This window comes from Adhaeribacter aerolatus (assembly GCF_007991635.1).
Lineage (GTDB): Bacteria > Bacteroidota > Bacteroidia > Cytophagales > Hymenobacteraceae > Adhaeribacter > Adhaeribacter aerolatus.
In genome coordinates, this window is record NZ_BJYS01000001.1 from 173,014 (window position 1) to 403,699 (window position 230,686).

General features: G+C 45.3%; 182 protein-coding genes, 1 tRNA gene, 2 pseudogenes and 2 riboswitches (1 of these 187 cut by a window edge). Of the genes and pseudogenes, 103 read left to right on the forward strand and 82 right to left on the reverse strand.

Annotated features, from left to right (window positions below; translation table 11 throughout):
• The first annotated feature begins 147 nt into the window (after positions 1 to 147).
• Positions 148 to 2,607 carry a glycoside hydrolase family 31 protein gene (locus AAE02nite_RS00805; RefSeq protein WP_146894531.1) on the forward strand — a complete coding sequence of 820 codons (2,460 nt, stop codon included), beginning with the start codon at positions 148 to 150 and terminating at the stop codon, positions 2,605 to 2,607.
• A gap of 53 nt (positions 2,608 to 2,660) precedes the next feature.
• Here the strand turns inward: AAE02nite_RS00805 and fbaA are convergent, their stop codons facing one another.
• Complete coding sequence (fbaA, locus tag AAE02nite_RS00810; protein ID WP_146894532.1) at positions 2,661 to 3,740, reverse strand: class II fructose-bisphosphate aldolase; 1,080 nt, start codon at positions 3,738 to 3,740, stop codon at positions 2,661 to 2,663.
• 149 nt (positions 3,741 to 3,889) lie between these two features.
• Positions 3,890 to 5,278, reverse strand: coding sequence for a lysophospholipid acyltransferase family protein (locus AAE02nite_RS00815; protein ID WP_146894533.1), 1,389 nt, complete (start codon positions 5,276 to 5,278; stop codon positions 3,890 to 3,892).
• A 482-nt stretch (positions 5,279 to 5,760) separates the two neighbouring features.
• Between AAE02nite_RS00815 and AAE02nite_RS00820 the strand changes: the two genes are divergently transcribed.
• Positions 5,761 to 7,134 (forward strand): ammonium transporter, encoded by a 1,374-nt coding sequence (locus AAE02nite_RS00820; protein WP_146894534.1) that lies wholly within the window; start codon positions 5,761 to 5,763, stop codon positions 7,132 to 7,134.
• A gap of 519 nt (positions 7,135 to 7,653) precedes the next feature.
• Positions 7,654 to 9,036 (forward strand): ammonium transporter, encoded by a 1,383-nt coding sequence (locus AAE02nite_RS00825; protein ID WP_146894535.1) that lies wholly within the window; start codon positions 7,654 to 7,656, stop codon positions 9,034 to 9,036.
• A gap of 104 nt (positions 9,037 to 9,140) precedes the next feature.
• On the opposite strand, the gene AAE02nite_RS00830 is transcribed toward AAE02nite_RS00825, so the two are convergent.
• The 10 genes from AAE02nite_RS00830 to AAE02nite_RS00875 all read right to left on the reverse strand — a co-directional run bounded on the left by AAE02nite_RS00830 (position 9,141) and on the right by AAE02nite_RS00875 (position 17,463).
• Positions 9,141 to 9,443, reverse strand: coding sequence for a Dabb family protein (locus AAE02nite_RS00830; protein ID WP_146894536.1), 303 nt, complete (start codon positions 9,441 to 9,443; stop codon positions 9,141 to 9,143).
• 97 nt (positions 9,444 to 9,540) lie between these two features.
• Positions 9,541 to 10,164 (reverse strand): DUF4136 domain-containing protein, encoded by a 624-nt coding sequence (locus AAE02nite_RS00835; protein ID WP_146894537.1) that lies wholly within the window; start codon positions 10,162 to 10,164, stop codon positions 9,541 to 9,543.
• Positions 10,165 to 10,309: 145 nt separating this feature from the next.
• Entirely contained in the window at positions 10,310 to 10,852 is a 543-nt protein-coding gene (locus tag AAE02nite_RS00840; protein WP_146894538.1) for a YfiT family bacillithiol transferase, read from the reverse strand.
• Between the two features lie 228 nt (positions 10,853 to 11,080).
• Positions 11,081 to 12,922, reverse strand: a complete 1,842-nt coding sequence (locus tag AAE02nite_RS00845; protein ID WP_146894539.1) for a glycosyltransferase — start codon at positions 12,920 to 12,922, stop codon at positions 11,081 to 11,083.
• Between the two features lie 165 nt (positions 12,923 to 13,087).
• Positions 13,088 to 13,702, reverse strand: a complete 615-nt coding sequence (locus AAE02nite_RS00850; RefSeq protein WP_146894540.1) for a deoxynucleoside kinase — start codon at positions 13,700 to 13,702, stop codon at positions 13,088 to 13,090.
• A gap of 221 nt (positions 13,703 to 13,923) precedes the next feature.
• The gene (nadD, locus tag AAE02nite_RS00855) at positions 13,924 to 14,496 is read right to left on the reverse strand and encodes a nicotinate (nicotinamide) nucleotide adenylyltransferase (RefSeq protein WP_146894541.1); all 573 of its coding nucleotides are present in this window, start codon (positions 14,494 to 14,496) and stop codon (positions 13,924 to 13,926) included.
• A 3-nt stretch (positions 14,497 to 14,499) separates the two neighbouring features.
• The gene (gene gmk, locus AAE02nite_RS00860; protein ID WP_146894542.1) at positions 14,500 to 15,084 is read right to left on the reverse strand and encodes a guanylate kinase; all 585 of its coding nucleotides are present in this window, start codon (positions 15,082 to 15,084) and stop codon (positions 14,500 to 14,502) included.
• 6 nt (positions 15,085 to 15,090) lie between these two features.
• A complete protein-coding gene (locus tag AAE02nite_RS00865) occupies positions 15,091 to 15,372 on the reverse strand; it encodes a zf-HC2 domain-containing protein (RefSeq protein WP_146894543.1) in 282 nt (93 codons plus the stop codon).
• A gap of 13 nt (positions 15,373 to 15,385) precedes the next feature.
• The gene (locus tag AAE02nite_RS00870) at positions 15,386 to 15,997 is read right to left on the reverse strand and encodes a sigma-70 family RNA polymerase sigma factor (protein WP_146894544.1); all 612 of its coding nucleotides are present in this window, start codon (positions 15,995 to 15,997) and stop codon (positions 15,386 to 15,388) included.
• Positions 15,998 to 16,236: 239 nt separating this feature from the next.
• Positions 16,237 to 17,463, reverse strand: a complete 1,227-nt coding sequence (locus tag AAE02nite_RS00875; protein ID WP_146894545.1) for an IPT/TIG domain-containing protein — start codon at positions 17,461 to 17,463, stop codon at positions 16,237 to 16,239.
• A gap of 371 nt (positions 17,464 to 17,834) precedes the next feature.
• Between AAE02nite_RS00875 and AAE02nite_RS00880 the strand changes: the two genes are divergently transcribed.
• Positions 17,835 to 18,590, forward strand: coding sequence for a glycosyltransferase family 2 protein (locus AAE02nite_RS00880; RefSeq protein WP_146894546.1), 756 nt, complete (start codon positions 17,835 to 17,837; stop codon positions 18,588 to 18,590).
• A gap of 9 nt (positions 18,591 to 18,599) precedes the next feature.
• The gene (locus tag AAE02nite_RS00885) at positions 18,600 to 19,694 is read left to right on the forward strand and encodes a glycosyltransferase family 4 protein (protein ID WP_146894547.1); all 1,095 of its coding nucleotides are present in this window, start codon (positions 18,600 to 18,602) and stop codon (positions 19,692 to 19,694) included.
• A 311-nt stretch (positions 19,695 to 20,005) separates the two neighbouring features.
• Here the strand turns inward: AAE02nite_RS00885 and ahcY are convergent, their stop codons facing one another.
• Positions 20,006 to 21,313 (reverse strand): adenosylhomocysteinase, encoded by a 1,308-nt coding sequence (gene ahcY / locus AAE02nite_RS00890; protein ID WP_146894548.1) that lies wholly within the window; start codon positions 21,311 to 21,313, stop codon positions 20,006 to 20,008.
• 264 nt (positions 21,314 to 21,577) lie between these two features.
• Complete coding sequence (locus AAE02nite_RS00895; RefSeq protein WP_146894549.1) at positions 21,578 to 22,267, reverse strand: DUF4397 domain-containing protein; 690 nt, start codon at positions 22,265 to 22,267, stop codon at positions 21,578 to 21,580.
• Positions 22,268 to 22,468: 201 nt separating this feature from the next.
• Here AAE02nite_RS00895 and AAE02nite_RS00900 point away from each other — a divergent pair, with 201 nt between their 5' ends.
• Positions 22,469 to 23,659: a THUMP-like domain-containing protein gene (locus AAE02nite_RS00900; RefSeq protein ID WP_146894550.1), complete on the forward strand. Its 1,191-nt coding sequence runs from the start codon at positions 22,469 to 22,471 to the stop codon at positions 23,657 to 23,659.
• Between the two features lie 250 nt (positions 23,660 to 23,909).
• On the opposite strand, the gene AAE02nite_RS00905 is transcribed toward AAE02nite_RS00900, so the two are convergent.
• The 8 genes from AAE02nite_RS00905 to AAE02nite_RS00940 all read right to left on the reverse strand — a co-directional run bounded on the left by AAE02nite_RS00905 (position 23,910) and on the right by AAE02nite_RS00940 (position 39,872).
• Positions 23,910 to 24,512 carry a DNA-3-methyladenine glycosylase gene (locus tag AAE02nite_RS00905; RefSeq protein ID WP_146894551.1) on the reverse strand — a complete coding sequence of 201 codons (603 nt, stop codon included), beginning with the start codon at positions 24,510 to 24,512 and terminating at the stop codon, positions 23,910 to 23,912.
• Positions 24,513 to 24,819: 307 nt separating this feature from the next.
• The gene (locus AAE02nite_RS00910) at positions 24,820 to 27,813 is read right to left on the reverse strand and encodes a PQQ-dependent sugar dehydrogenase (RefSeq protein WP_170252495.1); all 2,994 of its coding nucleotides are present in this window, start codon (positions 27,811 to 27,813) and stop codon (positions 24,820 to 24,822) included.
• A gap of 153 nt (positions 27,814 to 27,966) precedes the next feature.
• Complete coding sequence (locus AAE02nite_RS00915) at positions 27,967 to 30,138, reverse strand: hypothetical protein (RefSeq protein ID WP_174761892.1); 2,172 nt, start codon at positions 30,136 to 30,138, stop codon at positions 27,967 to 27,969.
• A 253-nt stretch (positions 30,139 to 30,391) separates the two neighbouring features.
• On the reverse strand, positions 30,392 to 32,116 hold the full coding sequence (locus AAE02nite_RS00920) for an FAD-dependent oxidoreductase (RefSeq protein WP_146894553.1): 1,725 nt from the start codon (positions 32,114 to 32,116) through the stop codon (positions 30,392 to 30,394).
• A gap of 230 nt (positions 32,117 to 32,346) precedes the next feature.
• A complete protein-coding gene (locus tag AAE02nite_RS00925; protein ID WP_146894554.1) occupies positions 32,347 to 34,044 on the reverse strand; it encodes a RagB/SusD family nutrient uptake outer membrane protein in 1,698 nt (565 codons plus the stop codon).
• A 4-nt stretch (positions 34,045 to 34,048) separates the two neighbouring features.
• Positions 34,049 to 37,156: a SusC/RagA family TonB-linked outer membrane protein gene (locus AAE02nite_RS00930; RefSeq protein ID WP_146894555.1), complete on the reverse strand. Its 3,108-nt coding sequence runs from the start codon at positions 37,154 to 37,156 to the stop codon at positions 34,049 to 34,051.
• A 252-nt stretch (positions 37,157 to 37,408) separates the two neighbouring features.
• Entirely contained in the window at positions 37,409 to 38,674 is a 1,266-nt protein-coding gene (locus tag AAE02nite_RS00935; protein WP_146894556.1) for a sugar MFS transporter, read from the reverse strand.
• A 1-nt stretch (position 38,675) separates the two neighbouring features.
• Positions 38,676 to 39,872, reverse strand: coding sequence for a n-acyl-d-glucosamine 2-epimerase (locus tag AAE02nite_RS00940; protein WP_146894557.1), 1,197 nt, complete (start codon positions 39,870 to 39,872; stop codon positions 38,676 to 38,678).
• Between the two features lie 557 nt (positions 39,873 to 40,429).
• Here AAE02nite_RS00940 and AAE02nite_RS00945 point away from each other — a divergent pair.
• From AAE02nite_RS00945 to AAE02nite_RS00955, 3 genes are all read left to right on the forward strand, one after another.
• The gene (locus AAE02nite_RS00945; RefSeq protein WP_146894558.1) at positions 40,430 to 42,055 is read left to right on the forward strand and encodes a DUF4127 family protein; all 1,626 of its coding nucleotides are present in this window, start codon (positions 40,430 to 40,432) and stop codon (positions 42,053 to 42,055) included.
• A 263-nt stretch (positions 42,056 to 42,318) separates the two neighbouring features.
• A complete protein-coding gene (locus AAE02nite_RS00950) occupies positions 42,319 to 43,545 on the forward strand; it encodes an ROK family transcriptional regulator (RefSeq protein ID WP_146894559.1) in 1,227 nt (408 codons plus the stop codon).
• 89 nt (positions 43,546 to 43,634) lie between these two features.
• Entirely contained in the window at positions 43,635 to 44,171 is a 537-nt protein-coding gene (locus tag AAE02nite_RS00955; RefSeq protein ID WP_146894560.1) for a DUF4136 domain-containing protein, read from the forward strand.
• Here the strand turns inward: AAE02nite_RS00955 and AAE02nite_RS26160 are convergent.
• Positions 44,163 to 44,315 (reverse strand): hypothetical protein, encoded by a 153-nt coding sequence (locus tag AAE02nite_RS26160; protein WP_170252496.1) that lies wholly within the window; start codon positions 44,313 to 44,315, stop codon positions 44,163 to 44,165. The two genes, AAE02nite_RS00955 and AAE02nite_RS26160, sit on opposite strands and share 9 nt — an antisense overlap.
• 827 nt (positions 44,316 to 45,142) lie before the next feature.
• Here AAE02nite_RS26160 and AAE02nite_RS00960 point away from each other — a divergent pair.
• From AAE02nite_RS00960 to AAE02nite_RS00975, 4 genes are all read left to right on the forward strand, one after another.
• Positions 45,143 to 45,544, forward strand: a complete 402-nt coding sequence (locus tag AAE02nite_RS00960; RefSeq protein WP_146894561.1) for a hypothetical protein — start codon at positions 45,143 to 45,145, stop codon at positions 45,542 to 45,544.
• A 160-nt stretch (positions 45,545 to 45,704) separates the two neighbouring features.
• Positions 45,705 to 46,004 (forward strand): DUF2695 domain-containing protein, encoded by a 300-nt coding sequence (locus AAE02nite_RS00965; protein WP_146894562.1) that lies wholly within the window; start codon positions 45,705 to 45,707, stop codon positions 46,002 to 46,004.
• A gap of 530 nt (positions 46,005 to 46,534) precedes the next feature.
• The gene (locus tag AAE02nite_RS00970; RefSeq protein WP_146894563.1) at positions 46,535 to 46,984 is read left to right on the forward strand and encodes a hypothetical protein; all 450 of its coding nucleotides are present in this window, start codon (positions 46,535 to 46,537) and stop codon (positions 46,982 to 46,984) included.
• 131 nt (positions 46,985 to 47,115) lie between these two features.
• Entirely contained in the window at positions 47,116 to 47,454 is a 339-nt protein-coding gene (locus AAE02nite_RS00975) for a DNA binding protein (protein ID WP_146894564.1), read from the forward strand.
• 215 nt (positions 47,455 to 47,669) lie between these two features.
• On the opposite strand, the gene AAE02nite_RS00980 is transcribed toward AAE02nite_RS00975, so the two are convergent.
• Positions 47,670 to 48,815 carry a hypothetical protein gene (locus AAE02nite_RS00980; RefSeq protein ID WP_146894565.1) on the reverse strand — a complete coding sequence of 382 codons (1,146 nt, stop codon included), beginning with the start codon at positions 48,813 to 48,815 and terminating at the stop codon, positions 47,670 to 47,672.
• 241 nt (positions 48,816 to 49,056) lie between these two features.
• Here AAE02nite_RS00980 and AAE02nite_RS00985 point away from each other — a divergent pair, with 241 nt between their 5' ends.
• Positions 49,057 to 49,464 (forward strand): STAS/SEC14 domain-containing protein, encoded by a 408-nt coding sequence (locus AAE02nite_RS00985; protein ID WP_146894566.1) that lies wholly within the window; start codon positions 49,057 to 49,059, stop codon positions 49,462 to 49,464.
• Positions 49,465 to 49,560: 96 nt separating this feature from the next.
• Here the strand turns inward: AAE02nite_RS00985 and AAE02nite_RS00990 are convergent, their stop codons facing one another.
• The gene (locus tag AAE02nite_RS00990) at positions 49,561 to 50,643 is read right to left on the reverse strand and encodes a YncE family protein (RefSeq protein WP_146894567.1); all 1,083 of its coding nucleotides are present in this window, start codon (positions 50,641 to 50,643) and stop codon (positions 49,561 to 49,563) included.
• Between the two features lie 33 nt (positions 50,644 to 50,676).
• The gene (locus AAE02nite_RS00995; RefSeq protein ID WP_146894568.1) at positions 50,677 to 52,584 is read right to left on the reverse strand and encodes a TonB-dependent receptor plug domain-containing protein; all 1,908 of its coding nucleotides are present in this window, start codon (positions 52,582 to 52,584) and stop codon (positions 50,677 to 50,679) included.
• Positions 52,585 to 52,696: 112 nt separating this feature from the next.
• Positions 52,697 to 52,901, reverse strand: a riboswitch (cobalamin riboswitch).
• Positions 52,902 to 53,159: 258 nt separating this feature from the next.
• Here AAE02nite_RS00995 and AAE02nite_RS01000 point away from each other — a divergent pair.
• The 3 genes from AAE02nite_RS01000 (at position 53,160) to AAE02nite_RS01010 (ending at position 58,182) form a co-directional block, all read left to right on the forward strand.
• Positions 53,160 to 54,308 (forward strand): SGNH/GDSL hydrolase family protein, encoded by a 1,149-nt coding sequence (locus AAE02nite_RS01000; RefSeq protein WP_146894569.1) that lies wholly within the window; start codon positions 53,160 to 53,162, stop codon positions 54,306 to 54,308.
• Positions 54,309 to 54,423: 115 nt separating this feature from the next.
• Positions 54,424 to 56,568, forward strand: a complete 2,145-nt coding sequence (gene scpA / locus AAE02nite_RS01005; protein ID WP_174761894.1) for a methylmalonyl-CoA mutase — start codon at positions 54,424 to 54,426, stop codon at positions 56,566 to 56,568.
• Between the two features lie 273 nt (positions 56,569 to 56,841).
• Positions 56,842 to 58,182 carry a DUF3472 domain-containing protein gene (locus tag AAE02nite_RS01010; protein WP_246150707.1) on the forward strand — a complete coding sequence of 447 codons (1,341 nt, stop codon included), beginning with the start codon at positions 56,842 to 56,844 and terminating at the stop codon, positions 58,180 to 58,182.
• A 207-nt stretch (positions 58,183 to 58,389) separates the two neighbouring features.
• Here the strand turns inward: AAE02nite_RS01010 and AAE02nite_RS01015 are convergent, their stop codons facing one another.
• The gene (locus AAE02nite_RS01015) at positions 58,390 to 58,980 is read right to left on the reverse strand and encodes a hypothetical protein (RefSeq protein ID WP_146894571.1); all 591 of its coding nucleotides are present in this window, start codon (positions 58,978 to 58,980) and stop codon (positions 58,390 to 58,392) included.
• 479 nt (positions 58,981 to 59,459) lie between these two features.
• Between AAE02nite_RS01015 and AAE02nite_RS01020 the strand changes: the two genes are divergently transcribed.
• The 4 genes from AAE02nite_RS01020 to AAE02nite_RS01035 all read left to right on the forward strand — a co-directional run bounded on the left by AAE02nite_RS01020 (position 59,460) and on the right by AAE02nite_RS01035 (position 63,715).
• The gene (locus AAE02nite_RS01020; protein ID WP_146894572.1) at positions 59,460 to 60,164 is read left to right on the forward strand and encodes a helix-turn-helix transcriptional regulator; all 705 of its coding nucleotides are present in this window, start codon (positions 59,460 to 59,462) and stop codon (positions 60,162 to 60,164) included.
• Positions 60,165 to 60,249: 85 nt separating this feature from the next.
• On the forward strand, positions 60,250 to 60,963 hold the full coding sequence (locus tag AAE02nite_RS01025; RefSeq protein ID WP_146894573.1) for a hypothetical protein: 714 nt from the start codon (positions 60,250 to 60,252) through the stop codon (positions 60,961 to 60,963).
• A gap of 422 nt (positions 60,964 to 61,385) precedes the next feature.
• On the forward strand, positions 61,386 to 62,819 hold the full coding sequence (locus AAE02nite_RS01030; RefSeq protein ID WP_146894574.1) for a TlpA family protein disulfide reductase: 1,434 nt from the start codon (positions 61,386 to 61,388) through the stop codon (positions 62,817 to 62,819).
• A 185-nt stretch (positions 62,820 to 63,004) separates the two neighbouring features.
• Positions 63,005 to 63,715, forward strand: a complete 711-nt coding sequence (locus AAE02nite_RS01035) for a pirin family protein (RefSeq protein WP_146894575.1) — start codon at positions 63,005 to 63,007, stop codon at positions 63,713 to 63,715.
• Between the two features lie 57 nt (positions 63,716 to 63,772).
• Here the strand turns inward: AAE02nite_RS01035 and AAE02nite_RS01040 are convergent, their stop codons facing one another.
• Positions 63,773 to 64,054 carry a hypothetical protein gene (locus AAE02nite_RS01040; protein ID WP_146894576.1) on the reverse strand — a complete coding sequence of 94 codons (282 nt, stop codon included), beginning with the start codon at positions 64,052 to 64,054 and terminating at the stop codon, positions 63,773 to 63,775.
• Between the two features lie 225 nt (positions 64,055 to 64,279).
• Between AAE02nite_RS01040 and AAE02nite_RS01045 the strand changes: the two genes are divergently transcribed.
• The 4 genes from AAE02nite_RS01045 to AAE02nite_RS01060 all read left to right on the forward strand — a co-directional run bounded on the left by AAE02nite_RS01045 (position 64,280) and on the right by AAE02nite_RS01060 (position 67,215).
• Complete coding sequence (locus AAE02nite_RS01045; protein WP_146894577.1) at positions 64,280 to 64,555, forward strand: DUF2798 domain-containing protein; 276 nt, start codon at positions 64,280 to 64,282, stop codon at positions 64,553 to 64,555.
• 36 nt (positions 64,556 to 64,591) lie between these two features.
• On the forward strand, positions 64,592 to 65,167 hold the full coding sequence (locus AAE02nite_RS01050) for an AraC family transcriptional regulator (RefSeq protein WP_246150708.1): 576 nt from the start codon (positions 64,592 to 64,594) through the stop codon (positions 65,165 to 65,167).
• 386 nt (positions 65,168 to 65,553) lie between these two features.
• A complete protein-coding gene (locus AAE02nite_RS01055) occupies positions 65,554 to 66,087 on the forward strand; it encodes a hypothetical protein (RefSeq protein WP_146894578.1) in 534 nt (177 codons plus the stop codon).
• A gap of 354 nt (positions 66,088 to 66,441) precedes the next feature.
• Positions 66,442 to 67,215: a hypothetical protein gene (locus tag AAE02nite_RS01060; protein WP_146894579.1), complete on the forward strand. Its 774-nt coding sequence runs from the start codon at positions 66,442 to 66,444 to the stop codon at positions 67,213 to 67,215.
• Positions 67,216 to 67,335: 120 nt separating this feature from the next.
• Here AAE02nite_RS01060 and AAE02nite_RS01065 read toward each other — a convergent pair whose 3' ends face one another.
• The 3 genes from AAE02nite_RS01065 to AAE02nite_RS01075 form a co-directional block, all read right to left on the reverse strand.
• Positions 67,336 to 67,737, reverse strand: coding sequence for a hypothetical protein (locus AAE02nite_RS01065; RefSeq protein WP_146894580.1), 402 nt, complete (start codon positions 67,735 to 67,737; stop codon positions 67,336 to 67,338).
• 214 nt (positions 67,738 to 67,951) lie between these two features.
• Positions 67,952 to 69,196 (reverse strand): sulfite oxidase, encoded by a 1,245-nt coding sequence (locus tag AAE02nite_RS01070; RefSeq protein WP_146894581.1) that lies wholly within the window; start codon positions 69,194 to 69,196, stop codon positions 67,952 to 67,954.
• Positions 69,197 to 69,479: 283 nt separating this feature from the next.
• Entirely contained in the window at positions 69,480 to 69,947 is a 468-nt protein-coding gene (locus AAE02nite_RS01075; RefSeq protein ID WP_146894582.1) for a hypothetical protein, read from the reverse strand.
• A 220-nt stretch (positions 69,948 to 70,167) separates the two neighbouring features.
• Between AAE02nite_RS01075 and AAE02nite_RS01080 the strand changes: the two genes are divergently transcribed.
• Positions 70,168 to 71,490 carry a M16 family metallopeptidase gene (locus AAE02nite_RS01080; RefSeq protein WP_146894583.1) on the forward strand — a complete coding sequence of 441 codons (1,323 nt, stop codon included), beginning with the start codon at positions 70,168 to 70,170 and terminating at the stop codon, positions 71,488 to 71,490.
• Between the two features lie 17 nt (positions 71,491 to 71,507).
• A complete protein-coding gene (locus AAE02nite_RS01085; RefSeq protein ID WP_146894584.1) occupies positions 71,508 to 73,574 on the forward strand; it encodes an insulinase family protein in 2,067 nt (688 codons plus the stop codon).
• A 110-nt stretch (positions 73,575 to 73,684) separates the two neighbouring features.
• On the opposite strand, the gene AAE02nite_RS01090 is transcribed toward AAE02nite_RS01085, so the two are convergent.
• Positions 73,685 to 74,599, reverse strand: a complete 915-nt coding sequence (locus AAE02nite_RS01090; RefSeq protein ID WP_146894585.1) for a DUF72 domain-containing protein — start codon at positions 74,597 to 74,599, stop codon at positions 73,685 to 73,687.
• A 372-nt stretch (positions 74,600 to 74,971) separates the two neighbouring features.
• On the opposite strand from AAE02nite_RS01090, the gene AAE02nite_RS01095 reads away from it, so the two are divergent.
• From AAE02nite_RS01095 to AAE02nite_RS01105, 3 genes are all read left to right on the forward strand, one after another.
• Entirely contained in the window at positions 74,972 to 75,652 is a 681-nt protein-coding gene (locus AAE02nite_RS01095) for a septal ring lytic transglycosylase RlpA family protein (protein ID WP_146894586.1), read from the forward strand.
• Positions 75,653 to 75,953: 301 nt separating this feature from the next.
• A complete protein-coding gene (locus tag AAE02nite_RS01100; protein ID WP_146894587.1) occupies positions 75,954 to 76,568 on the forward strand; it encodes a YdeI/OmpD-associated family protein in 615 nt (204 codons plus the stop codon).
• Positions 76,569 to 76,671: 103 nt separating this feature from the next.
• Positions 76,672 to 77,424 (forward strand): MBL fold metallo-hydrolase, encoded by a 753-nt coding sequence (locus AAE02nite_RS01105; RefSeq protein WP_146894588.1) that lies wholly within the window; start codon positions 76,672 to 76,674, stop codon positions 77,422 to 77,424.
• 83 nt (positions 77,425 to 77,507) lie between these two features.
• Here AAE02nite_RS01105 and AAE02nite_RS01110 read toward each other — a convergent pair whose 3' ends face one another.
• Together AAE02nite_RS01110 and uxuA are read right to left on the reverse strand one after the other, a co-directional pair.
• Positions 77,508 to 80,801, reverse strand: a complete 3,294-nt coding sequence (locus AAE02nite_RS01110; RefSeq protein ID WP_146894589.1) for a CHASE domain-containing protein — start codon at positions 80,799 to 80,801, stop codon at positions 77,508 to 77,510.
• Positions 80,802 to 80,973: 172 nt separating this feature from the next.
• Entirely contained in the window at positions 80,974 to 82,191 is a 1,218-nt protein-coding gene (gene uxuA, locus AAE02nite_RS01115) for a mannonate dehydratase (RefSeq protein ID WP_218033419.1), read from the reverse strand.
• 386 nt (positions 82,192 to 82,577) lie between these two features.
• On the opposite strand from uxuA, the gene AAE02nite_RS01120 reads away from it, so the two are divergent.
• The 8 genes from AAE02nite_RS01120 (at position 82,578) to AAE02nite_RS01155 (ending at position 94,109) form a co-directional block, all read left to right on the forward strand.
• The gene (locus AAE02nite_RS01120) at positions 82,578 to 84,221 is read left to right on the forward strand and encodes a TldD/PmbA family protein (protein ID WP_146894590.1); all 1,644 of its coding nucleotides are present in this window, start codon (positions 82,578 to 82,580) and stop codon (positions 84,219 to 84,221) included.
• Between the two features lie 136 nt (positions 84,222 to 84,357).
• Complete coding sequence (locus AAE02nite_RS01125) at positions 84,358 to 85,689, forward strand: TldD/PmbA family protein (RefSeq protein ID WP_146894591.1); 1,332 nt, start codon at positions 84,358 to 84,360, stop codon at positions 85,687 to 85,689.
• A 213-nt stretch (positions 85,690 to 85,902) separates the two neighbouring features.
• A complete protein-coding gene (locus tag AAE02nite_RS01130; RefSeq protein ID WP_146894592.1) occupies positions 85,903 to 86,529 on the forward strand; it encodes a DUF4159 domain-containing protein in 627 nt (208 codons plus the stop codon).
• Between the two features lie 89 nt (positions 86,530 to 86,618).
• Complete coding sequence (locus AAE02nite_RS01135; protein WP_146894593.1) at positions 86,619 to 87,617, forward strand: AAA family ATPase; 999 nt, start codon at positions 86,619 to 86,621, stop codon at positions 87,615 to 87,617.
• 1 nt (position 87,618) lies between these two features.
• The gene (locus tag AAE02nite_RS01140) at positions 87,619 to 88,497 is read left to right on the forward strand and encodes a DUF58 domain-containing protein (protein WP_146894594.1); all 879 of its coding nucleotides are present in this window, start codon (positions 87,619 to 87,621) and stop codon (positions 88,495 to 88,497) included.
• A gap of 123 nt (positions 88,498 to 88,620) precedes the next feature.
• The gene (locus AAE02nite_RS01145; protein ID WP_146894595.1) at positions 88,621 to 90,153 is read left to right on the forward strand and encodes a BatA domain-containing protein; all 1,533 of its coding nucleotides are present in this window, start codon (positions 88,621 to 88,623) and stop codon (positions 90,151 to 90,153) included.
• The gene (locus tag AAE02nite_RS01150; RefSeq protein ID WP_146894596.1) at positions 90,150 to 92,306 is read left to right on the forward strand and encodes a DUF4175 family protein; all 2,157 of its coding nucleotides are present in this window, start codon (positions 90,150 to 90,152) and stop codon (positions 92,304 to 92,306) included. The genes AAE02nite_RS01145 and AAE02nite_RS01150 overlap by 4 nt, the downstream gene beginning before the upstream one ends.
• Before the next feature lie 108 nt (positions 92,307 to 92,414).
• On the forward strand, positions 92,415 to 94,109 hold the full coding sequence (locus AAE02nite_RS01155; protein ID WP_146894597.1) for a hypothetical protein: 1,695 nt from the start codon (positions 92,415 to 92,417) through the stop codon (positions 94,107 to 94,109).
• Positions 94,110 to 94,346: 237 nt separating this feature from the next.
• Here the strand turns inward: AAE02nite_RS01155 and AAE02nite_RS01160 are convergent, their stop codons facing one another.
• Complete coding sequence (locus AAE02nite_RS01160) at positions 94,347 to 95,855, reverse strand: hypothetical protein (RefSeq protein ID WP_146894598.1); 1,509 nt, start codon at positions 95,853 to 95,855, stop codon at positions 94,347 to 94,349.
• A 257-nt stretch (positions 95,856 to 96,112) separates the two neighbouring features.
• Between AAE02nite_RS01160 and AAE02nite_RS01165 the strand changes: the two genes are divergently transcribed.
• The 10 genes from AAE02nite_RS01165 (at position 96,113) to AAE02nite_RS01210 (ending at position 110,500) form a co-directional block, all read left to right on the forward strand.
• Positions 96,113 to 96,697, forward strand: coding sequence for a hypothetical protein (locus AAE02nite_RS01165; RefSeq protein WP_146894599.1), 585 nt, complete (start codon positions 96,113 to 96,115; stop codon positions 96,695 to 96,697).
• 164 nt (positions 96,698 to 96,861) lie between these two features.
• A riboswitch (SAM riboswitch) is annotated at positions 96,862 to 96,972 on the forward strand.
• Positions 96,973 to 97,068: 96 nt separating this feature from the next.
• On the forward strand, positions 97,069 to 100,773 hold the full coding sequence (gene metH / locus AAE02nite_RS01170; protein WP_146894600.1) for a methionine synthase: 3,705 nt from the start codon (positions 97,069 to 97,071) through the stop codon (positions 100,771 to 100,773).
• Positions 100,774 to 100,870: 97 nt separating this feature from the next.
• Positions 100,871 to 101,824 carry a methylenetetrahydrofolate reductase [NAD(P)H] gene (gene metF / locus AAE02nite_RS01175; protein ID WP_146894601.1) on the forward strand — a complete coding sequence of 318 codons (954 nt, stop codon included), beginning with the start codon at positions 100,871 to 100,873 and terminating at the stop codon, positions 101,822 to 101,824.
• A 541-nt stretch (positions 101,825 to 102,365) separates the two neighbouring features.
• Positions 102,366 to 103,370 (forward strand): NAD(P)/FAD-dependent oxidoreductase, encoded by a 1,005-nt coding sequence (locus AAE02nite_RS01180; protein ID WP_146894765.1) that lies wholly within the window; start codon positions 102,366 to 102,368, stop codon positions 103,368 to 103,370.
• A 172-nt stretch (positions 103,371 to 103,542) separates the two neighbouring features.
• Positions 103,543 to 103,863 carry a 2Fe-2S iron-sulfur cluster-binding protein gene (locus AAE02nite_RS01185; protein WP_146894602.1) on the forward strand — a complete coding sequence of 107 codons (321 nt, stop codon included), beginning with the start codon at positions 103,543 to 103,545 and terminating at the stop codon, positions 103,861 to 103,863.
• Positions 103,864 to 104,100: 237 nt separating this feature from the next.
• Complete coding sequence (locus AAE02nite_RS01190) at positions 104,101 to 105,345, forward strand: protoporphyrinogen/coproporphyrinogen oxidase (protein ID WP_146894603.1); 1,245 nt, start codon at positions 104,101 to 104,103, stop codon at positions 105,343 to 105,345.
• A gap of 53 nt (positions 105,346 to 105,398) precedes the next feature.
• Positions 105,399 to 105,647: a hypothetical protein gene (locus AAE02nite_RS01195; protein ID WP_146894604.1), complete on the forward strand. Its 249-nt coding sequence runs from the start codon at positions 105,399 to 105,401 to the stop codon at positions 105,645 to 105,647.
• Positions 105,648 to 105,688: 41 nt separating this feature from the next.
• Positions 105,689 to 108,754, forward strand: coding sequence for a PAS domain-containing sensor histidine kinase (locus AAE02nite_RS01200; RefSeq protein ID WP_146894605.1), 3,066 nt, complete (start codon positions 105,689 to 105,691; stop codon positions 108,752 to 108,754).
• A 19-nt stretch (positions 108,755 to 108,773) separates the two neighbouring features.
• Positions 108,774 to 109,205 (forward strand): response regulator, encoded by a 432-nt coding sequence (locus tag AAE02nite_RS01205; RefSeq protein ID WP_146894606.1) that lies wholly within the window; start codon positions 108,774 to 108,776, stop codon positions 109,203 to 109,205.
• 146 nt (positions 109,206 to 109,351) lie between these two features.
• Entirely contained in the window at positions 109,352 to 110,500 is a 1,149-nt protein-coding gene (locus tag AAE02nite_RS01210) for a methionine aminotransferase (RefSeq protein WP_146894607.1), read from the forward strand.
• 22 nt (positions 110,501 to 110,522) lie between these two features.
• Here AAE02nite_RS01210 and AAE02nite_RS01215 read toward each other — a convergent pair whose 3' ends face one another.
• Entirely contained in the window at positions 110,523 to 111,215 is a 693-nt protein-coding gene (locus AAE02nite_RS01215; protein ID WP_146894608.1) for a hypothetical protein, read from the reverse strand.
• A 534-nt stretch (positions 111,216 to 111,749) separates the two neighbouring features.
• Between AAE02nite_RS01215 and AAE02nite_RS01220 the strand changes: the two genes are divergently transcribed.
• Positions 111,750 to 112,529 (forward strand): amidohydrolase, encoded by a 780-nt coding sequence (locus AAE02nite_RS01220; RefSeq protein ID WP_146894609.1) that lies wholly within the window; start codon positions 111,750 to 111,752, stop codon positions 112,527 to 112,529.
• Here AAE02nite_RS01220 and AAE02nite_RS01225 read toward each other — a convergent pair.
• Together AAE02nite_RS01225 and AAE02nite_RS01230 are read right to left on the reverse strand one after the other, a co-directional pair.
• Entirely contained in the window at positions 112,526 to 112,927 is a 402-nt protein-coding gene (locus AAE02nite_RS01225; RefSeq protein ID WP_146894610.1) for a hypothetical protein, read from the reverse strand. The two genes, AAE02nite_RS01220 and AAE02nite_RS01225, sit on opposite strands and share 4 nt — an antisense overlap.
• A 3-nt stretch (positions 112,928 to 112,930) precedes the next feature.
• Positions 112,931 to 115,153: a T9SS type A sorting domain-containing protein gene (locus AAE02nite_RS01230; protein WP_146894611.1), complete on the reverse strand. Its 2,223-nt coding sequence runs from the start codon at positions 115,151 to 115,153 to the stop codon at positions 112,931 to 112,933.
• Between the two features lie 40 nt (positions 115,154 to 115,193).
• Between AAE02nite_RS01230 and AAE02nite_RS01235 the strand changes: the two genes are divergently transcribed.
• A complete protein-coding gene (locus tag AAE02nite_RS01235) occupies positions 115,194 to 116,480 on the forward strand; it encodes a UDP-N-acetylmuramoyl-tripeptide--D-alanyl-D-alanine ligase (RefSeq protein ID WP_146894612.1) in 1,287 nt (428 codons plus the stop codon).
• Positions 116,481 to 116,554: 74 nt separating this feature from the next.
• On the opposite strand, the gene AAE02nite_RS01240 is transcribed toward AAE02nite_RS01235, so the two are convergent.
• The 3 genes from AAE02nite_RS01240 to AAE02nite_RS01250 form a co-directional block, all read right to left on the reverse strand.
• Complete coding sequence (locus tag AAE02nite_RS01240; RefSeq protein ID WP_146894613.1) at positions 116,555 to 116,836, reverse strand: Sec-independent protein translocase subunit TatA/TatB; 282 nt, start codon at positions 116,834 to 116,836, stop codon at positions 116,555 to 116,557.
• Positions 116,837 to 116,989: 153 nt separating this feature from the next.
• Entirely contained in the window at positions 116,990 to 117,532 is a 543-nt protein-coding gene (gene rfbC, locus AAE02nite_RS01245) for a dTDP-4-dehydrorhamnose 3,5-epimerase (protein WP_146894614.1), read from the reverse strand.
• A gap of 47 nt (positions 117,533 to 117,579) precedes the next feature.
• On the reverse strand, positions 117,580 to 118,707 hold the full coding sequence (locus tag AAE02nite_RS01250; RefSeq protein WP_146894615.1) for a glycosyltransferase family 4 protein: 1,128 nt from the start codon (positions 118,705 to 118,707) through the stop codon (positions 117,580 to 117,582).
• 231 nt (positions 118,708 to 118,938) lie between these two features.
• On the opposite strand from AAE02nite_RS01250, the gene hflX reads away from it, so the two are divergent.
• The 5 genes from hflX to AAE02nite_RS01275 all read left to right on the forward strand — a co-directional run bounded on the left by hflX (position 118,939) and on the right by AAE02nite_RS01275 (position 125,542).
• On the forward strand, positions 118,939 to 120,174 hold the full coding sequence (hflX, locus tag AAE02nite_RS01255; RefSeq protein ID WP_146894616.1) for a GTPase HflX: 1,236 nt from the start codon (positions 118,939 to 118,941) through the stop codon (positions 120,172 to 120,174).
• A gap of 147 nt (positions 120,175 to 120,321) precedes the next feature.
• A complete protein-coding gene (locus AAE02nite_RS01260) occupies positions 120,322 to 120,813 on the forward strand; it encodes a SixA phosphatase family protein (RefSeq protein WP_146894617.1) in 492 nt (163 codons plus the stop codon).
• Positions 120,814 to 120,955: 142 nt separating this feature from the next.
• Entirely contained in the window at positions 120,956 to 123,034 is a 2,079-nt protein-coding gene (gene ppk1, locus AAE02nite_RS01265) for a polyphosphate kinase 1 (protein ID WP_146894618.1), read from the forward strand.
• 230 nt (positions 123,035 to 123,264) lie between these two features.
• Positions 123,265 to 124,005, forward strand: coding sequence for a methyltransferase family protein (locus AAE02nite_RS01270; protein WP_146894619.1), 741 nt, complete (start codon positions 123,265 to 123,267; stop codon positions 124,003 to 124,005).
• Positions 124,006 to 124,249: 244 nt separating this feature from the next.
• Positions 124,250 to 125,542 (forward strand): hemolysin family protein, encoded by a 1,293-nt coding sequence (locus AAE02nite_RS01275; protein WP_146894620.1) that lies wholly within the window; start codon positions 124,250 to 124,252, stop codon positions 125,540 to 125,542.
• A 32-nt stretch (positions 125,543 to 125,574) separates the two neighbouring features.
• Here AAE02nite_RS01275 and AAE02nite_RS01280 read toward each other — a convergent pair.
• The 4 genes and pseudogenes from AAE02nite_RS01280 to AAE02nite_RS01295 form a co-directional block, all read right to left on the reverse strand.
• Positions 125,575 to 126,096, reverse strand: a pseudogene (locus AAE02nite_RS01280) (IS630 family transposase); the annotation flags it as partial.
• Positions 126,097 to 126,179: 83 nt separating this feature from the next.
• Positions 126,180 to 126,671 (reverse strand): helix-turn-helix domain-containing protein, encoded by a 492-nt coding sequence (locus AAE02nite_RS01285; RefSeq protein WP_146894622.1) that lies wholly within the window; start codon positions 126,669 to 126,671, stop codon positions 126,180 to 126,182.
• A 245-nt stretch (positions 126,672 to 126,916) separates the two neighbouring features.
• Positions 126,917 to 128,002 carry a DUF6268 family outer membrane beta-barrel protein gene (locus AAE02nite_RS01290; protein ID WP_146894623.1) on the reverse strand — a complete coding sequence of 362 codons (1,086 nt, stop codon included), beginning with the start codon at positions 128,000 to 128,002 and terminating at the stop codon, positions 126,917 to 126,919.
• Positions 128,003 to 128,077: 75 nt separating this feature from the next.
• Positions 128,078 to 131,866, reverse strand: coding sequence for a metallophosphoesterase (locus tag AAE02nite_RS01295; protein ID WP_246150709.1), 3,789 nt, complete (start codon positions 131,864 to 131,866; stop codon positions 128,078 to 128,080).
• A 379-nt stretch (positions 131,867 to 132,245) separates the two neighbouring features.
• On the opposite strand from AAE02nite_RS01295, the gene AAE02nite_RS01300 reads away from it, so the two are divergent.
• Positions 132,246 to 133,499 (forward strand): Pycsar system effector family protein, encoded by a 1,254-nt coding sequence (locus AAE02nite_RS01300; protein ID WP_246150710.1) that lies wholly within the window; start codon positions 132,246 to 132,248, stop codon positions 133,497 to 133,499.
• Between the two features lie 112 nt (positions 133,500 to 133,611).
• On the opposite strand, the gene AAE02nite_RS01305 is transcribed toward AAE02nite_RS01300, so the two are convergent.
• On the reverse strand, positions 133,612 to 134,775 hold the full coding sequence (locus AAE02nite_RS01305; protein ID WP_146894624.1) for a DUF2652 domain-containing protein: 1,164 nt from the start codon (positions 134,773 to 134,775) through the stop codon (positions 133,612 to 133,614).
• 222 nt (positions 134,776 to 134,997) lie between these two features.
• Between AAE02nite_RS01305 and AAE02nite_RS01310 the strand changes: the two genes are divergently transcribed.
• Positions 134,998 to 135,069, forward strand: a tRNA-Arg gene (locus AAE02nite_RS01310).
• 232 nt (positions 135,070 to 135,301) lie between these two features.
• On the opposite strand, the gene AAE02nite_RS01315 is transcribed toward AAE02nite_RS01310, so the two are convergent.
• From AAE02nite_RS01315 to AAE02nite_RS26165, 3 genes are all read right to left on the reverse strand, one after another.
• A complete protein-coding gene (locus tag AAE02nite_RS01315; protein WP_146894625.1) occupies positions 135,302 to 135,994 on the reverse strand; it encodes a PIN domain-containing protein in 693 nt (230 codons plus the stop codon).
• Positions 135,987 to 136,877, reverse strand: coding sequence for a hypothetical protein (locus AAE02nite_RS01320; protein WP_146894626.1), 891 nt, complete (start codon positions 136,875 to 136,877; stop codon positions 135,987 to 135,989). Before AAE02nite_RS01320 ends, AAE02nite_RS01315 begins: the two co-directional genes overlap by 8 nt.
• A gap of 303 nt (positions 136,878 to 137,180) precedes the next feature.
• Positions 137,181 to 137,426 carry a hypothetical protein gene (locus AAE02nite_RS26165; RefSeq protein ID WP_170252497.1) on the reverse strand — a complete coding sequence of 82 codons (246 nt, stop codon included), beginning with the start codon at positions 137,424 to 137,426 and terminating at the stop codon, positions 137,181 to 137,183.
• A gap of 149 nt (positions 137,427 to 137,575) precedes the next feature.
• On the opposite strand from AAE02nite_RS26165, the gene AAE02nite_RS26615 reads away from it, so the two are divergent.
• Entirely contained in the window at positions 137,576 to 137,803 is a 228-nt protein-coding gene (locus tag AAE02nite_RS26615; RefSeq protein WP_246150712.1) for a hypothetical protein, read from the forward strand.
• A 3-nt stretch (positions 137,804 to 137,806) separates the two neighbouring features.
• Here AAE02nite_RS26615 and AAE02nite_RS26620 read toward each other — a convergent pair whose 3' ends face one another.
• Positions 137,807 to 137,962, reverse strand: a complete 156-nt coding sequence (locus tag AAE02nite_RS26620) for a hypothetical protein (protein WP_246150715.1) — start codon at positions 137,960 to 137,962, stop codon at positions 137,807 to 137,809.
• 39 nt (positions 137,963 to 138,001) lie between these two features.
• Here AAE02nite_RS26620 and AAE02nite_RS26625 point away from each other — a divergent pair.
• Positions 138,002 to 138,375: pseudogene (locus AAE02nite_RS26625) on the forward strand (type I restriction enzyme endonuclease domain-containing protein).
• 360 nt (positions 138,376 to 138,735) lie between these two features.
• Positions 138,736 to 139,140, forward strand: coding sequence for a hypothetical protein (locus AAE02nite_RS01335; protein ID WP_146894627.1), 405 nt, complete (start codon positions 138,736 to 138,738; stop codon positions 139,138 to 139,140).
• Positions 139,141 to 139,897: 757 nt separating this feature from the next.
• On the opposite strand, the gene AAE02nite_RS26170 is transcribed toward AAE02nite_RS01335, so the two are convergent.
• Both AAE02nite_RS26170 and recD2 read right to left on the reverse strand, forming a co-directional pair.
• Positions 139,898 to 140,044 carry a hypothetical protein gene (locus AAE02nite_RS26170; RefSeq protein WP_170252498.1) on the reverse strand — a complete coding sequence of 49 codons (147 nt, stop codon included), beginning with the start codon at positions 140,042 to 140,044 and terminating at the stop codon, positions 139,898 to 139,900.
• A 305-nt stretch (positions 140,045 to 140,349) separates the two neighbouring features.
• Complete coding sequence (gene recD2 / locus AAE02nite_RS01340; protein ID WP_146894628.1) at positions 140,350 to 142,857, reverse strand: SF1B family DNA helicase RecD2; 2,508 nt, start codon at positions 142,855 to 142,857, stop codon at positions 140,350 to 140,352.
• A 620-nt stretch (positions 142,858 to 143,477) separates the two neighbouring features.
• Here recD2 and AAE02nite_RS01345 point away from each other — a divergent pair.
• The 9 genes from AAE02nite_RS01345 to AAE02nite_RS01385 all read left to right on the forward strand — a co-directional run bounded on the left by AAE02nite_RS01345 (position 143,478) and on the right by AAE02nite_RS01385 (position 162,175).
• Positions 143,478 to 143,867: a BlaI/MecI/CopY family transcriptional regulator gene (locus tag AAE02nite_RS01345; protein WP_146894629.1), complete on the forward strand. Its 390-nt coding sequence runs from the start codon at positions 143,478 to 143,480 to the stop codon at positions 143,865 to 143,867.
• Positions 143,864 to 145,792 carry a M56 family metallopeptidase gene (locus tag AAE02nite_RS01350; protein WP_146894630.1) on the forward strand — a complete coding sequence of 643 codons (1,929 nt, stop codon included), beginning with the start codon at positions 143,864 to 143,866 and terminating at the stop codon, positions 145,790 to 145,792. The genes AAE02nite_RS01345 and AAE02nite_RS01350 overlap by 4 nt, the downstream gene beginning before the upstream one ends.
• Positions 145,793 to 146,161: 369 nt before the next feature.
• A complete protein-coding gene (locus tag AAE02nite_RS01355) occupies positions 146,162 to 148,252 on the forward strand; it encodes a T9SS type A sorting domain-containing protein (RefSeq protein ID WP_170252499.1) in 2,091 nt (696 codons plus the stop codon).
• A 122-nt stretch (positions 148,253 to 148,374) separates the two neighbouring features.
• Entirely contained in the window at positions 148,375 to 149,745 is a 1,371-nt protein-coding gene (locus tag AAE02nite_RS01360) for a deoxyguanosinetriphosphate triphosphohydrolase (protein WP_146894632.1), read from the forward strand.
• An 812-nt stretch (positions 149,746 to 150,557) separates the two neighbouring features.
• Positions 150,558 to 150,890, forward strand: coding sequence for a hypothetical protein (locus AAE02nite_RS01365; RefSeq protein WP_146894633.1), 333 nt, complete (start codon positions 150,558 to 150,560; stop codon positions 150,888 to 150,890).
• Between the two features lie 750 nt (positions 150,891 to 151,640).
• Entirely contained in the window at positions 151,641 to 154,802 is a 3,162-nt protein-coding gene (locus AAE02nite_RS01370) for a SusC/RagA family TonB-linked outer membrane protein (protein WP_146894634.1), read from the forward strand.
• A gap of 12 nt (positions 154,803 to 154,814) precedes the next feature.
• Entirely contained in the window at positions 154,815 to 156,512 is a 1,698-nt protein-coding gene (locus tag AAE02nite_RS01375) for a RagB/SusD family nutrient uptake outer membrane protein (protein ID WP_146894635.1), read from the forward strand.
• A gap of 120 nt (positions 156,513 to 156,632) precedes the next feature.
• Complete coding sequence (locus AAE02nite_RS01380; RefSeq protein WP_146894636.1) at positions 156,633 to 158,564, forward strand: heparinase II/III domain-containing protein; 1,932 nt, start codon at positions 156,633 to 156,635, stop codon at positions 158,562 to 158,564.
• A 1,172-nt stretch (positions 158,565 to 159,736) separates the two neighbouring features.
• Positions 159,737 to 162,175: a TonB-dependent receptor gene (locus tag AAE02nite_RS01385; protein WP_146894637.1), complete on the forward strand. Its 2,439-nt coding sequence runs from the start codon at positions 159,737 to 159,739 to the stop codon at positions 162,173 to 162,175.
• Positions 162,176 to 162,257: 82 nt separating this feature from the next.
• Here AAE02nite_RS01385 and AAE02nite_RS01390 read toward each other — a convergent pair whose 3' ends face one another.
• From AAE02nite_RS01390 to AAE02nite_RS01440, 11 genes are all read right to left on the reverse strand, one after another.
• Positions 162,258 to 163,775 carry a sulfatase family protein gene (locus tag AAE02nite_RS01390; RefSeq protein WP_146894638.1) on the reverse strand — a complete coding sequence of 506 codons (1,518 nt, stop codon included), beginning with the start codon at positions 163,773 to 163,775 and terminating at the stop codon, positions 162,258 to 162,260.
• Between the two features lie 104 nt (positions 163,776 to 163,879).
• The gene (locus tag AAE02nite_RS01395; RefSeq protein WP_246150717.1) at positions 163,880 to 164,581 is read right to left on the reverse strand and encodes a 3-keto-disaccharide hydrolase; all 702 of its coding nucleotides are present in this window, start codon (positions 164,579 to 164,581) and stop codon (positions 163,880 to 163,882) included.
• Between the two features lie 140 nt (positions 164,582 to 164,721).
• Complete coding sequence (locus tag AAE02nite_RS01400; protein ID WP_146894639.1) at positions 164,722 to 165,390, reverse strand: LPXTG cell wall anchor domain-containing protein; 669 nt, start codon at positions 165,388 to 165,390, stop codon at positions 164,722 to 164,724.
• A gap of 51 nt (positions 165,391 to 165,441) precedes the next feature.
• Positions 165,442 to 166,260 (reverse strand): formylglycine-generating enzyme family protein, encoded by an 819-nt coding sequence (locus AAE02nite_RS01405; protein WP_246150719.1) that lies wholly within the window; start codon positions 166,258 to 166,260, stop codon positions 165,442 to 165,444.
• A gap of 137 nt (positions 166,261 to 166,397) precedes the next feature.
• Positions 166,398 to 168,716, reverse strand: a complete 2,319-nt coding sequence (locus AAE02nite_RS01410) for a DUF7133 domain-containing protein (RefSeq protein ID WP_246150721.1) — start codon at positions 168,714 to 168,716, stop codon at positions 166,398 to 166,400.
• Positions 168,717 to 168,767: 51 nt separating this feature from the next.
• Positions 168,768 to 170,126 (reverse strand): glucoamylase family protein, encoded by a 1,359-nt coding sequence (locus AAE02nite_RS01415; RefSeq protein WP_146894640.1) that lies wholly within the window; start codon positions 170,124 to 170,126, stop codon positions 168,768 to 168,770.
• A gap of 44 nt (positions 170,127 to 170,170) precedes the next feature.
• A complete protein-coding gene (locus AAE02nite_RS01420) occupies positions 170,171 to 171,922 on the reverse strand; it encodes a glucoamylase family protein (RefSeq protein ID WP_246150723.1) in 1,752 nt (583 codons plus the stop codon).
• 31 nt (positions 171,923 to 171,953) lie between these two features.
• Positions 171,954 to 172,844, reverse strand: coding sequence for a LamG-like jellyroll fold domain-containing protein (locus tag AAE02nite_RS01425; protein WP_146894641.1), 891 nt, complete (start codon positions 172,842 to 172,844; stop codon positions 171,954 to 171,956).
• Positions 172,845 to 172,877: 33 nt separating this feature from the next.
• Positions 172,878 to 174,425, reverse strand: a complete 1,548-nt coding sequence (locus AAE02nite_RS01430) for a RagB/SusD family nutrient uptake outer membrane protein (RefSeq protein ID WP_146894642.1) — start codon at positions 174,423 to 174,425, stop codon at positions 172,878 to 172,880.
• A gap of 20 nt (positions 174,426 to 174,445) precedes the next feature.
• Complete coding sequence (locus AAE02nite_RS01435) at positions 174,446 to 177,463, reverse strand: SusC/RagA family TonB-linked outer membrane protein (protein WP_218033421.1); 3,018 nt, start codon at positions 177,461 to 177,463, stop codon at positions 174,446 to 174,448.
• Positions 177,464 to 177,716: 253 nt separating this feature from the next.
• A complete protein-coding gene (locus tag AAE02nite_RS01440) occupies positions 177,717 to 180,626 on the reverse strand; it encodes a ligand-binding sensor domain-containing protein (protein ID WP_146894643.1) in 2,910 nt (969 codons plus the stop codon).
• 220 nt (positions 180,627 to 180,846) lie between these two features.
• Here AAE02nite_RS01440 and AAE02nite_RS01445 point away from each other — a divergent pair, with 220 nt between their 5' ends.
• The 17 genes from AAE02nite_RS01445 (at position 180,847) to AAE02nite_RS01525 (ending at position 196,412) form a co-directional block, all read left to right on the forward strand.
• Positions 180,847 to 181,749, forward strand: coding sequence for a cation diffusion facilitator family transporter (locus AAE02nite_RS01445; RefSeq protein WP_146894644.1), 903 nt, complete (start codon positions 180,847 to 180,849; stop codon positions 181,747 to 181,749).
• A gap of 205 nt (positions 181,750 to 181,954) precedes the next feature.
• A complete protein-coding gene (locus AAE02nite_RS01450; RefSeq protein WP_146894645.1) occupies positions 181,955 to 182,335 on the forward strand; it encodes an NADH-quinone oxidoreductase subunit A in 381 nt (126 codons plus the stop codon).
• Between the two features lie 94 nt (positions 182,336 to 182,429).
• Complete coding sequence (locus AAE02nite_RS01455; RefSeq protein WP_146894646.1) at positions 182,430 to 182,972, forward strand: NADH-quinone oxidoreductase subunit B; 543 nt, start codon at positions 182,430 to 182,432, stop codon at positions 182,970 to 182,972.
• A 3-nt stretch (positions 182,973 to 182,975) separates the two neighbouring features.
• Positions 182,976 to 183,488 (forward strand): NADH-quinone oxidoreductase subunit C, encoded by a 513-nt coding sequence (locus tag AAE02nite_RS01460; protein ID WP_146894647.1) that lies wholly within the window; start codon positions 182,976 to 182,978, stop codon positions 183,486 to 183,488.
• Between the two features lie 163 nt (positions 183,489 to 183,651).
• Positions 183,652 to 184,908: an NADH-quinone oxidoreductase subunit D gene (locus tag AAE02nite_RS01465; protein ID WP_146894648.1), complete on the forward strand. Its 1,257-nt coding sequence runs from the start codon at positions 183,652 to 183,654 to the stop codon at positions 184,906 to 184,908.
• A gap of 63 nt (positions 184,909 to 184,971) precedes the next feature.
• Entirely contained in the window at positions 184,972 to 185,481 is a 510-nt protein-coding gene (locus AAE02nite_RS01470) for an NADH-quinone oxidoreductase subunit NuoE family protein (protein WP_146894649.1), read from the forward strand.
• 111 nt (positions 185,482 to 185,592) lie between these two features.
• Positions 185,593 to 186,939 (forward strand): NADH-quinone oxidoreductase subunit NuoF, encoded by a 1,347-nt coding sequence (nuoF, locus tag AAE02nite_RS01475; RefSeq protein ID WP_146894650.1) that lies wholly within the window; start codon positions 185,593 to 185,595, stop codon positions 186,937 to 186,939.
• Positions 186,940 to 187,101: 162 nt separating this feature from the next.
• Positions 187,102 to 188,094, forward strand: a complete 993-nt coding sequence (locus AAE02nite_RS01480) for an NADH-quinone oxidoreductase subunit G (RefSeq protein WP_146894651.1) — start codon at positions 187,102 to 187,104, stop codon at positions 188,092 to 188,094.
• Positions 188,095 to 188,100: 6 nt separating this feature from the next.
• A complete protein-coding gene (gene nuoH, locus AAE02nite_RS01485; RefSeq protein WP_146894652.1) occupies positions 188,101 to 189,186 on the forward strand; it encodes an NADH-quinone oxidoreductase subunit NuoH in 1,086 nt (361 codons plus the stop codon).
• Between the two features lie 49 nt (positions 189,187 to 189,235).
• A complete protein-coding gene (locus AAE02nite_RS01490) occupies positions 189,236 to 189,469 on the forward strand; it encodes a DUF4160 domain-containing protein (RefSeq protein ID WP_146894653.1) in 234 nt (77 codons plus the stop codon).
• Positions 189,453 to 189,698, forward strand: a complete 246-nt coding sequence (locus AAE02nite_RS01495) for a DUF2442 domain-containing protein (protein ID WP_146894654.1) — start codon at positions 189,453 to 189,455, stop codon at positions 189,696 to 189,698. The genes AAE02nite_RS01490 and AAE02nite_RS01495 overlap by 17 nt, the downstream gene beginning before the upstream one ends.
• A 124-nt stretch (positions 189,699 to 189,822) precedes the next feature.
• Entirely contained in the window at positions 189,823 to 190,350 is a 528-nt protein-coding gene (locus tag AAE02nite_RS01500) for a NuoI/complex I 23 kDa subunit family protein (protein WP_146894655.1), read from the forward strand.
• An 88-nt stretch (positions 190,351 to 190,438) separates the two neighbouring features.
• Positions 190,439 to 190,957, forward strand: a complete 519-nt coding sequence (locus tag AAE02nite_RS01505) for an NADH-quinone oxidoreductase subunit J family protein (protein ID WP_146894656.1) — start codon at positions 190,439 to 190,441, stop codon at positions 190,955 to 190,957.
• A gap of 146 nt (positions 190,958 to 191,103) precedes the next feature.
• On the forward strand, positions 191,104 to 191,433 hold the full coding sequence (gene nuoK, locus AAE02nite_RS01510; RefSeq protein WP_146894657.1) for an NADH-quinone oxidoreductase subunit NuoK: 330 nt from the start codon (positions 191,104 to 191,106) through the stop codon (positions 191,431 to 191,433).
• 103 nt (positions 191,434 to 191,536) lie between these two features.
• Entirely contained in the window at positions 191,537 to 193,486 is a 1,950-nt protein-coding gene (nuoL, locus tag AAE02nite_RS01515) for an NADH-quinone oxidoreductase subunit L (RefSeq protein ID WP_146894658.1), read from the forward strand.
• Positions 193,487 to 193,498: 12 nt separating this feature from the next.
• On the forward strand, positions 193,499 to 194,947 hold the full coding sequence (locus AAE02nite_RS01520) for a complex I subunit 4 family protein (protein WP_146894659.1): 1,449 nt from the start codon (positions 193,499 to 193,501) through the stop codon (positions 194,945 to 194,947).
• Positions 194,948 to 195,029: 82 nt separating this feature from the next.
• On the forward strand, positions 195,030 to 196,412 hold the full coding sequence (locus tag AAE02nite_RS01525) for an NADH-quinone oxidoreductase subunit N (protein ID WP_146894660.1): 1,383 nt from the start codon (positions 195,030 to 195,032) through the stop codon (positions 196,410 to 196,412).
• A gap of 80 nt (positions 196,413 to 196,492) precedes the next feature.
• Here AAE02nite_RS01525 and AAE02nite_RS01530 read toward each other — a convergent pair whose 3' ends face one another.
• Positions 196,493 to 197,716 (reverse strand): NAD(P)/FAD-dependent oxidoreductase, encoded by a 1,224-nt coding sequence (locus tag AAE02nite_RS01530; RefSeq protein WP_146894661.1) that lies wholly within the window; start codon positions 197,714 to 197,716, stop codon positions 196,493 to 196,495.
• A gap of 293 nt (positions 197,717 to 198,009) precedes the next feature.
• Here AAE02nite_RS01530 and AAE02nite_RS01535 point away from each other — a divergent pair, with 293 nt between their 5' ends.
• Entirely contained in the window at positions 198,010 to 198,624 is a 615-nt protein-coding gene (locus tag AAE02nite_RS01535; protein WP_146894662.1) for a short chain dehydrogenase, read from the forward strand.
• A 183-nt stretch (positions 198,625 to 198,807) separates the two neighbouring features.
• Here the strand turns inward: AAE02nite_RS01535 and moaA are convergent, their stop codons facing one another.
• A complete protein-coding gene (moaA, locus tag AAE02nite_RS01540) occupies positions 198,808 to 199,797 on the reverse strand; it encodes a GTP 3',8-cyclase MoaA (RefSeq protein WP_146894663.1) in 990 nt (329 codons plus the stop codon).
• 126 nt (positions 199,798 to 199,923) lie between these two features.
• Here moaA and AAE02nite_RS01545 point away from each other — a divergent pair, with 126 nt between their 5' ends.
• Positions 199,924 to 200,166: a MoaD/ThiS family protein gene (locus AAE02nite_RS01545; protein WP_146894664.1), complete on the forward strand. Its 243-nt coding sequence runs from the start codon at positions 199,924 to 199,926 to the stop codon at positions 200,164 to 200,166.
• A gap of 94 nt (positions 200,167 to 200,260) precedes the next feature.
• Positions 200,261 to 200,671, forward strand: a complete 411-nt coding sequence (locus tag AAE02nite_RS01550; RefSeq protein ID WP_146894665.1) for a molybdenum cofactor biosynthesis protein MoaE — start codon at positions 200,261 to 200,263, stop codon at positions 200,669 to 200,671.
• A 17-nt stretch (positions 200,672 to 200,688) separates the two neighbouring features.
• Here AAE02nite_RS01550 and AAE02nite_RS01555 read toward each other — a convergent pair whose 3' ends face one another.
• The 5 genes from AAE02nite_RS01555 to AAE02nite_RS01575 all read right to left on the reverse strand — a co-directional run bounded on the left by AAE02nite_RS01555 (position 200,689) and on the right by AAE02nite_RS01575 (position 203,938).
• Positions 200,689 to 201,012, reverse strand: a complete 324-nt coding sequence (locus AAE02nite_RS01555; RefSeq protein WP_146894666.1) for a type II toxin-antitoxin system PemK/MazF family toxin — start codon at positions 201,010 to 201,012, stop codon at positions 200,689 to 200,691.
• Positions 201,009 to 201,236, reverse strand: coding sequence for a hypothetical protein (locus tag AAE02nite_RS01560; protein ID WP_146894667.1), 228 nt, complete (start codon positions 201,234 to 201,236; stop codon positions 201,009 to 201,011). The genes AAE02nite_RS01555 and AAE02nite_RS01560 overlap by 4 nt, the downstream gene beginning before the upstream one ends.
• A 60-nt stretch (positions 201,237 to 201,296) precedes the next feature.
• Positions 201,297 to 202,484 (reverse strand): NTP transferase domain-containing protein, encoded by a 1,188-nt coding sequence (locus AAE02nite_RS01565; protein WP_246150724.1) that lies wholly within the window; start codon positions 202,482 to 202,484, stop codon positions 201,297 to 201,299.
• Complete coding sequence (moaC, locus tag AAE02nite_RS01570) at positions 202,465 to 202,899, reverse strand: cyclic pyranopterin monophosphate synthase MoaC (protein ID WP_246150729.1); 435 nt, start codon at positions 202,897 to 202,899, stop codon at positions 202,465 to 202,467. Before moaC ends, AAE02nite_RS01565 begins: the two co-directional genes overlap by 20 nt.
• 100 nt (positions 202,900 to 202,999) lie before the next feature.
• Positions 203,000 to 203,938, reverse strand: coding sequence for a Nif3-like dinuclear metal center hexameric protein (locus AAE02nite_RS01575; protein WP_146894669.1), 939 nt, complete (start codon positions 203,936 to 203,938; stop codon positions 203,000 to 203,002).
• Between the two features lie 543 nt (positions 203,939 to 204,481).
• On the opposite strand from AAE02nite_RS01575, the gene AAE02nite_RS01580 reads away from it, so the two are divergent.
• The 4 genes from AAE02nite_RS01580 to mscL all read left to right on the forward strand — a co-directional run bounded on the left by AAE02nite_RS01580 (position 204,482) and on the right by mscL (position 209,275).
• Positions 204,482 to 204,685 (forward strand): hypothetical protein, encoded by a 204-nt coding sequence (locus tag AAE02nite_RS01580; RefSeq protein ID WP_146894670.1) that lies wholly within the window; start codon positions 204,482 to 204,484, stop codon positions 204,683 to 204,685.
• A 31-nt stretch (positions 204,686 to 204,716) separates the two neighbouring features.
• The gene (locus tag AAE02nite_RS01585) at positions 204,717 to 206,693 is read left to right on the forward strand and encodes a DUF3858 domain-containing protein (protein WP_146894671.1); all 1,977 of its coding nucleotides are present in this window, start codon (positions 204,717 to 204,719) and stop codon (positions 206,691 to 206,693) included.
• Positions 206,693 to 208,618 (forward strand): DUF3857 domain-containing protein, encoded by a 1,926-nt coding sequence (locus AAE02nite_RS01590; RefSeq protein WP_146894672.1) that lies wholly within the window; start codon positions 206,693 to 206,695, stop codon positions 208,616 to 208,618. Before AAE02nite_RS01585 ends, AAE02nite_RS01590 begins: the two co-directional genes overlap by 1 nt.
• Positions 208,619 to 208,852: 234 nt before the next feature.
• A complete protein-coding gene (mscL, locus tag AAE02nite_RS01595; protein WP_146894673.1) occupies positions 208,853 to 209,275 on the forward strand; it encodes a large-conductance mechanosensitive channel protein MscL in 423 nt (140 codons plus the stop codon).
• 169 nt (positions 209,276 to 209,444) lie between these two features.
• On the opposite strand, the gene AAE02nite_RS01600 is transcribed toward mscL, so the two are convergent.
• Positions 209,445 to 210,206 (reverse strand): LytR/AlgR family response regulator transcription factor, encoded by a 762-nt coding sequence (locus AAE02nite_RS01600; protein ID WP_146894674.1) that lies wholly within the window; start codon positions 210,204 to 210,206, stop codon positions 209,445 to 209,447.
• A 97-nt stretch (positions 210,207 to 210,303) separates the two neighbouring features.
• A complete protein-coding gene (locus AAE02nite_RS01605; protein ID WP_146894675.1) occupies positions 210,304 to 211,380 on the reverse strand; it encodes a sensor histidine kinase in 1,077 nt (358 codons plus the stop codon).
• Between the two features lie 859 nt (positions 211,381 to 212,239).
• On the opposite strand from AAE02nite_RS01605, the gene AAE02nite_RS01610 reads away from it, so the two are divergent.
• The 3 genes from AAE02nite_RS01610 (at position 212,240) to AAE02nite_RS01620 (ending at position 217,505) form a co-directional block, all read left to right on the forward strand.
• Positions 212,240 to 213,121, forward strand: a complete 882-nt coding sequence (locus AAE02nite_RS01610; protein ID WP_146894676.1) for an alpha/beta fold hydrolase — start codon at positions 212,240 to 212,242, stop codon at positions 213,119 to 213,121.
• Positions 213,122 to 213,786: 665 nt separating this feature from the next.
• Complete coding sequence (locus AAE02nite_RS01615; RefSeq protein ID WP_146894677.1) at positions 213,787 to 216,261, forward strand: DUF2339 domain-containing protein; 2,475 nt, start codon at positions 213,787 to 213,789, stop codon at positions 216,259 to 216,261.
• 2 nt (positions 216,262 to 216,263) lie between these two features.
• A complete protein-coding gene (locus AAE02nite_RS01620; protein ID WP_146894678.1) occupies positions 216,264 to 217,505 on the forward strand; it encodes a DUF3999 family protein in 1,242 nt (413 codons plus the stop codon).
• Positions 217,506 to 217,633: 128 nt separating this feature from the next.
• Here the strand turns inward: AAE02nite_RS01620 and AAE02nite_RS01625 are convergent, their stop codons facing one another.
• Positions 217,634 to 218,107: a phospholipase D-like domain-containing protein gene (locus AAE02nite_RS01625; protein ID WP_146894679.1), complete on the reverse strand. Its 474-nt coding sequence runs from the start codon at positions 218,105 to 218,107 to the stop codon at positions 217,634 to 217,636.
• A 44-nt stretch (positions 218,108 to 218,151) separates the two neighbouring features.
• Here AAE02nite_RS01625 and AAE02nite_RS01630 point away from each other — a divergent pair, with 44 nt between their 5' ends.
• The 4 genes from AAE02nite_RS01630 (at position 218,152) to AAE02nite_RS01645 (ending at position 220,664) form a co-directional block, all read left to right on the forward strand.
• Positions 218,152 to 218,424, forward strand: coding sequence for a hypothetical protein (locus AAE02nite_RS01630; RefSeq protein ID WP_146894680.1), 273 nt, complete (start codon positions 218,152 to 218,154; stop codon positions 218,422 to 218,424).
• 225 nt (positions 218,425 to 218,649) lie between these two features.
• Entirely contained in the window at positions 218,650 to 218,949 is a 300-nt protein-coding gene (locus tag AAE02nite_RS01635; RefSeq protein ID WP_146894681.1) for a hypothetical protein, read from the forward strand.
• A 221-nt stretch (positions 218,950 to 219,170) separates the two neighbouring features.
• Complete coding sequence (locus AAE02nite_RS01640) at positions 219,171 to 219,668, forward strand: hypothetical protein (protein WP_146894682.1); 498 nt, start codon at positions 219,171 to 219,173, stop codon at positions 219,666 to 219,668.
• 114 nt (positions 219,669 to 219,782) lie between these two features.
• Positions 219,783 to 220,664, forward strand: coding sequence for a hypothetical protein (locus AAE02nite_RS01645; protein WP_146894683.1), 882 nt, complete (start codon positions 219,783 to 219,785; stop codon positions 220,662 to 220,664).
• A gap of 215 nt (positions 220,665 to 220,879) precedes the next feature.
• On the opposite strand, the gene AAE02nite_RS01650 is transcribed toward AAE02nite_RS01645, so the two are convergent.
• Entirely contained in the window at positions 220,880 to 221,911 is a 1,032-nt protein-coding gene (locus AAE02nite_RS01650; protein WP_146894684.1) for a Gfo/Idh/MocA family protein, read from the reverse strand.
• Between the two features lie 228 nt (positions 221,912 to 222,139).
• Between AAE02nite_RS01650 and AAE02nite_RS01655 the strand changes: the two genes are divergently transcribed.
• Positions 222,140 to 222,619 (forward strand): DUF4126 family protein, encoded by a 480-nt coding sequence (locus tag AAE02nite_RS01655; RefSeq protein WP_146894685.1) that lies wholly within the window; start codon positions 222,140 to 222,142, stop codon positions 222,617 to 222,619.
• A gap of 116 nt (positions 222,620 to 222,735) precedes the next feature.
• Here the strand turns inward: AAE02nite_RS01655 and AAE02nite_RS01660 are convergent, their stop codons facing one another.
• From AAE02nite_RS01660 to AAE02nite_RS01695, 8 genes are all read right to left on the reverse strand, one after another.
• Positions 222,736 to 223,662, reverse strand: a complete 927-nt coding sequence (locus AAE02nite_RS01660; protein ID WP_146894686.1) for a DMT family transporter — start codon at positions 223,660 to 223,662, stop codon at positions 222,736 to 222,738.
• Positions 223,663 to 223,752: 90 nt separating this feature from the next.
• Positions 223,753 to 224,319, reverse strand: coding sequence for a Crp/Fnr family transcriptional regulator (locus AAE02nite_RS01665; protein WP_146894687.1), 567 nt, complete (start codon positions 224,317 to 224,319; stop codon positions 223,753 to 223,755).
• Between the two features lie 188 nt (positions 224,320 to 224,507).
• Positions 224,508 to 225,218, reverse strand: coding sequence for a DUF4197 domain-containing protein (locus AAE02nite_RS01670; protein ID WP_146894688.1), 711 nt, complete (start codon positions 225,216 to 225,218; stop codon positions 224,508 to 224,510).
• Between the two features lie 443 nt (positions 225,219 to 225,661).
• Positions 225,662 to 226,015, reverse strand: a complete 354-nt coding sequence (locus tag AAE02nite_RS01675) for a DUF5615 family PIN-like protein (RefSeq protein WP_146894689.1) — start codon at positions 226,013 to 226,015, stop codon at positions 225,662 to 225,664.
• A complete protein-coding gene (locus AAE02nite_RS01680) occupies positions 226,015 to 226,251 on the reverse strand; it encodes a DUF433 domain-containing protein (RefSeq protein WP_146894690.1) in 237 nt (78 codons plus the stop codon). The genes AAE02nite_RS01675 and AAE02nite_RS01680 overlap by 1 nt, the downstream gene beginning before the upstream one ends.
• Positions 226,252 to 226,490: 239 nt before the next feature.
• On the reverse strand, positions 226,491 to 227,159 hold the full coding sequence (locus tag AAE02nite_RS01685; RefSeq protein WP_146894691.1) for a hypothetical protein: 669 nt from the start codon (positions 227,157 to 227,159) through the stop codon (positions 226,491 to 226,493).
• Positions 227,156 to 227,488: a T9SS type A sorting domain-containing protein gene (locus AAE02nite_RS01690; RefSeq protein WP_146894692.1), complete on the reverse strand. Its 333-nt coding sequence runs from the start codon at positions 227,486 to 227,488 to the stop codon at positions 227,156 to 227,158. The genes AAE02nite_RS01685 and AAE02nite_RS01690 overlap by 4 nt, the downstream gene beginning before the upstream one ends.
• Positions 227,489 to 227,648: 160 nt before the next feature.
• Entirely contained in the window at positions 227,649 to 229,304 is a 1,656-nt protein-coding gene (locus tag AAE02nite_RS01695; protein ID WP_146894693.1) for a S41 family peptidase, read from the reverse strand.
• A 685-nt stretch (positions 229,305 to 229,989) separates the two neighbouring features.
• On the opposite strand from AAE02nite_RS01695, the gene ruvX reads away from it, so the two are divergent.
• Together ruvX and def are read left to right on the forward strand one after the other, a co-directional pair.
• Positions 229,990 to 230,406 carry a Holliday junction resolvase RuvX gene (gene ruvX / locus AAE02nite_RS01700; protein ID WP_146894774.1) on the forward strand — a complete coding sequence of 139 codons (417 nt, stop codon included), beginning with the start codon at positions 229,990 to 229,992 and terminating at the stop codon, positions 230,404 to 230,406.
• On the forward strand, positions 230,403 to 230,686 hold the 5' portion of the coding sequence (def, locus tag AAE02nite_RS01705; protein WP_146894694.1) for a peptide deformylase. 283 nt of this gene lie beyond the right edge of the window; only the first 284 of its 567 coding nucleotides appear in the window; the start codon lies at positions 230,403 to 230,405; its stop codon lies beyond the right edge, outside the window. The genes ruvX and def overlap by 4 nt, the downstream gene beginning before the upstream one ends.

Here is a 230,686-nt window from a genome sequence, read left to right on the forward strand (position 1 = left end):
AATTTTTCTAAAAATTTTCCAGATTAATTAAAATATTTATTCCGCTATAGCCGAAAAAATTTATTTAGTCAATCTGCTTGCGTTTTTCTATTATTTTTTCAAACGCTTCCGTAAAGTATGCAGGATCCGATACCAGAATCGAATTACATGATTAATAGCCTAACCAATAGAAGGGAGGAGCTATTCCCGGGCAAAATTATAGAACATAAACAGGAAGAGAATAAATTTTACTTTTCTTCGGCCAACGAAGTAACGTTGCTGGTACAGGTGCTAACCAGCCGGATAATCCGCTTCCGGTACTCGCCGGACGGCTATTTCCCACCGGATTTTTCCTATGCCATCGATCCGGACTTTAAGCCCGAGCCTCCCAAGGTAGAGTTTACCCAAAAACCTGATTCTTTTCAACTGACAACCGAACTGGTGGTGTGCATCATTCAGAAAGAAGGCCTGCAGATTAAAATTTTAGACAAATCGGGGAATGTAATTAACGAAGACGAAAAAGGTTACCACTGGGAGTACGACTTACAGACCGGCAACAACACGGTAAAAATGAGTAAATGGGTGCAAAGCGGCGAGCATTACTACGGCCTCGGCGACAAATCCTGTAATATGAATTTACGGGGGCGGCGCCTGCAGAACTGGGGCAGCGACACCTACGGTTACAGCCGCAACTCCGACCCCTTGTACAAAAGCATTCCTTTCTATTTTGGCCTGCACCAGAAAACCGCTTATGGTATTTTTTTCGATAACACCTTCCGCACGTATTTCGATTTTGCCCACGAACGTTCCAATTTAACCAGTTTCTGGGCCCATGGCGAAGAAATGAATTATTATTTTTTTTATGGGCCCGGCCTGACGGAAGTAGCCGAACAATACGCCCTTTTAACCGGCCGCTCCGCAATGCCACCGCTCTGGGCCCTGGGCTACCAGCAATGCAAATGGAGTTATTACCCCGAAAGTACCTTTAAAGGCATTGCCCGCGAGTTCCGGGAGCGGCAAATTCCCTGCGATGCGCTTTACCTGGACATTGACTACATGGATGGTTTCCGGTGCTTTACCTGGAATAAAGAATATTTTCCGGACCCCAAACGCATGATTAGCGAACTGGCCGCCGATGGTTTTAAAACAGTGGTTATTATAGACCCAGGTATTAAGATTGATAAAAATTACCGGGTGTACCAGGAGGGCTTCCAGAACGGGTATTTTTGCCGGCGCGGCGATGGTCCTTACATGAAAGGGTCGGTTTGGCCCGGCCTTTGCCATTTCCCGGATTATACGCACCCCGTGGTGCGGGAGTGGTGGGCAGACTTATTCGAAGAGCTAATTACCGTAGATGGTGTGCGGGGCGTTTGGAACGACATGAACGAACCCGCCGTATTTGAGCAGGGCACTTTCCCCGACGATGTCCGGTTCGACTACGACGGTAATCCTTGCAGCCACCGGAAAGCGCATAACATATATGGTATGCAAATGGCCCGGGCTACTTACATGGGCGTAAAAAAATTCTGCTATCCCAACCGCCCCCTGGTTATTACCCGATCTGCTTTCTCTGGTACGCAACGCTTCTCCTCTACCTGGACCGGCGACAACGTGGCTTCCTGGGATCATCTCTGGATGGCCAATATTCAGTGCCAGCGCCTCAGCATTTCGGGTATGTCGTTTGTGGGGTCCGATATTGGCGGCTTCATCGAAACACCAACCGGCGAGTTGTATATCCGTTGGTTGCAGCTAGGTATTTTTCACCCGTTCTGCCGCACCCACTCTTCCGGCGACCACGGCGACCAGGAACCCTGGTCTTTCGGGCCGGAATATACTTTGCTGGCTAAAAAATTCATCGAACTCCGTTACCGGTTATTACCCTATATTTATACCACGTTCTGGCAATACGTAACTTTTGGTACGCCCATGCTGCGCCCATTAACGTTTATGGCCCAGGACGATACGGAAACCTACCACCGCATGGCCGAATTTGGGTTAGGCGATAATTTCTTAATCTGCCCGATTACCCAAGCCGAAGTAGACGGACGCTGGCTGTACTTACCCCATGGCACCTGGTATTATTTCTGGGATAACACCATATATATAGGCGGCAAAGAAGTATGGGCCCAGGCCCCCCTCGACCGGATTCCATTTTTTATCCGGGCCGGTTCGGTTGTTCCATTTTACCCCCTCATGCAGTATGTAGGCGAAAAGGAAATTACTGAGCTTACGTTAAACCTGTATTATACAGAAGGCAGCTTTACCAGTACTTTGTATGATGATGGGGGTGATGGTTACGCCTATGAAAAAGGCATTTTTACCGAAAGGAAATTTATAGTAACTGGTACCCAAGTCAGCTTAACCGTCTCCCAGGAAATTAAAGGTGCTTTTGAACCAACCTATACTACTTACAAAATTATACTGCACGGCTTACCCTTTGGCCCGGAAACTATCCGGATAGACGGTGAACCCTTGCTCTTAGACACGGTTGTTGATCCGGAATTAGATTTCGAACCGGAATCACAGAACGAGAAATTTCCGGTAATCTATGTTCGGCGGGACTTCAAAACTTTAAACATACAGGGTATTGCTTCGGATCCGATGCTGCCGGAGCCTGAAATGGCCTAAATAAAAAAGGTGGAGTTTACGCTCCACCTTTTTTACTAAAATCAACTTAATAACTAAGCATTGCGATTGTTGGCATTTAAATCGGTAAAGGCTTCTTTCAAACGCGCAATAAATACTTTTTCGCCTTCGCGCAGCCACACCCGTGGGTCATAATATTTTTTGTTCGGCGAATCTTCGCCTTGGGGGTTCCCAATCTGGCCTTGGAGGTAGTCTTTTTTGTCTTCGTAATAATTTTTAACTCCTTCCCAGAAAGCCCACTGCATGTCGGTATCAATATTCATTTTTACCGCACCGTATTCAATAGCCTCGGTAATTTTGTGTTTTTCAGAACCAGAACCACCGTGGAATACAAAGTTTACCGAATTAGGTTTGGTATCGAATTTCTGCTGAATATATTCCTGTGAGTTTTTCAGGATTTCGGGACGTAATTCTACGTTGCCGGGCTTGTAAACGCCGTGCACATTACCAAAAGCCGCCGCAATGGTAAACCGGTTGCTTACTTTGCTTAATGCCTCGTAAGCGTATGCTACCTCTTCGGGCTGGGTATACAAATGCGCGCTGTCTACATCGGAGTTATCTACACCATCTTCTTCGCCGCCGGTTACACCTAATTCAATTTCTACGGTCATACCCAGTTTATCCATCCGCTCCAGGTAGCGCACGCAGGTTTCTACGTTTTCTTCTAAGGTTTCTTCCGATAAATCCAGCATGTGCGAGCTGAACAAAGGCTTACCGTACTGGGCAAAAAATTTCTCGCCGGCATCCAGCAAACCATCAATCCAGGGCAGTAATTTCTTAGCAGCGTGGTCGGTGTGCAGAATTACGGGTACGCCGTAAGCCTCGGCCATCAGGTGTACGTGCTGCGCACCCGAAACAGCGCCGGCAATGGCTGCCTTTTGCTGGTCGTTGGATAAACCTTTGCCTGCATAAAATTGGGCACCGCCGTGCGAAAATTGAATAATTACCGGCGAATTTACCGCTCTGGCCGTTTCCAGAACGGCATTTACCGAGTTAGTACCTATCACGTTTACCGCCGGCAGGGCAAAATTATTCTCGTTTGCGTAGTTAAATAGTTCTGTTACTTCGTCCCCGAATAATACCCCGGGCCTGAATTTGGTGGTTACTTCACTCATTATTTTATTTATTATTAATAATTATTAAAATTAAAACAAGTAAAACAGGCGTTCTGTTTCCTTTTAAAGTTTCAATACTAGCCGATTTTTACTTAAATTAAAAGAAAAAGGGTAAAATTCATGCGCTTAAATACAAAGAAATGTGATTTTTATTGGAAATGTTCTAAGGAAGAAGTCTCGGAACGCTGGTCGAGGTGTTGCAGGTAAATACCTTTGGCGTCTTCCAGGCTCCGGATGATTTCCTGCCGCTGCTGCCAGATGGTTTCTACTAAAATACTTTGGCGGAAAAAAAATGCCAGAAATTTAAGGTAGCTGCGGGTAAGCCGCAGCCGAAAGCTATACGAAAAAGAGAATAAGCCACTAATGGGCAAAGATATTCCTAGAAATAAAGTAACCCAACTGCTGTTGCTCCAAACGTAAAAAGCCCATATCAATAGCGCATAGAAAATACTAAAAGTAAAAATACCAGCTGTCATCATAATGGGAGCCCGAAATTCTTCCTCCTCGCTAATGAGGTCGGCAATTTTACCCGGAATAAAATAAGGAATGTAATTGGTAAGCAAACCCCACACAAAAACCGGGAAACCGAGCAGCAGGAATAATGCCGTTAAGAGAGTGCCGGGCGGGAAAACTGCTCTATCCGGAGGTATATGCAGGAACTTATCCTGCAAGCCTAGTTTTTTCAGGTTAAGGTAATACAAATGAATTTTTTCGCTAATCTTCCTGACCCGTTCGGGCTCCTGCTGACTAAAATACCGGATGCTGTCGGTAATACCTTTGGTTAGCACAAACCGATCTTGCTGGCGGCGGCTCAAACCCAATTCTTCGGTTAAGTTAGCAGCATAAATGTTTCTGATCCGCTGGGTTAATTCATCTTCGGCCGGCGAATCAAAGGTAACGAGTAAAGCTTCGAGACGGCTGCGCACTTCAGCAGTTAATTGTTGTACCGCTTTAAACGGATCCTGGTTATAAATTTCGGCGTAATCAGCTACCCGTATGGGCTCTCCTACATTAATAAATAAAGTACTTCCAAATCGGGTTGGGTCGGAATAATTAAGGCCAATAGGCAGTAACTGGACGCCTGCCTTAAAGTTTACCTGCGCTTCAGCGCCCAAAGCAATGCGGGCGGTTCCGGTTTTTAGCGGGCGCAGGCGCCGCTCGCTATAACTATTACCTTCCGGAAAAATAAGCAAAGTACCTTGCTGCTGTAAAAATTCGAAACATTGCCGGAAAGTAGTATCGTTGGCAGCAGCAATTGGGGCAGCATTATCTTCGCGGCGGTAAATGGGTATCAGGTTCATTTTCCGGAGCAGCCATTTATTCAAACCATTATTAAAGAGGGTGCTTTTCGCTAAAAAAAATACTTCTGGTTTTACAATAGCTGCAATGGCAATCGGGTCCATGAAAGTGTTAGGGTGATTAGCGACCAGTAGCAAGGGACCTTTTGCCGGTATTAACTTTTTATTACGGACTTCTACCCGCCGGAAGAAAATGCGCAAGGCAACATTAAAAATAACTTTGAGAAACGCGTAAAACATGCCGGAAGAAAGCTTATGCCCGATAAGACCATTTTCTTAAATATAAAACTAATTCGGAACATCAAGGCTTTTTAAGGAGGCAATTACTATTTACAACTTACTTTCCAGGTTAACAGAGAATAATATCCCCCTCAAATACTAAGTTATTTATTTAATCACTTTTACAAAATACAGCATTATATTTATTAGATATACCTCAATTCACAGGATACCTCCTTCACTTTACCCATTTTTTATCATAGTCCATTAAATTTCAAACCATTCTCTACAAACATCTGATTATAATTAGCCAATACCCATTAAAAATTTTAAACTACTTTGCTCAATTTAAAACAATTCTTATAGCACACCTTATTTATAAAGGCTATTTTATTTAATTTTACTAAATTTTATAAAAACAGGTTAATTTTTTAAGCACTTTTCAAGACATCTGCATATATTTGATAAAAATCACATCAATAAATCACATTAAAACAAAAAGTATGAAAGAAAAATTGTCCATCGTTCCTTTTATGGCGTTGCTTCTGGTAAGCATCCTTGGAGTGGTTTTTTCAGGTGTACCCGGCACCATATCCACAGAAGGCATCGACTCAGGCGATGTAGCCTGGATGCTGGCAGCCTCCGCCCTGGTCCTGCTCATGACCCCTGGTTTAGCCTTGTTCTACGGCGGCATGGTCAATGCCAAGAACGTTATCTCTACCATGCTGCAAAGCTTTATCTGCATGGGTATCATCAGCGTACTCTGGATTACCGTGGGCTTTAGCCTGGCTTTCGGTGATTCCATTGGTGGCTTAATCGGCGACCCCCGCACTTACTTTATGTTTAACGGGGTGCTGGAAAGCAAGCCCTGGCCGTTAGCTTCTACGATTCCGTTGGTGCTGTTTGCCTTTTTCCAGCTGAAATTCGCCGTGATAGCTCCGGCCCTGATTACCGGTTCTTTCTCCGAGCGCATCCGGTTTACTTCTTATATTCTGTTTGCCTGTTTGTTCAGCATGTTTATTTACGCCCCTATTGCCCATTGGACCTGGCATCCCGATGGCTTCTTGTTCCAGATGGGCGCCCTGGATTTTGCCGGTGGCACCGTGGTACACATCTCCGCCGGTTGTGCGGCTCTGGCGGCGGCTCTTTACCTGGGCAAAAGAAAGGCTGATGCGGTACACGCCCCGGCCAATATCCCGTACGTTTTGTTAGGTACCGGTTTATTATGGTTTGGCTGGTTTGGTTTTAACGCTGGTTCAGCTGTTGGTGCCGGCACATTAGCCGCTTCTGCTTTTGCTACTACCAACACGGCGGCGGCAGCGGCCGGTCTGGCCTGGATTTTATTTGACGCCTTCAAAGGCAAAAAACCTTCGGCTATGGGCTTTTGTATTGGCGTGGTAGTAGGTCTAGTAGCCATTACCCCTGCGGCTGGTTTCGTCGGTATTTCGGTAAGTATTTTTATTGGCGTGGTAGCAGCATTAATCAGCAACCTGGTAGTAGGCTGGCGTGCCAAATCTACCATCGACGATACGTTGGATGTATTTCCCTGCCACGGCGTAGGTGGGATGGTTGGTATGTTAATGACGGGCATTTTCGCGCATACGGCTATCAACGCTGGCAACACTACCGGCAATGGATTGTTCTACGGCGAAACCAAGTTGTTTTTTATTCACTTAACGGCTTTGGCTATTGTAGTGGCATTCTCTTTGGTTGGCAGCTTTGTCTTATTAAAAATTACGGACTTGGTATCGCCGCTGAGCGTTTCCCGCGAAGAAGAAGAACTTGGCCTGGATATCAGTCAGCACGAAGAACAATTAATATTTGGTACCACCCCCGCTGAAACTCATTCTCTTCCTGAAATTAAAGTTTTAGCTTAGTTTGGGTTGACTGAACTCCCCGGTTTAAAACTTTAACCACTTTACTAAAATCTTCTGAACACTAAATAAAATAAGAGACTCAAAAAATATTAACCAGATATTCTGAACCTAATTTAGGATATAAGCCAAATTTAAGATCGACAGAACGTTTACGCCAGATATTACAATAGCTTGGATTGGCAATTTCACAGAAAGGTGGTTAATAATTAACCACCTTTTCTTTTATTAGCTCAATATTTCACTAGTATGTAATTCATTTTCCAGGTCAATTTAAAAAACCATTAAGCTTATTCAAGGCTATGTAAGTTAAAGTTTGCAAGATTGTTTTTGAAGCTTTAAAAAATATGCAAAATTTAATCTGATATTTTAAAATAAAATTACAGACGATAAATTTTAAGCTATAATTCTGAAAAATGTATATTTTTTCATAAAACACCTGCTTATTTTGAGGCTGATTTAATTTTTTATATATTTTTGCACTATCAGATCCAGATTCTTCAGCGGAACTTCTAAAAGCTTATGAAAAATAAATTATCAGGTATTCCTTTCTTAGCCTTACTGGCAGTAAGTATTCTGGGTGTTTTATTCTCTAAGTTACCCGGCACCATATCCACAGAAGGCATCGACTCGGGCGATGTAGCCTGGATGCTGGCAGCCTCCGCCCTGGTCCTGCTCATGACCCCTGGTTTAGCCTTGTTCTACGGCGGCATGGTCAATGCCAAGAACGTTATCTCTACCATGCTGCAAAGCTTTATCTGCATGGGTATCATCAGCGTACTCTGGATTACCGTGGGCTTTAGCCTGGCTTTCGGTGATTCCATTGGTGGCTTAATCGGCGACCCCCGCACTTACTTTATGTTTAACGGGGTGCTGGAAAGCAAGCCCTGGCCGTTAGCTTCTACGATTCCGTTGGTGCTGTTTGCCTTTTTCCAGCTGAAATTCGCCGTGATAGCTCCGGCCCTGATTACCGGTTCTTTCTCCGAGCGCATCCGGTTTACTTCTTATATTCTGTTTGCCTGTTTGTTCAGCATGTTTATTTACGCCCCTATTGCCCATTGGACCTGGCATCCCGATGGCTTCTTGTTCCAGATGGGCGCCCTGGATTTTGCCGGTGGCACCGTGGTACACATCTCCGCCGGTTGTGCGGCTCTGGCGGCGGCCATGTATTTAGGTAAGCGTAAAGCCCATACCATTCCGGCTCCGGCTAATATTTCTTTTGTGCTTTTGGGCACCGGTTTATTATGGTTTGGCTGGTTTGGTTTTAATGCGGGTTCTGCCGTAGGTGCTAACGGGTTAGCGGCCATTGCCTTTGCTACAACCAACACGGCGGCAGCGGCGGCCGGTTTAGCCTGGATTTTGTTCGATGCTTATAAAGGCAAAAAACCTTCGGCTATGGGCTTTTGTATTGGCGTGGTAGTAGGTTTAGTAGCCATTACCCCTGCGGCTGGTTTCGTCGGTATTTCGGTAAGCATTTTTATCGGGGTTTTTGCCAGTTTGGTCAGCAATATTGCCGTTAGTTTATGGGCCAAGACCAATATCGATGATACCCTGGATGTGTTTCCCTGCCACGGCGTAGGCGGCATGGTGGGCATGCTGCTGACGGGCGTTTTCGCGCATACCGCTATTAACGCAGCTAACACCACCGGCAACGGTTTATTCTACGGCGAAACCAAATTATTCTTTATTCATTTAACTGCACTGGGTATCGTCGTAGCTTTCTCATTAATCGGCAGCTTTATTCTATTAAAAATTACGGACCTGGTATCGCCGTTAAACGTAACCGAAGAAGAGGAAATATTAGGTCTGGATATTTCCCAGCACGAAGAACAATTATTCCCGGGACAACTACCTGTAGCCGTAGAAATTCCATTGGAGACTGCGTTAGACAAAGCAATTGCTTAAGCAATTTACCGTAGTATCAAATTAAATGCCTTTATCTTAAAATAGAAAAGCGGTCTCGAAGTATTTTGGGACCGCTTTTTATCTAATATATTCCAAAGTAATAATTACAACGATTCTGAATCGTAAATCAGGACCCGCTCCCAGAGTTTTGAGCAATCAGCCACAAATTGCAAGTGAACCGGATCTACCTGGTAGGCATCGTGGTCGGCCAAAGAATTAAACACCAGCAATAATGAATAAGAATAGGTAGTATCAATTACCGGCCGGTCGGTAGAAGCAGGCTTGCCCACCTCTGCCATATGAACCGTTTTAATACTTTTCAGCGAGGAAACACTTGCCTCAAATTTCTTTATTTCATCCGGCGTATTGTCAGATTTCAGCCAGAAAAACACGTGATGTACAAACATAAGTTTTCAGATGGTTTAAGCTGCAAGGTAAATGCTTTCGGGCTTAAAACCAACTGTAACTGGTTTGTACCATGTCCGGATAAAATAAAAAATAATCTTATTCTGTTCTGGCCGGCTGCTGACCGTTTGTCATGAGATAGCCTTCGGTAAACACCTTGTATTTATCGAAAATAGACCTTACCGACCGCTTTAAGTAACCTTCGTTGTTAAAGTCTTTGTTTCCTAATAAGCCTGAAGCATACCCTTGCCAGATGGCCCGGTTGTGTTTCCGGTCGATTAATACCACCAGCAACGTACCTTTGGTAAGATTATACCGCACCGGATCGTATTCTTTTTTCTGCTCGCCGGTTTCTTCGTCTATTTCTTCTTCTACTACTTTACCGGAAGCCAGCCAAACATCAATTTCGGTTTGGTTATAGCCTTTAAACAATAAATCGTCATAGAATATTTTGTGCGATACGAGTAAATCTGGTTTATTTTCGCTGAACCGGTACCCCTGTAACTGCATCCGGGCCCGGATGGCATTTTCTACAATTTCCATGTGATTGCTCGAATCGGAATCGGTCTTCTTATAACCCATGAAATTAAATGTTTTGTACCTTTTAAAATTGCCGTTATAGCTGTAATCCGATTCTACCCGGTTCTCATAAAAGTTCATGCAGCCTACTAAAGTGGATAGGCATAAAATAATGGCGCATCCGTAAATTTTCCTGATTTTCATTGTGAGTATAATTAAAACATATAAAGACGGTAAAAGAATGGTAAGCTAACTCCTAAGAACCTGTTATACAGGTTAAAACTATACGTAATTCTAAATAAACGCAGATGTAATTTATAGGGGAATTTTACTAAAATTTATTATTTATTTAATTGGATGTATTGGTAATGTGCGCCAAATGATGTTGGCCGTGCCAGGCGTATAAACCAACTGCTTTAGCCAATGGCGTAATACCAGAAACCGGGTGGTTAAAGGCCTTTTGCCATTGGGCAGGCGTAAGCGATTTTAATAAAACCACCCACCGGTGGTGCAAAGCTTCGAGTAACACCAGCGACACTTCCACGGGTTCTGTTTTGCCATCGGCCAACTCCGCCCACCGATCTTCTTCGTAGGGCTTTATAGTAGGCAACTCTTCGGTTAAAGCCAGTTTAAACCTAATGTAACTATTCATGTGGCTATCGGCCAGGTGATGTACCACTTGCCGGATAGTCCAGCCACCGGGCCGGTACGGAGTATTTAATTGTGCCTCGCTTAAGCTGGTCACAGCCCTTCGCAACTGAGCCGGCAAAGCCGCTATATCGTTTATGTAGCTTTGCACCGCCGTGTTGGTTATTTCCGCGGCAGCATTAAATTTACCTATTGGGTAGCGCAGCAGGTCATCCTGGTACGTATTACTCAGGTTATTGGGCATAGCTCTACAACGTAAAATTAAACGGTACTCAATTACCTTCCGGCTCGGCTTTAAGAAACTGAATTCCTGGTTTTTAAATATATAAAATTTTTAAATAAAAAAAGCAGAAAACTAATTGAATATCAATTAATCTCCTGCTAATATTTATTTAAAAATGCTTAATACTTATCTCCATATCGCTCCCCAGGAGCGAAACGCCGGTTATATTTTTATAACTGCTTTCAGCAATTAATAAACCGGTTTTTCCATGGCCAATTGGTAAGCTTTGTTGTAGTACCGGGTCAGGTTTTTCCAGTCGAATTCTTCCGAAGAGCTTTCTACCTGGTTGCGTAGGGCTATGCGGTCGCGCTGGCTGTATTGCACGTACTCAAACAGGTAGTCGGCTAACTGATTGGCCGCATCATCGAAACTACGGTTACGGCGTTTTACTACAAATATTCCCTTTCCGGCTTTCCCTTCCATTTTACCCATAACATAATCGCCAAAACCCGAAAGATCGCTGGTAACGGCTGGTACGCCGCGCGCAATACATTCCAATGGCGTATATCCCCAAGGCTCGTAATAACTAGGGAACACCCCCATGTGGCAGCCCCGTACAAATTGGCCATAATCCATAGCAAATAACGGGTTGGTAACCGAAACAAAATCCGGATGATACACAATTTTGACCCGGTCGTGGGCATTATTTACCAGGTTAGATGACCGCAGAAAGTGCAGAATCTCGTCGGTACTGTCATTAATCAGGTTGTGCGTTACCACACTAGGCAAATTATGCGTTTTCCACGACTGCAAAGTACGGCGGTAACGCAACTGCCAGTAATCGTCTACAAATTCGCGCAGCGAAGGCAGTTTAAAATCGGTGCTGGAAGCAGCCGCGTAAAACAGTTTTTTACCAATTTCTTTCTGAATAGCCACGCAGGTTTCTCGAATCTCCTCCATCATTACCCGCGATTGCAGCACGCCCGGGTGCACCGAATGATAAGGCTGCTTGGTAATAAAAAACATGACTACCGTTTTTTTAATGCCGGCCTGCTGCATGCGGTAATTTAAGCGGGCCAGTGCCTCCAGGGTAACATCAAAGCCTTTGTTGCGGTATTCGTAGCGGCCCGAAGTAAAGAAATACAGCGTTTGATCCAGGTCGAAAGGATAACTCTGGAAAAAATGAGCCATGACAAACTGGTGGATCTTATCTTTATATTTCTGGTGCAGGTTCTGGTGCTCGTGCAGGGCAATAAACCGCTGAATATTTAACCCGTTGGGCAATATTACATCCGGTATGCGTTCGAGCAAGAACATACACTCGCGGGCTGTCACATCACTCACCGTCGAGAATATATGGGCACCGTGGGCTGCCGCCCGTTCCAGCTTAACGGCTGTTTCAATATTAAAATGAATAGCCTCCTGCAACCAGTTAACCGAAGTTAAATTGTCGTAGAAAGATGGATCGTTCATGGCCAGGTAGCGGCCCAGCAACGTGGCGTGCGTGGTAAATATAATGCGCAGATTTGTTCGCTCCCGCCGCAGTTCCGGTATAGCCGGCCCAACCATCCACTCATGGAAATGCGCAATTACATTTTTATCGGTTACATCGGGCTGCACCAATTGCTGCAGGAATGTTTTGGCCAGAAAACCAAAAGCTTCTACCTGGTTTAGCAAATCGTCGTGCCCGGGAGTGGGAATATGGTGGTGATGCCAAAGGTTATATTTTATCTCGCCGAGGCGGTCGTACACGCTGTAAGGATTTAGCAGTACCACGAGTGGGTTGCCGGTTACCAGCCAATGCCCGTAATGGACCTCGAAACCCATGTTGCGCATTTTTAGCACCGCCTGGCCAAAAGGACCGCTATAATCGTCGGTGGGTTCAAATTCGGCCTGGGCATTGTGGTGAAAGTACGGCCCAATCAGGCAGTAACAGTCGCCCCAGGTCTGAATCATCGAAGGCACCTTCGATCGGATTACGGTGTAAATCCCTCCTACCTGGTTACACACTTCCCAGGCTAGTTCGGTTAATAAACTATTGCTAGTATTAACTTTTACTGCATTCGCATTATTATTGCTAGTCTCTGCCACGACAATAACGTTTAGGTTTGTAGTTTCTGTTCTAAATATATAGAAATGATTTAATTCTATACGGGAATTTAACAGAAGTTTATACCTGCCATTGTCCGGAAAAAGTAAGCTGGTTGGTTAAAAAGGCAATAAATTTTTAAATTCTATATTAATTAACGATATCCTTTAGAAAAGTCCGAATAACTCCACCTGAATTTTATTAATTATAAATCCTAAATCTTCGGGGCTAGAAACAAAATCAAGCTTGTTTACATCAATCACCAGCAGTTTTCCTAAATCATAAGATTTCATCCAGCTATCGTAGTGCTCGTTCAGGTGGCGCAAATAATCCAGCCGCATGGTACTTTCGTATTCCCGGCCTCTCTTTTCTATCTGTTCAATTAATTTTGGTAAGTCGGCTTTGAGGTAAATCATTAAATCGGGTGGCTTTACCATACTAATAATCGACTGAAAAATGCCGTAATAATTATCGTAATCGCGCTGGCTCATCAGCCCGGACTGGTGCAGGTTACGGGCAAAAATATAAGCGTCTTCGTAAATAGTGCGGTCCTGAATAATGGGGCGCGTGCTCTGGTTAATTTTCTGAACTTGCTGAAATCGGCTGTTTAAAAAATAGATTTGCAGGTGAAAAGCCCAGCGGGGCATATCGTCGTAAAAATCTTTCAGGTAAGGATTATCCTCTACCGCTTCCAGAAACAACTCCCATTTAAAATGCTGGGCTAATTTTTGGGCCAATGTAGTTTTGCCGGCCCCAATATTACCCACAATAGCAATATGCATAGCTTCTAAATTTAAAGCCGCAAGTTACCCTTTTTACCTAACTAGATTGCTGAATTGCTGCCTGTTGAATTGTTGATTCCTAAATTGTTGGTTGTTTAGGATAAAGTCGGAATTTTGGAGGAAAGCAAAGGCCTACGCAACAGCCCGGCTCCCCTCCTTTTTGCAAGTATGAGTAAGAGGTAGTTGCCTATAACTAATAACTAATAACTAATAACTAAAACCTATATCCAAAACTTCTTCTGCTTAATATATCCTTCAACCTCTTCCGGTACCATATAGGTAATAGACTTATGCTGACGTACGCAGTCGCGGATAAGCGTTGCGGAAATATCCAGCATGGGCGCCGGAATAGTTTTAATTTTAGGATGATCTTTTAAGGTATAGGGCGGGGTGCCGGACCGGGGGTAAACGTATACCTCGAAATATTCCAAGATGCGTTCATAATTTTTCCACTTAGGGAAGAACGGCAAATTATCTTCGCCGACAATTAAAACAAATTCGTAACCGGCATATTTATCCTGCAGGTAAGTTAGGGTATCGATGGTGTAACTGGGCCGGGGCATCCGGAACTCCACATCCGAAACGCCCAGCCGGTCGTTTTTATCGATCGCCAGCGATACCAGGTGCAACCGGTCGAACTCGTGCAGCAGGCTGCTGCTTTTTTTGAAAGGGTTTTGCGGCGACACCACGTACCAGACAGCGCTTAAGTCGGTATTATAGGCCATGTAATTACCTAAAATTAAATGGCCCATGTGAATGGGATTAAAGGAGCCAAACAGCAATCCAACCTTCATAAGTTAAACTTTAACTTTAGGGCTGCCGATAAATTTGTTTACCAGGTTCTCGGCCTGCTGAAAAGCATCTTCGAGGTTTTCGTTTACAATAACCGCATCAAATTTATTTTCGAAACTCATTTCGAATTTGGCTTTAAATATACGGCTCGAAATACTGGAAGCAGAATCGGTTTGGCGGGCCTGCAAACGCTGACCTAATATTTCCAGCGAAGGGGGCTTCACAAAAATGGCTAAGGCCCGATCGCCGTAAAATTCCTTTATTTTTAATCCGCCTTTTACGTCTACATCCAGAATAGCCGTTTTGCCGTGGCTCCAGATGCGCTCTATTTCGGATTTAAGGGTGCCATAAAAGGCGCCTTCGTAAACTTCTTCCCATTCTACAAAGGCGTCCTGTTCTATTTTCTGGCGAAATTCTTCGGGGGTAATAAAATAATAATCCTTGCCGTTTACTTCCGAGCGCCCCCGTTTATCGCGGGTACAGGCCGAAATAGAAAATTCTAACCGTGGATTAGTATTTAAGAGATGTTTTACAATAGTGGTCTTGCCGGCGCCGGAGGGGGCCGTGAATAAAATAATCTTGCCTGGCATTAGGATTTAAGCGGTAGTTTTTATAACCGATTGGATAGAAGACAATAAATTAGTGGGCACTACTTTGCGTTGAATATTTTCGCGCAGGAATCTTTTGAGTTGTTCGTGCTTCTGGTGAGCAGCAAAACATTCCTGACAGGTTTCTACGTGCGAGAAAAAATAGGTCCTATCTTCCTCGGAGGCTTCCCCGTCAATAATTATATCCAGCAGTGATACTATTTTCTCACAATCTGGTTTGCCACAATTACTGGCAGATACTTGGTTTGGTTTTGTAGCGACTGTCTTCATACCTTCTGGTTAGTTATTCTTCATTATCATCTTCATTGTTATAGCCCATTGTTTTGGCGTATCCTTCTAATTTTTCTTTCAGAAAATTCCGGGCCCTATGCAATCGCGAACGAACCGTTCCGATAGGAATATCCAGAATTTTTGCCATCTCTTCGTAAGTAAAGCCTTCTAAATCACAAAGGATGATCACAGTCCTAAAGTCAACGGGTAATGAATTAAGCGCGCTCGCTACTTCATCGCCTATCAGTTCCTGCACACTTTGAGAGCGCATATCCGAGGTGGTGGCAATTTCCGCATCGTTATCGTTCCCTTCGGTGTTATAGTAACTTTCTACTTCACTATAATCAACTTTGGCCGGTTGTTTACTCTTCTTCCGGAAATCGTTAATAAACGAGTTCTTGAGTATCCGGAACAGCCATGCTTTGGCATTAGTTCCTTGTTCGAAATATTCGAAGAACCGATAAGCCTTTAAATAAGTCTCCTGAACCAGGTCGTTGGCATCGTCTTCGTCTAGGGTTAACCGAAAAGCAAAGTTATACAGCGGGTCGATAATGGGCAAAAGCTCCGCTTCGAACCGGGCGTCTTTCTCTTCTTTGGTTAGTTGACTTCCTCTTTGGTCGCTCATTTGGCTTAATCTGTACTTTTAGGTTACAAAAACAGATTCCTATACGCAAATAAACAAAAATATATTGTGGGGCTAATACTTTTATTTTAGTTTGGAAGGGTTACAAAATAATAAAACAAAAGTATTAACCTGCGTACAGGCACTAATTCATTTGCTGCTTTCGGGCTAAAAATCAGCAGAACTTTATTTAGCCCAATGTGCAGCACTTATATATTGCTACTGCTTACGGTTTTATCCGGTTACGGTTCAAATTGGTATAAATGCCCGATATAAGGTTCCAACACGTAAGCTTTATTTTGAATCACAAAACTGGCAAGCCCTCCGGATTTAATTGGCAATGGCTTTTTCTCCGTCCATTTATTTGCTGCCGGATTATATTGCCAGCATTCTTTATCTCCGTTAATCAGGTAGCCGCTCTGGTCAAGCACAAAAGAGGTGCTAACCAAGGTAATATATTCCGGAAAATCGGCTTTGCGAGCCCACTTATCGGTAGCCGGTTCGTATTCCCAAAAATCGTTCAATCCATCTTCCGAACCATCGTTGTTAATATGCGTTCCCATTCCTACGTAGCCTTTACCGCCCATACTAAAACCAGCCGCTCCTTTCCGGGACACAAAAGGAATATCCGCTTTCTGCTGCCATTTATCCGCCACCGGATCGTACTCCCACATATCTTTAAGTTCCGGGGCAAAATAGTCGGTGTAACCGGTAGTAACATAACCCTTGTTGTTAATGGTAAAAGCAACCGCCACTTTCCTTTCAGTCCCCGGAAAATCTGCTTTTTTAGTCCAGACAAAAGTTTCGGTATCAAACTCCCAGAAATCATTAATCTTACCGGGTTTAAAATAGGCAAAGCCGGTTACAACATACGCTTTTTTATCGATGGTAAAACTAACGGCACTAAATCGTGGTATTCCGGGGAAGGCAGATTGTACGTCCCAAATATCTCTGGCAGGTTGGTATTGCCAGGTATCTTTATACACAAAATCTCCGGCTCCTCCTAGCGTAACAAAACCGGTAGTAGCATTGGCAAAGGCGCTAACCCCACTTCGATTAATCCCCAGGAAATCGGCTTTCCGCACCCAGGTACCGGTAAATGCACTGATATTTTTCGTCAGAACGGTGAAATTACCAGCACTATACACGGTGTAATCGTTAATGGTAACGCTTACTTTTCCGGTAGTAGCAGTAACCGGAACAACCGTTAAAATAGTTTTATCTGCTACTTCCTTCACCAAAGCCGGCACATTGTTAAACTTAACCGTTACATCTTTTCGATTATTGCCAAAACCCGTGCCGGTAATTTTCACAAAGGTATTTACATTGCCCTCGGCAGGAGTAAGATAAATCTCTGCAGTACCCGAAGTTAAAATATTATTGGGGTCAGGTGTTTCCTTAGCCGGATCACAAGCCGCTATTCCGGTTAGCAGGGCTAAATAGCAGATAATAAAACCACAGGCTTGCATATAATTTTTCTTTAATGGTTTATCAAACTTTAGCTGCGCTTCACGCCCCGCGTTCAACCCAATTATATTTTAACCACACCGCTCAATATCCAGACTGCTCTTTATTAAATATACTCTTTAAATACCTGATTATTATATCGCTGCAAAATTAAATTATTTACGGAAATTTATTTCCTGGCACCAAACTCCTTTATCCTGGCCATGACCTGCCTAGCTTTTATCAGGTTTCATGCATCTGGCCAGCATGCTTCTCTTTAAAACTATTATTGCGGAATTGATAGTCAAAATAGTTTTTAGTTAAAATTAATTAGCTTTGCCGGTACATTGCTATACTTTTGCCTGCTGCCAACCCAACGTAGTCGCCATACCAAATGCATCTGGTTACCGCCATTATTCCCTGCAAAAACGAAGAAGCAAATATTGCCGAGGCTATTCAATCGGTGAGTTGGGCAGATGAAATATTGGTGGTAGACTCTTACAGCACCGACCGCACCGTAGCCATAGCCAGGCAATTTGGGGTTAAGGTGCTCCAGCGGCCTTTCGATACCCATGCCCGCCAGAAAAACTGGGCCATAGACCAGGCCACGCATAACTGGATATTTTTATTGGATGCCGATGAACGGGTACCCCTGGCCTTAACAATTGAAATTAAGAACTTATTACAAACCCAGGATCACACCAAAGTAGCGTATTGGATTGGCCGCCAAAATTATTTTATGGGCCAGGAGGTGCGGTATTGCGGCTGGCAGTACGATAAAGTTATCCGGTTATTCCGGCGCGATCAGTGCCGATACCCCGAGGTGCAGGTACACGAAGAAATAAGCACGACCGGCGCCACCGGAAGGCTTAAAAACAAGCTGATACACTACACGTACCGGGGATTACAACCTTATTTAGAAAAATGGGATTATTACACCTGGCTTTCGGCGAAAGACCGGCGCCAGAAAACCACCCGGGTAACGCTTTATCATTTGGCGGTTAAACCCATCATCCGTTTTTTCCGGCACTATATCTGGTTCCGGGGTTTTCTGGATGGCAAGGTTGGTTTTATTATTAGTTACATGGCGGCCGTAAGTGTTTTTATGCGGTACCTGAAACTATGGCGCCTGCAGGAAGGAGAAAAATAAGCAAGAAGCATGAAGGTTTTGCACTTGAGTTCAGAAAAAACGTGGCGGGGCGGCGAGCAGCAAATTGCGTACCTCCTCTCGGAACTGGTAAACTACGGCGTACAAGTATATGTGGCATGCCGCTGGCAATCTGCTTTCGAAACTTATTGCCAAAAGCAAAATATTTCCCACCTCTCGCTGCCTTTCGCGAACGAGTTTGATTTAGTTACGGCCCTGCAGCTCAAAAAATATTGCCGACAAAATAAAATAGATTTGGTACACGCGCACAGCGCCCATTCTCACGCCCTGAGTGTCTGGGCCGATTTATTAGGCAATAATTTACCTATAATCCTTAGCCGCCGCGTCGATTTTCCGGTAAAAAACAATTGGCTGTCGCATTATAAATATAACTACCCGGCTATCCGGAAAATAATTTGCGTATCGGATAAGATAAAGGAAGTAATGGCTCCGGCGTTAAAACAACCGGAAAAATTGGCAACCGTGCACAGCGGCATAGATTTAAGCCGCTTTGAAGAAAGCTTCCGCAACGGCAAATTACACGAAGAACTGGATTTACCGCTCAGCACCTTTTTAATCGGGAACGTATCGGCCATTGCCCCACACAAAGATTATTTTACGTTTGTAGATACCGCCGCTCAGTTAATTAATCAGGATTTAGATGCCAAATTTTTAATTATCGGCGATGGTCCTTCCCGGCCCGAAATTGAAGCGTATGTGGCACAAAAAAATATGCAGAAACATATTCTGTTTTTGGGCTTCCGCCAGGATATTCCCGAAATATTACCCGAACTGGATGTTTTTCTGATTACTTCCGAAACAGAAGGCCTGGGCACTACCATTCTGGATGCCTTTGCCTGCCGGGTACCCGTGGTAGCTACCGCCGGCGGCGGTATCCCCGAAATTGTTAAACACAACCAAACCGGTATGCTAGCCGCTGTCCGCGATACCAATATGCTGGCTACCCACGTCCTGAATGTGCTTACGATTGATACTTTGCGTTCCAGGTTAATCGCCAACGCTACCGAGTTTTTAAACGGCTTTACCAAAGAGCAAACAGCCCTTAAAACGTTGGCTGTTTACCAGGAAGTTTTAGGGAATAAGTAATACCAAATTTCCGGTACTTTCTTCGGAAGAACCCGAAGGATTGAAATATTTAAGTCCTATTTTTTGTCATCTTGGAAAAATGTATTGCGTATAAGATCTGATGGGTAAAATAGGTAAACCGTTGGTTGCCTACTTTACTTTCTAAACAATAGATGCTTTCAGCATAACAATCAAGTGGATTTATAAATAAAAGGCAGTTATTTAATGCTATTGGATATAACATTTCTAAAACAGAAAAGCCAGGTAAATACCTGGCTTTTCTGTTTTATTATTTAATCAGCTTAATCCACTAGTCAGCGGAAATCTGCGGTTTAGTAACGGTAATATTCTGGTTTGAATGGCCCTTGAACATCTACGCCAATGTAGCTGGCTTGTTTTTCGTTCAGTTCTTCCAGTTCTACGCCAATTTTAGCTAAGTGCAGACGGGCTACTTTCTCATCTAAATGCTTAGGCAAAGTATAAACATTGTTTTCGTAAGCAGCGTTGTTGGTCCATAACTCTAACTGGGCCAAGACCTGGTTGGTGAAAGAGTTAGACATTACAAACGATGGGTGACCGGTAGCACAACCTAAGTTTACCAAACGGCCTTCGGCCAAAACAATCACGTTTTTACCGTCGATGGTATACATATCTACCTGCGGCTTAATTTCGTCTTTGGTACTGCCGTAGTTGTTGTTTAACCAGGCCATATCAATTTCGTTATCGAAGTGCCCAATATTACAAACAATCGCTTTGTCTTTCAGGGCGCGAAAATGCTCTTCCCGGATAATATCGCAGTTACCGGTAGCAGTTACTACAATGTCGGCTTCTTTAATAGCGGTTTCCATTTTCCGAACGGCAAAACCATCCATAGCAGCCTGCAAAGCACAAATCGGGTCGATTTCGGTAACAATTACGCGGGCACCAGCGCCCCGCAACGAAGCAGCCGAACCTTTTCCTACGTCGCCGTAACCAGCCACCACGGCTACTTTACCGGCCATCATTACGTCGGTAGCTCTGCGGATAGCATCTACCAAAGATTCTTTACAGCCGTATTTGTTATCGAATTTAGATTTAGTAACCGAGTCGTTGATGTTGATTGCGGGCAACGGCAACGTGCCGGCTTTCACGCGTTCGTATAAGCGGTGTACGCCGGTAGTAGTTTCTTCCGAAATACCTTTAATGCCAGCAGCTAATTCGGGATAACGATCCAGTACCATGTTGGTTAAATCACCGCCATCATCCAGAATCATATTTAAAGGTTTACGCTCTTCGCCGAAAAATAAAGTTTGCTCGATGCACCAGTCAAACTCTTCTTCGTTCATGCCTTTCCAGGCGTATACCGGAATGCCGGCAGCAGCAATAGCGGCGGCGGCGTGGTCCTGCGTAGAGAAAATATTACACGACGACCAGGTAACTTCGGCGCCCAGTTCAATCAGGGTTTCGATTAGTACCGCCGTTTGAATAGTCATGTGCAAGCAACCAGCAATACGGGCACCCGCTAATGGTTTGGAAGCACCAAACTCTTCCCGGAGAGCCATTAAACCAGGCATTTCTGCTTCGGCCAATTTAATTTCTTTGCGACCCCACTCCGCCAGGGTTATATCTTTTACTTTGTAGTTTACGAAGGTTTCAACCATTGTTTTTATCTTTTTGAGATGCGAATTTACGAAATTAGGTTCTGAACTGCAAAGGCTCATATATTGGAGTAACTTAATATTTTGTTTAAAACGGTAAAAGGTTTAAACTTTTTAAATTTAAGAGACGCTAAACCGTAACAAATTCAGAATCATAACAAAAGTAAAGCAAAAGAGTTTAATAGCCTCAAAATAAAAACATAAAACCTCGCCTGGTTCTATTTAAGGGCGAGGTTTTATGTTTGCGTCCGGCAGTGGGTAATCAAATCAATTATTAACAATTACCTGTGCGCCTAAGGTATTTGTATTACCAGCCAGTGGCGCCGCATAACCGCGCGCAAAAACCGTATATATTTTTCCGTTTTGCAAAGCCACTCCCGGTAAATCCAGCACCACGGTATTGGTACCGGCTAATCTGACCACCAGATTATAAGTGGCAGCATCTACCGGTGTAAAATCGGTAGCCGATTTAAAACCACGATTACTAAACAAAACTGGTCCGTTTTTAACGGCAATGTCTACCGCCGGGGCGTCCGGTGATAAGTGTACAAAACGCACGTGCGCCTTACCCGAAGCCGGTGCCGTTAAATTATCCGTCAATACCAAAGCTTCTATATTAGCCAGGATATTAATGGCAAACACCGAATAGCTTTTATTTTCTTCCAGGTTGGCGTTGGCGTTAATAACCGAGGTAGCCGTACCGGCAGCATTTACTTTCAAATTTCGCTGCCCGGCCGTTACATCCAGGTATCCCGAATTATTCGGAAACGTTAATCCCGCAGAATTAACTTTCTTGTCATCTACCAACACATCTACGGCGGGCGAATTAGGCGAGGCATGTATTACCATTACCCGGGCTTGGGCACTCATACCGTCGTTATCATCATCGTCGTCACAAGCAGTAAGGAACAAAGCCGGAAAAATTACCAGAGACAAAAGTTTTAACCATTTTTTCATAATCTTATTTTTTTAATTGGAATTATTAATAACAAGATTAGAACCAGTGGATGTATATTTTGTTTAATGTTTATTAATAATTTTTAAACAAAATATAAAATAAATTTAGCTCTCTTCACCTTCATGCATAGGTTATGTTGTTCCGGATAAGGTTATAAAGCTATTTTTGTACCTTATAAAAAATATTAACTCTAATAATTAATGACCGATGCAAGGCCCCTTACTTTAGCGGAGCAGGAATTTGTAAAAGAACACGAACAGGCCGACCCGACGCAATTACTTCTACAGGGTAACCGGTTCCGGCATTTGCCTTTAAAAGAACTGGTGCATTACATTCAGGCCCGCCAGAAGATAAAACAAAAGCTACCCACCTGGTACCAGCATCTAGCTATTGTTTACCCAAAAATATTATCTCTTGAACAAAGTTCTTCCGAAACCACAGCCACCTTTAAGGCAAATCTGGTAACTGGCAATATTTTAATTGATTTAACCGGCGGCTTTGGCATCGACAGTTATTTCTTTGCCCAACGCGTAAAAGAGGTTATATATGTAGAACGGAATCCGGAGCTGGCAACTATTACGGCCTACAACGCACAGGTTTTAGGTGTTAAAAATATTACCTTTCATAGCGCCGAGGCAACCGAATTTCTGCGTTTCTACGCCGGAACTGCGGACTGGATTTACCTGGATCCGGCCCGCCGGGACAACCAGAACCAAAAAGTACACCGCCTGGAAGACTGCGAACCCGATGTGCTCGGATTATTGCCCCTGTTATTTTCTAAAAGCAAAAATATTCTGCTGAAGACTTCGCCGATGCTAGACATTAACCAGGCCATCCGGGATTTACAGCAGGTACACAAAATATATGTGGTGGCCGTAGATAACGAATGTAAAGAAGTACTTTATCATATAACAACTACAGCCGGAAACAACCCCGAAATTGAAACTCATAATATTTTACCCACTAAAGAAAATCAATATTTTGGCTTCGGCTATGCCGATGAAGAAAACGCTGCCGTAACTTACAGCTTGCCCCAAACCTATATTTACGAACCAAACGCAGCCATTCTGAAAGCTGGTGGATTTAAATCAGTAGCCCAAACCTATCAACTGCATAAATTACATCGGAACAGCCATTTATATACTTCCGATAATTTAGTTACAGATTTTCCCGGCCGCGTTTTCCGGCTCATGCATATCAGCCGTTACCAGAATAAAGAACTCTTAACCCAAATTCCGGAAAAGAAAGCCAATATTACGGTGCGCAATTTCCCCGACACGGTAGCGCAAATCCGGGCAAAAACCGGCTTGAAAGAAGGCGGCAATATTTATTTATTTGCCACCACCGATATAAACCAGAAGCCGGTAATATTGGTTTGCGAGAAAGTGTAAACAGCTAACCATAACCATTGAGTTTATAGTTAACTTGATACAGTATTATGAGAACTAGGAATAGAATATAAATCAGAGCTGGCTTATTCTGTGGCTGTGCTGCAGCCTAAAACCAGAATTGCGTTAATAAAAGCCTTTCTTTCTGCCTGTGAAGGCGCAGGCCGAGGTGAAAGCCGCACTCTATGACAGGTACTAGTTTGATTATACGATGATTCACAGTTAACTGATATTTGTTACCTGTTTACTGTAATCACTTCGCCCGGCTGGTCCATTTATTACCTTTCAGGCGAAAGCGCCACGGCAACAAAGCATCGGCACCGGCATAAGCAACGCCTACCCGCGGGCTGGCAATTAGCTGGTTGTCCAAAATAACCGTTTGGCGGTCTTCCAGCCAGATTAAGTCGTCAGTCAGGTTGGTGCCATAGTGTTTAGTCGTAATTCCCAAAGCCTGGGTAAGCAAACCAGGTCCGGCGGTGAGTTTGTGATTGGGTTGGGTAAGATTGCGGCGGAGCAGCATTTCCAGAATACCTTCGGTGGGTTCAATGGCCCGGATTAAAACGGCATCGGCCCTTTCGGCTACATTGGTAATAATATTAAAGAGGGTATAAATGCCATATATCAGATAGGTATAAGCTACGCCGCCCCGGTGGTACATAATCTCGGTGCGTGCCGTGCGCTTACCCGAATGCGAATGACAAGCCAAATCATTTTCGCCGGCGTAGGCTTCCGTTTCCACAATCATCCCGCCCGTTAAAACACCATCAATCTGGGTAAATAAATATTTACCGACGAGTTGTCTGGCAATTTGTACTACATCGGGGCGGGTATAAAATTCAAGCGGCAACTTCGACATGATAATGAAACAGCGTGGCAAACCAGAAAGTTATCCGGACCAGTGCAATTTATTATTTAGGCAGGTAATTATTCCTTTCACCAAAAGCTAAGTTCAGAAATATTACAACCCAAAAGAAACTGAAAACCAGCTGGTTATAAGACGAAGCTGTTTAGCATATTACAAATGGATGAGGCCGCTGCCCTTGCTGCGTATTTGCACCAGCAAGTGGTCGGGCAGCGGCTTTAGGATTGGCGGTGATAATTCCACCAATGGCGATAGAAAGTGCTCGCAACATAAATACTAAACAGCTTCTACGAAATAGCTACTATTTATTAGAAAAATATATCCAATCGAGGTTAAATAAATTTTGCTGCCTGTTCTCGGGGTTGGTAAATACAAAACAGATTGCCTGCGGGCCTTTTTCCGAACCGGTAAGCGGCGCGGTTATTTCCTGCCAGTTGGTATTTTTGCCCGCGGGTATGGCTAATGTACTTATCAGTTTACCATCCGGCTGGCCCAATCGCACTTCAATCTGGCCGCCGGCACCGCTGGCTAGTACCCGGTATTTCAGACTTTTCACCCCAGCTAAATCCAGTTCTTTAAACTTTACAAAACTGTTGTGGCGAATATTGGTGGCATAGGTTAAGAATTGCGTGGTGTTGGTGCCCAGCCTTACGTTGCCTTCGTCATAATCTTCTACCTGCACCAGCGGATTGCGTAACGTTAAATAACTACGTGCCTGCAAGGGTTCGATGCCGTTGGCGCCGTTATCGGTGTAGCTGGCTAATAACAGATAGGAGCCTTCGTTGCCTTTACCAACGTGTTCTTTTAAGGCCAGGGCACCTTGTAACGGCAGCGTAGTAGTAGTTTCCTTTAACGATAAAATATATCTTACTATCTCCTTCGCATCCGCCACAGGTAAATCGGGGTGCGCCGACATGGTGCGCTGGCCCCAATTGCCGCTGCCGCCTTTTATTATTTTCTGTACCAGCTGCTCGGTAACGCCGGCTTTACCTGCATAACGAGTTGCTACGGCCGTATAGCTGGGCCCTACTGAGGCTTTATCCAGCGCATGGCAGGCTTTACAGTCGAGGCTGGTAAGTAAATATTGCCCTTTCAGGAATTGCAAACTAGCAGGTTGCGAACTGGTAAGGGCCACGGCAATATCTTTACCCCGGGGCAAATAATTAAAAGAGGCTTGCACCCGCTTCGGATCAATATTTTTATCTTCCACATCGCTGACCTTTATTTTATAATCGAGTTTGGTATTATCCCAGTAAAAACTCCGGTTGGCTTCTGTCTGAATCTGAATTTCGGGAGGCGCGTTGCCGGCTTTTAATTGTACCGTGGCCGTGCTGCTTTCGCCGTGGTTATCTTTCACAGTTAAGGTTACGGGGTAAACGCCGGGCTTTTCGAGGGTATAATTTAGTTTCTCGCCCGCAATTTCTTTTCCATCCAGGCGCCAGCTAAACTGTAACTGGTCGTTGGGGTCGTAATCTTTGGAGCCGTTGGCCGATAAATTCACATTAAAAGGAACGGCATCGTTTAACCTATCTACCTGAATATTAGCCACCGGCCGGCGGTTGCCTTCGGCGTATTCTACCCGGATTAAACGCGCATCGCTGTTCTTGGCAAACCAGTTGCTGCCGTATTCCAGGATATATAGGCCCCCATCCGGCGCAAACTGCATATCGGTGGGCGCTACAAACGTCAGGTGCTCCAGGAAAGGCTCCATGCGCAGGTAGTCTTTATTTTCGTCGAGGGTTACGGCCATAAACCAGCGCCGGACCCAATCGTAAATAAACAACTTGCCGTGGTAATATTCGGACAGTTTGTATTTGGCATCCGGGAATAAATCGGTGTAATAAACCGGGCCAGCCATAGCGGTCTGGCCGCCCTTGCCCACCAACGGAAACTTTTTAGAAGCGCCATCACCGTACCAAATCATAGCAGGTTGGGCCGGTGGCAACTCCTTTAAACCCGTATTATTCGGTGAATTATTGATGGGTTTCTGCGGGTCGAATGTTATCGGCCGGATTTTTTTGGTAGCGTAGTCGTAGTACGGAAACACCTCGTTCTGCCCCAGAAAATAAGGCCAACCAAAAAAGCCGGGTTTGCGCGCCTGGTTTATTTCATCAAAACTTAAAGTTCCTTCGGAGGCGGGCACTTTGGTATCGGGCCCGATATCGCCCCAATATAAAAAGCCATTTTTCTTATCGATGGAGATGCGGTAAGGGTTGCGGTGGCCCATGGTGTAAATCTCGGGGCGGGCTTTGGGCGTACCTACCGGGAATAAATTACCGGCCGGAATAGAATACGTGCCATCGGGTTCTGGCTTAATCCGCAATATTTTACCCCGTAAATCATTGGTGTTAGCAGCGGTTGCCTGGTCATCGGCCAATTGCCGGCCGGGGCGTTCGTCGATGGGAATATAGCCTTCGGTTTCTTCGGCGTTGGTGTTATCGCCGGTAGCCAGGTAAAGCAAACCATCAGGACCAAAAGCCAAGTAACCAGCCGAGTGGCAGCAATATTGCCGTTGCATCGGAATTTCGAGCAATATTTTTTCGGAGCTTAAAATTAAATTATTTCCGCGCAGCTCCATACGCGATAACCGGTTAATGGCTTTTGAACCCGCCACGGCGTAGTAAAAATATACCCAGTTATTTTGCGAAAAATTCGGGTCGAGGGCCACGCCCAGCAAACCATCTTCGATGCCACTGAATACATCAAAGTTCGCAATAGTTTTGGTTTCTTTGATGGCGGCATCGTACAGCTTTACCGAACCTTTCCGTTCCACAAATAACACGTTGTAATTAGGCAGAATGGCCATTTGCATCGGTTCGTCCATGCCCTGGCTTAATACAGTGTAAGTATAGCGGCTGGCATCGGGTACCGGTAAAGTAGTGGCTTTACTATAATCCGGCAGCTTATTTAACGTATAACTAATGGCTTTCTGCAATTGGGTTGCGGTAAAAGCTTGGGGTAATAATTGCAGATTGCCGTTATCCTGCCGCAATTCCTGACCGGCTTCCAGGTTATTCCAGGTGGCCAGCCACGGCCAGCCGCTTTGGGCAAGGGTCGTATCTTTTAGAGCCACTACGCCGCCGCCGGCTTCCAGGTAGCGTTTTAGAGAAGTTATTCCTTTATGATTAAGTCCGTTAATAGCCGAGAAAGGAATAACCAGGGTGCTGTATTGCGCTAAAGAATCATCCTGCAAAGAATTGGCTTCATTTGCTTTGGTAAGCTGCCACCGGGCTTTAGCGGCCAGTTCGGATAATTGGCTTTCCAAGCCTGGATTAGCTGGAATGTTATACAACATAACCCGGTTGTTCGGTTTTCCCGCATTCCCCGTACGCAAAGTGCTCTTAGAGGTACAGGTGGTCAAAAACGCAATTAGCAGGAGTAATAAAGAGCTTAATCTCATTTTACAAAATAAACAAAAAAGCCGGCATGTATCCGATACTTATTCCTTTTAGGATTTAGGGGTATTCGTACTACTTTTTAGGGGTAGCGGGTCTTTCAACATTAACTGAATGGCCGGCAGGGCCTCCTGCTTAATATCCGAATTTTTGGTTATTTCCCAAAGGCTTTTCTGCTGGTCTTTCATGGCCAGGGTACTGACAATCCAGCTTTGCGTCCAGCCGGTTAAGGTGCCCCAGGCGCCCCAACCCGCATCGGCGTTAGAGGCCCAATACTCCCAGCGCTTATAATCAAAAGCCCGGAACCAGGCGCCATCTAAATCCGGGTGGGTTTTACTCTGTACCTGTATGCGCACCAGGAAATCGGCAATTTTAGCAACGGCATCCCGGTATTTTTTATCGTTGGTAGCGGCAGCGGCTTCGTTTAAGGCAAAAAAAGCAAAATTGGTGGTATAAAGCATATCGGCTACTTCGTCGCCGTTTTTAGCAATCAGTGGCGCTTCGTGCTTGCCGTAATCTGCGTTAGACTTGGTAGCCCCGTACTGACCAGCTCCGGCCGCTCCCAATTCTTCGCGAATAGCGCCCGAAGCATCTAAATTCTGCAATAACCGATCGGCCACGGTGGCCAGCCATTGCCGGTGCTGCGGCGTATCTTCTACCCGTACCAGCCAGGCCAGCGGTAATATCATCCGCGCCCGCTCCTGCTGAATGCCGTTGGTCCATTTCCAGTCCGGGTATATTTCCATGGTAATAGCAATGGCTTTTTTGGCCTGGTCGAGCAAAGGTTTGTAGCCGGTTTTATCGTATAACCACAGGTAGCAAGCCCACATCCACGCTTCGAAATGCGGGTGCGGATTAATAATCTGGCCTTCCTGCAAAGCTTTTAAGCCTTGTTTAACTATTTTATCGTCTTCGAGCCGTGGGCCCCGGAAACCGGTTTTACCTGTGGTCCGGAAATTAGCCAGAATGGCTTCGGCAATGTAACGGTTCCAGCGGTTATCCTGCAAACCGGCGGCGGCGCCCATCGCACCTAATATGACGCGGGCGTTGTCGTCGCCGTAATACACGTGCGGGTGCGTGGTGCTCCAACCAACCAGGCCGTAAGCCACACTGCTTTTATCGTTACGGCTGCCCGCACGTAAGTTTGAATGCTTAAAAATATAGTCGAGTAAATTAGCAGCTACCTGGTTGTTCTGGCGGGCCGGGTCTTTTACGGTGGTTAAAGCAAAAGCCACTTCGGCGTTGCAGTCGGCCCGCATCCAGTAGCGGTAAATCTGCGAGCCATCGGCTTGTATGCGCGACAAATGACCTTCCAACACGCCCAACGAACCATCGCCCACCGGTAAAGACAAATCCAAAGGCGGGCCCGCCACATCCAGCCCATCGCCTTGCCGTTGCAGGAACAAGGCTTCCCAGGTTGGATGCACAAAAAACCGGCCGTTATAAAACCAATCAACGCCTTTTTTCATAGCCTGCTGGGTAGAATTGGCCGGAAGTTGTTCATTTGTTTTAAACATGGGCGCTACCTGCAGCGGCCAGTTTTTAAACTGCCATTGTACCGACGGATCCAGCCAGGAGAAAATATGTTCCCACACAGGCCGCAAATGATCTACCGGTCCGAAACGGCCGGTTATAGAATTGCTCAGTTTGGTGGTGGCTACCAGGCTGTATTTATGTTGAAATAACAGGGGATAGGTTTTTACATCGGCAATGCCGTACTGGGCTACATCGAAACCGGCTACTTTGCCTACCATTAATAAAGCTTGGCTGCTTTTGGCTTTAATAACCGAGCTGTTATGAATGCCAATTAAATCCAAAGAATCGGCACCTTTCATTTTGCTGGTGGTAATAATGCCGCGCTCCAACTGGGTTTGCAAAACCGAATCGGCTACCGGTAATTGTTTTGCCACGGCCGGATACTCGATGTATAATCTCAATTTTTTCCGGGCGGCTATTTCCCAAACCTGCTCGGGCAGGCTCAATTTTTTCGCGGGATACCCGCCGGCTAAAAACAAAATTCCACTTCCTTTTTTGGCGGCCTGCACCGCAGCCAGCGGATCGGCGTAAGTTTTATATGGATAATTATTTGCCTCCAGCATGGCGGCAATATCGTTTTTACCATCGGCACAAATAATAATGCCCGGACTGGATTTGGCCATGCTTAACCAAACCGACAAACAGAAAAATACCGTTAAGAGAGAAAATTTGAGATTGCCTGCATTCATGCTAATCCGGAAAATATAATAATGAAATTTTTATAACTATCTTTAGATGAATACCTCACCTAAATCCCTCTCCTGAAAAGGAGAGGGACTTTGATTACTTTTCACAACAATTCTATTTGGGTATTCCAAGATTAATGATTGAATAAACCTTTACCATAAAATAAACCAAAAGACTTGTAATGGCATAACGCTTAGACGGAACTCCCCTTCGCCTTCAGGAGAAGGGGTTGGGGGATGAGGTCTTTCAAGAACATTAATTGACTTTAGGCCAGTGGGTTTCAATGCCCTGCGTCCGAATGAATCCCTGAAACTCTTCCAGTAAAGGCTTTTGCTCCCGCACAGCCCGCGGAATTACTTTTTTATTCAAAGCATAACTCACGAGTAAGCCCACCGATTCGCCGATGCTCCACTCTACCGGGTGCAGCCGGTAACAGCCGTTGGTAATATGGGTGGTACCAATATTTTTGTTCGCCGGCAGCAGATTTTCCATGCGTTTAGGAATAAGCGCACCCAGCGGAATCTGGAAGGGCAAAGAACCGAAATCGATGTAGTTATCGCCGCCGCTGCTGGGGTGCAGATCGATGTGGTAATAACCCACACCCACGCTGTCGTAGAAATCCGGTGCGGTATTACCCGTTTTTTTACCGGTGATTAATGCCCGGTTCTCAGCGCCAACGTGTTCTTCTTTCACGGTAAACAAAGCTTTAATGCGGCGCGACTCCCTCACATACGGGTATTTGGCCAAACCATCGGCCGTTCCCATCAGGTCGGGGCGCAGACGCAGCCCAGCCCAACCCAAACCACCATTCGGCCGTGGTGCTTCGGTCTGCAGCCAATACAACAAGGATAAACTCAGTTGCTTGGCGCGGTCTACGTGCTTTTTAAATTCTTTATCGCCTCCTGTCAGGTTACCCAAAAAATAATCGTTCTGGGGCCAGTTAACAATGGTAATATCGCCGGGGTAAAAACCGGGAGCGAAGTTTTCTTTGTTTATGATGCGGCGGTAGTTCCATAGGTTGAGCATATCGCCGGTTTTTTGGCCCAGCGGGTGAAAGCCGAGGTTTTTCGGTTTAAGGGTCCGGGGGTCAGAATAATCCAGATCCAATAATTTACCGGCCCAGGGGGTTTTCATTTTGGGCGTAAAATTCCGCCAGAAATTATAGTCTTTGGGTTTATCAATAACGTGGTTGGCGCCGGGCACATAATCCATGGCGAAGCAAACGGTAAAAGCCTGGTGGTTATTGGGGTCGGCCTTTTCCGGGGCGTGCAATTCACCGGTTTCCTGCCGCGATTCGAAACCCGTTACAAACTCAGTGTTGGTTAAAGGCAATAAATCGCCTAGTTCGGTGGCGTCTACAAAGTAAGGCGCGGTGAGTACGGCTGCCTGGCCGGTGCGCTGGCAAACTGCTTTTAAGGCGCGTACCTTATCGCCGGTTACATCGGCACTTACCACTTTGTGCTCCAGCAGCAAGGTTAATTTTTTTGCGCTGATATACGGGGCCAGCATATTCTGCAAGACCGCCAGGGCCACGTGGGGTTCGTGGCATAATTTAGAAACAGTGCCATCGCCAGGATTTAAATATTGCCGGTTTCTGGCCGCTTCGGTTAAAGGGTAATTCCGGATATAATATTCGCGCACGCCCGTCCGGAAATCGCGGTAAAGTTTGGTCGCGCCGTGGGTTTCTATCCACATGTGTTCGTCGGGTGGTACGCCTTGCTGGGCTATTTGTCCGCCAATCCAGTCGGTTTCTTCGGTCAGGACTACAGTCAGGTTATTGCGCAAAGCACCTAAAGCGGCCGCACAGCCGCCCAGGCCACCACCGGCTACGACTACATCGGCGGCATATTCCTGCCCTGGCTTTTTTTCCCGGGCAAAACTATTGCCTGCCTGTGCAGTACCGGGCAAACTAAATAAACCCGCCGAGGCTACTGCGCCACTGCTTGCCGATAATAATTGAATAAAATTTCTACGCTTCATTACAGAATAATATGGTAAGCTACTGTTGGTTAATGTTTAATATTAAATCTCTTTTCTGTTGATGAAACCTCTACTGAAATATTTATCCTCCCCCTACCCCCTCCAAAGGGGTCTTGTTCGTGGTTATCAAATCGAATCAAGTTTTCAGAATAAGCAGAAAAGAATAATACCTACCTGTGGGCTTGGCTCAGGAGCGGCGGCACAGGTAGGTTATTTATAATTGCGGCGGCTTATTGCCAGCCGGGGTTTTGCGACAAGTCGGGATTTAAATCGCGTTCGGCTTGCGGTACGGGTAATAGTTGCAGTTTAGGGTACCAGAACCGCTGTTCGCGGGTAAAGCGTAAGGCTTCCTGCCCGGCATAGTTCGGAATATTATTCAAATCGTGGACCGGGGTAAGTTTAAAATTAGGAATGGGCGGCACGGTAGTCGGAGTTTTAGGAATACCAATCACCTGCTGCGGCATTACCACTTCGGCTATTCCCCAGCGGCGGATATCGAACCAGCGGAAACCTTCCATGGCCAGTTCAGCTACCCGCTCGCGCCGGATAAGCTGACGTAATTCGTTCTGGTCGGTCTGAATGGCGGTTTCTACGGCGGGCTGGCCGGCTCTTCTACGTACCGTATTAATGGCCTGGATTACCGTAGCGTCTATTTGGTTCTGCTCAATTTTAGCTTCGGCGTACATCAGCAGAACTTCGGCGTAGCGCATCAAAACAAAATTTACGTAGGCGGCAAAGGCATTTTCGTTGGTCTGGGTATACTTGGCGTGCAGCAATCCTACCCCACTTTTAGCCGGACCGAAAGCATTGTCAAAATCGGCATTGGCTTTGGTAGTCCAGGTGCCATCGGCGTTGCGGAACGAAGTGGTATTTTTGTAAACATCATACACCAGGGTATTCAGGTTCATGGAGATGGTATCGCCCGGCATGGCCACAGTATATTTCAGCCGGCGGTCGCGGTTCAAGCGCGGATTATTCCGGTCGTAAATTGCTGATTCGTCGATGCGTTTGCCATCGCGGGCTTCAAACATATCTACCAGGCGCTGCTGCGGAAACCGGCCCGACTGGCCACCGGCGGCCCGGGAGATACTGCCCAGGGGTACCCAGTTCTGGTTGGGCGCATCGGCATTGGAATACAAAATCTCCCACATAATTTCCTTACCGGCGTTGGGTTCCTGGCCTGCTTTGGTAAATAAATCCTGGAACCGTGGGTTGAGGCCCAGGCCGGCATTATCCATAATTAGTTTGGCACTTTCGGCCGCCCGGGCGTACTCACCATTGTATAAAGCGGTCCGGGCTTTTATACCCAAGGCTACGGTTTTGCTAACGCGGCCGCGCTGCGTGGGGGCCCAGGCCAATACCTGGCTAGCGGCATCTAATTCGTCGTAAATAAATTTAATCAGGTCTTCTTTCGGCGCCCGCACCTGGGTATAAAATTCACCTGGCGTTAGCGGCTTGGTAATTAAAGGCGCGCCACCATACATAAATGCCAGGTAATGATAGGCCCAGGCCCGCAGTACCCGCGCTTCGGCCTGCATGCGGTTAAAGTTAGCCGGCGTCACTTTGTCTTTCCCTTTTTCCATGCCTTCGATCATGGTGTTGGCCCGCTGAATAGTAGTATAAGCCAGTCGCCAGATACTGGCCGCCTGCCCATTAAAGGTATCGAAGTTGCCTTCGCCTAAATCTACGGCCCGCATTAGGGCAATATCGGTCCAGCCATCCATCATCGACTGGTAAGCCGTGTTACCGGTGTTCCAGTAAACCGATTTATAAACGGCATTCAGGCCGCCGTTCATTTCGGTTTCGTTGTTAAAAAACTCGCCGGTGGCGGGGGCATCCAGGGGCGCTTCGGACAGGTATTCTTTACAACCCGGCAATAAATTCAGCGCCAGGCAGAAAGCGGTTATATATAATATTTTCTTTTTCATCTGCTTATAAATTAATATTTACGCCAAGTGTATAGGTCCGCATAATCGGGTAGAACTCGCCACCCGTATCAATCTGCTCAGGGTCGAAGCCGGGGAAGAATTTATCCCAGGTAACCAGGTTCTGGCCGCTTACATACACCCGGGCGGACTTCAGCTTAATCTTGTCCGTAACGCTGGCCGGTAAAGTATAGCCCAATACCACGTTTTTCAGGCGGAGATAAGCGCTGGATTTAATCCAGTAAGAAGAGGCGTAATAATTATTCGGGATACTGTTGTTGGTGAGGCGCGGATAGGCGGCTCCTTTATTCTCGGGGCTCCAGAAATCTTCCTGGTATTTAAACATGGTACCCTGGAAACTGGCCGAGTAAAAAGGCTGCGAACCGGTACCGGACAAATAATTATCGCGCTTGCCTACGCCCTGGAAGAAAGCCGTCAGGTCCAAGCCTTTATATTGAGCGGCCAGGTTCAAACTGTATTCGAGGCGGGGGAAATTATTGCCTAATATTACCCGGTCCTTGTCATCAATTTTACCATCGGGTGTTCCGTCCGGCCCGCTCACATCGCGGTATTTAATATCGCCGGCAGCGGTGTTGGCAGCCAGGTAAGGGGTAGCCGCGTTCCCATCCAGGGCATTAAATTCTTTTACTTCTTCATCGCTCTGAAACAAGCCATCGGCAATATAGCCGTAGTAAGAGTTATAAGGATGACCTTCGCGGGTGATTTTAGAGCCGCTGATCTGGTCGGTGCCGCCATTGTTAATAATTTCGTTTTGAACATCCGACAGGTTCAGTTGCACCTGGTAATTGAAGTCGTTTACTTTATCGCGCCAGCCGGCACCTAACTCCCAACCGGTGTTGCGCATGGTACCCACATTTACGAAGGGCGCGGTCAGGCCCACGTAGTTCGGAATCGGCACTACCTGTAGCATATCCACAATATCGCGGCGGAAATAATCGGCAGTTACGGTTAAGCGGTTATTCAGGAAAGCCAGGTCGGTACCAATATCCAATACTTTAGAGGTTTCCCATTTAATATCAGGGTTGGCCGCTACGGTTAAGGCATAACCGGCATTAATGGCGTTGTTGAAATAATAGTTATAAGCTGAACCCGATTGGAACAAAGAATAGGTAGGATAATAATCCTGGGCGCCGCTCCGGGCAATGGCCTGGTTACCCAAAGCCCCGTAAGAAGCCCGTATTTTGGCATCGTTTACGATATTGCTGAGGCCGCCCCAGAAATTTTCCTGCGACAGTCGCCAGCCCACCGATAAGCTGGGGAACAAAGCCCACCAGTTATTTTCGCGGAAACGCGAGGAGGCATCCCAGCGGCCATTTAACTCCAGTAAATATTTCTCATCGAAGTTATAGTTTAACCGGCCGTAAGCCGAAACCATGGCGTAGCGGTTTTCGCCGCCGCTAATCGTCTGGCCGGTCGGGTCGCCGCTGTCGAGGTAAGGCCGATCGGGCGATAATAAATTCTGCCGCGACACATTAATATTCGTCGAACGGAAATCTTCGGTACTAAAACCGCCCAGCACCGTGAAATTATGTTTGTCCAGCGCTTTGGTAAAAGTAGCCTGCGCCCGGAATAAATTCTGGTAATTTTCGGATGTGTTTTCGGTGAGCGAGTTTAAAGCTGGCCAGGGCCGGGCAAATACCAGGGTATTGTTGCTGGGCTCGGCATTGTAAATCTGGTACTGGTTCGTAAAAAGTTTCTGGTGCCCGGTATAAAAGTTAGAACTGTAAGTAGCCAATAATTCCAGGCCATCCGTTGGTTTGTAGGTTAAGGTTCCTTTGATAATCCGGGAATCGGTAATGCTGCGGTTAAAACCTCCGTCTTCGGCCTGCGCTGCCGGGTTGGCATTAGACCAGCCTTCACCCCATTCCCCCGAATTATAGCGGCCCGGCACAATGGCCGGTAAGCCCAGCATGTACCGGATAATGGCCGTTGGGTTAGATTGGCCCGGCCACAGCCGGTTAGACCGGTTCAAAACCAAATCCATAGAAGCCGATAACTTTTTGGTTACCGCCACATCGGTGTTAAACCGTAAATCGGTGCGCTGGTAATCGGTATTGGCGGTGAGGCCGTTTTGGTCCAGGAAGGTACCGGAGGCAAATATTTTTACTTTGTCGGTACCCGCCGAAACATTCAGGTTGTGGTTGTGCATCATCCCGTTGTTGGTTAATACCAGATCTTGCCAATCGGTATTAAAGCGGTTAAAATTATCGGGACCGGAAGCTTCGTAAGCAGCAATTTGTTGGGTAAAAGCCGGCGGCAATTTGCTGTTAACCTGCGCTACATCCCAGTAACGCATGTGTTCCAGCGCATTTACTTTTTCGGGCATGTCGGTAGGAGTTTGTTTGGCCAAGTAAGCATTGTAGCTCACATTAATGCCTTGCTTGCCGCGCTTGGTGGTAACCAATATTACCCCGTTTGCCGCCCGAGAACCGTAAATAGCCGCGGCTGCCGCATCTTTCAACACCGAAATACTCTCAATATTATTCGGGTCGATGGCATCCAAACTCATTTCCACGTTATCTACCAGCACCAGAGGGTTAGAGCCCGCGTTAATAGAGCCAATGCCCCGGATCCGGATAGCGCCCGCATCGCCGCCGGGCACCCCCGATTGCTGCGTAACCGTAACGCCCGGTGCGGCACCTTGCAAAGCCAAAGAAGTAGAAGCTACCTGCCGCTTCGTAAGCGCTTCGCCGTCTACCACCGAAACAGCCCCCGTCACATTTACTTTTTTCTGCGTACCGTATCCCACTACCACTACTTCACTCAGCGCTTTGGCCGATTCCTGCAACACTACATTTACCTCGCCATTACCACTGGCGGCTACTTCGCGCGGTTCAAAACCCACGTAGGTAAACACCAAAGTGGAGCCGGCCTGCGGCGCTGCTATCCCAAAACGTCCTTCCGGATCGGTGGCAGTGCCTATTTCGGTTCCTTTTACCAGGACCGTTACCCCGGGCAACGCGCTGCCTTTGCTGTCGGTAACCCGGCCCCTAATGGTTTGACTTTGCCCGGCGGCGTACCGGTCCGGACAAAAAGTTAGCAGCAACACGAGCAGCCAGCCCAGAAGCCATTTTTGCGTAATTAGTTTTTGCATAGTGTGTGAGTTTTAAAAGGATTATGGTAAATGAAATAGGGTTGATAAGATTATGTGGTACTGTTTTAATAGGAAAACCGCCGGTCAGTTTTCTTCCCGGAAAAGCGAAAATGAAATATTAACCAGCGCCTGCATAGCGCTTAAAACATTAATGGCAGCTTAATTTAACGGCGGCCAGCCATTTGGCTCACTTTATTCAAAGTTGCTTTCCGTGGCTTTTCATTACATTTATCGCCACTCAGGCCGGATTATTTAGTCCTGTTCCGGACCGGCTTTCATTTTCGGTTTGTACCCGTTCAGGCCAAAAAATAATATATATATATAGCAGGCTACCGGTACCAGAAAAGCAATGGCCCAGGTAGCATTATCTTTTAATAAACCCTGGGCGTACGAGATAACCGCCCCACCCACAATGGCTGTTGATAAAATACCGGAAGCCTGGGTAGTAAACCGGCCTAAACCGTGCACTGATAAAGAAAAAATAATGGCAAACATCACGGAGTTGCAAAACCCGACGGCAATCATTGACCAGATAGCCAGCTTACCCGTGGTACTGACCGAAACCAGCACCAGCAAAATGGCTACCAGGGCACAGGCATTCAGCACACTCGCCGGCCGTAAAACCTTAAGCAAATAGGCTCCTATCAAGCGTCCCACCAGCATACTGCCCCAATAGAAAGCCACGTAACTATTGGCCTGGCTTTCCGACACCTGCAGCGTATCGGCAATGTAATTAGTCAGGAAGGTACCAATCGAAACTTCGGCCCCTACATAGGCAAAAATGGCCCATGCCCCAAAATTCAGGTTGCGGAAAGAGAAAACACTTGTTGGTCCTTTCGTGGAGGAATTAACAGTTGTTGGGGCGGCGGCGGTAACTTCCGGCAATTTCAGTTTATACACCACGGCCGCAATGGCCAGCAACACCAGGGCAATACCCACGTACGGAACGCGCAACGCTTCGCTCGACGAGGCTGATTCGGACAAGCGGGATAAAATATAATGCGCGCCAAACAGCGGGGCCGCCGTGGTGCCAATAGAACCTACCGCCTGAATTAAGGTTAACCGCGACGAAGCCGTGCGCGCCGGCCCCAGAATGGTAATATAAGGGTTAGACGCTACCTGCAGCACCACAATGCCAATAGCCAGAATAAATAAAGCCGCTAAAAACAACCCGTACAGGTGCAGCCAGGAAGCCGGCAAAAATAAAGTAGCGCCCACCGCTGCAATGGCAAAGCCCAGTACCATACCTTTTTTATAACCAATCCGCTCTACAATTTTTCCGGCCGGAAAGGACATCAAACCATAAGTAAGAAAAAAGTAAAACTGCACCAGCGACGATTGCGCGTAGGTTAAGGTAAATCCTTTTTTAAAGAAAGGCACCAGCGTATCGTTCAGGCAGGTGATGAACCCGTTCATGAAATATAACACTGCCAGCGTTACCAGAGCCAGCGTGTAATTTGCTTTCTGTTGGTTACCGGATTCGGTCAGCACTACCGGTTGCAGCGGAGCATTTGCCATATTACTTCTCCTGTAGGGTTAAACTCGGATATTTCTGGGCAATGGCTTCCAGGGTTTTCCAGCCTTGATATAAGCCGCGGGGCACGTGAAAACACCCTTTCCACTTGCCGCCTTTTAAAGGCAATAATACTTCGCCCTGCCGGTTCAGGTAGCCAAACCACTCACCGTTTTCCGGGTCCGGAAAATGCTGCCAGGTATACTGGTGCACTTTCTCAAACCACTGCCAGCACCGTTCGTCGCCGGTATGTAGGTAACCTTTTAATAAGGTAATAATGGTTTCGATGTGGACCCACCATAATTTCTGATCCCACTCCAATTGTTGCGGCGGATAGCCTTTTACATCCAGGAAATAAAAAATACCCCCGTGTTGCTTATCCCAGCCGTATTCCAGTAACTGCAAAGAAATATCCACCGCTTTCTTAATAAGTTCCTGGTCGTTTTTGCGGGTTGCTAAATCCATGATAAACCACATGGCTTCGAGGCCGTGGCCCGGATTCACTAAACGTCCCTCGAAAGAATCGGAAAAGGCACCTTCGGGCGTTACATTTTCCAGCACAATGCCCAAATCGGGCTGGTAAAATACCTCCATCACGGTTTTAATGCCGTGCGCAATCGTAGAGTCAACCAGTTCGGCATCCAGCAGATGCTCCATTTCCAGCACCAGGTTACACAAAATCATGGGCAAAGAAAAACCTTGCAGCGGGCGCGTACCCGGAAAAGCTTTAGCGTAAATACCTTTGGGGTTGTTTTGCCGGCGCAGAATATTATGAAAAGTATCGACAGCCAGTTGCCCATACGCTTTATTATTGGTTGCCTGGTAAAGTTGGCCAAAAGCCATGGCAGCAAAACAATCCGAGAAAATATTATAGGGCTGCACCAGCGGCTGGCCTGCGCGGGTCAGCGAGAAATACCAGTTACCTTCCGCATCTTTGCCGTGGGCCTTCAGAAACTCGGCCCCCTGAATAGCAAAATTGAGCCATTCCTGCTTTTGCTCTACTTTATTATATAGCATGGCAAAGCACCACACCTGCCGCCCCTGTAGCCAGATAAATTTATCGGTATCAAAAACTTTTCCTTCCTGGTCCAGGCAGGTTAAGTAGCCGCCAAACTGGTCATCGCGGGAGTGCTTTAGCCAGAACGGAATAACATCCTGCAGTAAATTCTCTTTATAAAGATTTGTGTAATCTCTTAAATCCATTGTAATGGTTTATGAACTAGGTACCGAAACTGATTAAAGATAAGACGGACAATTTGCTCGACTGGAAAATATTTCTGACCGAACGAAAGGAACAACATTTACATCCGGAAGTAATGATTATTATTAATAATTAGCAAAACTTTTGTAAAATATTTTTTAAGTTTTAGTATCAATAGAGATATTCTATATTCTCAAATATTCAAAAGCTATTTTAACTCTTTAAAATATTGTTATTACGCTTCTCATATCCTTAAACTTTTACTACCTGGTTCACAAATACATTAAACTTTGTAAAAATTTTTAAAAACTTAAATCTCCGATTCAGAAAATTACTATACTTATACTCGGATTGAATTTGGTTAAAATTTATTATTAAGAGCCAGTACCTATTCGCGCACTTTCTTCGGGAAGAGCGATAAAGATACCGGAATTTCTCCCCGAGAAAGATAACAAACTATAAACTTGGCAGGGTTAATTCTTGTGCTAAGAAATATTGCTGACCCAAACCAGTTCCATTACTTACCGACTTGATTATTAAACCCGGATACAAATAACCTATGAAACAAATTCGTGCCCTTTTACTTCTTCTGTTCTTACTGCCATTAGTAGGCAGCGCGCAGGTAAAACCCGGTTACAGCGCCAAAATATTATTCATTCCCTTAGACGACCGGCCACCCTGTCTGCAGTTTACCGAGCGTATGGGTTTAATAGGCGATGCGCAGGTCACATCACCTCCCAAAGAGTTGCTGGGCCGGTACACAACCGCCGGGCAATCCGATAAAATAATTTCCTGGTTACAGCAGCAAGATTTAAAAAGCTACGATGCCGCTATTATTGCGCTGGATATGCTGGCTTACGGCGGGCTGGTTGGTTCGCGGGTACACCAGGTTCCATCCGAAACTGCTTTAAAGCGGCTGGAAGTCCTGAAAACTTTAAAATTACGGGCTCCGAAGTTGCTGGTTTACGGCCAGAATGTAGTTATGCGGCTGGCACCTACGGCAACGGTTAAAAACAAAACTTACAGCGAAAAACTAGCCGAATGGGCCGAAATTTCGGTCGGAACAGAGGCGTCAGCTAAAGCCCGCACGGTCCAGCTAGAAAGCGAGATTCCGGCCGAAGGGCTGGCCGATTACAAGCAGGCCCGGGAGCGCAACCTGAAAACCAACTTAAAAGCAATTGAACTGGTAAGAACCGGCGTAATAGATTACCTGATTCTGTCGCAGGACGATGCCAAGCCCCGTGGCATTCACGTAGCCGACCGCGAAAAACTGATTGCGGAAAGCAAACGGTTGGGCCTGACCGAAAAAATTGCCGTGCAGCCCGGTGCCGACGAAGTTTCGATGTTGCTGCTGGCGCGCGCGTTGAATAAATTTTACGGGACATCACCCAAGATAAAAGCGGTTTATGCTTCCGAAGAAACGCGTAAAATCACCATGCCCTTCGAGGATAAACCGTTGCACCAAACTGTGAGCTACCACATTAAAGCTACCGGCTCCCGCGAGGTAGCAACCGAGCAGGAAGCAGATTTGCTTTTTTACGTTTTCGCCGACCGATTTGAAAAAGGAAAAGCTGAAAGTTTCGCGAATGAAATCGGGCAGAAAGTTAAACTGGGCAAACGGGTAATTGTAGCCGATGTGGATCCCAAAGGTGATGTGCAGGGCGGCGACACGGATTTTACGAAAGCGCTGGAGAAACTTTATCTTTTCCCGGAACTGAATGGTTATGCTTCCTGGAATACAGCCGGCAACACCATTGGCACGGCCCTGCCGCAGGGCGTTGTTTTTAACCTGGCCCAAACCAAATTACTGAACAAACCTCAGATTGCGGATCGTATCTGGACGGCGCAGAACTGGTTTACCCTGCACCGGGTCCTCGACGATTATTATTACCACAACCTGGTGAGAGCCCAGACAAATAAATATTTAAACCAGCAAAAAGCCAGCTCTAATTACCTGAGCGACCAGGCAACCCAGCAGGCCGAAACCTTCGGTACCAAATTATTGCAGGACCACTTAAATCAGGTGGTAACATATTATTATAACCGACCTGCCACCAGCCGGCAAAAGAATATTAATTGCACCACCCCGGCTAACCTGACCTTTGTATTGCCCTGGAACCGGACTTTTGAAGCCGACATTGATTTTGATTTAAAATGCCAGGCTGGTAACCAAAAAGCCAATTAAAGCACCCCCAAAATGAAAGCAGAAGCGGAATTTGAAGCCGGAATATTCAGAGAACGATTGCCAAACGGCTATTGTCGCGCGTTTTCACCGGTAAGTTAAGGGTGAAAACACGCGGCTATGGCCAGGATTAAAGCAAATATTTATCTTTTGCGAATGCTCTAAATTTGTTAGCATTAATCCCGATTAAGACCAATAAAAATCTTTTTTAAGAAGAACTCCCGTAAAAGCCCTTATTTACGCCGGCAGCCAGAAGCCATTATTTTATGCATAAAACGTTTTTCGAAGAGCTCAACACCGAAACCGCAGGCGGGGTAGCTTATAAAAACCTGAACCAGAAAAAGCTGATTATTTCTTACTTTGCCAATACCGGCAACACCACCATTGCCGACCTGAGCAAAGAGCTTAACCTGAGCGCCCCCAAGGTAACCAGCTTGCTCAACGATTTAATCAGCGACGGACTCGTGCAGGACCATGGCAAGGTTGATTCTACGGGTGGTCGCCGGGCCAACCTGTACGGGCTGGCGCCCGAATCAGGCTTTTTTATTGGGGTAGATGTGAAAAAATACCACCTAAATATTGGCCTCTCCAACCTGCAAAAAGATTTGATTAAATACTCGGAAAAAATAGCTTACCGGCTAAACAACGACCGCCAATCGCTGGAAGAACTCTGCCATTTAATAAATAACTTTATAGATGAGTTGCCGGTAGCGAAAGATAAAATATTAGGCATTGGCTTAAACCTGAGCGGCCGCATAAATTATGCCACCGGCTACAGCTACAGCTATTTTTATTTCAACGAAGAGCCGTTGAGTAAAATAATAGAATCGAAAGTCGGCATAAGGGTTTATCTCGAAAACGATTCGCGCGCCATGGCTTACGGCGAGTTTAATTCGGGCAATTTGTCCGGCGAAAAAGACGTCCTGTTCCTGAACATGGATCACGGTATTGGGTTGGGTATTTTAATAAACGGGCAGCTATACTACGGCAAATCGGGTTTCTCCGGCGAGTTTGGTCATATTCCACTTTTCGATAACGAAATATTGTGCCACTGTGGTAAAAAAGGCTGCCTCGAAACCGAAGCCTCGGGTGCAGCCCTCACCCGGCTGATGCGCGAAAAAATGATGGAAGGTTATTCTACCGTCATCAGCCGTAAAAAAACCCACCCCGAAGATGTACAACTGGAAGATATTATTAATGCCGCCAACAACGACGATGTAATGGCCATTGAATTGATTGGCAAAATCGGGGAAAAACTCGGCCGCGGCATTGCCCTGCTCATTAATTTATTTAACCCCGAACTCGTAATACTGGGGGGCAGCCTGGCCGCTACCGAAGATTACATCCGGCTTCCCATCCGGAGCGCTATCAATAAATATTCGTTAAGTTTATTAAATAATTCTACCCAGCTAAAAATGTCGAAATTACGGGAGCGTGCGGGTGTAATTGGCGCCTGTCTGCTGGTGCGTAACCGGTTGCTGACTATTGTGTAACCCGGCCGATAAAACCCAAAACCCAGCTGCTTCCGTTTAATTATTTAACCTGTACATCCCAGGTGCAGCGGTAAATAGAATGGATAGCAATGAAAAATATTAAAATTATATTATTGTGCTTTTTGTTTTTGGTAGCGTGTACACCGGCCGTCCGGATAGCGAAATCGGAGGCAGCGCCGGGGTTTGCTTTAGCCAACTATAAGACTTTTAACTTTTACGAAATCACCTCCGACTCCGAAACATCGGACCCGGCTTATAACAACCGGATTAATATTCTGAAAACTGCGATTCAGCAGGCGTTAACGGCTAAAGGCTTAACCCACTCCCCCACCAATCCGGATTTACTCGTAAATATTGGCATTGTTACGACCGAAAAGGTACAAACCCGCGAAACAACTTTTCGGGAGGCTCCTAGGTACGTTGGACAACGCCGCTATTCCTGGAAAAGCCAGGAAGTAGAAGTAGGCCGTTACCGGGAAGGAACCGTGACAGTAGACCTGGTAGATGCCGCTAACAATGCCATGGTTTGGGAAGGAGTAGCGGAGGCCGTAATCCCGCGCCAGGAGGCCCAACTTCAAAAAACCGTACAAAAAGGGGTAAATAAATTGCTGGGCGATCTAAAATAAAGACGCTCCGTTTCCTTCTTTCGGCTCTGCCCGGGATGGATGCTCCATCATACCAAAAAATTTTCGGTGCGCTTCATTTAAAGCTATCTCCAGTGCTGGTGATGATTCCCGCCGGTCTCCGGTCGCGAGGTATATTCTTTGCATTAAGCTTGTTTTGTTATAATTAGTTATTTATAGTAATTTTATTATATTTTAACCTGAGATACCGGCCATTATTATAATTGTTAAAGGTAATCACCCCCCGGATGTAGTGATGGAGGCGCACAACCTGAAATTATATAAACGTACCTTTTTTGAAGTATGGGAAAATACGTCAAATTTTAAATATAATATAATCAATTAGTTATATAATTACACCACTTATTGAGATAGGCGATATAAACGCCAGTGGTGCGTTTACATAATAGTTGGACGGAATAGGAAAAATTTAGGCTGGAAAGGAGTAGCTAAACGGCTAAGAATCAGCCATAACTATAAAAAAAAGGAAGGAGTTTAAACCAGTCTTTATCGGCAGGATAAAGAACTAAAAGCCGAAAAAAGATTGGCTTAAAACCGCTTTTAAGAAAGGTCTTTTACCGGCTTTGGTATTTGTTAGAATAACAATACCTGGTTTAAACGAATGAGATTTTATAGTTATTGCCTTTACTAAAAAAAAGTTTAGCTACGGGTTGTTTTATTTTTAGGCCCAGCCTTTGGTTTGTGTTTTATAAAAATAGAGGAGCCGGTGACTCCGCTTATCCCCGGATAAAAGGAATCACCGGCCATTTTATTTATTCTTCTCATTTTTATGAAAACCCCGCTGGGGAAAGTCGCTAAATTTATAAAGCTTTTAACCCCACCGGGAAGAATATTTTAATAGGTAAATTTTTCCTACTCTAAAGGGTAGTTCTTCTTTTAAAAATCAGATACCTTACCTAAAAAAAGAAGAACTACCCCGCCCAACACCGCCTATAGTTCATTTTAGAAGGCTAATGCTCAAAGCAAAAGCCTTTCCAACGAACCATAGACTTTATCGTTACCCGCAATTGATAAATTCAGAAATGGACTCAAAGAACATCTATATTTCTTACCAGCATTACTCTAATGAAATAGAATGGGAAATGCACGAAGATAGCGAGTGGATTTATGTGGGTGCGGATGATGAATTCAAAAAGGAAAAAGCAACTGAACTTATCGACTCCTTCTTTGAAGAAAGCGCAATCTATTTCATCACCGACAGACGAAACTCTGCTTTGATTGAGAAGAATACAGCAATTTCAAAAATAATGGAAGCCATAGAAGAATTTGACCCAGCGCTGGCAAACGCGGACTTTAGCAAAATAATGGAATTCGACAAAATAGGAGTTGTGAGAAAGGGTAAGAGAATTAATTAATTGCGTTTTTGGCTTGATTTCCAGAAAACAGGCCAAAAAATAGGAATTCAAATAAAAACTAAAAACAACTGCGGGTAACAACACCTAAACGTCAGCCTTCGGCCGACAGCCTCACCCGTCGTTTAGCTAAGTCCGTTAGCGGTCAGAGCAAAGTATTAAAATGAAGACGAACGAAGAAAAAGAAAGACAGAAGCAGTTAAAAGCGGAAGTGATGAGGAATGAAAAAGAAAAATTCCTCAATAATTTACCTATTTCTGCTGGCCAGTTTAAAGAACTCTTTACTTTCCTTGATGAACAGCTTGAACAAGAAGGCTGTGATGATACACTTTTTATAACAAAATCATATTTAGGCTCAAAGGGTATTGAGCAAGAAAACGTAATTGCTTGGTTGGAAGAAAATGGCGGGTTTTGCGATTGTGAAGTGCTTGCCAATGTGGAAGAAAAATTTGAAAACATCTAAAAACTCCTTCCGCTAACACCAGCTAAAAACCACTTCGCGCTTTTTAGCAGCGGTCCGTTATAGGTAACCCGTAGAGTTAATAAAGTAAATGGTACAAACTGTCAGGGAAATATTAAATGCCAAGACACCATTAATACATTTTTTGTTAATATTAGTATTGTCATTCCTATTGTGTTCAAGTTTATATATCCTTATAATTCCAATATTTTACTGGTTTTCTTTTGGAGAAGGAGAATCAGCAGCACGAATAGCAAGTTTACCCTTAAATACATTTATTCTTAATTGGGCTGCTTTAATTGTTGTGCTGATAATAACTTTCGGTAGACTTAAAACGAATGTTAAAAGGGACAACCTTAGTAAAGCCAAATCTTATCTATTAACTGGAATAATAATTACAGGTTTGTATTTCTTTAGATTGGTAATAGGTGAATCACTAATTAATTTATTCCAATAAAAATGGGCATACCTATAACAAAAATTAAAGCACATTAAAACGTGCCATAGCCGAAACGTTATGCTGAACTATATAAATGGAAATAGTTAAAAAAAATATTTTCTTTCTAAGTCTTTCAGTAGTATTTGGATGCGCAAGCAATAAGCCTCGGATGGAGTGCTTAGATTTAAATAATTTTGCTTCCGATACATCATATTATATCAAAGGCCGGCATTACGAGGGCTTTATTTTTCCGAAAGAATATAAACCTACTATAACAACAGAAGAAAGAAGATTTACCCCAAAAACGAACCAAGTACAACGAGCTGAAGCAATTCTTTTAGAGCAGGAGAGGAAATATGGCTTAAAATATAAAAGGCAGTATATAGGAATTAATAAGGATACTGGCGACACTTTGGTATTTATTAGATTAATGAAGAATGGTTTTAAGGAGGAATGTTTTGATAAGATGGTGAATATTGGGTTTGGAGAATACTATGAGAAATACCAGAAAATAAGAACAATTAATTTAACCTCTAAAAAATAACCCAGCATAACCCAAACTATACGGCAGCGGTGCAGCCGCATAGCCAAAAACGTTAGGGGTAAGCATGATAATATTAAACGATAAACCATCCAGAATTAAACCTTAAAATAGCATATACCTTTAGTTTCTTTATGAGCCAAAAAGCACAAAGTGTTATTACCCTCTTAATAATTTTTGCAGTAATTATTGGTGCATTATATTGGTTAATGAAAGAATCTGATGAAAACCGGAAATATATTGTTGATACAGTTAATAGAAACTATGAGTATTCAAAAGGAATAATTACTGATGTGAAGTCTTATAAAGGTCATAGCTTGGATGTAGAATACATAATTAAAGGTAAAAAGTATAAGTACTCAGGCGGGTGGACAAAGAATCCTAATAATTTAGGTGAAGGAGATTCTATAAGATTTAGGTACTCGGTGGAAAATCCAGAACTAATTATTACAGAGCTCCAGAACGAATATTAAAAATTTACAAGAAAAATAATTCCTACCCCTAACAAAAGCTATAGTGCATAAACGCAACATAGCTCAAACGTTGGCAGTAACCTGAATCATGAAAATAGCTATCTTTTCACTTGTTGTAGTTGTCTTGTTGCTCTCCTGTGAGCAGCAAAATCAGTTGGCTGGTAAAAACCGCAGCGTAGGCGGTTTTAGGTAGGTCTTCATGTACGTACCCCAGCTTATTCGGGCCCTTTATTTAAATGACTGAAGTAGCTTGTTACAAAATTGGGCAGGCCGAGTTTACATTTGCGTTCGCCCAGCGAAAGGCCCTGATCGACGTACCGGCAGGACCACCCCCCGGCATTGGGCAAATGAATAACGCCCAGGTAATTCTGGTCCTGCCGGGCCAGGTAAATTTTCCCATCGGGCGCCAGTTGCAGGGCCCCTATTTTGTCGCTGGTAGAGGTAGCAATGAGTATGGCCGAATTATTAATGGCTAATTTATTGCCGGCGTTTAAATTAAATTGCCAGAGCTGCGGATCTACACCGGCAATGCCGTTGGTGGTACCATACAATTTACTGCCGTCCGGCGAAAACTCCAACCCGTAAGCTTCCGGGTAAGGTTCTATGGTTATCCGGTTCGAAAGCATGCCGGTAGCATTATCAAAATCAAAAACTTCGAACCGGTTAAAATCGCGCCAGACCGCTACGCCAATTTTCCGGCCGTCCGGCGAAGCTTTCATGCAGCCAATGGCGGCACTGCCCTTGCCCCGGTAGGTAGTACCAATATTGGTAATGACCGGGTCTATGCTCACCCCTCTTTCCGAAACCAGGTAAGCGACAAAAGCATCGGAGTTCCATTTATGCGCAATTACCCAATAATCGCGGTTATTCTGATGCTTTACAGCGGTAATTTTTTCGGCAATAGGCGAGGTTTTAAAAATATTCTTATCCATCACGTCGCCCAGGCCGTCCTGGCGGTTCATATCTACGAGCGAATAGCGCAACCCGTAAGCCTGCGATTGTAAGTCGGTGGTGAAAATATAATAAAAGTTGCTGCTGCCGGGCTTGGGCACGATAATAGCCGATTGGGTAGAAGATCGGTGGCCCATTAATTTATTCCCGTTGGGCATTTGCCGGTGGTTCCGGTTCCAGACGTAAAGGCCGTTGGTGTAGAACAGCAACTTTCCTTCGTGGTCGGAAATAACGGCACAACCTTCTTCGGTATTCATTTGGCTGTTGGTCAGGGGCACCGGATTACCATTGCTAAAATCGAGACCCGCTTTCTGCCCGAAATACCAGATATTCGTTTGCTTTTGCGCCGACACCGGCGCATTTAATAGAACACAGAAGCTTATAAAAAAGCAAAATCTTAGCCACCTCATTATACAAATTTAATTAGCTGTTCAAATAAATCAAGGATTCATCTAAACTAATCGCAGCGGAAAAAAATATTGCCGGAAGGGGGCTGGTGGGGTTGCAGGCAGCAATACAGGTTAAAGTCTAATTTCTTATATTGTAGTTGCAATAAAAGCGATAATTGCCTATATTTATTTATACTACAGCAAGTACCAGCGTAGTTGAAAGCCTTTTCCCGATTGGTAGTTCTAATCTAATTTTTACCAAATGAAAACCGAATTACTGAATGCCATGGGTATTGTTTTCTTTTCTACAGAATACGACCTGCGCCATGATTGGGTATATAACTACTGGAAGGGCTACCAGACTTTTGATAATGTAGTATCCGGTGCCCAGGCTTGCCTTACCAACTTGCGGGAGCACCACTGCAGCCGCATCTTAAACGATAACAGCCAGGTTTCCGGCCCCTGGGACCACGCCAATACCTGGATTAAGAAAGAATGGATGCCCCAGGCCATTGGTGCCGGGCTTAAATATTTTGCCCACGTAGTTACGCCCAACACCCTGGCCGAGATGTCGGCGAGGGATATGCACCGGAACGCGGTGGGTATTTTTGAGATGCGGGTTTTCGGCGATCTGCGGGATGCCAGAACCTGGCTAAGTGAGACTAAATAAGTTTAATAAAACAAAAGCCACCTTGGGGTGGCTTTTGTACACACACAAACAAACAACTAAAAGAAGTCCGGCACCTCCACTTAAGAAGCGTATATTTTACCGGAATAAAAAAGAATTTGGCCCGATGCCCACCTGAAAGGAATCCTGCGCCGCACCACCCGGGCTGTAGCGGATAACTTTGCCGTTAGCGGTAAAAAAGCCCGCATCGGCGCCATAAATCATATCGGTTGCCGGGTCTACACCTAAGCCATAGAAATTACGGTTAATCAGGGCAGTGGCCGGTAAAGCGGTAGCCGCAATATCGAACTGGTATATTTTGCCGGCATAGCGGTAATATAATTTGTTTTTAGCGCCGTTTATTTTTAATTGCCCCGGCGAATCTTTGCGCGAGGCAAAAGGCAATGTTAGTTCTACCGCGTTATTGGCAGGGTTCAGCCGGATGAGATTGCCAACGGTGCTTTTGTTTTCATCGACCGTGAAATCCGGTTTATAGCTTTTTTTGCCGCCGGCTAAAACCCAAATTTTATCTTTCGCGTCCAGTACCAGGCTGTTCGGGGCCTCGGCTAAAGTAATAGTGGTTTCTACTGCATCCGTAGCGGCATTTATAACCGAGATGGTATTATCGCTGGTATTTGCTACGTAAACTTTATTTTTAAAAGAAAGTAAATTCTCTGGCATGGTGCCTACTTCAATGGTTTTAATAACGGTGTTCGTGCTTAAATCAATTACAGAAACCCGGCCTTTAATGCCGTAATTAATCCATTCGGTTACATATCCTTTATTATTAGCTACAGCAAAATAGCGGGGCATGGCTAAGCCCGAAATACTTCCTAAACTCTCAAAAGTATTTATATCTGCAACTTCTACTTTATTGCTGTTATTTACCACTATATAAGCGCGGTCGTTATGGGCACTGATGGACTGCGCTACATCGCCGAGCGGACGGCTATTTACCGGGCTAAATATATCCGGCAGTACAGTTTTCGTATCACGGTCGTAGAAACTAACGGTGCTATTGCCTTTCTGGAAATTACCTTCGTTCAGAATAAAAACGCCTTTTTCGTAGGCGCCTTTGGGAATGGCCGGCCCGGAATCAGGATCGCAAGCGGTAAAGCAGAGGGCAGCTGCTGCCAGTACCGAATTCAGGAAAAAGCGTTTAACGGGTTGTGTTTTTTTCATAATAGTTTTGTAAGCGAATAAAATAATAAGAGGTTAATTAAACTTAAAGCGCAGGCTAAGGCCGTAGTGGCGTTGCGGCATGGCGTAATATTCCATGGTTTGGTACACCTGGTTAGTCGCATTATTTACTTTGCCTATAATTTGAATTTGGTAGCGCTGAAGCACAAAGGTTTTCCCAACCATCAGGTTAAGCAAAGCAAAAGAAGGCAGCCAACGGTCGTTTTCGGCGGTAGTGTAGCGGTAGCCGGTAAAGTTTAGATTGGCCGAGCCCAGCCAGCTTTTGTAATAAATATTGCCGAAGCCGGTAGCGGTATGTTTAGGCACGTAAATCAGTTGCCGGTTAAGCGGTTCGCCGGAAGCTTGGTAGCTTCTCCTCTGCTCGGTATGGGTATAAGCATACGTGCCGCCTGCGGTTAATTTTAAACTATTCCGTCCGTAAGAGGCTTCGGTGCTGAGTTCCAGGCCCCGGCTGGTAACTTTCTTTAGGTTTTGCGGTTGCCATTGCCCGGTTAAGTTGGGCACCCACTGAATCCAGTTATCTACATCGAGGTGGTAAAGCGTAGCTTCGGTACTGAGCTGGAATTGTCCTGCTTTTAGCTGGTGTTTTAGTCCGCCTTCGTAGCTCCAACTGGCTTCCGGAATTAAATGGGTGTTGCCGGTGGGCCAGAACCGGTCGTTGAGCGTAGGCACCCGGTAGCCCCGGCTAATGTTTCCTTTTAAGATTAAACTGCCCGCCGGTTTATCAATTACATAATAATTGATGCCAACGGTAGGCGCCAGCGGTGGATTAAAGCCCTTAATAAAGCTTTGCCGAATATTGGTGCTAAGCTGAAGCCGGGAAAAAATATTGTAACGCAGCCAGCCAAAAGCAGCAGCTCGCTTTTCCGAAACGGCTCTGCCGTAACCCGATACATCCGCCGCAAAATATTGCGCCTCCGCCCCTACCTTCATACTAAGCTTTTCTTTTAGCATAACATCGTGTTCGGCCTGGGTTTGGTAGGTTTTTACTTCCGTTAAAGAGTTGTTATTAACGTCCTGGTAATGCATAAAATCATTAAAAAAAGCTGCCTTAACTGCAGTATTGCCCAGTTTGGATTGATGCTGCCAGGCCGTCATCAGGCGCAGGTTTTCGTTTTGCAGGCGGGCCTGGGTGTTGGCCGCTACCATGTTGGGCTGGCTCTCGTTATCGCTGAAGGTATACCAGCCGTGGAAAGCTAACGTGTTGCGGGGGTTTATTTTCAGGGTGGCATCCTGGGTTATACCACGGCCCAGTAAAGCAGCATTTTCCTGTTTTTCGGTGGGGTGGCCGAACTTAGTAGAATTCCGGAACGGGAAATCATTACGGGATTGTTGCTGATAAACTGTTGTTTGCAGCTTCAATTTGGCGTTTCCGTAGCTTCCTCCCAAGCTGGAATAATTGTAACCAAACGACCCAAAATCCTGCTGCGCGAGTAGTTGTAATCCGTTGGGTTGGTTTTCGGCAGCAGTTAATAAAACGGCCCCGCCAATTGCTCCCGTACCGTAAACTGCCCCGGCCGAACCGTGCTGGACCGTAGCCTGGTTAAAACCATTAACCGGAATATTGGAGAAATCGGTCTGGCCCAAAGTAGGGGAATTGATGTTAAAGCCATGCCACAAAACGGCGGTCTGGCTGGCCGAGGTGCCCCGGAAAGCCGCCGTTGCCAACATGCTTTGTCCATAACTTTTAAGGTAAATGGGGGTCCGAAATTGTAGTGCCTCCGCCAGGGTACTGCTATTTTGCAGTTGCAAAAAGGTACTATCGAGGGTGGTAACCCGGCTACCGGCCGCGTAGCGGGTTATGGGCCGGCCAAAAACCTGAACTTCCCGTAAATCTTTTCCGCTTAACGAATCTGTCTGCGCCCGGGCAGCCGGGAGGCCTAACCAGCAAAGCAGAAAATAAAAGTAAACCCAGCGCGCCATTAATTTTTGCTAAACAATAGTTTAAATCAAAAGCAATGGGTATAGCGTAGCTGTGTTAACCAGAAAAAGAAATATCCTGCAGAAACATTCGCCGCTTTTTACCCGAAAGCTTGAACAAAAAAAACAGATGGCAGGTCTCCTGGCTTTCTTCGGTTAGTCTGGCCTTCCCATTCTGGTTACAGAACAGTGGCAAAAGGAGTTAACTAACTTTTAAAGAAGATTACAGTTGCGGGAACAGCCCAGGTATTTCACCTGATTCCCTTTTAAGATTAACCCGGCGCGGAGCCGGACCAATCACCAATCTGGGCGCAAAGATAGGGCACAAAAATTATAGTACCAATTAATTTAAATCTGTGGTAAAGGCGCCGGTATTAATCAGGAAATCCGGGTTATACGTTTTAACGCCTTTTTCCCCGCAAATTATTCTCTAAACGGCCCCATTGGGGCATTCTGTAATTGCTGGCCCGGTTAATTAAATATGAAGGTTTCTGTAAATTAATAAAGCCGGGATGGGCTTAATAGTTAAATTGCCCCTAAAAAATAAAATGGCAGTACCCGCTTTAAGCTGAATAAAAATGAACAGGCATCTTTTAACTATTGGGAAATACCTCCTGGTGTTGTTTTTATTTACCATCACTTCCGCCAGTACCCCAAAAACTACCCAATTAAAAAAAGTAGTTGCAGCGGCTGATGAACAAACCGACTGGCATAATTTGCGGCGCTTAAAAATAAACGGCCAGGGCTGGAAAGACCTGGAACATCCGTACGACCGGCTACCCGGCCGGATTAAAAGCGAGATTCCGGGTGCAGTTTGGAATTTAAGTCATAATTCAGCTGGGTTAAACGTCCGGTTTACTTCTAATACCCAGCGCATCCGTGTAAAGTGGTACCTCCGGTACGATAATAACCTCAGCCACATGGCAGCCACGGCCGTAAAAGGCGTGGATTTGTACGTAAAAGGACCGAAAGGCTGGGCCTGGGCGGGCGTGGGCAAACCGGCTAACAAGGCTAATGAAAAGATAAAGATAAACGATGAGTTGCTGGTTTCGAATATGACAGCCGGCGCCAAAGACTTTTTATTATACCTGCCGCTGTACGATGGCGTTGATTCGGTTTTTATAGGCGTAGATAAAGGCGCAACCTTTGCACCGGTACCGGAAGAAAATTTAAAGAAAATTGTTTTTTACGGCACCTCCATTACGCAGGGTGCTTGCGCTACCCGGGCCGGTATGGCTTACCCGGCCATTCTGGGCCGCACCTTAAACCGCGAAACCATTAACCTGGGATTCTCCGGCAACGGCAAGCTCGATTTGCCACTGGCCCGGTTACTGGCCGAAGTGGATGCCGGCTTATACGTGCTGGATTGCCTGCCCAATTTACAACCCGAAGATGTAACTCCGAAGACCGAAGCCTTTGTGAAGGAACTCCGGAACCGGAAACCGGGCACGCCTATTCTACTGGTAGAAAATATTCTTTACGACCACGCCTGGATAGATACCCGGGTGGGCAAGCTGGTGAAAGATAAAAATATTAATTTACAGGTAGCTTACAAAAACCTGAAAGCGGCCGGCATAAAAGACTTGTATTATCTCGAAAATAAAAACCTGACCGGCCCCGATGGCGAAAATACCGTAGATGGCGTACATTTAACTGATTTGGGTTTTAGCCGGCTGGCCGATGGAATGGCGAAAGCGATTTCAAAAATTCAAAAAAAGTACAAATAATGGCAGTTACACCAGCATTAGAAGGATTGAAAGTGAGCGGCAAAGTTGTGAGCGGTGTAGTTTTGAAACACGCCTTGTTCTAGTTTTTAATTTCTAATTCATAATTAAATTTAAAGTGAAACTCGACTTTTCGAAGATAGATTTTAAAGAATTAACCGCGGGTGTAAATCCGCCCGGAGCGGCCATAAAACCCCAAACGTGGCAAACGCACGAGCAAATTCCGTTGCAGAACTTTTATACAGCAGCCGATACAGCTCATTTTGAGCACCTGGGTTTTGCGGCCGGTCTGCCGCCGTATCTGCGCGGGCCGTACAGCACCATGTACGTTAAAAATCCCTGGACCATCCGGCAATACGCCGGCTTTAGCACCGCCGAAGAAAGCAACGCCTTTTACCGCCGCAACTTAGCCGGCGGCCAGAAAGGCTTATCCGTCGCCTTTGATTTAGCTACCCACCGGGGCTACGACTCCGACCACCCCCGTGTAGTTGGCGATGTGGGCAAAGCCGGCGTAGCGATTGATTCTATCCTGGACATGAAAATATTATTTGACCAGATTCCGCTGGATCAGATGAGTGTTTCCATGACCATGAACGGCGCCGTTTTGCCCATTCTGGCGTTTTATATTGTAGCGGCCGAAGAACAAGGAGTTCCGCAGGAGAAACTCAGTGGCACCATCCAGAACGATATATTAAAAGAGTTTATGGTGCGTAATACTTATATCTATCCGCCCGGACCCAGTATGCGCATTATTTCGGATATTTTCGCTTACACTTCCCAGCACATGCCCAAATTTAACTCCATTAGTATTAGCGGGTACCACATGCAGGAAGCGGGCGCCACCGCTGACCAGGAACTGGCCTATACGCTGGCTGATGGTTTGGAATACGTGCGCACCGGTTTAAAGGCCGGTTTGGATATTGATGCGTTTGCCCCGCGGCTTTCGTTTTTCTGGGCCATTGGCATGAATCATTTTATGGAAATTGCGAAAATGCGCGCCGCCCGGATGTTGTGGGCCAAACTTATCAAGCAATTTAACCCGCAGAACGAAAAATCGCTGATGTTGCGCACACATTGCCAAACCTCCGGCTGGAGCTTAACCGAACAAGACCCGTTTAACAACGTGGCCCGTACCACCGTGGAAGCCCTGGCCGCTGCTTTGGGTGGCACCCAAAGTTTGCACACCAATGCCCTCGACGAAGCCATTGCCCTGCCCACCGATTTTTCGGCTCGCATAGCCCGTAACACCCAGCTGTATTTGCAGCACGAAACCCACATTACCAAAACCGTAGACCCCTGGGGCGGCTCGTACTACGTGGAGGCCCTCACCCACGAACTGGCCCACAAAGCCTGGGCATTGATACAGGAAGTGGAAGAACTCGGTGGCATGGCCCAAGCCATTGAAACCGGTTTACCTAAGATGCGCATCGAGGAAGCTGCCGCTCGTCGCCAGGCCCGCATCGATTCGGGTAAAGACGTAATTGTGGGGGTAAATAAATTTCGGTCGGATGCACTGGATGATTTCCTGATTGAAATATTGGATATTGATAACACTGCCGTCCGCGAAGCCCAGTTGCAACGCCTTAAGCATCTAAAAGAAAACCGGAACCAGACCGAAGTAGAGGCTGCTTTAAATAACCTAACCGAAGCCGCCCGCAGCAACAGCAGTAATTTATTGGCCTTAACCATCCAGGCGGCCCGTAAACGTGCTACCTTAGGCGAAATATCCACCGCTTTAGAAAAAATATACGGGAGACACCGAGCCGTGACCAGAGCCATATCCGGCGTATATTCAGCCGAACTATCCGACGACGAAAACTTTAAGAAAGCCCAGGCATTAGCCGATAAATTTGCCGATCTGGAAGGCCGCCGGCCCCGCATTATGGTAGCCAAAATGGGCCAGGACGGCCACGACCGCGGCGCCAAAGTAATCTCCACTTCCTTCGCCGATTTAGGTTTCGACGTAGACATTGGACCCTTATTCCAGACGCCGGAAGAAGTAGCCATGCAAGCCGCCGAAAACGATGTGCACGTAGTTGGCATCAGCAGCCTGGCTGCCGGCCATAAAACCTTGGTGCCGCAATTAATAGCCGAACTAAAAAAGCTGGACCGGGAAGATATATTAGTGATTGTAGGCGGCGTAATTCCGGCGCAGGATTACGGGTTTTTAAAAGAGGCCGGCGTAGCTGGAATATTTGGTCCGGGTACGGTAATTAGCGTGGCGGCGCAGGAAATTTTAGAGCGGTTGCTAAAGGAAGAATAAATGCTATTAAGGAAGTTGTAAGAGATAAGTTGTAAGGGCGTAAAGCTGTTTCGTATTTTTGTTTTGAACAGAATTTATCGCCAATGGTGGTATTTCCACTGCCAATTCCAGTACTTCTGACATCTACTGACTGGTGAAAACACGAAACCAGGGCAACGGTTCCTCTCATTTCATAAAAGGCTCAACAGGTCCATTATTATCGCAATGTAGAAGATTAAATAAAGTTGATTTCATTCCCGTAATTACCGCTAAAACACACTTAAATCCGTCCTTGTGAGAAGACTAATATTTCAGTTCCTGATCACCGTTATTATTCTAAATATTCACTGTCAGCAAAATTGTTTAGCCCAGTCAAACGCCAAAACGCCAGTGGCACCTGCTTCAGCCTCGGAAGTTCCCTTGGGCGGCAATGCCTGGAAATCGGGTGCCGGTAAGGCCGGTGGCCGGATAGAAAAAACCGGTATTACGCAGTGGACAGATTCCGAAAATACTTTTACCGCTTACGTACGGGTAGACAAACCGGGCAACCTGAAACTATGGCTGCACCTGCAGGTACCCACCGGCAAAAGCCGCCTCCGGATTACTTTACGCGGTAAATCCCGCGAAATAGATATTACCGGCAGTTCCTGGCAGGATTATTACGTAGGCGAATGGCAAGTAAAGGCTCCTGGTTACCTGGCTATTCAATTAACCGGTTTAACTAAAACCGGCGACCAATTTGCCGAAGTGGCCAGCTTAAAAATTGCCGGCGAAGCGGTAGATGAAAATACTGCTTTCGTAAAAAACAACGAAGGCAACTTTTTTTACTGGGGTCGCCGGGGGCCGTCGGTCCACCTGAACTACCCGGTGCCGGAGAATACCACCGCCGAATGGTTTTATAATGAAATTACCGTACCACCGGGCGCCGACGTAATGGGTTCTTATTTTATGGCCAATGGTTTTGCCGAGGGCTATTTCGGTATCCAGGTAAATTCGCCCACCGAGCGGCGCATTCTGTTTTCGGTCTGGAGCCCTTTCCAAACCGATGACCCGACTAAAATTCCGGAGGACCAGAAAATTAAGCTACTGGGCAAGGGTGCCGGGGTGTATACCGGCGAGTTTGGCAACGAAGGTTCCGGCGGACAGAGTTATTTAAAGTTTAACTGGAGAGCCGGCACTACTTATAAATTTCTGCTGCACGGGCAACCCACCGCAAACAATTACACCACCTATACCGCATATTTTTATAATCCTGAAACTGTAAATTGGATGTTAATAGCCAGCTTCAGCCGGCCCCAGACAAATACTTATTTAAAGCGCCTCCACTCGTTCTTAGAAAACTTTATCCCCGAAACCGGCAATATTTCCCGGCAGGTGTATTTTGGTAACCAGTGGCTACGCACCCCGCAGGGCCAGTGGCTGGAGCTGGCTGAAGCCCGCCTAACCGGCGATAATACCGCCAATAAACGCTACCGCCTCGATTACGCCGGCGGCTTATTTAAGACCACGTTCTATCTGAAAAACTGTGGCTTTTTCAACGACTTTACGCCTCTGAAAACTACGTACAAAAGAACATTAGCCAATACGCCGCCCCAGGTTGATCTGGCAAAACTTCCCGGAGCTGCCAGCCGGTAAAAAGGACGAAAATATTTTTTCATGATCCGGATAAGCAAGAATTAACTTTATTAGAAAACTTAGTTCAGGCATTTACAATTTGTTATAAAAACTATCCTGCCTTTTGCATAGGTATTTTAATAAAGAATACAGAATATGTACAAAATAAAAGCCAGCTGTTTTATCGGATGGCTTCGTGCTTAAATATAGAATTGTAGATTAAAATTATTACCGTAAATAATAAGCTACCAGCTCACCATTTTCTATTTTACCGGCATACCCGTGCGGGGCGCCGTATTGGTACAGATTACCATTAATCTTAAACACTACTTTAAAGTTAAATTCCTGGTACCGCGGGTCGGTAGGCAGTTCTTCCAGTTTAGTTACTTCCAGAAAATTCACGGGTTGATCGCCGCCTACCGTACTGTAGGTTTGCCCATTCCTGCGAAAAACTACATGAAAGCCGGCAAAATTACCCTCACCAGATTTAGCACCAACAGCAAATAATTCTTTAGATCGCTCGGATGTTAAAGGACTGGCTATGATTTTGGAATTTACGACTAATTGCAGGTCACCGGCGGTCTGACTAGGCGTTTCTAAACCAATCTCGGCAAAAGATTCGCCGCCGCCCTGCCACAAACCCGAACGTGCTTGAAAATTATCTTTACCCGAAGCATAAACAGTCGGTTCGCCGAATATCTTTCCGTTGAAGGTATTAACAAAAACGGTTGGTTCCGGGGTAACATCATCTGATTGGTCGCATCCGGAAAACAAACAAACCGCAAATAGTAACAGGGAGGTGAATAAAGTTAGTTTCATAGTTTTATTTTGAGTTCAGTAAAAAAACGGAGGCAAATTATATGCCATATATCTTATATTATCTTAAACTCACCACTACCATTATCACAATTAATTGATAAACAGTGTTAAATTTTTTATAAATAAAATTACATTCATCAGTTGTTAAATGCTCTGGGAGGTTAAAACAATCATCTCTTTAAATATTATCTCAGAAACGGGCTTTAATTAAATTCTAAATAAAATGAGGACTGCCTGGAACTGTTTAGAAGCTTAAAGGGCGAAACCAGAATCAGGTCCGGTACAATTGGATTCTTAGTGGCAAACTGCCCAAATTAGTTAAACAAAGACCTTCTTATTCCGGTCTAAAATTAACCTTTTGGTTATCAAGCAGTATCAGCCAGGCCATATTATTTCTTTAAAAATCATAATTGTTAAATACATTTTTATTCTAAATTACAGAATTAATAAAGCTTAATCCGGGTTCCAGCAGTACAAGCATGAGTTTAACCGATTCTGAACAGCATCCTATTTCAACGCCACTAGAACAAAGAATACAAAACAAAATTGACGCAATAGCTTCGGTAGCCAATGACTTGCCCGGCGTCATCATTATTCATGATATCCGCAATTTGTCAGTGGTTTATATGTCGCCGCGCGGAACCCAAGAGTTGGGCGTGACCTTAGAAGAGCTTATCGAAATGGGACCGGATTACCACAAAAATTTCTTCAACCCCGAAGAATCGGAGATGTATGTGCCCCAGATGATTGGTTTACTCGAACGAAACAACAATCACGAAAGTCTGGCTTTATTTCAGCAGGTAAGAGGCCGGAATCAGCAAAACTGGACCTGGCATGCCTCCACTACGAAAATATTAATGTGGGACGATGCCGGAAAACCGCTGTTATTAATAAGCATAGCCATCCCCATTGATACAAAACACCATATTTCGGCAAAAGTGGGGAGGTTACTGGAAGAGAATAATTTTCTGAGAAAGCATTTTCACCAATTTTCGCAACTCTCTAACAGAGAAAAGCAGATATTAAAACTGCTGGCGATGGGGAAAAGTGCTACGGAAATTGCGAATGAATTATTTATTGCCACAGCTACTGCCGAAACGCACCGACGGAACATCCGGCAAAAATTAAATGCCGAGTCGGCCTATGAGCTTTCGCAGTATGCGCGGGCCTTTAACTTAATTTAAAATAGCGGTAAATATTAAGTTACTGGCATGATGCTTGAATTTATAAAATCAGGTGAGACTGTTAAATCCGCACCTGCCAACGCTCATGAAAAAGTTTTTTATTGCAGCCGGGTTACTGCTTGGTGTAACCCTGACCTTACCTGCCGCCGCCCAGTTATCGGTTATAAATATTAGCAGCCAGCCCGTTTGGGGCCCGGTCGGATATGATTACGTAGAATATTATTACTTGCCGGATATTGATATTTATTACCATGTCCCGACGCAGCAATATGTATACTTTGTAAACCGGCATTGGGTGTACTCCCGCGTTTTGCCACCGCATTTGCGTTATTACGATTTTTACCGGGGCTACAAAGTAGTTATGAATGAACCGCGCCCCTACCAATACCACGACCGTTATAGGAGAGACTACGGACATTACCGCGGCAGAATGGGCCAGCCCGTAATCCGCGATAGCCGCGATGCCCGTTACTTTGGCAATTTAGGCCACCCGCAATACAACCAGCCCCGCTACGCTACCCGGGACCAAGACTACCGGCGCGACCAATACCGTAACCGGCCCGAGCCGTATTACCGCCGGCAAAAGGACCGGATAGACAACAGGCCACGGGATGAACGCTATGATTCTGATAACCGGTTCCGGAACGACTCCGATAATCGTTACCGCAACGACCCTAATAACCGCTTCCGCGATAATGATAACCGGTTCCGCGATAATGATAACCGGTTCCGGAACAAACAACGTGATCAGAGGCAGGAGGGTAATCGCAATAGCCGGAGCCGGCATTGGGAAAGATAATAAAGATTCGTTTTAACGCGCCTTCGTTATAAAAGCCAGGTGGTTTGCCTGGTTTTTCTTTACCCTGCTTAAATAGTCTAATAGCTTTTATATCAACTCTCATAAGAGCTATACCATATAAAACATAAACCGCTTTTTGCCTCCATCTCCTGGGTCTGTGCCCTGACCTAGAGTATATACACAAATCAAGAGGAATGAGCGAGGATGTGGAGCGAGCGTTTTTTTATGGCAGGCAGTAAATCCATTTGGTACTAGTAACTAAAAGATGCTTCCTATTTTGCCGCCGCTATTTTTAGCAGCCTTACCTTGTAAACAATATAGCCCGATATTTATGGAATAATAAACCCAGCGCATCTATCAGGTACCCGGTTAGCCTTAGTATCCGGAGTTTGAAGCCAGTCTTCCTTTCCAAATCAGATGCCATGTTAAAAATATATTTTCTGCTATTGTTATTGCTGCTGGCTGGTTGCAGTAAGCAAAATAAGAAGTTGGGACTACCCAATACCATTACTATAGTTACCGAACGTTCAACGCACCATCCGGCATCTGTATCTTTTCAAAATGAGTTCGGCGATTACGAGCATTTATCTTTTAATAGCGACAGTATTAGCGGCCAATATTTACCTTTAAATATCAAGAGCCGGCATCCTGGCTTGCTTCAGGTTTCGCACGGCTCCCAAGTTCCGGCTTACCTGGTTACCGGCGATACTTTGCGGCTTATCCCTCCTATTCGGTATATTTCCAATTATGCTTACCAGGGTAAACGGCCCGGAGAAATAAATTTTTACCAGCTGCTGGACCAGAAATCGCTGGGCATGAACGCGGGCGATCTGATGGGAGTACACCGGGATGAAGAAGTCTTCCATCCCCGGGTTAAAATGCTCAATTATTTGGTTAATCAACGGCGGGCGCTTCTGCAACGGGTAAAAGATTCACTGGCGTTAAGTCCGGAGTTCGATAGGTTTATACAGAACGAAATAACTGCTCATTACTTAATAAGTTTATTAGCGCCCTTTTACCGCCAGCCTTATAAACCGCAACCACTCCGCCCAACTTACCTCGATACACTCGCCCATTTCTATTCTTCCGGATTTTTCAACCAGCACCATCTGGTTTTTTCTTCGCCGGGTTACCGCCGCAGCGTTATTTTTTATACCCGCTTTTTAAGCCGGGCCTCGCTGCAAACCCCAGCCGCCATGGAAACTTTATACCGAACCGCTCACGAAAAGTTCTCCGGGCAAACCCGCCAATATGCCTTGTTCTCGCTATTAAAAGAACACCTGCCGCAAAATCCAAACGTGGCGCCTTTCCTGGAACTGGGCAAAAAAGATATCACCTATAAACCTTATCGCCGCTACCTCGATAGTTTGGCTACCCGACCAAAAATATTAACCAATAACCCCCAACTGTTAAATAATGCGCTTACTACTTTAAAAGGCGAGAAAATTACCTGGCAGGAATTATTGGCCCGTAACCGGGGCAAGGTAATGTACGTGAATTTCTGGGCCAGTTGGTTCGACCTCAGTTTAGACCAATTAGTTCTTTCGCAACAACTGCAAGCCCGTTTAAAAGAGAGCGAAGTGGTTTTTGTTTACCTGTCGGTCGACCGGCCCAAAGATAAAGTCCAGTGGCAGCAAACCATTCGGGCGCGCGGGTTAACGCAATCCAACAACCAGCATTATCTTATAAACGATCAGTCGCCTTTAGCTACGTTTATTACCGGAAAAAAAGATGGCTTCCCTTTGTTAAATTATCTGCTCATTAGCAAAACCGGTCAGGTTGCCGCCATTAAGGCCAGGCCTCCCGGCGATCCGGAACTCCAAAACGATATCACGACCCTACTGCATAAAGAATAGTCTCAACCTCCTGTTATTATCTTATCACCAAAAGCGTTCCGGCATAAAACTTAGTATGGTAATCTGCCGTTGGCAAGGTTGCTTTTCTATGCCCCGGAAAAATTAAATTCAGTCTTATATTAATATTTATATAAACCCCTGCCTACCAAACCGCCGTTAGAGGAATCATTTAAACGTTACTATTTATGAAAACTACTCTCATCCGGGCGCACGAACGCGGACTGAAAGACCTGGGCTGGTTGCAAAGCAACTTGTCGTTTAGTTTTTCGGGTTACCAAAACCCGGTACGGCAGGGCTTTGGCTTGCTTAAAGTTTTTAACGACGATTTTGTAAAACCCGGCCATGGTTTTGGCCTGCACGCCCACCTGAACATGGAAATAATTTCTATTATGCTGCAGGGCCAGATGAACCACAAAGATAACCTAGGCTACACCGAAGTAGTAGAAAAAGACTGGGTACAGATAATGAGTGCCGGCAGTGGGCTGCGCCACGAAGAGCACAATGTAGGCGCAGAAGAAGTAAATTTTCTGCAAATCTGGATAGAACCGAAACTCCAGAATATCATGCCCCGTTACCAGCGCCGGCAGTTTCCGGAAGCCAAGCGCCTAAATCAATTGGTAACCATTGTAAGCAACGAAGAAGGTCAGGCCCACTGCTGGATAAACCAAAACGCCCGCTTAAGTTTAGGTTATTTTGAGGCAGGCCAAAAAGTAACGTATGCTTTAAACCCGCTTAACCGCTGCGTATTTATTTTTAACATTAGCGGCCAGCTAAACATCTCCGACGAAACCCTGCACCAGCGCGATGCGATGGGGCTCTGGGAAACCGATATCTTTACCATTACCATAAACGAAGAAAGTCGTTTTTTGCTCGTAGACGTGCCCATTAACCATTAAAAAAGCCACCGTGGCAGGTGGCTTTAAGATTTGAATATTTTTTAGAGAACTGTACGCTTATTGTTTCGGTTTATCTACCATGCCGTCATTATCGCTGTCGCGGGCGCCTTTATCAGCATCGGTTTTTTCGTAGGCATCATCCAGCGTTTCCATATTCGAGGAGTCGGTGCTGGTGGGCTGATGGCCCGAAACGTTATGTTCGTTCGGGTTTTTATCTTTCGCGTCGCTTTCTTCCACATTGGTTTCGCCGGAATCAGTACCGGTGCTGCAAGCGCCTACACCGCAGCCCAACACCAGCGCAAAAGCCATTATCTGTATTTTCTTTAATAAAATTTTCATAGTTTATAGGTTAGTTAATTTACTCTAAAATAACTGTACCGCATTTAGTCCGGAAAAGATGCTGTTATCTTATAAAAGTTAATTCCGTAGTTTACGCAAGGATTTATGCTTTAGTTAATGCTAACCCGTTATAGCAAACCCAACCAGCAGAAAATCGCTTACTGAATTTTATTATCTATTTTTGCGCCGGCAACCAGCAACGGTATACGCAGCAAAGAAAAACACATGGCTAAAAGCAAAAAACCTGTGGGCAAAAGACCTACTACCCGGAAACCGGCAAAAAAAAGTTTTGACCGCCGCGGCCTTTTACGCCAATTGCTGATTATTTTTTTGCTGAGTTTTTTTATTTCTACTGCGCTGATTATTTATTTATTTGGCATGACCGACAATTTTTTCTCCCGGCTGTTCTGGTGCATCCTGGTTATATTTTTATTTATAGCTATTATGGTGCTGGGCATTATACCCGTTATCAACTACTTCGGCAACAAGTGGCTAAAATGAGTATCTTTGTAAAATATTTAATCCTACTGCTCGGCTGTGGAAAACGCTCAACTGCATATTAAAAACATGGTTTGCCCGCGTTGTATCAGTACCGTTACGCGGGTACTGACCGAGGCCGGTTTGCCGGTTGCAGAAGTTACGTTGGGCGAAGCGAAGCTGGCGGCACCCGATGTTAACCTCGATTTTGATGCTTTGAACCAGGCCTTGCAGCAGGAAGGCTTCGAACTGATTTACGACCGGGAAAAGCAACTTTCCGAGAAAATAAAAAACCTGCTCATCCATTATCTCGAACATTTCCAGACGCACTACGAACCCGTTACGACCTCGGTATTTCTTTCGGAAAAATTAAACCTGCCTTATCAGCAGTTAAGCAAGGTTTTTTCGCGGCAGGAAGGTACCACCATCGAAAAATATTTTATCCGCCTGAAAATTGAGAAAGTAAAAGAGCTACTCAGCTATAATCAGCTTACTCTGAGCGAAATCGCGTATCAGCTAAAATACAGCAGTGTACAGCACCTGTCTAACCAGTTCAAAAAAGTAACGGGGCTGTCGGTGAGCGATTATAAAAGCGGCGCAGCGGCTACCCGCACTTCGCTCGATTCTTTAATTTAGAAAAAATTCCGGTTAATAGAAGCCGGCAATAGCACCGGCCAGGCGCAATCCCAAACTGCTGCCAAAATTATTTATTTAAACTCACTTGGGTTTGAAAAAAGGTGCAACGAGGAAGGCTGTTATTTTTCCGGGAACCGGTTCTGAAAGTAACAGGAGCTCTCTTAAAATTTAAAATCCCGCCTTTATTCTAAAAAAGAGAAAGCATTTTACCCTTTTTACTTAAGATTAACATTCCCACATTCAATTTATTACAGCAAAAAATATTCGCAAATATTTTGGCTTAAATTTTGCAACAACTTAGATACTTCCTATTTTACACCAAAGATACCCCGTTCAGTATTTCAAAATTTACGTAAAAAGGTTTATATGATAAAACAGCTACCCGCATGATTACTTTTAGATTAAATAAAATATGGCTCTTATCTGCTTTCCTTCTACTGGGGGTAGCCGCCTTGGCCCAGGACACAAAGCCTAGCCATGCATCAGGGCCTGCGCATGCGCACAAATCCAACCACGGCGGTGTTGTAAAATCGGCCGGCGATTACCACATAGAATTAGTAACCAAATCCAACCAGTACTTAATTTATTTACTCGATGCCGGCGAACACCCCATTAGTCTGAAAGGGGTAACGGGTTTAGCCATACTACGCGACGGCGACCGGACGGTACATACCCAAACGCTTACGCCCACTTTTAATACCCATTTTGTTTTACACACCAATGGCACAGCTCACAGCGCGGTTATTGTTAATTTTATGGTAAACAACCAGAATATTACCGCTAAATTTGAGAAAACCGGTTCGAGCGCCATGATCTTTTTCTGCCCGCAGAAATGCACAGGCAGCGACAGCAATATTGCTGGCATCTGCCCCAAGTGCGGTACAGCCCTCGCAGATCGACGATTGTTGGCAAAGGAATAATTTTGCCTTTAAATTATTTATTGTTTATCTAATTCAGGAAACGTATACCAAATACTTTACTCCTTCTCTTCATAAATTTGCCTGGGTTATGGAGTCCTTTATATAGATGTTCGCCTTTTTTAGCGCCGATTATTTCAGCAGCATCTGTAGTACCTTAGTTTAGTCCGGCTTAACCCTGGCTCGGGAGTGTCTATCGCGTATTAGCTGCTGACATTGGGGAAGCAGCCGCATTAAGCTATTTTCTTTGTTATAGCATTGGTTAAAAGTAAGCAACACTATATATAATAGAGAGGGCAACTCTTTATTCATGTTCTTCTGGGTGTATTAGCTGCTTAACCATTAACCGTAAGAACTATGAGAATTATTTTCGTCTTAGTCCTGATTATATCATTCGCTCATAATTCAAAATCCCAAACATTGGATTTTTCGACTTGGAAGCAAGATTCTTTACCAACCGGTAAAAGGTTAAGTTATGCTAACTTATCATCAAATAACTGGATTTTCGTTAAAAAGGGAAACAAGGTAATAATAGAAGAAAATAACTTTAAAAGTGATAAAGGAGATGAATTACCATTTACCAAGGAATTTATCGCCAAAAACTTAGAAGAGATTGAAGGCAACCGTTTTGTTAAGGAGGTTGAAAAAGGTTTCTTAATAGGGCTGAATCATGGAGAATTTGGTGGTGGTCTTTTATTCGTTTCGAATGATGGACTTACCTCTTATAAAATTGGCGAGTTTTTAAGAATTAAAGATATTTTTGAATGGAACTCAAGAATTTACGCAATAGAAGGACTTGCACATTTGGGTTCTTCAAATGGGCAAATCATTGAAATCTTTAAAGAGAATGGGAGTTGGAAGTATAAGACACTATCAAAACTGATTGAAGCACCAGCTTTAATTGCAAAAGCGAACAATCAACAGATAATAATAACGAGTCAGTATATTCTACGATTAACAGCTAATCTAGAAATTGAAGAAATATTAAAAGCACCTTTTTACTGGGGAGTACTATACCCCTCCTCAATCCATATCGAGAATAAGACGCTTTACCTCGCCATGAGACAAGGGGTGTTAGAAATTGAAAATTTTGAAACAACCCCAAAATACAGGTGGTACATAAAAAAATAGCTATAGAAAACACAACGTATACCAGGCCCTTCCATTACTGCGGGTTGGCATATAAGTGGCGCTAAAAATATCCATTATCTTCCGGCACAAACAATCCCAGTATATTATTACCCGCTCCTGCTACAATTTATACCATTCTATATTCTTCAGCGGTGGCCGGCGGCCTTCGTCTTTGGGGGCATAATTTTTAGCCAGGTAATCCAGAATTTCGGGTTCGGCTTTTCCCAGTTCCCACAAACCTTGGTTCTGCTGCATCCACCGGATGGTAGCCAGCCAGCCGTCGCGGGTAGCCCTTTTATCGGTAATGAGCTTCGGCGAATGGCACCGGACACAATTGGTTTTTACCAGCGCATAACCCGGCGCTTTTTTCAGGCCGGTTTCCTTATCTATTGAATCAGCCAGCAAAGTGGTTGGGGGTACAAATTTCTTTATTTTAATGGCTGCCTGGCGCGATAAACTCATATGCGCATATAAAACCAGAGCGCATAAAAAAATGAGCCCCACTACTGACCTCGCCCTCATCCTGGATATTTTATTATTTAAATTCACTTTCCGATACTATAGCATATATTTTACAAGTATTTTCTAATGCAGAGAAGGCTTCTATAGGTATTCCGGATGAAAGCGAAACGGTAAGTTACCTAGCTGCTGCTGGCTGTTTAGTGTTCGCTCCACCCAAAATAATCCGGATAACCGAAAAGTAATTTGAACTTTTCAACCCAAAACCTTTAACCAACTATACTACCTCCACCGCAATCCGGTGGCAGGCATTATTCAGGTAGCCGCCGGGATTCCAGGCCGGTACCAGCATGGGCTGCATCACGCCTTCGCTGTCGGTGGCGCGGGCCCACACTTCAAAATAACCTTTCTGCGGGAGTTTAACCTGGGTGGTCCATTGCTGCCAGCAGTTGCGGTTACGCGGGCCTTTTATACTACACTTCTGCCAGGTAGCCCCAAAATTGTACGAGATATGCATTTCCTTTATTTTCCGGTCACCGGCCCAGGCATGGCCCCGCAGTTCCAGCATTTTACCTTCCGGCAGTTGTGCCCCGGTTTTAGGATAGGTAATGAGCGATTTTACCGGCATGGCTTCTATAATGCGCATGTTCTCGTTAGTGGCCGTAATTTTAGCGCCCGGCGCAATCGTATTTTTGGGCAGCCGGTAATCCGCGCCGTTCATTTTGGCGCCGTCGTGTATTTTATTCCGGATAGAAATGCGGGTGAGCCACTTGCCGCTGGTAGAAGCCGGCCAGCCGCCAAAAATCAGGCGCAATGGATAACCGTGTACCACCGGAATATCCTGCCCGTTCATGGCCCAGGCAACTAAGGCTTCTTCTTCCAAAGCCTTGCGCATGGGCACCCCTCTGGAAATAGGCACTTCGTCTTTGCCGCTCAGGTGCTTATCCCGACCATAGTAACCAATATATACAGCATCTTTTTTTATACCGGCCGCTTCCAGCACATCGCGCAGGCGCACCCCAGTCCACTCGCAGCAGCCCACGCCACCGGTGGTCCATTGGTTGCCGTGGCCGGGCGGGTTATACTCGGCGCGGCCGTTGCCGGCGCATTCGTGCACCAACTGGTAGGTGTGGTGTTTAAACTTCTTTTTCAGATCGTCGAGGGTAAACACCGTTTGCTTTTCCACGGATTCGCCATCAATCGTCAACGTCCAGGTTTTCGCATCAATATTTTCGGGTATTAGGCCGTTGTTCCGGACAAAAAGCTTATTAGCGGGTGTTATGGCATCGTCGAGTAAGTGCGGTGGCGTTTCTATATTCCAGGGCTTATCGCTCAACACTACCAGGTCCGGATGCTTCTCCTTTAAACTGAAACCATCGCCAAGCGTTAACTTGCGGGATTCAGTATTAATGGCGACACTTCCTTTTACCAGAAAATTATTTCCCAAGGCCAGTCCCACCAGCCCCAATCCACTTTTTAATAAGAATTGCCGCCGGCTTTTCTTTACTTCATCATTTGCCATCTTGCGATAATATATTCTATTTAAATCGGTTAAACCTGCTAAATCTAATTTTTACCCGATTAAATAAGTTTAAGATAAATGGATAACTAAATTTTATTTCCAAAGAACCACACCTACTCCTAATGCCACCATAAGTACCCATTCCCGGCTAATATAAAAATTATTCTCTTTCTTCTGCAAATAGCCGTGGTTATAGATAATGTGCATTAGCGGGCCGCGTGTATGCCAAGTCCGAAGCTAAGCTAGGGTTTGGCATACATTGGGTCGGGCATTGTGCTTCTTTTTATTTTATTATTTGGTTAATATAATTTTGAGCTTCAATAAACTCTTGATAGCTCTTTTCGACCTGCTCGACATTCATTCCAATAATATTTCTATTGTCAATTGGTCTGAATGAACTTTTAAACTCTTCTAGAGCCTCATTAGGCCAATTAAACGCATTTTCTTTTAAGACTTGTGCCACTTCCTTAATGCTATAAATCCCCGATGACAATTCAGCACCTAAACCTCGCCAATCCTCAATATCCTTTGAAGCAAAGCAAATCTCCATCAATTCTTTTACCTCCTTTGGCAGGTCTGTTCTTTTAAGGATAGCGGGAGCCCGGTCTTCCTTGTATGGATAATATTCTACCCATTCAGTTGCTGAATCTTTATTATAATAAAAGTTAATCCAGCCAGTTTCATCAGTACTTACTTTAGTTAGCTTTTTCTTGTACTGCTCCTTTTCGGATGGAATAGTGATAAAATACATTTAGCTTTTTTGCATAGTGTCCAACTAATGAATAAACCAAATATTACTTACAGGCTTCCGGGTATTTTTTCCGGGCGTGCTAAATTTGGGATATCCTGTTTTAAAACGAAAACTGAATAATTATAAGTATCGCTTTTCGTTTTAAACAGAAAGAAATAAATCCTTTTAAACCTATATATTTGCCTTTTAGTCAGATTATATTATTATCCCAGAACCCCTTATGAAAAAACTCTTTATTACGCTTTTTTTACTTTGCGGCGGGTTGCTTGGCCAGGCGCAAAGCAATAAGCTAACGTTTACCGAGTACGATTTGGACAATGGCCTGCACGTAATTTTACACCAGGACAAGTCTACCCCGATTGTGGCGGTTTCGGTGATGTACCACGTGGGCTCTAAAAACGAACAGCCCGACCGCACCGGCTTTGCCCACTTTTTTGAACACCTGATGTTCTCCGGCACCGAAAATATTGCCCCCGGCCAGTTTGCGAACCTGGTGCAGCAAGCCGGCGGCGAGCATAATGCCAATACCACCCAAGACCGCACTTTTTACTACGAAGTACTACCCTCTAACCAATTAGCCCTGGGCTTGTGGCTCGAAGCCGAACGGATGCGCAGCGCCAAAATCGATAAAGCCGCCATCGACATTCAGCGCGGGGTAGTAAAGGAAGAGAAAAAGCAGCGGATCGACAACCAGCCCTACGGTACCATTCAGGAAAAAGCTTTTGCCAATGCCTTTACCGCTCACCCCTACCGCTGGGTACCCATTGGCTCCGACCAGTATATTGATCAGGCCACCCTGGAAGAATTTATTGATTTTTATAAAACCTATTATGTACCCAACAATGCGGTACTGAGTATTTCGGGCGATATTGATATTAACCAGACCCGGCAGCTCATCCAGAAATATTTTGGGCCTATTACCCGGGGCACCCGCCAGATTAATCGCCCCAATGTGCAAGAACCCCAGCAAACCGCCGAAAAGCGCGAAATTGTTTTCGATGAAGTGCAGTTGCCGGCCGTGGTGCAGGCTTATCACATACCCAAGCAAAACTCGCCGGATGCTTACGCCCTTTCGATGCTGACGGCCCTGCTGACCGGCGGCGAAAGCGCCCGCCTGACCAAAGCACTGGTAGACCAGCAGCAAATAGCCGCCTACGTGGGGGCCATCCCGATGCAACTCGAAGATCCGGGTTTGTTTCTGATGTTTGCCGTAGCCAACCTGGGCAAAGAACCCGAAGCCTTGGAACAAGCTGTTGATGCCGAAATTGAACGCGTAAAAAAAGAACCTTTAACGGAACGCGAGTTTCAGAAGCTGCGCAACCAGGTAGAAACCGGCCTGGTGCAACAATACACCACCAACCTGGGCGTGGCCGAACAACTGGCTAATTTTTATATGTTTTACAACGATACCAACCTGGTAAACACCGAGCTGCAGAAATACCTGAACGTTAAAAAAGAAGATATTACCCGGGTAGCCAACCAATATTTAACGAAAGAAAACCGCGTGGTACTGCATTATCTGCCCCGGGCTAATCAACGCTAATTTATCTCTGAATTACCATGAAGCATATATATATTACATTATTAGCCCTTGGCCTGAGTTTGCCGGCGGCTTTTGCGCAAAAACAAACCCCTCCTCCCCCGGGCCCGGCTCCTACTATTAATATCGGAGAGGCGGAATCTTTCGATTTAAAAAATGGTCTGAAAATTTATGTAGTAGAAAACCATAAAATACCAACGGTTTCAATTTCGCTTATCCTGGACAACGACCCGATTATACAAGGCGATAAAAATGGCTACGTAGATTTGACCGGTACTTTGCTGCGCACCGGCACCAAAACCCGCACCAAAGAACAACTCGACGAAGAAATAGATTTTATCGGGGCGGAGCTGGCCACCTTTGGCGGCGGCCTGAATGCGACTGCGCTGAAGAAACATTTGCCTAAATTATTTCAGTTAACCTCTGATGTATTGCTGAACCCGCAGTTTAAGCAGGAAGAGCTCGATAAACTTAAAACCCAATCGCTTTCAGCGCTGGCTTCGGCCAAAGCTAATCCCAACCAGGTAGAAAGCATGGTGCGCAATACCCTGCTGTTCGGCAAAAACCACCCGTACGGCGAAGTGCTCACCGAAAAAACCATCGAGAATATTACCCTGACGGATGTTCAGAACTATTACAATAATTATTTCCGGCCCAATGTGGGTTACCTGGCGATAGTAGGCGATGTAAATACCAAAGAGGTTAAAAAACTGGTAAAGAAATATTTTGGCCCCTGGAAAAAAGGCAATGTGCCGCAACAGAACGTACCGGCCGCCGCTCCGGTTAACGGCACCCGCGTGGCCATTGTCGATCGTCCCGGCGCGGTACAATCGGTAGTTTCTTTTTCGAATATTGCCGATTTAAAACCCGGCAGTGCCGATGCCATTCCGGCTACCGTGATGAACTCAATTTTGGGCGGACCTTACTCCCGTCTGATGAATAACCTGCGCGAGAAACGAGCCTATACCTACGGCGTTTATTCGCAGTTGAGCCCCAACGAACACACCAGTCAGTTTAATGCTTTAACAAGTGTGCGTACCGCCGTTACCGACAGCGCCGTAGCCCAGATGATACTGGAACTGTACCGGATGCGGGCCGGGGAGCCCGAAGCTACCGAACTGCAGCGCGCCCAGAGCCTGGTGTCAGGTTCGTTTGCCCGCTCGCTGGAGTCGCCGCAAACCGTGGCGTTGTTCTCTATTAATACAGCCCGCTACAAACTGCCCAAAGATTATTATGCCAACTACCTTAAAAACGTGGCAGCAGTAACCCCGGCTGCTGTGAAGCAGGTAGCCGAAAAATATATTACTCCTACCAATGCCTATATTCTGGCCGTAGGTAACGCCGATTACATCGAGCGGCGCCTGGCCCGGTTTGATGCCGATGGCGCCTTAGAATATTACGATGTAAACGGAAACAAAGTAGACCGGGCCTCTTTGGAAGTACCGGCTGGCATGACCGCTCAGAAAGTATTGGACCAATATATTACGGCTTTAGGAGGTCGGACTAACCTGGAAAAAATAAACGATGTAACCATTACCAGTACCATCAGGTCGCCGCAAGCGAGCCTCACCATGACGCAAATTCAGAAAGGTACCGATAAAATTTACCAGTCTCTGAAATACGGGAGCAACGAGGTACAACGCACGGTAATCAACGGCACCAAAGGCAAAGCCCTGAGCGCCGACCAGAACCGCAACCTGACAGCCGATGAAGTACGGGAACAAAAACTTAAATTAGCCCTCACCAGCATCCTGAACCTGGATAAATTTGGCATTAAGAAAAACCTGCTGGGCATGGAAAGAATAAACGGCCGGGCAGCTTACCGCCTGGAATTAACCATGCCCAACGGCAAACGCACCATTTATTACATCGATTCGGAAAGCGGCTTAAAGTTACGCGAAATGGAGATTGAGGAGACTAATATTGGTAACGCTACTCAAACCACCGATTACGGCGATTATCGCGAAGTAAACGGCGTAAAAATACCGCACCGCATGATACTGCATGCCGGTCAGCAGGGTGTTTTAACCGAAGTGCAAAAGGTAGAAATAAACAAAAACGTAAAAGATGATGCTTTCAAAATTTAAGAGCAACATTAATTAATATTAAACAAAAAGGGATGTGTCAGCATCCCTTTTTGTTTTAGAACCTATCAAGGACTGTTATTACCAATCGCAAAATATTCCGGAACAGGTTTTTAAAATAAACGCCCCTGCACCGGCTGCAGAATAATTTGGGGCTTGTCCAGGGCAATGCCATACGTTTGTTTTAATCGGTCGAGGAAGTAACTGATTAAAACCGGCGCATGATTAATATCCGGCTGATGAATAAAGAAATAAAGCTTTTGCAGTCCCCAATCAAACCAGGTATTCAGCCTGGCTACCCAATCGTCGATGCGGGTATAATCCGTAGGATGCAAACCATTTCCGACAAACCGGATAAAAGCCGTGGCATTGGTTAAGCGCATGTGCAATACATCGCGACGACCGGCCACATCGGTAATTACCGTTGCCAAGTTATAAGCTTCCAATAGGACCCATAATGCTTCCGACTTTACATTTTGCCGAAACCAATCTTCTTCCCGCAACTCCAATGCCAACGGAAAACCACGCGGAAAACTATCCAAATAACGCATCAGGCTGTCTAATTGGTTTGGGCCGAAAGTAGGAGGCAACTGTAAAAAGCTACAGCCCAAGTGCTCTTCTAAACCTTGCAAACTATCGCAGAAATTTTTGGTAATGGTCTCGGTATTTTTCAGCTGCAACTCATGGCTGATAACCTGGGGCAGTTTAGGACAGAAAGTAAAGTTTGGGGTTACAGTTTCGCGCCAACGGTTAATGGTTGCAGCATCTGGTATCCGATAATGCGTTGTGTTTAACTCGATGGTATTGAATTGTTTACTATATAATTCTAACTGGTCCGCGGCTTTGGCGCCCGCCGGGTAGTAACTGCCTAACCAAGGCTTGTTGTTCCAGGTGGGGCAGCCCACATAAACTTCCGGTTTTAGATAAGCAAGCCGATTCGATGCTTTTAAAACCTCGGCTGTACCGACAGCATCCGGAGGTAACACAAACCTGATTGCCTGAATAGAATCTACTCGCCCGAAATCCATTATAACAGTCTCAAAATGCTCTTTTTGTAGGTTAATATAGTATTAAATCAGGACAAAATAAAGCCGTGCCAAACACTTTAGTATAAATACGTATTTAAGCGGTAATAAATACTTAATTTATTAAATTTTAAAAAATATTTTGAGACGTAAAAATATTAAGTTTTATAGATATTTTAATTTGTAGCTACAAAGGTAAAAATTGCTTATACAGCCTAGAATCAAAGATTTTTTATGCAATTACAACCCTTTTAAACGCTTATCTTTTTTGTGTCGTGTTACCTACGCGCCAAACCACATCGCTCGTCCTAGGGCTTCTAAATTAGTTTTTAAGAAATCTCTTCGTAATTTTGCCCCACACCAATAGATGAACACATGCGTATTACGAAATTACACTATGTATTCAGCTTTATTTTTATCTTATTTATCGGCCTGAGCGAACCAGGCTTTGCTCAAAAAAGAAGCAAAATTCAGAAGGGACTAGCCACGTGGTATGGTAGCCAATATCACGGCAAAAAAACCTCCAGCGGCGAAGTTTATAACAAAAACCGGATGACTGCTGCACATCCCACGCTCCCTTTCGGCACCAGAGTAAAAGTTACAAATCCTATTACCAAAAAATTTGTAATTGTCCGGGTAAACGACCGGGGGCCATTTGGCAACAAACAACGGATTATAGATTTATCGGAAGCGGCCGCCCGCAAAATCAAAATTCACCAGGAAGGCGAAGCCCGGGTAACCGTAGAAGTACTATCGGTTAGTTATTTAATGGAAGTAGACAAAGACAATTTACTGGCCCAGGTTCCGGTTTCTGCCCCCGAAAATACCTCTGATACAACTATCATTCCTACCTACCTGGTACAGGCTAGCGCTATTCCGGGTTTGCCCCTACAGAAACCGCAAATACGGAGCGCCCAGGCGGCATACGAGTCCAAAGTTAACCCGGCAGCAGAAGGAGAACAATTTGCAAGCGGGGTTGAGGACGAAGCATTAGAATCTCAATCTGGCAAAAAAGGCATTAACACCTTTGTGAGGCATTTATTCGGGGCCTCTTAACTCAGCAAAAATAACCACCTGCTACAGGTAAGATTAAGATAAAGATAAATAAAGCAATACATAAAATAAGCCCGGCTATGCGCAATAGTCGGGCTTATTTTTTTTAGCGCGGCCAGCCTGCCGGTATTTTGAGGCAAATTTCTGATAGCTTTCGGAAGAAATCCGTTCCGGTTTATAATGTATTTTAGTTTATAGCCGGAAATAAGATTTAGGGGCCAAGTTTGATACTACTTAAATTTAGAGTAGGGTGATTTTACGAAAATTTACTTATATTTTCCTCTGATTAATATTCATCACCAACATGCAAAACACCGACCCGCGCGTAACCGCATATCTTCAGCATGCTGCCCCGTTTGCCCAACCAATTCTAACCCATTTGCGGCAGGTTGTGCATGCGGCCTGCCCCGAGGTTACCGAAACCATTAAATGGGGGTTTCCAAACTTCCAGTACAACGGCATTGTATGCAGTATGGCTGCCTTCAAAAATCATTGCACCTTTAGCTTTTGGAAAGCTTCTTTGCTTTCTGATCCGCATCATTTGTTTAAGGCTGTGGGTAATACCGCCATGGGACAATTTGGTCAAATAAAATCATTAGCCGACCTACCATCCGATGAAACGCTGACGGCCTATATTCAGGAAGCAGTAAAACTGAATAAAGAAAAAATTAAGAGCATTCCTAAGGCAAAACCAGCCGTTACACCTGAACTTATCGTGCCGGCGTATTTCCTGGAGGCTTTAAACCAAAACGATAAAGCACAAGATACTTTCGAAAAATTCAGCTATTCGAACAAAAAAGAATATGTAAGCTGGATTACCGAAGCTAAGAGCGAAGAAACCCGGCAAAAAAGAATAAATACCGCCTTAGAGTGGCTGGCCGAAGGGAAAGTACGCAACTGGAAATACCAGAAAAATTAACTTCGGGTTTAGTCGATCCTTATCAATTTACCTTTTCATGAATTCGGGAAAACTTCAAAACATCTGAATATTTTATATGTTACTTTTTTAAACCGAAATAAAGATGAAACTCAAAAACATTATTGCTTTACTCGCCCTGTCGCTGGTTTTGGTGCAGGCAAAAGCCCAGAAAGCTACGCCCGACCAATTGGATACCAAGAAAGGGCCCTTAACTATTCAGCCGGTGCAACATGCGGCTACCGTATTAAAATGGGATAACAAAACCATTTACGTAGACCCGGCCGGAGGCGCCAACCTGTTTACCGGCTTGGATGCGCCCGATTTAATTTTGATTACCGATATTCACGGCGACCACATGGACCTGAAAACGCTGGAAGCCATTAACACCTCTAAAGCGACGCTGGTAGTGCCGCAGGCTGTGGCCGATATGCTGCCGGCGGCTCTGAAGCCCAAGGTAGTTGTGTTGGCCAACGGTGCCAAAACCACCAAGTTTGGCGCTACCATCACTGCTATTCCCATGTATAATCTGCCCGAAACGGCCGACTCCCGGCACCCCAAAGGGCGCGGCAACGGTTATGTCATAAACGTAGGCGATAAAAATATTTACTTTTCCGGCGATACCGAAGATATTGCCGAAATGCAGGCACTGAAAAATATTGATGTGGCGTTTGTGTGCATGAACCTGCCCTACACCATGGATGTGAACCAAGCGGCCCAGGCTGTGTTGGCATTTAAACCCAAAGTGGTTTACCCGTATCACTATCGCGGTCAGGATGTAAACGTTTTTAAAAGCCAGGTGAACGCCGGCGACAGCAAAATTGAGGTACGGCTGCGGAACTGGTATCCCGGCACTTAAAATTAGTAATGGCCTCTTATAGCATAAAAAACCAGCCAAACGGCTGGTTTTTTATTTTAAATTTGGGGATAAAACTTAATATTTCAGGTAATGGGTTGCTTTTTAAAATATACCTTAAAAGTTGAGCCTTTTCCTTCTGTGCTATCTACCGTTACGTAACCGCCGTAATTTTCTACAATCCGTTTTACAATATACAAGCCAATACCGCTGCCTTCTACGTGCGTGTGAACGCGCCGGAACATGGAGAAAAGCTTATGCTGCTGATCGGCCCGGATACCCAGGCCATTATCAGAAACGGTTAGGGTAATATATTCTTCTTCCTGAGCCGTAGAAATAATTATTTCGGGTTTCCTTTTTAAATCGCGGTATTTAATGGCATTCGAAACCAGGTTATACAAAATGCTGCGCAGGTTTTTGCGGGCGTAAACAATTTCCGGTACGGCGAAGTCGGTTTTAATGCAGGCTCCGGATTCCGCTATCATCGCTTGGATATCCTGTTTTACATCGGCCAGTGTCTCGGCAAAAGAAAGATTTACCTGGTCTTGATTTACTTCCTTCTGTACCCGGGTAATATTGGTTAAATCAACAATGGTGCGTTTTAATTTATTAATTGACTCCCGTAGCAATTTCAAAACAAATTGTTCATCGGGGGTCAGACGCGCGTACATATTGTACATCATGTCGTTGGTGAGTCCCTCTAAATTAGCAATAGGCGCTCGTAAATCATGCGAAGCGGTGTATACAAAATTATCCAGGTCGGTGTTGGTCCGGCGCAATTCTGTATTGGTGCGACTTAGTTCTTCGTTGGTTTGCATTAACTCTTTCCGGCTGAAAACCAATTCGGTTACTTCTATGGCAAAAACCAGTACCGCATCTACCTCCCGTTCCTGGTTAAACAAAGGCTGGTAAACCAGGTTAAAGTAGCCCGTTTGCCGTTTACCGCTTACTTCTTTACTGATAGCTACTTCTTTGCCCACAAATGATTTTCCACTGGAGATTACCTGGCCTATCTGCTCAAACAAACCCGGTCCTTCTAAATCCGGATGCGCTTCGCGGACACTTTTGCCGGGCAGTACCTGGTTACCCAACATTTTGCGGTAAAATGGATTGGCAAAAATATAGGTCTGATCGGTGGCCTGGATAAGGGCTACCAGGGCCGGCACTTCCAGGAATATTTTTTGCAGTAATTCTGCATTCTCTTTTATCTTCTGCTCTGCTTCTTTTCTTTCGGTAATATCAATTACAGAACCGATGTACCCCATAAACTTGCCGGCGGCGTCGAAGCGCGGGGCGGCGTTGGTAACCATCCAACGGTAAACACCATCTTTCCGTCTTAAGCGGTAATCTGCCTCAAAGCTGGTATGGTTTTGCAGGGCTTGTTCATACACCAAACGCACCTTTTCCACATCATCCGGATGAACCGGATCTACCCAACCTTCATTTAAAGATATTTCGTTGGGGTTTCCGGTGAATTCAAACCAGCGCCAGTTTAAATAAGTTACCAGGCCTTCCTCATTGTTCAGCCAAATCATTACCGGCGCATTATCGGCCATATTCCGGAAGCGGGCCTCACTTTCCAGGATAGCCGACTGGGCCTGCCGCTCTTCAGTTACATCGCGAATCTCCAACACCATGTAGGCCAAAGTTCCTTGTTCAAACACCGGCGTTGCCGAACAGCTTACATTAAAAAAGGTACCGTCTTTCCGGATGAATACATCTTCGTGGCCCCGCAAAACCTTATTCTCTTTTAAGGCAATTCCCAGCGGGCATTCTGCCATCGGGTAAGGAGAGCCATTGGGCCGGTGGTGGTGCACCAGATTATGCAGCGGCTGCTCCTGCATTTCCGCGAAAGAGAACCCCGTCATTACTTCGGCCATCGGGTTCATAAAAGTGCAGTAGCCATCGGCGTTCATCATAAAAAGCGCCACCGTTGCGTTCTCGGCAATTGTATTGGTGATTTTGTGCTGATATTCCAGGGCAGCTTGCGTCTTTTTCTCCTCAGTCAGATCTTTTACCTCAATAACGGTAGCGATGGGAATGCCATCCTGAAAAATAGGGCTGGCGGCACACGTAACCGGGAAATAAGTACCGTCTTTGCGGATAAATACATCCTGGTGGGCCCGCACGAGGTTGTTGGTGGGTAATGCCCGGTCGATGGGGCATTCTTCCATCGGGTACGGCGTACCATCGGGGTGATGATGATGAATGAGATAATGCAGAGGCTTTTCCTGTACTTCGTCCATGGTAAAACCCGTCATGGCTTCGGCGGCCGGGTTCATAAAGGTGCAATAGCCTTTGTCGTTCATCATAAATAAGGCTACCGTAGCATTATCGGTAATGGTTTGCCGCACCTTGTTCGACCGCCGCCGGATACCCACCGACCAAAAAGCAAAAAATATTAATAAACTAATGACAGTTCCGCCGACCAGAATTATTTCGGGAATCTTACTGTTAACTTCAGCAGAGGCCGGCTGCGCCTTAAGTACCACCGTCCAGGTATTATTTGCCAGGTTAATTTTTACTTCTTTGGTTAAAGCTGCATTCCCGGATGTTTTTGCCTGTCTATTCCGGGGGCTGCGGGCATATAAAAGATGCTTATCTTCCTTAATAAGTCCATCATAAATCTGGATAGTAAACCTTTCGAAATCATCAGACAAAACATTATTCATTAAATCGCCGGCCCGGAAAGGACTATACACATATCCTTTAAGCAACCGCCGCCGGTCGGCTACTGATGCCGGCAATATTTCGTTCTGATAAACCGGCAGATACAATAAAAAACCCGGCTGCACGGCGGTGCTATCTTCCTGCACCAAAATAACCTTTCGGGATAAAACCGGTTGCCCGGTGTCGCGGGCCTGTTCCATGGCTTCACGGCGGATGGGTTCGCTGAACATATCAAAGCCAAAGGCGCGGAGGTTACGGCCGGAGAATGGCTCAATAAATACAATGGGGGTATAAATTGCACGGGGACCGGCGGGATGTATCGTATAATCCGGAAACCCTTCGGCCCGTACTCGCTGGATATGGGCTTGCAAGTTCTCCGGCCGGATTACTTCGGCAAAACCAATACCCTGAATGCCCGGATAACTCTCATAAACTTCCAGCGCTTGTATATAATATTTCCACTCGGTACGGTTAATTTCGTTGGAAGCAGTAAATAAAGCTTTTGCGCCTTTCAGTACCTGAACATAATGGCTGGCCCGGCGCTTAATCTGTTCCTCGGCCTGCGCAACCTTAAAGTTAAACCAACTTTTTAACTCTGCTTCCCGGCGTTGTTTCAGATAGAAATAACTAAAGATAGTTACACCCAGAAAAAACAGAAAAGGAATAAAGGCAAAAGAAAAATACTTAAACAAACGCTTAATGTCCGGCATTCAGAATTTTATATAAACTTCTAAATTAAGGCTTAATATGTAATATTCTAAGTCGGGGGCACAAAATATTTAGCCTGGCAGCTTTTACCAATGGTAATTTACCGCCAGGCTAAAAAACAATTTCTACACTAATGCTAATCCGGCATCTTCTACCGAGCTTCGGCAACAGTATTTAATACAAAGACCGGATAATACCTAACTCCAGGCCACGCAATTCGGCTAAACCTCTTAACCGGCCAATGGCCGAGTAGCCCGGGTTTGTTTTTTTGTGTAAATCATCGAGCATGCGGTGCCCATGGTCAGGCCGGAAAGGCATTTGGTAATCGGAACGGTTCTCGGCCCGACGACGGTTTTCTTCTTCTATCAGGGCGCGTACCACCGCGTACATGTCTACATCGCCGGTCAGGTGATCGGCTTCGTAAAAGGTTTCGGGTTGTTCCGGATCGCGTTTGGTACTGCGCAGGTGCACAAAATTAATCCGGTGGCCGTGCCGCTCAATCATACCAGGCAAGTCATTATCGGGCCGCACGCCGTAAGAACCGGTACACATGGTAAAGCCGTTGGCCGGCGAATCTACCACATTTAATAAAGCTACCAAGTCAGCTTCGGTACTTACTACGCGGGGCAAACCTAATATGGGCCGTGGCGGATCGTCGGGGTGAATGGCCATGCGCACACCTGTTTCTTCGGCTACCGGAATAATTTGCTGTAAAAAATAAGCTAAGTTCTGACGCAGTTCGGCATCCCCTACTTCTTTATAAGTATCCAGTACTAACTGAAACTCTTCCAGGGTAAAGCTTTCTTCGGAACCAGGTAAACCCGCAATAATATTTTGCTGCAGTTTTTTCTTTTCCTCTTCCGAAAGGGTTTCAAAATATTGGTGCGCGGCATCTACCTGTTCAGGTGTATAAGTTGCTTCGGCGCCGGGACGCTTTAAGATAAATAATTCGAATGCCGCAAAAGCCACCGCATCAAAACGCAACGCCTCCGAGCCATCTTCTACCACGTAGTTCAAATCGGTGCGGGTCCAGTCGAGCACAGGCATAAAATTATAGCAAATGGTATCGATGCCGCAGGCCGCCAGATTCCGGATAGTTTGTTTGTAATTTTCGATGCAGCGTTCCCGCTCCGGATGGCCGGTTTTAATATATTCGTGTATCGGTACGCTTTCTACCACCGACCAGCGCAAGCCACGGGGTTTGGCCGGGCTCACGGTTTCGTCTAACTCAATCAGGCGCTTGCGTTCCTGAATAGCCTCTACGGTCCAGACTTCACCGTTGGGCACCTGGTGCAGGGCAGTTACAATGCCCGTAGCGCCGGCCTGCCGGATATCCGATAAGGAAACCGGATCGTTGGGGCCAAACCAGCGCCATGTTTGTTCCATGCTCATATCTTAGAATTATTCGTGGTTGGTTGTTTTTTAAGAATTGCTGATTTTTAAATTACTTACCTATTAAACCCTGGCAAAAATATCTTTTAACCTGAATAATTTCTCTACTCTAATAGAATATATTTCCGGCAACGTTGCCAAACACCATTGTTTTACAAAATAAGTTTTACTAAATTTTAACCTGGTAAGAATTCGTAAGAATTACTGTTTTTAGGGTAAGCGTTTAATAGAAACAAAGCTAAGAAAACCTTTTAGCTATCAGACATTATTTCTACTAGCCAACTTCTAAATACTTCTGATTTATTCCTGCTTATGTATCCTTTTTTATACCTTTAGAACAATAAAATTCTTAAATTATATAATGTGCCTATTTTAAAATAACTAGCTTGAAAAGGAGAAATTTTATTCAATTAGCTTCGATGGGCGTTGGGGGCCTGGCACTGTCGCATATTCCGGTTTTCGGCAACCCGATTTCACCGGAAGTGGCACTGGAACCGATAGATGTGGCCCTTAAAAAACGGCTCGCCGATGCTGCCCTGAATGCTGCCAAATCCCAGGGCGCTACTTACGCCGATGTTCGCATTGGCCGGTACTTGCAGCAATATATTTTTACCCGCGAGAAACAAGTACAAAATATTGTAAACGCCGAATCTTACGGAGTGGGCATCCGGGTAATTGCCAACGGGACCTGGGGCTTTGCTGCCACCAACAACGTAACCGAAGCCGGACTTGCCCAGGCAGCCTCCCAGGCTATCGCTATTGCTAAAGCCAATGCCCGTTACCAGCAAGAGCCGGTACAACTGGCTCCCGTAAAAGGGATAGGCGAAGTTTCCTGGCGAACGCCCATTGTGCAGAATGCATTTGAGGTGCCGGTAGCCGAAAAGGCAGACTTATTGTTAGCTGCCAATGCCAAGGCTTTAGAGAACGGTGCCAGTTTTATTAACACTGCTCTTTTTCAGATAAACGAACAAAAGTATTTTGCTTCTACCGAGGGTTCTTACATTGATCAGGACATACACCGGATTTGGCCTACCTTCTCGGTATCGGCAGTAGACCGGTCGACCGGTAAATTCCGGAGCCGGGAAGCCCTGAGCGCCCCCATGGGTATGGGTTACGAATACCTGAGCAAACCAGGTCCAAAAATCGCCGGTCCGGCCGGCACTGGTTTGCAAGGCTATAACAAATACTACGATATTCTGGAAGATGCTGTCCTGGCGGCCAAACAAGCCAAAGCCAAAATCACGGCCAAATCAGTACAACCGGGTAAATACGACTTGGTGCTTGATCCAAACCACCTGGGCTTAACCATCCACGAATCGGTGGGCCACCCCCTGGAACTGGATCGGGTTTTGGGTTACGAGGCAAATTATGCAGGTACTTCCTTTGCTACCCTGGATAAGTGGAAAACCAAAAACTTTAAATACGGCTCTAAACAGGTTAACATTTTTGCCGATAAAACCCAGCCGGGTTCTTTGGGCTACGTGGCATACGACGACGAAGGCGTAAAAACCAAACGCTGGGATTTAATTAAAGACGGGGTACTGGTAAACTACCAGGCAATCCGCGATCAAGCGCATATTATTGGCGAGCCGGAATCGCATGGTTGCTGCTACGCCGACCACTGGAGTTCAGTGCAGTTCCAGCGCATGGCCAACATTTCGCTGGCGCCGGGTAAAACCAAACTATCCGTAGACGACATGATTAAAAATGTAGACAAAGGAATTTACATTTCCGGCCGTGGCTCTTTTTCCATCGATCAGCAGCGCTATAATTTCCAGTTTGGCGGCACCGTGTTTTACGAGATTAGCAAAGGCAAAATTGTGGGTATGCTCGAAGATGTGGCTTACCAATCGAACACCCAGGAATTCTGGAATTCCTGCGCTGCCATTTGCGACGAAAGCGATTATCGAATGTTCGGTTCTTTCTTCGACGGTAAAGGCCAGCCTGCCCAGATTAGTGCGGTATCGCACGGCAGTGCTACAACCCGCTTTAATGGCGTAAACGTAATTAACACCGCCCGGAAAATATAATTTGTTGGGCCGATTATGCTAAACCCAGTTTAAATATTGGCCAAATAATAAAATACCGGTTTAGGCCGGATTAATTAAAGCATAAAAAGATTAAGAATGTTGGTGGACGGTAGCGCCCCGACTATCGAGAAATAACATGGCAATATTAACGAAAGATGAAGCCCAGGCCATCTTAAAAAAAGTACTGAGCTACTCCAAATCCGATGAATGTGAAGCAAGCCTGAGCGGATCGGTTGGCGGTAATATTAGGTATGCCCGTAACAGTGTTTCTACGAGTGGTATGAATGAAGATACCTCCTTATCTGTGGAATCGCGCTTTGGCAAACGCGCCGGAGTAGCTACTGTAAACGTATTCGACGAAGAATCGCTAAAAAAAGTAGTGCAGCGGGCCGAAGAAATTGCCCGTCTTGCCCCGGAAAACCCTGAATATATTCCATTTCTAGGCCCGCAGACTTATTTACCAGCAAACGCACATTTTGCTACTACGGCCAATATTAAACCTGAATTCCGGGCCGAAGTAGCCGGGAAAAGCATTGAACTGGCTAACGCCAAAGGGTTAACAGCAGCCGGCTTTCTGGAAGACTCGAGCGGTTTTAGTGCTACCATGAACAACAAAGGCTTGTTTAATTACGGACAGAACTCGGGCCTGACTTTTTCGGTAACGGTGCGCACCGCCGACGGCACGGGTTCTGGATATGCCACCCGCGATTTTAGTGATGCTTCAAAATTTGAAACGGCCGAACCATCGCAAGTGGCCATTGCCAAGGCCTTAGGCTCGGCCCAGGCCAAAGCCATTGAACCCGGCAAATACACCGTTATTATGGAACCTGCCGCCCTGGTAGCCAACACCGATGCCAGTTTGCTTGGGGCTTTGTTCAACAGCCTTTCGGCCAGGCCGGCTGATGAAGGCCGAAGCTTTCTGTCTAAAAAAGGTGGAGGGAATAAATTAGGTGAGAAATTGTTTGACGAACGGATAACCGTTTATTCAGACCCAAACAACGCCGAAATACCTTCGCTTACCTGGGACGAGGATGGACGCCCGCGTGAAAAAATAACCTGGATTGAGAAAGGAGTAGTTAAAAACCTTTTTACTACCCGTTATTGGGCGCAAAAGCAAAATATTCAATCTATTCCTACTCCGGGTGGTTTTATTATGCTGGGCGGTACCCAAAGCGTAGACGACATGATTAAATCAACGGACCGGGGTATATTGGTAACGCGCCTGTGGTACATCCGCCCCGTAGATCCGCAAACGCTGCTCTATACCGGTCTTACCCGCGATGGTACTTTTTACATTGAAAACGGCAAAATCAAACATCCGGTAAAAAATTTCCGCTTCAACGAGAGCCCCATTATTATGCTGAACAACCTGGAGGCGCTGGGCAAACCGGTACGGGTAGGCGGCAACCTAGTACCACCCATGAAAATTCGTGATTTTACCTTTACCAGTTTATCCGACGCTGTTTAATTTATAGCCCTTTTACAGAAAGCCATTCTCGCTTTAATTGGCCAGGATGGCTTTTTGTTGAAGCATTTGTTTAATCAGACAGAAGGTTCCTGGTTTTAATTTCTCAACAAGTAAACCAAATGGGAATATTCTGAATTATTAGCTATTTTCGGTAACCAAAGATTAAGATGGCAACGGAATTATAAGCCGGTTGCCCTGTTTGAAATTGCATACATGCCTTTTTCTTCCACTTTTACGTTTGTTCGCTTGCAATACCGTTCCGGCGATTGGGACACCGACATCCGGATGCCATCCAATATTCTGAATTCTTTAATCGAATACACTACCTTAAAAGTTAACCTGCAGGAAAAAGTAATTTTACTCGAAAGTCAGGAATTATTCTCCTATCCTTTCTGCTACCTCAGTGGGCATAAATTGGTGCAGTTTAACGCTAAAGAAAAGAAAAATTTTGAGCAATATGTCCGCAATGGGGGCTTTGTGTTTGTAGATGATTGCAACCACGACATCGATGGCTTATTTGCCCGTTCGTTTGAGCGCCAGATGGAAGCCTGCTTTGGCTCTGGCAGCCTGAAAAAAATTCCCAATAACCACGTCCTGTATAAATCATTTTTCAAATTCCCGGATGGCCCGCCGGCCACTGGTTTTGAACTGAATGGCTGGGGCGATGACCTGGTGCACGAATATCTGAAAGCCATCCAGATTAATGGCCGGATTGGTGTTTTATACAGCAATAAAGATTACGGTTGCGAATGGGATTACGACTTCCGGAACAAACGCTGGCTCGCCGAAGACAACACCAAATTTGGAATAAATATTATTATGTATGCCTTAACTTCCTGAGATGCTTTTTTTTTAAAACAATATTTTAGACTTTAAAACACAAAATTTCTGCTTACCATAGCTGCTTTTAGTTCACAGATAATTTTTAAATGAACACTGAAGAAGGAATAAATAATCTTTTGGCTAAACTTCCCGCTTTGCGCACTGAAATCGGGAAGATAATTGTGGGGCAGGAAAAAGTACTAGACGAAGTACTCATTACTTTGCTGGCCGGAGGCCACGGATTGCTGGAAGGAGTGCCCGGCTTAGCCAAGACCTTACTGGTTCGAACGCTGGCTAGCGCCACTGATTGCGCTTTTCGCCGGATTCAGTTTACCCCGGATTTAATGCCCACCGATATTTTAGGAACCGAAATATTAGAAGAAGACCATGCCACCGGCAAACGCTTTTTCAAGTTTAACGAAGGACCCGTATTTGCCAACATTGTATTGGCCGACGAGATAAACCGGACACCACCCAAAACCCAGGCTGCCTTGCTCGAAGCCATGCAGGAATTTGAAGTAACGTATGCCGGTAAAACCTATCCGCTGCCTCAGCCATTCTTTATTCTGGCAACCCAAAATCCCATTGAACAGGCCGGCACCTATCCGTTGCCCGAAGCCCAACTCGACCGATTTTTATTGTACATCCGGATCCAGTATCCGACCGAGCAGGAAGAATTAGCAATTTTAACCGGCACCACTGGTAACCACCAACACCAGGTAAACCCCGCCTTAACTGCTGCTGACCTGGTGCAACTGCAACAACTGGTACGGGATGTAAGTATCAGCCCGGATTTAGTGGAATACGTAAACCTGCTGGTACGCGCCACCCGGCCAATTACCTCTCCGGTGGCTTTTGTTAAAGAATACGTACGTTGGGGCGCTGGTCCCCGCGCCGGCCAAGCCTTAATATTAACGGCCAAAGCCCGGGCTTTGCTGCGCGGGCGCTTTGCCGTTACGGCTCAGGACGTGCAAACGCTGGCTTATCCAGTGCTGCGCCACCGCATAGTTACTGGCTTCAACGCCGAAGCCGACGGAGTAGACACTGATTGGGTAGTAACAGAATTATTGGCTGCTATTAAACTGCCATCCCCTATCTTGAGGTAACATGGGTACCACACTCCTTTCTCCGCAAACCTTAGCCGCTATTAAAGATTTGTCGTTGGTAGCGCGAATGGTGGTGGAAGGTTTTATGGCCGGCCAGCACCAAAGCATGAAACGGGGAACCGGGATGGAGTTCAGCCAGTATCGCAGTTACCAGGCCGGTGACGATTTGCGGCAACTCGACTGGAAAATGTTTGCCCGCTCCGATCGCTACTACATACGCGAATCCGAAACAGATACGAACCTGCGCATTCAGTTTGTGGTAGATGCCAGCAATTCTATGAACCACGAAGAAGATGGCTTGAGCAAACTAACTTACGCCAAATTAGCCGTAGCCTGCCTGGCGTACCTGGCTACACAGCAAAGCGATGAGGTAATGTTGTATATGCTCCAGGAAAATAAATTAGCGAATATTTTGCCGGAAGGTGGTAACCGTTTGCAGCGGCTCTGGCTAGCCCTGGAGCAAATGACGGCAACCGGAAAGTTTGCCTCGAAACAAGTGGTTAAAAGTCTCCTGCAAAACACCCGAAAAAAAACAATTACCATTTTTTTAAGTGATTTGTACGAGCAGGAAAATGAAATAACCAGCCTCTTGGGGAATTTGCGTAGCCGCGGCCAGGAAGTATTGCTGCTGCACCTGGTGGGCCAACGAGAAGTAGCCTTAAATTATAAAGGCACAGTTTTATTTGAAGATCTGGAAACCGGCCAAACCATACAGGTAAATGCCACTAATTACCGGGAACAATACGAAAAACAGTACCAGAACTGGCTCCAAGAAATTGCCACCCTAATGCGCAAGAAACAAATTACTTATGACCGGTTTTTTATCCAGGAGCCCCTTGACAAGGCTTTACGGATCTTCCTGAAAGTCCGGAGAAGGTAAATCAGTAACTCAAAAACAAAATTTCAGGCAAATACTATTGCTAAAAATATTCACCTTAAAATATCATCAATATTTTACCAGCAATTAACGCTTAACTTTAATCTCTTAACGCTATAACTTTTAATGCTGCAACTGCTTTCCGCTTATTGGCTTTGGGCGCTCGCCGGCTTACTGGTTCCGGTGCTCATTCATTTATGGAATAAAAAGCAGCCAAAGGTGATTAAAGTAGGCAGTGTCCGCTGGTTGCAGGCTGCCGCTAGCCAACAAGCCCGCCAGTTGCAACTACACGACTGGCCTTTACTGTTGCTGCGCTGTTTTCTTTTACTAACCTTGGTTTTATTTATGTGCCAGCCGATTTGGGAACAAATCAGGCGCCAACCAGGCCACAGGTATTTGTGGGTATCGCCTTCGCTGCTCCAACCCCGGAATTTACCGTTGGTACAAACCACCATCGATTCCCTGTTAAAAAATAATTACCAACTTCGGGAATTTAATTTAGGTTTTCTTCCTGTTTCAACTGAATCCTGGGAAAACCTAAAAGCCGGTAAGGAAGAAAAGAATAAGCTTTCAGGCAATTTAAATTATTGGGCACTGACCAAAGCCGTTCACCAGCAATTCTCCCGGGCGCAGGAACACCTCTTCTTAACCGATAACCAGTTTGTACACTTTGCCGGCGCCCGTCCCATTGTCCCCGCTTCTAGTCGCTGGCTAACCATTCCGGTAAATCAATACGATAGTCTGTTTGTGCAGGAAGCTTTCCAGAACCGCCCGGATTCGTTAACAGTAGTTGTCGGGCAGAAGGGAAAAGGGGGTATTCGTTTCTCCAATATTTCTTTTACTACCCCCACCCCAAACCAAGCCTTAAACCTGCCTGGTCTGCCACCTTTAATTTATACAAAAAGCATAAATCAGGATTTTATTTCTTTTCAAAACAGTCCCGACCAGGTACCAGTAATAAAAGCTGGCAAAAATATAGCTTTGTACTATGATAAAAGCCGGGAACAGGATAGCAAATATGTGAGAGCCGCCCTGGCCGCGTTGAGCGGTTATACCGGCCGAAGGTTACAACTAACCCAAATTACTGCTGCTCACCAGATTAATATTAATAATTCTGATTGGCTTTTCTGGCTTTCCGACCAACCGCTGCCGGCTTACATTCAGGAAGAAATAAAAAAAGGCCTCTTTGTATTTAAAGATGCTGCCACTACTTCCAAATTAATGCTAACTAATTTCATAACTACCGAACAGTTGCCGGCACCTATTTCTTTGGCACAACAGGTCCGTTTAGTTCAGCAGGGAGGCAGCAGCGTTTGGAAAAATAATTTTGGTGAGCCGGTGCTGCAGTATAAATCTGAGGGCCAAGGTGGCCTCTACCATTTTGGCAGCCGGTTTAATAGCCAGTGGAATAATCTGCCCCAAAGCAGCTTTTTCCCGGAGCTGCTTAGTTATCTTATTTTTCCGGAAGCGCAAATCCGCCACGACTGGCGCGAACTGGAAAATATACAGGTGCAACCTAGCTTAACCAAAACAACGCAGCAGCCAATGCTTTACAGCCGGGTGCAGCAGGATCTAAAATATTTATTGTTAGCGCTTGGTGCACTATTGTTTTTAACAGAAAGATGGTGGGCCTATAAGAAAGGAAAGCGATTAATATGAGCGGTCAGGAAATAATTTTAAACCTGAAGAAAGATTATGTGCACCGCAAAGGCCTGTTTTACCTCTTGCTGCTGTTTTCTTTTTCGCTGCTGTTCGGGTCTGTTTATCTGCGCTGGACAGTAGGTACAGCGGTTACCTGGATTATTTCGGGCTTCTGGCTCATTGGTTGCATGCTTCTTTACCGGGAATTCCAGAAAGTTAAAGATACTTCGCTGCACAGCATTAGCCGTTATTTAAACCGGACGGAAACCAAACTGGAAGAAAGCTCGCACCTGGTATTACAGCCAACCGACAAACTAAACCCGCTGGAAAAGCTTCAGGTAAGCCGAATCACACCAACTTTATCCACCTTAAATGCCCGAAAAGCCATACCGGTTTCGTATCGGCCTGCTTTAATAATATTTGGTTTCAGTGTGCTGTTATCGGTCTTGGTGCTATTTTTACCGGACCCAAAAGTCGCACAACCGGAAGTATCAACCAAGGCGCCTTTTGCCCAAAAACAACTGCAAGCCATGCAACAGGTTGTACCGGAAATAAAAGAAATCACCATTCAGGTAACGCCCCCAGCTTACACCCGCCGGGCACCTTATTCGGTACAAAATCCCAGCTTTAAAGCAGAGGGCGGGGCTCGCCTAACTTGGCGCATTCAAACAGCGGGAGAAATTAAAGATATTCGTCTTTCCGTTCAGGAGAAAAAAAGCCTGAACTTTCGAAAAGTAGCTAATGCGCCCCATACGTACGAAGCCGCTTTTACCCCTGCAGCCTCCTTTATTTATACCTTGGATCTTAACGGGAAAAAGTCCAACTTCTACGCCGTGGAAATAATCCCCGACCAGGCTCCTTCCATTACAATTACCCAACCAAAACAATACACCCAGATAACCTTTGGCCAGCCGCAACAAGTAACGGTGCTGGCCACACTAAGTGATGATTACGGTTTACATAAAGCTACCCTCACGGCCATTGTTGCCAAGGGTTCCGGGGAAAGCGTAAAGTTTGCCGAAAAAACCTTTTCGTTAATCCTGCAGCCGGCCGGTACAACCGGTAAGTGGAACGTCCGGCAAAAACTGGACCTAAAAGCAATGGGCATGACCTATGCCGATGAGTTGTATTTCTTCCTGCAAGCCCAGGACAACCACCGTAACAGTGCCCGATCCGAAACTTATCTGGTGCAGTTAGAAGATACGACGGTAATTACCGCTGGTGCCGATGTTTCGCTGCCTTTGTCGGTGGTACCAGCTTACTTCCGGAGTCAGCGCCAGCTTATTATAGATACCGAGAAATTATTGCAGGAGAAAAACAAATTAAGTCCGGAAGCTTTTCGGGAAAGATCGAACGACCTTGCCGGGGAACAGAAAATATTGCGTTTGCGGTACGGCAAGTTTTTGGGCGAAGAAGCGTCTACTACCATTGGACCCAACGGGGAAGAACAGGAAGAGCATAGCGCGGACGATGGCCACGACCACGCCAGCACCCCGGAAACGCAAAACAGTGCGGCGGAATTATTGGACCCCTACTTACACAAACACGACACGGAAGAAGATGCTACTTTTTTTGAGCCCCAGGAAAAAGCCCAGTTAAAAGCCGCTTTGTCGCAGATGTGGGAAGCCGAACTGCAACTACGCTTAAGTCTGCCGGCTAAGGCATTGCCTTTTGAATACAAAGCCTTACGCCTGCTGAAAGAAGTACAGCAGAAATCGAGGGTGTACGTGCGCAAAATGGGCTTTGATCCTCCTCTTATTATAGAAAAAGAAAAACGCTTAAGCGGTGAGTTAGATAAAATTGCGGCACCTACAAACCAGGCCGAACTGAAAGAAAAACAAAACTATTCTGATATCCGGCAGGCCTTGCTTTGGTTGGGGCAGCAAACGCCCGGCCGACCGGCTACCACCCCAGATGCATTAGTACTCCAACGGGGAGGTCAGGAATTAGCGCGGGTGGCTGTCAATAAGCCCGGCCAATATTTAAAAGCCTTGCAAGATTTGCGACAACTCATCCGGGAAACCCAGGCGGGAAAAAGCCTGTGCGCCTCTTGCCTAAATTCGGTTACCGGCGTAATGGAGCGGGTGCTGCCAGCACCATTACCGGCACCGGCGGCACCAACCAGGTACCAGCATGCTTTAGCCGAACAATATTTCAAAAGATTAAAATAATTAGGTTTGCAAACCATTATAATACTAGTAGGTGCGTTCGTTCTGACTTTAATTTTACTTTGGCTTGCCTGGCATCGCCCGAACCGCCGTTTGCTTCTTGCCCGGTGTATGGCAACCGTAATAGCCGTGGCCAGCCTGGTACTTATGGTATTACCGCCCCAGCGGAAAATCAGCCTTAATGCTTCGGATATAATCTTGCTTACGCCGGGCTTTTCCGCAGATTCGCTAAATTCTTTAAAGAAATTATTACCGCCTCGCCCAATTATACTGAGTTATAAGGATGCTGCCAGCCGCTATCCTGCCCTGGCCACGGTAGCAGCTTTACCTTATTTATACCCAAGTGCGCAAAGAATTCACTTGTTAGGATTTGGCTTAGATAAAGCCGAATTAGCAGGGCTCGATTCGGTGCAGCTTATTCCGCATTTAAGCGCTCCGCCAGAGGGTTTTACCATAGTGCATTGGCCAAATAAACTCCAGCTAGGCGAACCATTAAATATTAGCGGGCAGTTCTACCAGAAAAAAAAGCAAGGAACAAAAATATATCTCCAGTCTGGATCTTCCGTACTCGATTCTCTGGTCTTATCTGCTGCTGGAACTAACCGGTTCACGTTGCGCTACCAACCCAAACAGGTTGGGCGTTCTGTATTTTCTTTGCTGCGTAAAGATGCTGCCGGCAAACAACTAGCTGGTCTGGTCCCGGTGCAGGTAGAACCCCGGAAATTATACCATGTCTTATTGCTGTCCTCCTCTCCCAATTTCGAGTTTAAATTTCTTAAAAATTTTCTCGCCGGTCAGCAGCATGGTGTAGCTTGGCGTATTTCCATCAGTAAAGCTATCTATCAAACCGAATACCTGAACCTGCCTAAAAAGCCTTTAGAACGGCTTACGCCTAACCTTTTACGCAGCTTCGATTTGGTTATTACCGACCCGGATATGTTGCAAAGTTTAGACTCTGCCGAAAGAAATGCTTTGTTCTTAGCCGTACAAAATGGTTTGGGTTTGCTGCTCATACCCGAAAGTTTACCCCTTAAAGCCACTCCTGCATTATTTAAAGATTTCAAATTTATCAGCCAATCAAATCCGTCCGGAAACCCAGTACAAGTAAGCTGGCAAAATCAATCAAAGACTTATCCGGCCACGGCTTTACCTTTTGCCATCTCAGTGCAAGCCAATCAGCAAAAACTGGTTTGGACAAATAAAAGCACTTTGGCTGCCAGTCAGCCCTATAATTGGGGAAAAGTTGGTATAACGTTAATTCCGCAAACATTCAGCTGGCAATTGGCTGGCAACACCACCCAGTATTCCGCTTTCTGGTCTCATTTGCTGGGCCAGTTAATTAAACCGGAAATTCAGGACTTTAGCTGGCACCTGCTCCATCCCTTATCCGCCGTAGTTCATCAGCCCGTTTCTTTACAGCTTTCAGATTATACCTTTTCTACTGGGGCGGCCCTGCCAGAGGCGGAAGTCAAAAGGGTCGGCACCAATCCTTTTGAGTTGCCGTTGCTCCAAGATCAGGTATTGCCCCATCGGTTTACCGGCCAGTTCTGGCCGCTTGAATCAGGCTGGCATCAGGTAAATAAGTTAAATGGCCCACCGTCTTATTTTTACATTTACCCAGATTCGGTTTGGCAAACGGTACGACAAAACAAGCTAATCCAGCTAAACCAGGAGTATGCGCAAAAACACGCAGCCCCTTTGTCGGCAGTAAAAATAAGGAGGCAGGAAGTGCCCATTTTACCGGTTTGGTTTTTCTGTTTGTTCTTACTGGCAGCCGGTTTTTTATGGGTAGAAGAAAAGTTATAAACTATACCTTAAATTAATAATAATCCATTTTGCCGGATAATTATAACCAGGCATTTAATCAATATCCGTTCAAGGTCGTGACAAAGACTGTTAATCAGATTAAACCGGATTAGTTCTTATGTATTCTTATTTAAGAAGCGGTTTAGTTTGAGAAAATGAAATATTCCTCCTGAATAAATATTCTTCAACAGAAAGCTAAAAAGACTTTTTAATAGTCCATCACTTCTAATTCCAAGTTTAACGGGCCAATTCCAGCAGTACTTCGTAATAAGGCCGGCTTACCATTTTAGATTTTAGCCAGGCGTAGTAGCTCATAGCCTGCAAATCTTCGCGTTCGGCGGGTACAAAATTAAGCGCTGTTTCTACGTATTGTAAAAAAGCGCGGCGCGTGGCCGCATCGGGCTGCAGAAATAATTGTTCCAGCAACTGCAAAAAAGCATGCACATTGCTATAAACCGGTTGCGCTAATAATTCCCCAAAATTCTTCATCAGGCTCTTTAATTTATCCAGCGCCAAATCCGGGTTGCCAAATTCGTACTGCAATATCAACTCGCCGAGGCATTTTTTTAAGAGCCATTCCTTGCCCATTATTTTTTCGCACCATTTATCCGAATGGCTGATGCCCAATAGTACCCGGTTGGCTTTCTGGTAAGCCCCTTGGGCAAAATACAAGAAGCCCAGGCCCAGACTAGCCGTTAAGATATCGCGCTGGCTTAATAAGTGGCTTTTACGATGCAGCAAATCTTCCATCAGGGCCAGCGATTCGGATAAATTGCTTAAAAAAGCATCGTTGGCAGTTTTGAGGAAAACGTATTTGGCATAAAACGCCGCGTACAAACTTTTTCCTTCGCCAGTTAGGGTCTGGTATAATTCGGCTAAATAATAATTAGACTGGGCAAACTTGCGGTTGCGATATAGTACGTGAGCAATCATGTACAGCAAACTAATCTTGTAATGCTGGTGGGCCGGCGAAAAACCGTGGGTAGCCCTAACTTGCTCGTACTGGCTAATAATATAAGGTTCAAATGAATAAAAGTCTTTCCGGGCCAGCACCGAACTGCGGGTAATCGACATTAATTTATAGAACAATGCCGGTCGCTGGCTCACGGCTTCGGTTAAGCCATAAGATTCTAAAACTGATTGAATAGTTGCATCTATCTCTAAATCGCGACCTTGTTGGCGGGCCGCTTGCAGGCGCTTAATTATAATGCTGTTGGCAATATTGGCCCGTTCGTCTTCGTCAGCTAAGATTTTGTTTTCGTTGCGTTTCCGGATTATTTCGTCCAGGTCGTCGGCAAATTCGGAGTCGGCTTTTTCAATCTGCACGTTGTAAATAGTGTTCAGCAAATCAAATTGCTCATTGACCGAGGCCAATTTTTCAGCTTTGCGCAGCATGTTCCAGGCCAAACGGTCTACCCGCACATCAAACAAATATTTAGCTACCGCCAAGGTTCCCATAATAGAAGATACCGCCGTCGGATCTTCTTCCATGCGCTTCAGCACGATAAAATCGGTGAGGTGCTCCATCAGGCGCTTGCGCAAGGCGTAATACGCCACAGCGTTGGGTTCATCGGGGTACAGCCGGTTTATAATTTCCTGGGGCTTGTACTGTTTTTTCCCTTGCAGCAACTGAAATAGTTCGTAATCTTTCCGGTTCCGTTTGGATTTCTGCCGCTGAATAAAATAGTTAAATTCTTTTTTATCCTCCGCCGACAAGGTATCAATGGTAATTTTCAGATCATCCATAAATATTTTAAATTGAACCGCCTCCCGGGCTAACTAAGGACAGTCACCACTATTTTACAAAGTATACAAAACCAATATATAATATTTTGATTTACAAAATATTACCTGATTTAATAAATAAAACTAAAGTCTGATTTCCGAAATATTCATTACCCAAAGCCTGGCCTTTCTCCTTAACTTTGCCGCATAAAATTATTCATTTTACAACCCGAAACACAAGCCCAAAATTGGTTAAAAATATTTAATGAGTTATCTCCATGAAAAAACACCTACTGCTCTTATTCCTTTTCTCAGCTATACAGTTCACCCTGCAGGCGCAGGACTTAATATTAACCCTGACGGGCGATGAATTGCTGGTGAAAGTAACCGAAATAACCCAACAGGACGTGGTGTACAAACATCCGGACTCGCTGCAAAGCCTGCCGCGCACCATTCCGAAAAAGCAGGTATTTATGGTTAAATACAGCAATGGCACCAAAGAAATCATTTCCCGTATCGACCCGCAGACGAACACGTTAGCCACGCAAAATTCCCGGGAACTATATGAGCGCGGCCGGGCCGATGCCAGAAAATATTACAAAGGCAATGGCCCCATGTGGGGAACCGCGGCGGCAACCATGCTGGCCGGATTACCCGGACCAATCATCATTGGGGCCATTCCGCCAAAAATAAATTACCAGCAGGTATCGGAAATTACGCTGCTGCAAAACCAGCATTACGTACGCGGCTACAAACAACAAGCCCACAACAAAAAAATTAAAAAAGTAGTGGCGGGTACCGGCATTGGCGCCGGCCTGATGGTGGCCCTGCTGTATGCATTTATTTCGTCGGCCGGCTATTAAATAACCGCCCTGTTGCTGATTTAAACGCCTCATTTTTAAATATTTTTATTTCTACCCTGCCACCCTGCAGTACCATAATAAAATTTTGTATTCGGAAGGCCCACTTATATAGGAAGTATAGCATATAAATTTGCTAATTACTTCCTATGTGCTTATATTTGCTCCACTTATCAAGAAAGACCGAGGGATATGGCCCGCTGAAGTCTTAGCAACCCTGGCAAGCAGGGTGCTACTTCCATCCCGCAAACGGCGCACGGCCGTGGGAAAGATGAGATAAACAGATTGCATAAATCCGGACTAACTCACACGAATATCTTGATAAGCAAAAACTGGCCTAAAAAGCCCTAATTTTTGCTTAACGCACGATTACTATGACTACAATTGCTACCGAGAGCGCCATTACGCGCATCGAAGAAGAAATTAAAAAACGCATTTTGGTGCTGGATGGCGCCATGGGTACCATGATTCAGCAGTACAAGCTGGAAGAGGCCGACTACCGGGGCGAGCGCTTTAAAGATTATCCATCGGACCTGAAAGGCAACAACGATTTGCTGTCGCTCACGCAACCGCACATTATTAAAGAAATTCACAGCCAATATTTTGCGGCCGGGGCGGATATTGCCGAGACCAACACCTTTAGCGCTACCACTATTGGTATGGCCGATTATGGCATGGAAAGTCTGGCGTACGAGCTGAATTACGAATCGGCGCGGATTGCGCGGGAGGCCGCCGATGAATTTACCGCCCGCGAACCCCACAAGCCCCGCTTTGTAGCCGGTGCCATGGGACCAACCAACCGTACCGCCTCTATGTCGCCGGACGTAAACAACCCGGCTTACCGGGCTATTACCTACGACGATCTGGTCATTGCTTATACCGAGCAAATAGAAGGTCTGGTAGATGGAGGAGTAGATGCGTTGTTAGTGGAAACCATTTTCGATACGCTGAACGCTAAGGCCGCTTTATTTGCCATCGACCAATATTCGCAGCGCACCGGCAAGCGCCTGCCCATTATGGTATCGGGTACGATTACCGATGCCAGCGGTCGGACGCTTTCGGGCCAGACAGTAGAAGCCTTTTTATATTCTATTTCGCATTTGCCTTTACTCAGTGTGGGCTTGAACTGTGCTTTGGGAGCAAAACAATTGCGTCCGCATATTCAGTCTTTGTCTAAGGCCTCTAAGTTTTACGTGAGCGCTTACCCCAACGCGGGTTTACCCAATGCGTTTGGCGAGTACGACGAAAGTCCGGAGCAAATGGGGGCACACATCCGCGACTTTCTGGAGCACAACTTTGTAAATATTGTGGGTGGTTGTTGTGGTACCACGCCGCCGCACATTAAAGAAATTGCCCGGATTGCCGCCGAATATTCGCCGCGGCAAAAACCACAATTACCGGCTGTTCCTAAATATTCCGGTTTAGAGCCTTTAACCATTTTCGAAGGTTCTACCTTTATTAATATCGGCGAACGTACCAACGTAACCGGTTCCAAAAAATTCGCCCGGCTGATTCTGAACGATAATTACGACGAGGCCCTCTCCATCGCCCGCGAGCAGGTAGAAAACGGCGCCCAGATTATCGACATCAACATGGACGAAGGCATGCTCGATTCTGAGAAAGCCATGACGCACTTCCTGAACCTGATTGCTTCGGAGCCCGATATTTCGCGTGTACCCGTCATGATTGACTCTTCTAAATGGAGCGTGATTGAAGCCGGTTTAAAATGTGTGCAGGGCAAGTGTATTGTAAACTCCATCAGCTTAAAAGAAGGCGAAGAAAAATTTAAAGAAGTAGCCCGCAAAGTGCGCAGTTACGGTGCCGCTGTAGTGGTAATGGCATTCGACGAGCAAGGGCAGGCCGATAACTACGAGCGTCGCACCGAGATATGCGCCCGCGCTTACAAAATATTAACTGAAGAAGTTGGTTTTGCGCCTGAAGACATCATTTTCGACCCGAATATATTAACCGTAGCCACCGGCATTGAAGAACATAATAATTATGCGGTCGATTTTATCCGGGCAACGCAGTGGATTAAAGAAAATTTACCGGGCGTAAAAGTAAGCGGCGGCGTAAGTAATATTTCATTCTCGTTCCGGGGTAACGATACCGTGCGCGAAGCGATGCACTCGGCTTTCCTGTACCATGCCATTAAAGCTGGTCTGGATATGGGTATTGTAAATGCCGGCCAGATTGAGGTATACGAAGAAATACCGAAAGACCTGTTGGAGCGCGTAGAAGACGTGCTGCTAAACCGCCGTCCGGATGCCACCGAACGCTTACTGGAATTTGCCGAGCAGGTAAAAAACAAAGGCAAAGTAGTAGTAAAAGACGAAGCCTGGCGGGACGCACCCGTGCAGGAACGACTCACCCACTCTTTGGTAAAAGGCATCACAGACTATATTGAAATAGACATTGAAGAAGCCCGCCAGCAGGCCGAAAAACCTTTGCACGTAATTGAAGGCCCTTTAATGACCGGCATGAACGTGGTAGGCGATTTGTTCGGTGAGGGTAAAATGTTTTTGCCACAGGTAGTAAAAAGCGCCCGCGTCATGAAAAAAGCGGTGGCTTATTTATTGCCGTTTATCGAAGCCGAAAAACAACCCGGCGATGAAAGCAAAAACGCTGGTAAGGTATTATTAGCCACGGTAAAAGGCGACGTACACGATATTGGTAAAAATATTGTGGGCGTGGTACTGGCCTGTAATAACTACGAAATTGTTGATTTGGGCGTAATGGTGCCTACCGATAAAATATTGCAAACCGCCATCGAAATTGGGGCCGATGTAATTGGCGTGAGTGGTTTAATTACCCCATCGCTCGACGAAATGGTGGGTGTAGCCAAAGAAATGGAACGCCTTAAATTTACCATTCCGTTACTCATTGGCGGGGCCACTACTTCCAAAGCTCACACGGCTGTTAAAATAGACCAGAATTACAGTGGGCCGGTGGTGCACGTGCTGGATGCTTCGCGGAGTGTACCGGTTGTCGGTAATTTATTACAGCCGGAACAAAAAGAAGAATACGCTAAGAAAATAAAAGCTGAATACGTGGAACTGCGCGAAAGCTACGCTAACCGCAAAAAAGACCGTAATTATTTAAGCTTAGAAGCCGCCCGCGCGAATAAATTTAAAATCGACTGGTCGCCAGCCGAAGTTTATACGCCTAAGTTTATTGGCACCAAAGTATTTGAAGATTACCCATTGAGCGAAATTCAGAATTATATCGACTGGACACCCTTCTTCCAGGCCTGGGAACTACACGGAAAATATCCGAAAATATTAACCGACGAAGTAGTAGGTGCCGAAGCTACCCGCTTGTTGCAGGATGCGCAGGTAATGCTGAAGCAAATCGTGAAGGAAAAATGGCTGAAAGCCCGCGCCGCCATTGGTATTTATCCGGCCAATACCGTTAACCACGACGATATTGAGGTTTACGCAGACCGCGAACATAGCCAATTGCTAACTACATTCCGGACGTTGCGACAGCAGGGCCAGAAAGGTCAGAATATACCCAATATTGCCTTGGCAGATTTTGTAGCGCCCAAAGAAAGTGGCGTTGGCGATTATATGGGGGCATTCGCCGTAACAGCCGGTATCGGCATCGATGATATTATCAAGAAATACGAAGCCGACCACGACGATTACCACAGCATCATGATTAAAGCCCTAGCTGACCGTTTAGCCGAAGCATTTGCTGAATTGCTGCACGAGCGGGTACGCCGGGAATTCTGGGGTTACGCGCCGGAAGAGCAATTCAGCAACGATGATTTAATTAAGGAAGAATACCAGGGCATTCGTCCGGCACCCGGTTACCCGGCCTGTCCGGAACATACCGAGAAAAAGACCATATTCCAGTTGCTGAACGCCGAAAAAAATACCGGTATCACCTTAACCGACAGCATGGCCATGTACCCAACAGCTGCCGTATCCGGTTTCTATTTTGCGCACCCCAAAGCCCGTTATTTTGGCTTAGGCAAAATAAACAAAGACCAGGTAGAAAGCTACGCCCAACGCAAAGGGTTTACAGTAGAAGAAGCCGAACGCTGGCTGTCGCCGAACTTGGGGTACGATGCTTAAATGAATTAAAAATTATGAATTATGAATTATGAATTGGAAAGGACTTAAAACTACTTTTGAATTCATAATTCATAATTCAGCATTCATAATTTCTTAAATGAAAGTAACCGAACATATAAAAAACGCGAGTAGCACTTTATTTTCTTTCGAAATATTACCCCCGGTAAAAGGCACCAGCATCCAATCGATTTACGATGGCATCGACCCCTTAATGGAGTTTAAGCCGCCATTTATTAACGTAACCTATCACCGCGAAGAATACGTGTTTAAAGAGCGCGGTAACGGTTTGCTGGAGAAAATATCTATCCGGAAACGGCCGGGTACGGTGGGTATTTGTTCGGCAATTATGAATAAGTACAAGGTAGATGCCGTGCCACATATTATTTGCGGTGGCTTTACCAAAGAAGAAACCGAAAATGCCCTTATCGACCTAAACTTCCTGGGCATTGATAATGTGCTGGTGCTGCGCGGCGATTCTATTAAAACCGAATCGACTTTCCGGCCGCACCCCGATGGACATGCCTACGCCTGCGATTTGCTGCAGCACGTGGTAAGCATGAACCACGGCAAATACCTCGACGAAGATATTGCCAATCCGCTGCCGACGAATTTTTGCCCCGGCGTGGCGGGTTATCCGGAAAAACACGCCGAAGCTCCGAACCTGGCTACTGACCTGAAATATTTAAAAAGGAAGGTAGACATGGGCGCTGAATACATCATCACGCAAATGTTTTTCGACAACAAAAAATATTGTGATTTTGTAAAAGCCTGCCGCGAAATCGGGATTAACGTGCCCATTATTCCAGGTATTAAGCCGCTCACCACTAAAAACCAGTTGAAATTATTACCTAATTTATTTCACATCGATTTTCCGGATGATTTGGTCGATGCCATCGAAGCGGCCACTACCCCGCAAGCCGTAAGGCAGATTGGCATTGAATGGACTATTCAGCAATCGAAAGAACTAATACAATTTGGGGTACCCTGCCTGCACTTTTATACCATGAGTAAATCCGATGCAGTGGTGCAGATTGCCAAAGCAGTTTTTTAAATAAATATTATTATCTTTGCCTAATCAATAGCGACCTTGCTGCTGTTGGTAGGCAAAGGTTATTTTAACAAGGCTAAACTTTTCTTAAGATAACCGTATTAGAATCAAGATTATAAGGTAAAGACAACACAGCCCTGATTAATTCCGGCACTTTACCTATTGGCTTCGGCCATCATTATTGCCTTAGTAAACTTTTAATACAATGAAAAAGAACAACGTGCAACCAGACTTAATCCGGCTCTCCAGAAAGGGTATCTACACCACCGGCCTGACTTCTGCTTGTTGTTGCTGTTGTCTTTAATCTCCGCTGCCTTTTGGTATTAGCTTCTCGCCCGAGGCTAAATCTTACAAACTAAGTTTTACCTTTTATTGCTGTACTCACCGGTTACCCCGGGGGTAAAACCCGTTTGTATATTTATCTGCTTTGCGGCAATTGCTGCACCAATTGGTAACATCTCCTGCTGTTTCTTTGTTTTACCTGTGAATTTAGCTCACGGGCTATTTCTATAAATTTTAATATTAATATTTCTTAAAAATGAATATTCTATCAACTGATATATGCATTATCGGGGCCGGGCCGGTTGGTCTGTTTGCCGTTTTTGAAGCTGGTTTATTGAAGATGCGCTGCCACGTAGTAGACGCCCTGGCCCAGACCGGCGGCCAGCTTTCTGAAATTTATCCTAAAAAGCCAATCTACGATATTCCGGGATTCCCGGAAGTTTTGGCTGGCGATCTGGTGAAAAATCTAGAAAAACAAATAGAACCCTTTAAGCCTACTTTTACCTTAGGCGAACGCGTAGAGCGTTTTACCCGCCTCGACGATGGTTCTTTTATTGTATATACCGTGGCTGGAACCGAAATTAGCTGCAAGATTATCGTTATCGCCGCCGGCTTAGGGTCCTTCGAACCGCGCAAACCTGCCATTGAGCACCTGGCCCTGTACGAAGGCAAAGGCGTTAATTACATGATTCTGGATCCTGAGCATTATCGCGACAAACGCGTGGTTATTGCCGGCGGCGGCGACTCCGCTTTGGACTGGACAATTTTCCTGGCGAATGTGGCCAAAGAAGTTACTTTAGTGCACCGGGGTACTACTTTCCGGGGTGTACCCGAATCGGCGGAAAAAGTACAGCACCTGGCCGAAGCCGGTAAAATTAAATTATTGCTGAAATCTAATGTGGTAGGCGTAAGCGGCGAAGATAAATTGGAAGCCGTTACTATTTCGTTCAACAACGAAGAAGATGTAGTTCAGGAGACTGATTATTTTATTCCGCTTTTCGGGCTAACGCCAAAATTGGGGCCGCTGGAAGACTGGGATTTGGAATTGCAGGATGGCGCCATTGTGGTAAATACCTTCGATTATTCTACCAGTATAGAAGGCGTGTACGCCATCGGCGATATTAATACCTATCCGGGTAAACTGAAACTTATTTTGTGCGGTTTCCACGAAGCCGCCCTGATGGCCCAAAGTGCCTACAAATATCTGAATCCAGATAAAAAATTCACGCTGAAATATACTACTGTGAACGGGGTGCCAACTTTATAATAAGCAGTAGTTAGTTTTTAGTGATTAGTGGTTAGTTTATTTCCAAAAGAGATTTAACCAACCCTTAAAGTAAAACTTAAGTTAGCAGCTAGGTTTAAGCCAACAGCTTACTTTGCGCTGCACCATAATCGCTAAAAACTAACTACTAATTACTAACAGCTAACTACTAAAAATGAATGATATAAAAATATATGTACAGGAACCATCGGGCGATAAAACCCCGGTGGATGCGCCTACCGATATGGGCCTGAGTTTGATGGAAGTATTAAAAGCCAGCGGTTATCCCATTGCAGCTACCTGCGGCGGTATGGCTTTGTGCGCTACCTGCCACATAGAAGTACTCAGCGACCACGAATTGCCACCGCCTTCCGACGATGAAGGCTATATGCTGGATAGCTTGCCCGCCGTTACCGATAATAGTCGCTTATCGTGCCAGGTTAGGTTAACGCCCGAATTAGACGAACTGGTGGTAAAACTGGGAGCCGGCGATTAGCGTTCTAAGCTCTTTCCAATTAGAAAAGCTCTCCTGGGTAAGGATTTAGGCTAAAAAAAAAATGAAAAAAGGTCTGGAATATCCAGACCTCTTTATTTTCACCCAAAACAATTTTAATTAAAAATCCAATTCTTAGAGTGTTCAGAAATTCAAAGGTTTAACCGGTTTGAAAAAAAATTCATTTATTTTTTAAACAAATAGCTTAATTAATTGTATATCAGCAAGCTAAATAGTTAAATGGAAAATTATCCGGTAGTAATAATTGGCGCAGGTGTAGCTGGTCTTAGTTGTGCCACTTACCTGGCCCGGACGGGTCAGTCTTTTTTGATATTGGAAGGAAGTACCGGCATAGGCGGGCGGGTACGCACCGATCGCTACAAAGGCTATCTGCTGGACCGGGGATTTCAGGTTTTTCTGGCCGATTACCCTGAAGCTCACAAACTACTGGATTACGAATCATTGGGCTTACAGGCTTTTCGTTCCGGCGCTTTAATAAAACAAGGAAATGGTTTTTCAGAGGTGGTGCATCCCTTAAAGGAACCCGGCCAGCTTTTTACCACCTTAATCTCCCGGTTCGCTACCCTTCCCGATAAACTCCGCATTCTGAAATTAGGTACGCAAATCCTGCCCTTATCCGACGAAAGTTTGTTGCAAGGCCCGGCTAATCAAAGCACCATGGCTTACCTCCAGCAACAGGGTTTCAGCCAGAAAATTATACAAAACTTTTTTATTCCTTTCTTCGGCGGCGTTTACCTCGACCGGGACCTGAAAACCAGCAGTAATTTCTTCCGGTTTATTTTTAAATATTTTGCTACTTCGGCGGTAACGTTGCCCACCGAAGGAATAGAAGCTATTCCGGCCCAATTAGCGGCTAAATTACCGGCGGGCAGCATTCGAACCGGAACCATGGTAAAAGCCCTGACACCAGAAAACGAAATAATATTAGCCGATGGAGAACGCCTGACAGCGGGCACTTTGGTTTTGGCTACCGATGCCGCGGCCGCGGCCCAGCTCTTAGGCGAAGAACCACCTGCCCGGTTAAACCAAACCACCTGTACTTATTTTACTTCCGACGAATCGCCCAATAATTCTAAACTCTTAATGCTTAACCCGAACAGCCACTCGGTGGTACATAATGTAAGTGTGCCCAGCGATATTTGCCCCAGTTATGCCCCGGCGGGTAAAGCTTTAATCTCGGTGAGCACCCACGGGCCACACGGACTTTCGCCGGAAAATCTGGCTTTAAAAATTAAGGCAGAACTGAAAACCTGGTTTGGCGAAACCGTAGAAAACTGGCGGTACCTGAAAACTTACTTTATTCCGCAGGGTTTGCCTCCCACTGCCCCTAATCCGGCCCAGCCCTTTTTGCAACTAGCGGCCAATCTTTACCGGTGCGGCGACTATACGGCTTACCCTTCGTTGAACGCCGCCATGGCTACCGGCCGCCTCGTAGCCGAAAATATTACCGGTAAAAAGTTTTAATTTTATACGATAAGCGTAGTTTTTAACCTGAAAGCTGTTTAACATTTTATAAATTGGAAGGAACCCTTACTGCGTGTTTTCATCAGCCAGTCGTTTGGGAAAGCGCTTTAGCAGTGGCGGTGATAATATTACCAATGGCGCCAGCTCCTGTTCAAAACAGAAATACACAACCGCTTTCTAATGAATATATTGCTGGTCTCTTAATCGGCTTTAAAATATTGTTATTATTGAGATACGGCGTTGCAGCAGTAAGATATCTGTCTATATTTACTACTGGTAATACAAAAAATTTGCTTTTATAAAGTAATAGTAAAAAGCATCACCCATAACCCTGGTTATAGATATGCAGCTACCTTCCGGCTTCGCCGAAACAGATTACGATCTAATCTTCCAGTCTTTACCAGGGCTATTCCTAGTAATTTCTCCGCAGCATACCATTCTGGCCCTCAGTAATCGTTTTGAGCAAGCGCTGGGCCTGCCGAAGAAAGATTTACTTAACCAGCCCGTCTCGGCTATCTGCCACCATTCTTATCCGGAAGAAGAAGCGAATGCCCTCCACCAGCAATGGGAACAATCGTTGGATTATGTACGCATCCACCGGCAGCCCCATACCATGGCGGAACAATGCTATACTTTAAATAACTTAGCAGGCGAGCAAGAGCAAAGCTACTGGCAGGGCATTAATACCCCGGTTCTGTCGGCAACCGGCGAGGTAGCTTATATTATACACGAGGCCCGCGACATCACCCAGGAGCAGTTATCGACCCTGAGAGCCCGCCGAACCGAAGAACGTTTCGCGGCTATTACCCAGGCTACGAACGATGCCGTCTGGGATTGGGACCTCCGTAACAATACCGTTATCTGGAATGAAAGCTACAGAACCCTCTTTGGGTTTACTCAAATAGATACCGATGTTAGTTCCTGGAAAAACTTTATTCATCCGGAAGACCGGGAAAGAATTTTTCAAAGCATTAACCAGGTAATCCAAAGTGGGGGTAAGTTCTGGTCCGACGAATACCGTTTCCAATGTGCCGATGGCTCTTATTCCGATATTCTGGACCGGGGGTATGTACTGCACGACGAAACCGGCACCGCCTACCGCATGGTAGGCTCCATGCAGGATATTACCCTGCACAACAAAACCGAGCAACAGTTAAAAGAAACTTCCGATTTCTTCCAGTTTTTAGCCGATACCGTGCCGGCCTTAATCTGGACGAGCGAACCCGACGGCACCACCAATTACCGCAATGCCTATTACCTGAATTTTGTAGGCAGGAGCCTGAGCAGCCGCCCTGGTTTTCACTGGTCCGAATTATTGCCGCCCGAGGAACGCAACGCCGTAGCCGCCGACTGGCAAAAGAACCTGGAAGCAGGCGAATATTTTGAGAAAGAATTGCGGATCCGGAACAAGGACGGCGAGTACCGGTGGGTGCTGGCCCGGGCTAACCCCAAACGCGATGCCGAAGGTAAAATAATAAAATGGCTGGGTACCGCCACCGATATTCATTCGCAAAAGATGGCGCGGCTGGCCTTAATAGACAGTTACCAGCGATTTAAATTTCTGGCCGATATGGTGCCGGTCCTGATCTGGACGAGTAACCCCGACGGTACTACCGACTACCGGAACCACAATTATTACCGGTTTATTGGTGATGAATCGGCGGAACGGCCCGACTTTGATTGGACCCAACCCCTCCACCCCGACGACCGGGAAGAAACCTATACCCATTGGCTAGCGTCTGTCCGCACCGGCAAACCCTTCGAGATAGAGCACCGGCTCTGGCACTATTCCGGCGAATACCGTTGGCTATTATCGCGGGCCAACCCCATGCATGATCAAAACGGCCAGATTATTAAGTGGTTTGGTACTTCGGCGGATATTCACGAGCAAAAGCTTCACCAGCAGGACCTCCAAGACCGGGAAATCTGGCTGCAGCGGACGCTCACCGATGCCCCGGTGCTCTTTTGTGTACTGCGGGGCCCCGAACTGGTGTGTACCTTTATGAACCCCCAAATGGTACAACTGTACGGGAACAATTCATTTATTGGTTTAAAAGCCCGCGAGGCTTGGCCCGAACTGGCCGCCCAAGGTTTTCTGGAAGTAATGCAAACTGTTTATAGCACCGGCCAGCCCTTTATTGCCAACGAATACCCGATAAATATTCCTACCCGCCACGAAGCCCCATTAACAACCAGTTATTTTAATATTTCTATCCTGCCGCTCCGAGATGGGAACCAGCAGATGGAGGGTGTTTTATACTTCTCGGTAGAAGTAACCGGCCAGGTAAAAGCTAAAAACCAGGCGGAAGCCCTGGCCGAAAAGCTACGTCACGAAACCGAAAAATTTAAATTATTATCGGAGGCTGTACCCCATCTGGTGTGGACAGCCAAACCCAACGGTACCATCGATTATTTTAACCACCAATGGGCCGCTTACACCGGCATTGCCTGGCCAGTTAGCCACCAAACCGATTTACTCAACGTAATACACCCCGACGATAGTGCCTGGATTAAAAATATTTGGCTGGAGGCTTTAAGTTCCGGCAACCCGATGGAATTTGCCTACCGCTTCCGGAGTGCGGCGGGCACTTATCGCTGGCACTTGACGCGGGCTTTGCCCATGCACAACCAGCAAGGCCAGATTACCATGTGGGTTGGTACCATTACCGATATTCACGACCAGAAAATTGCCCAGGAAAACCTACAGGAAGCTAATTCGGAACTGAAAAAAATAAACGAAGACCTCGACCGTTTTGTCTACACGGCTTCCCACGACCTGAAACTACCCATTATTAACATGAGCAGCCTTTTCGAGGAAATTATAAGTTCCTGCGAGTTCAAGGATCCGGAACATGACAAACTGGTAAACCTGTTTTACAAATCGCTCGATCAGATAAATACCACCATCACGGACCTGGCAGAGATCGCCAAAGTCCAGAAAAATATTCACGCCGAAAAAGAAAAAATATCGCTGCCCGAACTGACCGAAGAAATTTGCCTGAGTATTCAGGACCAGATTCAGAGTTCCGGGGCCCGCATTACCACCGATTTTGCGGCTGTTCCGCACCTGGAGTTTTCGAAAGCTAATTTGCGCAGTATTTTATACAACCTTATCAGCAACGCCATTAAATACCGCTCGCCCGAACGAGTGCCGGAAGTGCTGGTAAAAACCAGTTCTACCACCGATTATGTAGTGCTGACCGTGCAGGACAATGGGTTGGGCATTAACCTGGATTTACATAAAGAAAAGCTTTTCCAGATGTTTAAGCGGTTTCATAGCCATGTACCCGGTACCGGTCTGGGCTTATACATGATTAACCGCATTATGCAAAACAACAATGGCTATGTAGAAGTAGATAGCACGCTTAACCAAGGCAGTACTTTCCGGATTTATTTCCGGAAAGGCTAAATATTCTTATTTTTACCGCATGAGACCTCTGGATTTAATATTACTTATCGACGACGATGAGACGACGAATCATGTGAACCTGCGCACCCTGAAACGAACCAATGCAGCTAAGGAAATAAAAATATTTATGAACGGGGAGCAGGCGTTGAATTATATGAAATTAATTGCAGAGCAAACTGGCAGTGAGGCTTCTGAAAAATATCCCGACCTGATTTTCCTGGACATTAAAATGCCGATTATGGATGGTTTTGAGTTTCTGGATGCCTACCAGGACCTAAACGCGCAATACCACATTCCCACCCAAATTATGATGCTTACTTCTTCGGCCAGCTTTTACGATTTAAACCGCCTGGAGAATTATGCCGTGGTAAGAAGGCATTTTGCTAAACCCCTCACCGATTTCGATGTAAAAGAAATAGTGAAGGACTTTTTTCCCGGAAACGTTGCTTAGCCCCGCATAAAGTGGGCTGCTGACGATTTTCTACAGAATATATTCGGTTAAAGGTTTTAGTAACCCAGAAAAAAAGCTTCATCTTGCATTCCGCCTCCTAATTCAAATAATAATCCGGTAGTCTTATACCCGCCCTTTGCCCCTGCATGATAACATTACCCGCTTCTAAACTGCCCCAGGTAGGCACCAGTATATTTTCGGTTATGTCGCAACTAGCCCAGACGCACGGGGCCATTAATTTATCGCAGGGTTTTCCGGACTTTAGCTGTCCGCCTGAGTTGGCCGACTTAGTAGGCACTTATACCCGCAACGGCTTTAACCAGTACGCACCCATGACCGGAGTAGCCAAACTGCGGGAAAATATCAGCCGAAAAACACAACTGCTGTATGGCGTGGCGCCTAATCCGGAAACCGAAATAACCGTAACTTCCGGCGCTACCGAAGCCTTGTTTTGCGCCATTGCGGCCGTGGTGCGCCCCGGCGACGAAGTGCTGGTAATTGAACCCGCTTACGACTCGTATGTACCGGCCATTTTGCTCAACGGCGGTCAACCGGTGTTTATTCCGCTTTCCTTCCCGGATTACCAGATAGACTGGGATTTAGTTAAAACCCGCATTACACCCAAAACCCGGCTCCTGCTGCTAAACTCCCCGCATAACCCCACCGGTGCCACTTTAAGTGCCGAAGATTTAAATAATTTAGCTGACATTATCCGGGATACCAATATTTTTCTGATTGGCGACGAAGTGTATGAACACATGGTGTACGACGGCCATTTGCACCAAAGCTTGCTGCGCCGCCCGGAACTGGCTTACCGGAGTTTTATCATTTCTTCCTTCGGTAAAACCTACCACGCTACCGGCTGGAAGGTAGGTTATTGCGTGGCGCCGCCGGCCCTTACCCAGGAATTCCGGAAAATACACCAGTACCTGACCTTTAGCACCATTACGCCCGTTCAGTACGCCCTGACCGATTATCTGGAAAATACCGAACATTACCTGAATTTGCCAACTTTTTACGAACAAAAACGCAATTTATTCTGTAGCCTGATGGATTCCTCCCGTTTCCGGATAATCCCTTCGGCTGGCACGTACTTTCAATTAGCGCATTACGGCCATATTACCGATGAGCCCGATGTCGCTTTTGCCCGGCGGCTTACCCAGGAAATTGGCGTAGCGGCCATCCCGGTTTCGGTATTTTACCACAATAACCAGGACCACAAAGTACTGCGTTTCTGTTTTGCCAAAAATGAAGATACTTTACAACAGGCTGCGGAAAAGCTTTGTGCATTGTAGGGGTTAGTTCATGGCATAAAGATTACATCCTGTCTTTTTTCTTAGCAGGCAGCACTAAATAAAGCCCCACATTTAGATTTATATTCTCTTGTGCAAAATCCGCATCAATAGCATCCACAGCATAAACAATCTGTGCTTGTGCCTTTAAAGCGCGGTAGCCGCTAAACTGAACGGTCAAGGCTGGTTCATTTAAAATGTATTTTTTATTTCGAATTATACCGTTCCAATATTCCGGATAGTTAGTGATATTATAATCTTTGGTTCTAATTTTATTGTAAGTAAGTAATCCCATTCTGTGGGACAGCGCTATTTTACAATACTTATTTTCCCAACTTATAGCTGCCTGCACAAAGTGACGGCTAAAGTTTATTTGTGATGTTGATTTTTTAAACTCGTCGTAGTAATTATATACATTACCGCTGCCGGTTCCGCCAAACAACTCGAAACCATAGACTTCTTTATACAAGGGAGTAAAATAACCTAAACCAGCCTCCAGTAAATAGCCGTGCCCTCCCTCTTTGTATTCGCCGCTGCTCTCACCAGAAGCCCGATAATAATTGCTCATTACTCCCAAATGGTTTGTTATTGCGTAAGCAGCCTGTATATCCAACCCGCTATCCACTTCACTTAAACTACTTCCACCTGCTACACTTAAAATTTTGTCTCCTTTTTTCTTTAACAAAGGCACATTATGGGCATTAGGAGAATAGTACATATGTACACACCCAGTTAAGCTACCGACGTATAATAAGAGAATCCAATACCAACATATGCGAATATTTCTCATGGCATAACAGATGTAAAACTAATGGCAACTCCCAAAGTATCTGTCAGGTACTTGGGGAAGATATACTTAAATGTAAATTTTAAGAACCCTTAGCCCAACCTAATATTGTTTTTATTAGACTTCACATATATTTGGCAATAAACAGCAAGTAATTGAAGGTGAACCAAAATTGATAAATAAAAAGGACTTTTGAGCTTGTAAGTAACAGTAGCCCTGAACCTGACGCAAAAATGCATAAATAAGCTACGTCCTGGCTCCCCTCCTTCTTTTAAAAGGCTGACCTTTCCGGAATAGGCAATTATCAGACGTAATGTTCCGCCTTATATTCCCTATCTTTAACGCATAGTAAATTTTTAATTTATTTTTAACCAAATCCATTTTAAATCCTAAAGCACTGCTCCCAGTAGAAACAAAATCGGCTGTAATATACTACGAACAACTAATCACTAATAACTACACCCCATGCAGGACCTCTCGGTTACTTTAGTACAAACAGCACTACACTGGCACGATGCGGCGGCTAACCGGGAAATGCTGGCCCAAAAACTGGCGGGCTTAACCGAAGCAACCGACCTGATTGTGCTGCCCGAAATGTTTACCACCGGGTTTAGCATGGAAGCGCCGCATTTAGCCGAGAAACCGGATGGCCCAACTTTGGCTTGGTTACAAGAACAGGCGGCCATCCATAAAGCGGTAATTACTGGTAGCTTAATTACGGAAGAAAATGGCCAATATTTTAACCGTTTGATTTGGATGCGGCCCGATGGCAGTTTTACCAACTACGATAAACGACATTTATTCCGGATGGCCGGCGAGCACCAGGTTTACACGGCCGGTACGGCCCGGCTGATTGTTACCCTCAATGGCTGGCGCATTTGCCCCCTGGTTTGTTATGATTTACGGTTTCCGGTCTGGAGCCGCAATATTGGTCCTGATTACGATTTGCTTTTGTACGTAGCCAACTGGCCGGCTAAAAGAAGTCTGGCTTGGAAAACCCTGTTACCTGCCCGGGCCATCGAGAACCTGGCGTATGTGGCAGGCGTAAACCGGGTAGGCGAAGATGGCAAGAGCATTGTGTACACCGGCGACTCAGCAGCTTACGGACCAACCGGCGAAGTTATCTGGCAGCAGAGCCACGCAGAAGCCGTTGAAACCATAAAACTCAGTCCCGAGGCTTTACAGGCTTACCGGCAATCCTTTCCGGCCTATTTAGATGCCGATTCGTTTTTGCTGAATAATTAATTCGCCGGATTAAAATAATGGTCTAGGTGCTGTTTAACTTCTTCCGGATTAGGTACGGTATTAAATTGCAGATGGGGCCGGCTCTGCAAAATGGCCGTTAGCCGGGCATGGGTACCTTCCAGCAAAATCAAACCTGGTTTATCTTCCCCAATTATTTCTTCCAGTAGTTTAAACGCCGCCCCCAGCTTAGCATCTGGTTCTGCCACTTTAAAATATACGGCATATTTTACGGCCTCCTGTATCAATCGGCCAGCCTGCTTAACCAGCATTTCGTCCGAAAAAGAATCCAGATCCAGAACCGCCATCTCCGGATTACGGGCTTTAAGCCAGGACAGCAAGGGCCTCTGGAAAGAGAAACTAGTGGTATTTTCGATATTAACCTGGATAAAAGTCTGCATCTGTTACAGAACCACTACTTTATAAGCTTTCCGGCGCAAATCGGCGGTAATTACCTGCACCAGATATAAACCCGGAGCTAAACCGGCCACCGGCACCCGGTGAATTTTAGCCATTTCCTGGTAACCACCTATATTTATTCGCTGCCCAGCCAGGTTATACAAAACAAAATTTACCTGTTCGGGGCTCTGGATGGTTAAAATCAGATCGCGTTTGATGGGATTGGGGTAAATTACCACCTGGGTTTGTTCGGGCAAAGGCTCCGGGTCTACTATTGCGCCGCGCATTTGCTGGCTTAAATAATGCAGGCCGCCCGCGCGGGTACCAATAATCAGTTCGGGCATTCCGTCGGCGTTTAAATCACCGGCGGCCAGCGCTAAAAAATTACCCAATTTGCTGGGGCCAAATTCACCGGTAAGCGGATTCTGCAAAATCTGGTTTACCGGGGTAAAAGTGTTATTCAGGTTCTGGCGGATATTCCCGAATATTCTAATTTCACCAAAATCATCTACCAACAGTAATTCGGGGCTTCTGTCTTTATTCAAATCGGTAATAATCGGGTAAACATTCTGCCGCGCCAGTTCGGCCGCAATATTGCCCCAGGCTTCATTTTCGAGGGTAAAGTTAGGATTGGCCGCCGTACCAGTGTTGCGATAGAACCGCAACGCGCCGCTGGTAGGCGTGGGCCGCACATTAGAAGCCAGCACCAAATCCAGGTCGCCATCGTTATCCAGGTCGTAGAAAGCCGGCACATCGCTAATTGCTTGCCCAACCGGTAAGGTTTTAATATTAGTTAAAGCATAATTAAAAGGCTGCCCCGCGCCGGCGGTGTTCAGAATATATTTTATCGCGCCCGTAGTGCCGGTAGCTACCGTCAGCATTAAATCTAACCGGCCGTCGCTGTTCATATCGGCGAATTGGGGCTTAATATCCCGGAAACCGGCTCCGGCCAGGTTTAAATAATCTCTCGTTTCGAGCTTGAATATAGCTTTCGCGGCGGTGCCCACGTTCCGGAAAAGCCAGACGCTACCAGTGCGATTACCCAACAATAAATCCAGGTCGCCGTCGCCATCCAAATCAGCTAAGGCCGGCACCGATTGTTCTCCCGCATCAACCATATTAGCCTGCAGAAAATTTTTCTGCTGGAGTTCAAAAGCCGGTACTTGGGTGGCGCTGGTATTTTTATAAAGCCAGGCCGATTGGGTAAAATTTACCTGATCGTTGGTATTGCTGCGCACGAAAGGGGCTACAAGTAAGTCTGGTCGGTTATCGAAGTTTACATCTTCGTAGTAAGCGGCCGGAAAATAATTAAAACTGGCGCGGGTGGTATTGGCGGGATAATTCAGTTGCAAACCCGATGAAGCGAGTACGGCATTGGTTAACGTGCCGCTGTTGGTGATGCGTACCAAATCGGGACAGGCCTCGCCGCCCACCAAAATATCTTTATCGGTGTCGCCGTCCAGGTCCAGGGCAAGCAGGTTCATGCCGTCGTTATGGTTGGTACCATCGGTGCGGCAGCTACTGTTAAATAGATAGCCGTTACACACATGGGGGCACTTGGTTAATTTGCCCCACCAGTTGGTTTCGAGGGTATATTTTAAATCATCGGCCGGTAATTTTTCTTCTACCGCCAGGTTCTTGTAATATTCAACGGTGGTACTGCCTGAAAAATCGAAAGTTAAAATATCCAGGTCCCCATCGTCATCCATATCCAGCAAAGCCGGTAAATTCTCGCTGCCGGCCTGCAGGTTAATATTGTTGTTAAACCGAATAAAATCTACCGCCTGGGTAAAGGCTGGTATGCCGTTGGCAGCCGTGGTGTTTTTATAAACTTTAATGCCGGCGTTGGTTTTGGTAAAAATATCTTTACGCCCGTCGCGGTTATAATCGCGCAGCAACACCCAGTCGGTGAGGTCCCGCGGAAATAAGCGCTCGTACTGCGGCGCGTACTGCCACTCCCATTGCCCATTTCTGGTTACTGCCACGTAAGTAAATATCTTATTTAAGGTACGGTCGTAAATAAAGAGGTCTTCGGTACCGTCGTTGTTTAGTTCTATTTTAGAGAAAACCGGACTATTTAAGCCACCCGCCCACGGATCTTTTACCGTATCAGAATCAATAACTATTTTTACATCGTTCCGGTAACGAAACTCATATTGCTGTTGCGCCGAAAGACGGAAACAGCAGCTTAATAAAAAAAACAGTATAACAACGGGTAAACCTTTCATAAGACGAAAGAACAAAATAAAGCCATTTTAAAATATTTTTATGCCTTTTAATATCCAGCAGCTCTACGAGCTTTACCAGCAATGCCAACACGTAAGTACCGATTCGCGTGCTGATCAGCACCAATCTTTGTTTTTTGCCCTCAATGGCCCCAACTTTAAGGGCGCCGGCTTTGCGCAACAAGCTTTGGCAAAAGGTGCCCGCTACGCCGTTGTAGACGATGATGCCTACGCTTGTGATAATTGTTTTGTAGTAACCGACACACTACAGGCTTTGCAGGATTTGGCCACTTACCATCGGCAGCAACTTACCATTCCTATAATTGGCATTACGGGCAGCAACGGCAAAACCACCACCAAGGAGCTAACCAATGCAGTACTAAGCCAGAAATACAACACGCTTTATACCCAGGGCAATCTGAATAATCATATTGGGGTACCGCTTACGGTGCTGAGCATCCGGCCGGAACACGAAATAGCTATTGTGGAAATGGGCGCTAACCATATAAACGAGATTGCCCAACTGTGTAGTATAGCCTTACCTACGCACGGCCTGATAACCAATATTGGCAAAGCCCATTTAGAAGGATTTGGCAGTTTTGAAGGCGTAGCCCGTGCCAAAAGCGAATTGTACCTGCACCTGGATCAGCACGGCGGAATCGTCTTTGTAAACAGCCAGAACGAGCACCTGATGCGCATGGCCCGGCGCATCGAAAATAAAATATTATATCCCAATGCCGCTGACTTTTTTCACGCCGAGTTCCTGGAAGCTTCGCCTTTTGTAGTTTATCAATCAGAAAACGGTGAGCAGGTGCAAACCCAGATCATCGGCGAATATAATTTTGAGAATATTGCCGCGGCTTCCTGCATAGGTAAGTTTTTTGAAGTGCCCATAGATAAAATCAACCAGGCCATTGCCGCGTATACCCCGGCCAACAACCGCTCGCAGGTAGTACAAAAAGGCAGTAATACCATTTTGCTCGATGCCTATAATGCTAATCCGTCTTCGATGGCAGCTTCCGTTACCAATTTTGCCAAAGCCAAGGCAGCTAAGAAGGTAGTTATACTGGGCGATATGTTTGAACTAGGGCCTGATAGTACAGAAGAGCACCAAAAACTGGGCAATTTATTGGCCGGCTTAGTGTTTGATGAGGTATTATTATGTGGTCAGGAAATGCAGGTAGCCGCCCAGGATCATTCGCAATTTAAATATTTTAAAACCAAAGCGGCCTTAACCACCTGGCTGCAACAGCACACCCTACAAGACACCTATCTGCTGATAAAAGGCTCGCGGGGGATGGGACTGGAAAGTTTGCTAGACGTGCTGTAAGTACCGGAAAGTTTAAAATAAAAGCCTCTGCTGTCAGAGGCTTTTTGTTTCTTCGTCTTTTGTTTCTTCTATTTTTATTCCGACATTGTATCAGCTACTGAATAGTGATCTACCGGTTCCTCCACTACCGACGTTCTCGGGTTACGCCGCCGGGGTTCATCATCATTTATAGAGCGCTCTATTTCGTTTTTGATGCCATCGGTGGCATCTTTAAACTCCCTAATACCTTTACCCAGCGAACGGGCAAGTCCCGGAATCTTATCGGCCCCAAACATGAGCAGCACGGCCAACATAATTACCATTATTTCTCCTCCTCCTACATCGCCCAGAAAAAGAAGCATTGCGTTTAGTTGCATAATATTAACGTGTTATATTTATTAGAACTGACTTGTTCTTTAAAAAGTTTAAACAATGTAAATGCTTAACTAATATAAGGTATATTTCTAATAAATCCTGTTAAAAACAAAAATTAAATACAAAATAAAACAACTAATTTTTCAGGCAGGTTCTTAAAAAGGCGAGTCAAAATCGGCGAACTTTGGCAGTACGGCATCTTTGGCCGACACAAGTGGTTCCTGAATATTCCAGTCAATATTTAAGGCCGGGTCATTCCACATAATACCACCTTCTGAGGTAGGGTAGTAATAGTCGGTGCACTTATAAAGAAAAGTGGTATTGTCTTCGAGGGCTACAAAACCGTGCGCAAACCCAGGGGGCACGTAAAACATGTTGTGCTGCTCGGTATTTAACAGACAGGTCTGGTGCTGGCCGTAGGTAGGCGAATCTTTACGAATATCTACTACCACATCCAAAGCACTACCCGACGTTACCCGCACCAGTTTGCCCTGGGCATGCGGTGGGCGCTGAAAATGCAAACCTCTTAAAACGCCTTTCTGCGACAAAGATTGGTTATCCTGCACAAAAGTTACCTCAATGCCGGCTGCGGCAAATACTTTATAGCTATACGATTCCAAGAAGAACCCGCGGGCATCGCCAAACTTCCGGGGTATAATTTCTACTAAACCTTCTATTGCAAATCTTTTAAACTCCATCTGGTTTTGTTAAAGCCGCGGCAAATTTATTTTATTCCGAAGAAAATTTACGCCGATTTTAACCGGTATTTTGTAATAGACTGAATAGCAGTTACATATTTATCTATTACGTACTTTTCATCAAATTTTTCTTCGGCCAATTGCCGGCTGGCCTTTCCCATCTGCTCCAACTCCGCTGCCGGTAGCTGGTACATTCGCATCATTTTATCGGCCAAATCCTGGCTGTTTCTTACTTCGCATAAAAAACCGTTCCGGCCTTCAATTACGGTTTCGCGGCAGCCGGGCACATTGGTGGTAACAATTGGCTTGCCCATAGCGGCCGCCTCCAGCAAAGTTTTAGGCGTACCTTCGCGATAAGATGGCAGTACCACGCAGTCGGCTTTCGCCAAATGAGCTTCTACCGTGCCCGAAGTACCTAAATATTCAATGGCGCCTTCCTCTACCCAGGCCTGGAAAACCGATTTTTTAATGCCAATATTCCCCGACTCGTCAATAGCGCCCAGCAACTGGCAACGCACTTCCGGATATTTAGCTTTAATAAGGCGGGCTGCTTCTACGTACTCTACTACACCTTTCTCGTACAGCACCCGGGCTACCATTAAAAAAGTAAAGCGTTGGTTGCGGGTAAAAACCGGCGCCGGTTTAAACCGCTCGGTGTCAATACCCGAACCCGGCAGCACATCGGTAATTTGCTCTTTTATCAGCCGATGATCCAGGAATAACTGCCGATCTTCTTTATTCTGAAAAAATACTTTAGACGGAAACCGGAAGGCAAACTTATAAAGCTTTAAAGCTACTTTAGAAACAAAGTTGCGCACAATAAATACCGTGCCCAGACCCGAAACATTATTAATAGTAGGAATACCGGCCAGCCGGGCGGCCACCGAACCGTAAATATTGGGTTTAATGGTATATTGCAGAATTACATCGGGTTTTACCTGGCGGTAACAATCGTAGAAACGCTTGGTCAATAATAAATCTTCGAGCGGATTGGTGCCTTTACTTTCCATCTCAATAGGAAAATACCGGCAACCCGCCAGAACCAGTTTCTGCGAATATTCGTCTTCGGGTGCAATTGCTACTACCTCATGCCCTAACTTCAGGAAAGCTTTCACCAAACCCATCCGGAAGTTATAAATATTCCAAGATTTATTTATAACAATAGCAATACGCATAAAGCAAATGACCTTCGGCCCGCAAAGATACTAGGAATAGATGAATTTCTAGGATTTTAATTTTTAAGGAGTTATTAGGTTTGGAATAAATTTAATTCCGGCTTTTCGCCAGGTTTGTTTTAGCAATCTTTACTTTTACCCGTCACACTTACGTATACTGACTCTACCTGTTTCCGTTAGCAGGATTACTGCTTCCGCAACTTTATTTCTGAACCAAAGATTAAACTTTACATGGCTAAAAAACTCTATGAAACCGCCAAAGAAAAAGAAACTGCTATTTTGGTGGCAGTTCCGAGCAAAACCCAGGCGGATGAAAAAACCCAAGAATATTTAGATGAGCTGGCTTTCCTGACCGAAACCGTAGGAGCCGTAACCGTCAAGAAATTTGTCCAGAAGCTCGAACACCCCGACAGCCGCACGTTTGTAGGCAAAGGCAAGCTGGACGAAATCAGAGCTTTTGTAAAAGAATATAATATTGATATGGTCATTTTTGACGATGACTTAACCCCCTCCCAGGTCCGTAATTTAGAACGCGAACTGGAAGTTAAAATTGTTGACCGTAGCTTGTTAATCCTGGATATTTTTGCCCAGCGGGCCAAAACCGCCCAATCGCGCACGCAGGTAGAAATGGCCCAGTACCAATATTTTTTACCCCGTTTAACCAACCTCTGGACCCACTTATCGCGGCAAAAAGGCGGCATTGGTATGCGGGGTCCCGGTGAAACCGAAATTGAAACGGACCGCCGGGTAGTGCGCGATAAAATTGCTTTGCTGCGCGATAAACTTGATAAGTTAGATAAACAAAACTACCAGCAACGTAAAGCACGCACCGATCTGGTACGGGTGGCCTTGGTAGGTTATACCAACGTAGGCAAATCCACACTTATGAACCTGCTCTCCAAGTCGGAGGTGTTTGCCGAAAATAAATTATTTGCCACGGTAGATGCTACGGTGCGCAAAGTAGTGCTCGATAATGTTCCCTTTTTACTTTCCGATACGGTAGGTTTTATCCGTAAACTGCCTACCCGCCTCATCGAAAGTTTTAAATCGACGCTGGATGAAATCCGGGAAGCTGATTTGCTGGTGCACGTAGTGGATATTTCACATCCCTCTTTTGAAGAACACATTGAAGTCGTAAACAAAACCCTGAAAGACATTGAATCGGGCGATAAGCCGGTATTGCTGGTGTTTAACAAAATAGACCAGTACCGCACCCAAGAGGCCGATGAGTTGAACGACATGGGCGAAGGCTCCGGTAAACCTACTCTGGAAGAACTCAAAGCCACCTACATGGCTAAAATTCATGCCCCGGCTATTTTTATCTCGGCCAAAAACAACCTTAATATTGATGCATTGCGCGAAGAACTGGTGCGGCGGGTAGCCGCTATTCATTTTGAACGTTACCCTAATGCGCCCACTTCGCAGCCGGTAAACCAATATCATAACGACCAGCAGAACCAGGAATAAAAGTATCTGCCGAACCCAAACAAGAGGGTAATTTAACTATTTATCTGCGCGCTATAAACTTTAGAGCGGTTCCTAAGCGGCTATTGGTATCCTTTTACCTTAAAATAAGTAAAAGACGAATAATTCGCGCTAGACTAAAACTATAATATGAAAACGCTATACCTCATGCGGCACGCTAAATCGAGCTGGGACTTTCCGGAACTGAGTGACCACGACCGGCCATTAAATAACCGCGGGCGAAAAGATGCGCCGCTGATGGGCCGGGAACTGGCTTCCCGGGAAGTTACCTTAGATTTAATTGTTTCCAGCTCGGCCGTACGGGCACTTACTACTGCTACCCTGGTAGCCAAAGAACTGGAATACGACACCGAGAAAATTGCCGTAGAAGAGGAAATTTACAAAGCCAGCAAGCAGGAGTTACTTTCTATCATTAAAAATATTCCGAACCAGTTCGATAAAGTATTGCTGGTGGGGCATAATTATACCATTTCGGAACTGGCCAATATGTTGTCGCCGGAAATGGTGCCCACTATGCCTACGGCAGCAGTGGTTTGTCTTAATTTTAATTGTGGTACCTGGGCCGAAATAAGCCGGCAAAATGCAGCTAACCTGTTTTTTGATTATCCGAAAAACCACTAATAAATATTAGTTTACCTGCTGCCGGCTATTTACCCGGTGCAGGTTCTTTCGGCTAAACCGTCCGGAAAAAGCTAATTAAACTTCTCATATTTTATTAACCATTTACCGGTATCCTTACCAGGTTTTATACCCAAGTGTTCTTATGGAAAAAGATAAAAAAATATTAAACCGTGAACTAAGCTGGCTGGCTTTTAACCACCGGGTTTTGCAAGAAGCCAAAGATCCGTCGGTGCCCTTGCTGGAACGCATTAAGTTCATGGCCATTTTTTCTTCGAACCTGGATGAATATTTTAAGGTGCGGGTAGCTACTTTAAAACGGCTGATAAAATTAAAAAAGAAAACGCTGCAAAAGCTAAAAGAAGATCCATCGCTGGAACTGGATAATATTCTGGAAGAAGTAACCCGGCAGCAGCACGAGCTCGGCGAAATATTCAGGAACCAGATACTACCCGATTTACGCCAGGAAAAAATATTTTTGCTCACCGAAAAAGAAGTAAGCCTGGAGCAGCAAACTTTTGTGCAAGAATATTTTTCGGAAAACCTGAAAAGCCTACTTACCCCGGTAATGCTAACCGATGGCGTTCCGCATTTTTTTCTGAAAGATCAGGTGGTGTACCTGGCCATCCGGCTGTTTCAGCCTAAACACCCGCACCAGCACGCAGAAGCTTTTGCGCTAATGGAACTGCCGGTGAAAAAACACGGCGGCCGTTTTGTAAAATTACCCGGCCAGGACGATAACCGTTACGTGATGTTTCTGGAAGATGTAATCCGGTTGTGTTTACCCCAGCTATTCCCGGATTACGGTCAGGCCGAAGCTTATGCGTTGAAAATATCGCGCGATGCCGAGTTGGATATTGAAGAAGAAGTATCGGGCAACCTGATGGCTAAGATTCAGCGGAGCCTGAAAAAGCGCGAAACCGGCTACCCAGCCCGTCTGCTCTACGATCCGGCTACCCCGGCTGCTTTGCTGGATATTATTCAGATAAAAACCGGCATCACCGACAATGAACTGATTAGTGGCAGCAAGTACCACAACTTCCGCGACTTCTTTAACTTTCCGGATTTTAATTTGCCGCACCTGAAATACGAGCCCCAGCCGACCCTGCCTCACCCACAGCTCCGCTTTCATAAGAGCATGCTCGAAGCCATTTACCACCAGGATTTTCTGTTGCACTATCCATACCAGTCTTTTGAGTACGTGATTCGGTTTTTTGAAGAAGCCGCCACCGACCCGGCGGTTAAAGCTATCAGCGCAACCCTGTACCGCGTGGCCGAAAAATCGAAAGTAGCCAAAGCCCTGGTTAAAGCCGCTGAAAACGGCAAGCTGGTAACCGTGGTAGTAGAATTAAAAGCCCGCTTCGACGAAGAATCGAATATTTACTGGGCGCAAAAGCTGGAGAAAGCCGGCGCTACTGTTATGTATGGCGTAGAAGGCTATAAGGTACATACTAAATTAGGTTTGGTTACCCGTCAGGAAGGCCGCAAAATGGTAAATTATGCCTACCTGAGCACCGGCAACTACAACGAAGTAACGGCCCACATTTACGCCGACCATGCCTTGTTTACCCGCGATGTACGCCTGACCAAGGACGTTGAGAAAGTATTTCAGTTCTTTTTCGATCGGTTACCCAATAAGCGCTTCAAAAATTTGCTGGTAGCGCCATTTAACATGCGCGAGCGTTTCAACGATTTAATTAATGAAGAAATGCGTAACGCAAAAAAAGGTTTACCCGCCTACATGGTTTTAAAAATGAATGCATTGCAGGATGAACGCATGATTATGCGCCTTTATGAAGCCAGCAAAGCCGGGGTTAAGGTAGAACTGATTGTGCGCGGTATCTGCAGTTTAATTCCGGGTATTCCGGGCCTGAGCGAAAATATTACGGTACGCAGCATCGTTGACCGGTATCTGGAGCACGCCCGCGTATATATTTTCTGCAACAACAACCACGAAAAGCTTTACGTGGCTTCCGCCGACTGGATGACCCGCAACCTGAACCGCCGGATTGAAGCCGGCTTTCCTATTCTGAACCCGGAACTACAACAGGAAATCCGGCACATTATAGATCTACAGCGGACCGATAACGTAAAAGCCCGCAATACCCGCAATGTTTATCTGCGCCGGAGCACCGAACCCGAAACCCGCTCCCAATATGCCACCTATAATTTTTTAAAAGAGCTGATTCCGGCTTTCGAAAAAAATCCGGTACCCGAATCTTAAAATTTCCGGCTAAGGAAAGGCCAGAAAATTTGTTACTGAAGCAAATATCAGCAGCCCAAAGCCGTCCGTTTTCTTTTCCGCTGGTACTAGTTTTCTGGAAATAAAAGGTTTGCCTGCGGAAGGCCGGCTAAAATATATTAATAGATAAGGTTAAAGTAAATCAGGTTTTAAGTAATTTTGGCGCTTATAAACTAATTTGCACAACTATTACCTTTTTATAAATATATTTTATGCCCCTACGAGAAGAGTTTGAACGCGACGGAAACTGGTTGTTTAAAAGAAGAAGCTGGTTACCGGTGCTCTTGTACCCTTTTGCGGTTGCCGTTATTTATTTCTACCAGGATACCACCCACGCGCACATTACCAGCACTACCTGGGGCATTATTTGCTTCGTAGTATCTTTTTCAGGATTGGTGGTACGGGCCATCACCATTGGTTTTACGCCCAAAGGCACCTCTGGCCGCAACACCGAAAAACAAGTTGCCGAAACTCTGAACGAAACCGGTATTTACTCGGTAGTAAGGCACCCGCTGTATCTGGGCAACTTCCTGATGTGGCTGGGCTTATTTATGTTTATCGGGGTTTGGTGGTTTGTACTTATTTGCGCCCTGGCTTACTGGCTTTATTACGAACGCATTATGTACGCCGAAGAAGAGTTTCTGCGCCGCAATTACTCGGCGCGCTACGAAGCCTGGGCCAGCCGCACTCCTGCTTTTTTGCCGCGCCTCTCGGGCTGGGTGCCTTCTAACCTGGAGTTTTCGATGCGCAACGTACTGAAACGGGAATACAATGGCTTGTTTGCCACCGTGGTTTCATTTGTACTGATTAATATTTTAAGCCATTTTTTTGCCAACGGTGCGTTTAAAATAGACGTGCTCTGGCAAATAATATTTATTCTGGGTGCCGTCACTTTTCTGGTACTGCGTACGCTGAAAAAGAACACCAAAATATTAGATATTGCCGGCCGGTAAGAAGTTAAAATAATCTGGGCAGATTCAACTTCGTTCTTAAAACCAGGCTACTTTGTTTGTGTAACTGCTACCGGAATATTTTATAAGAAGTTATAGACCCATTCCGGGTAAAATCTTTAAAAGACTGCGTAGATGTTAATGCTTCTCCGGATTCTGGCGGCTTTCTAAATCTGTACTTAAACATTTAGCCTGCAATGGGCTAGCCAGGCTGCCTTCCAGCAGCAATTGGTAAGATTACTGACTTATGGAAGTTGTTATAATTATATTATTAACCCTGCTTAATAGTTTTTTCGCCCTTTCCGAAATATCTATTATCTCGGTTAAAAAAAACCGGATGGCTCAACTAGCCCAGAATGGTAGCAAAAGCGCCCAAACAGTTCTGCAATTGCTAACCCAGCCGGAAGATTTTCTTTCGGCCATTCAGGTGGGCATTACTTTAATCGGGATTATTTCGGGTGCTTACGGCGGTACGGCCCTGGCCGACGATGTTCGGCCGTTCATCAGCCAGGTTAGCTTTCTGCAACCCTATGCCGATGCGCTGTCGCTCTCGATTGTAATTGCCCTCATTACCTATTTCTCGATTGTGGTAGGCGAATTAATACCCAAAACGGTAGCCATGGGTAACGCCGACCGAATAGCGCTTTTTGTTGCTCCTATCATTAAAGGCTTCACCAGCCTTACCATGCCCCTGGTAAAATTATTGTCGGGTTCTACTAACCTGGTAGTGCGCCTATTAGGCATAAAAGAAACTGCTGAAGATAAATTATCGGAAGATGAATTAAGGCAAATTATTAGAACGGCCGGAAAGCAAGGCGTACTAGCCAAAGAAGAAAGCGAACTGCACCAGAATATTTTTAACTACGCCGAACAGAAAGCCCGCGATTTAAAAACCCACCGCAAAGAGGTAGAATGGATTAATATTAACAGTTCTGCCGAAAGCATTAAAGAACAAATTCAAAAAAGCGTACACTCTAAATTTTTGGTGGCCGATAGCGCCATCGATAATGTGGTGGGCATCTTAAACGCGAAAGACTATTACGAAAACTCGCTTAATCCCCAACGTCCGCTAACAGAAATTTTAAAGAAGCCTTTATACGTTTCCGAAACCATGTTCGCCAGTGCGGTTCTTAATTTATTTAAGAAGAACAAGCAATATTTGGGCGTGGTGGTAGATGAATTCGGTTCGGTAGAAGGCATCATTACGCTGCACGATATTTTAGAAGCGATTGTGGGCAATTTACCCGATATCGACGAAGCCAGTGAACCGGCCATTATTAAGCGGGACGACGGCTCTTACCTGGTTAGAGGTTCTATTCTGATTCAGGATTTAAACAAAGAGTTGAAACTGGAATTTATAAAAAGAAATACCGAATTTATATCGCTGGCCGGCTTTATTATTCATTATCTGGGCCGGTTGCCGGTTACCGCCGAAAAGTTTGTCTACAATGGTGTTGAGTTTGAAATAGTGGATATGGATGGCATTAAAATAGACAAGGTTATCCTAAAGAAATTACCCAAGAACACTCCTGTTTTATAAAATACCTTGCCAACATCTAATACCAAATAGTATCAAGGGATTTCCATAGGGTATTTATTTTGATTGACAGCGTTGATGATGTATTCATAGCCGGTCAGGGAAGCTATTTGTTCATTAGAGTAGGCATGAGTGGTAGAGGTAATCCATTGTTCAAGTTCTTGTTCATCTTGGAAGTTGTGAAAAGCTACCTTGTCTTTCATGTCGCGCCAGAACCGTTCGATAGGGTTAAGTTCCGGATTAGAAGAAGGCAAGTATACCAGGTGCATGTTGTCGGGTACTTGTAAGTGTTTAGCCCGGTGGTAGCCGGCTTTATCTAAAAAGATGATTTTGTAAACTTCCGGCTCCTGTAAAGAAAACTCGTGGAGTAGGTATTCAAAGAAAAGCGTGTTCACCTGCGGAGCGGTCACAAAGAACTTATCGCCCGAGAGGGGTTCTATTAGGCCATAGCAGTAGCGGTAAATAAAGCGGTGCTGGTAAGCACCTACGGGCTTCACTCCGGCTACGGTGATGGCTCTTCGTAGTACCGTCATCAAGCCAAACCTACTTTCATCCTGGAAGTATACCTTCCAGTCTACTACTTTCCCTGCTTTAACTAAAGGAGTATAGTAGCTTTGTAAAACAAAAGAAAGCTGCTCGTTTAATTTTTTTTAAACGCCTCTTCCGCGACGGCATCTTTCTTCAGGTTGCTCTTCCGGACTACTTTGAGTTTAGCTTTCAGCGAGTAGCGCACAAAGCGATGCACGTGTTCATAGCTTAGGTGGATGTTATGCGCTTGTGCTAGCCACCGGTGAATTTGCTTATAGGAAGTAAAGTAATCCGTGGGGCTGTTAAGCTTCTCTTGCAATGCTGCTAAGGCTTGGCCGCTGATGATGGAACCTGCCTTTTTACCCATCTCCAACTGCTGCAGGACACCTAACCCTTGTTCCCGGTAAAGACCAAACCACTTACCTATGGTATGCCGCTCATAACCTACTTGCTGACCAATAGCTGCATAATCCTGCTCCTGTCCGCTCTTATATAAATACAAGGCCTGCAAGCGCGCCTGCACGAGGGGGCGCTTTTCTCCTCTTATCGCCTTTAACAGCTCTGAACTGCTCTCCTTTATCTCTATTTTTCTTACTCTCCCCATGGCCAAAAAACATTATTCACTTATGGAAAGTTCTTCTTACTATTTGGTATAATACCAACCCGCATAACCTAGCTGCCATTGTGCAGCTTTTATAACCATAGGTCTGCTATGAAAGAGCGTTGAAGAGATTTGGTATAATATCCACCCAGCATGATTACTGCTTTAAGACCTCTATGGCCCGGATTTAATGCCGTGCTGGTTTGTTACTTCGGGAAGGCACGGCAGTAAATCTACGCTAGAAAAAGCTACTGCTTTAAGAAACGGCGGGGCGGAACCAGAAATATCTCCACATTAAAGAGCGCCGCCCCCTTTAATTTATTCTCGATAACCGGGTCTTCCTTTTTGGCAAAGAAAAAACCATCGTTGGCTTCTTTTTCAAAAGCATTAAAATTCAGGTTCTGGCGGTAACCAGCCTCTACCCCAAACCACAAAAAGTCGTAAATTTCTCTTTCCCAACGCACACGCCCCCTGATTTCGGAGCGGCGCAGCTCCAGGGTTTCCAGTTCCGGAATGCCAATATTGCGCACGTTAATATTATAGCTGGCCCCATCTACCGAAAACCCGGCAAACCACAACGACCGCTCCGATTGGTTATACCGCACATCGGCATTGGCCGGTAAAATTGCTTCTATGCCCCACTTGGGGTTAAAGGTGCGGTTATATAAAAAAGCCGGATAAATGCGGCGGCGGCCCAGCGCATAGCCCAATTGCGCACCAAAGCCATACGAGTACGCAGGACTTACTTTCCAGCCGTACAAAAACTCCACGGTGGTTTTCAGATAATCGGACACGGCTACTTGTTTGCTGTTGTAGTCGCCGTTGAGTTCGCCTTTAGCCCGCACCACGTAAAAATTCTTTTCGTTTATCGGGCGCAGCATAATTAATTGGCCGCTGATACTTTTCAGGTTCCGGTCTTCGATGTTGTTGTAAAACGCGTATTCGGGCGGCAGCGGGTACTCAAAATTAAACTCCTCGAAAGCATAATTGAAGCCGGCTACCATCTTAAAGTGCGGATTATTAAAGATCGGGGCATACAATTTCAGATCAAATTTATTATTGCGCCGCACCTCGCCTTGTTTGTTGCCAATATTTTCCTGTGGCGAAGTAGAGGTAATTCCGAAATCGGGTTGCCATTCGTAATTAACAATCACGCCTTTGCCTTTACCCATTCCGATGACCGAAGGATTGGCAAATTCTTTTTCGTCTACTGCATTGGTAGCCTGCCGGGAAGCCGGATAGCGGTTAGTAGAATCGGGCTGTACCTGCGCCAGCAAAATATGATGAGAGAATAACAAACCCACCAGGGGCAACCATTTATTATTTACTTTCATTTATGCTTTCTTAAATCGCTCTATAATGCTCCTTATTCCGCTATATTGATAGTCACGGCTGTAGTTCCGGGCAGGTTAAAATAAAAACCCAAGGTTCAGGTTAAATAATCTTTCTTTTTCGCCGAAGCTATAAGTACCCGATACCACTGCCTTGCGCAGCACATCTACCCAAATACCGCCGCCTACGCCCCGGTGCAAACCTTTAAATAATTTTTTAGAAGCATCGTCATCGGCAAAAACGCGGCCGTGATCAACCAGCGCCAAAATGCCAAAGGTGCCCGGGAATAAATAAAAATTAAAATCAGTGAGGTGAATACGTGCCTCGGCGTTGGCATAAATATTACTCCGCCCCGCAAACCTGGTTATACGGTAACCCCGGAGGTTGGTGGTACCGCCCAAGGTATTGGACTGGTAAAACCGGTAATCGCCAAAGTTGTGCGCCCCGCCAATGCGCCCGGCCCACGTAAGCTTAAACGGGAAATTAGGCGTGAGATAAAACATCACTTCGGAACTTAGCCGGGTAAACCGGTATTTTTCATATCCTAGCTGCTGGTTTACCGAAAATTCATTCAGCCATTTAATGCCGATGTAAGGATTAACCTCGTTGCTCACGGCCACCACATTCATAAAAGCGCGGGCGCCAATATATTCGTTCATCCGGAAAGAACTGGCATCGGTTTCGGAGCCGGCAATTAAAGCCCGGGCCGCCGGTCCCGTAGATTCCCGTTGCACCTGAAACTGGTCGTAAGTAGGGCCCACGCCAATTTTTAAGAAGTGGAAAATATCGTAGGTAAGGGTGGGGGTTACGATATACCGCTTAAACCGCACGCGGTAATCCCGGATGTTTTCTTCGTTAGCCTCGGTTTCGTTGCCTTGGCCAAAATAATTAGCCAGTAACTGCGGCCCGTTGATACTGGCCCGGAAATCCAAATCCCAATCTTTTATAATATCGGTATAAATACCTTTGTAGCGCAGGTTATAAGCCCCAGTGGCAAAAGCATAATTACCCAACAGGCTGTGCTCAACGGCAAAAGGCTCTTTCCGGAATTTATACCGCCGGTAAACCAGTCCGCCTCCCAGGTAAAGCTGATCGTCTACGTTATATTGCAGGGCCAGGCGCGGCCCCAAATAGGGTACTTTGTGTTCGGTACGGCTATAAATATTTACTTCGCCGGCCGCTTCGGTCCGGTCTTTGGTTTCGGAGCCAAAATGAAAAACATTATTATCTTTGGTATCATACACCACCGTTTTCCGGCGCAAACCACCCACCGAAGAATTATCGGCAATGCTGTCGCGGTCGTCGCCACCAATTATCCGGATTAAAATACCATCTCCTACCTCGCCGGTAACTTCAAAAATATCTTTGCCGCCCAAACCGTATAATCGAATTTCGTTTGTTTCATCGGTATAAAAAGTACGCTCGTACAGTTTGCGACCCATGGTGCCGTCGAGTTTAATATTCCGGACTTCTACCTCGGTTTCTTTATCGTTGCGGCGATTTACCTTGAAATATTCGGTACGGTTGCTGCCGGCTACATCTACCGTTTTGGCCAGGAAAGCATAATAATCGGCAGCTAGCTGGGGCAACATATCGCGGCGGGATTTTAACTTAGCGGCTATTTCGGGTGCCGATTGGGCGTATACTTCGGGCGGAAATTGTTTTAAAGCTGCTTCGATAACTTCATCCGTTACATTGGCTTTCATTTTTTCGGCCAGACCTACCCATTCGGCTTTTGTTACCCTTGATAAAAAAGTATGGTCGTTAGTCAGGGCGCTTAAATTCAGACCAATGTAATCGCCGAAATCGTAGCCAAAGTTTTGGAAGTTCCGGATGCCCCACTTGCGGGTAGCCAGGTACGGTAGCAAGCCATCGGTTTTAAAGAAAGCAGCATCGCGGTCTTTGGGCACCGGCGTAAACAAGCGCCCGTCTTCGGTTTTACTTTCGGCCCAGCGCCACTGCCCCTCGTGCCGGTCCCAATCGCCAATCAGCATATCAAATAACCGCGCCCGCGCAAATGCCGGCTCATCTACGGTATTATCGTTGTTATCTATTTTGCGTTCCAGCACTTTATCGGTACCAACCAAATTCAGAGCATTGCCCAAACTGGCTACATTCTCGTGGCTTTCGTCGGGGTTTTCTTCCAATATAGCAACGGTGCCGGCAAACTGATTCCGGTATTGCCCCAACGCGGGGTCCGAAGGAATATAAAACAACTCGGGATTTACGTGAAATACGCCGGCGGCTTTGGCCAGGGGCGGTAAAACCAACGCACCGTAAGGGTGCTGCGCCGAAATCTGGTCCTGCATCAGGTCGCGGGCAATGGTTTCCTGTAGCGGTTTTGGCAATACCTGGGTAGGATTTTTATTTACTGACCGCAGGGTGTACTCGTGGCCTTCCTCGTTGCGAAGTCGCAGCGAAATGGTTTGCTTGCCGCCTCCCACGCGGTAAGGCCGCAGGCCGCTTTTTTCGGTGCGTAAGTCCAGGTAAGGCATTTTAACCGGGGTGGCCCATACATCGCGGTAATGCTCGCCTAAAAATACTTCTTTTAGCTTACCGGCCTGGTATATGGGGTTAGCCGCCAGGGTAATGGTGCTGTCGCGGTAATTCCGCGTCGAGAGGGCTGGTGTTTTATCTTGGGCAATTGGGGTAGCTACCGGGGTGCCGCTCTGTTTGGTGTACATCTGGGTCCGGAAAAATAATTTTCCGGTTGAGCCATCGTTTACCGGCTCCCAGAACTCTACCCAAGCCTCGCCGTTGTCGTAATAATTTACTTTGGCGTAACCTTTTGCTTCGTGGCCAAACAAAGCATCGCCGCCGCCTAATTTCATGTGCTGAATTTTGCAACCCGAGCCGCTGACAATGGTATTGACATTGCCGTGTTTAAAATGCTGAATATTGTGTTCGTGGCCACCGGCATACACCACGTTGGGGTAGCGCTGAAAAATATTCATGAGGCCCTGCACGTAAGCCTGGTATTTGGGGTGAGCAATATCCTGGCTGATGCCGCCGTATTTGCGGGCCCAGGGGTAAATAGAACCAATAACCGGCAACGGTAAAACCAGCCAGGGCTCGATTAGGGTAAGCGGAAAGATATGGTCGAGTAACTGGAAATTGCCGCCGTGCACGCCGTTGCTGAACAAAGGATGGTGCCCCACCACGACTATATGTTTGCCGTTATTCCGGGCTATAATATCTTCGAGGCGGGTAAGTACTTCTACTTCGTCGGCTACGTTGCAATAATTATTGGGTCCGTAAGGCCGTTCTTCTTCCTGCAGCCACCACTGCGAGTTAAGCGCAATAAATACCACATCTTCCTGCAGATAAACTTCGTAGGGGCCGGGGCAGCCTTCGTCGGGCACAAAAAAGTCGCCGCCGCTAACAAACGTCGAGTCTTTCAGGTATTCTTCTACAAATACTTCCTGCCGGATAACCGACCGCAGGCCGCCGGGTAAACCCTGGGCCCAATCGTGGTTACCCGCAATCATGTATTTTTCGCCCTGGTAGCCTTTAAACCGGTCGAGTTGCGTAGTTAAACGTTCTTCATCGGTTTTTCGCCCCGGCGAACCCGCTTCGGTAAGGCCGTAACTATAAATATTATCGCCTAAAAAAACAGTAGCACTGTTAGCGCCGGCCGATTTCATCTGGGACTCCAGCAGTTTTAAAGAGGGCTCCAGCGGATCTTTCTCCGGGGCACCCACATCGCCAATGAGGAAAACTGTATATTTTATCCGGCTGCTATCGGGGGGCATTACGGTTTGCCAGTTGGCTACCGCACTGCTGTAGAAAGGCCGCTTTACGGCACACGCATTAACGAAAAATAAAAAAACGACACTCAAACAATACGCAAGATATTGATGCTTCATGGATGTTAAAGAGTTTGGACAGCTATCCGGCTGTCTGGTATCCGGGTGCTTTTGGGCTGGCAACGGCTTTTATACGTGAATTTAACACAAAGTATACAGGCCAATAGGGCTTTACTTAAGCCCGGTTTATCTTAAATAAATTTTAAACCTGCTATATTCTCAGTTAAGCTTATCTGACGTATAAAAAAGGAATTGGTTCACTTCTTTTTCTTTTAGATAGAAAAAGAATATATGCCGGGCAAAAGGCAAACAACCCGCCTAAGCGGTTGTTTAGCTGATAGCAGAGGTTAAAGATTCCGGTTTAAACCCTGGTTAACCAACCCCAGCGAACTTTCGGATTATTATTGCGTTTCAAACCTCATAAAATAACCTTACTTAAATGCAGCCCTTAGAACGAGGCACCTTACCAGAATCCGGCTCAGCCGCTGATGGTGCAAAAAAAAATATGATAGAGCAGGATATTATACACAAGGCCAGTAATTATGTCTTTACTTTATTTAAAGAAAAACTATCGCGCAAGCTGGTTTACCACAACTACAAACATACCACCGAAATAGCCAAAGAAGCCCAAAGCCTGGGTGAAGCCGCCGGTCTGTCCGCCGACAACCTGGAAGTGCTGGTTTTAGCGGCTTGGTTTCATGATACCGGCTATGTAGATACGTATACCGGGCACGAAGAAAGAAGCGTGGAATATGCCACCACATTCTTACAGGCCGAAGGTTACCCCGAAGGCCGGATAGGGGTAATAAACGATTGTATTATGGCCACGAAACACGATCAGCAGCCCGAAAACCTGATGCAGGAAATTCTGGCCGATGCCGATATTGCGAACATTGGCAAAGAAAGCTTTTTTTCGAACGCCGAACTGTTGCGGGTGGAGTGGGAAGTTTTTCTGAATAAATTTTTTACCGACGCCGAATGGGCCCAGTACCAACTCGATTTCCTGCTCGGGCAAACTTTCCGGACCGAGGTAGCCCAGAAAAAATTCGGCGAAGCCCTGAAAGCCAATATTCAGGAGCAGCGCGATATTCTGGGTAAACTTTCGAAAAAACAGAAGAAAAAAAACAAGAAGGAACGCGAGAATTTTGCCCAGCCTAAACGGGGCATCGAAACCATGTTTCAATCGACGTACCAGAACCACATGTCGCTGAGTGGCATTGCCGATAATAAAGCCAATATGATGATTAGCCTTAACGCCATCATTTTATCGGTTATAATCACCTATCTGGGTGCTAAAACCTCGGTATTAGGTACCGAATTTACCCGCAATCCTATCCTGATGGTACCCATTGGTACCCTTATTTTAACCACGCTGGGCTCGGTGGTATCGGCTATTATGTCGGCGCAACCCGAAGTAACCAGTTTTAAAATGCGGGCCAATAAGGTTAAAAGCAAAAAAGTAAATATTTTGTTTTTCGGTAATTTCACCAAAATACCGCTCGAAGATTTTCAGGTGGGGATGCACGACCTGATGCGCGAAAAAGATGCGCTGTATAACAACATGATAATCGATATTTATTATTTGGGTGAAGTACTCAGTAAAAAATACCGGCTGCTCCGCATCTCCTACACCATCTTCATGATCGGCCTGATTTTAACTGTACTGTCGTTTATTGTAGCAATAGTGCGGTAGGCGTTGTTCGTTGTTCGTTGTTCGTTAGGCGGGTACTTCGTATCTGAACCTGGGTTACAGCCTAATTGAAATATTTCTTTTAAAATAATGCTTTTCTACCATCGAACAACGATTAACGCGGATGCGCCTGGTACATTTGTTCGCACAAAGCTTTTAACTGCCGGATAGATTTGCCGAGGAATATTTTCATGCGCCGCCGGATAAAAAAAGAATAAATGTAGCTGCCCACCACCGATGAGCTGTAATGAAATTTTAGCTGCAGGTAAGTTTTGTCCTCCTCGACCGTAGTCAGGTAATAAAAGAGAAAAGCGTTAGGAAAAATCCGGAAGTTGGCTATTTTCTCAACGTACTCAATCTGTTTTTCCCCGATAAAACTCTGTACCGTCTGCACATCAATCTGGCCCCGGTTCAGGTCGCATTTATACGAAATACCCATCCGGTTGGCCTTGGTGGTATCAAAATGCACCCGGCTCATACCCGCTACCCAGGCCGGCTTTAACCGGAAATTGCTGATAATTCGCAGCACATAGCGGGCCGGCGCTTTGATGATAATATCGGTGGCAAATACGTGGGCAAATTTGCTTTTGCTTTGCATGGGCCGGTTGGTAGTTACCAGCAGGCGCAACGGGGTTAAAAAAGCGTACCGGTACTTAATTTCGCCGAGGTGCTCGTAAAAGGTACTGCCTTTGTGCAACCGCGACCAGCTAAAATTAGCTTTTATTTCCGGTTCCGGCTGGGTTCGCAGGTAATCTTCGGACAGCAGCACGTACTCGTCGCCGGCGATATTATTTTTGAGCAGCCGGTGGGCAATAATTACGTTTTTACCCATGAGTTTTATGTGCTCCCGAATCTGCGTTACACTCAGGCACCCATAATGTACCACTACTTTTAGCGTAAGCCGGCTATCCGACAAAGAAGCGCCTACTTCCGTTCCCTGGTCCCGCTCTACTATTTTGAGGTAATTCTGAAAATCAATAAAAATCTGCTTGCATTGATTTATTACCTCCTGCACCGGGGGCGGGGGCCCCAGCCGGTAAAACAACACGGCGTCGCCCTGAATTTCGGCCAGCTCCATGTCCAGAATATTGGCTTCAATAATAATCTCCAGCAAATCCGCAATCAGGTTGCGGCTGGTTTCCAGGCCGGTTTCGTTCACAAATTTGGTGAACCCACTAATATCGGGAATAAAAATAAGCGCGGGCTGGGTATCGTTAGCGCCATTGGCGGCCGGAACTTGCGGGGCTAAGTTTTTTTTCTGATTTCTGAGAATACCCATTGTACCGGCGGTTGTTTTTTTATTATCTAATCTTTCCGTTAAGACCTTACCTAAACTGATTTATGCCCTTTTGGGTTATGGCTAATGGCCTAATATTTTACAACCAACCTGAAACACGCACGGGTTAGTTGCCTGATTTGGCGGGAATTTATTTAAAATGCGGAGGCTTTGTATTTTACCGTTAAATAAATAAATTTGCGTTTGTTCCTGCCCCCGGAACCTGGCTGCGTAGTTCAATGGATAGAATAGAAGTTTCCTAAACTTTTGATATGGGTTCGATTCCCGTCGCGGCTACTATGACGCTGTTAACTAATAGAATAACAGCGTTTTTTATTTAAATTTCCTTTTATTTTCTTGGTGGAGGCAAACATATTATAAATTAGCTTTTTTACTCCCGTATTCACTTGAAAAAATTAGGAATGTGGAAAAACGTTATGATTCAAGGTGCTAGAATTAGGGAACATTATCAAAAGCTCGGAGCTATAGCGGTCCGGCCAGGTTTGTAGGAAATAGCTATAAGTAGCTTTTAATCCTCTCCAGGAAACTTCAAATCAGATATGTTGATTTCGGTTTCTGACTGTGAAATACTTTCTCTAATGGAATTTCTGGTAGGACTTTCCATATCATAATCTAGAATTTCCTGGTGTGACAAGCCATCCACTTCAGCCTGCTCCTCATCCAATTCAATATCATTGTCACCCCCAATTTGTGGAAACAACATTAACTGCTCACCAATTTCAGACTGATCTGGAATGAAAGGCGGCTCTGCTACATGAATGCGACCATCAGCATATCTTTTCAGGTCGGGGTCCACCGAATAGATAACCTTTACCCTGTTTGTAATGGCTATGGCTACTATCATGCAATCATATTTGATTGAACTTTTTAAAACTCGATGTTCGGCTTGATAGGCTATTAATTCAGGATCTCTATAAGATTTATACAGTAGTTCTGCGCATTTTTCAGCAGCCAGAGTGTCAAAAGGCACAACACGAAACCTACGGTCGAATAATTCTTTTGCCGCATGTTGCTCTTGCGGTGAGTAGCAAGATAGCAACTCAACCATAAGCGGAACAGGCATCAATATTTTACATTTATGGTCTTCCAACCAGTCCAGGAACCGTCTGCTTTCCGCTATTTTATGTTGCTGATCCGGTCCGGCTTCGCCCTTAACACCCCAAATGAAAAGTTGGCTATCAATAAGTACCAGGTTACTCATGCCCCTGATTAGATTTAAGTGAATTTATGTCATCAACCTTATGCAGAGTTTTGCTGAGTAAATCTCCGAGTTGCTTAAAGGTATCCTGAATCGTAACCTGCTCTATATAAATGACACTCTCTGCCCTAAACTCTAAAACCTGATAAGTTCGCTTGTCCCATTTAGCATTGCCTTTTACCCCAACCTCTTTATAAAGATTTTCGGCCAGCTTAATCACAATGTCCTTCTTAACTTCGAAGCTGACGGTATAATCATCGTCAATTTTTAAGGTTACTCTTGGAGTATCGCCACCGGCTTTTAGAACAGTTCCGTAAATAGTTGTGTCGCCCCGCAACGTACCGGCTTCCTTAACTACTATTTCAGTATCCTTATTGAAGGTTGCTATCCGCTCACCGTCTTGAATAAATACCCCTTCGCATTCATGTCTTTTAGAAAACTTAGCTATCTTCTTAAGGTTGTCAACGGAGGAACTGGGCAGATTGCTGTACTGGTCACTGGTAAATGAAGTAGCGATCACAGCATAGGCTGGCAAGACATACTTCGATATATGGGAAAGGCACTTAATGCTCAAGCTTTGATCTCTTATTTCTTCAAAGCTTATCAGAACATCAGCCTCGTTAACTTCAGGATTCTGCTGCTTTACAACGGCCAGTATTGCCCCTTCAAAACTGGCTATCAACTCTGCAACTTCACTTGCCTTAACCTTTGAGGGCTTTATTCCATTACCCTCAAACTTTAATTCAATAATATGTTGCCCGGTATCCATTTGGCGCAAACTAAGAAATAAAATAAAGAAAATAAAAAGTATTTCTAGAATACTTGTTAACTTTTGACCAATCTTGAAAAGATTCGAATTCTTATTTGTTGATATTTTATAAATCAAACGATTTATATCTGGCCAAATAAATTAAACATTAAAAAATCCCTAATTACTATTGGCCCTGTTCGGGGTGTCGCCTGCCACCGAAATGAATCAGTGATCGCAACGCAAAATTCTTATACGCGTAGATTGAAGTCTTCCATAACTTGCTACCACCAGATGCACCAGACGGCTGCCACACCTAATTTCACATTTATGCCTGTGACGAGTACGACCGTCGCCAGGCCCATTGCCCGAACGCCAGGGTAGGTTCTGATAATTTATGTGGGATATGTGGCTTACCGGCTTCGATAACCGAGCCTTGCCCTAGCTATACGTCGATAAGTGATAAGCGGCCACAACTTCATCCAAGCCGTAAACCGCGTCGCCATCGTGTTCCGCGACAAACCCAGCGGCCTCATTGTAGGCTATGTCGGCATCGACGACAAACTCCGCATCCCCACCAAAAAGTACACCGCTGGCGGCGGTAAAGGCAGCATTACGATTGATACAGAAGAAGCTTTTGAACGCACCAAAGAAGTAATCCAGGACCTGCAATCCCTTTTCACGCATATTTTTGCACGCCTATTGAACAGTCCCCCTTTGGAGGGGGCAGGGGGAGGACAAAACCCTATACTCCTGCCGAAACCGTAGCCATCAGCGCTAAACCGCCTTTAACCTATGCTTCGTCCTCATCCGCCACGGCCGGAGAGCAACCGGTTTTGGGTACGCCGGGGAATAATCCTCCCCCTACCCCCTCCCAAGGGGGACAGCACGGAACACCGGTTTATGTGGCTTCGAACGGCAAATCGGTTCTGGAGCGGTTTGGGTGGCGTTATAATAGCTGGCCGTATTTAAACCAAGGGGAAAAGTTTAAGCTGGTGATACGGGCGGTTTATATGATGGTGGCCGAAGAGAAGGTTTGCAAGGTTTTTATGCAACAGGAATAGAAGCTAAGTGCGCTGGTGCCCCTTGTAAAAAACTACCTCAACATTAAAGAAATTGCCGTGGATGTACTGTTTTTCAGCACGTAGGGCAGCGGTCCGGAAAATAAAATACCCCAAACCAACATCCGGAAAAAGTAAGGCCAGATAAAAGAACTTATTCACCGCAGCATCGAAAGCGAAGAAATAATAGACGTATTCCGAATGGCCGGCATCGACTGCTTCGATATTTCTATTATTAATAATGATTTTCTGGCCACTTCTAAAGAACAGAAAACCGGCAACGAACTAAAACGGGAACTCCTGCGCCAGATTCTGAACGACGAAATAAAAGTCCGCTCGCCTAAGAACCTGGTGAAATACCGCAAGCTGAAAGAAGAAGCAGAAAAATTATTCAGGGCTACCACGACCATTTGTTCGACAGCTTAATTGCTATGCAAAAGCTGCGCGACGTAGCCGCCAGCCTACAAAACGAAGACCAGGTACAGCAGCAACTAGGGTTAACCGAAGACGAAGAAGCTTTCTACGAAATATTAGCTAAACATCCCCGGGCAAGGCAGGATTTTGAGCTAATATAAGAAGTGGTGAAAGACGTAACGAAAGTTATCAGAAAGAATGCGCAGTAGCCGGATTGGTATATAAAATCAGATATTAAAGTTCAAATAATGCTGTCGGTCAGAAACATCCTTCGACGCAAAGGCATTACGGAGGAGATACAGAAAATTCTGTCCGAAATAATGGAACATGCGGAAGAACGATACAAAGCGTGGAAAACCTGGTGGCGTAAGTTTTATTCCTTTCTGAATAATTAATTAGGCTCCATTTTTCAACACTTTTTATTATTTGTAATTCGTTGGCATGCTGCACCAGTTCTAAACAAAATCACATCTCATTTCAGCTTACCGCCGTTAAATAAAGCAGGCTCTAATTTTAAGTAGATGAAAACTAGAAATATATGGTCCGGCTGGATAGTCTTTTGCCTTTTGTTTGCTGTTTGGCTAACCGGCTGCCAAACCAGTAACGCCCCTGCCGGCGCTGCCGATGCGACAACAGCGGAGAAACGCTTGTCGCCCCAACGAGTGGATATCCGGGGGAGCATTATTATGCGGCGGTATAACCAGGGGCAGGTCGTGCTGGAAATAGATGGCTTTCCTTCGCAGAATACCCGCTATAACCGGGCGTATGTGCTGGTGTTGCCAACCACCCAAATAATAGGTCCCGATGGAAAATCAATTAGCTTAAGTGAATTACAACAGGGGCAAAATGTAGCTGTTTTGTTGCGTAGTGGTGGCAAAGGGAATTTAGTAGGAATGGGAGTTGCCCGCAAAATGTGGGTGGAGTAAGGCAGCGTAAATCAATCGCATTACCCTGCTCACCGGCTTGAGTTAGTTATGAAATTACAGACCTCTCTTGCAGGAAGCAGGAGGCGGCTTGCTTAAGCAGTTCTATTTTGTACCTAAAAATGGCTGAAACCAATGTTGCTTTCCAGCTAATCCTTTCTGGCTAAATATTCTCACCGCTTTAATTTTTAAAACTCCGGCACTTTATTTATAAGTATTAGGGCAGTAACCCACCTGCCACCCACTGCTGCTGCTATTTTTTTCAGGGTAAAGCAACCATTTAACCTGTTACCTGCTCTTATAGAAAACTAAAGTGTAACAAACCTGAACATAGTGTTCTGAATCCGGACACTTTACTTTAAACGGAAATACCAGTTATTACTTATAAACTCCTTAAATCCAATGTTTTAGCTTTGTGGCATACTGATTGAATAAAAAAGAATACCCTTTACCCTGATTAAAAAACTAACTATGAAAATGCCCCATTTAAATTCTAATTCTTTACCTACCTTACTGTCTTTCGCAGAAAGCTTCTTAAACACTACCGGCTCACCAGCCATTATTAATAACCGTATAGAACCGCAGCCCCAAACGGTTAAACCATTACCTACCACCTTTCTTGCTGTCCCTCCCCTATTTTAGATTACATCACTCATTTACCGCTACCTGAAAATAAAACAATTATCATCGTTAAAAATATCAATCGATTATGTTAACAGTTTTTATAACCATCGTATTAGGAGTTATTCTGGAACTATCCTTATTCGCCTGCGGCTACTTCTTTTTCCGTCGGTTTTAAACCTTTCGGTTTAACTAATTCGGTAAAGCCGATTAAATATTTCTTAATAATATTCTTCAGCCTTTTGCTTTTGCTGGTATTAGCGGTTGCGGGTAATGCTATCCTCAATCGTTAATACCCTTATTTATTTATTTCCCCTTCCTACTAATATTTTATGCCCTAAATAAAATTGCCAAAACCAGCTACGAAACCATTCGTATTTTATTTGCAACTACACCCTTGGTCTATGACGCACCAACCACTTTCTATGAGCGCGTACTGCTGATTTATTTGGTACAACATCAACTTTAAATGCGGCGTACCATTTTTCTTTCAGCCGGTGCGCCACCGGCCGAGGAGCGCATACTTATGAGATAATGGAGGATAATATTACCTTGGATTTTCCATTTAAGAAAATAACAGGTGCCTGAGTGCTACGCTACCTCTTGCCTGAGTAAATATTCTAAGGCGGTCTGGCGGGTAGCGGTATTTTGTTTGTTTACCGCCATGGACAATGCTTTTCTGGTTCCTAAAAACACCACTAACTTTTTGGCCCGGGTAATACCAGTATAAACCAAGTTGCGGAACAACATGCCAAAGTGCTGCGTAACCAGCGGAATGATGATGGTTTGGAATTCGCTGCCCTGCGATTTATGAATGGTGATGGCATAAGCTAAATCCAGTTCCAGTAAATGTTCTTTTTCATACCTGACTTCTTTTACCTCCTGCCCTGCCTTGAAAGCCACTTCTAACTCCATGTTCTCATTATCCACCTGGGTTATGGTACCAATATCGCCGTTGAACACATTTAAATCGTAGTTGTTGCGTTTTTGTATAACCCGGTCTCCCTCCCGGAATATGCGTCCGCCAATTAAAATCTGGGATTTGCCCACGCGGGTTGGATTAATTTTTTCCTGAATTACTTTGTTCAGGTTGGCGGTACCCAAACTGCCCTTGGTCATCGGGGAAAGAATCTGGATTTCGGCGTCTTTACCGTAGTACTTCGGAATAATGGCTTCGTACAATTTTTCTACCATGCCTACCGCCGAAAGGCCATAGTGCAGCGAAGACCAGGGATGAACGCCTTTCAATACCTCTTTTAACTCTTCGGTATAGCTGCGGGTTTGCTGCAAAGCTTCTATATCTACATGGCTGAACTTGTCCGGAATAGCAAAGCTGCTGCCCCGGGTATACAGGTCCTGGGCATACGGCGCGGCCGGCTCTTCTAACAAGTTATATTCCTTCACAACCGGGTTGGGTAATTCGCCGGCTATTTTCTTTACTTTAGAAATAAACTTGAGTTGCTCGCTGGTGGCTTCTTCGGAGTCGATAAACAAACAATCTTTTTTTTCCGCCCAGATTTGGGGTTTGTTAAAAGGCGATTCAATCCGGGGGATTTCGCCTTTGTTAATTTGGTGGGCATAAGAAATAATCAGCGATTCCTGCGCCTGCCGGAAAACTTTCGTCAGCCGCATACAAGGCACCACTCCCGAAGCAATCAGGTCTTTTAACACATTACCGGCGCCTACGGCGGGTAGCTGGTCGGCATCGCCTATCAACACTACTTGCCCGTGCACCGGCACGGCCCGGAGTAAAGCCGCCGCCAGGTGCACATCCAGCATCGAGCATTCATCCACAATCAAGATATCGGTTTGCAGCGGGTCTTCCTCGTGGCGTTTAAACCCGCCCTGAGCCGGATCAAATTCAAGTAAGCGGTGAATGGTTTTAGCTTCCAGGCCGATAACCTCGCTCATGCGTTGGGCGGCCCGGCCGGTGGGGGCCGCCAGCATTACTTTCTTATTCATAAACTGCAGTACGCCCACCAAGGCCCGGGTAGTAGTGGTTTTACCGCAGCCCGGCCCACCCGTGAGAATAGAAAGACGCTCCGTTGCGATTTGCAAAACACTTTGGCTTTGTTCTTCGCTCAGAGTTATATGATTTACCTGGCAGAATACTTCCAGGTCCTGTAGCAGGTGTTCTTTATTTACCCGGACCGGCTGCGCCCTTAACTTCTTAACTTTAACCGCGATATATTGCTCGTCGTAATACAAAGAGTGGGCGTAAAAGCACTTTTGCACCACGCCTTGCGCATCCGGCAAAAGCCTGATTTTCAGTTCTTCTTTCTGTTCCATGCCCTGGAGAACTGCCTCTAGGGCGGCAGCATTCTGTAAGGCTAATAATTCTCCAGTGGCCTGGATTATTTGCTGCTGCGTTAAATAACAATGGCCTTCTTCGCGGGCGTTTTGCAGCACATGTTCTATACCGGCCTGGATGCGTTGGGGTGAATCGGCGGCTAAACCCAAGCTTTGGGCTACTTTATCGGCCGAGAAAAAGCCAATGCCATAAATATCGGCGGCTAAACGGTAAGGATTTTTCGTAACTACTTCAATCGCCTCATTGCCGTAGGTTTTATAAATTTTGACCGCAAACAGGGTAGAAATGTTGTGCGATTGTAAAAACAACATCACATTCCTGATTTCCTGGTGCTCTATCCAGGCCCGGCTAATCATTTCCAGCTTCAGTTTGGCAATGCCTTCTACTTCGGTGAGCTTCTCGATACTGTTCTCAAATACATCCAGCGTTTTATCGCCGAAATGCTTTACAATTCTTTTGGCCGTTACCGGACCAACGCCTTTAATCAGTCCGGAACCCAAATATTTTTCCAGCGCATTGGCTGTAGCCGGTTTCCGTTCGATGGCTTTGCTGGCTTTAAATTGCAGGCCGTAGCTCGGATGATTCGTCCACTCGCCATAGAAATCCATGGTAGCCCCGGCAAATACCTTAGATTGATGCACCACTACGGTAAGCTCCTCGTTAGGCTTCTGAAAGCTATTTACCTTGAGTACCGTATAACCGGTTTCTAAACTATGGAACGTAATGCGTTTTACGATACCCGATAGTTTTTCTAACTCCGCGGAAGGTTGTAGGTCAAGCGCCGGCATATACAAAGAAAGCTAATGCAACAGATATTTCTACCAAAACGAATAGAAAGTATAACTTTTTATTCTTTGTTATAACTACCAGATGCTACAGAAAACCTGCTATTGTTTCGTCAAATTAATAATTAGAAATTATCATCTATTAGATTACTGACATTCTACTGGCAAGATGAGTTTCCTAAGAATTAATTTGTAGAAGCATTAGTTTTAAAGCTTTTGCCAAACTACTGGCTGGTGAAAACACCATAGTCGTTAGGTTAAGCGCAGCATTGCATTGCCCGGGTGCTTTAGCCCCGGGTTTTAAGGGCGATTCGGCCGGAAATATTGTTCATCCCTGACTGAAGTCAGGGGCAATTGAAAGGCAGGCGATTGGAAAAAGGTGCAGGTAGTGATTCTTTTCTCTTAACCGGATGACTATGGTGAAAACACCCAGTAAGGGCAACAGTTTGCTCCATTTATAAAATGCTAACCAGCCTCATTTTTCACTCTCCCCACAGTACTCCACTTCAGCCAATATTTGCTTCAAACAAAATTATTTAAACCAACTACGAAATTATTCGTAATTCATTTGTAACTACGAAATATTTCGTATACATTTATTTAAAATTAGTAATATCCTTTATATGGCTGCTGCACAACCCTTAAAACCTACCGATGCCGAGCTGGAAATACTTCAGGTACTCTGGCAAAACGGCCCTTCTACCGTCCGGTTTGTAAACGACGAACTGAATAAAACCAAAGAAGTAGGCTACACCACCACCCTAAAAATTATGCAGCTCATGACCGAAAAAAACATGGTCCGGCGCGACGAAAGCAACCGGTCGCACGTGTACGAAGCCCTGCTAAAAGAGGAAGCAACCCAGAAGCAACTGCTGAATAAATTTTTAGACACTACTTTCCGGGGCTCGGCCAGCCGACTGGTGATGCAAGCCCTGGGCAGCCACCAAACCACACCCGAAGAACTAAACCAAATACGAGAACTTTTAAATAAACTGGAAGGAGGCTCCAAATGAATTACATTCCTGAATTCCTGAATCCGGCACTCACCAAAGCCCTGGGCTGGACCATTTTGCACTCCCTGTGGCAAAGCACCTTAATAGCGGTACTTTTAAGCATAGTCATGCTGTTGTTGCACCGGCAAAGTTCGCATCTGCGCTACCGGGTAGCTATGGGCGCTTTATTCCTGAACTTGGCAGCAGCCCTCGTTACCTTTATTTATTATTATCAAAGCAGCCCAATTAAGGCTGGGTTAACTGCTGTTATTGTCCCGGCTACTGCCTCCTTCTCTGAGCCACCAATAGTATCCGCCGAAGCAAATGGGTTTTGGCTATTAGCGGGCGCGGCCGATTATTTTTCGGCACATTTGCCTTTGCTGGTGAGTCTTTGGTTGCTGGGTATGGCCCTGATGCTGCTGCGTTTTATAGGCGGTTTGGCTTACCTGCAACGGCTTAAATCTTACAAAACTACCCCAGTAACGGACCAATGGCAAAACCGCTTGCTCCAACTTAGCCAGGAACTGAAAATAAATAAAGCTATCCGGCTAACTGAATCGGCTTTGGTGCAGACACCGTTGGTTATCGGCTTTTTTAAACCGGTAATTTTATTGCCTTTAGGCACCATTTCGGATTTGCCATTGGCCCAAATAGAGGCTATTCTGGCCCACGAACTGGCGCACCTCAAACGCAACGATTATTTTTTTAACCTGCTGCAATCTTTAACCGAAATAATATTTTTCTATCATCCGGCCATCTGGTGGGTTAGCGATTACGTGCGGATTGAAAGAGAAAATTGTTGCGACGATTTAGCCGTAGCCGTTTGCGGCGATTCATTGGCGTATGCCCGGGCCCTGGCTACCCTGGCCGAAAGAACCGCGGGCGCGCCCGGTTTATCGCTGGCCTTTGCCGGTAAAGATGGTTCGCTGCTGGCCCGCATTCGCCGGTTGGTGCAGCAACCCGGCACCCGCCCTTCTTTTACCGATGGTTTTGTAGCCGCTACCGCTTTATTGTTATGCCTTACTTTTCTTTCGGCAACCGCTTTGGCTAACCTAAATCCTCGGTTAAAATCAACTTTACCGGCCGCACCAGTTCATTCTGTTAACGTGCCTGTGCATCCTGTTATATCCGTTACGGCCCAATATCCGCCAGTTGCTGTAAATTCTAAGGCCATTCCGGATACGGTACCCACCTCCAGCGATTTGGTTATTATTAAAAATAAAAGAGGTAAAGTAACCGATGTTTTTGTAGATGGCCAACAAGTACCAAAAGACAAGCTGCCGGATTACGCTAACCGGATAGAACAAGCCCTGGAGAATCAGCAGAAAGGTAAAAGAATGATTGCTAATGATACCGAAACCCTCCGAAAAGCTGATGCCGCGGTATCAAGGTTAAACCAGCCGGAATTAGCACCGGTAATGCCCCCACCGGCTCCACCCGTACCCGTAAATCCAGTTATACCGCCCAAACCAGCCGCACCAATGCTACCCGTGAAACCAGTTAAACCAGCAAAGCCGGCAAAACCAGCGGTTGTGCCAAAAGCCCCTAAAGACGCGGCTGTCCCGGGCAAAGGTTTTTTCTTTGATGGCAATTTTCCGGGGGGCGATTCCGTGTTTACGCAAATAGAATTCAATCTGAATTTTGATTCTACCTTTAAAGTTTTGGAAAAGACCATGAAGGTGCAGGAAGAACAATTCCGGAAACAAGAATTGGTGCTGCAGAAACAGTTAGCCAGCCTCCAGCATAAACAACATTCTTTGCTGCAAGAAAACATGGCCAAAGAACACGCTAAACTGGCAGCCGAACACGCCAAACTTTCTAAAACCCATGGTGCCGCCATGGAAAAATTAATCTCGGATTTGAAAAAAGAAGGCCTTTACCAGGAAGGTAAAAACCGCCAGATTATTATAAACTCCGAAGGACTTTTTATTGATGGCAAAAAATAACCAGATAAAATATACCAGAAGTTTAAGAAGCACCTCCCCGAACCGAATAAAAACACCAATCAGCGGATTGAAATAAATAACAATTAACCCGCATCAGGAGGAAAGAAAAGAGAGGCAACCCCTCTCTTTTTTCTTTTAAACAGGATAATACGGTAATACTACTTACCCTTTCTCTAAAATTATTTACCTATAAAATATTGCTGTTAACCTCAGCTTGCCCGCTGCTAAATGCGTTTATGAATCAAGTTGTCACTTGTTTTATTAAAAGCAACAAAAGCGTAACTTAACCAGCGAATATTTTTTTTTTATATGTCCGGCAAAATTAATTTTTCTCCGCACCCTTGGTTTACTTATATAAAAATAGTCTTCTTGTACTGGTTAATAATTATTCCGGAACCCGGCAAAGCGCAGGATGCCTGTATGCTGGTACCGGCGCCTTTGCCGCAGCGCGTGGAGCAGGCAACAGTTATTCTGGAAGGGAAAGTTGTTGCCCAAAAAAGCTTTTGGGATGCCGGCCACCAGAATATTTATACTGCCAATACCGTAGAAGTATATAAAATATTAAAAGGCCGGTTAGCCGCGCCGGAGCAGGTAGAAATTATTACCGAAGGTGGTACGGTCGGTGACAAAATGCACGTTTATTCGGCCACACTGGCACTAAAACCCGGCCAGCAAGGTATATTTTTTCTGGAGCCTTTGGGTTTTCCGGCTGCCAACCAGGTTTTGACCAATCTTGTTCGCTTTAGTGTATATAGTAGTTTGCAGGGCTTTATCCGGTACCAGCTACCCGGCCTCACCGCCCGGGAGCCTTTCCGTACCTACCACAGCATTCAAAACGAATTATACCCCCTCCTGCTAGCGTTTCCAGACTTAAAACTAATAACCATAAAAGAGAACGCTGATTTAAATAAACCTGTTATTTATCCCAATCCGGTACCCAACCGGGCTGCCCGCACCCAAGCCATACCTGCTATTTCGGGCTTTTCGCCCGATACCATTACAGCCGGCACCGGCTCCGTATTAACCATTACCGGCCAAAACTTTGGCAGTTCCCGGGATTCCGGCTTTGTAGAGTTTAAGAATGCCAATGATGGCGGTGCTACCTACATTAAACCTTTAGCTTCTGATTATATTTCCTGGAGCGATAACCTGATTCGGGTGAAAGTACCATCTATTCCGGCGGACGACGGTACCGGCGTGGCCGGCACCGGGCAGTTTAGGGTTATGAACGGCACCGATACGCGGGCCGCCACCAGCCCGGCCGAACTCGCTATCCGGTACGCAGTATCGAACGTTTTAAAAGAAGAAAAAGCGTATCAGCCTTACCACATAGATGCCAACGGCAATGGCGGCTACACCATTCAGTTCGCCGCGAATGTACCGGAAGCTGCCCGCGCCGCTTTCCGGCGCTCCATGCAAACCTGGACCTGCTATACCAACATAAACTGGGTGGCCGATGCAGTTACTTCTACCGCTATCATCTCTGCGGAAGATAATATTAACCTGGTACGCCTGGCCGATGCCGGCAGTTTGCCCAGCAATGTATTGGGCCGCACCGTTAGCCGCTACCAAGGCTGCCAGCTTGGTTCTAATTATTCTTACCTGGTTAGCGAGTTCGATTTTGAGTTTAACGACCGCACCAGCTGGCAATTCGGGCCGGCTACTCCGGCCATCAACCAGTTCGATTTCGAAACTACTACGCTGCACGAATTAGGCCATGCCCACCAGTTAGCCCACATGATTCAGCCCCGATCGGTGATGCATTACTCCATTAGCCGCACCCAGGTTACCCGCTCCCTGAGCGGCCGCAACGATGTAGAAGGCGGCAACCATGTAACCAACCGCAGCTTTCAGAATAATATTTGTAACCACACCCGCATGGTGCCGCGGGTATCGGCAGATTGTACGTTGCCGGCTAACCTGCTTTCTTTTGAAGCGGTGTTACAAACCAACGGCACGGCCTTGCTAACCTGGGTTAACCAAAACGAGAGCAACCTGGCTTTTTACGAAATCCAGAAAAGCATCGATGCCATTGCGTGGCATGCACTGGCCCGTCAGGCCGCCAGCAGCACCAATGGCCGCAGCTATACCTTTACCGACCCGCGCCCCGGCACCGGCTTTACGTACTACCGGCTGCGCTTGGGAAACAAAGATAACCAGTATAATTTTTCACCTTCGCGCCGGATAGGCACCGATACCGGTTTAGCTGCCGGTCTACAGCTATTCCCTAATCCAATTCAGGAGCATAACCTGCATTTCGCGTACCAGGCCCCGGCGAATGGTAGAATTCTCATCCGGATTTATGATATTGTTGGCCGCGAGCATACCTTGCTGGTGAGGAATGTAACAGCTGGCAGTAATCCGTTTTACTTTAGCATGCCTGGCCTGAAAAGCGGGCTCTACGTGTTGCAGGTTATTCAAGAGAAAGAAGTGCACCAGGCAAGATTTATTAAACCTTAAACTCCTGAAAACATGAACTTTACTAATTAATTAGAAACCAGGTAAATTATTAAAACCGGACTGGCCCTTTGCTTTAAAAGATAAACCCCTTACTTTCCGGTTTTAAAACGAGCGTATTTCTTATGAAAAGCATGCAATGGGAAAACCTGCTTTCCCGCAAACGCTACCAGGGCCAGGAGTTGGCCGATTCGGATGAGTGGGCCCGGGGCGAATACCAGCGCGATTACGACCGGATAGTTTTTTCTTCGGCTTTCCGGCGCTTGCAAAACAAAACCCAGGTAATGCCGCTGCCCGAAAGCGATTTTGTGCATACCCGTTTAACCCATAGCCTCGAAACCTCCTGCGTGGGTCGTTCGCTGGGCCGGCTGGCCGGTAAGCAAATTATGCAGCAATATCCGGAACTTAGTAAAACCAACCAGGTAAACGAAACTAATTTTGGCGATATGGTAGCTGCCGCCTGCCTGGCCCACGATATTGGTAACCCGCCGTTCGGGCACTCCGGCGAAGATGCCATTTCGGCTTTTTTCCAGAGCGCCGAGGCCCAAACTTTTTTAACCGAACTCACCGACGCTCAGCAAGCCGATCTCCAAAATTTTGAAGGCAACGCCTCCGGTTTCCGGATATTAACCCATACGTATCCGGCCCAGTGCAACATGGCCGGTGGCCTGCGACTAACCTATACTACGCTGGCCACTTTTACCAAATATCCCAAAGAAAGCTTACCCAAACTAAAAGGCACTGCCAATACCAGCGAAAAAAAGTACGGTTTCTTCCAGAGCGAAAAAGAATGGTTCCGGACCATTGCCGACGACCTGGGGCTAATTCCGAAAGCTACTAACGGCGACGTATTTTACCACCGGCATCCGCTGGCCTTTCTGGTAGAGGCCGCCGACGATATTTGTTACCGTATTATTGATTTTGAAGATGGTTGCCGGCTGGGTCTTATCTCGCCGGACCAGGGTATTAATTTACTAAAAGAAATTCTGGATGAGTCGCCGGAACGGAAATCGCGTTTAACTTTTTATGACTGGCGCGAACAGCTCGGTTACCTGCGCGCCCGCATTATTGATAAGCTGATAAACGAAACAGCCGATATTTTTATTCAGAACGAAGCCGCTATCCTGAACGGCACCTATGACAAGCCCCTGATAAGCGAAGTTTCGGTTAAAGCCGTTTTAGATAAAATTAAGACCTTATCTATAAAGGAAATTTACCGCAACCGGCCTGTACTGGAAATTGAAGCGGCTGGTTTTGAAGTATTGGGCGGTTTGCTGGAGGTTTTTCTGAAAGCCGTTTTCGAACCAAATTCCCGTCGTCACCAGAAGCTGCTCGATTTGGTACCGGATCAATACTTAGATCTAAACCGATCTATGAGCCCCAACCCTTACGACCGCATCTTACGCATTACCGATTTTATCTCGGGTCTAACCGACCAGGCGGCCATTTCGTTGTACCGGAAAATTAAAGGAATATCGCTGCCCAAGGTATACTAAATTTACGTACTAGGCCCTATATATAGAATACTGATAATTAAACCTTTAACCCTTAAAAATATTTAACAGCTTAGTTTTAATTTAAAATAAGTAAGGGGACAAAACTACTTTGATATACGAATTTCAATAAAGTACTCTATTTCAATATTTTATATACTTAAAACTTATAACCTTCCACTTACTTACAAACCTAAACAGCTACTTAAAACAAAAGCTACTATCCGCCTCCGGGTAGTAGCTTTTTAATTATTTACCCAACTAAATTTAGAAATTGGGACTTACCTATTTTTACAACCCGCTGCCTTAGTACCTACATCAATCCGTCATTATCCATGAACAGCAGCTACGTCGGAGATGAATTTAATTCGTGTTTATGGAAACTGTTTAACCCGTATATTTATATTTTTTTTATAATTATTTAAATATTAATCATTTTAAAACTATTCATTTACAGGTTCTGAAAGAGTTAATTTAAAATTCAACAACCAAAATATATTGATTTACGTATATTAATTATAAAAACAGTGGCAGTACTTGTTTTAACAAATAATTAATTAATTTTGGGTTGAATAATTCGGGTTAAAAATTGGCAGATTTTGAATGGAAATTTTCCAAAATATAGAAGCTTATCCACATTTAACCATAATAGTATTATTCAGAAAAAAATTTAAATTATTTTACCTAGCAAATATTGACATTGTTAACTTAATTATATATAATTGCATATATTTGGTTAAAGCTATAATTAAGAACCGAAAAATAAACACCTGATTAGAAAATTTAAGAAAGCAACCTTACAACCTTTTACGTCCATGAAAAAACTAATTACTTCCGTCTTTTTACTTTTAGTTTTAGTTTCTGCCCAGGCTGCCGATACGCCCGAGCAAATCAGAGCTAATGCTACCAAAACTACCCGCGAGCTAGCGCAAAAGCTGGGTTTTAACGAACAGGAGTACATCAAAGTAAAAGCTTACACCCTCGAAAAACTGATTGCTGTAAAAGAAGTGAGCCAGATGTATTCGAACGATGCAGATATGCGCAACAAGAAATTACAGGCTATTGAAGAAGAATACCAGAAAAATGTAGTAGCTGTACTGTCGCCAAAGCAAACCGAAAGCTTTATGGCACTGGTTAAAACCAACTAATATTGTCGCCCCTTACAACACACAACAAAACGGGAAACCTGCCTTAACGGGCAGGTTTTTTGTTTTTACACCTGTATACTTTATACGCGGCTATAAATTATAACTGGTCGCATTAAACGCAATTACCCGGTTTAATTGGTAGTGTATTTACCCCTAATAACTACTTAAAATAACCGGGCAAACCGGTACAATATAAGACCCGCCGGCAAAGAAAGAATAATACGAAACCAACAGTTGAAAACGTTCCCAAATTATATTTAATACTGCCGCTCCCCGCACTTTCTGATATAATATCCAACAATACCCTTATTTTGTTAAAATATTCAGCATTACCACTGCCCTTAATACAGAACGCTAAATTTTTAGTTTCTGACCTAATTAATTATCATTGCTTGCTCAATACAGTTGCTTTACATGCTTTAACGGTTTTCAGATAAGGGTTAGCCAATGCTACTTTCTTCGATAAATAAACCTGACATTTAATTACTTAAGAAGTAAGTAAGGCCATACTTATTCCTTTGCTTTAATATTTTGACACAGAAAAAATTATGTCTTCAGGCTATATGAAATATTGGAGTATATATTAATAAAAATGAACACCCTGCCGCTAAAGAACTAATACTCAGTCTTAAATCAGTTGCAGCAGAAACATTCACCCAGCAGAACCAATCAGGTTGGTCTTGGAAACAACTGTAACTAAGTTTTAAACCAATTCTAGTAAACTCACAAGCTTTCTTAAACAAATAACCTATGCACAAAACAAATTCTACTCGTCTAGGCAAATTCGGGTTAGCCACCGCACTGGTCTGCCTTTATTTATCGGGGGCTGTCCAGCCTCCGGCCATGGCTGTAGCCCGCAACGTTCCTGCACCAACCACCTTACTGGCTGCTTTACCGGTTGTGGATATCCGGGGCAAAGTAACCGATGACAAAGGCGAACCTCTGCCGGGTGTTACGGTAGTGGTAAGGGGCACTTCCAACGGTACGGCTACCGGCGCCGACGGTACGTTTACCTTAAATATACCCGAAACTGCCGGCACCCTGGTATTTTCTTATATTGGATACGTTACGCGCGAAATACCCCTCACCCCGGGTCAAACCAATATTAACGTAACCTTGCAGCCCGATGCTAAAGCCCTGGAAGAAGTAGTGGTGGTTGGTTACGGTACCCAGAAAAAAGAAAACCTGACCGGCGCCGTGGCCAGCGTAAATATGGCGGAACAAACGGAAAGCCGGCCGATTACATCTGTCTCTTCCGGTCTGGCCGGCTTGGCTTCCGGTTTATCGGTGAACCAAGGCAGTGGCCGCCCGGGCGGCGATGGTGCTACCTTGCGGGTACGGGGCCAGGGCACCCTGAATAATTCGGACCCGCTGGTAATTATTGATGGGGCCGTCGGCAACATGAACCACCTGAATCCGCAGGATATTGAAAGCATTTCGGTGTTAAAAGATGCAGCCTCTGCCGCCATTTACGGTTCGCGGGCTGCCAATGGCGTAGTTTTGATTACGACCAAAAAAGGGAAAGAAGGTGAATTTAAATTAAACTACAATTCTTTCTTCTCTACGGCCAAGCCATCTAACGTGGTAAAAACGGTTTCGAACTATGCCGATTACATGGAGCTGGTAAATGAAGGTTTCTCTAACTCTGACCCCAATGCCAAGCCCATTTTTTCGCAGGGTATGATTGATACCTGGCGGACCAACGAAGGCAAAGAGCCGCTGAAATATCCGAATACCGAATGGACCGACGCAGTTTTCCAGCCCAATTTAATTCAGAACCACAATCTTTCGTTTTCGGGCGGCTCCCAGACTACCCGCTTCTTCGGGTCTGTTGGGTACCTGAATAACCCGGGCATTATTGAGAAAGCCGGTTACCAGCGCTACAGCATGCGCCTGAACCTGGAAGCTAACCTGAAGCCCTGGCTGACAGTAGGGACCTTGCTGAACGGCATTGTGGCCAAAACCGATATTGGCACGAATATTCTGGAGGATGTATTTACTTTTGCCGGCGCCAGCACGCCCGGCCAGGTTTTAAGAGCCCCCGACGGACGATTTGGCAGTTCCAATAACCCCGAAGATGATCCGCAGGCCAATAATGTGCTGCACCGGCTGTATAGCCAGAAAGGCGATATCAGGCAAAATAAATTAACCAGTCGTTTTTTTGGCAAGCTCCAACCGCTGAAAGGCTTATCCATTGAAGGTTCTTTTAACTATGTTTTTGACGATCAGCTACGGTACCAGCAACCGGTATTTAACGACCGCTGGAACTTCCTGACCGATGCCGTAGCCACCGCCGGTACCGGCCGGAGTTCGGTCCAGAATCAGAATAACAAAAATTACCAGTATTACATGGATGGCCTGGTGCGTTACGACAAAACGTTTCTGGAACGCTTGGCCATGAACGTAATGGTGGGTGCCAGCCAGGAATATTACAAGGACAGCAATTTCAGCGCGAGCAAACTGGATTTAATCGACCCAACGCTGAGTGTGATTGATGCGGGCACCATGGATGCGGCTGCCGGCGGAAACGCCACCGACTGGGCCATGCGCTCTTACTTTGGCCGGCTTAACCTGGTATTGGACGATAAATATTTATTTGAAGCCAACCTCAGAAGAGACGGAACCTCCCGCTTTGCTACCGGTTCGAGCCGGTGGGGCATGTTCCCTTCTTTTTCGGCGGGCTGGCGAATCTCCGAAGAATCTTTTTACAACCTGGCCTGGATGCCTGACTTAAAGGTACGGGCGTCTTATGGCTCTTTGGGTAATAACGCCGTTGGCAATTACGAATATCAGGCGGTTTACAATGCCGCCAATTATATTCTGAACAATAATTTATTCGTAGGTTTTGCCCAAACGGCTCTCTCCAACGCGGCTTTAACCTGGGAAAGCACCTACATTGCCAACCTGGGGTTAGACTTTGGCTTGTTTAACAATAAATTAAACGGCTCTCTGGATGTATTCGATAAAAGAACCAAGAATATTTTAATTGATTTACCGGCCCCGCTGGTAGTGGGCAATGCATCTATACCCAAACAAAATGCGGCGGAAGTACAAAACCGGGGCGTGGAGCTTAACTTGACTTACCGCGATCAGGTGGGCGATTTTAAGTACAACATTGGTGGCAACTTCAGTTTTGTAGATAATAAAGTTACCAAATACAAAGGCGACGAGCGCACCATTAACGGTTCTAACCTGATTCAGGAAGGCTACGCTATTAACACCCAATATATTCTGGCCGTCGAACGGATTATCCAAACCGATGGCGACCTGGGCCTGGTACAGTATATGATCGACAATGCGCCCGTAGACCCGGCAACGGGCCAGAAACGCAATCCCTTTGCGGCTTATGGTACACCTAAACTGGGTGATATCATGTATAAAGATTTAAACAATGATGGCCTCATCAACGATGCTGACCGTTACACCGTTGGCCATGGCACCGCACCGCGCATTTTCTACGGCTTTAACCTGGGCTTCGACTGGAAGAACTTCGACTTTTCGGCTTTGTTGCAGGGCGCCTCGGGGCTGCAAACCATCTGGACGGATATTTACCATACTACCGGTGTACGGTGGGGTTATCAGATAAACCAGGAAGTGGCCGATGGCCGGTGGTATACCGGCCGCACCGATGCGACTTACCCCCGCTTGCTCAATTATACCGATGCCCGCAACACCCGCGCCAGCGATTTCTGGCTACAGAACCGGTCCTACCTGCGCCTGAAAAATGTGCAGTTAGGCTATACCATTCCTAAAGCAGTAACCGAAAAAATAAAAGTTTCATCGTTACGGGTTTACGGCAGCCTGGAAAACTACCTGACTTTTACAGATTACAAAGGGTTCGACCCCGAAGTAAACGGTGTACAATATCCTACACTTAAACAGGCTTTGCTGGGCATTAACCTTAATTTTTAAGAAGGAAAAATCATGAAGAAATTACTTTATTTAATATTAATAATAACTACTACCGGTTGTTACGAACTAGATACCCAACCTTACGACAAAGTAAGTGCCGGTACGTTTTGGAAAACTGAGGCCCACGCCCTGCAGGGCATGATGGGGGTATATGCCGATATGAAAGACTCCAATCTTTTTGGCTTATATTTCATGTTTGATAACCTGACCGATATTGCGCTGGGTTATGACCCGCAGGGGCTAGGGGACATAATAAATGGCAATTTTACCGACCGGACGGGCATTGTCGTTAATCGTTGGCGGAGTGGCTTCGACGGCATACAACGCGCCAATGCCGCTATTGCAAACATATCTAAAATGGATATACCCGAGGAGTCGAAGAAGGTGTTTATCGCCGAAGCTCGCTTTTTGCGTGGGTTATATTACTTCCAACTAATGAACTTGTTTGGCGGCGTGCCGCTCTACAACGAAACCGTAGACCTGAACCGCGACTTCAACCAACTTTTACTGCCCCGAAACACTGAAGCAGACGTGCGGACGTTTGTGCTGGCCGATCTGACCGCTGCCATAGAAGGTTTGCCGGTGTCGCACCCGGCTGTCCAACTCGGCCGGGCAACCAAAGGCGCTGCTTATGCGCTCCGGGGCAAGGTATACCTGTACAACAAAGATTGGGCAAAAGCTACCCAGGACTTTGAAGAAATTGTTTACAACAAGTCTAATAATTACGGCTACGAGCTCTACCCCAATTATGCCGGCTTATTTAAACCAACCGGGCACAATAGCAAAGAAATGATCTTTGCCATCCAGAACAAAGGCGGCGTTGGCTTTCCGTATGGTATGCCATTAGCACATTACCTGGGTACCCGCTCTACCTTTGGCAGCGATTGGAATAACGGCATGCCCAGCACCCGGCTGGCCGATATGTACGAAAACAAAGACGGCACTCCTTTTAACTGGGATGAACACTTTCCGGGTTATACCACCAACAACACCGTTAAAAGAGCAGCCATGATGGCCACCCAGCAAAATGGCCGGTTAACCTCCATACCGGACACCGCTAAACTGGGGCAAATTTACCGGAACCGCGACCCGCGCATGACGCAAACGCTGGTAGTACCTTACTCCTGGCAGTTGGGCTGGAATGCCAACGCGCCGCGTCCGATGCAGTTGGTATTGGCTACCGGCGTAAACGAAAATTTTGGGCAAATCCGTAATAACCGGGGCTGGCTTACTTACGTGTGGCGCAAGTTTGTACCAGAAGGTAACCTGAATGGTGACTTAACCGACCGGGCCCATACGCCTATCAATTTCCCGCTTATCCGGTTAGGCGATGTATTGCTGATGCTGGCAGAAGCCTATAACGAAACCGGGCAACTAAGCAAAGCCATTGTGGAGTTAAACAAGGTACGGGCCCGGTCGGCCATGCCCGGCTTAAACAGCGGTAAACCGGCTTTAGCAGTAAACAGTAAAGCCGACATGACCCAACGCATTATTCACGAACGGGCCGTAGAACTCGCCAGCGAAGGACACCGCTATTTCGACCTGAAAAGATGGGGACTGTTGAAGACCAATACCCAGGGCGTAATAGAGAAAAGCATTGTCGGCGATAACCTCCTGACGCGTAATTTTCAGGACCGGCACGTTATCTGGCCTATACCCGCCCAGGAAATAGAAACCAACCCGGCACTTGAGCAAAATACCAGTTGGTAAACAGTAGCATTTAAGACAGGGAGCCGGATCGGCTCCCTGTTTTTTCATAGCCGATGCCCGGCTTTTGCCTTACTTTTTAACAGTTATTCCTTTTCTGCCTGGTTAAAATATTAAATAATTATGTATAAAACGCTGGTTATTCTTCTTTTTATCAGCTTGTGCTCCCGCCTGGGTTTCGGGTACGAAAAACGCAACCTATTACAAAAAAAAGCAAGTAAAGAGCAGGTTCTGGCCTTGGTACTGCCGGATAAGCAATGGGTAAAATATCCGGCTTATACCGACCGGGCCGGCTGGAACCAGTTGTCGGGCAAGTTTCGTGCAACACAAATTAAAGAAGCCGAAAAATACCTGGATTATGAATGGAAGGTAGTAAAAGCAACCGATTATCTGGCGTTTGAAAAGAGCGGCTCCCGCACTATTATGGAAGCACCATTCGGGGCCAATAGTTCGGCGCTGAGCGCTTTGGTGCTGGCCGAATTATGCGAAGGACAAGGCCGGTTTATACCCCAGATTATTAACGGGGTTTGGGTATTTTCCGAAATGACTTCTTGGGCGCTATCGGCTCATTTGGGCGCTTACCAAACGTCTAAACGCGCTTTACCAGATTACCAGGAACACGTAATAGACCTGACTGCCGGCGATATTGGTTCTTTGCTTTCGTGGATCCATTATTTCTTTAAAGAGCCCTTCGATAAAGTAAACCCCGTAATTGCTAAACGCCTGAAGCAAACTTTACAGGAACGGGTGCTGGATACCTATATGCAGCGGAGCGATTTCTGGTGGCAGGCTTTTAATTTAAAACCCGGTGGAATGGTAAACAACTGGAACCCCTGGTGCAATTTTAATGTGCTTACCTGCTTTCTGCTGATAGAAGATAATCCGGAAAAATTAGCCGCCGGGGTACACCGCACCATGGCCTCGGTAGATGAATTTATTAACTATACCAAAACCGATGGCGCCTGCGAAGAAGGCCCTTCTTACTGGGGACACGCCGCCGGAAAGCTCTACGATTACCTGCAACTCCTCAGTTATGCCACCAGCGGCCGGATTTCTATCTTCGATCAGCCCATTGTCAAAAACATGGGCGAATATATTGCCAATTCGTATGTGGGCGATGGCTGGGTGGTAAATTTTGCCGATGCCTCGGCCAAAGGCGGCGGAGATGCCGGGCTCATTTACCGTTATGGCCAGGCCGTAAACAGCCAAACCATGCAGCACTTTGCTGCCTACCTGCACCAAAAGAAAAGCAATACAGTAATAAATATTGGCCGCGACCTGTTTCGCGCCCTGGAAGAACTTCGCTACAATGCCGCGTTAGCTAAAACCTCGCCTGCCCTGCCCGCCTACACCACGGTATGGTACCCCGAAACAGAATTTTGTTATATGAAAAATAAAGCTGGTTTTTTCTTTGCCGGCAAAGGGGGTTTTAACGCCGAAAGCCATAACCACAACGATGTGGGCACCTTTTCGCTTTACCTGAACAAAGTGCCGGTTTTCATAGATGCCGGGGTAGGCACCTATACCCGCCAGACGTTCAGCAGCGAACGTTACACTATCTGGACTATGCAAAGCAATTACCACAACCTGCCCATGATTAATGGTACGCCACAGGCATTCGGGCCTGATTACCGCTCCCGTTCGGTTGCGTTTGATCCCCGGAAGCAAATTTTTGCCTTGGATATTGCCGGTAGCTACCCCGAAAGCGCGGCCGTAAAACGCTGGCAGCGGTCTTATACCCTAACACCAAACGAAGGCTTAACCATACAAGACGATTTTGAATTAAAAAAGGCCAAAACCCCCAATCAAATTAATTTCCTGGTTTGGCAGCAACCGGATATTTCCAGCAGCGGCATTATCCGTTTAGCAGCCGGAGACAAAAAAGTTAGCCTGACCTACGATCCAAAACAGTTTAAAGCCCAAACCGAAGCAATAGCGTTAGACGATAAAAGGCTCTCGCAGGTATGGGGAGATAAAATTTACCGCCTGTCTCTCATAGCCACTAAAACCACCAAGAAAGGGCAATATTTATTTAAAATTTCGGAAGCGCACTAATATAATTAAATATTAAACCCGGGTATGGGGTTTCTCTTCAACGCTATTCTGCTGTACTTGCCCAGCAGGAATTAAAGAAACCTTATAATTTAGTAATATTAGGAAGAATAATAATGCAGGCAAACAGGAAACATCTCATCCCCCAACCTTATCTCCTCAGGGCGAAGGGGAGCTCCGGTAACGCTTGTTTCAAGCCAAAAGCTTTTAGCAACAGCAGAAATTTTGGACTGTAAAGTATTATATCGTGGATGCAGTAAATTCCTTTGAAACTACTTTGTCATTTATTACTGCCATCGGAACAAAAGGGTTCGTTACTCCATTCTCTATTAAAACTTTCTTCAACTACCATTAAACTGCGTTATTACTATAGCTGTAAGACTAATCAAAGTCCCTCTCCTTTTTTTAGGAGAGGGATTTAGGGTGAGGTCCTCGCCTAACCGTATTTATTTAACCATCAACTAAAATATTGCCGCCCCTTGTATTGCCAACAGCCACTTTCCCCGCAGCTCCCAAGGGCATAAATAATTTCGGAATAGGAAAGCCGCTAACATAATTCCTACAACTTTCCACCATTCCGCCCTTCGCAAAGTACGGCTATTAACCTCCACCCACTACTCCTTTCAATACCCTTACAATTAGCTTCCTACCGTCGGCATTTTACCCCGAAAATCCTACCGTTCGTCCCCTTAATTCCGCTATTCGGACAAAACCGCTTTTAAATAGCGGTGGTGCATCGGAATATTGTACCATCCAACCCGGCTATAAGCGTACCTGGTTGCTTCGGCCAGCGGCTAAAACTACCGGCAGCGCTACTTTTTATTTTCGCCCGGAAGAGAACAAGTCGGTAACTTTTTTAAAAGAAAGCAGTGTGCTTGTTTCGGGAACCAGATTTCTACCCTGCTAAAAATTAAAATATGTTGGTGCAGGCAACGACTTAAGCCTGGCTTGCATCTGCCTTAACAAGGCAAACCGGCCAAATTAAAGTTGGTAACAATACCCGGGTTTTATTAGCCGGCAATGTTCGGAAACGAACGAAAAGTGTATTATTTCCGAACACAATTTACGAGTACTTACCCGATATAACACTCAGAAACAACCTTTTACATTATGGCACAATGCTAGTTTAACTAAGTTTAATTCGTTTCACCCGAACCCTTAATAATAAATACACTATGAAAATTTGGTACCCTCGTCTGATTTTATTTTTCTTCCTGGCAAGCACGCACCTGGTTCTTGCCCAGGCTACCGGTAGCCTGACAGGTAAGCTGCAGGATAGCAAAGGCGCTGCCGTTGGTTTTGCCAATGTGGCCGTACTGCGCACCTCCGATTCGGTGGCGGTAACGGGCGCTATTACCGATGCAGCTGGTAATTTTGCCATTAAAACCCCGATTGCCGGCAAATATTTGCTGCGGGTAAGTTTAATTGGCTATGCCAATACCAATACCCCACCATTTGAGGTAACCGACGAAAACTTTTCGAAAAATTTCGGCACCCTGACCCTGAAAGAAAACACCAAACAATTGGCCGAAGTAAAAGTACAGGCCCTGCGCCCTACCATTACCCAGGAGGCCGATAAGATGGTAGTGAGCGTGGAAGGTACCGCCCTGGCCGCCGGCAGCACGGCATACGATGTACTGGCCAAATCGCCGGGCGTATTTATTGATCAGGATGGCAATATTCAGCTGAACGGCAAATCGGGCATCCGGATTATGCTCGACGGCAAACTGACTTATTTGTCAGGCAAGGAACTGCAAACCATGCTGCAGGGCATGTCGGCCGAAAACCTGAAAGATTTGGAAATAATTTCCAACCCTTCGGCCAAATACGATGCCGAAGGCACTGCCGGTATAATTAATATTAATTTAAAGAAAAACGACCTGACCGGCATTAACGGCAGCGTATACGGGGGCTTGCAGTACAATGGGCTGCAAGGCTTTTCGGGCGGCGGCAATATTAATTACAAAAAAGGCAATTGGAGTTCTTTTGCTAATTTGGATGTAGCCCGCCGTACCCAGTTGCGTATTGCTACCTTTACCCGCTTGTTCAAAAACGGAGAACGCAGCACCAACTTCGACCAGGACGCTCGCGAAGAAGGCATCCGCGATATTCCCACGTTGCGCTTAGGCACCGACTACGATATAAATAAAAAACACAGCTTAGGCGTTATGGCCAATCTGATGTTGTTCCGGGCCGATAACGATTTCCGGACCGATACCTACCTGCGCAACGGCAATGCCCAGCAAGACTCTTTAACCCAGGCTACTAACCTCATAAACGGCAGCTTTTACAACACCACTTTTAATGCGCACTACATAGGTAAATTAGATACTGCCGGCACCACGCTCACCGCCGATTTAGATTATGTGGCCCTACACGACAAAAGAGAAGCCGAATTTATTAATTATACCAAAAAGATAACTGACCCCGGTTTAGGTCGCTTGGATTTGCTCACCAGCGAAAACCGGCCCATGTTTAATATTTATTCGGCCAAAGTAGATTTTACCAAACCGCTGAATAAAAACACAAAATTTGAACTGGGTGCCAAAGCCAGCCATGTAACCTCCGACAGCAACTTAAAGTTTTTTAATTACCCTGACGAAGTAAAAACGCCAGATGTAAGAAAGAGCAACCATTTTATTTACAAAGAGAATATTTTTGCCGGCTACGCTAACTTTAGTACCAACTTCGGCGAAAGATTTAAAATACAAGCCGGTTTACGGGCCGAGAAAACCGATGCCAAAGGTTACTCTGTTACTACCGATTCTACCAACGCCCGCAACTACTTAAATTTATTCCCAAGCTTGTTTATTACTCAGAAAGTAAACAAGGATTACCAGGTTACTTACAACTACAGCCGCCGCATTAACCGGCCCCGCTACGAATCGCTGAACCCCTTCGTGTTCTACCTCGATAAATATACTTACGCCAGTGGCAATCCTTATTTGCGGCCACAATACACCAACTCGTTCCAGGTGGTGCAAATGTTTAAAAACACTTATAACCTAACGCTGGGCTACGCCATCACTAACGATTTTATGGCCGAAATTCCGGAACAGTTTGTAGAAACGCGTATCACGGTTTTCCAGCAACGCAACGTAGATGAGTTTAAAGATTTAAGCGCTACGCTGGTGGCCCCGATTAAAGTATCAGCTAAATGGGATATCAGTAATAACCTGACTTTATCGCACCAGGATTACACCATTATGATGAATGAAAAGGCCATGCGCAACGAGCAACTCTTCTTCTACGCCCAGTCTACGAGCAATATTCAACTGCCGCAAAAATTCCGGCTGGAGTTAAATGGCGTTTACCAGGGTGCCTCGGCTTATGGGTTGTACAAAATAGGTGCTAACTGGGGTGTAGATGCCGGTATTAAGAAAACTTTCCTGACGGATAAACTTGAAGCCAGCCTGAATGTAACCGATATTTTCCGGACCCGCCGGATAATTGGCAAAGCCAACTACAACGGCAATATTAATGAGTTTAACCAATATTTTGGTCAGCAAAGCGTACGTTTTAACCTGCGTTACCGCTTTAACAAAGGCAGCCAGTTCGAAGCTAAAAAACGTAACACCAACCTGGAAGAATTGAACCGCGCCGGCGGCAATTAAGAAGAAATATTCATTCAACTTAAACCTCACAGGCCCAAAAGCCTTGTGAGGTTTTGTATTTTATTTCAAATTATTACCGTTATTATCGGATTGACTTTTCTGGCAATTCCGCTTTAATACCTTCATCAACCGGCATTTTATCGGGGTTAGCGCCGGCATTTTGCAGCAACTGGGCTAATTGGTTTTTCATTTCTGCTACCTTGGCCGCGTACTTTGGGTCGTTAATCAGGTTTTTGTTTTCGCCCGGATCAACGGCCAGGTGATACAGTTCTGCTAGATGTTTATCGGGGCTGCCGTCGCCGGTGGGGTAATGCATATACTTCCATTGGTCGGTGCGAATGCCGCGTACGTTGGGCGTATACGGGAACTGCTTCTCGTAATTATATTCGTAAAACCAGGCCGTGCGCCAGTTAGCTGTATCTCCCTGCACTAAGTTCTTAAAAGATTGTCCGTGGATATTTTGCAACGCCGGAGCGCCGCATAGTTCCAGAATAGTAGGGGCAATATCCAGGGTTAAGACTTGCTTATTTACCTCCACCGGCTTATCTGCGGGCGTTAAACCGGGGTACCGAATTACCAACGGAATGCGGATACTGGGTTCGTGCATGGTGCGCTTATCTACCATGCCGTGTTCGCCGTTCAGCAAACCATTATCGGAAGTAAAAATAAAAATGGTGTTATCCAATTCGCCTTTTTCCTGCAGGGTTCGGTAAATCTCGCCTACACTAACATCTACCGAAAGAATAGTAGCCCAATAGGCCTGCACCATGTTCTGGAAATCTTTTACCGCCGCCGCCGAAGAATCCGGGAAGTTCTTCCGCCACTCGAACAGCGGGCCGTAAATGCCGTGCCAGGTAGGCCGCCGCTGAGCAATCCAGTTAGGCTTATCTTCTAAATTGAAAGCACTTTCGGGGTAGGTAATGCGGACGTTATCAAAAGCTTGGGCGTATTTGGGTTCGGGCGTGTAAAAGCTGTGGGGCGCTTTATGGCCCAAAATGAGCATAAACGGTTTAGCATGTTCCTTTTGTAGCCAATCGGTGGCCAATTTAGAAACTACGGTGGTGTAATAACCTTTTATCGGCTTAGCGCCTGCCCCGTTTACGTTAAATTCGGTGTCGTAATATTTTCCCTGGCCCTTGTGGGTGACAAAATAATCGAAACCGGGCCGCGGCTCGTCGTTCTCTTCGCCCATGTGCCACTTCCCGATATAAGCTGTTTCGTAACCTTGCTTTTGCAAGACGCTCGGGAAGCTGGGTAAGTTGGCGGGATACTCTGTAAAATTATTAACTACTCCGTGCGCGTGGGCATACTGGCCGCTGAGAATAGAAGCGCGGCTGGGCGAACAAAGCGAAGTAGTACAAAAATAGTTTTTAAAATTAACACCTTCCGCCGCCAGTTTATCAATATGGGGTGTTTTCAGGTGCGGATTACCGTTCACGCTTAGGGCATCCCAGCGCTGGTCGTCGGTTAAAATAAGCACCACATTCGGACGTCGCCCCTTCTCCGCAACATTATCTTTTCCGCGGCCGCATCCAAAGCCTACTACAAATAAGATTAAACCGATGCCAAATTTAACCGCCAAACCAGTCTTTAATTTCATATTGAATATTTCCTGATTAGATAATCTTAAAAGTATGATTAAAAAAGAACACTACCGGTAGCCAAGTAGCTGCCTACTACCGGAAATAAACCGAAATAAAATAATTATTCCTGTAAATCGGCAGGTAATTCTTTGATGGCAATATTCCGGAACCGATGCTGGGCACCGGGTGCCCAGGAATCCAGAATATTCCAGCCCAGTTCTGCGGGCGAATACAAGGTAGTCCAGTGCGATTGAAAACCAATCATGCCGGTAGTGACACCGGCGGTAAAATCATTCTTGGGTTGCTTAACGTCCCACATCTGCTCGCCATTAATCCAAAGGGTAATATGCGGAATATCCCCTACCATGCGGATCCGAAAGGAATTCCAGTCGTTGGGCCGCCATACTTTAGCCCGGTCGGTAGCTTGCATGCTTTTGCTTACCGGCATCCGCTCGCCCAATAAATTGCCCGTACTGTTGGCGGCATCATCCAGTTCAATCTGGTAAGCAATGCCGCTTTCGGAGGAGCGGATAAATATACCGCCGTTGGTAAAAGAATCAATTTTCGCTTCGAGATACAATTCAAAATTCTTGTATTTCTTATCCGATAACAACACGCCGCCCTGGCCGAATGGCTGCTGCGTAAGGACGATGGCGCCATCTTCTACCCGAACATCTGGTGTGGTGCCCTGGTGCGTGGTGCGGCTGATGTGCCAGCCTTTTAAGTTCTTGCCGTTAAATATCTGTTTGAAGCCAGCCGGGATTTGGGCCATTGTGCAGTTGGTTAGCAGCAAAAGAATAAGCAGGTTCAGGAGTAGTTTCAAAAGCTTTTGGGTAATAATTTTAGTAATACGTTATAAGTTGTAAGTATTAAGTTACATACCTTTTTGATCGTGTCAGTTTCTGACTGGTATATATTTAAATAGGAAGTCTATGACTTCCGGAAGTTAAAAACTTCCTGTTATCAAAAGACACAAGTTGCGCTTCGATAAACTTGCGCCAGGGTAGGTAAAATTTTATTTCGTCTTCTAAATATAATGTATAACAATATAATCAATAAGGCTAGAGCCAAAAGGACATATACATAATTCTTGTTAACTCCCACAATATTTAATTCTCCTGTCTCCAAATCGACTGCCCAAGTGTTAGAATCCCTTGTGTTGATAATCAACTGCTGGGCGGCTCCATTTGCGTAGTGATAGCCTTTATCGTCCAGCCATAACTGGTGGGAAGAGGTCTGTTGAAGAACCGATATAGGTATGCCAAACTTATCACCTGTGATTATGATGGGAGTTCTATTTCTTCTGTATACTTCTACTACTGGTGAATCAGAGTAGTACCAGTAATTAACATAGGAGAAGTATTTACCATTATTAGACAGCTTGCCTTCAGGATATCCAGTTGGGTTAATTTGCTGCTCCCAAAGCTCGGTACTATCCTTTGTGTAAACTGTTAATGCCCACTTACGCTCCCAAGGTGATTTTGTGGTATCATTGTCACCAAAGTGAATCCAAGAGAAGATGCCCCCGTTTTCAGATACTATCTTATATGGAGTCCAAGAGGGAGGCTCATCAGCATATGCCTTCACTACAAGGAACATCAGAGTAAAAAGTACAGAGAGGGCATTCTTCATGATTCTTTATTACCACCAACTAACTACTAATAACTAATTACTAACCGCTACTTACTTCACCTCCATTACCAACCGGAAACCAATATCATAGCCGTTACCGGGGCCGACAGCGTGGGTCATGTAGGTTGCGTTTTTTACATCGCCGGTAAAGGAGGCACCTTTTAGCACGTGCTCTTTGCCCAAGCGCGGTGGTTTTGGGTCGGGGAATATTTTTTCGTTGTAGTAATCCTGAACCCATTCCCACACGTTGCCCAGCATGTCGTAAAGACCCCAGGCGTTGGGTTGCTTTTGCCCGATAGCGCTGGTGGTAGTGCCGCCTAGTACGGCCACCTTCTGAATATCAGACCAGGGAATATCGCCTTCGGCACCGGCACGAGCTGCGTATTCCCATTCAAATTCGGTGGGCAAACGATAGCGGTGTATTTTATCCAGTTTGTTCAGCTTCTTGATAAACTTTTGAGTATCCTGCCAGGTAATATTTTCTACCGGGTGTTTACTAGCGCCGCCTGCCATTTTACTGCCCTTAAAAAAAGAAGGATTAGTGCCCATTACTTTTCCCCATTGTTCCTGAGTCACTTCAAACTTACCAATGTAATAAGCTTTATCTAAGGTTACGTTAAAACCCGGCAGAGCGTCTTGTTTGGCCATTTCATCCGCTTTTGCATAAGCTGAGGCAGGCAAAGTTCTTCGACCGGGCGGATTGGATTTGGGCCGGCTAACGGCGGGTTGAAATTTACCTACTATCATGTTGCCCGGCTGAATCAGGACAAACTCCATGCCAACGGAATTAGTAAAAGTTGGCGCCTGCGCCAGCAGCGTCGTACCTGTGAGTACCCAAAATAAGAGCAGTGCTAATATTTTTTTATGCATGATTTAAAATCAATCCAAAGCTAATTATCTCTATTACCAGATTTACAGGATAATACATATATATAAATCAACCACCCCTACCCCTCCTAATCTTAGGAGGGGAGCTTTCGGCTTATGGTTAAAGCTGATTATTCGGTCTACTTTTCTTCTACAAAGTTGCGTTTGGTATTGCGGTAGCCTTTGTGTACTTCCAGTTTCTGCATGGTTTCGCCGCCGGGGGTAAGTTGTTTAATGCTTGCCCGTACTTTCTTCACCTCTTCCGGGGTAATAACCGAAGCATTATTGCCGAGTTCACTGCTGTTCCGCACATAACTCAATACCGAAGCAATCCATTCGTCGCTTTGGCCGGCCATAGATGGCATTACATCCGGATAGGTTTTCCCGTCGATGGGGCCTTTTAAGCCGTGCAGCATTATTTCGATGGGCACAATTTTATCGGTATCACTCATGCGGGGCGATTTATACAAGGGCGGCGCCATCATGGGGGCACCGGCAATAATACGGCCTTTACCATCGGAGCCGTGGCAGTTGGAGCAAAGCTGCTTAAAAATAACGGATCCTTTCTGCACCAATTCTCTTTCTTCCGGACTAATATTTTTAACTCTTTCGCGCTCGGCAGCCAGCATTTTTAAGGTTTGCTCATGCGATTTGTAAGACATCTGCATCAGTTCGTTATTGGGGTTAGCCGCTAATAAACTGGTTAGCAAAGCCTGGGTAGCCGGCGTTTTATGCGTCCGCAACGATAAACTCAGTTGCACCCGCACATCCGGACTGGAATCGTTCTCCAGGGCTTTCAGTTTTTCGAGTACCTCCGCATCGTTTTGTTTCAGATACATTTCGCTGATCCAAACGGCGGTTTTTCTTATTTGTGGTTCTGCATCGGCCAAAGCCTGGAACAACAAAGGCTTATCCAGGGCGTTCAATCCTTCCAACGTCCAGAGGGCATGAATGCGGGCCAAGTGGCTGGGTTTCTTCTTCAGCGGTCCTTTTTCGCCGCGGGCTATTTGCTTTAAAGCCGGCACTACTGATTGGTCGTTGCGCACCACCAGCAAGAGTTGGGCATTGTCGCGCCACCAGCCGTTGGGGTGATCTAAATAAGTAAGCAGTTTGGCCGCCGGTTCATTCAGCATATTGGGCCGGGTTTTATCGGGTTTAATATCTTCGTGTACCACGCGGTAAATGCGTCCCATGCCCCGGTTTTTGTACAGTTCTTTTTCTTCGATTATTTTGCCCAGGTAGGTACCCGGTCCGCTCCATTCGCTTTCCTGAATAATGCCGTGATACATATCTACAATGTAAAAAGTACCATCCGGGCCGGTGTAGGTATTCATGGGCCGGAAATTAAAGTCAGCGGAGGCCAGCCAATCTTTTTTCTCGTAAACGTCTTTTAGAATTATTTTCCCGTTTTCGTTCGTAACCCGGCCGCGCTTAATAATACGGCCTACCGGCTCCGGAATAAAATAATCGCCCTGCATATCAGCGGGCAGGCGGTCGCCCCGGAAAATAGACTGGCCAGCGCCCGAGGTGAAACGGTTGAGGGTATTATCTTCGGGGCGCAGGGCACTAGGACCACCCTGGGCATCGAGGTTGCCAATAATGGGCCAGGGCACCATAAACTCAGGCGCGAATTGGTCTTTAAAATTTAAAGCACCGTAAGCCGGCATCTGCTGAATTTGCACAGCCGGCAAACCCGGACCAGCTTCCGAGAAAAACAAACGACCGTAATTATCGGCGGTAATTCCCCATTGGCCGGTCATGTTATCAATCATGGTATCGGCCACCATTACGCCATTCTGGTATTTGTACCGAAATTTATCGCGGGTCGGGTAAATCCAGTTATCGAGGTTCCACATCATGCCGCCATTCTGGTGTTCTACGTTGCGCAGGTCTATGGCATCATTCTTAAAAACGATTTTCTTCTGGTCGGCTTTGCCGTCGCCGTTCGTATCCCGGTAACTCCAGATATGCTGAATATTGGTAATTGTTACCAGTAATTCATCGCCAATGGGCAAAACGGTGCGGGGCAATAACAGGCTGTCGATGAATATGGAAGATTTATCCATTTTACCGTCGCCGTCGGTATCTTCCAGTAGTTTAATGCGGCTGGTGGGTTCAAATTGACCGGTAGCTTTAGAATCTTTCATGTAGGTGTTCATCTCCACTACGTACAGGCGGCCATTGGCATCCCAGGCCATACCTACTGGTTCCTGTACCATCGGTTCGGCGGCTACCAGTTCTACCCGGTAACCGGGCGGCAGTTGTATTTTCCGCATACTTTCTTCCGGCGAAAGCGGGATTGACGGCGGATTTTTATCTACCACTACGCGTTCGAAAGGCGGCTCGACTGTATTTTTTTGGGGAACGTTGCAGAAACCGGTCAGCAAGGCAAAAGAGATAATACCAACTACAACTCCGCCTCTTCTTATTTTTGCTTTTTTATTAGATTTACTATTCACAGTACTTTAATTTATTTCATTTAAGTGTTTTTCAGGCTTGAGTACTTACCTTTATTTCAGGTGCGGACTTTGGAAGCCCAATTTTTTCAGGCCAGTTTGAATTTCGGGTGCGCTCATAAATAAATTCCAGAGCAAACCGCTACGGTGGTTTTCCATCATAACCACAATTGGACCCTGGTCGATGGCGAGGTATTTTTGGGGGTACCAGTTATCGGTTTGGCTAAAGGCATCATAAAAGCCATACGGCCCCCAAACTTTGTCATTCAGGTTATTATACCAATATTTCATGGCCCGGATAGATTGCTCCGGGGTATAGGGCATCGACGACAAAGCCGCCGTTGGGGAAATTACGCCCAGGTCCCGCTCTTCATCGGGGCCATGAGCCGAGTATCCCTTTACCGAATAGCTGGCGGTAAGTCCCCAGTTATTCGGGCCGTAGCCTGTATATTTCTTAGGGTTTTGGGCACACCAGGTATAATTAATAAGGCTCTGATTTTTATTTTCCTCCCAGTAGTCGGCGTACTTATCTTTTAGGCCCCGGGGGTCTAAGCCCAGATAAGAATAATGGGCCCAGAAAAGCGGCCCGCCATTTTTTTGGGTGCCCTGATGCTTTAGTTGCAACTTATAGCCAAAACCCTCGGAGGGCGAAACAATTTTACCATTCTCGGCCCAGCCCTGGTGGTAAACTTCGGCCGGTACCCCGTGGGTAGGAGAAGAAGCCGCCAGCACGTACATAATCAGGCATTCGTTGTAGCCCCGCACCGCAAAATTCATGTCCCAACCGTAATTCGGACTCCAGTGCCAGTACAACACATTTTCGTTATCTTTTCGGTACCAGTTAAAATCAATGTCTTTCCATAGCTGGTCGGCGCGGGCGGCTAACTGTTTTTCTTCGGCATTGCCGTCTTTAAAATATTGCCGCACACATAATAAGCCCTGGGCCATAAAAGAAGTTTCTACCAAATCACCGCCATCGTCTTTCTTACTAAAGGGCTTTACTTTGCCGGTTTCGCCGTTCCACCAATGCGGCCAAGCCCCATGAAAACGATCGGCTTTTTCGAGGAAAGAAATAATTTTCTGCAGCCGGGCTCTACCTTGCTCCCGGGAAATAAATTTCCGTTCCATGCCTACTAAAATGGCCATTACCCCAAAACCTCCACCGCCGGAAGTAATAATGTGTTTGTCGTTTTGGGGATAATCACCATCTACGTGGTAGCGCTCGCGGGCTAAGCCGGAATTGGGCTCGGCCCCGTCCCAGAAATAATTAAAAGTTTGCTTTTGCACCAGCGTCAGCAATTCATCATCGCTTAACTTTTTAGTACTGCCGGCAGTGGAAGTCTCGCCCGGCTTTTGGCAGCTCCAGAAACTTCCGGTTAAAAAGATTACAACTAGTAAAATATATTTCTTCATGCTGTTTTAGATTTTTAAATTTAAAATTACCCGGTTGCTGCATTTTAAATGGTTGGGCCCGAGAATCCCAGCTTCCGCAATCCACTTTTTACTTCGGGGGCACTCATAAATAAATCCCACAACAAGCCGCTCCGGTGATTCTCGATCATGACAATAATGGGACCCTGATCGATGGCCAGGTAGGAATCGGCAAACCATTTTTCCTGTAAAGAGAAGGCATCTACAAACCCATATTCTTTCCAGATTTTATCGCCCAGCTTATAATAAAAGAAGTGCAGCGCCTGCATCGACTCTTTTGGGGTGTAAGGAAACGAAGAAAGAGCCGCCGTAGACGCAATATAGCTCCGGTCGTTAGTGGGTGAGCTGGCCGTATAACCGTTCTGGATATCGCTAGCCGTTAAGCCCCAGCAATTTTCGCCGTACCCGTAATATTTTTCAGGATTGGCTTTGCAGTAATTATAATTTATTAAAGTGTGGTTTCGGGTTTGCGCTTCGTAATTAGCGTAGGCATCGGTTAAGCCGGTCGGGTTAAGGCCTAAGAAAGAATAATGAGCAAAAAATAAAGGTCCACCCAACTCCGGCCCCAGCGGCAACGTTACGCTGTAATAAGTTTTGCCATTCCGCAATCCCCCGTTACCGGCCCAGCCGTTATCGTAAACACTTTTGGGTATAGTATGTGTGGGCGAGGCTGCCGCCAGTACATAGGTAACTAAACATTCATTCCACCCCCGGATAGGCAAATTTAAATCCCAGGCAAAGTTAGGGCTCCAGTGCCAGTACAGGGTATTGCTGTTATCTTTCCGAAACCAATCCCATTCTACTCCCTGATAAATATTGGTAATATTATTTCTTAAGGCTGTTTCGGAGGCATTACCGGCATTAAAATATTGCCGGGCCGTTAAAAGCCCTTGCATTAAAAATGAAGTTTCTACTAAGTCGGCGCCGTTGTCTTTGGCGCCAAAAGGTATTACGGCCCCGGTATTGCCATCGAGCCAGTGCGGGTAAGCTCCGTGAAAACGTTGGGCTTTATTTTTAAGAAAATCAACGATTAGCTGCATTCTAGCCAGTCCTTCGGCGCGGGTAATAAAGCCCCGGTGTACCCCGACAATTAAAGCCATGATACCAAACCCGGACCCGCCGGTAGTAACCGTGTTGCCCGAGGTATTTCTTTCCCGCGCCAGGCCGCTAACCGGATGCCCAAAATCGTAGAAATATTTAAAAGTCTGGCGCTGCACCAAGGTCAGGAGTTCTTCGTCGGTTAAGCGGGGGAATTTGTCGGTATTATCCAGACCAGTGCTTAACGTTATGGTTAAGGGGTTGATGAGCCGGCCACCACTAACCGTTTTTAAATTATTATCTACCGCCAGGCTAAAATCCGAGAAAGAAGCTAAGTCTTGCTGCGGGGTAACTACTACGGTTTTATCGTCATTCTGTAAAGTAAAAGATAGCGGTAAAGAGGAACCGGCCGCATTTTTTAGAGTTATGCCTGTTGCCAGGGTGGAATTGTTGATGGCTTCGGTAAAACTAAATTTAATAGCTGGCCTAATGTTTAAGCCGCCGTATTTTAAAGTACCATTATAAACATCATTAACGGTAAAAGAAAGCGAGGTATCAGCCGGAATATTTTCTTTCTCTTTTTTACAGCCCACTACCCCTAGTAAACAGCTTAAACATAACAAGTACCAAGTAAAACCGCACAGTTTTGCCAGCCAGTTTTTACTTTTAGTATGATCAATATCTATCATAAGCTGCGGGGTAGCTAAACTTAATAATGCGGCTACCAGTAATTCGGGCATAAGGCCCAACATTTAGTAGCCGCATTTGTCCTTATTTTTTAGCTTTTCCTAAATTGTACAGGCTGCGGATATGGGCATCCGGTAAATTAATATTGTATACCCGTATTTCGTCTATCCGGCCAGTCATCGGGGCAAAGTTTGCGTCGGTATTTACACTTTTACCGGGTATGCTGTTATAATTGGCTCCAATAATTACTTCGCTGGGTTCGTATGCTTTAAACAAATTATTGCCTACACCCCGGTTCGGGAAACCGCCTACTTTTACACCATCGGCCCAAATATTAAAAACGCCGGAAGCCCCGTCGTACGTAACCACAATGTGCGTCCATTTATCGGCTCCTATTTTAGGCGATAAATTATTATTCAGGTTATCCTGCGTGCCGCCGCCCACGGTATTAAAAGTAGGTTGGATGCGCAAAATATCGGTATTAGAAGCTGGGTTGGCATTGGTATTTAAAGCCAGGTTTATATTGCCGTTGAACATACCAGGCCGGGCCAACTGAAAAGTCATGGTTCTTTTGGAGCCATTATTCAGAATTTGTACCCAGTGGCTTATGGTAAAACTTTTTAACTTATCAGTTTTAAAGTTTTCGAACTGTTTGGCATAGTACAACCAGCCTCCATTTAAATTCAGGGCCTTACCTCTTACGCCGCCTTCCACAAACGAATCATTAGCCGTAGAAGTAGGCGCTGTATTGCTGATAGTCTCATTCTTGTTGTCGTCGAAAGACCAGTAAGCAATCAGGTTATTCGGGTAAATTTCTTCTGAACTGGTGTAGCCATCAATTTTACCTTCGTAATCCGCCGGACTGACGTCAGCCAGGTTGTTAGGATTGCCATCGTATTCGCAGGACGACAGGATAGTTGCCGCCAGGGCTATACCCAGGCAGCAATTTTTTATATATAAATGGGAGAATTTCATTTTCTTCTATCTTCTATTAATTAAAATATGAGATTAATACCCTGGATTTTGCTTCAGCACGCCTTTACTCAAATCAATTTGCGTTTGCGGAATAGGTAATAAAATATCCCGGTTCTCATTAAAATTGGTTTTACCGGCGGCCCGCAATACCGGACCGGCAATACCCCAGCGAACCAAATCGAAAAAGCGGTCGTGCTCCATGGCCAGTTCAACGCGGCGTTCATGGCGGATAGCCTCGCGTAATTCAGCTTGGTTGGTAGTAGTAATCGGTGGCAGAATGGAGCTGTTGCCGGCTCTGGCTCTGGCCCGCACCATTTCTAATTTTGCCAGGGCTTCGGCGGTATTTCCCAGTTCGTTGGCGGCTTCGGCATACATCAGCAACACATCGGCGTAACGCAGCACCCTTACATTAAACCAATGCCCAAACCGGTTATTCACCGCAGCCCTGCGAGCCGGATTGGTATAAACTTTATGGTTGTAGCGCGGGTTAGGTAAGCCCAGCGGAGTTTTTTCTCCGTAAATGGTTAATCCTTCGGTGGGACTGGTCGTTTTACTCGTATACAAAATGGTTCTGGTTCGGCGCGGGTCGCCGGGCTCGTAGGCAGCTTCCAGGTTTTCGCTGGGGGTGTTCCAGCCCCAGCCCAAATCCCAGGTACCAGTTCCTCTTACGCCTTGAACCTGGGCGTATTGCACGCCATTGGCATCCGGAAAAGCGGGACTGCTGGTTGCCTGTACTTCAAACACCGATTCGCTGCTGTTCTCGCCTTCTTCTCTGAATAACCGGTCGTAAGAAGGATTTAAACTATACTGACCAGAAGTAATAACGGCATTAGCCGCCGCTAGGGCTGGCGCCCATTTCCGCTGAGTTAAATAAACTTTGGCCAGTAAGCCATTAGCAGCTCCCGAAGTAGCCCGGCCCACAAAGGCAGGCGACCAACTCATGGGTAAACTGGCAGCGGCAAACTTTAAATCACTTTCGATTAAGGCATAAACCTGTTCGGGCGAGCTTTGCGGCACATTGGCTTGCGCTGCCGGATCGGCAAATACCTGATCGATGAGCGGCACCTGGCCAAATACCCGCACCAGCATGAAATAAGCATAGGCCCGGATAAATTTTGCTTCAGCTTCGGACTGTACTTTTATTTCAGGAGTAGCCACAATGGCTTCATTATTGGCCACCTGGTCTAAAACAATATTTGCTTTATTCACCAAATTAAAATAGCCTGTCCACATGGCATTGGCAAAGCCATTGTTTACTGCCACCGGAAAGTTATCCATATCAATGGCATTGGCCCCACCATCGGCCGGGGTACTACCCTTGTCAGCATCGTCGCTGCGAATGCTGGTAATGGCAATAAACGATTGACTGTGCACATTAAAATCGCGCAGGCTGGAGTAGGCGCCAAAAATATACTGGTCGTAAGGCCCGGAACCACCCGGATACGGATAATTGTCCTGGGTATACTGGCCTTGCGGGGCGCGGTCTAAAAAATCCTTGTCGCACGACACCAACGTAGAAACAACCGCCAGCAATAATAGGACGATGCTGTTAGGCCGTGGAACTTTATTAAATAATTTCATATATAATTATCTAAGAAATTTTAAAATGATGCATTAATACCAAAAGAATAGATGGCTGGTACCGGGAAGGTTCCGTTATCGGCACCGCTGGCAATAGGGTCGGCCAAAGAAGCCTCCGGCGTATAACCCGAAGTGCGGCTGAAAGTAGCTATATTTTGGCCGCTGATAGACAAACGCAGTTGCTTTATGCCTACTTTATTCATGCGCTCAGACTGGAATGTATAGCCTAATTGCACAGTACGGAAGCGGAAATAATCGCCGGGTTCCAGGAAATAACTGCTGAACAGGTAATTATTCGCGCGGGTATTATCCAGAATAGGCTCAATGTTGCTGGTACCGGGTCCGCTCCAGGCATTTAGGCGGTTGGTTTCGTAATTCAGGGTAGCAAAAGTAGCCGTGCGACGTTGGGTATAGACCTTATTACCGGCTACGCCCTGTATTTCCACGAGCGCATCAAAGCCTTTGTAGCCCGCCGAAAAAGTACTGCCAAAGTTCCAATTCGGAAAAGGTGTGCCTAAGTAACCGCGGTCAGCAGGAGTTATTACGCCATCACCGTTTTTATCAGCGTAAGCAATATCGCCGGGCAGCGAATTAGTAAAACTGGGTTGTTTGTCTAAATCGGCGGTAGACTGGTAAATACCCACCTGCTCGTAGCCATAGAAAAACCCGATAGACTGGCCGGTTCTGGTAACGTTAACCCCGCCATTACCTAATATTTCGAATTCCAGGTTAGGCCCGATAGATTCTACTTTATTTTTGTTGTAGCTAAAATTAGGCGAGATGCTGTAGGTAAAATCATCACCTATCTGGTCATTCCAGCCCATCGACACCTCAATACCCCGGTTACTGATATTACCCAGGTTGGTGCGATAGGTATAATTACCGGCGGTACCCGGCAAGGTTAAAGAAGTTAGGATATCTTTAGTGGTCCGGTCGTAGAGGGTAACTTCGGCATTAAACCGGTTGTCCAGGGCGCGCAAATCTAAACCCACATCAATCCCGCGGACTACTTCCCAATGCAGATTAGGGTCGGGTACATAAGCCGGCGAAACCGAAGTATTTACATTTTCGCCGAACACCGCTCTATCTGAAGTAACTAAACCAGGTAAATAAAGGTTTGCCGGCAAACCTAAACCACTACCTACGGTACCCCAGGCAGCACGTAGTTTTAAGAAGTCAAAAGGATTTATGTCTTGGAAGAAGCCTTCGTCGCTTACCACCCAGCCTAAACCAACGCTACCAAAATTACCCCACCGGTTGCTCGGCGAAAACTTAGAACTGCCATCGCGGCGGAAAGTAGCATTTACTAAATATTTACCAGCAAAAGAATAATTTATTCTACCTAAAAAAGACATGTAAGATTCTTCGCCGCCGCTGCCGCTGTTATTCAACGGCATCGATGCATCTGCTACATTCAGGTACCAGAAGTTACGATCACGCGGAATATTCAAAGTAGTATCGCGCCGCATGCCCGAAAGAAAGGTACTGCCGTTAAATAAGGTGGTAAACCCTACCAGGGCCGTTACGTTGTGCTTTTCGTTAAAGGTTTTGTTGTACGTTAAGGTATGGTCCTGCTGAAATTTCCGGAACTGTTGCTGCGTTTGGGAAACGCTGGTCCGGACAAGTGCATCGTAGGTGGTATCGGTAGCCGCCGTACCTTCGCCCAGGTTTATAAAACGGTTAGCCAGGGGGCTGTAACTCCGCAAGTTATTAAAGCCCAAATCGGTATATACCGAAGAACGAACCGTGAAATCTTTTAAAAATTTAACTTCGGCAAACAAACTGCCAACTACCCGGTAGCCCTGATCAACCGCATTGCCGGTATTCCGGTTTAAGCTGGCAATAGGGTTCCCTACCTGCGCCCGCTGGAAAGAAGGCATGCTGTAATACAAGTTTTCGCTGGCCTGTACCGGCACAATAGGTGCCGCCCACAAAGCATTGTTCAGGCCTACACCTGGGGCCTGCTGCCGCCAGTGAAAGCCGGTAAGATCGCCGCCTATTTTAATATTTTGATTAATTCGGATCTCCTCATTAATCCGGGCGACAAACTTTTTGTAGTTATTGTATTTTACTACCCCTTCCTGCTCATTATACCCTAAGTTTATCAGGGTAGAGCTTTTTTCGCCGCTGTTTGAAATACTCAAACTGTTGTTGGTAATCAGGGCATCCTGAAAAATTAAATCTTGCCAGTTGGTGTTACCGGTATAACTGGTATAATCAAAAGGTGCGGCTCCCAGGTTGGTTAACTGGGCATCATATAGCCTTCTAAACCCGCCGGCATCTACCACATCAATTTTTCTGTTAACCCGTTGCACGCCAACGGAACTCTGGAAATTAATCCGGGTTTCGCCTTTGGCGGCGCGTCTGGTAGTTACAATAATAACGCCATTCCCCCCCTGCAAGCCAAAGATTGCAATAGAGGAAGGGTCGCGGAGAACTTCCATACTTTCAATATCCGCCGGGTTCAGGTAATCGATGTTGGTCTGAAAAACACCATCTACCACGTAAAGCGGGTTGGTGTTGCTGGTACTGTTTACCCCTCGGATACGTACAGTTGGGCTGGCACCGGCCTGTCCGCTGTTGACAACCGTTAAACCAGCCACTTTACCTTGTAAAGAAGATAAAGGGTTTACATTAGGCTGCTTGGCAATCGACTCTCCTTCTACCGAAGTAATAGAACCGGTAAGGTCTCTTTTACGCTGCACACCATAACCTACTACCACCACCTCTTCCAAGGCTTTTGCATCGGTAGCCAAACCTACATTTATAGTAGTACGATTATTAATAGCTATTTCCTGGTCTACAAAACCCAGGAAAGAAAATACGAGGGTTCCAGTAGCCGGTGCCGATACGGTATAGGTTCCTGAAACATCAGCAACACCACCAGAAGTGGTGCCTTTAACTTGTACAGTTGCACCGGGCAGTGGGTCGCCGGTGGCAGCATCTGTAACTTTGCCTGTTATGGTAATATTTTCCTGCGCAAAAAGCAGGTTTACCGTAAACAAACAAAACAACAACATTAGGGTTCTTTTCATCATAAGATTATCGGGTGGTTAACAAATAATGACCAAATATTTATTATTATACCCCCAAATCCCAAAAAGGGTCCACTACATCACTACATCAAAATTTCTTTAGCTGCACTTTTTATTTTTTCTTTAAACTTTTGCTTTAAACGTTAAATATTTTTTAAATACTTGAGCCTATAATTAGGCATTTTGCACCCGTCGAAGCCATTTGAGAAAGTAATTCTACGGCTATGAGAGGTAATGATGTAGTACTCAAAACCGCTTAAAGCTCCAGTAAAAACTCTACTAAGTTCTTCTCGTGGTCTAAATTCAGTTTCTTACGCAGCCGGTAGCGCCGAATTTCTACGCCCCGTACGGTAATATTAAGTAAGGAAGCGATCTCTTTACTACTCATATTCATGCGCAGGTAAGCACAAAGTTTCAGGTCGTTGGGGGTTAGTTCGGGGTGCCCCAAGCGTAGCTTCTTAAAATAATTTTCGTGGGCTTCGTTAAAACTGTTTTCGAGTAAATTCCAATCCCGCTCATCATTTTTACCTTCGTCGATTACGCGCTGAATTTTACGGAGCTGATCGGCGGCAATCTTTTTGCCGGTTGTATCATTTAATTGAATTATCTCTTCCTGAATATTTTGCAGCAATTCGTTTTTGTAAACAATATTTAAAGCCGAGTTGGCTAATTCGCGGCTCTTACTGGCTAAGTCGGCCTGCAACTGTTCATTTTTCAACTTTACAATTCTTTGTTCATTCAGTATAGCCTCCTGGCGCAGCACTTCTTCTTTTTCTTTTTCCAGTTTCTGCTGAATGCGCTGCTGGTCACGTCGCAGTTTTTGCATATACCAATATTTAATTAAGCAGTAAAAAATTACCAGCAGAATAAAGTAGCCCACCCAAGCCCAGGCGGTAGCATACCAGGGTGGCGTAACTACAAAAGTAAAAACAGTTATGGCTGATTCTGTTTTACCGTTCAGTTGAGCTTTTACCAGAAACCGGTAATTTCCGTAGTCTAAATTGGTAAAATCTTTACTGGTTTCGGTACTCCACTCCGACCATTGCCCGGAATGCCCCTCCAGAAAATAACTGTATTTTACTTTAGCCTGATTGTAGTAAGGCAAGGCATAAGAGATGCGCAGATTATTATGAACAAAGGGAATCTGAACCCGGTTTTTATTATTCTCGGTGATAAGGACTGTCTTGTTTGTTATATTTTCAACCTTCCGAATCAGGACGGTTGGTAAGGCCTGTTTCGGTTTGGTAATGGTCTTTGCATTATAAAAAACAAAGCCATCGTCTACGCTTATTAAATAAATATCCTTATTTATCCGGCTGATGTTTTCATAAAACTGCACCATGCGCCCATTTAAAATATCGAAAGGATTGGTTTTAATATTTAGTTTTCCGGGCTGGGATAAATCTGCCAGTGCCACTTTGCCGTGGTTAATAAACCAATATTTTGTATCATCGGCTTTTATTATCTTGTTTGATGATGCAAAATCACCTAATTTCTGATTTAATTGCGTGTAAGGGTAAAACTGGTCGTTTAGGGCATCGTGCACGTAAAACCCAGCTGCCGAAGAAAACAGCAGTTGCCCATTGAGTTTAAAAATATTGAGATTAAAATTTCCGGGCAGCCCTTGTTGCTGACTATATAGGGTAGTACTTTTCAGTTTTTTTAAGTCTTCGGTGAGGGTAAGCCGGTACAAACCCTGGTAAGCATGGCTCACCCAAATATTCCCTTTTTCGTCCTGCTCTACGTACAGCGAAGGCTCGTTAAACTCCGGTATTTTGTGGCTGAATACCCAGTTACCCGCAGGGTCTTTTTTATAAATGACCAACCCGGTGTAAGTGCCTTGTATTAACAGATTTGGGTTCGCATATAATTTATTAATACCCCAGCCCCCTTTCACATCCGAAATGCGGCTCATTTTATTACCCGTAACCAGGAAAGTACCTTCGTTGTGGCCGCAAAGCAGTTGCCCATCCTGCACCGATAAATGCCACACCTGCCCCTGCGAACCCGGTACCAGGCTAAAATCGAAAGCATGGAAAGAATGATTATGATTGCTAGGCCACTCGCTGTAAAACAAACCCTGATTGGTGCCCAGGTAAATTTTGTTTTCGTGCACCAAACTGGCGTAAACAGTACCAAACTTACCGGTTTGGTCGAAATAAAAATATAACGGCGAATTTACTTCTATCCGGTCAATACCATTATCCAGGGCGGCCCACAAGTTTTGTTCGTTATCGGTGTATAAGCTCAGCACCGTATTATTCTGGAGGCCGCTCGATTTATTCAGGCGCTGCACCAGGCGACCTGCTTCATCCAATATAACCACCCCGTTCAGGATAGTACCAAAGGCAAAATATTTACCCAGCACCAGGGCGCCGTTGTTTAGCTGGTAGGTTTTCAGAAAACCATCGGCCTGGTTCTGCCAAGGTGTAATGTTTTTACCATCGAAGAGAAAAAGCCCGTTCTTGGCCGTACCAATCAGGAACTTACCGTGGGGGAAAGGCAAAACCGAAAGTACGCCGGAATTACCCAGCAGGGTACTGGCAGAAATAAAATGGAGCGAATCACCTTTTAACTCATAAAGTCCTTTTGAAATAACTTCTACAAAAAAGCGGTTGCCGGCTTTAAATAAAAACAGGAACGGCTGACCCGACGTAGAGGCACCGGCCCTTAAAACTTTAATTTTGCCTTTTTCATAAATAAAAATGGAGCCAAACGACTGAAACAGCACCCGCTCGCCGTCCACATATATTTTCCAGATTTCGTCGGTTGGCCGTAAGTGCCGGGGCAGCAGTTTTACAAGGGAGTAGTAAGTAAATTTACCGGCCTGGTTATAAGCCCAGTAACCAAATTCACTAAAACCGCCGGTGTAAATACGCCCATTGTTATCAGTAGCCACGGCTCTTACAATCTGCTGATTAGGCAACTGGTAGAGGTTCCAGTATTTGCCATCAAAAGCCAGCAACCCATCGGAATTACCGAAATACATGATGCCGTTTTTATCTTTTACCGCCGCCCAGTTTTTATTACCGGCCAGATAAGATTGTTTAGTGTAATTTTGCACATAGGGCACCCCAATGTTTTGCATATCAGCCGCCAGTAAAGCCGTCAGGGGTAGTTGGGTAAGAGCAAAAAGGAGAAAAAGGAATTTAATTATATTACTCATTCTAAGCTAATCGTAGTATAAATTTGGCTGTCTCCAACCTAAACTTATAAGTTAGGAGGCAGACAGCAAGCAGATAATAGGTTGGCTAACTTTATTTAACACAACAGGCGATTGCCGGTAAAAGGCACAGGAGGCTGGTTCCCGGATAACAAAAGTAATAGTAACCCGTTAATTTTTAAGTAGCCTTACTTAAACGAATTACCAATGTTTTAATTATATCATGTCGCACGCGCCCCACGATCACGCCCACCACCATCTGCCAACTAACCTAACCAAGGCTTTTTTAATCGGCATTGGGCTTAATCTCATATTTGTAATTATTGAAGCCGGGGCAGGCTTGTGGTTAGAGTCGCTGGCACTATTATCGGATGCGGGACATAACCTGAGCGATGTGATAAGCCTGGTGCTGGCGTTAGTAGCCATTAAAGTTTCGCAAAAAAAACCTAACGACCGTTTCACCTTCGGCTATAGCAAATCTACTACCCTGGTATCTTTATTTAATGCTATTTTGCTAATGGTAGCGGTAGGCGCTATTGGTTGGGAGGCTATTAACCGGTTTGGTCAGGTGCAACCACTTAATGGCAAATGGATTACCCTTGTATCGCTGGTAGGTATCTTAATAAATACCTTAACGGCTTTGCTTTTCTTGAAAGATAAAGACCACGATTTAAATGTAAAAGGCGCTTATTTACACATGGCAGCCGATGCACTGGTATCGCTGGGGGTAGTTATCTCGGGTTTGGTTATCATGTATACCAATTGGTACTGGATAGATTCGGTTGTAAGTTTGCTCATTATCCTGGTTATTATTGCCGGCACCTGGGGGTTGCTTAAAGAATCGCTAAGGCTTTCGCTCGATGGTGTACCGCGGGGGGTAGATTTAGGCGCTATCCGGGAATACTTAATAAATATCGAAGGCGTACAGGAAGTACATGATCTGCACGTTTGGGCCCTGAGCACCACCGACAATTCACTAACGGTACATTTGGTTTTAACTGAAGACCAGCAGGAAAACCTTTTACCCCGTATCCACGACGACCTTTTTCATAAATTTAACATTGCTCATGCCACCATTCAGCTAGAAGAGCCCGGCAATAAAGAACAATGTTTGCATACCCATTAAGGGCACTAACTTTTACCAGTTCAGCAATAACATTAAACAAAAAATATTAAAACTAGTAAGCTATCGTTAAATACATAAGCAATCAACCCTTAATTTAAATAATTTCTAAATTTACTTTAAACCCATTATGCCGGGCGGTATCTTTTGAATATCCCTGAATATTACCTAATTTTGCACCAAATTTTAACGAGAGAGAGCAGATAACATGGAAACGACTGCAGCCACCCATTTACCTTCGGATTATTTACCTATTTTAATACAATTTGCCGCCGCTTTGGGCTTTGTAATATTTGCCATTGTAGTAACCCACCTGATTGGCCCGAAACGCCACAGTAAAGTTAAAGATGCCGCCTGGGAATGCGGCGTTGAATCGGTAGGTAATGCCCGTACGCCGGTATCGTACAAATACTTTATGACAGCTATCCTTTTTGTAATATTTGATGTTGAAGTTATTTTCCTGTATCCGTGGGCGGTTAATTTCCGGGGCCTGGGCATGGAAGGCTTTATTCAGATGATAGTATTTATGACCATGCTGATGCTGGGCTTCTATTATGTAATTAAAAAAGGAATCTTAAAGTGGGAATAACGCTGATTTACTTAAGTCCGGTTCGTAAACTTTTATAGCTCCAGATGTGTTAGATATTTGGATATTTCTAATCTGACACCAAAATAAGACTAACATGAGTAAGATAAATATGGTTGAGGCGCCGGCCGGCGTAGAGGGACAGGGTTTTTTTGCAACTTCTTTAGAAAAGGTAGTAGGTATAGCCCGGAGTAACTCTTTGTGGCCCTTGCCTTTTGCAACCTCCTGCTGCGGCATTGAATATATGGCCACTATGGGTGCGCACTACGATATTGCCCGTTTCGGTTCCGAGCGGCCTAGTTTCTCGCCCCGTCAGGCCGATTTGTTGATGGTTATGGGAACGATTGCGAAGAAAATGGCGCCGATTGTGAAGCAGGTTTACGAGCAGATGGCCGAACCCCGCTGGGTAATTGCCATGGGTGCCTGCGCCAGCAGCGGCGGTATTTTTGATACCTACAGCGTATTGCAAGGCATCGACCGCATTATTCCGGTTGACGTTTACATACCGGGTTGCCCACCGCGCCCCGAGCAGGTACTGGATGGTTTAATGCGCGTACAGGACTTAGCCCGAAACGAATCGCTGCGCCGTCGTAATTCTCCGGAATACCAGGAACTATTAGCGTCTTACAACATCCAATAAATAATGGCCGAACAAGGTTTAACCAATCAGCAAGTTCTAGAAAATATTACAGCCAGATTCGGCGACGCTATTTTTAACGCGCACGAGCCTTATGGTTTACTAACCGTAACCACTACCCGCGACCAGATTATTCTGCTTTTAACGCATTTGTACAACGATGCGGAATTGCAAATGAATTTCCTCACCACCATGTGTGGCATTCATTACCCGGAAAATAAAGGTGAGGAACTAGGCCTTATTTATCATGTTCACAGCCTGGTACATAATACGCGCCTGCGCATCAAAATATTCTTCCCGATTGCAGATCCGGTAGTACCCACGGCAACCAAGTTGTACGCTACTGCTAACTGGATGGAGCGCGAAGCTTTTGATTTTTATGGTATTCAGTTCGAAGGTCACCCCAATCTTATCCGCATTTTAAATGTGGAAGACATGACCTATCACCCCATGCGCAAAGAATATCCGCTGGAAGACGGTACCCGCGAAGACAAAGTAGACGTGTTCTTCGGGCGGTAATTTTTAGTTATTCGTTATTCGTTGGTCGTAATTCGATATACACAAATTAAGACATCAGGAATTAAGCCAACGGATAAATATAAAAAACAACCATGCGTTATTTGTTACGGAGATTGAAATGAAGAAATCGAACAACGAATAACGAACAACGAACAACGCAAACATGGCAGAATATAAAACAGAAGAGAAGGTGAAAACCAATCTGGGATTAGAAAGAATTCCGGATTCGCTGCCTGCTCAATATAACGAAAACGAACGCGAACTTACCACGCTGAACCTGGGGCCAACGCACCCGGCTACGCACGGTATTTTCCAGAATATATTACAAATGGACGGCGAGAAAATTATCTCGGGCGTACCAACCATCGGTTATATTCACCGGGCTTTCGAAAAAATTGCCGAGCGCCGGCCGTTTTACCAGATTACCCCGCTTACCGACCGCATGAACTACTGCTCCTCGCCTATTAATAATATGGGCTGGTGGATGACCGTAGAAAAGTTATTGGGTGTAAAAACCCCGAAGCGGGCTGATTACATGCGTGTAATTGTAATGGAACTAGCCCGGATTACCGATCACCTGATTTGTAATTCCATTCTGGGTGTGGACTCCGGCGCTTTTACCGGCTTCCTGTACGTATTTCAGGAGCGGGAAAAAATCTACGAAATTTACGAAGAAATCAGCGGGGCCCGCTTAACTACCAATATGGGCCGCATCGGCGGCATGGAGCGCGACTTTACGCCGGTTGCCATCCAAAAACTGCGCGACTGGATGGCCGGATTCCCGAAAGTAATGAAGGAGTTCGAATCAATGTTTACCCGCAACCGCATTTTCATGGACCGGATAAAAGATGTTGGTCCGATGACGGCGGAACGCGCGCTGAATTACGGCTTTACTGGCCCTAACCTGCGGGCGGCTGGTGTTGATTACGACGTGCGCGTGATGAACCCGTATTCTTCTTACGAAGACTTTGATTTTGAAATTCCGGTAGGTACCACCGGCGACACTTACGACCGCTTTATGGTGCGTAACGAAGAAATCTGGCAAAGCTTCCGGATTATCCAACAAGCTTTGGAGAACTTACCCGAAGGTCCTTTCCACGCCGATGCACCGGAATATTTCCTGCCACCGAAGCAGGAAGTTTACCGCAGCATGGAGGCTTTGATTTACCATTTCAAGATTGTAATGGGCGAAATTGATGCCCCCGTGGGTGAGGTTTACCATTCAGTAGAAGGTGGTAACGGTGAGTTGGGCTTTTACCTGGTGAGTGATGGTGGCCGTACGCCGTATCGCCTGCACTTCCGCCGGCCTTGTTTTATTTATTACCAGGCTTATCCCGAAATGGTGGTAGGCAGCCAGCTTTCCGATGCTATTCTGATTTTGAGTAGCATGAACGTTATTGCCGGCGAATTAGACGCTTAAAATTAATTTAATCAGCGGACTTCTTTCTAGATAAAGAAGCCTGCTGAAATTGCTTATACATACATGGAGCAAACAACAACTCAAAACGAAGTACAATTTTCTGAAAAGGCAATGGCCGAAATCAGAAGATATATTTCACATTATCCTGCCGACCGAAAAAAATCGGCCATTCTGCCTGTTCTGCATATTGCCCAAGCTGAGTTTGGTGGTTGGGTAAGCCCACAGGTACAGGATAAAGTAGCCGAAATATTAGATATTCAACCAATAGAGGTATACGAAGTAGCTACTTTTTATACCATGTTCAACCTGAAACCGGTAGGCAAGCACGTACTGGAAGTATGCCGCACCGGCCCTTGCATGTTGCGCGGTGCCGACCACCTGATTGAACATTTAGAAAACCGTTTGGGCTGCCACGTAGGCGAAAACAGCTCTGATGGTTTATTTACTTTAAAAACGGTAGAGTGCTTAGCGGCCTGCGGAATGGGACCAATGCTGCAAATTCGGGAGAAATATTACGAGAACCTGGACCCGCAGAAAATGGACCAACTACTCGACGACCTGAGCAAAGAATAATATTGGTATTTGGTAGTAAGTATCAGGTATCAGGATTTATAATAAAGAAATTAGCTAGCTATTACTATTCAAAACTAATTGCTAATAGCTAATTACTAACTGCTAAACCCAATGGGACTAAAAATATTAACTGAACATATAAACGTACCAGGAATTGATACCTTGGAAACCTACCGCAAAATGGGTGGTTACCGCTCCGTGGAGAAAGCCCTGAAAACAATGACACCCGAAGAAGTGGTGGAAGAGGTAAAAAAATCGGGTTTGCGGGGCCGCGGTGGGGCTGGTTTCCCGACCGGTTTAAAGTGGAGTTTCCTGGCCAAACCCGAGGGCAAGCCGCGTTATCTGGTGTGCAACGCCGACGAATCAGAGCCGGGCACTTTCAAAGACCGGGTGCTGATGGAGAAAATCCCGCACGCGCTGATTGAAGGCATGATTACCTCCAGCTATGCGTTGGGTGCGCGTACTTCCTATATTTACATTCGTGGCGAATTAATGTTTGTGCTGCGGATTTTAGAAAAAGCAATTGCTGAATGTTATGCCGCCGGATTATTAGGCGAAAATATTCTGGGTTCTGGTTACTCCCTGGATTTACACGTGCATCCGGGTGGTGGCGCTTACATCTGCGGTGAGGAAACAGCTTTATTAGAATCTTTGGAAGGCAAGCGGGGGAATCCGAGAAATAAACCGCCTTTCCCAGCAGTTTGGGGTCTTTACGGCTGCCCAACTGTGGTAAACAACGTAGAGTCTATTGCTTCGGTGCCCTGGATTGTAAATAATACCGGCGACGAATACGCCAAAATCGGCGTTGGCCGCAGTACCGGTACCAAGCTAATTTCTGCATCTGGCCACATCAACAACCCTGGCGTTTACGAAATTGAACTGGGCTTACCGGTAGAGGAATTCCTGTTCTCCGATGAATATTGCGGCGGTATCTGGAAAGGCCGGAAATTTAAGGCGATTGTAGCCGGTGGTTCTTCGGTGCCTATTTTAACCGGTGAATTATTCCTGAAAACCGCCGAAGGTACGCCCCGGGTAATGACTTACGAATCTTTATCGGAAGGTGGCTTTGTGAGCGGCACCATGCTGGGTTCCGGAGGTTTTATTGTAATGGATGATACCACGTGTATTGTGCGCAATACCTGGAATTTCTCCCGCTTCTATCACCACGAATCGTGTGGCCAGTGTAGCCCTTGCCGCGAAGGAACCGGCTGGATGGAGAAAATATTGCATCGATTAGAGCACGGCCACGGCAACATGCACGACATCGATTTATTGGTAAACGTGTCGAAGCAGATTGAGGGAAATACCATTTGTCCGTTGGGTGATGCGGCAGCTTGGCCGGTAGCCAGTGCGGTACGTCATTTTAGGGATGAATTTGAGTGGCACGTGAAACACCCGGAAAAAGCAACTGCCCCGGGCGCTGTATACAGTGGTGCCGAAGATTTGGCGTTTGCGTAAGCACTACGCGCGATACTCGATTGTTCGAAGTTAGATTATTCGATAAAAAATCGAAGTACCGAATATCGAGCAATCGAATATCTTTTAAATATTTTAAATACTGATGTTTAGTAGTTGTGAAAAATCGAACAACGAACAACGATTAACGAACAACGAAATTAAATGGCTAAAATAACTTTTGACGGCATTGAGGTTGAGGTACCAGACGGAACTACCATCCTGAATGCCGCGCGTAAAATTGGCGGCAAAGTGGTGCCGCCGGCCATGTGTTACTATACGCCTTTAAAAGGCAGCGGCGGGAAATGCCGGGTTTGCCTCGTAAAAGTAACCCAAGGCTCGGCAAAAGATCCGCGCCCCATGCCTAAACTGGTTGCTTCTTGCGTAACGCCGGTACAGGACGGCATGGTGGTAGAAAACACTTTGTCGCCGCAGGTACTGGAAGCCCGTAAAGGCGTAGTGGAAATGCTGTTAATCAACCACCCGCTGGATTGCCCGGTTTGTGACCAGGCGGGTGAGTGTGATTTGCAAAACCTTTCCTATGAGCACGGCACCTCCGGCACCCGTTACGAAGAAGAGCGTCGTACTTTCGACCGCCAGGATATTGGTCCGCTGATTCAGTTGCACATGAACCGTTGTATTCTGTGCTACCGGTGCGTGTATACCGCCGATCAGATTACCGACAAACGGGTACACGGTGTATTAGGCCGCGGCGATGCCGCGGAAATTGGTACTTACATCGAAAATGTAATTGATAACGACTTCTCCGGTAATGTAATAGATGTGTGCCCGGTAGGCGCTTTAACTGATAAAACATTCCGGTTTAAAAACCGGGTATGGTTTACCAAACCCGTTGATGCGCACCGCGATTGTCCGAAATGTTCGGGTAAAGTAGTATTGTGGAACCGGGGCAGCGATGTACTGCGCGTAACGGCCCGCAAAAACGAGTACGGCGAGGTGGTAGAATTTATCTGTAACGAGTGCCGGTTCGAGAAAAAAGAAATGTCCGACTGGACGATTGAAGGTCCCCGCCATATTGCCCGGGCATCTGTTATTTCGGCGAACCATTATGAATTACCTGTGGTAAATCCGCAAATCATTGCCGACCTACCCGAAAGTACCACCAAAGAATTACACCTTATTCCAAGACCTATTTAAACCCTGATGGAAATACCCGTAATTGCCATACAAGCGCTTATTATCCTCGCCATTTTTGGTATAACCTTACTAATTGCCACGTACTGCACCTGGGCCGAGCGCCGGATTGCCGGTTTTCTGCAGGATCGCCCAGGCCCGAACCGGGTGGGCCCCTGGGGTTTAGGCCAGCCGTTAGCCGATGCCGTGAAGTTGTTTTTTAAAGAAGAATTTATTCCAGCCAATGCGAATAAGTGGTTATTTATTGCCGGCCCGTCGCTGGCTATGTTAACTGCCCTTATGAGCAGCGCCGTGGTTCCTTTTGGCAACACCTTAGTACTCGAAGATATCGGACCCATCCGGTTACAAGGTATCGAGGTGAACATCGGGATGCTCTATATTTTTGGCGTGGTTTCGCTGGGCGTTTACGGCATCATGATTGGTGGATGGGCTTCGAATAATAAATTCTCTTTATTAGGTGCTATCCGGGCGGCTTCCCAAAATATTAGCTACGAAATTGCCTTGGGCTTGTCTTTAATAGCGGTTTTGATGATGAGCGGCACCTTGTCTTTGCGGGAAATAGCCTTGCAGCAAGCCGAGCCTTTATTTGGTATTTCGGGCATGAACTGGAATATATTTTACCAGCCTTTGGGCTTTATAATATTTTTAACCTGTGCTTTTGCTGAAACGAACCGGACACCATTTGACTTACCGGAATCGGAAGCGGAGCTGGTAGGTGGTTACCACACCGAATATGGTTCTATGAAACTGGGTTTATACCTTTTTGCGGAATACGTAAATATTATTGTGGTATCGGCTGTAATGAGCACACTCTATTTTGGCGGTTTTAATTTTCCTTTCCAGAACGAAATTGGTGCATTACTTTCTAATGACCCGCGCATTGCGCATAATATCATAACCATTTTAGGAACTGTGGTGTTCTTCCTGAAAATATTCGCTTTTATCTTTTTCTTTATGTGGGTGCGCTGGACTTTACCACGTTTCCGCTACGACCAGTTGCTGAATTTAGGTTGGAAAGGTTTAATTCCGCTGGCTATTATTAATATTGTTTTAACCGGCGGCTTTATTTTGTTATCGGAACACTTTGGTTGGTAATCCTCCGAAATAATTGGGAATAACCATTTCGGCTTAAAAGAAAAACCAGATGCCGACAGTATTAAGATTACTTGGATTTAGATTTTTCTTTTATAGCAATGAGGGTACTGAACCAGCCCATATTCATGTTGAAAAAGGGGATTGTGAAGCTAAATTTTGGTTAGAGCCTGTTGAGTTGGTGTATTCAAATGGATTTTCGGCTAAAGAGATAAATCAACTAAGGGAATTAACGTTAGAACATCAACAACTATTTAATAAGGCTTGGCATGAATACTTTGGTTGATAAAATAGCGGATGCAACTGCGGTTGATGTTTGGTTCGATGAAACTAAGCTGTATGTTAGGTTAATAGATGGCCGGGAATTGGCCGTACCACTCGACTGGTTTCCTAAATTAAGAGACTCCTCAGAAGAGGAGAAAAAAGATTGGCGGTTTATTGGCCGGGGAAAAGGCATTCATTGGAAAGCGATTGATGAAGATTTATCTGTAGCCGGGTTATTACGCACCAAATAGTATACTTAAATAAATTTTGGGTTTTGGAATTTAATTTTTTAGAACCCGGAAGGATATAATTTAAAAATATTGCTCTTTTAAGCTAGCTAATAAGTTGTTTAAAGAGACTATAATATAAACTAAAATGCAGTTAACCAATAGAAAAAAAGTACTGGAACAGAAACCGATGACGGTAGCGGAGAAGATGTATCTTCCGGCTATTTTCAACGGTCTTTCTATTACCATGCGCCACTTCTTCAAGAAAAAGCCGACAATCCAATATCCGGAGCAAACCAGAGAATTTGGCAAGGAATTTCGGGGCTTACACGTTTTGCGCCGCGATGAACAAGGTCGGGAGCGTTGTACCGCTTGTGGTTTGTGTGCGGTAGCCTGTCCGGCCGAAGCCATAACCATGGTAGCCGGTGAGCGCAAAAAAGGCGAAGAGCACTTGTACCGCGAAGAGAAATACGCGGTATCGTACGAAATTAACATGCTGCGCTGCATCTTCTGCGGCTTATGCGAAGAAGCCTGCCCGAAAGAAGCTGTATTTTTGCAGAACGATAAAACCGTACCACCCCGTTTTGAACGCGACGAGTTTATTTATGGCAAAGATCGTTTGGTGGAGCCATTGAACCAGGCTAACTCAAAAGATAATATTAAATACAGATATTAATTAGCTTTTTCTCTGCTGGCAGATTGTTTTATAAAATATTGCCAAGTTCATAACTAATAGCTAATTACAAATCGCTAATCACTAAATAATGACTGGTAGTTTATTTTATTTCCTGACTTTTTTAACCTTGTTTGCCGCACTAGGCGTGGTGTTTTCGAAGAACCCGGTTTATAGTGTTTTATTCCTAATCCTGACCTTCTTTAGCTTATCGGGGCACTATATTTTACTCAATGCCCAGTTTGTGGCGGCGGTAAATATTATTGTGTATGCGGGTGCTATCATGGTGTTGTTCCTGTTCGTGATTATGTTCCTGAACTTGAACATGGATACGGAGCAGGCACAAAAAAAATCGGTCTTGACCAAAGTAGCCGGAGCCATTTCGGGCGGCCTGCTGCTGGTTATTATGATTGCTGTTTTAAAAGATGCTGAAGTAGGTTCTTACGATCCGGAAAACTTCGATTCGCAGATTGGTTTGGTTGAAAACCTGGGCCACCTGCTGTTCACAAAATATTTATTACCCTTTGAATTGGCCTCCGTGTTGTTTTTAGTGGCCATGGTAGGTGCGGTTATGCTGGGGAAGAAGGAAACGCAGCAACGTCATTTCTAGAAATTGTATTTAATGGCGGCAGTATCTGTCGCCATTTGTATTTAGATAATAGCCCGATTTATTGGGTAAATAGCAAAATGCCGGTAACTTTGCGCCGCTTTTGCAGCACACAAATTTATATTATAAGCTACTACAGCTAATTAAAAATGAACGAAATTCCGGAGGTAATCAGAACCATTCCTTTACAGTACTACCTGTTTTTCAGCAGCACCTTATTTGTTATCGGTATTATCGGCGTACTTACCCGGCGCAATGCTATTATAATTTTTATGTGTATTGAGCTGATGCTGAATGCTGTAAATTTATTATTAACGGCTTTTTCGGCGTACCGCTCCGATGCCAACGGGCAAGTTTTTGTATTTTTCATAATGGCCGTAGCGGCTGCCGAAGTGTGCGTAGGGCTGGCCATTATTGTAATGATTTACCGCAACTTACGCTCTACCGATATTAATATTCTGAGCAACCTGAAGTGGTAATAAGTTAGATACGAGTATCAAGATACAAGTACCAAGACTTTCAAATAAAAATATTCCTGTTCGCAAATAACGAACAACGATTAACGAACAACAAAACTAAAGCATGCAAACAGACCTCTTACCCGCCACTAATTCCGACATGGCATTGTTCTGCTTACTTATCCCGCTTTTACCTTTACTCGGATTTCTGATCAACGGCTTAGGCAACCGCGTATTACCCAAAAGCCTGATTAGCATAATTGGCTGCGGCAGCGTGCTCGCTGCGTTTGTTATTTCGCTTATCCTATTCTTCCAATTCGATGGCCGTCCTTACGTGGTAGATCTTTTCGATTGGATCAATGTAGGCAGTCTGCGGATTCCGTTCTCCTTCATGATCGACCAATTATCGCTGATTATGCTGCTTTTGGTAACGGGTGTGGGGTTTGTCATTCATGTATATTCGGCCGGCTACATGAGCCACGATGCCGGTTTCGGTAAATTCTTCGCTTTCCTGAACCTGTTCATTTTCTCGATGCTGCTGCTCGTGCTGGGCTCGAATTACGTGATGATGTTTATTGGCTGGGAAGGAGTTGGGCTTTGTTCTTACCTGCTCATTGGTTTCTGGAATAAAGTTACGCCGTATAACAACGCTGCTAAAAAAGCTTTCATTGTTAACCGTATCGGCGACCTGGGTTTCCTGTTAGGCATCTTCCTGTTATTTATCACCTTCGGTAGCGTTACTTTTGCCGATATTTTCCAGCAAGCCGGACAGTTACACGATGTAAACCAACCGGTAATAGTGGCCATTACCATGTTATTATTTGTAGGGGCGATGGGTAAAAGTGCCCAGTTGCCTTTATATACCTGGCTGCCCGATGCGATGGCCGGCCCTACCCCGGTTTCGGCCCTGATACACGCGGCTACCATGGTTACTGCCGGTATTTACATGGTTATCCGGTCTAACGTATTATATACCCTCGCGCCTGGTACGCTGGATTTTATTGCGATTATTGGTTTAGCCACCGCCGTTTTTGCGGCTACTATTGGCTTATTCCAGAACGACATTAAAAAAGTACTGGCCTATTCTACGGTAAGCCAGTTGGGCTATATGTTTTTGGCGCTGGGCGTAATGGCCTATACCTCTTCTATGTTTCACGTGCTGACGCACGCGTTTTTCAAAGCTTTATTGTTCTTAGGCGCGGGTAGCGTTATTCACGCCATGAGCGGCGAACAGGATATCCGCAGCATGGGCGGCCTTCGTAAATATTTGCCCGTTACATTTATTACTTTCTTAATTGGTACGCTGGCTATTTCAGGTATTCCGCCGTTTGCCGGTTTCTTCTCCAAAGACGAATTATTGGCGCAGGTATACGAGCACAGCAAAATCATGTGGGCCTTTGGTCTGTTAACTTCCTTCATGACGGCCTTTTACATGTTCCGTTTGCTGTTCCTGACGTTCTTTGGCACCTTCCGCGGCACCGATAAGCAACGGCATCACCTGCACGAATCGCCGGCCAGCATGACCATTCCGCTGATTATCCTGGCTATTCTTTCTACCATTGGTGGATTTATGGGGCTGCCGGCGGTATTCAGCGAAAACCATATCTTATCTAACTTTCTAAGTCCCATATTCGGGTATGCCCGTCAGGCAGTGCCATCGGCTTTTGAAGCGGCTCATCTGGACCATGCCACGGAATATATGCTGATGGCTATTTCGGTAGCCGTAGCGGTAGTTGCTATTATTCTGGCTTATGTAATTTACGTGAGTAAAAAAGCGGTTCCGGCCGATGAAAGAACCGAGCTTTCCCCGCTGCACAAACTGGTTTACCATAAATATTACGTCGACGAAATTTATAATACCCTGATTGTGCGGCCTTTAATGTGGCTTTCTACGGGCTTGTACCGCTACGTAGAGAAAGGTTTGGTAGACCCGCTCGTGAATGGCTTTGGCAAAGGGGTTATTCTGGGCGGCCGGAACATCCGCTTCCTGCAAACCGGCGCTATTGGCTTTTATCTTTTTGCCATGGTGCTCAGCATTGCCCTTATTCTGTTCCTGAACTTTATTATAAGATAAGTTAACCCCAACATGATTACAGCCTTATTACTCTTCTGGCCGGCCCTGGCTGGTGTGCTGGTTCTGTTCATAAAAGGCCAGAACGCCAAGCGGGCGGCATTTGGAGCAGCCGTAGTAGAATTTGTTATTGCTTTATATGCCATGCTGCAGTACCAGCCCAATGCACAGGTACAGTTCCAGTATTTTCAGCCCTGGATCGAGAACTTCGGGATTAATTTTGCTATTGGCATGGATGGCATCAGTTTGTTACTGGTTTTCCTGACGACCTTCCTGGTGCCTTTAATTATTCTTTCGTCTTTCCCGCACTCCTACAAAAACCCGAATGTATTTTATGCTTTAATTTTGTTTATGCAAATGGGCTTAATTGGCGTTTTCACCGCGTTTGATGCATTCCTGTTCTATTTCTTCTGGGAGGTAGCCCTTATTCCAATCTATTTTATCTCGGCCGTCTGGGGTGGCGAGCGCCGGATTCCGATTACCTTTAAGTTCTTTATATATACCATCTTCGGCTCGTTGTTTATGCTGGTGGGCTTTGTTTACCTGTATTTCCAAACGCCCGGCGCCCATACTTCTGATATCAATGCTTTTTACCAATTAAGCTTAGATACCACACAGCAGAGCTGGATATTCTGGTTTTTGTTTATTGCTTTTGCCATTAAAATGCCGGTATTCCCGTTCCACACCTGGCAGCCCGATACTTATACCGAATCGCCCACTCAGGCCACGATGCTGCTATCCGGTATTATGCTGAAAATGGGTATTTACGGCGTAATCCGTTGGTTATTGCCCATTGTGCCGCAAGGCGTGAGTCAATGGGACGGTTTGGTGCTGGTACTTTCTATTATTGGGATTGTGTACGGCTCTATTATTGCTATCCGCCAACGCGACCTGAAACGCTTAGTAGCTTATTCTTCTATCGGTCACGTGGGCCTGATTGCCGCTGGTATTTTTACCTTAACCGAACACGGCATGCAGGGCGGTATTATCCAAATGCTAAGCCACGGCATTAACGTAGTAGGTTTATTCTTTATCATCGATATTATTTACCGCCGCACTCATACCCGCGATATTAAAAACCTGGGTGGTATCACCCAAACCACGCCGGCCCTTTCTATTTTCTTCATGATTTTATTACTGGGCACGGTAGCCCTGCCGCTCACCAATGGGTTTGTGGGGGAGTTTCTGTTGCTGTCCGGGGTATTTCAATATAATAATTGGATGGGCGCCATAGCCGGTACTACCATTATTCTGAGTGCGGTTTATATGCTGCGCATGTTCCAGGGGGTAATGTTTGGTGAGCAAAATGCCAATACCGTTACCTTCCGGGATGTAACCGGCACCGAAGCCGCCGTTTTAATACCATTGGTAATCATGGTGTTCTGGATTGGCTTGCACCCCAACACCTTCTTAAGCCTGACCGAACCGGCGGTTGGTCATTTATTAGGCATTATAAATAGATAGCTCGAATTTTCGATGTTTGATTATTCGATTTTAAAATGGATCGAAAAATCGAACGTCGAATATCTAAAAATCTAATAAAAATATGAATTCAATTATATTACTTACTTCTTTTGGTATTCTGAACTTGTTTATTGGGTTCAGCAAATCCAAAAAAATAATTATGCCGCTGGTGCTTTTGTTCCTGGCTATTGTTTTCGTGGTGAACCTCATCGGCTGGAACGATACCCAAACGTACTTCGAGCGGATGCTAACGATTGACAACTTTGCCATCGCTTTTACCGGTGTCGTGGTTTTAACTACCATTCTGGTACTGCCCTTTGCCCAGCGCTACGTCGATCAGCAAGACGAGAGTTTAGCGGAATATTTTTCTTTGCTGTTGTTTTCGCTGGTAGGGGCTATTATGATGGTGGCATACGAAAACCTGCTCATGCTTTTTGTTGGTATCGAAATATTATCTATCAGTATGTACGTACTGGCCGGCAGCGACAAGAAAAATCTAAAATCGAACGAAGCCGGGCTTAAATATTTTCTGATGGGCTCGTTTGCCACGGGCATTTTACTTTTCGGAATTGTGCTGATTTACGGGGCTACCGGCACTTTTTACATTTCTGAAATCAGTTCGGCGGCTACCGCCCAAAGCAACAACGAACTAACCTCTCCCTTGCTGGGTATGGGTCTGCTGTTCACCCTGATTGGTATTTCCTTTAAAGTTTCGGTTGCGCCTTTCCACTTCTGGACGCCGGATGTATACGAAGGTACGCCTACTTTCTTTATGGCTTTTATGTCGACGGTTGTAAAGGCGGCCGGGTTTGCCGGATTTTATAAGCTGATGTCGGTTTCTTTTGCCGGTGCGCAGGATATCTGGTTCCCGACGCTCATTGCCATGACCGTAGTTACCCTGGCCATTGGCAATATTGGCGCAGTGGCGCAAAATAGCTTTAAGCGGATGATGGCCTATTCCAGCATTTCGCACGCCGGCTACTTGATGATTGCCTTATTGTCTTTCAACGATCGTTCCGAAAACGCTATATTGTTCTATTCGCTGGCCTATTCGGTTTCTACGGTAGCGGCGCTGGGCATCCTGAAAATAGTGGCCGATCAGCGCGACGATGTTTCGTATAACGCCTTTAACGGCCTGGGCCGGACCAATCCTTTACTGGCAGCAGTTATGGCTATTTCGATGTGCTCGCTGGGCGGTATTCCGTTAACCGGCGGGTTCTTTGGCAAGCTGTTTATTTTTAGTGCGGCTTTAGAGCAGGATTTATTATGGCTGATTATTTTGGCCATTTTAATGGCGGCCGTTGGCTTCTATTACTATTTCCGGGTTATTATTGCCATGTACATGCGCGAGCCTAGCGGGGAGCGGGTGCAGGTAAGTGCGCTGGCCTCTTTTGCCTTAATATTTATGACCGTGCTTACGTTTGTACTGGGCATTGCCCCTGGTTTACTGAGCAATATTTTGTAACCCAATATTTTTTTCAATAAAAAAGGGACTGCAATATTGCAGTCCCTTTTTTATTGAAGGCTAATGAGTAATGTTCGGGCCTACTTAAACAACATCCGGTAATAAAAACCCGGTTTGGTTAACAATCGTTTTATTTCTACGTTAGCCAGTGCTTCTATTAAAAATTGTTTTAAATATTTGCTCTGATTCCCTTTTTTAACCACAAAATTGAAAAGCCACGGGTAACGACATAGCTTTTGCAAACTGTGGCTCACCTTTAGTTCTTTCCACATACGTCGGTAAATTTCTTTATCGTAAGCCCGGTTAAATTCAGCCGAAAAATTCTGGTGTTCAAAACAATTCAGAATGTGTTCGGCTGCCACGCGTCCGCTCCTGATAGCATTACCAATTCCTTCGCCCGAGAAAGGATCTATTAGTGAAGCCGCGTCACCGGTCAATAAAAATCTTTCGCCCGAAATATTCCGGGGTTTAGAGCCCAAGGGCAAGCCATAACCTTTAACGGTTTCCAGCGGCCGGGCATCTTTAAACCGCTCTTGCAGGTTTGGCGTTGTCTGCAATAATTTTTGCAAGACTTCCTTCAGGTTCAGCTTCTTTTCCGATACCACCTCCGACAACACCCCTATGCCCACATTAGCTTTGTTATCGGGCAGTGGAAATACCCACAAATAGCCCGGCAAAATATCCTTGAAAAAATGAAGCTCGATATAATTATCGTCGTGAAATGAGGTAACACCTTCGTAGTAAACCCGCAATCCGGCACTGTAATGGTCTTTCTCTACTTTTATAGGCCCGAGGTGTTTGGCCACTACCGAATGGGCGCCATCGGCCCCTACTATAATATTGGCGGTAAATTCACCGCGATTTGTTTTTGCCAATAATCCATCCGCTTGCGGCAGCACCTGCTCCACCGTACAGTTCTCGATAACCTGAATATTTTTGTATTCTTTTAAATGCTGAAAAAGCAGGTTATCAAAATCGAGGCGCTGGCAAATATACCCGCAGCTTTTCTGGTTCTTATGGAAGAAAGGGATATCTACATGCTGGTGATTAGGTGCGAATATTTTTACCCCGTAGGAAGGCACTTTAGCCGCTAGGGCGCTGAATTCAGTAGCCAGTTTATCTGAAAGCATAGCCAGTTGGTTCACCACATCCACGCTCAAGGCATCGCCGCAGGTTTTATCGCGGGGGAAAGTAGCTTTATCGAGCAGCGCCACCGCCAAACCGGTATTGGCCAGTTTAATGGCACAAGCCGCCCCGGCCGGTCCCGCTCCTACTATTAAAACATCAAACTTTTGTGCCTGCATACGCTACTAAATATTTAAACCGGAATGGTATGCGAACTTAAAAATATTAATTTAAAACCAACGGAATTTAATGCCCGCGGCCCCTAAAATATAGCCTGATGATTTACTTACTTCTTCCGGATACCATCGGTACTTCGTACAACTAACTTCTACCAGATTAGGTATACAACCATTAATTATTTAAAATCGGGCTTTGGTTACCACTGCGGATTAGTTATTGTAGGGTTAAACCCAAACACAAATATTTAAAGCCTGTTAACTATTTCAGAACCTTTACTTATAAATAAAATATAATGAAAATAGTTGTTTTAGGTGCTACCGGCACTATTGGCAAAGCCGTTATGGAACTCCTGCAAAGCAAAGGCCACGAAGTAATTGCGGCCGCACGTTCTACCAGCCCATCTATTGATATTACTGACCCGGCTTCCATCGACCGTTTTTATGCACAGGTAGGAGAAGTGGACGCCATTGTAAGTGTAGCGGGTGAGGCGGCGTTTGTCCAGGTGGATAAACTAACCGATGAACAAGTGCAGTTAAGCATAAACAGCAAACTTTTAGGTCAGATTAACATGGTCCGGAAAGGCTTAACCAGGCTGCGCCCGAATGGCGTAGCTGTTATTACCGGAGGATTTCTGGCTTACATACCCGCTCCGCAAACCGCTATGATTGCAATGGTAAATGCCGGTTTGGAAGGATTTACCAAAGCAGCCGCTCTGGATTTAACCGAAGGACGCCGGATTTTAATTGTGCATCCGCCCTGGGTAGCCGAAACAGCAGCAGCATTAGGCATGGACCCATCGCCGTGGCCCAATGCCGCTAAAACTGCTGAAGCTTACCTCACCGCTATTGAAGGTACCAAGACCGGAAAACCGATTTTTGTGGAGGGTTTTACGCCATCTGGCTCCTGATAGAACTGTACCCCGGAAAGCTGCTTTGTTTGCCTAAGCAGCTTTCCGGGGTACAAATATTCCTTAACATCCAGATTATATAATCCTTGGCTTTAAATAGTAGCAGACTAATCTCGCTCACCCGAGCATGTTTGGCTTTTGTATTGTCTTCTGGAAATGCCGGAACAACATTGATGGAATGGGTTAACCACCAATGGTGGACATCGATTGAAATACCGGCAATAAAAACTGACGGTGATCTTCAGCTTCAAAACCATCTTTGGCCCGATTACCAAAGGCTTGTAAAAAAGAAGCTTTTAAGGTATCATTCGAAATATCGGCCCGCAGCAAGTCCCGGATGTTTAATACATCGTCGCCGTACAAACAGGTTTTGAGACCACCCTGGGCTGTTACCCGGATGCGGTTGCAGGTACCGCAGAAGGTGCGGGTATAAGCGGCAATGATACCAATATTTCCCGGGTGTCCTGGAATGGCATAATGTACGGCGGTGGCATTGGGTGCATCGGCTATTTTGGTTATACCGGGGTATACCACCTGTAGCTCATCCAGTATCCGGAGGTAATTCCAGGTTAGGCTCGGGTGATTATTGGCGCCACCGTTAAAAGGCATTTCTTCGATAAACCGCATCGATACCGGATACTTCTCGGTTAAATGGGCCAGCGGAATGATATCTTCGGTGTTCTGGCCTTCCATTACCACCGCATTTATCTTTACCCGAATGTTGTGCTGCAGCAAGGCATGGAAAGTATCCATTACCCGGTCTAGCTCATCGCGGCGCGTAATTTTAAAAAACCGCTCCCTGTCCAGGCTGTCCAAGCTTAAGTTAACTGATTTTATACCGAGCTTCTTCAATTCTGGCACCAGTGGGGCAGTGAGTACGCCATTGGTGGTAATATGAATTTCCTCGATGCCCGGAATGGCTTTGATGCGCCACAAAAATGAAAGCAAATCTTTCCGGAGAAACGGCTCGCCGCCGGTAATACGCACCTTCCGGATACCCATTTCGGCTAAAACCCGCAGCATGCGTTCCATTTCTTCGTAGGTCAGCAGTTGCTTTTTGGGCAAATAGTCGATGCCTTCTTCGGGCATGCAATAAAAACAGCGCAGGTTGCACCTATCGGTTACCGCTAACCGCACATAATCTAAAACCCGGCCGTGATTATCAACTATCATGTATTAATTCTGCTCCCCTTCTCCAAAACTTACAGCCTGGAACTTAAGTTCAGGCTTTTAACATTTATATAGCACAAGTTAACTTAAAATTAAATAAATTGTATCAAAATAGCGTTTTTATTGAATATGCAGGTTAAAATAGCATTATTTGGCATTACCAAAGAAATAATCGGCGCTTCTAAACTGAATTACCAGTTAAGCGAAACGGCCGATGTGAATCAGTTGTTAAATAATCTGAGAGCCGATTACCCGGCGCTACAAAAGCTCTCCTCATTGATGATAGCCGTTAACGATGACTATGCCACACCCGAACAGACTTTATCTGCCCACGACGAAATTGCTCTGATTCCTCCGGTTTGTGGTGGGTAATAATTTGCGTTAATTAGACTCTTAGATATTCGATTGTTAGATTCTAAAATCCCTATCGAATAATCGAAAATCGAACCCCAAATAATCTAAAACTATGATAGCCATAACCGAAGGACCAATAAATACGCAGGCGGTAATAGATGCGGTACAAGCTGATGGCGCTGGCGCCATAAACGTGTTTATTGGGACGGTGCGTAACCAGACGCAGGCAAAGCCGGTTATTCAGTTAGATTTTGAGGCGTATGATTCAATGGCGGTAAAGAAAATGCAGGAAATTGCAAACCAGGCCGCTGAACGCTGGCCCATTCAGAAAGTTGCTATTGTGCACCGGAAGGGCACTTTACAAATTGGCGAAGCCGCCGTGGTTATTGCCGTTTCTACCCCGCACCGCAAAGCTTCTTTTGAAGCCTGCGAATACATTATAGATACCCTCAAACAAGTAGTGCCTATCTGGAAAAAAGAAAAATTTGAAGATGGCGATGTGTGGGTTGCTGCGCACCCGTAGAAAAATGCTATGACATTTTATTTGTTCAGCTGAAACAGTTGGATTAAGCTTTTATTCAACACTGATATTTCTGCAACAGAAAGATTTCCTAATCTACCTATTACTAATTCAACATCAAGAGTAGCTAATTTATTAAGCCGAACCAAAGAGGTTTTCTTAAGCCCATTATCGTGGCTTGGCTCGAGCTTTAAATCATATTCCGTTTGCCACGAGAGTTGAGACGTTATAAAAGCTACTGTGACATCGGTAACAGTAGTTATTAACACTAAAGCCGGTCTATTTTTTTGTCCTGATAGGTCAGTAAAAGGAAATGGTATAAGTACAATATCGCCTTTTTTCACTTATATCTTTCTTTTAAATCTTCTTCATCATATAAATCTTCTTCATCCTTCAGAAAGTCAAAAGATTTATTATCGGCTACTAAATGCTGAATGCCTTTGGTAATAACTTGGTCATCTAACTTGCTTAATAAAAATTCAGTAAAGTCTGATACCTCTTTTATCTTCTGTTCAGGAAGTTTAGCAAGATTATCTATTGTTCTTTCTATTAATGATTGTTTTGTCATAAAAAGTTAAATTATAAATAAACGTCATTCTTTGATATATATTCTTTACTCAAATTATCTTCATCTTATTGCTTCATCATCTAACTCCCGAACCGTTTGCTCGTAAGCCACTAGGTCGTTTACATTACGTAGTTCCCCAACGTTCGGAATAGTTAAAAGCTTGACATCCGAATTGATAAGAGCCTTGCGGGGGCAGGAATAACCTAAACTTAAAAACTGCAAAAGCTGGGCATAGCTGCGCGGCTCCCAAATCGTGAGCAAAGGCTCCGGAAATTTGCCTTCCGTATCGTAAAAAGCGGTAGCCATTTTGGTAGAGTCGCGGTGCTGCACTAAATATTCTAAAGTGTCAGTAGTTAAAAATGGTAAATCGCAGGCCACCGTCAGCCAGGCAGCGTTAGGGTTACTTTGTAGCGCCGTTAAAATACCGCCCTTCGGACCGAGGTTCAGAAATTTATCTTCTAAATAAGGCAGCTTACCCGCTACTTCGCTTACCTGGGTCGCATTGCACGACACGTAAACTTCGGTGCAATACTTACTTAATAGCTGGTGTACGTGGGTGCGCTGGTCGAGCCCGTGGTATTGGAGCAGTCCTTTATCCTGTTGCATCCGGGTACTTTTGCCACCAGCCAGTACCAACCCATGCAGCGGCGGTATAGTTGCCAAGTAATAATCCGCAACAAAAGCAGCAATTTGTGCAGTATCTTCTATCCGGTAAACCGGAATTTGGGCAAAATCTACTACTTGGTTTTGAATAAAAGCGGGTATTTCCGTTATGCCCGCCTGTAATAATATTAGTTTTACCCGGGTAAGTTTATCCAGCTTTTTATCGAGTGGTTTAGCCGGATCTATCACAATAATCTGGGCCTGTGCCGGAAAATGATTACCATTTACCAACACTAAATCGGCCTGCCGGAACAAGGCTTCTCTTTCGTATTCATTCCAGCCTACTTTGCTATCAAAACGCTGAAAAGTAATTTTATCGGTGTACTCCATAGCGGCCCCGTGCCCCAGCGCAGAACTTAAATCTTGGCCGGTGATTGCTTCGGCATCGGCACTTTTGTGGTCGGCATCTACGTAAGCAATTTTTACCTTATCAGCCAAAGCTTGTGTAATGGCGAAAGCCAGCTTTTTAATATTGCCGCAGGGAGTTCCCAAAATGGCTAGCTCGGCGCGGCCAAAGTAACCGATATTTGGCCGGGCCAGTTGGGTATGTTTCTGGTGCGGCGCTTTATTTTCGTTCGAAGTCATTTTTGCCTCCGGTTTTGGTCATGAGTTTGGTTTCTTTAATAACAATGTCGTGCGAAAAAGCTTTGCACATATCGTAAATAGTTAGCGCCGCTACCGTGGCACCGGTTAAGGCTTCCATTTCTACGCCGGTTTTACCGGTTATGCTGGCGGTGCAATCTATTACTACTTCGTTCGCTTCGTTTACCTGAATATTAAATTTGCAGCTTTCCAGGCCCAGCGGATGGCACAACGGAATCAGGTCGGAGGTTTTCTTGGCGCCCATGGTGCCGGCAATAATGGCCGTCTGGAACACCGGGCCTTTTTTGGTTTGAATATCGCCGTTGGTTAGGTGCTGCATAATTTCTTCGCCCAGCACCACAATGCTCCGGGCCTGGGCTATCCGCTTGGTTTCGGCTTTGGCGCTCACATCTACCATAGCCGGGTTTCCGCTCGCATCTAAATGCGAAAATGTTTTCTCTTGTTCTTTCACTTCAGGTAATAAGCTGGTTTAAATTACTAAGTAAGGCAATATTCTGCTATATAAAACTAAGCGGATTACGGGACGGTACATGGGTTATTTTAATGCCGGGTACTTTTGGTTTTAACCAGGCTACCAGCCATTCGGCGCCGGGCTCTTCGCTCACGGCATGGCCCAACAGTACCAACGCCAGTTTATCTCCTTTGGCCCGGGCATCCCGCACATATTCTACTGTCTCCCATTCCTGCGCCTCGCCACATATAATTACATCGGGCTTCTCCTTCATTATTTCTTCAATATGTCTTGTGCCGCCCGAAGCACCCGGCAAAAGTAATATACGCGCACAACTTTGCGACAGATCGCCTATATACCGTACCGTCTGAATACCAAGCTTTTCTTTCGAGTGTGCGATTAATGCCTGCAACGAAATAGCAGGAATTACAAAACGATTACGGATGTCCGGGTTGTAATATTTCTGCCAGCCCAAGGCCGCTACCAAGCCGGTCTGTACCCCATCCGGCTTATGGCTATGAATATAATCATGATTCCGCCAAACGGCAATATTATGCTTTTTTAGCAAATCAGCTTTATACCGGTAAACAGCATCCTGCTCCAGCCAGGCGGTGTCATCCTGGTGATTATAATAGGTAGGTTCATGCGCAATAATAAAGTTAGCCCCTACATCAACCGCTTTCCGGATTACCTCTACCGTAGCGAACATAGTAGTTACTATGCCCGTTACTTTTGTGTCTAAACTGCCGGCTTTTAAGGTATCTACGGTTTTATCGAAAGGTGCGCCGGGCACTTCTTGCAGGAACAAATCTATAATCTGCTTAACCGTTATAGTTTTATTCTGGCGGAACAAATCTCCGGCCGTTGTTATAACAGGCGTGGTTATCAGCATAGAGGCACCAATGGTTTTGCCCAAAGAGGTTATAAATTTTCTTCTTCCGGGCTGGTTATAAGCAGCATTTAAATCCTTTATATATAATTTCATTTCTGCACCTGATTTTAAATTAACCTTTCATTCGGTATAATTTAGTAGAACTTACGCAAAATATATCTAAATCCGCCCCAACTATAATATTAGAGCAGTGCCGATATCCGAGGATAACAATGTGGCAATTTACTCCTAAACTTTCAGGAGGCAGCAAAAACGGCGTTACGGGTAAAGATGCTACCGAGTTCTTTCTTGCCGCTTAACCTCCTGCACCTTTATACCTCTGCGTTAGGTCTATTTAAGTACCTATTTCGGAATATTATAATTTTAACGACAGTTTATAAGGAATACAACGCTGGAATGATTGCGCCCCCAATTAGGACTATTGGCCGACACCCAAGATCTTACTTATATGATAAAATTCAGGCTTTTAACAAACCTACCCAATAATTACCGGCTTCTGCTTCAATTTGCTTAATTTATTTTACTCCGCACTCGTGCTGAGGGTTAAAATGGTGTTATGCGATAAGTAACCTAAGATAACCGCCTGCGGAGGCTGCTTTCCGGATCCGAAGTGGTACAATTTAAAGGAGCCGGTACTTGGAAAAAGGCCTTCGCCTTTGGTCTGTTCCAGAAAATTCAACCTATGTACCAGAAGTTATCACAAAACCAGCTGTTCAAACTGCTGAATTTCTGAATAGGACAAAAAATATAAAATACCTACATTTCGGTATGGCAATATTTAAAATATATAAATATCTTTATGCCAGAATATTTTTAGAGTACTCTCCTCCCAATATTTAAAGCAGATTTATTACTCTTTATATAATCATACATGCAAAAACGTTTACTCTTACCTTTTTTTCTGCTGTTTTTTATGAAAGCCAATGCCCAGGATAGCGGGTTTGCTTTTGGCCAGATAAGCCTCCCGGACCTTCAGATGAAGGTTTACAACCCGGATTCATCGGCCAGCGCCTTGGTTTTACAGGAATTCGGCGAGTCGCGCATCGACAATGACAATGATTATAATTTATTGCACGATTATCACGTAAAAATAAAAATTCTCAGCAGCCAGGGCTTTGACCAGGCTAATATTCAGGTGCCGCTTTACAAACAGAACGGTAAAACCGAGAAAGTATCACGGATTCAGGCTTCTACGTTTAACCTAGTTAACGGAAAATTAGAAGAAACCAAGTTCGATAGCCGTAAAACATTTACCGAAAACAAAAATAAATACCTGGATTTGGTAAAGTTTACTCTGCCCAATATTCAGGTGGGCAGTATTATTGAGGTGCGCTATACGCTGGAATCGCCGTTTATTTTCAATTTTAAACCGTGGGAGTTCCAGGCCGATATTCCGAAAATCCACAGCGAATACTGGGCAAAAATACCCGGCAATTACCACTACAATATGACCCTGCGCGGCACGCAGAAGCTGTATAAGCAAGATTCTGAAATTATTAAAGATTGCTTTACCCCCGGCGGTGGCCGGAAAGCAGACTGTGCCTTGTATAAATTCGCGATGCAAAATATTCCGGCTTTTGTGGAAGAAGAATATATGACCGCTAAGAGCAACTTCTTGTCCGGTGTTTTTTTTGAGTTAAAGGAAGTGCATTATTTTGATGGCCGCAAAGAAAAACTGACTAAAGAATGGAAAGATGTGGACCTGGAAATGCGCAACGATGCCAAGTTTGGCACCCAGCTACGCAAAGGCAAAGAGGTGTTCCGCGACCATTTAACACCATTACTGGCCACCGAAACCGATTCGCTGCAAAAAGCCCGGAAGGTTTTCGACTTTATTAAGGGGTGGTATAAATGGAACGACACCTATGGCAAGTTTAGCGAGCTGGGCATTAAGAAAGCCTTCGACAGTAAAACCGGTAACGTGGGCGATATTAATTTATCGTTAATTGCCGCCTTAAATATGGCCGGCTTTAAAACCGAGCCGGTTATTCTTTCTACCCGCGAGAATGGTTTACCCATCGATATACACCCGGTTATCAGCGATTTTAATTATGTAGTAGCCCGGGTTAAAATTAACGGCAAAAGCTACCTGCTCGATGCTACCGATCCATTTGTGTCGTTTGGCATGGTACCCATTCGCTGCCTCAACGGCAAAGGCCGCGTGTTTCCCGAAAAAGGCCCCTCGTCCTGGCTGGAAATTGTACCTACCGATAAATTAAAGCAAACCACTTACATGGACCTGAGCCTGCAACCCGATGGCAGCTTTAAAGGCAAAGTAGTAAGCTCGACCTTAGGGTACGATGCCTTGCAGGAGCGCAAGCGCATTACTTCTTACAACAACCACGACGAATACATCGAAGCCCTCGACGAAAAATGGAGTAAAATTAAAATTCTGAAATACGACATTAAGAATCTGGAAACGCTGGACCAGGCCCTGTCACAAACCTTTGAGGTAGAAATAGAAGGCTTCGATAATTTAAATAAAAATAAGCTGTTCCTGAATCCTTTTTTCCTGGAGAACTGGGAGAAGAACCCGTTTACGGCCAAGGAGCGCACCTACCCGGTAGATTTGGGCGCGCCCATCGAAACCATGTTAACCATTAACCTGCAATACCCCACCGAATTCCAGTTGGGCGGCTTGCCTGCGCCAATTACCCTGGCACTACCCAACGGTGGCGGCCGGTTTATGTTTCAGGTGCAAAGTTTAGGAGATAAAGTGGTGCTCAACAGCCTTATCTCGCTAAGCAAACCGGTTTACAGTCCCGAAGAATACGGCTACCTGAAAGAGCTGTTTAGCAAAATTGTGCAGTCTTACCAAACCAACCTGGTATTTAATAGAAAATCGTAATGGCTAAATTTATTCTTCTTTGCCTGCTTTGGGGTGCGGCCTGTATTAACCTGGCCGTGGCTGCCCCTCCCGCTCCTTACGATGCAGCCGCTATTCCTAAAACGTTGCAAGCTTACGCCAACGCGGTAGTGCGGCTGCAGGAAAGTACCACCGAAGTTAAAGATTTAGACCAGGTAATATTCCGTTACAAAGAGGCGATTACCATCCTGAACAGCAATGGGGCCGAATACGCCGACATAGCCGTTTATTACGATAAGTCGCGACAACTCAAGAACCTGAAAGGTGCTATTTATGACAATAACGGCAAACTGATTAAAAAATTAGCCACCTCCGATTTTCAGGATGTAAGCGCCATTAGTAGTATTTCGCTGTTCGAAGACAACCGCGTGAAACATTATACCCCGCGGGTAAATTTTTACCCGTATACCGTAGAGTACGAATACGAGCTTCGCTTTAAGCATTCTTTTTATTTTCCGGATTGGCAGCCCCAGAAAGCCCTGGATATTGCGGTAGAAAACAGCACCTATAAATTTACTTCCAAACCAGATTTTAAAACCCGGCTAAAAGAGTTTAACCTGCCTGCGCCCCGCAAAGAAACCAGCACGGCGGATGGTACCATTTTAGAATGGAGCGCCCAGCAAATGCCGGCCCGCAAAAGCGAACCATACAGTCCGCCAGCCCGCGAATTTATAACCATGGTGGAGATTGCCCCGGTTACTTTTTCGTACGAAGGCATTTCGGGTAAATTTACCAACTGGCAGGAATACGGCAAATGGGCCTACGATAATCTCTTGCAGGGCCGCGATAAATTACCCCCGGCTACTGTAGCCGCCATAACCGAACTGGTTAAAAACACACCTACACCGGAAGAAAAAATCCGAAAAATTTACGAATATACGCAGCAAAAGAACCGCTACATTAGTGTGCAGATTGGTATTGGCGGTTTACAACCCATGAAAGCCGAAGAAGTAGATCGGCTGGGTTACGGCGATTGCAAGGCGCTTACCAATTACACCCGCAGCTTACTGGCCGCGGCCGGCATCAAAGCCTATTATACTGAAGTAAATGCCGGCGCCGATAAAAAAAGTTATTTACCCGATTTTGCGAGTGCTTTCCAGGGCAACCATGCCATTTTGTGCGTGCCGGTAGCCCAGGACACTATTTGGCTGGAGTGCACCAGCCGCGAAGCGCCCATGGATTACATGGGTACTTTTACCGATAACCGCCGGGTTTTGCTCTACACCGAAAACGGCGGCGTAATTGCCCGTACCAAAGGGTACCCCCCGGAGCAAAGCCGGCAAATCCGGAAAGCAACGTTTACCCTCGACGAAAAAGGTTCGCTACAGGGTAGCCTGGAAACCGAATTTCAGGGAACACAGTACGACAACCGCGATCATCTTATCCTGAAAACCGGTAAAGAAAAGCTTGATTTGGTTAAAGAAATTTACCCTATCAACAACCTGGAAATAGCCAAATATTCGCTGGAGGCCCAAAAAGCCGGTACACCGCGCCTGACCGAAAAAATGGAGATAAAAGCGCCTGGTTACGGAAATACCGATAATAACATGTTGGTAGTACCGGTGTATAACCTGACCCGTAATTTAAATGTGCCGAAAGAAGTCCGGAACCGGAAACAACCCGTAACCATTAACCGCGGCTTTTACGACGAAGATGAGATAATTTTTAACGTACCTGCTACCTTTAAGCCCGAGTACCTACCCGAAGCCGTTAACATCGAAAACGAGTTTGGTTATTACCGGACTGCGCTTACTTTTAGTTCCGGGAAACTGACTTACAGCCGGAAGCTTTTATTAAAAGAGGGCACCTTTAAGCCCGAAGCCTACGACACTTTTCATACGTTCCTGAAAAAAGTTTATACCGCTGACACTCAAAAGTTTGTACTAACAAAACAACCGGCCGGCTAAATTAAGCGTTGGTTCTGCCTTCCGGCCCTATACTATATTCCCAACATCTCTGCTAACCAGCACAGTAGAAAATATATCATACAAACAAGTTTCCGACAGTGCTGGTTACAGGAAAGACACAGCATCAGCAGAAAGTTTCAGGCTCCTTCTGCTAAAAAGAATTTATTTTTATTCCGGAATTTATATATATTAGGGTCAGATCTCTTCTACCTAAACCTTAAAAACAAAAGAATTATGAGCCTGATTTCGGAATTTAAACAGTTTGCCGTTAAAGGCAACGTAATTGATTTAGCCGTGGCCGTAGTAATTGGCGCCGCTTTTGGCGCTATTGTTACCTCTTTGGTAAATGATATTGTTATGCCGCCCATTGGTATGGTTACTGGTGGCGTAGATTTTACCGACCTGAAACTGCAGCTTTCGGATCCGGTAATGGAAGGTGACCGGGTAGTGAAAGAAGGTGCCTCTATTAATTACGGCAATTTCATTCAAACCTTAGTTAACTTCCTGATTATTGCCCTGGCCATATTTTCGATGGTAAAGGCCATTAATGCCATGAAACGCAAAGAAGAAGCCGCACCGGAAACACCAACGCCCAGCAAAGAAGAGCTTTTATTAACCGAAATCCGGGATTTATTACGCGACCGCAAAACGCTTTAATCTGATCTGGCCGGCAGCATTAAAAATTAAGGCTGCCTGGGAAGATAAGCCAGGGTGTGTTAGGGCCCGATACTTGTAGCAAAACCGCTAATAACCAATACGGGCAGCCTTATGAGCTGCCCGTATTGGTTATTAGCAAATATAAATATACCCTTCAGAGGTGCTTGCTTTAAGCGTTAAGCCATTCTTTAAAGCGGGTAACTTTGTCCAGGCTCACAAATACCTCGGCACCCGGTGTGGGCTGCAACTCTACCTGTAGCTTGCTTTTGGGGTACACATGTATATTTTCGATGGCCGATAGCTTTACAATAAACTGCCGGTTTATCCGGAAAAACACTTTCGGGTCGAGCTGCTCCGATAACTGATCCAGGCTGAAATCGACGGGATATTTGGCTTTCTTTTCGGTAACCAGGCAAACAATACCTTCGTCGGCATGGAAATAGGCCACCTCTTCAATCGGAATGGTTTTGATTTTCTGACCGGCCACAATCGAGAAGCGGCTGCGGTACTCCGGTTCTTTCTTCTTAATTATCTGGTACAGGGTCTGCATATCAACTGGTTTGTTTTCGGCAGGATTTACCCAGACCTTGTATTTTTCGAGGCTCCGCTCCAGTTCTTCCAGCGTTACGGGCTTCAGCAAATAATCGATGCTTTTGAGCCGGAAGGCTTTAATGGCGTATTCGTCGAAAGCCGTAGTAAATACAATAGGCGAGTTTACCTGTACCTGGTCGAAAATATTAAAGCTCAGGCCATCTTCCAGGTGAATATCCAGAAATATTAAATCCGGGTCTTCATTATTATTAAGCCACTCCACCGACTCCTCTACCGACTCTAATTTGGCCACTACTTCTATCGTGGGGTCAATCTTCTGAATCATACCCTCCAGCCGCAGCGCCGCTAATTCCTCATCTTCTATAATAACAACATTCATTTTAAATCTTTTAATGCTAGTTTGTTTCTAAGTCTTTTCCGTTATATGCAAAAGCCTGACTTATGATGCTTCTGCATATTTTAAGTAATAAAAGCTGCTACACCGATTGCAGCAGCGGAATTTTGGTCACATAGCTCTTGCCTTCTACCCCAAAATGCGTGGGTTTATCGGTTAAGTAGCCGTACCGGTTTGTAATATTGCGTAACCCCACACCTGTCGAAATCATTTTGTCGTCGCGTACCTGCAGGTTATTGGTTACGCACAGGTAATCGTTCTCATCCACAAAAATATCAATGTGCAGCGGCGACTTCTTCGACAGTACATTGTGCTTAATGGCATTTTCGATGAGCAGTTGCAAGGTTAAAGGCGGCAACAGCCAGTGCAGCCGGTCGGCGGGCAAATTAATATTTAACTTCAGCTTATCTTTAAACCGGATGTCGATCAGAAACAGGTACGCATGTATAAATTCGAGCTCGGTTTTGAGTAGCACCATATCGTCGGCTTTGTGTTCCAGCACGTACCGGTAAGCTTTTGACAGTTGCTCGGTAAACTTCTCGGCCATATCGGGGTCCAGCGGAATAAGCGAGGTTAGCACGTTGAGGCTGTTAAATAAAAAGTGCGGGTTTACCTGGCTCTTGAGGGTATCGAACTGGGCCTGGGCAATTTCTTTCTGCATTTTTTCGGCTTGCAGGCTGGCCTGGTGAATATTTTTAAAAATGTGAAAACTGGTAAGAATGCCGTAATACAAAGCCGAGACCAGCACCAGCATGATAAAACTTAACCGCAGTTCGGCGGCATCGCTCAGGGGGCTGATAAAAACATCACCAAACAATAATCTGGCTGGCAAAAAACTAACCAGCACAAACACCAGCAGGCTGTAAACTTTAAACAAGACCAGGCCGACAATGTATTTCTCGGCATTCATTTGCCATTTCGGAAAGCGCCGGTCCAGAAAAGTAATGATGCGGATGTAGCCTTCGTAAAACAAATAGAACATGACGAAACTATTTGCCAGGTCGAAAAGCAAATGTTCGGTTTGGTACAAAAAGTAGCCAAACAAGAGGTACGCCAGCAGAAAAGTCCAGACGATAGCGAGCACCAGGGCCGCCCCTATTTTAAAAGCTAAATGCCGCATGATTACATTAGTTCTTTTCCGCATTAATTTAACTTTCATTTTTATATTTTGAGAATTATGCGGCACTAAAGTTCATTTTTTTAAAAAACCTCTTCATTCCTCCGGAAAAATAAAATCTGGATATCGCCATTTAGCAACTAATATTTATATGCCTGCCAAGTTTTATGTTACGCTTCGTTTCCTTAAAAGTACCGGCGTTTTACATCTGGTTTGCCGCACAACCTAAAAAGAAAATACTAGGCTTTTAATCCTTAAATCCTGAATGCGCCTTTTTAGCTAATTAAATTAAGGGCTTGCCTTCCGGACAAGAACGCCTGTAAAAATTAAAAATATAGGCTGAAAAAAGAACTAACCCGCCATTGTGCCCACCAGCCTAAAGCTAATGGGGAAAAACTTGCTTTTTCGGTTCGGATTCGGGAGAAAGGTTTGGCAATTGACGTTACCGGGTGCCCACTGCACCCGGAATGCGGTACCAGAACCGGGGAAATTTATTTAAATAATTTCCCCCGGTTACAGGATTCACCAAACAAAACAAACACAAGAAGAAAAATTCAATTTAGATTTTGGTACTACCAATGCCAAACCCTCTTGCTCCTTGCCCTAATCTAATTCCGCTGGTTTAGCTCCTCTAACACTTTTACTAATTCGTGTAAAGATGTCGCCAAAGGGGCATCTTTTAAAATTTATCTGGCTGAATGGCCGAAGCCGCCCGCTGAATGACGGAAATAGGCGGCTGAAAATACCACCGGTTTGGCAAGTTATTTACCGCTTATCTTTAAAAGAATATTTTATCGTAAAAGACTAGAGCGGGCAGCTAAAACAAGCTTTTAAAAACGGTAAAAATTCTTAAATTAGCATTGGCTGGTGTTCCTGAGAAAAGTCTTTGGGTTATAAAATTATGTCGGCATTACTACAAGTAACCAAAACTGTAATATTGTCCAGTGGCTTAAAACTGGGTGTGGCTATTTCGGGCCGTCCTACTGGCAGGCCTATTATGTTTTTTCATGGTTTAGGCGCTTCCCGGCAAGCCGTACACCCCGATGCCACCCTGGCTGATGCTTTAAATGCCCGTGTAATTTCTTTCGACCGGCCGGGAATTGGTTTATCAGACTACCGGGGCGCTTATACGTTGCAGGATTTTGCCGATAATGTAGCCGAAGCGCTGGGATTGCTGGAGATTAAAGATAAAGTTTCGGTACTGGGTTGGTCGGGCGGCGGTCCTTACGCCATGGCTTTCGCACAGCGGTATCCCGACCTGACCCGGAATTTGGGATTGGCCAGCAGCAGCATTCCTTTTTACGGTCCTGGTGCGCGCAAAGCACTTACTCCACACTGGAAAACCATCCGGTGGTTAAACAATTATACCCCCTGGATCAGCCGGCTATTTTTCCGGAATATCAGTTCTAAACTAAAAAAAGCGCCGGATAAATTTATTTCCAGAACCATCGAAAACCTGCCGGCACCCGACCGCACCTTACTTTTCCTTAACCCACAACTGGCAAGCATGTTTCAGCAGACGGCCCTGGATGTTTATGACCAGGGAGCCGAAGGTATTTACCAGGATGCCCGCACCATTTCGGGACCGTGGGGCTTTCACCCGGAAGATATTACCGTGCCTACTTACCAATGGCACGGCAGCTTAGATAAATTATGGCCCTTGCCGGCAGCTTATTTCCTGGACCAGCGTCTGCCGCACAATACCCTTAAAATATTTAAGAACGAAGCCCACCTGCTTTACCTGAACCATTGGCAGGAAATTATTAAAACGCTGCAATCCTGAAGTTGTAAATATTAAGCTACCATCTTTAAAAGGAAGGAAGTTGAATAGATAAATTATTTCGCCCTTTCTGGTCTTTGATCTGGTCTTTATTATACATTTAATTAAACATCAAGCCCCTATTTTCCAGCTAAACGTGCACGTTGGGTCCTCCCGAGCCTGCCGAGGGATCTATTAATACTTAAATAAGAGAATTACAAAAGATGGTGCTTTGGTCAAACAGATAAAAGAGATTGGTTCTGTATTTATTTCTCTGATTTAAAACTGTTGCCATAATAAACCTTTACTAATGTTGCTGTAATTGTTCCCCCGATAAGCTCGTGATGACGGGTTGCAAAGGCAGTTTCTAAAGTATAAAGGCCTAAAATTTACGAAAGGAAAAAGTCTATTACCAGAAGTTAGCTTTTTCAGCAAATTATATATTGTCGATTTCACAAAACTAAATCTACAATATTTCTTTAATAATTCGCTTAACAACAGCAACATGCATACTTAAAAACAACATTCTAAAAGTCCTGAAATCCAGAATTAATGCTGGCGCATGCCAGTCGTGCGTATTATATTGGGCTTTAACCGGGCAGTAGTTCAGGCGGTATATGGTTAAATAAACCGGCCGGAATGGAATCTGTCCTGATTTTTACCTAGATTAATCGCTCAATTGGCTACAAATGGAATACCTGATACTGGTGGTGCTGCTTTTATCGCTGCTCATTATACTGCGCAGATTAACGGATAAAACCCAGGAACTGCACGCCCGCTTCGACCAACTAAAGCAGGAAATAGATGATTTAAAAGCCGCGGCTAATTCCGGCCCGGCCCCGAAACCTACCACGGCTAATGAAAAGCCGCCATTGGCTACCCGGCAAGCAGCTTTTACCGCCGAAACTAATTTACCAACCACGGCAAAATCAACCCTGCCCGTACCCGCGTCGTCCATATTTACTCCAGCCCCACGGCCCGAGCCAGGTTTGCCGGATAAGCCGGTTACCCCCGAACAGAAAAAGCCGGAGCCGGTTTTCGCCGAGCCACAACTTAATTTCTTCCAAAGGTTTTTACAGAACAACCCCGACCTGGAAAAATTTATCGGCGAGAACCTGATAAATAAAATAGGAATTGCCATTTTGGTGCTGGGCATTGGCTACTTTGTAAAATTTGCGATTGATCAGGACTGGATAAACGAAATCGGGCGGGTATTTATCGGTATTCTGGCGGGTGGTTTGCTCATTGGGCTGGCCCACCGGCTGCGCCATACCATACCGGCATTCAGTTCGGTGCTGGTAGGCGGCGGACTCGCGGTGCTGTACTTTACCATTGCTATTGCCTTCCACGAGTACGGCATATTTAGCCAGACGGCGGCTTTCCTGCTCATGGTGGTTATTACTGGTTTTTCCATTCTGTTATCAGTATCGTATAACCGGGTAGAACTGGCCGTAATTGCCATTATTGGCGGTTTTGCTACGCCCTTCTCGCTGAGTACCGGCGAAGGCAATTACCAGGTATTATTTATTTACATCCTTATTCTGAACACGGGTATGCTGGTGCTGGCTTATTTAAAAGGCTGGCGCATTATTAACCTCATTGCCTATATTTTTACGGTTATTTTGTACGGCGGCTGGCTTTCTACAAGGGTGGTAGGCGTTAAAGATGCGCCTTATCTGGGGGCCCTGGTTTTCGGCACGTTGTTTTACATCATCTTTTTCCTGATGAATATAATTAACAACCTGAAAGAAAAAGCCCGCTTCTCAGCCGCCGAAATTTCTATTTTGCTCAGCAATACCTTTTTGTATTTTGCAGCGGGCATGCTGGTGCTGGGCCAATGGCAGGGTGGTTTGTACCGGGGCTTGTTTACAGTGGCTATTGCGGTATTTAATTTTGGCTTTGCCTTTGCTTTGTTCCGCAATCAGAAAGCCGACCGTAACCTGATTTACCTGCTCATTGGTTTGGTTATCACGTTTATCAGTCTGGCCGTACCCATCCAACTCGAAGGCAATTATATTACCCTGTTCTGGGCTTTAGAAGCGGTATTGCTGTTGTGGCTGGCCCAGAAATCGGGATTGCGCTTGGTAAGTGTCGGCTCGGTGGTCGTAATGGGCTTAATGCTCATTAGCCTCGTTATGGATTGGCTGTACCTGTACCTCGATTATAAACCCCGTACTGCAAACCTCCCGGTACTTTTAAACAAAGCTTTTATTACCAGCTTTATTTCTATTGTAAGCTTAATCGCCACCCGGTACCTGCTGCAAAAACAAACCGAGCCCATTCAATTCCGGTGGTTTAGTTTGCCGGTAGCCGGCTATGCCCGCGCGCTTAGTTTGATTTTAACGGTGGTGTTGTATTTAGCACTGGCATTGGAATTGAGTTATCAGCTAAATATTTACGTGGCTTCGGCACCGGCCCGCAGCATTATTTCGGGCGCTTACAACCTGGCTTTTATTACAGGTTTATTTTTGTTCGCGCGGTACCAGCGCCAGCCGACGCACCTGGCCATTATTATGCTACTGGGCTTGCTTGGACTGGCCGCTTATGTTACGCTTTACAGTTCGTCGGTAATGGATTTATTGGAGTCGCATTTGTTGTACAATGCGCCTGGCATGGTGGGCTTTTACCTGCATTACATTAGTTTTCTGTTGGTAGCGGTTATTATGTTTTTCCTTTACCGGAATCGCGCTGTACTGACGCCCTTCTCGCTAAAAGCTCCTACCCTGATGCTCTGGCTGCTGACTTTTGTGTTGGTATATGCCGCCAGCGCTGAGTTACTGTATCAAGTTATTTATTTTAAATTTCCGGCTACCAACCTCACGGGTTTATCGCCGGAAGTACAATCGGCGGCTTACGAGCGGTTTGAGCAGTTGGTGCGCCAAAGCAATAAAGTGGGCTTCCCGATTTTGTGGGGCATCTGTGCTTTTGCGCTGATGTACTTTGGGTTGCAAAAGAAAATTAAAACCTTACGCATTATTTCACTTTCGTTGTTCACGCTTACCCTCCTGAAATTGTTTATTTACGATATCCGGGGCATTTCGGAAGGCGGTAAAATTGCGGCCTTTATTTCGCTGGGCGTGCTGCTGCTGGTAATTTCGTTTATGTACCAGAATATTAAACGGTTAATTCTGGCCGATGAAACCCCGGCCCCCGAAAAAGAATAGTCATGCAAAAATTAGCCGGTATATTGTTGAGTTTGCTATTGGGGGTGCAGGTGGCGTTTGGGCAGGAGTTCCGGCACCAGGCCAGTTTGCCGCCGGTAGCTACCGATGGCTTTTATAAAATTGCGGTTACGCCGGCAGTAGCGGCCTGGGTTAAGAATAATTTGGCCGATATCCGCTTGTACGATTCGGCACGGCGCGAAGTGCCTTACCTGCTGGAGCGGGAGCAGCCTGTACAAACCCGCCAATTATTTAGGGCGTACGAAATTGTGCAGAAAACCAGCGTACCCGGCGGCAATACCACGCTGGTTTTACGCAACCCCGGCCGAAGCAAAATAAACAACATCAGCCTGCTCCTGAAAAACACCAACGTGCGCAAAAAAGCCAGCCTCAGCGGCAGCAACGATGCCCGAACCTGGTACGGCCTCGAAGACCAGTATGACTTGTACTCGTTGTACAGCCGGGCCGCTACCGTCCGGGTAAACCTGCTTAATTTCCCCTTGAGCGATTACGAATATTACCAGCTCATCATCAACGACTCCACAAGTGCGCCACTTAATATTTTGTCAGCGGGTTATTACGATACCTTTTCCGAAAGTGGCAAATATACCGCCGTTCCTGACGTACAGTTTAGCCAAACGGACAGCGCCGAACTCAAACAAACTTTTATTTTCTTTAGAAACCCTGTTCCGGTGTTTGCCGATAAACTACAATTGGAGATAACCGGCCCTGTGTACTACTGGCGCGAAGCTACGCTTTACGCGGCGCAGTTCCGGAAAAAACGCCGCCGTAAAACTTACAAAACCTACGAGCCTGTCGCCACTTTCCGGCTGCAATCAGACCAGGAAAACGCCTTTACTTTAAATAACTTTAAATCCGATGATTTTTATTTGGTAGTTAATAACCAGGACAGCCCACCGCTGCGCATCAAAAATATTCAGTTTTATTTCCGAAATACTTACCTCATAGCGCCGCTGCAAAAAGGCCAGGCTTACCACCTGGCATTCGGCAACGAAGCCGTATCGCCACCCCATTACGACTTAGCCTACTTTAAAGATAGTATCTCGGCTGCGTTACCCATTATTACCCCCACGCGCCTTCGAGCATTAGCCGCCCCTGACGAGAAAAAAACGGCCACTATTTTTAAAGACAAAAATATTATCTGGGCTGCTATTCTGCTGGTTATCGGGCTATTGGGTTTTATGACTTACCGGCTGTTGCAGGAAACCGGCAAAAAGCCGCAATAAGTAATAAGGCCAGAAACTATTTGCCAGAGGGGCGGATGCGAAACGGCCTAGCTCCCCTCCTTTTTTCAAGGAGGGGCAGGGGTGGTTTTATTTTAATTTTTACCGAGAAGTTAAATCGTCTGCAATAATTATTTAAAAGGCACCATCTCCGCCCAGAGCCGGTCGAACTCGCGACTGAAGTCTTTTACCAAAGCTTTATCATCGGAGGTAATCAGGTTTTCATGGTTATACAGGGCGGCGCTGCGGGTCCAGTTGTAGCTGCCAGTCAGAACAATTTCATTATCCAGAATGGCAAATTTGTGGTGCATGTGGTTGGGTGTGTTATCAATCCGCACCGGAATACCGGCCTGCGCCAACTCCCGTATATCGGAGCCTCTATCAAATAGCTTTTCGTTATCGGTGAGGATTTTAACCGGTATGCCCTTGCGGTGCGCCTGCAAAATAGCCCGGGTAATCCGGTCGTCGGAAATCGTAAACACGCAAATTTTAATTGACCGCTGCGCCTTGTTTATACCCGTGATAATCGCGTTTAAACAAGTTTCACCGGGGCTGAAGTAGGCGTGGGAAGTTACTTTTGTAGAACTGCGGAATAAGGAAAACATATTTGGTATCTTTCGCGGTAAATTAGCTTAAGATATTTATAAAGATGGCACTTTTAGTTCTTACGTACGAATATAACCAGGAAGCAGAAGGTTTTTCGATAACCTGCCTGGATACCGATGAAATATATACCCACTGCTACCGGGAAGAAGATATAGAAGCAACAACCATTGAAGCCAGTAAATTAGTTCTGGAAGATTATATCGGTCAGATAGTGCCTTTAAAGAACTTTACGCAACACGTCACTTTAGAAAAAAATCAGTTCCGGTTAGTTTTCGACACAACTACAGGTAAGCATTTACCTTTACTTTCTACTTAGAATTTAATAAATATGAATACATTTATTTAAGGGGCTTCCTGCATAAGCAGCGGTCTTTTACATGAAAATAAACCTCCAAATTTTAATTACACCAATTACTTTTTGGTTTACGCTATTCAGGAGAATGACTTTACGGCGATGCATATAAACCACTTCGGCGAACCTAGGTATAACTGAAGATACTTGTTATTAATCAAAATCACTTAGTTAAAAAAATATAAAGTTATGAAAAGACATATATCAGATATTACAGACATTGAATTAGAGGGAGTAGTAAAATCTATATTCCCAAGTGCTTTCGATAATGATGTAGTATGTAGATTTAACCATGAAAGTAATGCTAAAGTAATTAACTATACTACCCTTAATGGGAAATATGAATTCTTAATTAGGTATTCTGATAACACATTTAACTTTTATTACTTTGAGAATGGCAATGGATCTAAAATAACGCCAGAAGAATATAATGCTATTGAATTTCAGCTTAAGCAGTTAGGATTTAATGTTCCAAAGGCAGAACAATAGAACTCTAATAAGGACTTTTCGAGTACTACAACAGCTTAGCAAGATAGATATTTAGTAATAAAGTATAATTCAAATAGTACCAGAAAAAGCTAAAAACAGGTCTACTCAGAACACTGTACACATTTTCTCCGCTAACGAGTAATATCCTAAATAGATGCGGAAAGTTTGTTTCTTTATATTTAACAGAAAGATAAAATTTAAGCATTATTAAAATTGCCTCAATGATGAATAAAAAACAGGTAATGATTGACCTATATTTTGAAGCTGGTGCAGGGCTTTATGATAGCCAAGTTATTGAATACAATTTTAAGTACTTAATATATTTATTAAGTAAAACGCAGTTGTGGGATGGAGACCGTGAAACAGCAAAATCTATCCTAGATGGGAAAACTAAGCATACTCTTGGACAATTATTTAAGTTCTTAAGAGATAAAAGAATATTATTCCTACCTGATACAGAAGAAAGGTTAGAGGATGCGCTTGCTGCTAGAAATAATCTTATACATGAATATTTAGCAAAAAATGTTGCGTTGATGATGACAAAAGAAGGTCGCCACCAAATGATAAAGGAAATAATCGAACTCAGAAAGCGAATACAACAAGGTAATAAATCAGTTTCTGAACTTATAGAAGCCTTACTAGAACCTTCGGTAGGAAAAGACAAATTAGCTGCTATAGATGAAGATTTAGAAAAGCAATTTGAAAAAGAGAATTGGTAATAACTTACATATCTCCCCTTTATAATTCTATGATACTTGATTAATTTAATAAACATTCGAAGCCACGGAAATATTTATAAATATTTAATTCAAATCATTTAAATTTTTGAAAAAATGGAAAATAGGCCTCATACAAAAGATATCAAAAAAGTAAAACTACATATAGGAGGGGGGAAATATGAAGCCTTCAGCCTCTCAGATAAAAATGAATTCGCAAAAAGGAATATTATAATTGCTGACTCAGCTATTATTCAAGATCCTTGGCATCAAATAACTGAGTATACTGATACAGTGCATATGGTTATCATCGATGATGGAGTCCGAATTGGAGAAAATACCGAAATCAAGTTTGGTGCCTCTATTGGATGTGGTAGCTACATTGGGGATTTTGTTAAGATTGGCAACTTCGTAATAATTGAGGATGGCGTTTCAATCGATAATGACACAAGAATTGGAGATAACGCCAAAATCAGAAAAAAGTCCTTAATTGATGATAGTGTTTCAATTGCATCAGGTGTTCGTATTGGGTGTAACACCATAATCAAAGGTGGTGTTACCATCCATATTAGCACTCATCTTGGAGATGATGTCTATATTGGATTTTCTGCTGAAATTGGAGGGTACACACAAATCGAACAAAAAGTCAAAATTGGAGAGTATGCTCGCATTGGAACTTGTGCCCGGATTCAAAGTAATACCAGTATAAAAGATAATACGATAATAGGATATGGTGCTAGAATTACAAATAAAGATAATCCAAAAGGCTTATTAATTACTGGATTTAAGGCCCCACTTTCTTATTGGGGGGAAGACAAAGTAGCAATTGGAACTAAACATTATACTTTTTCAGAATGGGATGAATTGATTAAGACGAATACTCAAGGATATTATTATAATACACCACAATATCAGATAAGCATATCGGAAATGAAAGATTATGATAATTGTATACAGCTTATAAAGCAATTCCATAAACTTTATGGATTTACTATTTAGAATCTAGTATCTTAATGTTGTACCATATAATAAAGTAAAGTATTTAAATGTATGTAGCACCCACCTGCCACCCATTACAATGTCTCTAAACCGGTGATAGTGAATATTGAAATCACCCTTATAAATCACCTTCCTCCTACCCCATAAAATTTAATAACCTGAAGTTTACCCATAACAGGAACTTCAGGCTGTAAATAATTAAAGCTATACTAAAATCAAAAAGTATACATCTTCCCTTCCTTAGCCGATTGGTAAACGGCCAGAATAATTTCTACGGCTTTGCGGGCTTCGGTGCCGTCTATTTCAAAGGGTCGGTTTTCGTCGAGGGCGGCGATAAAGGCAGCGAAGTTTTTGGCGTGTGGTTCAAACGGAATAGCTGAGGGGTCGGAGGCGCCGCCGGTGGTTTCGTTCCGGAACCTGGTTAAAACGGCGTTGTCTTCTTCGGTCTGGTCGGCAAATTCCCAAACGGTAAAGCTGTTTTCTACCAGCACGGCGGTTCCGCGGGTGCCGGTAATTTCGATGCGGCGGAGCTGGCCGGGGAAAGATGCCGTTGAACCGTAAATAGAACCCAAAGCATTATTTTTAAACTGCACCACGGCCGTGGCGGTGTCTTCTACTTCAATAGCGTGGGCAATGGTAGCGGTATAGGCCTGTAAAGAAGCGAGCGGCCCCATTACATACTGCAACATATCTACCATGTGAATCGACTGGTTCATGAGCGCGCCGCCGCCGTCCATTTTCCAGGTGCCGCGCCAGCTGCCGGCGTAATATTCGGGTTTGCGCCACCAGGGCACTTGCACCGCCGCATGGCTGATTTTGCCAAAGCGACCGGATTCTACGGTTTGCTTTAACAACTGCACGGCATCGTTAAACCGGAAATTAAATACCGCGCCTAGCTGGGTACCAGCTGCTTTATGGGCGGCAATCATCTGATCGATGCGGTCGAGGGTAATTTCTACGGGCTTTTCTACAATGGTGTGTTTACCGTATTGGGCAGCCATTATAGCGGGTTCCATGTGCACGCCGCTGGGCGTAGCAATGGTTACAATATCTATATCGGGCGAAGACAGCATTTCTTCGTTGCTCCCGAAGGCTTTGCAGTTATATTTTTCGGCTACCAAGCGGGTTTGCTCCGGCACATCGCTGCAAATGCCGGCCAGGTTGGCGTTTGGTAAACTTTGAATAGCCTTCGCATGAAAGTTCGCAATCATACCAGCCCCAACGATACCAAAATTCCATTTTTTCATATTTTACTTATTTAGTGGTGTAATAAATTTAGCATTAAGCAAGGTTTAATCTAAAACCTGGGCGCATTTATATGCAGTTTTAAGCCCATATTAAAAGGCAAATAACTTTAAAATATTATTTAAACCAAATATTAACCGCTCCGGGTACCGTTTAACAAGTGGCTACCAGAATAAAAGAACCATCGGCTAAAAGCCTGCGTATCTTAATTTTCTCTTAAATCAGCATAGATGAAAACAAGTACGAAAACATATTTACGCATCCTGGGATTGGGTGCAGTAGCGGGTATGCGGGCCATGGCGGCGCCGGCGCTATTGAGTCATTTATTGGTAAAATCGCCGGCCGGCGAACTGAATTTTTCGCGGCTGCATTATTTGCAATTACCCAAAGTAGCCAACGGCTTAAAACTGGCCGCCGGCGCAGAAGTGCTCGGCGACAAAATGCCTTTTACACCCAACCGAACCGTTCCGGCCCAACTGGGTGCCCGTATTTTATCGGGTGCGATGGCGGGTGCGACGGTGGCTTTGGCTAACAAGCAAAATAAGTTTGGTGGGTTTTTACTGGGAGGATTGGCAGCGGCCGCCGCAACTTATGTTTTCTTTTCGCTCCGGAAAAAACTGGTACAAACTACGGGTTGGCCCGATACTACTATTGCCCTGATGGAAGATACTTTGGCTTTAGCCGGTGGCTACGCCATTGCCAAAGGCTAGTAAAAGCCTGTTCCGGCAACCGGTTTACTTCCAATGCCGGAACAGGCAACAACTATAATATTCCTTAAATCTACTCCTGGTTTAGTTTATCCGGAGCCTGAATATTACAAAGCGGTTTACTTAACCGTTACCAGGCTCCCCTTTAACTTTTCCCGCCTTTTTAATTGTTTTTTCAGCACCGGGTACAGAAAAACTGCTCCCAGCATAATTAAGGCGCCGGCGTAAAAGCCACCGGACATTTGTTCTTTGCTCCCGAAAATAAATACGGCCATCAGCACCCCATAAATAGGTTCTAAATTGGTAACCAGCGCCACCTGAAAAGCCGATAATTCTTTCATGACCCAAATATTGGCTACGTAGGCAACGCCGGTGCACAGCGTACCCAGAATAAAGAGATAAAACAGGTCGGAGAAGCTTAAAGCCAGGCCGGCATTAAAACCACCGGTAACCAGCAAATAGACAGATACCCACAGCCAGGCACTCAAAATTTCGTAAAAACAAATAACCGTGGCTTCGTTTTTGTTGACTAGCTTACCGTTTACAATATTAAACAATGCGCCGCAAAAGGCACTAAGCAGGCCCAACATGGTACCCCATACATAACGGTTCTCGAATTTAAAAATAAGGTAAATACCCGCCATAATGAGCAGCCCAATACCCACCTCCAGACTGGAAATCCGGCGACGTTTAAACAGCGGCTCCAGCAAGGCGGTAAACAACGTTAAAGCCGAAAAGCAGACCAGTGTAATGGAAACGGTAGCGGCTTTAATAGAGGCGAAAAAAGATAGCCAGAAAGCAGCTAAAATAGCGCCGGTAAAGAATAAATGCAGCAATGCTGGCCGGCCTATTCTTAAACGCGTGCGGGTTAATTTTAAATACCCATACAAGGTTATTACCCCAATAACTAAGCGATACCAAACCAGGTGGGTAGACGACATACTAATGAGCGCGCCCAGTATACCGGTAAAGCTCATCAGCACCACGGCCAGATTTAAAATAATAAGGTTTTTAAAAGACGCTGTTTTTGCCGATACCTGTAACATTTGCTTTAACTATTATTCCTGGAATTATATCCGGCGCAAAGATTATTCAGGTGCCGCAGCTTTCTTTTAACAAATGTTAAAAAGTAGTACTTATTTCATTTTTGTGCGGATGCGGCTTAGGGTTACCTGCGTAACCCCCAGGTAAGAGGCAATATGGCCCAACTGTACCCGTTGCAGCAAACCCGGATTCTCCGCCAATAAATCCTGGTATTTTTCGTGGGCGGTTTTAAAAAGCTGCGAAATCAGCAGCTGTTCGGTTTTAATCAGTTCCAGTTCAGCGAGTTTTCGACCCCAGTTGGCCAGTTCCAAATCGGTTTGAAAAAGCGCCTGCATGGAGGCCTGGTCAATACTAAAAAGTATGCAGTCTTCGAGCAACTCAATGGTACCATAGCCGGGTTTGTTTGCGATGTAGCCGTTGTAAGAACTAATAAAACTACCTTCGGCGCCAAACCAGAAAGTAATTTCCTTGCCGTCTTTGTAGCAAAAAGAGCGGGCAATGCCTTTCTCCATAAAATAAAGTTTGTTAGCCACCGTACCCTCCCGCACCAGAATATAGCCTTTCGGCAACGATAAGGCTTGCAGTTTTGCAATTAATTTACCCAGCGCCGCACCCGATAACGGATATACTTCCTTTAACTTAACTAAAACTTTTTCCAAGTTTATGATTTAAAATTGCCCAAATTTAAAACACGTTATTTCTTACCCCGAAGTCAATAGGGTACCAATCCGCAAAAGATTTTTGAGCAGTAAGATTATTTCTACTTTATGCTTTAAACAAGCACCGGTACTGACCTTAAAATGCAATTAAGACAAACCCAAGTTTAAATAAAGCTAAAATTTAACTTTTATCGTTGGCTGGCAAAAACTTTTTTGAGCAAGGCAGTGGTACGGGCCTGCGGATTCTGGCGAATATTTTTCTCTTCCTGTGCCACCATTAAAAACAAACCATCCAGCGCTTTAGTAGTGGCGTAGTCGTCGAGGCTGGGGTTTACTTTTTTTACCAATGGAATTTTGTTGTAGGTATTTACCAGACTGCTATAGTACTGGGTGGCATTTACCTTGGCCAGCGACTGCTGGATAATAGGCTTAAACTTTTGCGTAAGTTCAGCGGAGGTCGTTTTTTTCAGGTATTGCGTAGCAGCATCGGGCTGACCTTTTAAAATACCAAAAGCATCTTGTATGGTCATTTGTTTGATAGCCGATACAAAAACCGGTTTGGCTTCTTTGGCGGCATCTTCGGCAGCGCGGTTCAGGGCCAGCACAAATTTATCAACTTCGGCACCCATTCCTATTTGCCGCAGTTTTGTTTCTACATTTCTTACTTCTGGCGGAAAAGGAATTTTTATTTGAGGGTTCTGATAATAACCATCTACCTGCGATACCAAATCGCTGCCTTTAGCGGCCCCCAGTATTAAGGCCTCCTTTAAACCCGCTCCCGCTTCTTCGCCGGAAAGCGAACTTTGGGTTACCGCCTGCTTAATTTTATTTAAATTAATCTGGGCCGTTACTCCGGTTCCGGTTAAAACCAAAGCTATTATAATTACTAGTTGCTTCATGCGAAATATTCTTTTAACCCGTTAACTGGTATTATTTATAGTGGCGGTGCCTCACGGCATTAATTTTAGGCCCTGAAGCCTGATTTAAAGTCTATAAAACCGTGCCTGTTTTGGGTAAAAGCGGAAATTTATATAATTTATGAAGAGACATCAACTTGTATCGTTACGTTTTCAGTGGTAAACGGAACAAATTGAATCTTAACGAGCCACATGTCTATGAAAAAAATATTAGCTTAAGAATGTAGCCGACCGCCGGTAAGGTGAGCAGGGTGAAAGTCTGAAAACTATTTTGTCTAAATGCACTTTAGGAATTAAGACCCTCTGTTAAGTAAATTGTATTAAAATTAACACTAATAGTTTAGTTTATTATACTTGTCGTGTAAATAACAGGCAATTCCTCCGGCCAAAGACGATGTTTACTCTTGGGTTATTGCGTTGCTTGATTAATATGGTCGCTGTCGGATGTTGTTTTCTTCAACAACAGTAAAAATATTTTCCAATTTAATCTTATTCGCTTTTATTAGTTCTATTAATAAATCTCCAGCAAAAGATGGGGTAGTTCCTTTAAACCTAAAAAATACAACTGCTGGGGGATTTTGATTACCGTATCGAAAGATTAACTCGCCATAGTCCTTATCAAAAGTTAAGATTATCAGCTTTTCTTTTTGGGCAATCCGGATAACTTCTCTATCTGCTACTCCAGGGGTATTTTCTGCAATACTTATTATTTCTATTCCTGCTGCCCGCAACGCTTTGATGCTAGGAGCAGGAAAATTTTCATTGGCAAGAAATTGCATTAGGCAGATTTAGGTAACGGAAAGAAAAATTCATGTTGTATGCAATCCTTTAAATAGCCAAATACTGCTTTTAAGTTTTGCTCTGTTAGTTGGGGGTAACTTTCCAGAATTTGCTTATCTGTCCAGCCCGTAGCCAAAAGTTCAAGAATCAATTCTACGGATACTCTTGTTCCTTTGATTATCGGTTTTCCGAGTAAAACGTCTTTATCTGATATTATATGTTCTTGCCAGTTCATAACCTAAAAATACGAAGTTCTTCTTAAACCGATGTGTCTTTTTACATGGAATAAAATGGTTGATCAATGGTAAATTCTTATACACTATAGTTATTGTTGGCAGGGTTTTATTTTTTTATTTGCTGATTTAAGAGGAGTAAACCATGGGAAACTACCTTAGATTCTTTAAAATAAAGCTTTTTTAACGATGTGTTAAGTAACTATCCCAAAACCCCCTTTAGCCTTTGATCAAACAAAAATTATCTTATTCTAAACCCAACCTCAAAAACAAGCAACCCAAATTTATCGTCCTGCACGTTTTGCAAATCACCTTTTAACCGGTCTAATAGCCCGTGTTCGTACCGAACATTAAATAGCTTTTTATTTGATTTATAAGATAACTCAATTGGCAAAACTGGTACAAAACGTTTATAATAATTATTAACTGCCACCAGCTTTTTAGAATCATAAACCTGAGGCAACCGTGATAAAGAAACTAATAATATTTGTGTGCCTAAACCTGTACCAACCGAAATTTTGGGTGTTAAAAAATAGTTTACGGAAACAGTCAGCCCAATAGCATAATCAGAAGACCCGGCCACCAACCTATTCAACGGGTTACCCACATCATCCACTATATAAAGCGGTTCATCCCAGTAAGTGTGCTTCGATAAATTTGCCTGACCTTTGAGCATAAGGTTATTCTTAACGGATTTAAAGGCAGCAAGCCCTACGCCCATTCCACCAATCAGCACTTTCGAATCGGTTTCTTTGTCGTAACCCAATATGGGGTAAACACCTTTTTCCGGATTGTTTATTGGCAGATATAAATTACCATTAAGCGTGATAAAATATTCGTACTTAGCAGTCTGGCCAACTGCCTGGGTTGCCAGCAACAGAAATGAAAACACAAAAAAGTAAAGCCTCATTCTCCTAGTTTTATTAATTTTTGTTTAACAACCTGATTATTGGCCTTCAGAATTACCTGGTAATTTCCTACCGGTTCACCCTGTAAATTAACAGTGTAGGTTTGTTGTCCTTGGTTATCTTTTTTATCCAGTATAACTTCGCCTTTGGTATTAAAAACCTGCAAAGTAAAAGCCTGATTAACTTGCCCCCTTACCGAAATATTAGCCATCTGTACTGCTGGGTTTGGGTAAACACTTAACTGATGGTTTACCGGTTGTACATCTGGTTTGTCGTTACAGCCGGTTAGCGTTAAAACGCCCATAAAAAAGGTGATGATTCTCTTACTCATTTTATCTTTCTCTAATTATTATGCTTCTCTACCAAAAACCTGGTTCATCAATAATAGAAACTTAAGTTTTCTGAATTTCTCATAAAAAAACCAAGCCACCTATTTAGAGGTTAAGTGGATTGGTTTTGATAATTTGTTAAAAAAGGAGGAATAAAAGCTGTTATTTCTTCTGCAAGAGCAAGGCAAACTGCCGGTGCTGCATTTCGGCTTGCTTTAGTTGCTTCAAAGCCTGCTGAAACTCTTCGTCCTGGTCGTGCAGAATGGGGAAGGAACCCTCCGGGCCAAAAGTATTGCGGGCAATGTACGCCTTAATACTGTTCTTGAGCAGCCCTTTGGAACGGCTAAACTCCTGTGCCTTATAATTTATCTTTAAGGCGGTAGCCTCCTGCACCAGTTGCTGCAGCATTTGGTCGGTTATGGTAAAAGAAGCCCGGAACTGCCGGAAATCCATCTTTTTCAGTTCTTTTTCGTGATCGCGGTAGTAGTTCAGGGCAAATTCGCGCACCAGGTTTTTGGCATTTAACTGGTTCAGGTAATTGGTTACCAGGGCGGTATCGCGGGCTACAAACACATCGGGCATAATACCGCCGCCACCGTAAACAATCCGGCCATTATTGGTTTTGTATTTCAAAGAATCTACAAAGTGAATGCTATCCGGGTGAAAATATTCGCCGCGCTCGTATCGTTTCGAAATATCGAGTTCGTAATCTTCGGCGCCATTGGCATATGGCTTCTGAATAGAGCGGCCGCTGGGCGTGTAGTACCTGGAAATAGTCAGGCGTAGTTCCGAGCCATCGTTCAGCGAAATAGGCATTTGCACCAGGCCTTTGCCAAAAGAACGGCGGCCCACAATTAAAGCCCGGTCGTTGTCCTGTAGGGCCCCGGCCAATATTTCTGAAGCCGAAGCGCTGCCTTCGTCTATTAAAACCACCAGTAAGCCTTCTTCAAACTCACCTTTTACGCGGGCATACGTTTCAGAATCGTATTTAGTGCCTTTGCCGTTGGTGTATACAATTTTTTTGTTGCCGCTGATAAATTCGTCGGCCATTTTGGTGGCTTTATCCATGTAGCCGCCGGGGTTGCCGCGCAAATCCAGCACGAGGCGCTGCATGCCTTCTTTTTTCAGCTTAATTAAAGCAGCTTTAAATTCGTCGTAAGTGTTGGCGGCAAAACGGTTTACTTTAATGTAACCGGTTAAGTCATCTACCATGTAGCTCACATCTACCGAAACAGTAGGAATACGGTGACGGGCTACTACAAAATTCATTGGGCTTTTCTTGTTCTTGCGAATTACCGTCAGGTTTACTTTGGTTCCTTTGGGGCCGCGTAGTTTTTCGAAAATATTATGAGTGGTTATGCCTACGCCGGCAATATTCTGGCCATCTACTTTAATTATTTTATCGCCGGCCTGCAGGCCAACCGCCGCGGCCGGACCGCCGCTTAAAGGAGCTATTACATGAATGGTATCCCGGAAAATATTGAATTCTACCCCAATGCCTTCGTAATCGCCTTCGAGGTAAGAACGGGCCATATCCATTTCGGCCGCCGGAATATAGGTGGTATGGGGGTCCAGCTTTTCGAGCATACTCGAAATAGCAAAATCCGATAAGTCTTCAATATTCACGGAGTCTACGTAATCACGGTCTACGTAACTCAAGATGTCGCGGAATTTAAGATACCCTTTGGCCGTGGCCTGTGCCCCTTGGGTAGAACCCCGGAAACTGCTCGACCCAATCAGGATACCAGCCGCCAATGCCAAGGCCAGAAAAAAAGGTAATCTTATCTGAAAAGTAGAATTTGTAGAAGTTTCACCCATATAACCAACATTAGGATTTTTCTCATAAAAAAGCCGAATTAATCAGCTCTTAACAAAGATATGTAAAATATAATTATTCCTAACAATGAAGGAACAAATTTTTTAATAATTTTTCACACAAAACTAAAACCAAGCTTAAAAGCTTTAAAAACCCGTTTTAGCAATTCCAACCTTCTATCTTTTCTACCAACAAAATTTATGTATATAAAAATACACATAACATAACTATAGCATTATTAAGTAACATATATTGAATTTATCTACAATCATACTACTCCAGTGAAGCTTTTATAAATTATTTAATACTTAAAATAGTAAAATATTATAAACAAACTATGTAAAATAATAAATTCGGCTAACCTTTTCGGCTACCTTACCGGGTATATACCTTCAACTACGTTTCTGTATTACTTACAACAGGCACCAGTGTTGGTTACAAATATTTAAACCGGCCAGCGGGCTATTTTATTTTAGCTTTAAATTATTAATCTGGTATCTAGACTTTTACCTTTATTTCGGCCATCGGGTTTGACCTTAATATATCATTGACCTTTTAAATATTTTTAGTTTTTGGACTGAATTAATTTATAGCTAGGTTATTGGCCGGCGCCGGGTTTACGCACAGAACAGTGTGATTCTTACCAAACTAAAAAAATAGTGTTTACCTTTGCAGAAATTTACGGCATTGGGAAGAATTATCGCCATTGATTACGGGAATAAACGGGTAGGCGTGGCCGTTACGGATCCGCTTAAACTGATTGCTACGCCCCTGGATACGGTGCATGCCAAAGATATTATTTCTTTCCTGAAAAAATATGTGGCGCAGGAACCCGTAGAAACCATTGTAGTAGGGATGCCCCGGACCCTGGAAAATACGCCTACCGATGTAACCAGCGCAGTGGTGGGCTTTGTGCGAAAACTGAAAAAAGAAATTCCCGAAATACCCGTTTTTACCATCGATGAGCGTTTTACTTCCCGGATGGCTTTTCAGGCCATGCTCGATGGCGGCGTAAAAAAGAAAGACCGCCAGAACAAAGCCACCGTAGATAAAGTAAGTGCTACTATTATTTTGCAATCTTATTTAGCTCAAAATAACCTATGATATACCCGATTGTTGCCTACGGCGACCCGGTTTTAAAAGCCAAAGGCCAAGATATTCCGCAGAATTTTCCGGACCTGCAAAAGCTAATCGACGACATGTACGAAACCATGTACAATGCGCACGGCGTAGGCCTGGCCGCGCCCCAAATCGGGAAAAGCATCCGGCTGTTTGTCATCGACTCGGCCCCGTTTGAAGAAGACGAGGAAAAGAAAAAACTCTCTGTTAAAAAAGCGTTTATTAACCCGCAAATAATAAAGGAAGAAGGCGATGAGTGGGCTTT

Excerpts from the sequence above, each read along its gene's own strand:
- AAE02nite_RS01625 (WP_146894679.1), bottom strand. The coding sequence starts at position 218,107 with ATGTTTTCCTTATTCCGCAGTTCTACAAAAGTAACTTCCCACGCCTAC.
- AAE02nite_RS01160 (WP_146894598.1), bottom strand. The coding sequence starts at position 95,855 with ATGGATGATCTGAAAATTACCATTGATACCTTGTCGGCGGAGGATAAA.
- AAE02nite_RS01315 (WP_146894625.1), bottom strand. The coding sequence starts at position 135,994 with ATGAGTAACCTGGTACTTATTGATAGCCAACTTTTCATTTGGGGTGTT.
- AAE02nite_RS01450 (WP_146894645.1), top strand. The coding sequence starts at position 181,955 with ATGGAAACGACTGCAGCCACCCATTTACCTTCGGATTATTTACCTATT.
- AAE02nite_RS01105 (WP_146894588.1), top strand. The coding sequence starts at position 76,672 with ATGAAACTCAAAAACATTATTGCTTTACTCGCCCTGTCGCTGGTTTTG.
- AAE02nite_RS01035 (WP_146894575.1), top strand. The coding sequence starts at position 63,005 with ATGAAAACTACTCTCATCCGGGCGCACGAACGCGGACTGAAAGACCTG.
- AAE02nite_RS01185 (WP_146894602.1), top strand. The coding sequence starts at position 103,543 with ATGAATGATATAAAAATATATGTACAGGAACCATCGGGCGATAAAACC.
- AAE02nite_RS01415 (WP_146894640.1), bottom strand. The coding sequence starts at position 170,126 with ATGAAGAAATATATTTTACTAGTTGTAATCTTTTTAACCGGAAGTTTC.
- AAE02nite_RS01535 (WP_146894662.1), top strand. The coding sequence starts at position 198,010 with ATGAAAATAGTTGTTTTAGGTGCTACCGGCACTATTGGCAAAGCCGTT.
- AAE02nite_RS01125 (WP_146894591.1), top strand. The coding sequence starts at position 84,358 with ATGGCAATATTAACGAAAGATGAAGCCCAGGCCATCTTAAAAAAAGTA.
- AAE02nite_RS01460 (WP_146894647.1), top strand. The coding sequence starts at position 182,976 with ATGGCCGAACAAGGTTTAACCAATCAGCAAGTTCTAGAAAATATTACA.
- moaC (WP_246150729.1), bottom strand. The coding sequence starts at position 202,899 with ATGGTAGATGTGAGCGCCAAAGCCGAAACCAAGCGGATAGCCCAGGCC.
- AAE02nite_RS00955 (WP_146894560.1), top strand. The coding sequence starts at position 43,635 with ATGAAAAATATTAAAATTATATTATTGTGCTTTTTGTTTTTGGTAGCG.
- AAE02nite_RS00870 (WP_146894544.1), bottom strand. The coding sequence starts at position 15,997 with ATGAGCGACCAAAGAGGAAGTCAACTAACCAAAGAAGAGAAAGACGCC.
- nuoL (WP_146894658.1), top strand. The coding sequence starts at position 191,537 with ATGCAAACAGACCTCTTACCCGCCACTAATTCCGACATGGCATTGTTC.
- AAE02nite_RS01680 (WP_146894690.1), bottom strand. The coding sequence starts at position 226,251 with ATGAACTGGCAAGAACATATAATATCAGATAAAGACGTTTTACTCGGA.
- AAE02nite_RS01560 (WP_146894667.1), bottom strand. The coding sequence starts at position 201,236 with ATGACAAAACAATCATTAATAGAAAGAACAATAGATAATCTTGCTAAA.
- AAE02nite_RS00995 (WP_146894568.1), bottom strand. The coding sequence starts at position 52,584 with ATGGCGCGCTGGGTTTACTTTTATTTTCTGCTTTGCTGGTTAGGCCTC.
- AAE02nite_RS00820 (WP_146894534.1), top strand. The coding sequence starts at position 5,761 with ATGAAAGAAAAATTGTCCATCGTTCCTTTTATGGCGTTGCTTCTGGTA.
- AAE02nite_RS01090 (WP_146894585.1), bottom strand. The coding sequence starts at position 74,599 with ATGGATTTCGGGCGAGTAGATTCTATTCAGGCAATCAGGTTTGTGTTA.
- ahcY (WP_146894548.1), bottom strand. The coding sequence starts at position 21,313 with ATGGTTGAAACCTTCGTAAACTACAAAGTAAAAGATATAACCCTGGCG.
- AAE02nite_RS00920 (WP_146894553.1), bottom strand. The coding sequence starts at position 32,116 with ATGAAGCGTAGAAATTTTATTCAATTATTATCGGCAAGCAGTGGCGCA.
- AAE02nite_RS00930 (WP_146894555.1), bottom strand. The coding sequence starts at position 37,156 with ATGCAAAAACTAATTACGCAAAAATGGCTTCTGGGCTGGCTGCTCGTG.
- AAE02nite_RS01655 (WP_146894685.1), top strand. The coding sequence starts at position 222,140 with ATGAAAACAAGTACGAAAACATATTTACGCATCCTGGGATTGGGTGCA.
- mscL (WP_146894673.1), top strand. The coding sequence starts at position 208,853 with ATGAGCCTGATTTCGGAATTTAAACAGTTTGCCGTTAAAGGCAACGTA.
- AAE02nite_RS01525 (WP_146894660.1), top strand. The coding sequence starts at position 195,030 with ATGAATTCAATTATATTACTTACTTCTTTTGGTATTCTGAACTTGTTT.
- AAE02nite_RS01075 (WP_146894582.1), bottom strand. The coding sequence starts at position 69,947 with ATGTATTTTATCACTATTCCATCCGAAAAGGAGCAGTACAAGAAAAAG.
- AAE02nite_RS01640 (WP_146894682.1), top strand. The coding sequence starts at position 219,171 with ATGATGAATAAAAAACAGGTAATGATTGACCTATATTTTGAAGCTGGT.
- AAE02nite_RS00985 (WP_146894566.1), top strand. The coding sequence starts at position 49,057 with ATGAAAACCGAATTACTGAATGCCATGGGTATTGTTTTCTTTTCTACA.
- AAE02nite_RS01025 (WP_146894573.1), top strand. The coding sequence starts at position 60,250 with ATGAAAAAGTTTTTTATTGCAGCCGGGTTACTGCTTGGTGTAACCCTG.
- AAE02nite_RS26165 (WP_170252497.1), bottom strand. The coding sequence starts at position 137,426 with ATGCGTGAAAAGGGATTGCAGGTCCTGGATTACTTCTTTGGTGCGTTC.
- AAE02nite_RS01200 (WP_146894605.1), top strand. The coding sequence starts at position 105,689 with ATGCAGCTACCTTCCGGCTTCGCCGAAACAGATTACGATCTAATCTTC.
- AAE02nite_RS01045 (WP_146894577.1), top strand. The coding sequence starts at position 64,280 with ATGGCTAAAAGCAAAAAACCTGTGGGCAAAAGACCTACTACCCGGAAA.
- AAE02nite_RS00970 (WP_146894563.1), top strand. The coding sequence starts at position 46,535 with ATGGAAATAGTTAAAAAAAATATTTTCTTTCTAAGTCTTTCAGTAGTA.
- AAE02nite_RS01350 (WP_146894630.1), top strand. The coding sequence starts at position 143,864 with ATGAATTACATTCCTGAATTCCTGAATCCGGCACTCACCAAAGCCCTG.
- AAE02nite_RS00935 (WP_146894556.1), bottom strand. The coding sequence starts at position 38,674 with ATGGCAAATGCTCCGCTGCAACCGGTAGTGCTGACCGAATCCGGTAAC.
- AAE02nite_RS01495 (WP_146894654.1), top strand. The coding sequence starts at position 189,453 with ATGAATACTTTGGTTGATAAAATAGCGGATGCAACTGCGGTTGATGTT.
- AAE02nite_RS00940 (WP_146894557.1), bottom strand. The coding sequence starts at position 39,872 with ATGGATTTAAGAGATTACACAAATCTTTATAAAGAGAATTTACTGCAG.
- AAE02nite_RS01620 (WP_146894678.1), top strand. The coding sequence starts at position 216,264 with ATGCAAAAATTAGCCGGTATATTGTTGAGTTTGCTATTGGGGGTGCAG.
- AAE02nite_RS01250 (WP_146894615.1), bottom strand. The coding sequence starts at position 118,707 with ATGCGTATTGCTATTGTTATAAATAAATCTTGGAATATTTATAACTTC.
- AAE02nite_RS01600 (WP_146894674.1), bottom strand. The coding sequence starts at position 210,206 with ATGAATGTTGTTATTATAGAAGATGAGGAATTAGCGGCGCTGCGGCTG.
- AAE02nite_RS01585 (WP_146894671.1), top strand. The coding sequence starts at position 204,717 with ATGCAAAAACGTTTACTCTTACCTTTTTTTCTGCTGTTTTTTATGAAA.
- AAE02nite_RS01205 (WP_146894606.1), top strand. The coding sequence starts at position 108,774 with ATGAGACCTCTGGATTTAATATTACTTATCGACGACGATGAGACGACG.
- AAE02nite_RS00840 (WP_146894538.1), bottom strand. The coding sequence starts at position 10,852 with ATGCCCAATAACCTGAGTAATACGTACCAGGATGACCTGCTGCGCTAC.
- AAE02nite_RS01685 (WP_146894691.1), bottom strand. The coding sequence starts at position 227,159 with ATGAGGCTTTACTTTTTTGTGTTTTCATTTCTGTTGCTGGCAACCCAG.
- AAE02nite_RS00975 (WP_146894564.1), top strand. The coding sequence starts at position 47,116 with ATGAGCCAAAAAGCACAAAGTGTTATTACCCTCTTAATAATTTTTGCA.
- AAE02nite_RS01370 (WP_146894634.1), top strand. The coding sequence starts at position 151,641 with ATGCACAAAACAAATTCTACTCGTCTAGGCAAATTCGGGTTAGCCACC.
- AAE02nite_RS01345 (WP_146894629.1), top strand. The coding sequence starts at position 143,478 with ATGGCTGCTGCACAACCCTTAAAACCTACCGATGCCGAGCTGGAAATA.
- AAE02nite_RS01545 (WP_146894664.1), top strand. The coding sequence starts at position 199,924 with ATGCAGGTTAAAATAGCATTATTTGGCATTACCAAAGAAATAATCGGC.
- AAE02nite_RS01520 (WP_146894659.1), top strand. The coding sequence starts at position 193,499 with ATGATTACAGCCTTATTACTCTTCTGGCCGGCCCTGGCTGGTGTGCTG.
- AAE02nite_RS01360 (WP_146894632.1), top strand. The coding sequence starts at position 148,375 with ATGAAAAGCATGCAATGGGAAAACCTGCTTTCCCGCAAACGCTACCAG.
- AAE02nite_RS01660 (WP_146894686.1), bottom strand. The coding sequence starts at position 223,662 with ATGTTACAGGTATCGGCAAAAACAGCGTCTTTTAAAAACCTTATTATT.
- AAE02nite_RS01645 (WP_146894683.1), top strand. The coding sequence starts at position 219,783 with ATGGAAAATAGGCCTCATACAAAAGATATCAAAAAAGTAAAACTACAT.
- AAE02nite_RS00885 (WP_146894547.1), top strand. The coding sequence starts at position 18,600 with ATGAAGGTTTTGCACTTGAGTTCAGAAAAAACGTGGCGGGGCGGCGAG.
- AAE02nite_RS01100 (WP_146894587.1), top strand. The coding sequence starts at position 75,954 with ATGCAAAACACCGACCCGCGCGTAACCGCATATCTTCAGCATGCTGCC.
- AAE02nite_RS00945 (WP_146894558.1), top strand. The coding sequence starts at position 40,430 with ATGAAACAAATTCGTGCCCTTTTACTTCTTCTGTTCTTACTGCCATTA.
- hflX (WP_146894616.1), top strand. The coding sequence starts at position 118,939 with ATGGCTAAAAAACTCTATGAAACCGCCAAAGAAAAAGAAACTGCTATT.
- AAE02nite_RS01305 (WP_146894624.1), bottom strand. The coding sequence starts at position 134,775 with ATGGGTATTCTCAGAAATCAGAAAAAAAACTTAGCCCCGCAAGTTCCG.
- moaA (WP_146894663.1), bottom strand. The coding sequence starts at position 199,797 with ATGATAGTTGATAATCACGGCCGGGTTTTAGATTATGTGCGGTTAGCG.
- AAE02nite_RS01040 (WP_146894576.1), bottom strand. The coding sequence starts at position 64,054 with ATGAAAATTTTATTAAAGAAAATACAGATAATGGCTTTTGCGCTGGTG.
- AAE02nite_RS01365 (WP_146894633.1), top strand. The coding sequence starts at position 150,558 with ATGAAAAAACTAATTACTTCCGTCTTTTTACTTTTAGTTTTAGTTTCT.
- AAE02nite_RS01465 (WP_146894648.1), top strand. The coding sequence starts at position 183,652 with ATGGCAGAATATAAAACAGAAGAGAAGGTGAAAACCAATCTGGGATTA.
- AAE02nite_RS00880 (WP_146894546.1), top strand. The coding sequence starts at position 17,835 with ATGCATCTGGTTACCGCCATTATTCCCTGCAAAAACGAAGAAGCAAAT.
- AAE02nite_RS01030 (WP_146894574.1), top strand. The coding sequence starts at position 61,386 with ATGTTAAAAATATATTTTCTGCTATTGTTATTGCTGCTGGCTGGTTGC.
- AAE02nite_RS00805 (WP_146894531.1), top strand. The coding sequence starts at position 148 with ATGATTAATAGCCTAACCAATAGAAGGGAGGAGCTATTCCCGGGCAAA.
- ppk1 (WP_146894618.1), top strand. The coding sequence starts at position 120,956 with ATGGAAAAAGATAAAAAAATATTAAACCGTGAACTAAGCTGGCTGGCT.
- AAE02nite_RS01225 (WP_146894610.1), bottom strand. The coding sequence starts at position 112,927 with ATGCAGACTTTTATCCAGGTTAATATCGAAAATACCACTAGTTTCTCT.
- AAE02nite_RS01455 (WP_146894646.1), top strand. The coding sequence starts at position 182,430 with ATGAGTAAGATAAATATGGTTGAGGCGCCGGCCGGCGTAGAGGGACAG.
- AAE02nite_RS01605 (WP_146894675.1), bottom strand. The coding sequence starts at position 211,380 with ATGAAAGTTAAATTAATGCGGAAAAGAACTAATGTAATCATGCGGCAT.
- AAE02nite_RS01575 (WP_146894669.1), bottom strand. The coding sequence starts at position 203,938 with ATGAAATTATATATAAAGGATTTAAATGCTGCTTATAACCAGCCCGGA.
- AAE02nite_RS01155 (WP_146894597.1), top strand. The coding sequence starts at position 92,415 with ATGGCAACCGTAATAGCCGTGGCCAGCCTGGTACTTATGGTATTACCG.
- nuoH (WP_146894652.1), top strand. The coding sequence starts at position 188,101 with ATGGAAATACCCGTAATTGCCATACAAGCGCTTATTATCCTCGCCATT.
- AAE02nite_RS01295 (WP_246150709.1), bottom strand. The coding sequence starts at position 131,866 with ATGAAGCATCAATATCTTGCGTATTGTTTGAGTGTCGTTTTTTTATTT.
- AAE02nite_RS00850 (WP_146894540.1), bottom strand. The coding sequence starts at position 13,702 with ATGCATATTGCTATTGTGGGTAATATTGGGGCCGGCAAAACTACATTG.
- AAE02nite_RS00825 (WP_146894535.1), top strand. The coding sequence starts at position 7,654 with ATGAAAAATAAATTATCAGGTATTCCTTTCTTAGCCTTACTGGCAGTA.
- AAE02nite_RS01135 (WP_146894593.1), top strand. The coding sequence starts at position 86,619 with ATGAACACTGAAGAAGGAATAAATAATCTTTTGGCTAAACTTCCCGCT.
- AAE02nite_RS01610 (WP_146894676.1), top strand. The coding sequence starts at position 212,240 with ATGTCGGCATTACTACAAGTAACCAAAACTGTAATATTGTCCAGTGGC.
- AAE02nite_RS00980 (WP_146894565.1), bottom strand. The coding sequence starts at position 48,815 with ATGAGGTGGCTAAGATTTTGCTTTTTTATAAGCTTCTGTGTTCTATTA.
- AAE02nite_RS01190 (WP_146894603.1), top strand. The coding sequence starts at position 104,101 with ATGGAAAATTATCCGGTAGTAATAATTGGCGCAGGTGTAGCTGGTCTT.
- AAE02nite_RS01375 (WP_146894635.1), top strand. The coding sequence starts at position 154,815 with ATGAAGAAATTACTTTATTTAATATTAATAATAACTACTACCGGTTGT.
- AAE02nite_RS01085 (WP_146894584.1), top strand. The coding sequence starts at position 71,508 with ATGAAGCATATATATATTACATTATTAGCCCTTGGCCTGAGTTTGCCG.
- AAE02nite_RS01445 (WP_146894644.1), top strand. The coding sequence starts at position 180,847 with ATGTCGCACGCGCCCCACGATCACGCCCACCACCATCTGCCAACTAAC.
- AAE02nite_RS01505 (WP_146894656.1), top strand. The coding sequence starts at position 190,439 with ATGACTGGTAGTTTATTTTATTTCCTGACTTTTTTAACCTTGTTTGCC.
- AAE02nite_RS01335 (WP_146894627.1), top strand. The coding sequence starts at position 138,736 with ATGAAAACTAGAAATATATGGTCCGGCTGGATAGTCTTTTGCCTTTTG.
- AAE02nite_RS01470 (WP_146894649.1), top strand. The coding sequence starts at position 184,972 with ATGGAGCAAACAACAACTCAAAACGAAGTACAATTTTCTGAAAAGGCA.
- AAE02nite_RS01405 (WP_246150719.1), bottom strand. The coding sequence starts at position 166,260 with ATGCATAAAAAAATATTAGCACTGCTCTTATTTTGGGTACTCACAGGT.
- AAE02nite_RS01130 (WP_146894592.1), top strand. The coding sequence starts at position 85,903 with ATGCCTTTTTCTTCCACTTTTACGTTTGTTCGCTTGCAATACCGTTCC.
- AAE02nite_RS01145 (WP_146894595.1), top strand. The coding sequence starts at position 88,621 with ATGCTGCAACTGCTTTCCGCTTATTGGCTTTGGGCGCTCGCCGGCTTA.
- AAE02nite_RS01140 (WP_146894594.1), top strand. The coding sequence starts at position 87,619 with ATGGGTACCACACTCCTTTCTCCGCAAACCTTAGCCGCTATTAAAGAT.
- AAE02nite_RS01055 (WP_146894578.1), top strand. The coding sequence starts at position 65,554 with ATGATTACTTTTAGATTAAATAAAATATGGCTCTTATCTGCTTTCCTT.
- AAE02nite_RS01275 (WP_146894620.1), top strand. The coding sequence starts at position 124,250 with ATGGAAGTTGTTATAATTATATTATTAACCCTGCTTAATAGTTTTTTC.
- AAE02nite_RS01615 (WP_146894677.1), top strand. The coding sequence starts at position 213,787 with ATGGAATACCTGATACTGGTGGTGCTGCTTTTATCGCTGCTCATTATA.
- AAE02nite_RS01565 (WP_246150724.1), bottom strand. The coding sequence starts at position 202,484 with ATGACTTCGAACGAAAATAAAGCGCCGCACCAGAAACATACCCAACTG.
- AAE02nite_RS01420 (WP_246150723.1), bottom strand. The coding sequence starts at position 171,922 with ATGCCCGAATTACTGGTAGCCGCATTATTAAGTTTAGCTACCCCGCAG.
- AAE02nite_RS00950 (WP_146894559.1), top strand. The coding sequence starts at position 42,319 with ATGCATAAAACGTTTTTCGAAGAGCTCAACACCGAAACCGCAGGCGGG.
- AAE02nite_RS01020 (WP_146894572.1), top strand. The coding sequence starts at position 59,460 with ATGAGTTTAACCGATTCTGAACAGCATCCTATTTCAACGCCACTAGAA.
- AAE02nite_RS01285 (WP_146894622.1), bottom strand. The coding sequence starts at position 126,671 with ATGGGGAGAGTAAGAAAAATAGAGATAAAGGAGAGCAGTTCAGAGCTG.
- AAE02nite_RS01530 (WP_146894661.1), bottom strand. The coding sequence starts at position 197,716 with ATGCAGGCACAAAAGTTTGATGTTTTAATAGTAGGAGCGGGACCGGCC.
- AAE02nite_RS00895 (WP_146894549.1), bottom strand. The coding sequence starts at position 22,267 with ATGAAAAAATGGTTAAAACTTTTGTCTCTGGTAATTTTTCCGGCTTTG.
- nuoF (WP_146894650.1), top strand. The coding sequence starts at position 185,593 with ATGGGACTAAAAATATTAACTGAACATATAAACGTACCAGGAATTGAT.
- AAE02nite_RS01235 (WP_146894612.1), top strand. The coding sequence starts at position 115,194 with ATGCCTTTTAATATCCAGCAGCTCTACGAGCTTTACCAGCAATGCCAA.
- AAE02nite_RS01400 (WP_146894639.1), bottom strand. The coding sequence starts at position 165,390 with ATGAAGAATGCCCTCTCTGTACTTTTTACTCTGATGTTCCTTGTAGTG.
- AAE02nite_RS01650 (WP_146894684.1), bottom strand. The coding sequence starts at position 221,911 with ATGAAAAAATGGAATTTTGGTATCGTTGGGGCTGGTATGATTGCGAAC.
- nuoK (WP_146894657.1), top strand. The coding sequence starts at position 191,104 with ATGAACGAAATTCCGGAGGTAATCAGAACCATTCCTTTACAGTACTAC.
- AAE02nite_RS01550 (WP_146894665.1), top strand. The coding sequence starts at position 200,261 with ATGATAGCCATAACCGAAGGACCAATAAATACGCAGGCGGTAATAGAT.
- AAE02nite_RS01060 (WP_146894579.1), top strand. The coding sequence starts at position 66,442 with ATGAGAATTATTTTCGTCTTAGTCCTGATTATATCATTCGCTCATAAT.
- AAE02nite_RS00835 (WP_146894537.1), bottom strand. The coding sequence starts at position 10,164 with ATGAAAATCAGGAAAATTTACGGATGCGCCATTATTTTATGCCTATCC.
- AAE02nite_RS01590 (WP_146894672.1), top strand. The coding sequence starts at position 206,693 with ATGGCTAAATTTATTCTTCTTTGCCTGCTTTGGGGTGCGGCCTGTATT.
- metH (WP_146894600.1), top strand. The coding sequence starts at position 97,069 with ATGACTACAATTGCTACCGAGAGCGCCATTACGCGCATCGAAGAAGAA.
- AAE02nite_RS00875 (WP_146894545.1), bottom strand. The coding sequence starts at position 17,463 with ATGCAAGCCTGTGGTTTTATTATCTGCTATTTAGCCCTGCTAACCGGA.
- AAE02nite_RS01240 (WP_146894613.1), bottom strand. The coding sequence starts at position 116,836 with ATGCAACTAAACGCAATGCTTCTTTTTCTGGGCGATGTAGGAGGAGGA.
- AAE02nite_RS01065 (WP_146894580.1), bottom strand. The coding sequence starts at position 67,737 with ATGAGGGCGAGGTCAGTAGTGGGGCTCATTTTTTTATGCGCTCTGGTT.
- fbaA (WP_146894532.1), bottom strand. The coding sequence starts at position 3,740 with ATGAGTGAAGTAACCACCAAATTCAGGCCCGGGGTATTATTCGGGGAC.
- AAE02nite_RS26160 (WP_170252496.1), bottom strand. The coding sequence starts at position 44,315 with ATGCAAAGAATATACCTCGCGACCGGAGACCGGCGGGAATCATCACCA.
- AAE02nite_RS00990 (WP_146894567.1), bottom strand. The coding sequence starts at position 50,643 with ATGAAAAAAACACAACCCGTTAAACGCTTTTTCCTGAATTCGGTACTG.
- AAE02nite_RS01635 (WP_146894681.1), top strand. The coding sequence starts at position 218,650 with ATGAAAAGACATATATCAGATATTACAGACATTGAATTAGAGGGAGTA.
- rfbC (WP_146894614.1), bottom strand. The coding sequence starts at position 117,532 with ATGGAGTTTAAAAGATTTGCAATAGAAGGTTTAGTAGAAATTATACCC.
- AAE02nite_RS01150 (WP_146894596.1), top strand. The coding sequence starts at position 90,150 with ATGAGCGGTCAGGAAATAATTTTAAACCTGAAGAAAGATTATGTGCAC.
- AAE02nite_RS01630 (WP_146894680.1), top strand. The coding sequence starts at position 218,152 with ATGGCACTTTTAGTTCTTACGTACGAATATAACCAGGAAGCAGAAGGT.
- AAE02nite_RS00915 (WP_174761892.1), bottom strand. The coding sequence starts at position 30,138 with ATGAATGCAGGCAATCTCAAATTTTCTCTCTTAACGGTATTTTTCTGT.
- AAE02nite_RS01260 (WP_146894617.1), top strand. The coding sequence starts at position 120,322 with ATGAAAACGCTATACCTCATGCGGCACGCTAAATCGAGCTGGGACTTT.
- AAE02nite_RS01290 (WP_146894623.1), bottom strand. The coding sequence starts at position 128,002 with ATGAAAGTAAATAATAAATGGTTGCCCCTGGTGGGTTTGTTATTCTCT.
- AAE02nite_RS01070 (WP_146894581.1), bottom strand. The coding sequence starts at position 69,196 with ATGGCAAATGATGAAGTAAAGAAAAGCCGGCGGCAATTCTTATTAAAA.
- AAE02nite_RS01695 (WP_146894693.1), bottom strand. The coding sequence starts at position 229,304 with ATGGGTGAAACTTCTACAAATTCTACTTTTCAGATAAGATTACCTTTT.
- AAE02nite_RS01390 (WP_146894638.1), bottom strand. The coding sequence starts at position 163,775 with ATGAAATTAAAGACTGGTTTGGCGGTTAAATTTGGCATCGGTTTAATC.
- AAE02nite_RS01015 (WP_146894571.1), bottom strand. The coding sequence starts at position 58,980 with ATGAAACTAACTTTATTCACCTCCCTGTTACTATTTGCGGTTTGTTTG.
- uxuA (WP_218033419.1), bottom strand. The coding sequence starts at position 82,191 with ATGAGCATGGAACAAACATGGCGCTGGTTTGGCCCCAACGATCCGGTT.
- AAE02nite_RS01425 (WP_146894641.1), bottom strand. The coding sequence starts at position 172,844 with ATGAAATTCTCCCATTTATATATAAAAAATTGCTGCCTGGGTATAGCC.
- AAE02nite_RS01430 (WP_146894642.1), bottom strand. The coding sequence starts at position 174,425 with ATGAAATTATTTAATAAAGTTCCACGGCCTAACAGCATCGTCCTATTA.
- AAE02nite_RS00925 (WP_146894554.1), bottom strand. The coding sequence starts at position 34,044 with ATGAAAAAGAAAATATTATATATAACCGCTTTCTGCCTGGCGCTGAAT.
- AAE02nite_RS01480 (WP_146894651.1), top strand. The coding sequence starts at position 187,102 with ATGGCTAAAATAACTTTTGACGGCATTGAGGTTGAGGTACCAGACGGA.
- AAE02nite_RS00900 (WP_146894550.1), top strand. The coding sequence starts at position 22,469 with ATGACCGATGCAAGGCCCCTTACTTTAGCGGAGCAGGAATTTGTAAAA.
- AAE02nite_RS00965 (WP_146894562.1), top strand. The coding sequence starts at position 45,705 with ATGAAGACGAACGAAGAAAAAGAAAGACAGAAGCAGTTAAAAGCGGAA.
- AAE02nite_RS01500 (WP_146894655.1), top strand. The coding sequence starts at position 189,823 with ATGCAGTTAACCAATAGAAAAAAAGTACTGGAACAGAAACCGATGACG.
- AAE02nite_RS00905 (WP_146894551.1), bottom strand. The coding sequence starts at position 24,512 with ATGTCGAAGTTGCCGCTTGAATTTTATACCCGCCCCGATGTAGTACAA.
- AAE02nite_RS01000 (WP_146894569.1), top strand. The coding sequence starts at position 53,160 with ATGAACAGGCATCTTTTAACTATTGGGAAATACCTCCTGGTGTTGTTT.
- gmk (WP_146894542.1), bottom strand. The coding sequence starts at position 15,084 with ATGCCAGGCAAGATTATTTTATTCACGGCCCCCTCCGGCGCCGGCAAG.
- AAE02nite_RS01385 (WP_146894637.1), top strand. The coding sequence starts at position 159,737 with ATGAAAATTTGGTACCCTCGTCTGATTTTATTTTTCTTCCTGGCAAGC.
- AAE02nite_RS01230 (WP_146894611.1), bottom strand. The coding sequence starts at position 115,153 with ATGAAAGGTTTACCCGTTGTTATACTGTTTTTTTTATTAAGCTGCTGT.
- AAE02nite_RS01080 (WP_146894583.1), top strand. The coding sequence starts at position 70,168 with ATGAAAAAACTCTTTATTACGCTTTTTTTACTTTGCGGCGGGTTGCTT.
- AAE02nite_RS01435 (WP_218033421.1), bottom strand. The coding sequence starts at position 177,463 with ATGATGAAAAGAACCCTAATGTTGTTGTTTTGTTTGTTTACGGTAAAC.
- AAE02nite_RS00830 (WP_146894536.1), bottom strand. The coding sequence starts at position 9,443 with ATGTTTGTACATCACGTGTTTTTCTGGCTGAAATCTGACAATACGCCG.
- AAE02nite_RS00815 (WP_146894533.1), bottom strand. The coding sequence starts at position 5,278 with ATGTTTTACGCGTTTCTCAAAGTTATTTTTAATGTTGCCTTGCGCATT.
- AAE02nite_RS01440 (WP_146894643.1), bottom strand. The coding sequence starts at position 180,626 with ATGAGTAATATAATTAAATTCCTTTTTCTCCTTTTTGCTCTTACCCAA.
- AAE02nite_RS01270 (WP_146894619.1), top strand. The coding sequence starts at position 123,265 with ATGCCCCTACGAGAAGAGTTTGAACGCGACGGAAACTGGTTGTTTAAA.
- AAE02nite_RS01690 (WP_146894692.1), bottom strand. The coding sequence starts at position 227,488 with ATGAGTAAGAGAATCATCACCTTTTTTATGGGCGTTTTAACGCTAACC.
- AAE02nite_RS01110 (WP_146894589.1), bottom strand. The coding sequence starts at position 80,801 with ATGCCGGACATTAAGCGTTTGTTTAAGTATTTTTCTTTTGCCTTTATT.
- nadD (WP_146894541.1), bottom strand. The coding sequence starts at position 14,496 with ATGAAGGTTGGATTGCTGTTTGGCTCCTTTAATCCCATTCACATGGGC.
- AAE02nite_RS01380 (WP_146894636.1), top strand. The coding sequence starts at position 156,633 with ATGTATAAAACGCTGGTTATTCTTCTTTTTATCAGCTTGTGCTCCCGC.
- AAE02nite_RS01490 (WP_146894653.1), top strand. The coding sequence starts at position 189,236 with ATGCCGACAGTATTAAGATTACTTGGATTTAGATTTTTCTTTTATAGC.
- recD2 (WP_146894628.1), bottom strand. The coding sequence starts at position 142,857 with ATGCCGGCGCTTGACCTACAACCTTCCGCGGAGTTAGAAAAACTATCG.
- AAE02nite_RS00865 (WP_146894543.1), bottom strand. The coding sequence starts at position 15,372 with ATGAAGACAGTCGCTACAAAACCAAACCAAGTATCTGCCAGTAATTGT.
- AAE02nite_RS01210 (WP_146894607.1), top strand. The coding sequence starts at position 109,352 with ATGATAACATTACCCGCTTCTAAACTGCCCCAGGTAGGCACCAGTATA.
- AAE02nite_RS01220 (WP_146894609.1), top strand. The coding sequence starts at position 111,750 with ATGCAGGACCTCTCGGTTACTTTAGTACAAACAGCACTACACTGGCAC.
- AAE02nite_RS01165 (WP_146894599.1), top strand. The coding sequence starts at position 96,113 with ATGAAAAAACACCTACTGCTCTTATTCCTTTTCTCAGCTATACAGTTC.
- AAE02nite_RS01215 (WP_146894608.1), bottom strand. The coding sequence starts at position 111,215 with ATGTACTATTCTCCTAATGCCCATAATGTGCCTTTGTTAAAGAAAAAA.
- AAE02nite_RS01670 (WP_146894688.1), bottom strand. The coding sequence starts at position 225,218 with ATGAAGCAACTAGTAATTATAATAGCTTTGGTTTTAACCGGAACCGGA.
- AAE02nite_RS01095 (WP_146894586.1), top strand. The coding sequence starts at position 74,972 with ATGCGTATTACGAAATTACACTATGTATTCAGCTTTATTTTTATCTTA.
- AAE02nite_RS01300 (WP_246150710.1), top strand. The coding sequence starts at position 132,246 with ATGCAGCCCTTAGAACGAGGCACCTTACCAGAATCCGGCTCAGCCGCT.
- metF (WP_146894601.1), top strand. The coding sequence starts at position 100,871 with ATGAAAGTAACCGAACATATAAAAAACGCGAGTAGCACTTTATTTTCT.
- AAE02nite_RS00910 (WP_170252495.1), bottom strand. The coding sequence starts at position 27,813 with ATGTTGTATAACATTCCAGCTAATCCAGGCTTGGAAAGCCAATTATCC.
- AAE02nite_RS01675 (WP_146894689.1), bottom strand. The coding sequence starts at position 226,015 with ATGCAATTTCTTGCCAATGAAAATTTTCCTGCTCCTAGCATCAAAGCG.
- AAE02nite_RS00960 (WP_146894561.1), top strand. The coding sequence starts at position 45,143 with ATGCTCAAAGCAAAAGCCTTTCCAACGAACCATAGACTTTATCGTTAC.